Consider the following 230,686-nt stretch of genomic DNA (forward strand, 5'->3'; position numbering starts at 1 on the left):
AATTGTAAATCAATATTTTTCTGCGGCTGGTTCAGCTTGACACAAATTAAATCCCCCAACAAGTACTCAAGAAGCATCATAAAATCACTAAAGTTGAGCTCTTTCTGCCACTTAGCCGAATAAAATAAAGGCATGTTTTTTTGATTAACTACCTTAGTCCAGTCTTCTAAAAAGGACTGTCTTTTCGCAAACCAATCGCTAGTGGCAATTTCGACTGCTTGCAAAGGCATGTCATTAGAAAGACCTAACAATAATTCAGGTGGCACTGACGCAATTTCAGCCAAATGCTCATTTAGATAAGATGTTGCCTGCTCATATGAAATACGGTCTAAAGCAAAATGCTGTAAACGACTTCGAATGGTAGCTGGTAATTTCAAATAGTGATCAGCCAACAAAATTAAAACAACACGCTCACCAGGTTCTTCTAAAGTTTTTAACAGTGCATTTGATGATGCAAGATTTAAAGCTTCGGCTGGTTCAATAACAATAATACGCCATCCTTCACCAGTTTGCTGGACAAATGGCAATAGATCTCGAATTTTTTCTATTTTAATTTTTGCATTCTGTTTTTTATTTTCTTCATCAGTCGTGATATGAACATAGTTTGGGTGCGTATCTGACTTTAGCCATTGACAACTACTACATTCACCACAAGCACCGTGAGGTTGTTTATTTAAACAAAGTACCCACGCTAAGAAATGCTTAGCAAAAGCATGCTTGCCACAACCTTGTTTACCATAAAATAATAAGCCATGCCCAATATTGGGAAAACGTGTTGTTAACGTTTCCCACATTGTCTGTTGCCACGGATAAACCTTAGAAGTCACATTCTGATTCATTAAATTAACACTTACTCAAAAGACTCAACAGGCATATTATTTAGACGGTCAAGATCTGCTTGGGTGTCAACACCTGGCGGTAAATTCGCTTCTGCTACAGCAATAGCAATACGATGTCCGTTTTCTAAAACACGTAATTGCTCAAGACTCTCTAGCTTTTCAAGTTTACCCATGTCCCATGTAACATATTCTTGTAACAAGTTCACACGATAAGCGTATAAACCTAAATGACGAAATGCTTGACTATGTAAAGTTGATTCAGCTTGTTTAGCACCATCTCGATCATAAGGAATAGTTGCACGACTAAAGTACAAAGCTTCATTTTGATTAGACATGACCACTTTCACAATGCTGTCACGCTGAAACTCATCTAAAGCATGAATAGGCTCACATAATGTGGACATTGAGCAATTTGGTTTTTCAACTAGAAGCTTAGCAACCTGCTGAACAAGTTGAGCTGGTAGTAAAGGCTCATCACCTTGTACATTTACAATAATGTCATCCGCATCCCAACCTTTAATACGAGCAACTTCGCTTAAACGGTCTGTTCCCGATGGATGGTCAGCACTTGTTAAAACAACATCGACACCCTCTGCACTGCATATTTCAGCAATACGCTCATCATCGGTTGCTACACACAGATCATCGAAACCTTCAACTTTCTTTGCCTGATCTACTACGCGTAAAATCATAGGACGATCATGAATAAGTAACAATGGCTTACCTGGCAAACGCGAGCTTGAGAAACGTGCTGGAATAACGATGTGTTTCATTTTTTCTTCCTAAGATATTTGAATATCAAGCTTTTGCAATTGTTGATTTAAAACCTGATAGCATTCTTCAGACAAAACAGCTTTAACAGGTACGACCCAAATAGGCCGTTTAAATTCTGGATGCTTTTCGAGTAACGGTAACAACTTAACCGCATCTTTTTCAGTCGTAATGATAGGTTGGTCATCATTAAATACAAGATCATCAATAACGTAATCATGATGATCACGAAAAGCATGCTCTTGAAATTGGTTTATACCTAAACCTTTAAGTGTTTGGTAAAAGCGCTGAGGAAAACCAATACCAACTACTGCATGGTAATTATTTTGAGTATTGAATGATAATTCAGTTGATGAAGAAGGATTCAACAAGTAAGGTTGGCCTGCATCCAAATGCATATGCATTGCTGTTGAAGGAGCAAATGCATGTTCGATTACTGTACCAGTTTTTAAACGTTCAGCAGGTTCACGTAAATAGCCTTCTGGTAATAACTTTCTATTTCCAAGGCCACGATTTTGATCAAGCACAATCCATTCTATTTGACGACCTAATGCCCAGTGTTGCAAACCATCATCACTAATAATTAAATCTAGTTTTGCTGATGCTAATAATAACTCGATTGCTGCTTGTCTATTGGGCCCTACAGCCATAGGAACGCCTGTTGACTGTACAATTAAAGCAGGTTCATCTCCTGCTTCAGCTGCCTGACTGGCTGATGTCACCAACATAGGAAAAGGACCAGCTCCACCATAACCCCGACTAATTACCCCTACTCTTACGTTATGTTGTTTCAGGTAGTTAACCAGTTCTATTAATAATGGCGTTTTGCCACTACCGCCCACTGTAATATTTCCAATCACCATGACCGGTACAGGCGCGTCATAGATTTTTTTTAAACCTGAATTATAAAAATGACGATTCAATAAAAACCCAACACGATACAAACATGATAATGGACGCAAAACAACCAACCAATTTGATTGTTTATTCCATGCATTTTGTATCAGCTGGGCTAAAGACATACTTAGTTGTCCTCAAAATTACGCTGATGTAATTGATGATAAGCACCCTGTTTAGCAAGTAATTCTTGATGAGTACCTTGTTCAACAATTTGTCCACGATCTAACACAACAATACGGTCTGCATTTTCAATTGTTGATAAACGATGCGCAATCACAATCGTTGTACGATCTTGCATCGCTTCATCAAATGCTTGTTGAATAAAATGCTCAGATTCATTATCAAGCGCACTTGTCGCTTCATCTAAAATAAGAATTGGCGCATTTTTCAAAATTGCACGAGCAATTGCTATACGTTGACGTTGACCACCAGACAAGTTTAAGCCTTGAGCACCTAAGACAGTATCGTAACCATTTGGTAAGTTCATAATAAAATCATGGGCGTAAGCAGCTTTCGCTGCGGCTATCACTTGTTCATCACTTGCATCATGCAACTGACCATAAGCGATATTTTCACGTACTGTTCGGTTAAACAAAACAACTTGCTGATTTACCATTGCAATTTGCGTGCGCAAACTTGAAAGTTCAATATCACGTATTGGTAAATCATCTAAATAAATTTGACCACTTGAGACTTCTTGAAAACGCACCAGCATGTTCACTAAAGAGGTTTTACCAGCACCAGAACGCCCTACCAATGCAACAGTTTCGCCTGGGCGGATATCTAAAGAAAAGTCTTTAATCGCCTGAGTGCCATCAGCATAGTTAAGTACAACATGATCAAAACGAATTGCACCTTGCAACTTAGGTTGAAGATGACCGCTGTTTTCTTCTTCAGGTAAATCTAATAATTCAAAAACTGAATGTGCTGCCGCCAAACCACGCTGCAACTTCTCATTAACATCAGTTAAGTTTTTGACAGGTTTAGAGAGTAAACCAGCCGCTGTAATATACGCGACAAACTCACCAGCACTTGTATTACCTAAAATTTGTGGTCTTAAAGCCAACCATACAATAAGAGCCATTGCGCAAGCCATAACCACTTGAACAACAGGGCTATTCAGGTTTTGTACAATCACCATTTTTAAACCGCGTTTTAAATTCTCTTCAGATGACTTATAAAAACGCTCTTGTTCTGACTCTTCACCTGCGAAACTTTTAACAACTGCACTACCACTAATACTTTCTTGCACTACATGGTTGACATCACCCATAGTGTCTTGCACTTGCAGTGAAAGTTTGCGCATTCTTTTTGATGCTCTACGTACCAAAACACCAATAATCGGTAAAAAAACCATGATACAAATAGTCAAACGCCAATTTGTATAAAACAAATAACCTAACAATCCCAAAGTAATCATGCCATCTCGAACGATGGTTTTTAAGGATTCAGATGAAGCAGCCGTCAGCTGTTCAACGTTATACATAATTTTGGCTGTAATGTGTCCCGAAGAGTTATCGAGATAATACTGGGCTGGCAATCTTAAAAGTTTTGCATAAACCTCTTGTCGAATGCTAAAAACCAAACTACGTGAGATAACAGCAGTATAGTAGCCACCCATAAATAGGCCAAGGCCACGGAAAAATACTAATAAAATAATTAGTAAAGGGAACCAATCCAGATCCGCTCTACTCGAATTTTGAATTGCATCAATAATGAATTTAATGAGCTTAGCAACTGAAACTTCTGTTGCTGAGTTCATACCGAATCCGATAAGAACTAATAAGGCCACGCCCCAATAAGGTTTTAAATAAGATATGAGACGCAAATAAACCTTAAAATCTTGATTCACTCAGAAAAACCTCTAGAAGGAACTTTGGTACTAATATTGATGTTAACAAAACCGAGTTGTCCTGCTACATCCATAACACGAATAACATCCTGATGAGACGCTTTTGCATCAGCAGCAATGATAAACATAAAATCACGGCGCTCTTGAGCAATTTGCTTAATTGCACTACTCAAATCTGCTATATCTTTGGTAGACAATGCCTGACCGTTGACAGCGTAATGACCGCTAGAGTCTACCACGACTTCAATTTTATGATCGTACTGTTTTGGTGGGACACCTTGCGCATCTGGTAATGTTAAATTGAGACGACTTGGCTGATTAAAAGTAGTAGATAACAATAGAAACACTAAAATAAACAACAAACAGTCAATCATCGGTGTCAGATTGATATGAATATCTTCAACTTGAGAACGTTTAAACTTCATATTGTTCCCTATCCCTCAACCAACACGACGGTGTTCTTGAGCAACAGAAGAGCGTTTGTAAAACAGTGATGCGTGAAAGAGCGTAGACTGCTGCTCTAATTCCGCAATGTAGTTTTGCACTACTCTTTGAAAATAGCGATATGAAATAAGAGCAGGAATTGCAATGAGCATACCAACGGCGGTCGTAATTAGGGCTTTTGAAATACCCGGAATCATTAGACTTGGACTACCTGCCGAACCAAAATCAATCACTAGAAAAGACTCAATAATCCCTACAACTGTCCCAAGCAACCCAAGTAATGGTGCAATCGCACTTAAAGTTCCCAAGAAATTAATATTTTTTTCTAAATAAGAAATTTCTTGAGAAGCCATTGCTTCCATTTGTGCTCGAGCAAACTGCTCACCATGCTCCTGATGCTCAAAACCAGCTTTTAGAATATTTCCTAATGCTGTGTTTTGGGCAGCAGTATCCTGCTCCAAATTTGTGATGATATGAGAAACATCTGCACTACCATCACTCATCAGTAATTTGGGCAAAACTTGTGAACGTCTTAAACGTATAAAACGCTCAATACTAATAGCGACCGTTAAAATTGAACACAAAATTAAAGGCAGCATTAACCAGCCGCCCGCTTTCACAAGTTCCCACATATTTTCTTCCCCAAGAATATAAATTAGAAATATATGACCTAACTTAGAATTACTCTGGCAAACAAATATTCAAAATACCATCTAACTCATCGAGTGAATGATAATGAATAACAAGCTTACCTTTACCTTTCTGGTTATGATCAATTTTAACATTGGCACCAAATCGCTCAGATAATTTTTGCGTTAATTGCTCAATGTCTGGTGCAACAGGAGTTTTTTCTTTTTCCTGTTTAGGCTCATTCCAATCGCGCACTAACTGTTCGGTCTGACGAACAGATAATCCTTTTTCGATAACAATTTTGGCAACTTCAAGCTGCTCTTTGCCTTTTAAAGTCAAAATGGCACGAGCATGCCCCATATCAAGCTGGCCCTGTTGCATAAACTCTTTAATATCATCAGCCAAGCTTAATAAACGCAGTAAATTACTCACCGTTGTTCTTGCTTTACCGACAGTATCAGCGATTTCCTGATGACTTAAACCAAACTCATCATGAAAACGTTGCAATGCTAAGGCTTGATCAATAGGGTTTAAATCTTGACGCTGAATGTTTTCAATCAGCGCTAATGCAATGGCAACTTGGTCATTTAAATCACGAACAATTGCAGGAATTTCAGTTAAACCGGCAATTTGTGCAGCACGCCAACGACGCTCACCAGCAATGATTTCGTAAGGATGAGCTTCATCATCTACAGGGCGGATAACGATTGGCTGCATTACCCCATGCTTTTCAATAGATGATGCTAACTCTTGCAAATCATGTTCATGAATAAAACGACGTGGCTGATATTCACCACGTTTCAACAAATTCACATCAATTTGCTTTAATTGACCATGATCAAGCGCTTGGGCTTCGAGTTGTAATTTTTCTTTTTGAATTGAACCAAGTAATGCATCTAAACCACGTCCTTTCGCCAATCCGCGTTTTTTGATGCTCATACTTTACTTCCTTTCTTCACTTTACTTTTCTTTAACATCTCAGCTGCAAGATTTAAGTATGCAACTGCACCTTTAGAACTTTTCTCAAAATAGATAACTGGTAAACCATGTGCAGGCGCTTCCGCCAATCGAACGTTACGTGGAATCACGGTATCGTAGAGTTTTTTACCAAAAAACTGTTCCAATTCAGCTGACACATCACGTGTCAAAGCATTACGTGCATCATACATAGTACGTAACACACCAATGATTTCTAAATCAGGATTTAAAGCTTTTTGAATACGATCGATAGTTTGAGTTAAATCTGCCAAACCTTCTAATGCGTAGTACTCACATTGCATAGGAATGATTACACTATCTACCGCCGCCAAGGCATTCACTGTAATTAAACTTAAGCTAGGTGCACAGTCAACAATAATGTAATCAAATGAATTTCTGATTTCATTTAGTGCATTCTTTAAAATGAATTCACGTCCTTCTTGTTCCGCAATTGCCAGCTCAACGCCTGAAAGCTCACGGTTCGCGCCTAAAACCTTATATCCAACCTCTGCTTTTTGAATTGCTGTTTCGATTGGAACTTCACCCAATAAAACATCAGTAATTGAATAAAGCAGATCATTCTTTTGAATCCCAGACCCCATCGTTGCATTACCTTGCGAATCTATATCGACAAGTAACACACGTTTCTTCAATACAGCTAGTGACGCTGCAAGATTTACTGCAGTCGTTGTTTTACCAACACCACCTTTTTGGTTTGCAATCGCAATAATTTGAGCCATGGTAACCCTAATACTTTTTATTTAAATTCGTTGAAGTAAAAGTAAATGACGTTGTTCATCAAGTCTTGGTACATGCAGTTCAATCACTTTACATGAAAACTCCTGCTTAAGCTCTTCCATTTCTTCAAATGGAATGAGTCCTTTCATTGCAGCAATTATACTCTGCTCATGTAAATATGGACGTGCAGCATCAACAAAATCAGTTAGTGATGCAAATGCACGACTTGTAATCACATCGAACTGACCAAGCTCATCAATTGTTTCTTGATTTTCAACACGTGTTTGCACAGCTACTACGTTTTTAAGCTTAAGGTCAGCAATAAACTGTTTCAAAAAGCGAATTTTCTTACCATTTGAATCAAGCAATACACAAGAACGTTCCGGCTGACATAAAGCAATGATCATGCCTGGCATGCCACCACCTGTACCTACATCTAGCAAGCGCCCTGCTGGTAAGTCTTTCAAAATACTTAGGCTATCCAACAAATGCTTCACTAACATTTCTTTCGGATCACGAATCGCTGTTAGATTATAAGCTTTGTTCCAAAGTACCAAAGCATCTTGATACTTTAACAATAACGCCAAAGCTTCATCGCTAAGCGATAAACCTAATTTTTGACTACCCTGTTGTAACTCTTGAAAAAACGGATGCATAAACAGATAACATCTAAGTAAAATTTAAAACAAAGTATACCCATTTATGCATCGTGGAACACTATTTAACGATTAGGGATTACGCAGTTAATCGTAGAAGCCTTCACGAATTTGCAAATCTAGCTCCATTAAGCGCTCTGGCGTCCCTACATCTACCCATGCACCTTTAAGCTTTTCAGCGGATACCTTTTGATTTTGCATTGATTGCTTCAATAGTGGAGCTAAAGGACGTTTACCAGGTTCCAATCCATCAAAAAGCTTAGGATGGATAACAGACACACCACTAAAAGTTAGATTCTCACCCTTCACATCTTGATCAAATGCAAAAGCGCGCCCATCCAATAATGTAAAGTCGCCTTCAGGATGTTGTTTAGGATTATCAACCAATACAAGGTGTGCTAAATCATCATTTAGCTTAATATCGCGCAGAGCTTCAAAATCCATCGTGGTCCAAACATCACCATTCACTAGAATAAAAGGATCCGTTCCAAGCAGTGGCAAAGCATTAATAATGCCGCCAGCTGTTTCAAGTCCTTCTTCTTCTCGTGTCCAACGGATGTCCACACCAAATTGAGAACCATCACCTAAACTACTAATCAGCTTATCAGCCAACCACGCCGAATTGATGACTATTTCAGTCACACCAGTTTTTTTGAGTTTCTCAATATGCCATACAATAAGCGGCTTTCCACCTACCTCAAGCAGAGGCTTTGGCGTATATAGCGTGAGTGGACGCATACGATTACCCAAACCTGCAGCAAGAATCATTGCTTTCATTATGCTGCTACCTCATAGCTACCATATTTCTCGATAAACTTAGGCATCACCATCTTATTTACAAATGACATGAATTCTTCAAGCTCAGCGTAACCACGACTTTCCTCAAGTAAATACCACATCACTCGCGGTAAATCTTTTAAGTATCCAGACTTACCATCTCGCTCGAATAAGCGGACAAAAATACCCAAAATTTTGATATGGCGTTGAATTGCCATTAAATCAGCATCACGTTTAAATTGCTCAAAACTTCGGTTTTGTTTAGCAGAGGCTGGTAAAAGCTCATAGAAAACTTTAAACCATTGATAAACATGCTCAGCATTCCACTGCACATATGCATCGCGCGTAATGGAGATTAAATCATATGTATCAGCTCCAATAACCGCATCTTGGAAATCGATTACACCCAATTCTTCTTCGCTTGCAATCTTCATCAAATTACGGCTATGAAAATCGCGATGTACAATAACCTGAGGTTGAGCTAGTGCTGATTGAGCCAAAAAATCAAAAGCATTATCAATAATTTTCTTTTGCTCAGCCGTTGGATGAATCCCAAGTGATGGCAACATCCACTCTGTTAACAAGTGCATTTCTGACATTAACTTTTCATAAGAATAAGCTGGAAAATTGTCAGTGCCATTAATCGATTGCAAATGAACGAGCTGCTTAAAGCTTTGTTCATAATATTGACCTACTGTTTCATCATTTAATAATGTAGATAACAGCACATCCCCAAAGTCTTCTAACAAAAGAAAACCTTGAGTAAGATCCTTTGCAATAATTTGGGGTACTCGAACTCCATTACCCGCAAAAAATTCGTCAATCGTCACAAACGGAACACAGTCTTCTTTTTCAGGAGGCGCATCCATAAGCATATATGTTTTATTTTGTAACTGAATGCGAGCATAACGACGGAAGCTCGCATCACCTGCTAAAAAAGCGATCTGAAATTGATCATTTTCAAGAACAGATGTAAGCCATGTATGTATCAATTGTTCACGTTGTGTATTCATTTGCAATAAAATCTAAAACAAGCTGAGATTTTTGAAGGGTTAAGTGTAGCCACTTATAAACTTTTTCTCTATGATGCGACAATAATTAATTGTGAATTAGCATACTTGGTTAATGAGACAATGAAGCATCAGTTTAAATTTAATCCTTTAGCGACCGCTATTTTTACGCTCTTATGTAGTGGCTCCATACAATCAAGTTATGCTGAGTCAGCTGATGTTGTCTCCAACATAGACAATAATCAACTTAAGGCGAGTATTAAGGAAGCCTATCCAGGACAGGAATTCTTTCAACAATATTATGTTGATAAATCTGCACCTGAGGCGCAGTTGCGCAATAATAAATATTTGAGTTCGGCATTTTGTCAAGGAACTTGGATTACCCCTATTAATCCTGAAACCAAAGCGTTAGATGCAGATAAAACCACTTCGGTCGTTACGGCTGATTATGGTCATTACAACCCTGCTGGCGACTCGGTGTTAGAAGGAAATGTGGTAATTGATCAAGAAGGTCGCACGGTTCGTGCCGACAAAGTGACCATTGATAAAACTCAAACATTTGCACATGCAAAAGGCCGAGTACAGTTAGCTCAAGGTGGCTTACTCTCTCAAAGTGACGAAATTGATTACAATCTAAAGACTCAGACTGGTAATTTAGACAATAGTTTTTATATTGCTGAACAACAACATGCCCATGGTCATGCTGGAAAAATCGAAAAAACCTCTCCAAATGTGATGGTTCTTAACGATGCAACATATACCACTTGCCCTCCAGGTCAAAAACCTGCATGGAAGATCCAAGCCAATAAAATTGAGCTCAATCAGGAAACTGGTCGCGGTGTTACGCGTGGAACAAAAATCTATGTTAAAGATGTTCCAGTTATTGCCGTTCCATATTTCAACTTTCCAATCGATGACCGCCGAACCACGGGTATCCTCAACCCTCAGTTTGGGTTCTCAAACGATGGTGGCGTTGAACTTTCAGTACCTGTTTATTTAAACCTTGCACCTAATTATGATGCAACCGTGACTCCACGTTATTTAGCAGACCGTGGTGCAATGCTGCAAGGTTCGTTTAGATATTTAACTGATGGCTTCGGTTCTGGTCAAATATGGGGCGGTATACTTCCATCTGATAAAAAATACGATGATCAAGATCGTAAAAACTTTAACTTCCTTCATAACTGGGATATTAACGATCAGTGGTCAACCAATCTTGAATATCGTTATGCATCGGATAAAGATTATTTTGCTGATTTAGATAACAGCCCAAACTCTAAAACTGATGTAAATTTACGTAGAGCTTGGGAACTTAACTATCAGCACGGTATTCCTGGCTTAAAAGCGCAGCTTAAAGTTGAAGACTTCCAAACACTAGATCCAACAATCTTGGATGCAAATAAACCTTATGCACGTTTACCACAATTCTTATTAAATTATGTCACTGGTAACCCACAGGGATTACAATACGAATTTAATAACGATACGGCATACTTTAAAAAATCAATTAATGACGGTTCTGCTCAGGAAAGTAGTGGTACGCGTATTTATAACCAGTTCGCAACACGTTATAACTATCGAACACCATCAGCCTTTGTTATTCCTGAAGTTTCTGTACGGTCCATCCAGACATTCTATGATAAGGACAGTATTGCCTCACAGGGTCTAGACGCAAGCTCGGAATCTAAATCAGTTGTTGTACCTCAGTTTACTTTGGACAGTGGTTTAACTTTTGAACGCGAAGGTAAATACCTACAAACGATCACCCCTCGTGCATTTTATGCGTATGCGCCTTACAAGAACCAAGACAGTTATCCAAACTTCGACTCAACTTCAGCATCGGTTAATTACGATCAACTCTTTAACCCATACCGCTTCTATGGTCATGACCGCCTTGAAGACAACAACTTCTTATCACTAGGTGTAAGTTATAGTCTTTTTGACACGGTAGGTTTAGAACGTTTGCGTGCAAGTGTAGGACAAAGTTATTACTTTGAAGATCGCCGTGTTACTTTAAACGAACAAGATGATATTGATACCGAACGTAATACTGGTCCTGTTGTAAGTTTAACGAGCCAACTCAACCAAAACTTTACAATTGCTGCCAATTCTGCATGGATGTCAAATGGTGATAATGCCCAGAGAGACTTCCAAGTTTACTATACAGGCGACAAAGGTAACCTTTACAACCTAGGTTACTTCTATCGCAGAGACATAGCTGGTCGTCAAGAGACTTATGATCAAGTTGTTGCATCGTTTATACAACCAATTAAAGACAATTGGCGTATTATGGGTCACGTACAATATGACATCGATAATGATGTTGCCCGTGAAATTTTACTCGGTGTTAACTACGAATCATGCTGTTGGGGTATCTCAGTCTATGGTCGCTCTTACTATAACGACCTAGATGATCCGAAAGCTTCGAATGTTAGTGAAAAACGTGCGATCATGGCTGAAATTACCCTCAAAGGTTTAGGCGGTTTAAACAATAAACTTGCATCTTTACTCGAAAATCGCGTGTTAGGTTTTAACAAAATTAATCAATCTTGGACACAACGTTAATGAAGACAAAGCATCTTAAACAGTTTTTTAAAGCAACAACCCTTGCTGTATTAATATCTTCATCAATGCATAGTTTTGCCCAACCCGCTGATGAAGTTGTGGCAATTGTGGACAATAGCGTAATTTTAAAAAGTGACCTTGAACAAGGAATGGCTGAAGCCACCCACGAATTGCAAGCACAAAAAAAAGAAGTACCACCTCAACAATACCTACAGTTTCAGGTTTTAGATCAACTTATCTTACGTCAAGCTCAACTTGAACAAGTAAAACGTTATGGCATTAAGCCTGATGAGAAAAGTCTAAATGAAGCTGTACTTAAAGTAGCAAATCAATCTGGTAGCAAAAGCTTAGAAGCCTTTCAACAAAAGTTAGATGCTATTGCACCAGGTACTTATGAAAATTTACGTAGCCGTATTGGTGAAGATTTAGCAATCAATCGCTTACGTCAACAACAAGTAATGTCTCGCATTAAAATTAGCGATCAAGATGTAGACAATTTCTTAAAGTCACCTCAGGGACAAGCAGCTCTTGGCAATCAAGTACATGTAATTCACATGCGAATTTCTGGGGACAACCCTCAAGAAGTCCAGAGTGTAGCCAAAGAAGTTCGTTCGAAGCTTGCTCAAAGTAATGACTTAAATGCACTCAAAAAGCTTTCAACTACAAGTGCGAAAGTTGAAGGTGCAGATATGGGGTTCCGCCCTCTTTCTGACATTCCAGCTGAACTTGCTGCGCGCATTACTCCGCTACAAGAAGGTCAAACAACTGATCTAATCTCTGTACGTGATGGCGTACATGTTCTAAAACTTTTAGAACGTAAGCAAAATGAACAAAAAGCTTTAGTAACACAGTATCAAACTCGCCATATTCTTATTCAACCGTCTGAAGTCGTTAGTCCTGAAAATGCGAAACAAATTATTGATAGCATTTACAAGCGATTAAAAGCAGGACAAGATTTTGCTACACTTGCAGCAACCTATTCAAACGATACAGGTTCAGCACGTGATGGCGGTAGTTTAGGCTGGGTTACACCAGGTATGATGGTTCCTGAGTTTGATAAAAAAATGCAGGAAATTCCTGTAGGTCAAATTAGTGAACCTTTCCAAACTCAATTTGGTTGGCATATCCTACAAGTGACAGACAAACGCGAAAAAGATATGACTCATGAATATCAAGAGCGTATGGCACGTCAAATTCTAGGTGAGCGTCAATTCAATACCGAAGTTGATAGTTGGTTACGTGAAGTACGTGCTAATGCCTATGTAGAAATTAAAGATCCTAGTCTCGACAAGAAAAACTTACCAAAGTAAGTTCTTTTCGCCGCTATTAAAACCTGTGTTTATCACAGGTTTTTTTATGAATAAAAATCCAGCTAATAAAAAAACCGGTTATTTACATAACCGGTTTCTACAAATCAAACCCTAACGGGAATTATTTATAACGATCAACCATTTTCTCTAAAGAAATTGGGCGGATCTTATCAGCATTACCAGCTGTACCAAACGCTTCATAACGATCAATACAAATTTGCTTCATTGAATCTACAGTTTTAGCAAAGTATTTACGTGGATCAAATTCAGCTGGGTTTTCAGCCATAAACTGACGAATTGCACCAGTAGATGCTAAACGTAAGTCTGTATCAATATTGATCTTACGCACACCATGTTTAATTGCTTCTACAAGCTGTTCAACAGGCACACCATAAGTCTCTTTAATATCACCACCGAATTCATTGATTACTTTCAACCATTCTTGTGGTACAGAGCTTGAACCGTGCATAACAAGGTGAGTATTTGGTAATGCCGCATGAATTTCTTTAATACGGTCAATTGCCAATATATCGCCTGTAGGTGGACGAGTAAACTTATAAGCGCCATGTGAAGTACCTACAGCAATCGCTAATGCATCTACATTGGTATCAGCAACAAACTGAGTCGCTTCCTCAACAGAAGTAAGAAGTTGTGAGTGATCGAGTACGCCTTCAGCACCAACACCGTCTTCTTCGCCAGCCATACCAGTTTCAAGGCTACCTAAACAGCCAATCTCACCTTCAACAGAAACACCACATGCATGTGCTAAAGCAACAACATTACGAGTTACATCAACGTTGTATTCGTAAGATGTAGGTGTTTTACCATCTGTACCTAATGAACCGTCCATCATCACAGAGCTAAAGCCAAGCTGAATTGAACGTTGACAGATCTCAGGACTTGTACCATGGTCTTGGTGCATTACCACTGGAATGTGCGGCCATTCTTCAATTGCAGCCAAAATAAGATGGCGCAAGAATGGAGCGCCTGCATATTTGCGAGCTCCAGCTGATGCCTGAACAATCACAGGTGAATTGGTTGCATCCGCGGCAAGCATAATTGCACGCATTTGTTCTAAGTTATTTACGTTAAATGCTGGTACGCCGTAGTTATGTTCTGCAGCGTGATCCAAGAGCTGGCGCATTGAAATGAGTGCCATAATATCCTCCCAGGTAGTGCGGCTTATTCTACCTTGTCATTTATTTCAATTCAGCAACAAATCACAGTATTTCAAAAAAAATCCCTGCATTTGCAGGGACTTTTTAACAAAACACAACAAATTAATGAGTTTCTGAAGCAGCCGGCTCGCTAGATGCGCCACCTTCAACCACATCGGTATTCTTTTCATCTAAAACTGGCTTATCAAGCGAATCAATTGTAGCTTGCTGTTCAGGAGTTACTTTATCAGCAACTGCTGTAGAAGCAGCATCTTGTCCTGCTTTAGAAGACTCTTCTTTTTTGCCACAAGCAGTCAACATCACTGGAACAATTAACAAAGCAGCTAAGGTAAGTTTTAAATTCATCACTATTTTCCACAATTGGTGATTTAGTGCTCATTATTTTATTTCAGAAATATGACAATTTAATGACTTATCCATGAAAAAAGGGGTTGAACCCAACCCCTTCTTATTTTTACATATATCTATTATGCACGTTCTAATAAAACTGCAACTGCTGGCAAAGTTTTACCTTCAACGAACTCAAGGAATGCGCCACCACCAGTTGAAATATAGCCAATTTGGTCAGCAACATTATATTTATCGATCGCAGCAAGTGTATCACCACCGCCAGCAATCGAGAATGCATCAGATTCAGCAACAGCAAGAGAAAGTGCTTTAGTACCTTCGCCGAATTGATCAACTTCAAACACACCAACTGGGCCATTCCAAAGAATCGTTTTAGAAGTAGTCAAAATTTCTGCAAAAGCTTTAGCTGTTTCAGGACCAACATCTAAAATCATATCGTTTGATGTTACATCTTCAACTTTCTTAACAACAGCTTCCGCTGCCGCTAAAGAACCCAAGAAATCTTCAAAATTAATTTGAGATACATCAGCAACAACAACATCTGTAGGAAGCGGAACACTTACTTTAGCAGCAATTTGTTTTGCAGTTTCAACCAAATCAGCTTCGTATAAAGATTTACCAACGTTGTAACCAGCTGCCGCTAAGAAGGTGTTTGCGATACCCCCACCAACAATAAGTTGATCACAAATAGTAGACAATGAGTTTAAAACATCAAGTTTTGTTGAAACTTTAGAACCCGCAACAATAGCAACCATTGGTTTTTCAGGTGTTTGCATTGCACGACCAAGTGCATCTAATTCAGCAGCTAGTAATGGGCCAGCAGCTGCAACAGGAGCAAAACGAGCAACACCTTCTGTAGAAGCTTCCGCACGGTGAGCAGTACCAAATGCATCCATAACAAATACATCACATAGAGCAGCATACTTTTGTGCAAGCTCAGGATTGTTCTTCTTTTCACCCACATTAAAACGAACATTTTCGAGCAAAACCACTTGCCCAGCCTGAACCTCTACACCATCAAGATAGTCAGTAAATAATTTAACTTCTTGACCTAATGCTTCAGTTAAATATGCTGCAACTGGTGCAAGTGATTGTTCTGGCTTTGGCTCACCTTCAACAGGACGACCTAAATGCGAAAATACCATTACAGCAGCGCCTTTTTCTAAAGCAGCTTTTATTGTTGGAAGTGCTGCACGTAAACGAGCATCGCTGGTAATCACGCCATTTTTAACAGGAACGTTTAAATCTTCACGAATAAGTACACGTTTACCTGCTAAGTTAAGGTCAGTCATACGCTGAAAATTCATGTAAAGCTCTCTTTATGATTTTAAAAACGCGCCAATTTTAAATGATTACATCAAAAAAGGTTAGTTTTTTTGCATAAAAGCTGTAGAAAGCCAAAGTTTTGATTATGATAGAGGTAGTAATCTAATATTTCATCCATTATGTCTATTCATCCAGATCCACAAATCAATCGTTTAAATGTTTTAGGTGAACCTTTAGCGAGCTGTTGTTTTGACCCTATTACTGGTTATTTTCGAAATGGTTTTTGCCATACAGCGGTAACAGATCTTGGGCAACACACTGTATGTGCCCAAATGACTTCAGAGTTTTTAAATTTTTCACAAAAAATTGGAAATGATCTTATCACACCTCTACCTGAGGCAGGCTTCCCGGGTTTACAGCCTGGCGACTTCTGGTGCATCTGTGTAACTCGCTGGGTTGAAGCTTATCAAGCTGGGCAAGCACCTCCCATCAAACTCCACGCTTGTCATCAAGCAGTATTAAGCTATGTTCCTTTAGATGTGTTAATGGAATTTGCAGTTTGATGAAGCAACCCAAAATTATCTTGGCATCGAGTAGTCAAACGCGTAAGGATTTGATGAATCGTTTAAGACTCGAATATACCTGTATTAGCCCAGATATTGATGAAAGCCCTTGTGGTGAGACTCATGCCGACGATTTAGCAAAAAGATTAGCATTTGCTAAAGCACAGCTTATAGCTCAAAAGAATCCTCAAGCAATTGTAATTGGATCAGATCAGGTTGCATGGCGAGAACATGCACCTCATGATTTTATTGGTAAGCCATTAAACTTTGAAAATGCCAAAGCTCAATTAACGGCCAACTCTGGTAAAACAGTCTTTTTTAGTACAGCTTTAAGTGTCCAGTGCCTTGAAAAAGGTTTTGAACACACTCTTATTGATCACTATCAAGTTAAATTCCGCAATCTAACCCAGTTAGAAATCGAAAGATATATCGAGTTAGACAAACCCTTCCATTGTGCGGGAAGTTTTAAGTGTGAAAGTCTAGGTATTAGTCTATTTGAAAAAATGATAGGCCAAGATCAAACCACTTTAATGGGTTTACCCATGATTCAGCTTTGTCAGATTTTAAGACAGCTTGAACTTCAAATTCCTTAATATTTATTAGCTTATTTATAGGTTATCTCCATGACACAACCTTTAACCGTTTTAGGCGGCATTACTGCTGAACAATTCCTAACAGAATATTGGCAGAAAAAACCATTACTTGTGCGCAATGCCATGCCTGAAATTATTGGCATGTTAGAGCCAAATGATGTAAAAGAACTTGCTGTAGAAGATCATGTCAGTGCTCGTCTTATTCGTCAAAAAGATAAGAACCCAAATGAATGGCATTTAAAATCATCACCACTAACCAAAGGTGACTTTCAAAAACTACCAAAACTATGGACGCTTTTAGTACAAGCTGTTGATCATTACTCATTTGATTTAGCCGAGTTATGGAAGAAGTTTCCTTTCATTCCACAATGGCGTCGTGATGATATTATGGTTTCTTATGCCCCTAAAGGTGGTTCAGTCGGAAAACATTTTGACTTTTATGACGTGTTCTTAGTTCAAGGCCACGGTCACCGTCGTTGGCAACTCGGACAAATGTGTGATGAAACTACTCAATTTATACCTAATCAACCTTTAAAGCTTTTATCTGAAATCGATGTTCATTTTGATGAAGTTTTGGCTCCTGGAGACCTTTTATATGTTCCACCTGGATTATCTCACTATGGTGTTGCAGAAGATGAGTGTTTAACCTACTCATTTGGTTTTCGCATGCCTAATATTTCAGGCATGATCGATAGAATTAGCGATCAATTTGCTACCGATGAATTACTACAAAACCCAGTTGTAGATATTGCTCGGAAGAATATTTCTCAAGTTGGTGAAATCAATCCAGAAGAATTAGCTTATTTAAGAAATTTGGTTTTAGCTCAGTTGCAAAACTCATCAGTACTTGATGCTGCTATTATGGCCTACATGACTGAGCCTAAATATCCAGACAATATTCCAGAACCTGATGAAATTGAAATTGAAGATTTAAATGCTATTTTGTCAGAAGGCTATGAACTATTGCTAGAACCTGCTTCTCGCCTGCTTTATAAAGAACAAAATGGTGTTTTAAAGTTTTGGGGTAATGGAGAAGATTTACCAATTGTGGAATCTTTTGCCACTCAACTTAAAGCTATAGCTGACGGAAAAAGCATTCCTTTCAATAGCGAACTAAGCAATTTAGATATTTTAGAGAATATTGTTCAATTATTAAATGATTCAATTATCATGCTTCTACCTCCTGCGGAATAATATTAGCTAATCATCACGAAAGGAGAAATTTATAAATTTCTCCTTTTTTCTTTTATAAATACATGTTTAAATATACCATTCTTTAAACCCATGTTTATGGTTATTCGTTTATGGTATAAATCAATCTTGCTAAGTGAAAAAATGATCTATTACAGACTTTGTAAAATATAGAAATTTTTTTTAATAAATATAAAATTTATATTTAGAGCATTTGGCTTTATATCTTTTATTGTTTTCAAAAAACGTATTTTTTTCTATCAATAACAATCAATACAATGTAAAATTGCGCGTTCGTGCTTTTTATTTATGCATTCCACCATTTAGGCTAAGAGCAAAATATTTGTGTGAGGCTATCAAAACATGTCAAAAAAAGATGACATCATTACCACTGCTTTAAGACTTTTTAACTCATATAGTTATAATTCTATAGGAGTAGATCGTATCATCAGTGAGTCTGGTGTAGCAAAAATGACATTTTATAAATACTTTCCTTCAAAAGAGAAACTTATTGAAGAGTGTTTATTGTTGAGAAACTCACTTTTGCAAAATTCTCTTACTGCTGCTATTTCCCAAGAAGATGAAAACAATCCATTAGCTCGTATTAAAGCAATATTTTTATGGTATTCAAATTGGTTTAATAGTGATGATTTTAATGGCTGTATGTTTCAAAAAGCCCTAGAAGAAGTATTAAAACAGTACCCTTCTACCCACCAGCCTGCAACCTTATATAAAATATGGTTGACCCAGCTAATGCAAGACCTTCTTATTGAACTTAAAATTGAAGAGTCCCGCCCTTTAGCTTTACTTCTAGTCAATATTTTAGAAGGTATGACCATTCAAGCTCAAGTTGAACATGGTTCAGTAAAAATTTATGACTACTGGAAACGTGTGGAGAGATTAATTGAGTTTGAAAAAACTGCACATTAAAAAATAAAGCGTGATATTATTCTTCTTATGTTGTTGAATCTTCTTCTTATTCATCACGCTGCGTCTGAAAGTCATTCTAGTTTAGAGTTAGACTTCTTTTTGGAATAAGATTCCAAACCAGAATATACAGACCTGTCTGTACACGATCCATTATATCTTTAAAAAGTAAAAACTCAATCTTTTTTTATCGACTTTTTTGACATAAATCAGAATTAACTATTGATCAGAGTTAAAACAAGGATTGTTTACTTCAACTTTGTTTCATTTATACTTAACAATTACGCTTCTCACACAACGCAACACTTTTGACACAAAACAACTACAAATTCTTGTTTTACCTTAATAATGCTATATATTTATCAATTACACTTATAAACCTTTTCAACAAAAACAATTGGATTGATTAGTTTTGCTACATTCATTTCTGCAAGATCAATCTATACTATGCCGGCCATATTGATATAGGTATAAAGTATGAAAGATGGACTCCAAATTGAAGAAATGAAAAATGCGGCTGATTCTGTCGTAGGAACATTAAAGTCTTTAGCTAACACTGACCGTTTATTAATTTTATGTCACTTAGCTCATGAGGAGTTGAATGTCTCTCAGATCGAAGACAAAACACAAATTACCCAGCCCACCCTTTCACAACAATTGATGATGTTACGTAAAAGTGATGTTGTTTCAACCCGTCGTGATGGCAAACAAATTTTCTACTCTATAAAGGATGATAAGATGCATTCAATTTTAAATATGCTTTATCAGTTATATTGCATAAAGTAACTGATCTGCACTTATAAAATTATAATAATATTAATGTATTTCCTGAAATATGCGATTTTTCAACTTGGTAGCGGGTGTAGTTGTTCCAGCAAAGAGGATTGAAAATTCGCGTAGTTTTTCTAGTATTCAAATCTATTGAAAACAAAAATAATCTCTTCTATTTCTTTTTACATCTTTTATCTTCAACCATTCATTTAATAAACAGCCAAGTCTACATAATTGGTTTATTGATTGTAATGTAAGCAAAACATCTTTCTTGGCACTTTAATAATATTATTTTAATATTTTAAAAACATATACTTAATATTACCACAGCTTATAAACCCGATTAGTTGCTATAAAAAAGCTTAAGATTCCGATCACTTAAGTATAAAATACTCCGCTTGTTCAACCTTTAGCCACGAATAGGTTAATAAGGCCTTTATATGCTTGAATTCTTTTCTCGATTAAGCTTAGTCACCAAAATTATTATTGCGATTGTTTTAGGGATAGGCGTTGCACTATTATTTCCAAACGTTACACCCTATCTAAGCTTGTTTGGTGAACTGTTCATTAAAGCATTGAAATCAGTTGCTCCTATTTTAGTTTTTGTATTGGTTCTTTCTTCTATTGCCAACTTCCAAGTAGGTCATAGTGCAAATTTACGTCCAGTCTTATTACTTTATGTTGTGGGCATGCTATTAGCTGCTTTTAGTGCGGTAATTGCTAGCTTGTCTTTTCCAAGTACCTTATTTCTCAACACTGTTTCACATAACAACCTACAAGCGCCAGGTAGCCTCGCTGATATATTAAAAAACTTGCTTTTAAGTTTTATTGCAAACCCAGTACAAGCGATTAGCGAAGCAAACTTTATTGGTATTCTTGCATGGGCAATTGGTCTCGGTTTGGCAATGCGCCACAGCTCAGATACCACTAAGCAAGTGATGCATGATGTTTCACATGCAGTGAGTGCGATTATCCATAAAGTGATTGCATTTGCTCCGGTGGGTATTTTTGGTTTAGTGGCAGTAACTTTTGCTGATGCTGGTTTAGCAACGCTTGAGAGCTATGCACAATTATTAGCTGTTCTACTGGGAACAATGCTTTTTGTTGCTCTTGTAGTTAATCCAATTTTAGTAGGTTTAACAATTCGTGGTAACCCATACCCACTCGTTTTTAAATGCTTAAAAGAAAGTGGTATTACGGCATTCTTTACACGTAGTTCAGCAGCTAACATTCCGGTTAACCTCGATTTAGCTGAGCGTTTAGGCGTTAACCCATCTACCGCAAGCGTTTCTATTCCTTTAGGTGCAACTGTTAACATGGCTGGTGCAGCTGTGACCATCACGGTACTCACGTTAGCAACTGTACATACATTAGGAATTCATGTTGATTTAGCAACCATGATTATTTTATCAGTAGTCGCTACAGTTTCAGCATGTGGAGCATCTGGTGTTGCAGGCGGTTCACTACTTTTAATTCCTGTAGCTTGTAGTTTATTTGGTATTTCATCAGAAATTGCAATGCAAGTTGTTGCGGTAGGTATGATTATTAGTGTATTACAAGATTCAACGGAAACGGCTCTTAACTCATCTACTGATGTTTTATTTACAGCCGCAGTTGATATTCGCTCCAAACAAAACTCTTAGAGAACATGCCATTTCAACGTTTACCAAACTGGTTCCAAATTGGTGCCTTCTTACTGGCAATAAATGCCGGAATGATTAATGTATTAGGGCTAATCACCCTTTTACATCAGTCAGTTTCGCATATGACAGGTAATGTCAGTATGCTAGCGATGAGTTTGGTAAACTGGCAATTTGAACACATCATATATTTAGTACTTGTTATACTGTGTTATGTATGTGGATCATTTTATAGTGGCTTTATTTTAGGTAACAGTCATTTTAAATTAGGCCGTCGATATGGCCTTCCTTTAAGCTTAGTTGCTCTCTTTATTTTTCTCTGTTGGCTATTACTCCCTTATTTTCCCAAATATGGATTATTATGGGCTTGTGTCGCCATGGGATTACAAAATGCCATGGTCAGCCATTATAAAGGGACCATTATCAGAACCACTCATTTATCAGGTGTTTTGACAGACCTTGGTCTTGCTCTTGGTTACATGGCACGTGGTTTAAAAGTTGAGAACCGTCGTATAATTTTGCATCTACTTATTTTTTCAGGTTTTCTGTTTGGTGGTATAATTGCTGCTTTAGTTCACCCCTACTTGAAATTGCAAGCATTTTTGCTTCCAGCAATTTTGAGTTTAACTCTCAGTATCTCGTATTGGGTTGTTTATTTTCACAGTTCTTCTTCAAATTCGGATTAAGTCATGGTTAAAAATGCCTTACAAGCTCAGTTACTCAAAGCTGGTTTAGTTGATAATAAAAAAGCGAAAAAGCTAACCAAACAAGCTCAACACGAGCAACGTACAGGCCAAAGTAATGAGGCAGAAATTAAGGCAAATATTGAAAAAGCTCAAAAAGAGAAACTAGCAAAAGATCAAGCTCTAAATTTAGAAAAACAGCAACAACTTGAAGAAAAAGCATTGAAAGCTTCAATCATTCAAATGATTAAGCAACACAAAATTACTGATTTTGCTGGCGATGTCGCTTATCAATTTATTGATGAAAATAAAGTTAAAAAAGTCTACCTATCTCAGCAAGTCTATAATGCCCTTGTAACAGGAAGCTTAGTGATTGCTAAAGATCAAGATCAGTATGCTTACCTTCCAAAGGCTTTAGCTGAAAAGATTGATCAAAAGATGCAAGGCTTTATTTTGATTAACAATGCAGAGAAAAACGAACAAACTACCGATGAAGAAGATCCATACGCAGCGTATGTTATTCCAGATGACTTAATGTGGTAATTTTCTCAAGCCTTTATCAATTATGCGATAAAGGCTTATACTTTTTAAATTAATTATTAATATTTTATCAATTATTAAAAAAAACTATAAAAATTACATTCAGGTCAAATTCATTCACCACTTCATCTATTATTATCGATATAATGAATAAAACATTTTGTCTTTACCATGCCTTTTAGGCTTTTCCCGATTCCAACTTTATGTCTTGTCTAAATCATGTCAGTTTTAGCCAAAGATATAAAACATAAACTTTGATGTGTTGTCACACATATCCGAAAGATCAACATCTTTGTCGAGCTTGATCTAACTGACTTTATTGCAAAATTAAATTGCGGAATTTTAATAAACTAGCTGATGTATAAAGGTAGTCATTCATGCTGAAGTGGTTTGAAAAACTTGTCGATCCTTATCCAACCAAAGGTCTGGATGAGCCCTTACCAACACGCTTTTTCCCATTTGTTTGGCAAGCTACTGAAGGCGTACGTCCATACTTACTGCTTCTTGTTATCTGTACAGCGGGTGCAGCTACATTTGAAGCATTACTCTTTTCAAAAATTGGACAACTTGTAGATTGGTTAAGTAAAAGTCAACCTGAAAGTTTTTTAAGCCAACATGCTTCAAATATCCTTATTTTAATAAGTGTCTTATTTGCTAATATTTTATTTGTTAATATTCAATCCATTATAAAACATCAGATTTTATATAGCACTTTTCCAATGCGCTTACGTTGGCGCTTTCACAATCTTTTATTAAAACAAAGCCTAGATTTTTTCCATAATGATTTTGCAGGTCGCCTTTCAGCAAAGGTTATGCAAACAGCTTTAGCCATTCGCGAATTCTGGATTATTCTGGGCGATATGTTGGCTTACGTCAGCATTTACTTTATTACTGTTAGTATTGTTCTTGGTGCAATTTCACCGACTTTACTTATTCCACTTATGGTTTGGTTAGGCTTATTTTTATTAAGTGCTTGGTTCTTTATTCCGCGTTTAAGCAAAGTGTCACAACAACAAGCCGATGCACGTGCCGTAATGACTGGCCGCGTAACTGATGCCTATACAAATATTCAAACAGTTAAACTATTTGCCCATGCAGGCCGTGAAAGCCAATACGCAAAAGCCTCAATGAAAGAGTTTATGACAACAGTCTATGCGCAAATGCGTTTAGGTACTCTTTTTGAAGTTAGTATTAATATGCTTTCTGCTGTTTTATTTGTAGGCGTGATTGGTACCGCAGTTTGGTTATGGACTCAAGGCTTAGCAGCTTTAGGTGTCATTGCTGCAACCACAGCCATGATTTTAAAACTTAATAGTATGGCTGAGTTTATGATGTGGCATATGTCAGCATTATTTGAAAATGTTGGAACCATTCAAGATGGTATGCAAACACTCGGCAAAAAAATCAATATTCAAGACAAACCAGAAGCAAAACCACTTGCAGTAAAACAAGGTGAAATCGTATTTAAAGATGTCACTTTTGCCTACAACAATAAAAATGTTATCGATCACTTTAATCTACATATTAAAGCAGGTGAAAAGATCGGTATTGTTGGGCGCTCAGGTGCAGGTAAGTCTACTCTCATCCAATTACTTTTACACTTCTATCATCTTAAAGAAGGTGCAATTTTAATTGATGGACAAAATATTGAAGATGTTACACAAGATAGTTTGAGAGCGAATATTGCTTTAGTTACTCAAGACACATCCCTATTACATCGCTCAGTTGCCGAGAACATTAAATATGGTCGTCCAGATGCAACTGATCACGATATGCAAAGTGCGGTTCATAAAGCTAAAGCAGCCGAGTTTATTCCCCAGCTTGTAGACCTAAAAGGTCGTTCTGGTTATGAAGCGCAAGTTGGTGAACGTGGTGTCAAACTCTCAGGCGGTCAAAGACAACGTATCGCTATTGCACGTGTTTTCCTAAAAGATGCACCAATTTTAATATTAGATGAAGCAACAAGTGCACTAGATTCTGAAGTTGAAGCAGCCATTCAGTCTAGTTTAAATGACCTTATGGTTGATAAAACGGTTATTGCAATTGCTCACCGTTTGTCTACCATTGCTCAAATGGACCGTTTAATTGTTCTTGATGAAGGTAAAATTGCAGAACAAGGTACGCATGAAGAATTAATTGCCAAAAATGGTATATACGCACAATTATGGAAACGTCAAACTGGTGGCTTTCTTATTGAGCAAAAAGTAGTACAGGGTCAAGATTAATGCTTTATTTAGAAGATTTAAAAGTTGGTGATCGTTTTATTAGTCGTGAATATGAAATTACACTAGATGAAATTAAACAGTTTGCAAGCCAGTATGACCCCCAACCTTTTCATACAAATGAAGAGCTAGCTAAAGAAGACCCTATCTTTAAAGGTATTGCCGCTAGTGGGTGGCATACTTCTGCAATTACGATGCGTTTATGGACAGAGTGTATGCCAATTCATGGCGGACTGGTGGGTTCAGAGTCTAGTCTGCGGTGGCCACGTCCAACACGACCAGGTGATCGTATTCATGTTGAAGCTGAAATTTCCGCCATTACACCATCCAAAACAAAATTGGATCGTGGTATTGTAAGTTACGTTACACAAGCCTTAAATCAACATGGGGATGTTTTACTTATTTCGACGACAAAAATCGTTGTCTTTAAAAAGAATGTTTAATGAATCGTTGATATGATTGTCTAACAGTTTTTATAAACTCAAATTATATTTCATGACAAGATGTGTAAGAAATGCACGTAGAGAATTGATGAGAGCAACGGAACGCATATGAAAATTACCTCAGCTCGTCAAGATCAAGGTATTCCAGGAGTCTATGGCTTATTGCTTTTAGATGTTGTTTCACGTTGGGGATACAACGATGAGACTTTATTTGCTCCTTTTCATCTTACTAGTGAGCAATTGGCCGACCCTGAGTATCGTATTTCAACACCTGTAGCAAATGAACTGGTTAAACACGCCTTAAATCTCACTGGTGAAAGTACATTGAGTTATCATATTGGCACCCAAATGCGCATTTCGATTCATGGATTTATTGGTTACGCAATAATGACAGCAAAGGATATTACAGAAGCGATTGCTCTTGCTGCTCGTTTTATCCAGTTACGCTTACCCTTTCTACAACTCTATTTTTCTACATTCGGCCCCAAAGCCACATTACAATTACAGTGTGATATTGAGTTAGAACCACTTCGTACCGAAATTGTTTTAGGCTTAACTATTGGCATCATGACAATGGCAAAAGCAATGACAGGTATCGAAGATTTAGCAGGTGATGTTGATTTAGACTTTCCTGAGCCAGCAGGCTTTGATAAATATAAAAATAAATTAAGCAGCACTATTCGCTTTAATCAACCTCATTTAATTTCTAGTTTTGATAAAAAATATTTAGGTCTTAAATTAATTAATTCAGACCCAATCGCCAGTCAAATCGCCATTAATCAATGTGAAGCGGAACTATCAGCTTTAGGCGAACGTCGCCGTTTGGCAATGCGTGTCCGTGATATTCTAAGTAATTCTGAACAACATTACTTAAGCATAGAAAATGTAGCAGAATACTTACACATGTCAGATCGTACTTTAAAACGACAGTTGGCTGCTGAAGGAACATCATTTTCAACATTAGTAGATGAAGTCAGATATCGTCATGCGACTTCACTACTTTCACGTACAGATTATAGTCTTGAACAAATTGCGGATGAACTTGGTTACTCCGATGTCGCAAATTTCAGCCGTGCTTTTAAACGCTGGAGTGGCCGTAGTCCAAGCAACTGGCGCAAAGACCCCTATTTATAATGTTATTAAAATATTGGACACAAGCTTAAGGAGTTGTCATGAACCACCCTTCAGAATTGAAGTATGCACGTACACATGAGTGGGTAAAAATTGAAGGTGATCTTGTTATTACAGGGATTACTGACCATGCACAAGATGAACTTGGAGACTTGGTCTATGTTGAGACTCCTGAAATTGGCAGCAAAGTAACAGCTGGAGAACAAGCTGGAGTAGTTGAATCAGTTAAGACTGCTTCTGATATCCACGCTCCTGTTTCTGGTACTGTAGTGGAAGTAAATACAGACCTTGAAGATGATCCAGATTTTGTAAATGAAGATCCATACGGGAAAGGCTGGATTTATAAAATCAAGCCAGACAACATGGCAGATGTTGAAAAACTTTTAACAAATGCTGAATATGAAGCAGGCTTATAAAAGATAGTCTCGCTTTCACTATTTAATAAAAACCAGTTTACTTTTAAACTGGTTTTTTTATATATGTATAAATCAGCTCTAAAAACTGGATGAATAGGATCACTGACATGACAAGACTTGTTGTATTTTCTGGTGCAGGCATGAGTGCAGAAAGTGGAATTAGTACTTTTCGTGACAGTAATGGCCTATGGGAAAATTATGATATACAACAAGTTGCCACTCCAGAAGCTTGGAATAAAGACGCTGCCTTAGTCCAGCGGTTTTATAACGAACGCCGTAAAAATATTTTAGAAGCTCAGCCAAATGAAGCTCATCAGTACATTGCCAAACTACAAGATCATTTCGATGTACAAGTTATTACTCAAAATATTGATGATTTACATGAGCGCGCTGGTAGCCACAATGTCTTGCATCTACATGGCAATATTCGACTAGCAAAAAGCTCGGGACCAGATGCACAATATACAACTGAATTTTATGAAATTAATGGTTGGAAGTTAGACTTAGAACATGACTTTTGCCCCAATGGCTATCCACTTCGTCCTCATGTAGTTTGGTTTGGTGAAGCAGTTCCCGCATTTGAAGAAGCCATAAAGCAAGTACAGAAAGCAGATATTTTCATTGTTATTGGTTCAACCTTAAGTGTTTATCCTGTTGCTGCTTTAGTTCATGAAATTCCAAATTACACTGAAGCCTACTATATAGATCCCCAAGCAGATCATTCTCGTGTTCCATCTAAATATAAACTATTAAATATGACAGCCACAGAAGGTATGAAAGAGCTATTTCATCAGTTGACGAGCTAATATTTCTTTCATTTTTATTGCAGATTTCACCTCTAAAATTGTCTTTTCACATGAAATTGATGCAAAAACACTCAACTCATGTCAATTTTTTTCTTGAGTCATATATTGTCATTGCTAATTTTGTAACCAAACATGCTGATCTATTTTCTAAATTTACTATTTTTATAATTTTCTAAAGAATAAATGAATTATTTAACTCATATAAACCATTGATTAAAATAAATTTAATTTAAAGTGTAACCACTTTTACATTGCTTTACATAAAAATACACAAAATACATCACAAAGATAACAGAGCAAAAAAATTCTTTTGTGGTTGAATCTCAACCTCTTGAAATGCCGTACAAGAAAACAGCGACCTGGATTAGGTTACAATCACGGATTATGGATATAAGGACACACATCCATTATGAGTTATTTTGATCCCACCCTCATCATGTTTATGGTGTACATCGTAGCAATGGTACTTATTGGCTTATTCGCCTACCGTGCTACAAGCGACTTCTCTGATTATATTCTTGGTGGTCGTAGTTTAGGCAGTTTTGTTACTGCATTATCCGCAGGCGCATCAGACATGAGTGGTTGGTTACTCATGGGCTTACCAGGAGCAATTTATCTTTCTGGTTTATCTGAAGCGTGGATTGCAATTGGTCTAATTATCGGTGCTTGGCTTAACTGGTTACTGGTTGCTGGTCGATTACGCGTTCATACTGAAATCCAAAATAATGCACTCACTCTGCCCGACTATTTTACAAGTCGATTTGATGACAAGAAAAAGATTCTTCGTATTTTCTCTGCCGTTATTATCTTGGTTTTCTTCGCAATTTACTGTGCCTCAGGTATGGTAGCTGGCGCTCGTTTATTTGAAAATTTATTTGGTATGTCATATACGACCGCAATCTGGTTAAGTGCTATTGCAACAATCAGTTATGTTTGTATTGGTGGATTCTTAGCAATTAGCTGGACTGATACTTTCCAAGCTGGCTTAATGATTTTTGCCCTTTTGCTCACCCCAATCGTAACTTACCTTGCAATTGGCGACACAACTCAGTTTGTAACGCTTATTGAAACTGCTCGCCCACATGCATTTAACATCGTTTCAGATTTAAGTGTGGTAGCCGTTTTATCTTCAATGGCATGGGGTTTAGGCTATTTTGGCCAACCGCACATTCTTGTACGTTTCATGGCTGCTGACTCTGTAAAATCAATTCCTGCTGCTCGCCGTATTGGTATGACTTGGATGATTTTATGTTTAGTTGGTGCTGTTGGTGCTGGTTTCTTCGGTATTGCATATTTCCAGCAACACCCTGAACTTGCAGCAGTTGTAAGCAAAAACCCTGAAACTGTATTTATGGAATTGACTAAAATTTTATTCAATCCATGGATTGTGGGTATCATTCTAGCTGCTATCTTGGCTGCTGTTATGAGTACATTAAGCTGTCAGCTTTTAGTATGTTCAAGTGCGCTAACTGAAGATTTATACAAAGGTTTCATCCGTAAAAACGCATCTCAAAAAGAACTTGTATGGGTTGGCCGTATCATGGTTCTTGCAATTGCAGTTCTTGCAATTGTGCTTGCAGGTAATCCTGACAGTAAAGTTCTTGGTCTTGTTGCTTACGCATGGGCTGGCTTTGGCGCTGCATTTGGTCCACTCATCATCTTGTCATTGTTCTGGAAACGTATGACTTTAGAAGGTGCTTTAGCGGGCATGATCGTAGGTGCTGTTGTTGTGATTGGTTGGAAAAATCTTTTCGCAGGCACTGGGGTTTACGAGATTATTCCTGGCTTTATCTGTGCGTTTATCAGCATCATTGTAGTGAGCTTAATTTCAAAAGCGCCAAACTCTGATGTGACTGATCGTTTTGAACAAGGCGACAAACTCTACAAAGAAAGTGTATAAAAATGAATAAAATAAAAAGGGGCTTCGGCCCCTTTTTATTTATTTTTCGTTTTGATTTTAATTTTTGAAGTATCTTTTACAACTTGCATCACAGGGTAGCTACGGGTTTCTTTCACACCAGGTAATTGCCATAGTACCTGCCCAGCAATACGTCTAAACTCCTCCATACTGCCACTTCGTAATTTAATTAAAAAATCAAATCCGCCACTGACCATATGACATTCAACGATTTCTGGATAATGCACAACTGCATCAATAAACTCGTCTAAAACGTTAGGTGTTGTTTTATCAAGTAAGACCTCTACAAACACCAAAAAATTTGCATTCAGTTTGATTGGATTCAATTTGGCTTCATACCCTAAGATGAATTCATCTTTTGTTAACTTCTGCACTCGAGCCATAACAGCGGTTGGAGATAAATTTACCATTTCGGCCAATTTGCTATTAGAAATTCGCCCATCTGTTTGAAGAATATCCAAAATTTTTAAATCAGTGCGATCAAGGCTTAATATTGGGCCATTCATCTGAATTTTCCTCTAAAAAATAGGCTAAATATAGTGAGTTATTCGGTGTTTCTTCTGTAATCATAAATTATCTAAACCTCTCTACTCAAGATGAGTTTATGAGAGTTGGTTGTCGGAAATAGATATGAACACAATGGATACTTTTCATCAAATGGATAAATCTCACCAAGGCTATATCACCGAATTCAACGATAAAAGTGAGTTTGAACAGCGCATTAATACAGCTTGGCGACGTGCCGAACCTGAAGCTGTAGAAGAGTTATTACAAGCTGCTGCGGTATCTGATGATTTAGATCATAAAATTTATGACCTTGCATTTAACCTTGCCCATAATTTACGTGAACGTAAAACCTCTTCTGGAAAAGCAGGTATTGTTCAAGGGTTATTACAAGAGTTCTCTCTGTCTTCTCAAGAAGGCGTGGCTTTAATGTGCCTTGCCGAAGCTTTGCTTCGTATTCCAGACTCTGCAACACGTGATTTACTGATTCGAGATAAAATCAATCAAGGTAACTGGAAAGAACATGTTGGCCAAAGCAGCTTAATGTTTGTAAATGCTGCTGCATGGGGTCTCATGCTAACCGGTAAGCTTATGGAAACACCAAAGCAAACCAGTCTTTCCAGCGTACTTACTGGCCTTTTAGCACGCAGTGGACGCGGCATTATTCGTAAAGCTGTTGACGTTGCGATGCGTATGATGGGTGAACAGTTTGTAACTGGGGAAACCATTGAAGAAGCTGTAGACCATGCAAAAGTACTTGAAGATAAAGGCTTCCGCTATTCTTATGACATGTTAGGCGAAGCTGCCTTAACCGAACATGATGCTGAACGCTACTTCAACGATTATACGCAAGCTATCCATGCAATTGGTAAAGCGTCGAATGGTAAAGGTGTTTATGATGGCCCGGGTATTTCAATTAAGCTTTCTGCCTTACACCCTCGTTATCAACGTGCGCAAATTGAACGTGTTCATCACGAACTTTATGGCAAAGTATTTGAACTCGCTCGTTTAGCCAAACACTACAACATTGGTTTAAATATCGATGCTGAAGAATCAGAGCGTTTAGAAATTTCGCTTGAGTTACTCGAACGTCTTTGTTTCGAGCCAGAACTAGCGAACTGGAAAGGCATTGGATTCGTTATTCAAGCTTACCAAAAGCGCTGTTTCTTTGTAGTTGATTATATTATTGACCTTGCTAAACGCAGCCAAAAACGCCTCATGATTCGTCTTGTAAAAGGTGCATATTGGGATAGCGAAATCAAGAAAGCACAAATCGAAGGTATGGATGACTACCCTGTCTTCACACGTAAAGTACATACAGATTTATCTTACATTGCTTGTGCTAAAAAATTACTTGCAGCGCCAGAATATATCTATCCGCAATTTGCGACTCACAATGCTCAAACGCTAGCAACAATTTATCATTTGGCTGACCCAAGCAAATATTATGCTGGTCAATATGAGTTCCAATGCTTACATGGCATGGGTGAACCACTTTATGAACAAGTTGTTGGTCCACGCGAGCGAAATAAATTAGGCGTGCCATGCCGTATTTATGCTCCAGTTGGTAACCATGAAACTTTGTTAGCTTATCTGGTTCGTCGTTTACTTGAAAATGGTGCAAATACTTCATTTGTTAACCGTATTGCCGATAAAACACTTAAAGTTGAAGACCTCATTCAGTCTCCAATTTACGATATACGCAATACTGCTAAACTTGAGGGTTCAATTGGTTTAAAACACCCATCAATTCCTCTTCCTTTAGATATGTACGGCACACTCCGTAAAAACTCTAAAGGATATGACTTGGCAAACGACACGCCGCTTGAAGCTTTAGATAGCACAGCTCGACAACTTCGTAACCGTGTTTGGCAAAGCCATCCATTACTAGGAAATAACGCTTCATCAGAACAAGGCCATTCCGTTGCAATTACAAACCCAGCACAAAATGATGAAATTGTTGGATATGTACAAGAAGCTGATCTGAATGATGTAGAAATTGCATTGAATGCAGCTGAACAAATACAAATTGAATGGGCAAATACACCCAAAGATCAACGCGCACAATATTTAAAACGTGCAGCTGACCTTATGGAAAGCCGTATTCAAGAGTTAATGGTATTACTTTGCCGTGAAAGTGGTAAAACTTATGCCAATGCAATTGCAGAAGTTCGTGAAGCTGTAGATTTTTTACGTTACTACGCAACTCAAGTTGAGAATCTTCCTTCAAATACAACGATTCAGCCGCTTGGTACAGTACTTTGCATTAGTCCATGGAACTTCCCTCTTGCAATTTTCTCTGGTCAAATTGCTGCAGCATTAGTCAGTGGTAACTGTGTTATTGCAAAACCTGCTGAACAAACACCATTAATCGCGGCTCAAGCAGTACAAATTTTATGGGAAGCTGGTATTCCACATGGTGCTGTACAGTTATTACCTGGCCGTGGTGAAACAGTAGGTGCTCAGCTTAGCCAAGATCGACGCATTGATGGCATCATGTTTACTGGCTCAACTGAAGTTGCAAAAATTTTGCAGAAAACGGTTGCAAAACGTTTGGCTGCTAATGGTCAATCTATTCCTCTCATTGCAGAGACTGGTGGTCAGAATGCAATGATTGTGGACTCATCTGCTTTAACGGAACAAGTTGTACTTGATGTTGTAAGTTCTGCATTTGATAGCGCAGGTCAACGTTGCTCTGCTTTGCGTATTTTATGTGTACAAGAAGATAGTGCTGCAACCGTTATTAAAATGCTTAAAGGTGCAATGCAACAGTTAATTGTTGGTAACCCTGCTATTTTAAAAACGGATATTGGCCCTGTTATTGATGAAGAAGCAAAACAGACAATTGATCAACATATCCAAAAAATGAAGTCTAAGGGCTATCCAGTACATCAACTGATGTTTGGTGCAACTAACCAAAATGAATTGAGCAAAGGAACTTTTGTTGTCCCGACAGCAATTGAGCTACCTAACCTCGATGACTTACAACGCGAAGTTTTTGGTCCTGTTTTACATATCATTACCTATAAGTATGGTGAGCTTGAACAACTTATCTCACGTATTAATGCCAAAGGTTATGGTTTAACAATGGGTCTGCATACTCGTATTGATGAAACCATCCAAACCGTTATTCAACATGCTGAAGTTGGTAACCTTTATATCAACCGTAATATTGTTGGTGCTGTTGTTGGTGTTCAACCATTTGGTGGTGAAGGTTTATCTGGTACAGGTCCGAAAGCTGGTGGTCCGCTTTATATGTATCGCTTAATGCAAAATTGTTCAAATAAAGTATTGGCAACACCATTTGCTATGAAAAATGAACAAACTGCATATGAAGGCTTTAACCGAGAGGTTTATCAGAGCTTACAAAACTGGGCGAAACAGCATTTACCTCAAGCAAATCGTGATATTGAACCATTTGGTGTAGGCAAGTTTTATGAGTTACAAGGCCCTACTGGGGAAAGTAACCAATATATTATTTTGCCGCGTCACCGTGTGCTTTCAATTGCTGACACTGAAGAAAATCAATTACATCAATTGCTCGCAATTTTTGCAGTGGGTAGCCAAGCTGCTGTAATGCCAAATAGTCCATTGTTGGTAAAACATAAACAAACGTTGCCAAAAGATGTACTTGATGCAATTACTACAGTTAAAAACATTACGTCAGATAATTTTGATGCTGTTTTACATCATGGCAATCGTGAAGAGGTTCTTTCATTACAGCAAGAAATTGCTAGCCGCTCAGGCGCAATTGTTGGCATTACACATGTTGAATCAAATGAATCGATTCCACTTGAACGTTTAGTAATTGAACGTGCAATTAGTGTGAATACAGCCGCTGCTGGTGGTAATGCAAGCTTAATGACTATGTCTGACTAACGCCTAATTTATTTAAAAAGCCCAAATCTCAGTATTTGGGCTTTTTTATTTAATGAAGTAATCTATTTTTAAATATATAAATTTTATAGATTAGAGAGTTTCGTAGTGATCTTTTTAGAATCAGAGCAATATCAACAAAAATGTATTCAACTTTTTAATTCATATAAAAAAGATATTTCCACACTTCTCCCATTTGCCAAAGTTGAGCATATAGGTTCTTCTGCAATACCTCATGCAATTTCCAAAGGTGATCTAGATATTTATATCGAAGTTATGCCTGAGCAATTTGGATTCGCAATAAACCAGTTAAAAACACTTAATTTTATAGAGAAACAAAATACGCTTAGAACACAAGAGCTTTGCATGCTCGAATCACTGAACAACGATGATGTTGCATTTCAAGTTGTAGTAGCCAATTCAGTATTTACGTTTTTCTTAACATTTAGAAATAAGCTTATAGACTCACCAAAGCTCGTGAATGCATATAATCAACTAAAATTAGAGTGTAGTCATTTAGACCATGATCAATATAGAAAAGTAAAATCAGATTTTATTCAAAATGTCTTAAATCATCTCTAATTTAAGTACCCTATTTGTTTATGAATATCTGAGTAAAATTGGCTCCTGCAAGCGCGTTTTTTTTGGTACCATTCACTATTTGATTCTGTTTAAATTTTCTTTGTCTATGACCACTTCTTATCGTCAACAACTTCAAGCTAAAATTGATCGCATTACTACTCAATTTTCTGAATTTACACCGCCTAAATTAGAAGTGTTTGAATCACCTGAACAACATTTCCGTATGCGTGCTGAGTTTCGGATCTGGCATACAGAAAATGATATGTTTTATGCCATGTTTGAACGTAACGATGAAGACAAGCAAAAAACAGTTGTTCGCATAGACGAGTTTCCTATTGCTGATAAAAGCATTAATGATTTAATGCCGAAACTTTTGGAAGAACTTAAAGCAGAAGATAAGCTTTCTAACCGTATATTTGAAGTGGATTTCCTCGCAACACTAAGTGGGCAAATGCTAGTTACTCTAATTTATCACCGTAAATTAGATCAGGAATGGGAACAAGCAGCTAAAGCACTTGCTGAAAAACTAAATATTAAAATTATGGGCCGTAGCCGTGGCCAAAAAATTGTGATTGGCGACGACTTTGTTGTAGAAGAATTTGAACTTTTAAATCGCACATTCAAATATAAACAAATTGAAAGTAGCTTTACCCAACCTAATGCTCAAGTTTGCAAAAAAATGCTGCAATGGGCATGTGATGCAGCGGAAGGTTCGAAAAAACATTTATTAGAACTTTATTGTGGTAATGGTAACTTTACCCTTCCGTTATCACTAAAATTCGAACGCGTACTTGCTACAGAACTTGCTAAATCATCAGTCTATGCCGCTCAATGGAATATTGAACAAAACCAGATCGATAATATTCAGGTAGCTCGTCTATCGGCTGAAGAGTTTACTCAAGCATATCAAGGTGAGCGTGAGTTCCGCCGTCTACAAGAAGCAAATATTGATATTCAGAGCTATGACTTTGACACGGTATTCGTAGACCCTCCGCGTGCCGGAATTGATGATGAAACTTTAAAACTTTTACAAGGTTTTGAGCGTATCATCTACATTTCATGTAATCCTGACACTTTATATGAAAACTTAAAAACACTTACAAAAACTCATCAAGTGACTAAGTTTGCTTTGTTCGATCAGTTTCCTTATACACATCATGTCGAGTCAGGTGTATTACTTGAGAAGATTTAAACAAAATCTTTCAATGTAACCAAATTTTATAAGGAGATTAAATATCTCCTTATTTTTCAATGCATTTCATATAAACACTTAAATTTTTAAAAAATATCAAGTCATCTATTCGTCATAATTTCGTTTAACTCAACCATTACTATCGAAAATTCTTGAGTTCAACTGGTGGATTTATCACATATAGAGTCTTGTATTTTAATTTAAATTGGCTATATTTCGAGCTATGTTAGGTTGTATATGAAGGCTCTATGAGTTTTTGGCAAAAGCTGTTCTTAGCAGATCAACAGCATAACGAGCATAAGAATCAAACTGCTTGTGTTGAAAATGACTGCTCATGTAAAACTAATGAACAACTTCTAAGTGCGCTTGCACAAGCAACAGATGAAGATGTCATTATGGGAATAAAAAAAGTTCTTATTTCCCGTGGGTATAGCCGAAAAGAGTTAAATGAACTCATTCAAAAACCATCTATTCATTAATAATAAAGCCAGTCTTGTACTGGCTTTTTTGCATTTCATTTGACTGTACAATTTTTGCGACTAACCACACCAATAATTGGCCCCATATAAAATTTTCTATCATTACGATTATTTTTTTTCAAATAAAGACTAGATATAGAACCATCAAGATAAAGAGCTTGTTCTACTTTTAAATTCTTTTGGAAAAATTCAGCGAAATTATAAAAATTCACTCTATTTTTAGAAATTACAAAATAAAGCTTATTATTTTTTATACCCACCCCATTTCGTATTTTCTTTGAATCGCTATTTGCTAGAAACAAGGGATTTAGTTTTCCATTAATCACCAACATTGGACCAGATTGTGTCGCATAATCCGGTTGAAAAGCCTTTGCTTCATATTGTTCAGTTGTCCATATAACAGCTTGTCTTTTATTCCATGCAAAAACTCCGTTAGGCTGTAAGAAGAAGTTCCCCCACCCTTTATCCTGATTTAAAGGTTGGATCTCTTGCCCTTCTTCGATATATAGGCCTACAGGTGAAAAGCCTGAATGAAACATCCCTCCGTTCATTGCAAAAGTAAGTTGTTCACATGACTTGAGCTGGTACTGAATATTATCGAAACTTTTATAATATTCATTCGTTTGTGGCTTCTTCAGAAATAGACGTAATTGATTTAAATTAGAAATTTCAATAACTTCAAATTGATCATCCGTATCATTTTCAATTTGTCGATGCTCTAATGCTAAAGCAGACTGCACAAAGACAAAAAAGTTCATAATACACAGTATTACTATTTTCATTAACGATGAATCTCACAAGTCATTTTATGTTTATAAAATACACTTTATTAAATTAAAAAAGGTTTCATAAGATGTATATCCGAAAGTCGCTTATTCCACCTAATCAATACACTAGGACACAATCATATTCGCTATAATGCTCAAAGCTTTTAATAAAAGTGATTAAAACTTTATCGGATCAGCGTGAATATGCAACAAACAAATAAACGCTACCCTTTAGGGGCCCATCTTATTGTAAAACATCTCGGCTATAGCCATCATGGTATTTACGCTGGGAGAGGTCGAGTTATTCATTATTCAGGCCTAGCACATTTTATAAAAAAGCGTCCTATTGAAATCACTTCAATAGATGCCTTTTCTCACGGCAAAAAAATTCATGTACGTTCTTATGATGCTCCACGCTACAAAGGTAAAGTTGTTGTGCGACGTATGCGCTCACGCATGCACGAAAATCATTATCATTTGATTATTAATAATTGCGAACATTTATGTAGCTGGGCAATTACAGGTATAGAAAGTAGTACTCAAGTTGAACGCATGATGCATCGCCTAACCACTATCGGTTATGTAAGTTCGATCATGAGTTATATGAATGGCATGATGCTGACGGTAGCAACGACCTGCTTTGCTCTTGTTCTCTATATTAAAAAGAAATTACGTGATCAGGCAAAAATGAAAGTCCCGACATATCAATTTTTAAGAGAAAAAGCAGAGAAAAGAAAAATTGATCCTGCTCAACCTTTAGTTTTTATAGAATCAGATAAAAAAGAACCCATCTAATTAAAAAAAAAGTCCTCACAATTGAGGACTTTTTAGAAAACTCACAACTTATTTTTTAGCTGCAGTTGCTTCAGTCGTAATGTTTACAGTGATCTTATCACCTACGTTTGGCACATAGCTACCTAGACCAAATTCAGAACGATTGAATGAAGTTGTCGCGTTGAAACCGATCGCTGGAACTTTTGCCATTGGATGTTCGCCCTGTTTATTTAAAACAGCATCAAGCACAACTGGCTTAGTTACGCCTTTAACAGTTAAGTCACCAGTAATTTTGAAATGCTTTTTGTCTTTAGTTTCTACTTTCGTACTTTTGAAAGTAATGTTTGGATATTTAGCTGCGTTAAACCAAGCTTCTTGTTGGAATTCTTTATCTAAAGCAGGTACGTTTGTATTTACGCTGCTTAAAGGGATTGTAACATCTACAGAAGAATTTGCTGGTTTAGCATTATCAACTTTGATTACACCTTGGATGTCTGAGAAGTTAGCGCTTGGTGTTGAAAAACCAAAGTGATTCCATGAAAAAACAGTAGCTGTGTGCGTTGGATCAATTTTATAGTCCACTGGAGCAGCCAAAGTAACTGTACTTGCCAATGCTACTGCTAAACCGAAGCTTAATGTTTTAAGATGCATTTTCGTATCCTTTATTGATATAGTCGTTAGTGTATACATCAAGTAATTTAATTCACTATTCTTTATAAAACGATATGTTTCATCCATGCAACAATAAAAGCGTTACAGTTGTTATTCAAAACCCATATTATAAAGTATAGATATTTTTCTATCCGAAACCTTCAGATTTATTGGTTTTTACTTCGATTTTATTGATAAATAACAAGGTAAAACATGGTTAACACTGTTCAAGCACAAAGCACTTCTACTCCTTACCGAGTAACACTTACCGATCCGTCTGGTCATCAATGGTTTGGAGATGAACCAACTGATAAAGGTGGACAAGACACAGCTCCAAATCCAGTTCAGCTTTTACTATCGGCTTTAGGTGCTTGTACCACCATTACTTTAGAAATGTATGCAAGTCACAAAGGGATTAAGCTTGAGCATGTGCAAGTCGATTTAGCCTTAAATCCAAATGGTGATCCAGAAGCAGGCACAAATAACATTGAGCGTAAAATCACACTTAAGGGTGATTTCACCGAAGACCAACATAAACGACTACTAAAAGTTGCTGAAAGCTGCCCCATTCATAAGTTATTGACTTCGAATATTTCGATTCAAACCGAGCTTAATATTTAAAATTTATAAAAAAAGCGCCCTAATCAGAGCGCTTTTTTATACTATTTAATAGATTAAGCAGTCAATTCTTTAACCGCAGCTACTACAGCTTCAGTTGTAATACCAAAGAATTGGAACAAGTCTTTTGCTGGTGCTGACTCACCATAAGTTGACATACCAATTACTTTGCCATCAAGACCAACAAATTTCCACCAGTAGTCAACATGAGCTGCTTCAACTGCAACACGTGCACGGATATGAGCTGGTAATACAGCTTCACGATATGCAGCGTCTTGTTTCATAAACTCTTCTGCACATGGCATAGAAACTACACGCACACCGTCAAGTTGAGCATAAGCTTCCATTGCTAAAGAAATTTCAGAACCAGTCGCAATAATAATTGCTTTCAGCTCACCTTTTTCTTGAGCAAGAACATAACCACCTTTTGCTGCATTCTGAATTTGCTCTTCATTACGCGTTTGGAATGGCAAGTTTTGACGAGAGAAAATAAGTGCTGTAGGGCCATCTTTACGCTCTAAAGCAGATTTCCATGCAATTGCTGTTTCAACAGTATCGGCAGGACGCCAAGTATTTAGGTTTGGTGTACCACGTAAAGAAGCAATTTGTTCAATTGGTTGGTGTGTAGGACCATCTTCACCTAAACCAATTGAGTCATGTGTATAAACATGAATTACACGTTGTTTCATCAATGCAGACATACGCACTGCGTTACGTGCATATTCCATAAACATTAAGAATGTTGCCACGTAAGGAATGAAACCGCCATGTAATGCAACACCATTTGCAATTGCAGTCATACCGAACTCACGTACACCATAGTACACGTAGTTACCCGCTGGGTTTTCTTGAATACCTTGGCAACCTTTCCAAAGTGTTAAGTTAGAACCAGCCAAGTCCGCTGAACCACCTAACAATTCAGGTAATAAAGGACCAAATGCTTGTAATGTATTTTGGCTTGCTTTACGAGTTGCTACAGTCTCAGCTTTAGCATTTGTTTCACGAATAAAGGCATCTGCTTGAGCTGAAAACTCTGCTGGTAAATCACCGCTAATACGACGAAGTAACTCAGCTGCTTCTGTTGGATATTTTGCTTGGTATTGAGCAAATACTTCATTCCAAGCTGCTTCAACTTCATTACCTTTTGCTTTAGCATCCCATGCAGCATATACATCAGCAGGAATAACAAATGCTTCTTCTGTCCAGCCTAAAGCTTCACGGGTTAAGGTAATTTCATCTTTACCTAATGGTGCACCGTGACAATCTTCTTTACCTTGCTTGTTTGGAGAACCTAAACCAATAATTGTTTTACAAATAATGATCGTTGGTTTTTGAGTTTCTGCTTTAGCTTGAACTGTTGCTTGACGAATAGCATCAGCATCATGGCCATCTACACGAAGAACTTGCCAGCCGTACGCTTTGAAACGTTCTTCAGTGTCATCACTGAACCAACCTTCTACTTCACCATCAATCGAAATGCCATTGTCATCATAATAAGCAATCAACTTACCAAGCTGTAAAGTACCTGCCAATGAACATACTTCGTGAGAAATACCTTCCATTAAACAGCCGTCACCCAAGAAACAATAAGTGAAGTGATCAACTACTTTTAAATCATCTTTATTGAACTGAGCAGCTAAAGTTTTCTCAGCTAATGCAAAACCAACAGCGTTTGCAATACCTTGACCTAAAGGACCAGTAGTTGTTTCGATACCTGGCGCATAACCATATTCAGGGTGACCAGGAGTTTTTGAGTGTAATTGACGGAATTGTTTTAAATCTTCAATTGAAAGATCATAACCTGTTAAATGAAGCAAAGCATATTGCAACATTGAACCATGGCCATTTGACAAAACAAAACGGTCACGGTTTGCCCATTGTGGATTAGTTGGGTTGTGATTTAAAAACTCGCGCCAGACGACATCAGCAATATCTGCCATCCCCATTGGAGCACCTGGATGCCCTGAGTTTGCCTGTTGCACAGCATCCATTGCCAATACACGAATTGCGTTTGCAATACGACGTTCGTTTAAAGGGGTCGTCATAGATCAGAATCCAATTTTAATAGATTGATGAAAAGAAGAAGATGAATAACCATTCAGTGCCGCTATATTGTCTTAAAAAAACGCCTATGGGTAAACCCCAACACTGTATATTTCTTTATTTTTAACCGTTTCTTGGTTACTCAAAAAACATTTAGATTCTTAAGTTGCATAAAACAATGCATTTTATAGTTCCCCTTTAATCAACAATTGTAGACGTTTGATGACTATAAAGAGCATATAAAGATGAATTTGCGTATGCTATTTATACTTTTCCACTTCACAGTGCAAATTTTATTGATTAATATTTCGCAAAATCAAATGTTTAAAATTTAAACGACTATAAGCAACTCGTGTTTAAAAACAATTAATTTTCAACCTACTATATCAATTTTGCTGATACACTTATCAATTAAAACATAGTAGAAATGAAATAAATTCATGCTTTTTAGTCAGTATGAACTAGTCCTCAAGCTCAAGTCGATGTAACATATTATGTCTTTTTGAAATAACCAAGATAGGACTTTCATGCGCGAGTACGCTGTTTTTACCTCGGAATCTGTAAGCGAAGGTCATCCCGATAAAATGGCCGACCAAATTAGCGACGCTATTTTGGATGCAATCTTAAAAGAAGACCCATACGCACGTGTTGCTTGTGAAACACTGGTAAAAACAGGCGCTGTTGTACTTGCAGGTGAAATCACAACTACTGCGAATATTGATGTAGAAGCTGTTGTTCGCCAAACTGTTAACGGTATCGGCTATCACCACTCAGATTTAGGCTTTGATGGTTCAACTTGTGCAGTGATCAATATGATTGGTAAACAATCACCAGAGATTGCTCAAGGTGTAGACCGTCAAAAACCTGAAGATCAAGGTGCCGGTGACCAAGGTTTAATGTTTGGTTACGCAAGTCGTGAAACTGACGTGCTTATGCCAGCTCCTATTTCTTATGCACATCGCTTAATGGAACGCCAAGCTGAACTTCGTCGTTCAGGCGCACTACCATGGTTACGTCCAGATGCAAAAAGTCAGGTTACTTTCGCATATGAAAATGGCAAACCTGTACGTTTAGATGCAGTAGTACTTTCTACTCAACATGACCCTGAAATTACTCAAGCTCAGCTTAAAGAAGCTGTAATTGAAGAAATTATCAAGCCAATTATTCCTGCTGAAATGTTCCATGCAGCCACTAAATTCCACATTAACCCGACTGGTATGTTCGTTATTGGTGGTCCTGTAGGTGACTGTGGTTTAACAGGTCGTAAAATCATCGTTGATACTTACGGTGGTATGGCTCGTCACGGCGGTGGTGCCTTCTCTGGTAAAGATCCATCTAAAGTAGACCGTTCAGCTGCATATGCTGGCCGTTATGTAGCTAAAAATATTGTTGCTGCTGGTCTTGCTGACAAATGTGAAATTCAGGTGAGTTATGCAATTGGTGTTGCAGAACCAACTTCTATTTCAATCAACACTTTTGGGACTGCAAAAGTTTCTGATGAGTTAATTATCCAATTAGTACGTGAACATTTTGATTTACGTCCGTTTGGTATTACTCGTATGCTTAACTTGATTCAGCCAATGTATAAACAAACAGCTGCTTATGGCCATTTTGGTCGTGAAGGTTCAGATTCTGCATTTACATGGGAAAAAACTGACAAAGTTGAAGTACTTAAAGATGCTGCGGGCCTATAAGCCTCATATGTTAAAAGCCCGCTTAATGCGGGCTTTTTTATTATTTTTATATGCTGTTAAAATTAAACAATAAGCTTTTCGATACACTTTGTTTAAAGGTATTTAGCAACAACTTAAGTCATACTACTGTTTAGTGGTCTTATCACCTTCATTTAGCACGTCCAACAAAGTCGACTGCGTAGGTGTATCTTGATGATTTTGAATATAAATATGAACAACTTTAAATACAACAACCACAGCCAGACATGCCATCACACAGAACATCCATAACCCATAAGGGCTTCGAATATGGTGTGAACCACAATATGGACATGATTTGTCAGTTGATGCCACGACTTTGTCACAACATGCACAATGATATTGATATAGCATAGGTAACCCTCCTTCCCTCACTTCAACCGTTGTTGTTTTAATAGGTTTGCTACAATTTTTACTTTATACATCCTTTATATTTATCCTATGTGAAATGAAAAGAGAATTCAATCTGAATGAACAATGCGTTCATTTTAAAAATATTTAATTTATACAATGAGATAAATTAAATATTATTTTTTATGTACTATTTTTCTTATTTTGATATTTTGCTGAATTTGCTAAAATGCATAAATAATTTATTTTCTAGGCCAGTCTATGTCACACACACAGCTCATTAATAAAGGTGGCTTTCGTGAAAGAGCCAATAGAAGCCGAAAATATCAACAATCTGAAAACAAGCAGACAGCCCTACTTTCAAACAAATATCAACCGCAGACGAAGTTGGAAGAAAATCCAACTGCAATAGCTCAAGCTGGAACAGATAATATTGATTCTTCAAATTCATAGTCGATAGAATATAAAAAAGGCCTAATCGGTTAAGATTTAGGCCTTTTATCTTTTATATAAGGAATTAATTAATCCTTATTTTTATGTTCAATTTTCTTATGGTCTGGAGTAACTTCTCGTGCTTCACCATCAATAATGCTTGAATCTCCACGGTATGGGCTACCACCTTGTGGGTTCTGCATATCCTGCATTTGACGCATTAAATCAGCAAATGGATTTTGACCACCACCTGCACCGCCCATGCCACCCATCATTTTTTCCATCATGGCTTGCTGACGCTTCGCAAGTGTTCTCATTGCGATATTACGGAACGCAGTTTGCACGCCCGGAATTAGAATTAGAAGCGCTAAAACATCTGATACCAAGCCAGGCACCATCAATAAAAAACCTGCAAAAGCATATGCTAGTTTTTTAGTCACGGTCGGATCGCTACCTAATTGTCCAGTCATCTGCATTTGTTGTAATTGCGGCATAATACCAGCCGTACTCTTACGAATAAGCGTTAGACCAATAAAGAAGGCAATGATGAACCAGAAAAACACATACCATCCACTTATGAAATGTGCTACGCCAATCCATACGGCAATTTCAAGAATCGCGCCAAGAACCACAATAAGAAGTAAATTCATGTAAAACTTTATCTATCTCAAAAAGAAAATTCATTGCAGATTTCACCATCTAACCTATGAACCCTTTTCAATTGAAAAAAGTTGAATAGGTAGTAAAGCTTAGACAATATTTTCTTGTAACTTAACTAAAATCGTCGCTAAGCCCAAACTCTGCAATACTATCAATAAGACTGATTTCAAATTAATAAAATAGCCATACTTCATTATTAATGAGTGCTATAAAAACTTTATCAAGTGTTTTTTCTACAAGATTGCAATTTTTTCTTAAATTAACCCCTTTTGTCAGGTTAAATGCTTAGTTTTATACGAAAAGAGATTACTTTATAAAAGTTTAGAAAAATTAAGTATTCTATATATCTACCATATGACTCATATCAATTATCTAAAAATTGATATGAGTCATTTTGTACCCAAGACTTTTATAATTTAGCCATCAATAGGTTCAAATGGGGTATTTAAAATTAACTGATAAAAAGCAGCGTCTAACCATTGTCCAAATTTAAAACCTACCTGTTTAAAAGTACCAGCATGTGTGAAGCCAAGTTTTTCATGGAGGCCTATACTCGCTTGATTTGTCGCATCAATACACCCAATCAGTACATGAAGCTGAGCTTCTTGAGCTCGCTGAATTAACACTTGCATTAATACTTTACTCAAACCAGCACCACGATGTTCATGATGTATATAGATACTATGTTCAACTGTATATTTATAAGCTGGAAAAGCTCTGAAAGTTCCCCAACTAGCAAATCCTAATAATTTACCTGATTCATCTACCACACCAATAATAGGAAAACCATTTTCTCTTTTTACAGAAAACCATGTTTTCATTGAATCAAGCGAACGCGGCACATAGTCATATAGTGCTGTTGAGTTAATAATTGCATCATTCAAAATCTCTAAAATAGCCACAGCATGTTCTGCTTCATTACAGTCAATTAAACGAAAACTAGAATCGAGGGAATAGTTCATAAAGATTCCTTAGGAGCAGACACGAGTTGATTAGAGACAACTAAAATATAACGTGCGACTTGTGATGAATTGTTGCTGTATATGACAGGTTGATCTAGTTGCATAGCCAAGCAATCGCCTTGGCCTAATGCATAAGAATTTTTTTCTAATTGAATATCAATTTGCCCTTCAACTACCCAAAGTTGCTGTTGTACCACTTTAGAGCTTTCACTAATTTCATAAGTGACTCGAGAATGAGGCGGGAACTCAATTTCAACAATCTGAAATGGTAGCTTCAAATTGGGGGGCGAAACGGTACGGCGAATATAGCCAGTTTCTGGATCTCGCCATTCAGCTTGTTCATTTCTGTGAATAACCGGTTGAGGAGATGGACTAGTTGTTTCATTGATAAAAATTTGGGTTAAAGGTACTTCAAGTCCATTTGCTAATTTTTCAAGCACAACTGCTGTAGGACTTGTTTCAGCTCTTTCAATTAAAGAAATAGCTGAACGACTGACTTGGCATCGAGTGGCAAGCATCTCTAATGTATATCCACGCGCTAAACGTAACTCTCGTATTCGATGTGCAATCCTGATATTGATATCATCCATCGAGTAAACTCAATTCCATATTTATAGATAAGTATTCCATTAAAATAGAATTACATCAAATCATTTCACATTATGGTTTATAAGTATTTATAGACTTTTAAACAATTATAAATTAGACCAGTTAAACCCGAAAAATAACCATTTACAGCAGCATTCTTTAAATTACGCATGCAGAACCGTTTTGGCTATGTAACAATACTCTCTAAACTAATTATATAAGTCTTCACATGGCATTGATTATTGGAATTGACCCAGGTTCACGCTTAACAGGTTATGGAATCATTGAAAAAGATGGTAGTAAACTGCGTTTTGTCGATGCTGGTACAATCCGAACTGAAACTCAAGAAATGCCAGAGCGCTTAAAGCGTATTTTCGCTGGCGTTGAGCGAATTGTGAAATTTCACGGCCCTACTGAAGCTGCGGTTGAACAAGTTTTTATGGCTCAAAACCCAGACTCTGCCTTAAAACTAGGACAAGCCCGTGGTGCTGCCATAGCTGCTTTGGTTAATTTAGATTTACAAGTTGCAGAATATACTGCCCGTCAAATCAAACAATCTGTAGTCGGTTATGGCGCTGCCGATAAAGAACAAGTACAAATGATGGTTATGCGTTTACTCAATCTAACCATTAAACCGCAATCCGATGCAGCCGATGCCCTTGCAGCAGCGATTTGCCATGCTCATGCATCGGGAAGTATGAGTAAACTTTCGGTCTTAAATGCTTTAGGTGGTATGGCACGTGGACGAAGTCGCTCGAGTAGCCGTAGACGTTAAAGCTTTATTGATTCACGACTTGAGTAATTGCCTGATTCATTTCATAAGCCTGTAAACCACGCATGCCCTGTTTTGCAAGTTCATCACCTGCCTGAGCATGCAAAGTCACTATCTCATGTAATGCAATATCTTTGTGGAACTGAGCTTTTAAACTCGCGATCATACCTGCCAATATATCTCCCATACCACCAGTACCCATACCTGCATTACCTTGCGTACAAATGTACAAGTTATTCTCTAAAATTAAGCTACCAGCACCTTTAAGCACCCATTGCCCACTATATTTTTGCTGCAACGTATAAATTGCATCAATTCGGTCATTTTCAATTTCCGCTGTAGAAGAACCCAGTAAGGTAGCAGCTTCTCCCGGATGAGGCGTCGCATAAACATGCAGACCCAATTTCTCAGGCTGCTTGGCAAGGAACCATAAAGCATCTGCATCTAATACAACTTCCAAGTGTGAAGCCTGATTTAAGAAATTAAACCATTGTTGATAAATTTGCTGTGACCAGTCATCACGGCCTAATCCCATCCCAAAACATACTGCATCAACTTGAGATAAAATATCTTTGATGCCATTTTCATCAAGTCCATTAATATCACGAAGCATAATATTAGGTGCTCGTGACAAAATAGCCTGATGATGGTTGCGATGACAAATCACTGTCACTTTACCTGCACCTGCATGAAACGCAGCTTCCGCAGCCATAATGACAGCTCCACCCATTTGCTCATGCCCACCAATCACCAAAACATGCCCGTAACTTCCTTTATGCCCAAAAGCCAAACGTTTAGGAAGTCTGATATGTGTTGGTGTCAAATAAGCTAAAGGTTTCAGCTCTTGGTCTATTGGAATTAAATTAACTAAATGAATTTGTCCCGTGTACTCTTTACCTTGACCAGTAAACAGTCCTGCCTTAAGACCTAAAACAGTAAATGTATGATCTGCCTTTACAGCTGAAGGTAAAATACACCCTGTATTTGCTTGCAAACCACTTGGTATATCAATCGAGATTTTTAAGCCAGCCTGCTCATTAAATTGTTGAATAGCATGTTGCCAATAATCATTTAACTCTCGGTTTAAACCAATCCCAAATAGTGCATCAATATGGCAATCAAAGGTTTTACTCACCTCAAAATCTTGGTGAACCTGAACATTATTTTCTTTCGCAAAATCGACAGCATATTGTAAATCAGTTGAGTCGCCCAACTCAGCCGCAAATATCTCTACATGAAATCCAGTTTGTTTTAAATAACTTGCTATAAAATAGCCATCACCTGCGTTATTACCCTGTCCGCACCAGACCGCAATATTCTTAGTAGCATGATTTTCAAAAAGCACGATGAGCTGTTGACTGATTGACCAAGCTGCCTGCTGCATTAAGCCTAATGATGAGTTTTGCGCAGCAAACCAGCGCTGCTCCCATGCTCGAATATCATCGCTATGGTAAACTACGGCCTGCATATTATTATCCTCTTGCATTTTGGTTTATGACATCTTCCGACACATCACGCATTGCAGTGCAACAAATTGATCCTTATGAACTAAAAGCATGGATCAAAGCTCAAGCATTAGACTTGGGTTTTGCTGATTGTGTCATTGCAAAACCAGATGCTCAAGAGCAAATGCCACGTTTTTTAGAGTATCTTGAACGTGGTTATCATGCAGATATGACTTATTTAGAAGAAAATCTAGAAAAGCGAGCTGATCCGACCTTATTAGTTCCGGGTACAAAAAGTATTATTTGCGTACGTATGAATTATCTTGTGGAATCGCCAAAGCCACGATATGTACCGTTTGAACCGAACTCAGCCATTATCGCCCGATATGCACGTGGCCGTGATTACCATAAGGTGATGCGTGGTAGATTGAAAACTTTAGCAACACGAATTCGTGAAAAAGTAGGAGATTTTGAGTCACGCCCTTTTGCTGACTCGGCACCTATATTTGAAAAATCACTGGCTGAAAGTGCTGGAATGGGCTGGACAGGTAAACATACTTTGCTCATTCATAAAAAGTCGGGTTCATTTTTCGTTCTAGGAGAGCTATTTACATCACTCGACCTACCTTTTGATGAACCAGCAACAGCACATTGTGGTTCTTGTAGCGCGTGTATCGACATTTGCCCAACGCAAGCGATTGTCGAACCTTATATGCTAGATGCTAGACGCTGTATTGCATACCTAACTATCGAATATAAAGGAATTATTGCTGAAGAGCTGCGTGCAGGTATTGGTAACCGAATTTTTGGTTGTGATGACTGTCAGTTAATCTGCCCTTGGAATAGCTTTGCAAAAAAAGCTTCAATTACCGATTTCAACCCTAGACATGGTTTAGATAATATTAGTCTGCTCGATATTTGGCAGTGGGATGAAGCTACTTTTTTAGCCAATACCGAAGGTAGTCCAATACGCCGGACAGGTTATCAATCATTCAAACGCAATATCGCTATTGGAATGGGTAATGCGCCATATTCAAAAGAAATTGTAGATCAGCTACACAAAGGCAAAAATCTACATGACGAAATCGTTAATGTGCATATTGATTGGGCAATTGAGCAGCAACTTAATCAACTTCAGCGATCAAATTAAAAAAATGATGTTTTTTGCCCTATAGCTTTAATACGAATTCTGTATGATTATGTACAGTGAATTAATGCCATCATCATGGATATGACAATGACTCTACGTAATGATTGGAATCGTGAAGAAATCCAAGCTTTATATGAACAACCTTTTTTGGATTTAGTTTTCAAGGCTCAACAAGTACACCGCGAGCACTTCACTGCCAATACAATTCAGGTCAGTACCCTGTTATCTATTAAAACGGGTAAATGTCCTGAAGATTGCAAATACTGCTCACAATCGGCACATTACGAATCAAAACTAGAAGCAGAAAAGCGTATTGCTGTAGAAAAAGTAATTAGTGAAGCGAAAGCTGCAAAAGATTCAGGTTCTTCACGTTTTTGTATGGGTGCTGCTTGGCGTAACCCACATGAACGCGATATGCCTTATGTTTTAGAAATGGTACGCGAAGTTAAAGCATTGGGTATGGAAACCTGTATGACTTTAGGTATGCTTAATCAATCTCAAGCTGAGCGCCTAAAAGTTGCTGGTTTAGATTATTACAACCATAACTTAGATACCTCTCGTGAATACTATTCTCACATTATCAGTACTCGTACTTTTGATGATCGTTTGAATACACTTGATTATGTTCGTCAAGCTGGTATGAAAGTTTGTAGTGGCGGTATTGTGGGTTTAGGTGAAAGTCGTGAAGATCGTATTGGTCTATTGCATGAACTAGCTACTCTACCGATTCATCCTGAATCTGTGCCAATTAACATGCTTGTTCCAATCGAAGGAACACCTTTAGCTGATGTTGAAAAGCTTGATGTAATTGAATGGATCCGTACTATTGCGGTTGCACGTATCATTATGCCACATAGTTATATCCGTCTCTCTGCAGGCCGTGAATCTTTAAGTGATTCAGATCAAGCTTTAGCATTTATGGCAGGTGCGAACTCTCTGTTCTCGGGTGATAAATTGCTTACCACTCCAAATGCTGGTGAAGGTAAAGACCAAGCATTATTTAACAAACTTGGTTTAACTGCTGAAAAGCCAAAACCAACTGTTGCTGATCTATCAGTAGATGCGATGAGTGCTTAATAGCATCAAGAATTTAAAAGCCCTGATCATTCAGGGCTTTTTTTATATAGATGTTACTAGTATTCCATAAGTCGCATTCAGAAAAGTTCCAACTCGAATAATATCCCTACCTGCTGCATGTGTAACCGATAACTCTTGGCTCAGCACATCAAAGTGGAAAGTTTCAAAAACATCTTGGTGATGCATGAGCCAAGTCACTGTATCTGCTACGTTCTCATCCGCAATATAAGTTAAGGCTTTAAAGTCTTTACTCATAAATCACTCTTAAAAATAAATATTTATGAATTCTATATGAGTTAACTCCACCTTAAAAGAGAGTCTAAGCAGCTTTAGGATTCACAAGCGAATGTCCCGATAACAAACTTGCTAAAGCCTGAGGAGAAAACTCCAAAGATAGCACATGATTCTTAAGATTGATTGAATGCTTACTAATCAATGGAAGTAAGCCTTCTTCAGTTTCAAACACGTATTCATCCGCAATATTTAGAATACCCTCAAGATTCGTTGTACTAGATGCTAAATCATGACTAAAGATGTCATAAATTGTTTGTAAATTAAACGTCGTATTCTGTTCTGTGGGATGTTTAAGTAAATAGTCCTTTAAAAATAAGACTAATTTATGGGCAAAGAAAAAATAATTTGGTTTATAACTGTATTTCATGCTGTTCATGGAAATAAACTCCAGACGACCTTTTATTGAATCACAACTAAAACACTAGGAATTAAACCTTAAAAAATTCTTAAAAAAACAAATATCTTCATACAACACAAACAAATTATTTTTATTAATAAAAAACAAGCACTTAACAAAATATTTTATATTATTTTCTAAAGAAAAACTTAAATATCTTAAATTCAACAACTTAAATGAAAATTATTATCAATTTTATTTTAACAAAATAAAATTTAATTATTTTACCATCTGGTATAAATTAAATTTTAAAACTAAATTTCACATAAAAAACAACCAATCAAAATACATAAAAATATAATGTAATTCTTGTTTTTTACTTGAAAGGTGCTATATTTCCACGGCGTTACTTGATCAGAATAAAAGCACTGAAGAGTAATAAATCTACTTTATAAAATATTCTGGGGAATTTATGAAAAAGCTTATTTTTATAGCAGCAACTTCTATTTTTAATATTGCCACTGCACAGGCTGCTGATGGCACAATTACTATTAATGGTTTAGTAACCGATAATACTTGTACAATCGATACAGGTGATAAAAATCTAACCGTAAATTTACCTACAGTATCATCTCAATCTTTAAAAAATGTTGGTGATATTGCTGGACGTACTCCCTTCCAAATCAATTTAACGAATTGCGCTTCAGCTGGTAAAGTTGCAACTTATTTTGAACCTGGTGCAACAGTCGATTTTAATAGTGGACGCTTATTAAACCAAGCAACAACTGGTGCGGCTACTAATGTCAATATTCAGTTATTAGGAAGTAATAATGCAGTAATTCCTGTACTTGCTAAAGGTGCTTCAGGTGCACAAGATAACTCACAGTGGGTAGATGTTTCAGCTGGTGGTAACGCTGACCTTAATTACTATGCTGAATATTATGCGACAGGTGTATCGACTGCTGGTACCGTAACTTCACAAGTTAAATACACCATTATTTATCAATAAACTAAAAATCAGCTTCTATTATCAAATAGAAGCTATATCTCATCTATTGTTTATTATATTGAGAATATGACTCATGCTTTTTAGTGGTCGTAAATTTTTGTGGGGAATGATTTGTCTTCAAGCCGCTATTGCTATTACAGCACATGCTGAAGTAGTACTACATGGCACGCGTGTAGTATATCCATCGGATGCTCGAGAAGTTAGCTTACAGCTAAGCAATAACGGAACAACACCTTCACTGATTCAAGCTTGGATTGATGATGGAAATCCAAAATCCACGCCAGATGAGTCAAATGTACCTTTCATTATTACGCCTCCTATTTCAAGAGTCGAACCGTCTAAAGGGCAAACTTTAAGAATTACGGCATTACCTAATGCATCTCAATTAAATCAAAATAAGGAAAGTATATTTTGGCTTAATGTATTAGATATTCCCCCAAGACCAGAAGGGAAAAAACAAGAAAATAGTGAAATATTAACTAATAATTTCCTTCAATTGGCCATACGCTCTCGAATTAAATTCTTTTATCGACCTGTAAATTTAAAAGACAGTATTGATACAGTGGGTGAAAAAATTCAATGGATAAAAAATGAAGATAATTTGCTTATTAAAAACCCAACACCTTTTCACGTTACATTAAGTTCCATTTTTCAAGAAGTAAATCATCAAAAAATAGATTTGTTAAAGCAAGGTTTAATGCTTTCCCCTTTTTCAGAAGATCACATAAAACTTAAAAATAGCAATATAACAAATATGCGTTTTGTTTACATAAATGATTACGGTGGTCGAGTTGAACAAGTAATCAAGTTCTAATTTTATTTACCATTTTTAAATTTAAACACCTATCCATGAATAGGCATAAAGATGATGTCAGAGTGGTTCATACCCCATATTTGCTTTAAAAAGCGAAGTACATATTATTTAGTGTTAAGCATCGCGATTAATATGCCTTTAGCTGTATATGCTTCTGATAATATGAATAGCGAAAATGTGTTAAAAGCTGACTTTGATACTAATTTTTTAGTAGGAAATGCGCAAAAAATTGATATTGGTCGATTTAAATACGGTAACCCTATTTTACCTGGCGAATATAGTCTTGATGTATATATTAATGGACAATGGTTCGGTAAACGAAAGTTTCTCTTTAAGACCATAAATTCCAATGAAAATGCAAAAACCTGTTTTACGGCAGATATGCTTTTAGAATATGGGGTTAAATCAGAAATTCTTGATAGAGAAGCAAATAATTTACCTATTTGTAATGATTTAGAAAAATGGATTAAAGATGCCTTTTATCAATTTGATACGGCTCGTCTTAGGCTTGATATTTCAATCCCACAGGTCGCTTTGCAGAAAAATGCTCAAGGATATGTCGATCCACGCTTATGGGATCGTGGCATAAACGCCGCTTTTTTTTCATACAACGCCTCTGCTTATCGCATTGTAAATAATGATCATGAAACAAATCATGCTTTTATGAGTACAAATGTTGGGATAAATTTGTACGACTGGCAATTACGCCACACTGGACAATGGAAATGGCAAGACCATAATGAAATACAAAATAAGAATTCTTCTTATACATCAAATAATACCTACGCCCAAAAAGCCTTTCCTCAATTAAATAGCGTCGTAACTGTAGGAGATTATTTTACAAATAGTAATTTTCTTGAGGCTCTTCCTTATCGGGGTATTAACCTATCAAGTGATGACCGCATGCTTCCGAACGGTATGCTTGGATATGCTCCTCAAATTCGAGGTTATGCAAAAACCAATGCAAAAGTAGAGGTACGCCAACAGGGAAATTTAATTTATCAAACTACCGTTACTCCGGGAAGTTTTGAAATCAACGATCTTTATCCCACAGGTTTTGGTGGTGAACTCCAAGTTTCTGTACACGAAACAAATGGAGAGATTCAAAAGTTCTCCATTCCCTATGCATCTGTAGTAGAAATGCTTCGTCCTAAAATGAGTCGATATTCTTTTACCTTAGGGCAGTTTAGGGATGCGAATATCGATTTAAAACCGTGGTTGATACAAGGTAAATACCAAAGAGGTATAAACAACTATTTAACAAGCTATGCAGGTTTTCAATCTGCTGAACATTATCAGTCATTTTTAATAGGTAGCGCTTTTGCGACACCAATTGGTGCAATTGCATTTGATGTAACTCAATCAAAAGCTGATTTTGACCAAAGTCCTACCCTCAAAGGGCAAAGTTACCGTCTAAGTTACAATCGATTATTTACCCCAACTCGCACTAACCTAACTGTAGCAACATACAGATATTCAACAGAAAATTATTTAAAGTTAAGAGATTCAATATTAATCCAAGATTTACAACAACGAAATATAGATAGTTTTTCAGTAGGGAAACAAAAAAGTGAATTTCAGATCACATTAAACCAAGGTCTTCCGAACCAATGGGGTAATTTTTACTTAGTGGGTTCTTGGATTAATTACTGGAATCAACCTAATCGTAATCAACAATTTCAATTTGGATACAGTAATCAGTTTAAAGATTTAACTTACAGTATTTCTGCAGTTAGGCATGAACTTGACTTAGAAAAACAAGATTCAGGACATGAGACACAATATTTATTGTCATTATCCTTTCCGCTCAAATTTAAGAAGAATACGGTTAATTTTAATAGCTCTATTTCAGAAGATAGTAAAACTTTAGGAATGAGTGGTTATATCGGCAACCGCTTCGACTATGGTTCATCAGTTACCTATCAAGATCAAGCTCAGACAAGCATAAATATTAATGGCAACTATCGTACTAACTACACCACCGTAGGGGCTTCTTATAGTCAATCCGATACATATCAACAAGAAATGATCAATTTAAATGGAAACATTGTTGCCCACTCTCAAGGTATTTTATTTGGACCTGATCAGGCCCAAACGATGGTATTGGTCTATGCTCCTGAGGCTACTGGTGCACGAGTAGGTAATACAACAGGTTTAAGTATTAATAAGCAAGGATATGCTGTTATTCCCTATGTTACGCCTTATCGCTTAAATGATATTAGTTTAGATCCTCAAGGTATGCCTTCAAATGTGGAGCTTTCAGAAACAAGTCATCGTATAGCCCCTTATGCTGGGTCCATCACTAAGGTAAATTTCTCGACAAAAACTGGATATGCACTTTTCATTAATACCCAAACTTCAACGGGTACTCATCTTCCTTTTGCAGCACAAGTTTTTAACCAAAACAAAGAATTAGTTGGGATGGTCGCCCAAGGTAGTCGAATTTATTTACGTACACCTCTAACCCACGATCATTTGTATGTGAGGTGGGGTGAAAGGAATAATGAGGAATGTCAACTTGAATATGACATTCAATCAAAAATCTCTCAGGAAAAACAATCAATTATTATGACAGAGGCAATCTGTAAATGAAAAAAGTACTAATGAAAAGTGGCTTATTAGTAACTAGTCTATTTATTTATAACCAAGCTTATGCAAACTGCACTTTAAGCAAAGGTTTTACTACAGTAGATATTCCAATAACAATTGGTACGATTATCGTTCGTCCGACTGATCCAATAGGCACAGTTCTACAAAAAAATACTTTTACGATTTCGCCAAATAATTCTACGGCAACATGTAACCGTCCAGATGACCAAATTACAGCAGCATTACCCCTAAATTATCCAATTAGCTCAATAGGCAATAATGTATATGCTACAAACATTCCGGGTATAGGCATTCGAATTTATCGTGAAGTAACAGACTCTTCAAACGCTTCCGGCTATTACCCTTATAAACTTACATTGACGCCTCACACAACATACACGCTTTCACCAGGCTACATTGTTCTGGAAGTTATTAAAACTGCTGCCACTACAGGTTCCGGTGCATTGGTGACAGGTCGATATAGTACCTACTATGTGGCAGGACAACAAAACCGTCCGTTCTTAACAACCACAGTACTAGGTAGCTCCCCTATTCTAATTGCATCATCATCTTGTGAAATTCAAAATGGTCCAGATACTATTGTGCAACTTCCCACAGTAACAAAATCAGGTTTTAGAGCTATTGGTTCAACGCAAGGTGAAAAAAACTTTAACCTATCTATTCTTTGTAATGGAGGCGAGAATAACTCAGGAGTACCTACCAGCAATTCATTGAGCTTAAGCTTTGACTATAATTCGGATAGCTCAAATAATCAGGTTATTAATAATAGTGCTGCTGATTCAACAAAAGCGAACGGCGTTGGTGTAGAGCTTTTATGGAATATGAATGGTGCGAACAGCCCTATTCAAAAAGGGAATCCGCTAGATATTGGTACTGTAAGTTCTAATCAAACTGTAGAATATGATGTGCCTTTAACAGCACGTTACTATCAAACAGCAACTACTGTTACAGCGGGTGAAGTCAAAGCTAATGCCACTGTAACCATTCAATATGATTAGCAGTAAACTTATACAAAACTGAGTTTTATTACGTCTCTATTTGTAGTGTGAATAAAGCTATATAAACTATTATTTTTAATTAACACTAAATAAAAAGGATTTTAAATAATGACGATTTTTAAATTTTACTAACTAATAAATTAAAAAAATGCTCACAAGCGAATAAAGCCAATGAGCATTAGTGATAACCACTTAACCTGAAATACAAATTATGGGAAATAGATCACAATTTGCATCACTATAATTCCAAAATTTAACTTAAATATCAAGTCTTTTTTTTAACAAAGGTTTGATAAACACACCTAACTAGTTAATTTCAAATACAATTAAATTAAAAATAAAATTCAATATCACTATTCTACAGACTTTCTAAAGAATTACCATTCTATTAATTAAGAAAATTTGAAATTTACAAAGATTAATGTTCAATATAGCTAAAAAATCTATTACATCGTCTTTTTTAATGTTGAATGTCATTTCACTGTATTTAAAGTATAAAAATTATAAAGTTTTACACAACCTATAAGAAAAAAAACATAAAAAAATCTTTAAATATTCTTCAATTACAGTCTAACTTCAAGTGTTTACAACAAAACAGCATGCTCATTTTTTGGAAAATATTTTGTATTTTATTATTAAGCTTAGGGGCTTCGGCAATTTGTTTTGGTATTAGCAATCTAGATTTTTTCTTGTTTTTTATTGGTTTACTTTTTCTACTATGTTTTTTTCTAGCTTTAAAACAAGGGCGAGAAGATGCAGGTCACTTCCCTGAATAGTTTAAGTAACGTGGCAACCAGAAGCGCTAAAACATTAATTTTAACTCTGATCGGGACCAATCTAATTTACGTAGAGGAATAAAAGTGAGCTTTGGAAGATCTGTCAAATTGAAGGAGCTGCTGAACTACAGCAGCTTTTAAATTGATTAATATAAACTCATTTTTAATTAACGAAATCTAGACTTTAAAAGACTCAAAACAACTCACAAGAAAATCAATTGCTACTCGCACAGCTGGGCTGTGCCTTAAATCCTCATGAGTCACCAACCAGATTTCTGCACTCATCGGCTGGTCATCTGAAAGTTTCTCTAAGTTACCAAGACCACCTAAAAAATCAGGCAAAACAGCTAAACCCACTTCCCCACATGCGGCTCTCCATTGCAACTCAGGATGATTAGTAATCATAATCGGCTCTTTATTATTTAATCTTTCTTTTAATTTTTGTTGTTTTTGTCCATGTACACCACCGACCTCCACGCTAATCCATTCATAATTTTCTTCACTCGTAACAGCTAAGTAATTTGGAGCAGCATATATTCCAAAAGGGATTTCTCCAACTTTACGAGCAACTAAATAATCATCTTTAGGTCGTCCAAATCGCACAGCTATATCCGCTTCGCTATGCAGCAAAGATACATAGTGAACATCACCAAGTACACGTAATTTTAACTGCGGATAATGGCGATAAAACTTTCCAAGCTGAGGCATGATGAGGTGAGCAGCAGTTAACGGAGGCATACTAATAGAAACAGTACCTGTAACTTCCTGCTGTCCAGCCTGAGCAAGTCTCTCAATAGAAAAAGTTTCTTCCATCATACGAGCTACAACTTTAGCAAGCCGCTCTCCATCTGAAGTAAGTACGTATGTACGTGGCCTACGATCAACTAGCTTTAATTTTAAGTTCTGCTCTAACTGTGCGATTCTTCTTGCAACAGTAGCATGGTCGACTCCCAACTTTCTTGCGGCAGCTGAAAGTGATTTCTCTTCTGAAAAAACTGAAAAGTAATGTAAATTTTCCCAATCAATCATTGTGCAAATTTTCACATCAAAGATGAATTAATATGGAATTGTACACCTTTAAGTGATTACTCAGAATAGAGACATTCTTTTTCGGAGTCCCATCATGAATAAAACAATGGTTTATGCCTATACAGGCGTTGTAATCACAATGCTGTTTTGGGGCTCAGCATTTAATGCAATGTCTTATATCATCCAACATATGCCTCCACTTTCAGCAGCAGCTGAGCGCTTTACACTTGCAAGCCTTGGGCTATTTATTATTTTTTCGGCTACGGGTAAATTGCGTTGGGATGCTTTGCGGCAGAATTTACTTATCTATCTGCTTATTGGAATTATAGGTATTGCTGGTTTTAATATAGGCTGTTTCTACGGTTTACAAACAACATCGGCAGTCAATGGTGCTTTAATCATGGCAACTACTCCACTGATTACTCTATTGTTAGCAATTTTGCTTGATGGAGAAAAATTAACACTTGCTAAATCTATTGGTGTTGTATTTGGTTTAAGTGGAGTGCTTTTTGTTATTAGTCATGGTCATCTATCAACGCTACTTCATTTAAAAATAGCAATCGGTGACTTATTTATCTTACTCGGTGGTATCAGTTTTTGTTTAGCCAATGTGTTATCACGTCGCTATGTAAAAAATGCTACACCTCTAGAAACTACAACTTTTTCTATGTTGTTCGGTGCTTTGACTTTAATCACATTAAGCCTAATTTTCGAACATCCAATCAAAGCAGTAGTTATGGCACCTATTACTGCACACTTGGCAATGGGTTACGTCATTATTTGCTCTACCATGATTGCTTATTTATTTTGGTTTAATGGCATTCAAAAACTAGGCGCAGGCCGAGCATCAATCTTTTTTAACTTTGTTCCAGTTTTTAGTATGTTGGTGGCACTATTGGCTGATCAGGCACTTAACATCTGGCAGCTTATAGGGACTGCTTTAGTCATGCTCGGTGTGCTAAGCAGTGGTGGGTTTATTCAAATTAAACGTCCGACACTTATGGCTAAACCTTGTACGAAATAGTAGTCACACAAATTCATCTTAATTATTGCGTTGTAACAAAGATTGTATGTTTCTTTAAAACTTAACAAATGGCTGCCATATATAGTTTTAAAAATACAACAAGGAGAAATTAAGATGAATTTGGATTTTACAACAATCGAAAAACAGGCCAAATTACTAAAAGAAGAGCAAGAGAAACTAGAACAGCAAGATCATGATTTTCAATTAGCCTTAGACAAGCACAGAGAATCGTTAAAAGATTTATTTAAAGAACTGTTTCACGATCGTGAAATTAAAACAGAAAAAGGAGGCCAATTTTGTGCTGTATTTGGTGACTTTAAAATCTCTTTACTCATTGAGACTGCCAAGTTTGAAAATGGTGTACCCGTTAAATTAAACTCTGTAAATCCTATCATTGTTAAATTTAAAAAAGACAAACCTGTTGCGAAAGCCCAATTTTCCGATGCAACTCAATATCTCGATAGTGCTTTTGAAACACCGCATTATCAATACTATTATAAGCATGATGATAAAACTCAATTAGTTCAATTTTCAGAACTACCTGAATTTTTTCAGACCATTCTTGATGCTGAAGTCTGACTATCTGCCCTCATTGGAGGGCTTTTTTTATGAAATTAACTTTTTGATTAAACATTTTCATACTTATAAAAATGATTATAGCCCCGTTGAATTTTCCATCGTATTTAAACTTATAGACTTAAAAATTTTATAAGAGTGATTTCACTGACCCATTGCTTCTTTTTAGAATTACTTGTATATACATGTTTGTATTTGTTTGTACAAAATAGACTCAAATAAAAGAAAAGCTCTTAAAGGATAAGGAGAGTGTTATATGGATTCAGCAACAGGAACATCTAAAAATGGGTTTGTTGAAAACCGCAGTATTGACTTTATTCCTGAAAATGAAAGACACGGCAGTATATTCGCCCAATTTACCCTTTGGTTTGGTGCTAATTTACAGATTACAGCGATTGTCACGGGTGCTTTAGCCATCGTATTAGGCGGTGATGTGTTTTGGTCAATCATTGGATTATTTATTGGACAATGCTTTGGTGCAGCTGTTATGGCTTTGCATGCAGCTCAGGGACCAAAACTTGGCCTTCCCCAAATGATTTCGAGTCGGGTGCAATTTGGAGTCTATGGCGCATGTATTCCTATTATTCTGGTTTGCCTGATGTATATTGGCTTTACCGCAACTGGTGAAGTACTCGCAGGCAAAGCACTTGCACACCTTACACAAGTCAGTAATACAACAGGTATTTTAATTTATGCTTGTTTCATTATTGTATTTGCAACGATTGGCTATCGGTTGATTCATTGGGTAGGAAAAGTAGCAAGCATTATCGGTTTAATTGCTTTTGTTATTATTCTTACTCAAATTTTGGCCCTCTCGAATTTTTCAGAATTGCTTGCTGTACGCCACTTTAGCTGGTCATCATTTCTATTAGCAGTTTCTCTTTCGGCTTCTTGGCAAATTTCATTCGGGCCTTATGTTGCCGACTACTCGCGTTATTTACCTACAAAAACATCTTCAACTCGGGTATTTTGGGCAGTTGGTCTTGGCTCTTTGATCGGCTCACAAATTTCCATGACACTTGGTGTATTAATTGCTCAAGTCTCAAATGGTGGTTTTGTTGGTAATGAAGTTCAGTATGTTGTAGGTATGAATCCCATCGCTCTCATCATTACTTTCTTATATTTTAGTATTGCTTTTGGAAAGGTCACTTTATCGACACTCAATGCTTATGGCAGTTTTATGTGTATAGCGACCATTTGGAATAGCTTTAAACCAACTGGACAAATTTCAAAACTAACCCGACTTATCATTGTTCTTGCAATGGTTTTAATCTCGACGTTCATTGCAGTTGTAGGTGAACATACCTTCTTAAGTGCATTCAAAGCTTTTATTTTATTTCTTCTGACATTCTTCATTCCTTGGAGTGCAATTAATTTAGTTGATTATTATTTTATTTCTAAAGAAGAATGTGATGTAGACGCACTATATGACCCGAATGGAAAATATGGCCGCTGGAACACCATTGGCATTAGTTGCTATTTTCTTGGAATATTACTTCAGCTTCCCTTTATTGACAGTAAATTCTACAAAGGACAAATTGCTGAGATGTTAGGTGGTATTGATTTATCATGGTTAGTTGGATTGTTATCGACTGCAATTTTATATTATGTGCTAGCAAAAAGAGCTCAAATAAAAGTTTCAAAAAATCTTGAGCTCGAACAAATCAAATAATTTCAGATGAGATATCAAAGTTAATAGATCAATACTTTGATATCTCTTTGAAATTTTGTCTATTCTTGAATAGGCTTAGTCTGTGCAGAAGCAGGTAATCCGAATAATTTATCGAACGTCCAGTTAAATATAAATGTATAAATTGGAATGATGATAATAAAGGCAACATCTAGCCAGAATGCTGCAACGAGAGAAATATCCATCCACCATGCAATAAGCGGAATTAAGAATATCACTAAAGTAATTTGAAATCCGATCGCGTGTACGATTCTACGTTTAACAGTACGTGACTTACTGTCTTGCCGAGCTTCCCACTTTTCGTAAAGAATGTTGTAAATAAAGTTCCATGTTACCGCGATGGTCGTAATCATCACTGAAAGTGGGCCAGTATGCTCTACACTGTCTCCAGCCAAAAGTGCTAAACCTACCGATGAAATTACCATTCCAATAACTTCATATGAAGAAACATAAACAATACGACGCTTTAAACCTTGCATAACCAATCAACTTTTCTAACTTCCTTTTATTTTAGTTTCAGTTAAAATCACAATTAAAGTTAACAGCTTTCAGTTGTACTGATATCAAAATGAATTTTAATAGCGAAAATATCGAGCTTTTCTTAACTGTGTTAGATACCGGATCTTTTTCTGCTGCGGCCCGTAAATTAAGTCGAGTACCGTCAGCAGTGAGTATGGCTATTGCCAATATCGAAGCGGAGCTTGGTTATCATCTATTTGAACGTACTCACCGTAAAGTGATTCCTACTTCTGCGGCTTTAGCATTAGAACCTCAAGCACGAATTATTGCTGAACAACTTAGATTATTAGGTACTCATGCGTATGAGCTCTCTCTAGGACTAGAAAGTAAACTGAAAATTGGTGTTATTTCAGATGCCAACACCGATTTACTTCTTAAAGCGATAAAACAATTGGCTGATAAATTTCCGTTACTCAATATAGAAATTATTACAGCTCCACAAGACGATATACTCAATTTGCTCTATACAGAAAATATTAGTCTTTGCCTTGCAGGCTCAGATCTCAATATAAAAATGCGTGAAAGCTTACAATTAGTTATGAATGAAACTTTAGTCGCCACAATTTCTGTTGATCATCCATTTTTAAAACAAAAGAACAAGCTCATTTCTATTGAAGAATTAATTAATGTCCGACAAATTGTGGTCGCAAGTACTGAATTAAATATGCAGGACTCACGTTCAATCGTTGGAGCAATGTATTGGAAAACCAATAATTTACAAACCGCTATTAATATGGTTGAGGCAGGTTTAGGCTGGGGAAATTTTCCTTTATCTTTAGTAAAAGAAAAAATTGAACAGGAGCATTTAGTTCAATTAGATTTTAAAAATACAAAAAATCATTTGCCGCTCTCTATTTATCTCATTTGGCTCCAAGATAAACCCTTATCAAAAGCTGCAAGAGAACTGGTTCAAACTATTCAATCAAGCCTATCTAAGCTTACCCATTAAAAAAAGCAAAAAGCCTATTCATAGTGAATAGGCTTCTTACTGTATTTCAGGACTAAGCAATATTAATAATTATGAGAAAATACTCTGGTACTGTATAAATTCCAAGTGATTTAGTCAAGTATAAAATTCATCAATTACAAATAGTTGTGAAAAATGTGAAGAAATATTCATTCTGCGTTTTACAGACAAAACTTAGACTTATTTGATAAGGGGTGTCGGTTCTGTTTTTTTATTTTTAAGAATAAAAGTTCTTAGGAATTGATGTTCATTAATGCAATAAGTTCATCTCTATATGAACTTAAAACGATTTGTTCAATTTTATTCATTTTATGACGCATATCTTGATCATGAACAACATGGTCAGATTCTAATATTATTTTCTTTTTATTTGTGTTTTTTATAAATATAGGTTCATTAATTAAATTACTTGCAATAAAATTAAATGTTCTACGTAAATCTTGGAAAGTAAAAGAAATATTACTTTGTTCATTTATCTTTTTTCGGAATTTAGAAATATTAACAATATGACCAGTTTTAGATTTAGCAGATGGGAAAACCCACTCTCCCTCCATTTGAATTTTACGTTTTTTCATTAAAAGCCATAGAAAATCACCCATATAAAGTTTATAACTCTCATTATTATAAGTATTTATAAAAGAAAGTGTTCCTTGGTGTAAATCTAGATCTTCCCAACGCAAACACTCACACTCATTTCTAAGAAGTCCAGTTAGGACAAGCGTGAATAAAAAATCTTTATTTGTTTCATTCTCCTTCTCCCTATTTTTATATTCAACTATTGTATGAACCCATTTTTTTAAATTATCTATATCAATATAATCATTTCGAGCTGGAATTTCTCGCCATACTTCTCTTGAATTCAGCAAAGCAATCGGGTTCATGATTGGGATTGTTATTTGCGCATTTTTATAATATTTTACTGAAAAATGATAAATAGCTCGCAGAACACGCATAGACAAATTGGCTTTTGCATAACTATTTTTAGATAGCTGAGTATACTTATCTATAACCATTTGCTCATTAATATAAATTAATTTAAGTTCCTTCCAGTCTATTAAGTATTTTTCTATAACTTCTTTATAATCAGCAAGTGTTCTTTCTTTCAATTTATGATGATCGATATAGGCTTGGAAAGACTCTGCTAGAGTGGGCTGATAATATTCCTTATTTAAATTATTTTTTAATATTTCATCATTTTTAATACAAGCAAGATTGGTATCAGATAAATCTTTTAACTTTTGCCGTGCAAGTATACGCGCCTCTTCAAGAGTAATTTTTTCATAGTCAGCTATTTTGCAACGTATAGATTTACCCTTTATTTTCTTCTCAATAATATATGTTTTATAAGAATTATTCACACGAATAGCAAAGCCGATAATCTCACTGTCGCGATAAATTGCTGGAATGAGTTTAAGTTGATCAATAAATGACTTAGTTAGCTTTACTCGTGAAGTGCTCATAAGCTAAAATCCGTATCGCTTGTGATAATTAACAATATATCAAAATATTTTTCGGGTCTACTGCATATCTAGTTTTGAAAAATACTTGTGTTTAATCAAAAAATTGATTAGTATTGCAGGCACTGAAAAGCCTTGAGAATAAAAGCTTTTCTTTTTTATAGGGCCTATAGCTCAGTTGGTTAGAGCAGCGGACTCATAATCCGTTGGTCCCGTGTTCAAGTCACGGTGGGCCCACCAAATTCGAACCTCATAATCTTTTAGGTTATGAGGTTTTTTAACGTCTTCTCTTTTCAGAACATCTGATCTTTATATCTTTTCAGTGGTTCATAATTTTAATAATCCGTTGGTTTATAGGTCAAACTTCAAACTATTTAATTTTTTAAATATCTTGTCTTTCTTATCAGTATTAAATATCTGTCCTATCATTCAATACCTCATAACTAAAAAAGAAAGTAAAACGATCTATCTTCGGAAAATTTAAAATTTCAGCTACTTCCCCCTTTTCCTATTAGTACAAGCGGTTTCATAATGTTTTCTTGAACTGTGCATGATAGACAATAAAAGTATTTATATTCATCTCCCTATGAATGTTCTCAACTTCCTACTAATAACACGTCAGACTGTAGTTAAAAATTTTCACTTATGACAATTACCCATCATGAGTACGCTAGTCTATTTCATTATTTAATAAAGCCATACTTTGTAGCTTAAAACAAAAAATATTTGTTTTTAAAGAATTTTTCTTAGTTCCGAATATAAATGATTGTGAAAAAACAACAGTGAAAATTAAATAATTAAATCATTACACCTTCTTATCATCGTTAAAAAGTTCAACTGATTGAACTTGCCCCTTTCAAAACTCAAAAACATCATTTTTTGCTTAAAAACCGTAAAAAATTACAGTTATTTCCTTTCAAAAAAACCATTAAATTTTGATCAAAGAATAAGCAGATGTATTGATATCACGGAATCTTATAAATGCATCTACCTACAAGAAATCATTCCATGCCGGAGTGACTGTGGATTCCAGAAACCATAAAAAATAAATGGGGCGAATTTCGGAAAAGCCAGATGAGTACGAAGATTTAAAAGGAAGTATTAAAATGAGCAAATGTCAATGTGAAAAAGACGTGATCCCTGACTACACAAAAGTCGGATTTGAAAATCAACCTGCAAACGCTAATTTAGCAAGTGACAATAATAACTTAACAGCTGAAAATAATATAACTGTAGAAGGCCTCAAAAGCCAATTAGATTCAGCTGGAGTTCAAGCATTAAACCTTCAAGCTTGTGTTTCAGCTTCTTATGATCCAAAAACAAACAAAATATGCTTCAACTTTCCAATCATTGGGCAAATTTGCTTCCCATCTCCTATTAGTATTCCAATTGGCGCCACACTAAAAGTCTGTGGTGATGTTTGTACAACATGGGGTATCCCTAAAGGTTTAAAAATTACACTCTATCTTAACAACAATCCTGTTTGGTCTGGTGTTGTTTGGGGTTCTTGTTAAATCTAACCAATCACATCAATCTGCTGCACTATAATTTTATAGTGCAGCAGATTCATACTTTTTGTCATCTACACGAATTTTCATATTTAAGGGCAATCAAAATAAATGCATCATTTATAATTAAAAGACAGGAGCTTTTACTTCTTATTCATGATTAGCTTTTGTTCGTAGGTAAAAACTTAGCTTTAATTAAAGATTAAATATAATGTATAATTAATATACAATTTAAAACCTATTATATTATTAATGGTGAATTGGTTAGACCGAAGTCAAAGCAGCAAGGACCACTCATGCAGTTTATTTATCAACCAATTAATACCAATAATTTGCAGTTATAAAAATCCTATCAAGGGACTTGACCATAAAAATCAAATACTTTTAATAAAATTTTATGCATTAAGGACAAGGGGAAAACATGGAAAATTGGCAAGAAGATCTGCTTTCTGCATCTTTAAATGCAAAAGATACGGATCAGCTGTTTGATACAGCCAAGTCCATTAGCTTGCAACTGGGATATAACTATTGTGCTTATGGCATGCATATCCCACTCTCTATTACTCAACCTAAGTTAATCTTATTAAATAACTATCCCGAAGAATGGCAGCAACGTTATGCTCAGCATCGGTATATTGTTATTGATCCAACAGTGCGCCATTGTCTAAGCTCATTAAAACCACTTATTTGGTCTAGCCAAAAAGCAAATAAACAATCACTAAAAGATTTTTGGGAAGAAGCACAATCATTTGGCTTGAGCGTTGGTTGGTCACAATCATGTCGAGATTTAATTGGTACGCAAGGGATGCTCACACTTGCCAGATCAGCCGATCCAATTTCTGAACAAGAACAAAAATCGCAATCCTCAAAAATGTTTTGGCTTGCTCAAATGCTGCATAGTAGTCTTGCCAAAATTGTGAATGACAAAGAGTTCCGTGATTTAAATCTTAAGTTATCTAACCGAGAAAAAGAGGTATTGCGTTGGAGTGCAGAAGGAAAAACCGCTTCAGAAATTGCGCTAATTCTATCTATTAGTGAGAGAACAGTAACTTTTCATGTGGTGAATGCAATGCAAAAACTCAATGTAAACAATAAAATTTCAGCAGTCATTCGAGCAATAATGCTAGGATTGCTATAAATTTGCATCGAAATCAATTTAGCAAGCTAATATAAATCAACATTTAAAAAATAATGTCGATCCACTGCCAATCGTAAACTCTTATAAATTATTAATATATTAGGGATAAACTCATATTTATTGATTGAATTGACCAACAATATTATGCAAATACAATCTCATTGTGAGGATATTCCGATTTTACAATGACCAGAATACATCTGCCCCTAAATAGCACTAAACCAAACTACAAATTCCATAGAAAAACATCATAAGCAACTGATTAATCTAAGTTTAAATAAAAACATTTAAGTTCTCTAATTCATTGGGTAGCCAAATTTAACCCCCTAAAAATTTAATTTTGGGGGTTTTATAATTCTGAATATCTTAAAATACAAATGAATAGCACACACGATTCAAAGATTGCTCACTTAAAGACTAAAGGAGTTTTGCTATTTCCATATTTTCAATATTCCTTTTAGTATTTATGTTTATTATAAATTATGAGTTCAATATTTGAGATATTCTTAAGCCAAATTTTGTTTAGGCATTGATTTTGATATCTCCATTTGAACATCCCAAAATTTTTCCCACAAATTACAATATTCAAGGCATAGATTTTCTAAATAAATATAGTCTTCTTCAGTACAAGCCTGCATCAAAATGAACCATAAATCTTCTTCATGATCATCATCTGCTGCCTCGGCAGTTTCATCTTCAGAAATGCCATGAACATGGTAATAACCACCACCCTCGACATCTATACCGACAGCACTGGTTGCTTTACGCAAAGGTGGACTATACAAAATCACCTCTTCTTCAGCCACAGCTAATAAAGCAGAAACAGCTTTATAGTCATTATAAGAATTCTCTAAAAAATCTCTCACCTGATGCGCGATTTCTGTTGGCTTATAGTTGCGACGCTCCTCTTCAGTTACTCCAAAATCATTCAAAACATCTTCAAATAATGGATAATGAGCATATTCAGGGTTTCCTTGATAATAACCATCTCGGTCAGCACCAGGCCTGAATCCAAACTCATCAAATATATTCAGACTTAAAAGAAAACGCGGGAACATTTTGGCTCCAGCATGCAATTTAGGTTCTAATTGCTTTGCCTGATATTGAGCCATTAATAAAGCATCTGTAAAAGTTTGTACAATTGCATGGCGATACTCTAAATGAATACGCTTTAAATTTTGTTTACTGATTTCTCCATTGTTTAAAATTTCTATTGCGGGATGATGAGAAACAGGATGTTTTGAAATCTTAACTCTTAATTGGTTTAAAAAGTTTAGATTTTTATCCCAAAGCTCAGCTGAAATGCTTTGTTTCATCCCTGCGAGTGCCTTTTTCCTAGGATTATTAAAGTTCTCAAATTTTTTTGGCATAATTCACTCTCGTTAAACTTATTAAAGTTATCTGATTTCCATATTTTATTTTAAAAACAAAGAATTACGCTAAAACCCAAACTCCTTTTGTTAAAAATCCATCTTAGAATTAAAATTATATTAAATCAAATAGAATATTTAAAAAAATTTAAAAATAATAAAGATTATTTTTATAATATTAACTTGAATCAAATTATGTTTTTGATTATGATCAAATTGATTAAAAAATCAAAAGCTATACCAACTCATAATTAGTTCTAACTATATGGAAGAATAATGTCAAAAAAAGAAGATATTATAAATACTGCTTTAAACCTTTTTAATAAAATAGGTTATAACGCTACGGGTGTAGATAGAATTATTGCTGAATCAAATGTCGCCAAGATGACTTTTTATAAATACTTTCCCTCTAAAGAAAGTTTAATCATGGAATGCCTAGAGCATAGAAACATTAATATACAAAATTCTATTTATGAAAGATTGAATGCACATCCAGATGCAGAGCCACTTGAAAAAATACATCTGATTTTTAATTGGTATATCGACTGGATTAACAGTGAAAACTTTAACGGCTGCCTATTTAAGAAGGCATTTATTGAAGTATCTAAACAATACACTTCAATTCGAGAACCATTTCAAGAATATACAAATTGGTTAATCAATTTATTAAATAGTTTATTAGTAGAGCTTGGTATTGAAAATCCTACTCCGCTTACCCATATGCTTATCTCAGTTATTGATGGGATTATCATTGATGGAACGATTGATAAAGATTTGATTGATCCTAACAAAAAATGGCAATATATCGAGTATTTAATTAAAACTGAAAATCTTAGTTGAACTGATAAAAGTTAATCTCAAACCAATATATTATATATTTTTATATTGACTAGTTAAAATATAGCACTAATAAATATAAAGTTTATTGAGTATTAATATTAAAATAAATGAAATTTACTGCAGTGATAATTTTCTACCTTTTTGGACAAACTCATATTAGAATTCCGCATCCTTATTGTCTCCCATATCTCTATGAAAAAGTTTTTAGGCAATTCTATCTTTAAAGCAGTTGGTTGGACCTATGATGTAGATCCTACAATTCTTGAGAAAAAACAAGTTATTATTGGTTTTGAGCATACTTCCAATTTGGATGCAATCTTATCTATTGCTCTGTTTCAAGTGTTAGACCTAAAAATTCATACTTTAATAAAAAAGGAACTTTTCAAAGGTCCAATGAAGCCTATTCTTGAGAAACTAGGTGGAATACCTGTAGATCGAAAAGCGAGTAAAGATATTGTCTCCCAAATGGTCGAAAAATTTCAAAGTCACGATACATTTAATCTAGTCATTGCACCTGAAGCAACACGTGCAAAAGATGGATCTGAACGCAGACCTATCCGTACTGGATTCTGGCATATTGCTAAAGCTGCTAATGTGCCAATCGTACTGATGTACGCAAATGCAAGAACAAAAAAAGGCGGTATTTTAGGCAAAATTTACCCTTCAGATTTGCAAAAGGATCTTGAAACAATTAAAGAACTCTATGCGCAATATGATATTGATGTAAAGATTAGCTAACCAATTTAGTCACAAACTTCGAGTCTATTTTTTTAGCTAAATTTAGACTCTCAAAGCGTGCTTAATTGGTTAACAAAACATAGGACAACAGTTTTCAAGAAAACCATGCCTATGATAATATTCTGGCACTTTTGCATTTTTTAATTTTTGGAGTTCACTTCCATGGCGGGTCATTCTAAATGGGCCAATATTAAGCATCGTAAAGCTAAACAAGATGCAAGTCGCGGTAAAGTTTTTACTAAATATATTCGTGAAATTGTGACTGCTGCCAGACTTGGTGGTGGAGATGCTGCTAGTAACCCTCGCCTTCGTGCTGTTGTCGAAAAAGCACTTTCTGTCAATATGACACGTGACACCATTAACCGTGCAATTCAACGCGGTGTGGGTGGTGAAGATAATGATGATTTAAAAGAAGTAACTTACGAAGGTTATGGCGTTGGTGGTGTTGCTGTTCTTATTGAAACAATGACAGATAACCTAAACCGTACAGTACCAGATGTACGTCACTGTTTTAGTAAAACAAATGGTAATTTAGGAACTGCGGGTTCTGTATCTTATCTATTTACTAAGCGTGGTGAAATTACTTTTGAAGATGTCTCTTTAGAAGATAAAATCATGGAAGTTGCTCTAGAAGCTGGTGCAGAAGATATTGAAGTTTCAGAAGATGAAATTTTAGTCATTACTTCACCAGAAACTTTTGGTGATGTTCAAGATGCTCTCGCTGCTGCTGGCTTAAAATCTGATAACGCTGAAGTTGTAATGAGCCCTTCAACCAAAGCTGAAATTACAGATGTTGACCAAGCAAAACAAATTCTCAAAATGATCGATATGTTTGAAGATCTTGATGATGTACAAAACGTTTATACAAATGTTGAATTCTCAGATGAAGTTTTAGCTCAATTAGATGCTTAAACCAAACATTGAAATTAAAAAACGCACCGATTGGTGCGTTTTTTTACAGTTTATTTAATAAGTTATAACAGTTAAACACATTGTACTCTTTAATCACAAAGCTCGAATGTAGAGCGACGACATTGTCAATTTTACCAATCCGTCTTAATAAAATTTCGCTGTAGTCATCCATATTACGTGCGACCAATTCAAGAATAAAATCGGCACTTTGACCAGTGACTAAAAATGCATTTGTAACTTCAGGAATAGCTTCAATTTCAGAAAGGAATTTATCGAAGGTCTCGCTATCATGTTTACTTAAAGAGACTTGTAGCAAAATATGCAAGGTAAAACCCAATTTGCTAAAGTTAATTTCTCTTTTAAGCTGTCCCATGATATTAGCTTCAATTAAGTGCTTAATGCGGCGATGAACAGAGCTAACTGAAAGATTAATCCGTTCTGAGAGCTCATTCAAATTCAGGTCTTCATGAGACAAAATTTCCAGAATTTGTTTATCAAAACGGTCTAACTCCATTCTTTTCTCCAATCAGTACTCTTTATAAGTGAACAGTATATCCTAAAGCCAAGTCTACGTTAAAAATCAAACACGATTAAAAAAAGAATTAAGCTTTACTTCAATATGTTGACTCAAATCTGTGCCTGTTAACTGTGCAGTAGTATGACGTTTATAGCGCATTTGCAATGGTTTATAGCCTTATATCCTTTCAGTTTTTCATTTAACACATTAGTAAAACAATAAGTTATTTAAGAATAATGAGTATTTTCTAAATAAAATCAGTTACTTTTCAGAATTTCAAAAAGTTGGCACTGTTTTTGATATGCAGATATTGGAAAAATTTTATATCCGATGTGGGGAATACCTGTGAAAAAAATCAAAACTTTAGTTCTTGCCATGAGTGCTGTTAGCCTAACAGGTATAATGGTGCCAGCCCATGCTGCTACTGATGCAGAAGTAGATGCTTTACGCAAAGAGGTCGGTGAATTAAAACAACTGGTTCAGCAATTATCAAGTCAGCAAAAAACAGCACTTGCAGCTAATACTCCAGCAGCTCCACAAACTGCAACTGTGGCAAATCCACCTGCTCCACAAGGCAAACCTGGATGGATGCAAATGCCTGATGGACAAACTCAAGTTAAGCTCTATGGAAACGTACGAGTAGATGCAACTTATGACTTTAAAGGTTCAAATGGAAGCATTTCAAATGCAGCCAATTACCCATTAAATAAAGATGATCCAAGACAAGATTCTTTAAATGTATCTGCTGCAACTACACGTATTGGTCTAGATATTCTTCGACCTACCCAATATGGTGATTTAACCGGAAAAATTGAAGCCGACTTTATGGGGGGTAATGGCGACAATGGCAGTGGAACTTTCCGTGTACGCCATGCTTATATGTCTTTAGGTAAATGGTTAGCAGGTCAAACGACTTCACCTTTCGTAAATACCGATACATCTCCAGAAACATTAGACTTTACAGGTGCAGTGGGCACAGGAACAACCCGTACCGTACAAGTCCGCTATACCCAGCCGATTGATGCGCAACAAAAAATCTTATTTGCTTTAGAAGGTGGCGATGTTGAAAAAGTAGGAAATGTTGCGGGTGGAAGCCGTTTCCCTGCTCTAACAACGCGTTATGATTTTAAAACTGCCGATAATAAAGGCTTATTACAACTTCATGGGCTTGCTCACGAAAACCGTGTCGCACCTAAAGATAGTTCATCTGAAGAAAAATTTGGTTGGGGTGTCGGCATAGGCGGAAAGTATGATATTACCCCTCAAGATAGTGTTATGGCGAATTACTATCATGTTAAAGGCGATGGTCGATATTTATCTTATAGCAACTCTGCTTATGCATATGACACAGTTAGTCAAGATATCAACTTAGGAGAATTTGATAGCGCTGTTATTGGCTATCAACGCAAATGGAATCCAATATTACGTTCTACTTTCGCAATTGGCGGAGTTCAGTATAAAGATGACAGCACATATGCCAATACTAATTTAAATAACACCAGCTATAACAAAGAAATTTATAATGCGCTGGTTAATTTAATCTGGAATCCAGTTAAGAACATTGACTTAGGTGCAGAATACACTTACGGTCAGCGTGAAACATTTGCAGGTGATAAAGGCGATTACTCACGTATAAATTTACTTGCTAAATATAATTTCTAATAGCTAGATATAAAAAAAGAGCCTTTAAAGGCTCTTTTTTTATTGTCACAATTAATGCATTGCCTGAATTTTCTCTAAGAAAAGTTTAGCGCGCTCGTGACGAGCCTCTAAATTATCAAAAAATTCATTGGTTGGACAATCTTCAAGAATTTTGCCTTCATCCATGAAAATTAAACGGTTCGATACTCGTTTAGCAAAACCCATTTCATGAGTAACACACATCATGGTCATACCTTCATTTGCAAGTTGTACCATCACTTCGAGCACTTCTCCTACCATTTCAGGGTCGAGTGCCGAAGTAGGTTCATCAAACAACATACAGACTGGGTCCATAGATAACCCGCGAGCAATTGCAACACGTTGTTGTTGTCCACCAGAAAGTTGTCCTGGAAATTTATCTTTATGCGCAAGTAACCCAACTCGTTCCAGATACTTAAGTCCCTTTTCCCGAGCTTCAGCAACTGAGCGTTTTAATACCTTCACTTGAGCAATCGTTAAATTTTCCAAAACTGTCATGTGCGGAAAAAGTTCAAAGTGCTGAAACACCATTCCTACGCGAGAACGGAATTTTGCAAGATCAGTTTTTGGATCTTTTAATGAAACCCCATCAACAATAATGTCACCTTGCTGAAATGGTTCTAAAGCATTTACGGTTTTAATGAGCGTTGATTTTCCTGAACCAGATGGCCCGCAAACAACAACGACATCACCTTTTTCAATACTCGTCGTGCAATCTGTTAAAACCTGAAAATCACCATACCATTTAGAGATATGTTGGATGTCTATCATTGGCATTTAAAATCTCCAATTAGCGAATGATGGCAATTTTTTTCTGTAAGCGTTTGACTAATTGCGATAGCACAAACGAGCTACAGAAATACACCACAGCGACGATTAAGTAGAATGTTGCTTTTGTTTCAGGACCATAGGTATTCGCCAATGTATCTGCACGACCTAAGAAGTCTGGTGCACTAATCACATAGACTAATGACACATCCTGAAAGAGAATAATGGTTTGAGTAAGTAATACTGGGAGCATATTACGGAAGGCCTGCGGTAACACCACATAACGCATAGATTGACCATAGGTGAAACCTAAAGCGTAGCCTGCATTGACCTGACCTTTTGAAATAGACTGAATACCGGAACGTACAATTTCCGAGAAAAAAGCAGCTTCAAAAATCGCAAAGGTCACAACACTCGAAAATAATGGCCCCCAATAAGTATCTGATTGAAACTCAAATATTTTCGGCAACAAAAAATAGAAAATAAAGATGACCTGAATTAATGGAATACCACGAAATAGATCGACATAGAACTTTGCAAAGTTACTTGCGATTGCGCTGTTAGATAAACGCATCATTGCCAATGGAGTTCCAATCAGGATTCCTCCCATCATCGCAAGTACCGTTACCGTAAGCGTGAAGATAAAACCTTCTTTGAGTGCAGCAATAACATCAGGATTATGTAATAGAGAAAAATCCATAATTATTTTCCTCCCGAACCTAAACCTGGTACAGCCATACGTTTTTCAATCCATGCCATCACAAATTTAATGGTGTAGGTAATGATCAAATAAACCGGTGTAGACAGAATAAGAATGATAATGTCCTGAGAAGTCTCTTCTCGCATAGTTTTGGTATAAGCGAAGAAGTTCAAAACACTTAACGCATATAGAACTGCTGAGTTCTTAAAAACGTTCATTGCTTCTGAAGTAATGGTTGGCCATACAGTACGGTATGCAACTGGTAAAATCACATAACGATAACTTTGCGCCGTTGTAAAACCCATTGCAGAAGCTGCGAACTTTTGTCCGCGAGAAACTGTGTTAATCCCCGCTCTTACATGCTCAGAAACACGTGCTGCGGTATATAGACCCAAAGCAAAAACACCAATAACAGCAGGATGATGATTTAGAAGGTTTTTCCACCATCCACCTGCTACAACGTCTCCACTTCCGGCACTTAAACTATCTGGTAAGAACTCTGGGAATACAAAAGCCCAGAAGAATAACTGTACAATTAAAGGAATATTACGGAATATTTCGACATAACAGTTGCCGATAAATGCAAGCGGTTTGTTGGGTAAAGTACGAATTACCCCGAGGAGAGAACCTAATAAAAATGCGATAAGAAAGGCTACAACAGCAGTCCATACCATAGTAAAGACACCAGAACCTAACATTTGTAACCATGTGGGCGCCTCAGAATAAGCATTGTAGCTAGAGCTACCAATGACTTTACAAACTGATTCTGCCCATGCGGCTTTATCGACACCATATTCATTAGACTCCGCACAGAATATAGTCCAGTTTAGCGAGCCGACTGACATGTTTGCCCCTTAAATGAATATCTTAGAAAATAGACCACTTGTGCAAATGAGGTTTTACACTTGCACAAGTAAATTTAGGACAAAAGGAACGTGTTAGATCCCTGCATCTGTTGGGTGGGCTTTAAGCTTTTTGTAAGATGCACTTGGCTGCATATTTAAATTAGTATTTTTTGGTGGAATTGGAGATAAGAACCATTTCTTATATAAAGCGTCCATTTGACCAGTTTTCCATAAATTATTTACGGTACGGTCGGCAACTGCTTTAAATTTTGGATCATCTTTAGCAATCATGATGCCATAAGGTTCTGACGAAAGTACTGGCCCTACAATTGCGAATGCTTTTGGTGTAGATGACTTAGCAATTAGACCAGCTAAGATATTGTCATCCATTACAAATGCTGCGGCACGACCAGATGCCATCATAGCAAATGAGTCAGAATGGTCTTTACCATAAATGTTTTGTACATTAAGTGACTGACCTTTTTCATTCATTTTAATGTACTTGTCAGATGTTGTACCTTGAGTCGTAACAACTGCTTTACCATTTAAATCAGCTAGACTCTTAATACCAGAGTTTGCTTTAACAGCCATGCGCACTTCTGTTGCATAGTAGTTCGTTGAAAAACCAACTTGTTGCTGACGCTGTTTAGAGTTTGTGGTCGTACCACATTCCATATCAATATTTCCTGCTAAAAGCTCAGGAATACGTGTTGATGAAGTGACTGCCTTGTATTCAACTTTTAAACCAGGCATTTTCAATTCTTTCTTAATATCATTTGCGAACTGGTTACAAATGTCGACTGCATAACCTACTGGTTTACCTCCAACAACGTATGAAATTGGGTCGGATGATTCTCGGTGACCAATAACGATTTTTCCAGTACTTTTGATTTTTGCTAATGTGTCTGCTGCCTGTATTTGAGAAGTAGCACCAACCGTACAAAGCATAATTGTTGAAACAATGAGAGAGGTTGCAGAACGTTTCATAAGAACTCCTTGATGATCATTCCTCTATTTGTCTACAGAATCATTCTTATAGAGAAATAGAGTGATTTATTATTAAATTGCAATTATCGAGCCAACTTTTCCAAGTAGGACTTCATCCATTTGCTTCACTTATTATTTATCTGTTTCGCAGAGTTAATACCTTTAAAACTGCTCACATGTTTCTTACTTTAATCTATATTTTAATCTTCTGTCTATTATTAAGCTCATCTAATTACACTTAAATGTGGCAATTTTTGATTACATTGTAAACACATGCACAATAAAGTGGCTTAATTTTTTCTAAAAACTGTTTTTAGAAAAACTATTTTATTAATAAAAAGAAAAATTAACTTTATTAGGCATTTAGACTAAAAGTCTAAGTTTGTAATTAAAAAACAAAACAAACCTCAAAATAATAAATAAAAATGTTTTAATAAAATTCATTTATAAAATTTATAGTCATGTTTTTTACAATTAAAATATTTCTACAAATATAAAAAAAGCCCGATTTATTTCGAGCTTTTTTAGAAAACCTATAGATTAAATGCCTCGCCAATCAACACGTGCATTTCTTTCTGTTTGATATATTCTTAAAACATATTGTCCAAGGGGCAAATCAAGTAAAGCTTTCTGATAATTGCTCCACTCTGGCGACACCTCTTCATCCTCTTCGGGTTCCCATGGTGTACCTTTTATTTCAAGTAAAGGTGCAAGCATAGAACATACTGAAATATCTGCGAGACTTAAGCGGTCTCCAACCATATAACGTGCTTGGTTTTCAATGAGGTACTGATTCAACTCATTTATAAGTTCATCCATACGCTCTTTTGACTGACTTACTAGCTCCTCTTCAAGCTTATAGTTCTTCTTTACTAAAGTTTTGAGGAAAGGTTTTGATATTTTTTCAAACTGGCGCAAGTAACCTTGCTCACCCATCATAATTTCTAGAGCATGGTCTCCATGGGCTAAAGTATGAGCAAGTGCCCAACGACGTACATGTACACCAAGTTCATCTGCCAAGCTATCTATCTTGAGCGTTTGTTGTCGAAGTTGTTCATCACGGCGCAAAAGTGCATGCTCTGGATAAGTATCATCCAGATAAAGTGCAATTTTAGTTGATTCAGCAATCCAACGTTGGTCATCTTTCAAAATTGGCAATAAATTTTGCCCGGTTTTGAGTTGTGCAAATGCACGATGGAAGCCTGGAATCAAATTATGTGCAACGTAATCAAGTTCTTTATGGTCTAACAACCAGCGAGCTTTTTCACAATAATGAGACAAAGGAAACTGATACAAAACCCGCATAAAATCTCCACGTTTATTTTTATTTGACTATTCGTACAAAAATCGTCGTCGTTAAGTAGATACTTTAGAAGCTATTTTTAATGAAAACAATGGATATTGTGCTCATTTTTCACTGACAGTTAGGTCTATATTTTTTATATCTTTTTTTACCGTACTTATAGCTCTTTTTCATATTAAAACCAGTTTAGTAATTTTTCCAGCCAATAAATTTCATAATCAATTGATTTATAATAAATTTCTATATCTATATTTATCCATTAAAAATCAAAAAAAGTGCTTTGCATTTTTATTCATAAGCTGAGCATAAGTCCTCGTTTAGTGGAAAAATATTTCTTTTGTAAGGTAATGACAGCAATACAAGGTGTCATTATGTCTAATTCTCTATCTAAAACGACGGCATACGTCCAAGTCATTCAAAATGATCAACAAGCCATTAATGCTGCTTATCAAGTGGCTGATTTTGCTTTAGAGGGTCGTAATACACGTGATCAACAACGCCAACTTCCTTTTGAGCAAATCGAAAGCTTTAGTCAAAAAGGTTTAGGAGGAATTCGCATTGCAAAAAAATATGGCGGTGCTTTTGTGTCTAATAAAACTTTGGCTCAAGTCTTTCGTATTTTAAGTAAAGGCGATGCCAATGTTGGTCAAATTCCACAAAATCAAATTAGTCTGTTAAACCTCGTCGAGATCTTGGGCACAGAACAACAAAAACAATTTATTTTTTCAGAAATATTGGCAGGCAAACGTCTTGCTAATGGTGGACCAGAACGTAATACACATGACTCAAAAACGCTAAAAACCACGCTTACCATTGAAAACGGTAAATACATTTTAAACGGTGAAAAATTTTATTCGACTGGAACAAGTTTTGCGCATTGGCTCGCAATTAAAGCGGTTCATCCAGAAGGTCATGTGGTTTTAGTGATTGTGAATCGAGATGCTCAAGGTATTGAAGTCATTAATGACTGGAATGGCTTTGGTCAGCGTACGACAGCGAGTGGTACGGTTAAATTAAATCATGTTGAAGTCAATCCTGAACTTATTTTTGACGAACGCTTATTGACTCAAACTCCTACTTATCGCGGTGCCTATTCTCAGTTATTACAAGTAGCCATTGATGTTGGGATTGCGGAAGCTGCATTTGAAGATACTTTATCGACTATTCATAAAGCACGCCCAATTATTGATGCAAATGTTGAAAAAGCCAGCTTTGAACATTACACCCTGCAAGAAGTAGGTAAGTTAAATATTTTGCTCGATGCTGCAATTCTACTACTTGATGAAGCTGCTGAATATTTAGATGAACTTGACCAACTTCAAACTGTGACTGATGAACAAGTAGCAAAAGCTTCAATTTTGGTTGCTGAAGCAAAAGTCTATGCCAATGATGCAGCTCTACAAATCTCTGAAAAACTACTAGAACTAGGCGGTAGTCGTTCAAGCTTAAGCCAACACAATTTAGACCAACATTGGCGAAATGCCCGTGTACATACCTTACACGACCCTGTTCGCTGGAAAATACATGCCATTGGCAATTATTACCTTAATGGTCATTTCCCTGCCCGCCATGCCTGGATTTAAGGAGAAATTGTCATGACTTCATATCAATCGGTTCAAACAAAGCAAACATCGGCATCTGGCCAGGCACACATTATTCAAAATGATGCTGAAGCATTAGAAGTTGCCAAACAGTTTGCTGAGCAATTTAAAAAAACCGCAGTTGAGCGAGACTCTAAACGAATTTTACCGTATACCGAAATTGATGCTTTGAGCCAATCTGGTCTTTGGGCAATTACAGTGCCAAAGCAATATGGCGGTGCTGAAGTTTCAAGTCATACCGTTGCTAAAGTGATTGCTCTTTTAAGCGGTGCAGATGGTTCAATCGGACAAATTCCACAAAATCATTTTTATGCTTTAGAAGTATTGCGCAATACTGGTACAGAAGCTCAAAAACAACGTTTATACGGCGAAGTTTTAAATGGCACTCGCTTTGGTAATGCACTTGCCGAGTTTAAAACTAAAACTTCAACTCATAAACAAACCAATATCCGTCCTCACGAAAATGGATATCTGATTCAGGGTGAAAAGTTTTACTGCACAGGAAGTTTATTTGCTCACCGTATTCCAACCTTAGTTTTAGATGATGCGGGTCGAGAATACCTAGCCTTTGTAAAAAGTGGTTCACAAGGATTGAAACTAGTTGATGACTGGTCTGGTTTTGGTCAGAAAACCACAGGTAGCGGCACTGTTAAATTTGATCAGGTTTTTGTCGATGCAGATGATGTTATTCCTTTTGATACTGCATTTTTACAACCAACCTTAGTGGGTCCTTTTGCGCAAATTATGCATGCATCAATTGAGGTAGGCATTGCACGTGCAGCCTTTAAAGAAAGTTTGCAAAGAGTGCATCAAGCGCGCCCATGGATTGATTCAAATGTAGAAACTGCAAATCAAGATCCTTTGACAATTTATGAGCTAGGACGCATTGCTGTCGATGTACGAGCTAGTGAAGTGTTATTAAAACAGGCTGCTCAATCAATTGATGCCGCAAAAATTGAAACCACACCAGAAAGCATTGCTAAAGCATCCATCGATGTTGCCAAAGTACGTGCTCATAGTAGTGATATTGCACTCAAAGCATCCTCTAAGCTCATTGAACTTGCAGGAAGTCGTGGCAGTCAGTCACAGGATGGTCTAGACCGTTTCTGGCGCAATGCGCGCGTACATACCTTACATGATGCTGCACGATGGAAATATTACTTTATTGGAAACTATGTTCTTAACGGTGTTCTACCGCCTCGTCGGGGGACATTGTAATGGCAGATTTCAAAACGAAAGAAATTTTACTCAATGCATTTGATATGAACTGTGTTGGACATATTAATCATGGCTTATGGACACATCCACGTGATGAATCACATCGTTTTAATGAACTGAGCTACTGGACAGAACAAGCCAAAACCTTAGAAAGTGGTTTATTTGATGGTTTGTTTATTGCAGACATTACAGGTGTGTATGACGTCTATCAAAATGGTATAGATCTGACTTTAAAAGAGTCCATTCAGCTTCCGAGCCATGACCCATCTACACTCATTTCAGCTATGGCGGCAGTCACTCAAAACCTAAGTTTTGGAGTCACTGTGAACTTAAGCTATGAGCATCCATATCAGTTTGCCCGCCGTTTTGCGAGTCTCGACCATTTAACTCAAGGTCGTATTGGCTGGAATATCGTGACGGGTTATCTAGATAGTGCCGAACGCTTAATTGGTCAAAAAGGTTTAAAAGACCACGATGCTCGCTATGAACAAGCCGAAGAATTTTTAGAGCTTTGCTATAAATATTGGGAGGGATCTTGGGAAAACGACGCCGTTAAAAAAGATAAAGTACAGCGTGTTTTTACAGATCCATCTAAAGTTCACACTATTCACCACCACGGAAAATATTACCAAAGTGAAGGTGTATTTCAGGTGTCTCCTTCTGTGCAACGCACCCCGACACTGTTTCAAGCAGGTGCTTCACCAAAAGGTATGCAGTTTGCGACGCGTCATGCTGAGTGTGTATTTATTGGTGGCGACAAACCCGAAAAAATACGCGAACAAGTGAAAAAGATTCGTGCTCTTGCAGAACAGCAAGGCCGTTCAGCGGATGACATTAAAGTCTTCGTTGGCATCACCGTTGTTGTTGCCGAAACACATGATCTAGCTGTACAAAAACTTAATGAATATCGTCAGTATGCAAGTCCTGAAGCTGGCCTCGCGCATTATGCGAGTTCAACTGGCATCGACTTAAGTAAATTTGCCGACGATGAAGCGATTCCTTACCAAAAAAGTAACAGCATTGTTTCGATTACCGAAAAATTTAAAGAGCAACAAATCACGAAAAATGACTTAAAAGCTCAGCATGTTTTAGGTGGTCGTTATCCCCTCATCGTGGGTAGTGGCGAAGAAGTTGCTGAATACTTAATTCATCTTTTAGATGAGACAGATATTGATGGCTTTAATTTGACACGTACAGTTGCACCGGAGTCTCACCACGACTTTATTCGCTTGGTTATTCCTGAACTACAGCAACGTGGTCGCTATAAAACTGCATATAAAACGGGTTCACTACGGAACAAAATTTTTAATCGGGGTGATCAATTACCAGAACAACACCCTGTTCAAGCATTCCGATGTAGTCCCTATAACAACAGCAAAAACTTAACAAAAATTGAAGAAATAATCGCTTAAATTTGGAGATAGACATGGCTCAAACAGCCTCAAAAAAATGGCTAGGCGTAGGCTTAGTCGTTGTAGTGCTTTTTATTGCTTTATTCTTATGGAATAAACATCGTCAAAGTGGCTCAAATGAACTTGTGATTGGTATTAGTCCACCATTTGCAAAACCTTTACAAGCTGCTGCCGATGAAGCAAAGAAACAAGGTTTAAATGTAAAACTGGTTGAGTTTTCTGACTGGAACACACCAAACATTACCTTAAATCATGGGGATATTGATGCGAACTTTTTCCAGCATCAACCGTTCTTAGACAATGCAATTAAAGAAACTGGCTTTAAATTAAAAGCATTTGCAGTAGGTGCAGCATCACATGTGGGACTTTATTCAAAGAAATATAAAAGCCTTGATGAATTGCCACAAAACGCACGTGTAGTCATTCCAAATGATCCTGTGAACCAAGGCCGTGCCCTACTACTTTTACAGCAAGCTAAATTAATTACGCTTAAAGATTCAAATAACCATTTATCTGCACTTAAAGATGTTGTTTCAAACCCTAAAAACTTGCAATTTATCGAGGTTGAAGGACCGCAAACTGCTCGTGCAATTGATGATGTTGACTTGGCTTTTGGCTACCCACACTACTTGCGCTTAGCAAAAACAACTGACCCTGATAGTGCTCTTTTACTTGATGACAATACCAATAAACGTTATGCCATTTTGTTTGTAGTGCGTGATGACTATCAGGATAAAGGCGATAAGTTAAAGAAATTTGTTGAGATCTATCAAAACTCACCAAAAGTTAAAGCTGTGTTAGATGCTGAGATTGGGCCAAAACTTTGGTTCCCTGGCTGGAAGTAATAACGGAAAGATTATGGCAATTCAGTTCAAACAGCATAAGCCTTGGTTACTCGGAATTACGATTATTATCGTAGTTCTGGGTCTCGTCGGTTACCGTTATATTAAAAATAAACAAACCGATGATGTTTTAACGATTGGCATTAGTCCACCGTATGCTGAGTTATTACAAAGTATTGCCAATGAAGTAGAAAAGCAAGGCATTCATGTCAAACTCGTTGAATTTTCTGACTGGCGAGCACCAAATGTTGCCGTACAAAACGGTGATATTGATGCAAACTTTTTCCAGCAAAGCGTATTTCTACGTAATGCTGTAAAAGAAACGGGTTATGACTTACATGCATTTGCCGTGGGTTCAGGAAGTCATGTGGGTTTATATTCAAAAAAATATAAATCACTTAAAGACTTACCTTCAAATGCACGTATTGCTATTCCAAACGATCCCGTCAATTTAGCTCGCGCTTTAATTTTATTGCACCGTGCAGGTTTAATTCAGCTTAAAGACATTAATAATGAACTTTCAACCACTCAAGACATTATTGCTAATCCCAAGCAGCTGAGCTTTGTTGAGGTTGAAGGCCCGCAGACAGCACATGCATATAACGATGTCGATTTAATTTTCGGCTTCCCTCACTACTTAAAAATGGCAAAGGTAACCGACCCACATAGCGCATTATTTTTAGATCCAATCGATAAAAAATATGCAATTTTGTTTGTGACCCGTCGCGATTACCAAGATAAAAACCAAAAACTTGCAACCTTTGTTAAAGCATTCCAGAACTCAAAACAAGCACAAGATATTCTGGATAAAGACTTTGGCCAAGGTATGTGGTTTCAAGGCTGGAAATAAGGAGAATGACAATGGTGAGTTTTGGATCACAAGTTGATTTTTCCCTACCTCATATCAAAATTCGTGGTTTAAATAAGTTTTACCAATCGCAGGGTCAAAAACTGCATGCTTTAAAAGAGATTAACCTTGATATTCCTCAAGGTAAGATTTTAGGCATTATTGGTAAAAGTGGTGCCGGAAAATCATCCCTACTCCGCACGTTAAATGGCTTAGAACAAGTAAATACAGGCAGTATTCATATTCATCAACAAAACATTGCTGAATTGAGTCATTCCGAGCTTATTCAAACTCGCCAACGCATTGGAATGATTTTTCAACATTTCAATTTAATGTCTGCAAAAACAGTCTGGGAAAATGTGGCATTGCCCTTAAAAGTTTCCAACTACAACAAAGCAGATATCGATCAACGTGTAAATGAAGTTCTGGCACTCGTAGGTCTTGCAGATAAGTCTGGTCATTATCCATCACAACTTTCAGGCGGACAAAAGCAACGTGTCGGTATTGCACGTGCACTTGTTCACCACCCAGAAATTTTACTGTGTGATGAAGCCACCTCAGCACTTGACCCAGAAAGTACCGCTACTATTTTGGCTTTACTTAAAAAGATTAATCAGGAACTAGGCCTCACCATTGTATTAATTACTCACGAAATGCAGGTCATTCGAGAAATTTGTGATCAAGTTGTGGTGATTGACCAAGGTGAAATTGTAGAGGCTGGGCAAGTCTGGTCTGTATTTTCACGACCAGAGCAACAAATTACTCAAGAGTTACTGAACCTTGAGCAGATCACTCTGCCTTTTGAAATCAGTCCTCTACCCGATGAAGATTCAACTCATATTATTGTAAAACTGAAATATGAAGCTGAAGCACATCAGGTTCCAGATATTCAAGAACTACTTGCCAGATTTAAAGCACCCGTCAATTTATATCAAAGTCAGGTCGATACCATTCAAGGGCACATTATTGGTTCACTTTTAGTCGGTATTCCTAACGTAGAAATTGATCTTTCATCTATACGACAAGATGCATCAACTGCAATTGCACAATTTGAGGTACTTGGCTATGCACGACCAGCTCATTGATTTATTAATTACTGGAACTGTAGATACCTTACTCATGGTAGGTGCATCTGCGTTTATTGCTTTTTTAATTGGCTTACCGATTGCTGTTGTTTTAGTCAGCACTTCTGAGCATGGCATTCACCCATCACAAAAGATTAATCAAGCTTTGGGTTGGGTCATCAACATTACTCGCTCTGTACCTTTTCTTATATTAATGGTCGCTCTGATTCCATTAACTCGCTGGATTGTCGGGACAAGTTATGGGGTCTGGGCAGCCGTTGTTCCGCTGACTATTGCTGCAATTCCTTTCTTTGCGCGTATTGCAGAAGTCAGCTTACGTGAAGTCGATCAAGGCTTAATTGAAGCAGCACAAGCCATGGGTTGTAACCGTAAACAAATTATTTGGCATGTACTTTTACCCGAGGCTTTACCGGGTATTGTGGCAGGCTTTACCGTGACTATTGTGACTATGATTAACTCATCTGCGATTGCTGGTGCTATTGGTGCAGGTGGCTTAGGAGACATCGCATATCGTTATGGCTATCAACGTTTTGATATGCAAATTATGTTGGCTGTCATTTTAGTATTAATTATTTTAGTCATGCTGGTACAAGCGACTGGTGATGCATTAGCCCAGCAACTTGATAAACGTAAAGTTTAAAAGCAATACAAGCCCGTTCTAGCCATGACTTTGTCATGGCTTTCATGTAAAATCAGCGACAATTTTTAATTTACACATTTGTGAGTGGTTTTCATGGGTTTTAATTGCGGTATTGTTGGTCTGCCAAACGTAGGGAAATCTACCCTTTTCAATGCATTAACGAAAGCAGCGATTGCAGCGGAAAACTTCCCTTTCTGTACCATTGAACCAAACACAGGTATTGTTCCTGTACCAGATCCACGTTTAGACAAACTTGCTGCGATTGTTAAACCACAGCGTATTTTGCCAACTACAATGGAATTTGTGGACATTGCAGGTCTTGTTGCTGGTGCATCAAAAGGTGAAGGCTTGGGTAACCAGTTCCTTGCTAACATTCGTGAAACTGATGCGATTGCTCATGTTGTACGTTGTTTCGAAGATGAAAACGTAATTCACGTAAATGGTAAAATTGATCCATTAGACGACATCGCCACCATCAATACTGAACTTGCGCTTGCCGATCTTGAAACTGTTGCCAAAGCAATTTTACGTTTAACTAAAGTTGCTAAAGGCGGTGACAAAGAAGCTGTAGCAACTAAAGCAGTTTTAGAAAAAATCCAACCTTTACTTGATGAAGGTAAACCAGCTCGCGCAGCTGATTTATCTGATGACGAGCGTAAATTAGTTCGTGGTTTTGGTTTAATGACTTTAAAACCAACCATGTATATTGCAAACGTTGCAGAAGATGGTTTTGAAAACAACCCACACTTAGAAGCAGTTAAAAAACTTGCGGCTGAAGAAAACGCTATCGTTGTTCCTCTTTGCAACCAAATCGAAGCTGAAATTTCATTATTAGAAGATGAAGATCGTGCTGAATTCTTAGAAGCAATGGGCATGGAAGAACCAGGCTTAAACGTGGTTATTCGTGCCGGTTATGCGCTTTTAGGTTTACAAACTTATTTCACTGCTGGTGTACAAGAAGTACGTGCTTGGACAGTAAAAGTTGGTGCAACCGCTCCTCAAGCAGCTGGTGTGATTCATACCGACTTCGAAAAAGGCTTTATCCGTGCTGAAGTTGTTGCATACGATGACTTTGTACAATACAACGGTGAAAACGGCGCTAAAGAAGCTGGTAAATGGCGTTTAGAAGGTAAAACTTACGTTGTTCAAGACGGCGATGTAATGCACTTCCGTTTTAACGTTTAAGTTAAAGCTAAAAAAGCCCCAATATATTGGGGCTTTTTTATTGTTAATGACTTAAATCCATCGTCTCTCGTTTACTGCGTGCCTCTTGTAAAATACGCTCATGCAAAGGCTTTCTAAAACCCAGCATAAATATAAATTCTGCCAATACAAATAACGGCCCTATCGCGAGTCCAATCACATCATCAACAAAGGCAGGTTTTTTGTTTTCGAAATAATGTCCAACAAACTGAAAGACCCAACCCACTACAAAGAAACCAATACTTGCCGCTAACCATTGTCCTAAAGAAAGCTCGGCAATTTGGCTTGCCAATGGATACACAGCAACTAAAATAATCAGCATGAGTAAACCAAATACTTTATCTAAAATGAAGTAATAGATCGTACTAACTGCAATCAACACCATAGCTAAAGTCAGTTTGAAACTACTTATATCGATCCCAACTCTCGCTGTTAAACATAAAATTGAAAATACAATAAGCGGAATGCCAACAAAATGCGTCAAAATATTTTGATGGTTTAAATGATAAGCCGCATATTTGCTAAGCTGTTGCTCCAGATTTATCATGAGTGATTCCCTATTCATCTCCATATAGTCATACTGTACAAATACGGAAAATTTAAAGTTGTCAGCTATTTGACAAAGTAATGATTTTTTTCATGGATGGACTGATATTGGATCTTATTTATATTAATCGACTTAAAGAAAATACATGGTTTAGTGTGCTTCCAGAAGCATTCCAAAATTTTATTTTAGAACATGGTAAGCAAATTACTTTTGAAAAAAATAGTTATGTGTTCCGCGCTCAAGATATCTTTGATGGCATTTACACTGTGCTTGAAGGCTCAATTAGTTTGGGTTATGTCGATGTAAATGGTAATGAAGCTCTTTCTGCAATTGCTGAGCCAATTATGTGGTTTGGTGAAATATCGCTGATTGACCATGAACCGCGCTCACATGATGCCATTGCCTTGAAAAAAAGTACCGTTCTACATATTCCTGCCAAACCATTAAATCAATTACTCAAAGACAATCCGTATTATTGGTACTACTTTGCTCGTTTAACCAGCCAAAAACTCAGATATGTTTTTTTAGAACAGATTGCTATACAAACACGCAGTATTTCTCAAAGACTTGCTCAACGTCTTTTGTTTATTTTGGAAGGTTATGGTAATCACATTCTTATACAAGAAAGACAAATTCATATTTCTCAAGAACAATTAGCAAATATGCTCACTACCTCAAGACAGACTGTTAATCATGAGTTAAACTTATTAGAAAAGCAGAATATTATTAAAATTGCGTTCAGAAAGATTGAAATTTTAGACATAGAAAAGTTAAATTTAATCGCAAAATCTACTAGTTAAATAGATTAAAAAATCTATATAATAAAAACTTAAAATTAAATTAAAAAATTAGATAACACTGCAAAATAAAACATTGTTCAAACTCTATTTCACAAAATAAATATTCCAAAACAGAATTTTTCATCTTACACTCGAACTGAGCAATAATACTCAACAAGGCGCTGATTAACATGAAAAAATTATCAACAATTCTTACAGCTGGCGTATTGGCAATGTTAAGTGTTTCGGCATTTGCATGTCCAAAAGGAACTCAACTCCAAGGAGGAACTGGACCACATCATAAAGGCGGTAAATGTGTTGCTATGAGCGGCAAAACGACTGCTAAAAAAGAAGCTAAGAAAGATATGAATGAGAAGAAACATGCTGCTATGACTAGCGCGACTAACGCTAAACAAGAAGCAAATCAAGCTACTCATCAAATGAAACAAGATGCTGTAAAAACTGCAAACACTGCTAAGAAACCATAATTAATATTAATTTATGTGTTAAAAAAGCGAGATTTTAAATCTCGCTTTTTTATTACTACCATTATTTCGGAGATGTATTTCCTAAATTTGGGTTATCAATTGCTTCCTTACACTGCTGTTTATCACGTTCGTAGTCTGTTTGTTTTTGAGCAACTGTTTTTTCATTTTCCAGTGTTTCTCGTGCCCATACATCTAGACTAGTTAAGGCTTTTCGGCAAAGTGCATATTTTCCTTCAGTTACCGAATCTGTCATTTTTACGTTAATACGCCAGTCCGTACTCAGCTGACGTAGTGGTTTGCGAACCTTATCATTTATCTGATTAAGCTGTTTTCCATAAACTAAAGGGTCAACAGAGTTAATTAATGTCCATGCCTTTTTCGCATAGACCGTTGCATCATTAGTTAATTTCGGCGCTGGTTTAATTTCAACTTTTTTATCAGGGTTATGTCCATCATCACAACCCTGCAATATAAATGCGCTTGCACTCAGGATGGTGATATAAACTAAACGAGTCTTTGATTTGAACATATCAAACTGCCGAATTAAACATTTCGGCACTATGCTATTAAATTCGGCTACAATACTCAATCTTTCAAGTTTTTATAATTGTTTTACAGCCAAGGTGTATCGTGTCGAATCAACAACAGATGGCTGCTCAAAAAGCAACTTTTTGGCAAGGTGCCAAAGATAGCCAAGCCATCGTACTCACCTATTTACCTGTTTCTTTTGCCTTTGGCGTTTCTGCATCTCAATTTGGTTTCAGTCCTTGGGAAGCATTTTTTCTTTCTTGTTCAATGTATGCTGGTGCAAGCCAATTTCTTGTGGTTGCACTTTTGGCTAGTGGTTCATCTATTTGGTTAACGGCGCTAACAGTCATTGCACTAGATATTCGCCATGTACTCTATGGTCCAGCACTGTATAACTTAATTCCCAATAAATTAAATCTAAAAAAGACGGCTGTTTGGGCTTGGGGGCTTACAGATGAAGTTTTTGCCAGTGGAATGATTCAACTTTCACAACGTAAACAGCAGTGGTCTGAATCTTGGATGTTAGGCTTAAGTCTGTTCAGCTGGATGTCTTGGGCAACTGGTTCATTGTTAGGTGGCTTATTTGCAGATCAAGTCGCCCATCTTCCAAAATTTTTACAAGCAGCTTTAGACTTTTTGCTACCCGCTTTATTTTTAAGCTTTTTGCTCGCAGCCTTTGAGCGCAAACATACTTTAGTCGTTGCAGTATCTTTAGTCGTTTCAGCCTTGGCATGTTATTGGATTAACTTATCGGCAGCTATTTTTATTGGTATTTTTTCAGGCATTTTAGCTGGTTTATTTAAACACTATGTGCTGAAACAGCATGAAGAGGTTGAAGCCTAATATGAACTTAGAAATTATATTGGTCGGTATTATTGTCGGTATTGCCAATTTTGCTTCACGTTTTGGCCCGTTCTTCGTTATACAAAAACTACAAGGTACTCATCAAAAACGTGGCTCTGTCTGGATAAAAATTGCTTTAGGGAGTATTGGTATCTCTGCCATTAGCGCTATGCTTGTCGTAGCAACTCTGCCCCCTTTACTTGAAACTCCCAATAAGAGCTTCGCAATGTTTATGGGTTTTATAGTTTTAGCAGCTCTTTATTTTAAATTTAAGAAAATTGTTCCAGCGACTTTAACTGCTGCACTCGTTTATGGTTTGATCTACACTTATTTACCTTTATAAATAGATAAACTGATCAACCTTATATAATATATAAAAGCTAGAAGTGATTAAGAATAATAACTTCTAGCATGAAAAACTCATTTTTTAAAATTTATTAAAAGATAACACCATCTAGCGATTAGAGATAAAAATGTCACAAGTTAAAATTTATGCAAATGAACAAACCATCATGCAGTATCGAGAATTGCTTTCTCATGCTATTCATCAGGCTCTTATTGAAGAGTTGAAATATCCTGTCGAGAAAAGATTTCAACGCTTTATGAGTCTAAAACCGGAAAACTTTATCTATCCTTCAGATCGAAGCCAACACTACATCATTATTGAACTTTCAATGTTTGCTGGCAGAAGTACTGAAGCGAAGAAAAGACTCATTCAAACTTTATTTCGTAATATTGAACAGTATTGCAAAATTGCCCCACAAGATATTGAAATCACTATTTTTGAAACACCTAAAGAGAATTGGGGCATCCGTGGTCAAAACGCAGATGAAATGCGTCTAAACTATCAGGTTAACGTTTAAAAATTATCTGCATCATTGTCTGACAAAATTCATTTTTTTATGTGTGATAAGGCTTAACTCCACCATAAGTTCTGCTATGCTTAAAAAAATAATTTTGTCAGGATGATTCGCATGAGCGTGACACTCGGTACCCCACTTCAATCTTCTGCATTTAAAGTTTTATTGTTAGGTTCAGGAGAGCTTGGTAAAGAAGTTGTAATTTCCTTACAACGCCTTGGTGTTGAAGTACATGCAGCCGACCGTTATGATCACGCACCAGCTATGCAAGTTGCACATTTTTCTTATGTGTTAAACATGGCTGATCCAACTCAATTAAAACAACTCATTGAAAAAGTTAAACCGAATTTAATTGTTCCAGAAATTGAAGCAATTGCAACCGAGGTTTTGCTTGAAATTGAAGCAAATCAAACCGCTACTGTCATCCCTTCTGCTAAAGCAGTAAACCTGACCATGAACCGTGAAGGTATTCGCCGTCTTGCGGCTGAAGAACTGGGTTTGCCTACTTCTGCTTATCGCTTTGCTGACTCTTTAGAAAGTTTCCGCGCTGCTTGTGATGACATTGGTTATCCTAATTTTGTAAAACCAGTCATGTCTTCTTCTGGCAAAGGTCAGTCTCGTGTAAAAAGTTTCGATGAAGTCGATGCTGCTTGGGAATATGCGATGCAAGGTGGCCGTGTTAACCAAGGCACTGTCATTATTGAATCTCAAATTGATTTTGATTTTGAAATTACCTTACTTACTGTTCGTGCTAAAAATCCTGAAACTGGTGAAATTGAAACTCACTACTGTGACCCAATTGGCCACCGCCAAGATGCAGGCGATTATGTAGAAAGCTGGCAACCTCAACCCATGACTCCTGTTGCACTTGAAGAAGCAAAACGTATTGCAAATAAAGTGACAACAGCACTTGGTGGCTGTGGTATTTTTGGTGTAGAACTGTTTATTAAGGGTGATAAAGTTTGGTTCAGTGAAGTTTCACCTCGTCCACACGACACAGGACTTGTAACTTTAGCATCTCAGTATCAAAGTGAATTTGAACTGCATGCACGTGCCATTTTAGGTTTACCTGTAAACACAGCGCGTCACAGTGTTGCTGCAAGTGCCGTAATTTATGCTGGAGTAGACGCCAACAATTTAAGTTATAGCAATCTGAATGTAGCTTTAGCTCATCCAGACACAGACTTACGTTTGTTTGGTAAACCAGAAGGCTTCAAACGACGTCGTATGGGTGTTGCAACTGCTCGTGCTGAAAATACTGATCTTGCCCGTACTTTAGCGAAAGAAACTGCTGATCAAGTAATCGTTCAAACAAACTCTTAATTTTTATTTATTGGTAGACCCATTTTCATGATCAATACATCGCCACTGTTGAACTACGTCTCAAGTCATCATGATATTAAAGCCATTAATCAATGGCGAACGGATGTAGAAAAGCAGTTGCAGGATTCATATGAAAATGGGCAATCTATTCGTGAAATCATTAAAGCACGTTCAGATTTAGTTGATGAAGCGCTGATCTTTTTATGGAAACATGCTGAACTGGATCAGACAGGTCTAGGCCTTTTCGCTGTAGGTGGTTATGGACGCCGTGAAATGTTGCCCTATTCCGACGTCGATATCATGATTTTGTCAGAACATGAAATTACTGAAGAAAACGAAAAGCGAATTTCTACCTTTATTTCGTCATTATGGGATGTTGGAAACTTTAAACCTGGTATTAGTGTTCGAACTATTCAAAGCTGTGTTGAGCAGGCCGCTACTGATTTAACAGTTGCAACCACACTCATTGAAGCCCGTTTAATTACGGGTAACACTCAGCTTGCAAAATGGCCTCGTCGTATCGTCTCTCAGACTTGGACAGATAAAACCTTTTATGATGCGAAAATGGCAGAACAAGCCAAGCGCTACCATCAACATAACAACACAGAAAGTAACTTAGAGCCTGATATAAAAAATGCTCCGGGTGGTATTCGTGATATTAATCAGATCGGTTGGATTGCTAAACGTCATTTCCGCGTAAACCGTATCTATGATTTAGTACATTTAGGATTCATTTCAGAATTTGAATTAGCCGTTCTAGAAGAAGCTGAAAGTTTCCTTTGGGAAATTCGTCACCATTTGCATCGTTTAGCCAAACGTGATGAAAACCGTCTACTCTTTGACCACCAAAGGGAAATTGCCGCAAAGTTTGGATATGTGCGTCAAGAAGGCCAACCTGTCAATTATGGTGTTGAGCAGTTCATGAAGCGCTACTACCGTACTGCGCAACAGGTTTCGACACTCAATGAAATGTTACTCGCGTATTTTAGTGAGTCGGTCATCACACCTCGACTACCAAACTACGAACGCAAAATTGAAGTGATTAATGATCATTTTAAAATTGTCGATAACAAACTTGCCGTACAACATCATAAAATATTCGCAGAACATCCAAGCGCTATTTTAGAGTTGTTCTATATTTTAGCGAATCGACCAGATATCGAGGGTATTCGTGCTCGTACTTTGCGTTTACTGATTCTTGCAGCGAAAAGAATTAACCAAAGTTACCGTAATAATCCAGAAAACCAAGCGCTGTTTATGTCAATTATTCGCTCACCGTATCGCCTATACGATACATTGGTTGCGATGAAGCGTTATGGTGTTTTAGGAAACTATATTCCTGCTTTTGGGCAAATTATGGGGCTTATGCAATATGACCTGTTCCATATCTATACAGTCGATGCCCACACATTATTATTACTACGTAACTTAAACCGATTTAGAGAACCTGAATTCGCCAAAGAGTTCCCTGTGGTCAGTTCAGTTTTTCAGCGTCTTGCTCGCCAAGATATCGTCTTTATAGCGGCATTATTCCATGACATCGCCAAAGGTCGTGGTGGTGACCATAGTGAACTTGGTGCCGAAGATGCGATTGAGTTTGGCCGTGCACACGGATTTACAGAGCGTGAATGTAAATTAATCGCATGGCTTATTCAAAACCATTTACTCATGTCTTTGACAGCGCAGAAAAAAGATATTTCTGATCCTGATGTTGTGAAAGATTTTGCAGAAAAACTTGGCGATATGGAACATCTCGATTATCTGTACACTTTAACGGTGGCGGATATTAATGCGACAAATCCAAAACTTTGGAACACATGGCGCGCATCCCTCATGCGTCAACTTTATACGCATGCTCGTGACGTAATCCGTACTGGCTTAGGCCGCCCTGTTGATTACCAAATGCTGATTGAAGATACCAAATTTGCAGCAAGTGAATTACTGGTAAATAACTTCGCATTGGCAGATGTCGAAAAGGTATGGCAAGAACTTGGTGATGAATACTTCATTAAAGAATCTGCCGATGAAATCGCATGGCATACACAAGCAATTTTAAAACATGGTGATAATCCTGAACCATTAGTACTTTTACGTGCTCATCGTAAAGCTGCCCAAGATGCCGTTCAAATCTTTATTTATACACGTGATCAGCCAAACCTGTTTGCGACTACAGTTGCAGTGTTAGATCGCATGAATTTAGACGTTCAAGATGCAAAAATTATCACAGCAATTACTGCATTTAGCTTAGATACTTATGTTGTACTTGATCGTTTTGGTACATTGCTGACTGATCCTGAACGTGAAGAAACCGTTAAAACTGCATTAGTGAAGGCACTTAGCCAACCGGATCAATATCCGGGACTCATGCAACGCCGTATCCCGCGTCAATTGCGTCACTTTGATATTGAAAATACAGTCGACGTCACATTAAATGAAGCTTTACAGCAGAACATGGTCGAAATTTCAACACTTGACCATCCGGGCCTACTTGCACGTGTAGGTGGTTTATTTATGATGCAAGGTTTAGACATCCATTCAGCTCGAATCGCAACTTTAGGTGAACGTGCAGAAGATATTTTCTTTGTCACCAAAAAAGATGGAAAACCGCTAAATCATGAAGAGGTCAAACTCTTCTCGGAAAAACTGAAAGCTGCATTAGATGAAGCATCTAATCAAATTTGTCAGCACTGAAACTCAACTACTTGGTAACTGTTTAATGAACTCTAGCTTGTCGTTATTACATCCGTATCCGTTTGAAAAGTTAAACCAGCTTTTTAAGGATACTACTCCTGCTAATCTCCCATTGATTCCTCTATCAATTGGTGAACCTAAACACCCAGCACCAGAGTTTGTTAAACAGGCTATTATTGATAACTTCAACCATCTATCAACTTATCCAAACAGCAAAGGTTTACCTGAACTTCGCCAAAGCATTGCAAACTGGTTAACTCAGCGTTTTAAACTTAACAGCATTAGTGCTGAAAACCACATTTTGCCAGTGTCTGGTACGCGTGAAGGGATTTTCTCATTTGTTCAAGCTTTGATTAATCGTGAAGATGCACCATATGTGGTAATGCCTAACCCGTTTTATCAAATTTATGAAGGTGCAGCGTTACTTGCAGGTGCAAAGCCATATTTCATTAATTGCACAGAAGAAAACGGTTACTTAGGCGATTTTGATGCTGTGCCAGCCGAAGTGTGGGAAAAGACAGCCCTTCTTTTTGTATGTACTCCGGGTAATCCAACAGGTACAGTGCTTTCTAAAGAGCAATTTAAAAAGCTGATTGCTTTATCAGATCAATATAATTTTGTAATTGCTTCTGATGAATGCTATTCAGAGCTTTGGTTCGACCAAGCACCTACAGGTTTATTAGAAGTTTGTGCTGAACTTGGACGAGATGACTACAAAAACTGTATCGTATTCCACTCACTTTCAAAGCGTTCTAACTTACCGGGTCTACGCTCAGGTTTTGTAGCTGGTGATGCTGATTTATTAAAACCATATTTGCAATATCGTACCTATCACGGTGCGGCAATGCCAGTACAACACCAGCTTGCTTCAATTGCAGCATGGAATGATGAAGACCATGTTGAAGAAAACCGTAAGCAGTATCGTGCAAAATTTGACTTATTCCAATCTGAGCTAGGCCATTTACTACCATTACAAAAACCTGATGCTGGTTTTTACTACTGGTTAAAAGTAGATAATGATGAAACTTTTGCCAAAATGCTGATGGAAAAAGCACACATTAAAGTTTTACCAGGTCGCTATTTATCTCGTGATACTGAGCAAGGCAACCCAGGAGCTAACCATGTACGCATGGCTTTAGTGGCAGATTTAGCACAATGTGAAGAAGTAGTTAAACGCTTAAAAGCGATTCTTTAAGTCTCTTCTTACCAGTTGTATAGTCTTTTAACGATTAAGACTATACAACTGGGCTATACACTATTTATATGTAATTAAAAGCACAGCAAAAATAATAAAAGCAATACTAGAACAATAGTATAAACCTGTTGCAGAATGCTTGATTTTGTCTAAAACCCGCCCCTGAGCAAGTAATCCAACCAGCAAAATATTCCAAGCAAGAACAACACCAACCATCCATGTACTCATGAGCAGTTTTTGAATTAAGCTGAACTTATATTGAATAAGCAGCATCAAACTACTATAAAACATAATATTTTTTGGATTTAGAAGACTAGACTGCACACCTAACATTAAACTTTTAATTTTGTTCTGCTTAATATTGGCTTGATCAATTAAATTGTTTTTTTCAGTCGAGAATGATAAATCACTTGATCTAGCAGCGTTAAAGCAAAGAAAACTCAAATATACCAGATAAGCCGCACCAAGCCATTTAAAAAGTGTAAGGAGGCCACTGCTCAAATCTCCAAGCAACATAAAACCAAACAAACAAGCGGCTAAAATTAATGCATTCCCTAAAGTGATTCCTAAAATAACTCCATAAGTATAATGGCGTCCTTTTTGCAAAAGGCTCGTGAGAATAAGAAAGAAATCTGGTCCCGGTGATAACAGTGCTAAAAAATGAGTAAATGCAATAACTAAAAAAACGTCCATAACAGCTTCATCTATAAAACAGTATGGAAAATCTTAAAAATAGGAACTTATTATTTCTTGTAAATTATTGCGCGACTGCAAGTTGAAACTGTCGAGGAGTAACTCCTGTATGGGCTTTAAATGCTTTATGAAAATGACTTTGATCACTAAAGCCTAAATTAACAGCCAACTCTACGAGTGAAATCCCCTGTTTAAGGAGTTCCCGAGCTTGGTTAATCTTTAAATTAATTTGAAATGCATGTGGAGTTAGACCGACATTTGCTTTAAATAGCCGAATGATTGCATAACGACTCAGGCCAACCTGCTGTGCAAGTTCTTCAAGAGAAATAAAATTCTCAGAAGAAGTAACGACCTCAACTAAATCTAGAAAATCTTTATATAGGTACTGCGGTTTTTGTATTTCTTCTAAAATAAAATGCGGCAACAACAAGCCCATAAGACAATCAACAAGTGATTGTTCCTTTTCAAGAATTAGCTTTTGTTCATCAAAAAGCGCATCATTCATTTCAGTAAAAGCTTTATAGAAAGTTTCATCCCTTATGATGAGAGGCTTATGTTGAGGTAGATGCAAATCAAAGCCTTGCTGTTGAAATTCAGAATACAACTGACTTAACCACATTATATCCAGATGCAACATTTGATAACTCCAAGCCTCATTTGGCTTAGGGTTACAAGAATGTTCAATATGGGCAGGTACAATAACTAAAGTACCCGTCGAGATCTCTTGAGCAGTACCAAAAGAACTTTGAAAAATGCTATTCCCCTCGTCTACCGCACCAATTGAAAATGTTGGATGGCTATGAGACTTATAACATGTCCGGCTACGACACGACTTTCGAGTTTCAACATAGGGCATTCGCCGATCTTGCCAAAACTCGAAAGTTTGAGGAATAGCATTCATTAAATTAATTAGCCTGCTAATGCTTTTTCAATATCAGCTTCTAAAGCTTCAGGTTTAGTCGTAGGTGCATAACGATTCAAAACTGAACCATCTTTACCGACCAGAAACTTGGTAAAGTTCCATTTAATCGTACTACTGCCTAAAATCCCTTTAGCTTCACGTGTTAAATATCTAAAAATTACATGCGCTTCAGGCCCTTTTACATCGACTTTCGCAAACATAGGGAACTTAACTCCATAGTTTCGCTGGCAGAAAGCCCCAATCTCTTTATTATTTCCTGGATCTTGCCCACCAAACTGGTTGCAGGGAAAACCTAAAACTTCTAAACCTTGATCTTTATATTTTTCATAAAGTTTTTCGAGGCCAGCAAACTGTGGAGTAAAACCACATTTACTGGCGGTATTTACAATTAATAAAACTTTACCTTTGTAATCAGCAAATTGCTTAATATCACCTTCTAACAATTCAGCTTCAAACTGATAAATGTTACTCATGGATAAGTTTCCTCGTCATTTTTTTCTTGTGTTTTAAGTTGTAATGATGCCGAGTTCACACAATAGCGTAAACCTGTCGGCTGTGGTCCATCTTCAAAAACATGCCCAAGATGAGCTTCGCAATCATGACAAACAATTTCTGTTCTGACCATACCATGCGTTAAATCTTCATGTTCTTCAATTACTGTTCCATTCACTGGACGAAAGAAACTTGGCCAACCGCAACCACTATCATATTTTGCATCTGACGAGAACAATTCAGCGCCACAGCAACGACAAACATAGGTACCATGTTGCTTAGTGTTCCAGTATTGCCCCGTAAATGCTGGTTCAGTGCCCTTTTGTCGTGTTATCCGATATTCTTCTGGTGATAACTCTCTTTGCCATTCCCGGTCTGTTTTATTAACTTTTCCCATGACATGCACCTTTTATTCTGATGTAAACATAAATTGATAATCGTGTTTTATATTTACGCCATTCGTCAAAAAAACACTAGTCTCTGAACGTAAAATTTGTTGGAATTTAATCATCTAAGTAGCAGCAAGCAAAAAGTAAGCAAATTACAAAAACAAAAGTAAGCAAAATTATGTTTTATTTCCTTCCAAGGAAGCAAAGATGGTGCTATTCTTGTTTGGCACGGTTGTATAGGACAAAACATGTCTCAGAAAAAAAGTGTGCTTTTCCAGCAACTATTACCAGTTATCAAACAGTATCAGCAATCGGGTTTTACCCACGAAAGAATTGTTGAATTACTAAAAGATCAACATGATCTAAATTTGGTAACAGTTAAAACATTTAAAAGTTATTTATACCGATATGCAAAAGTGAATCCAGCTATGTCTAAAAATACTGCTACTCTCCAATCCATGCCAACTTCTCGGGAAATTAAGAAATCATCGAAGCTTGAGCATGTTTGCTATGACATTCGCGGGCCTGTATTACGAGCCGCCAATGAAATGGAAGAGCAAGGACATAAAATCATTAAGCTAAATATCGGCAACCCTGCTCCATTTGGTTTTGAAGCACCACAAGAAATTATTAATGACGTTGCTTTAAACCTACCAAATGCAATTGGCTATGTTGATTCGAAAGGCATCTTTCCAGCACGTAAAGCGATATGCCAGTACTACCAACAAAAAGGCATCCTAAATATGCACGTAAATGACGTGTATATTGGTAACGGCGTATCTGAACTCATTGTAATGGCGATGCAAGGCTTACTTGATGATGGCGATGAAATGCTCATTCCAATGCCAGATTATCCGCTTTGGACAGCAGCCGTTAATCTTTCGGGTGGTACTGCCATTCACTATAAATGTGATGAAGAAAATAGCTGGTATCCAGATATTGCTGACATTGAAAGTAAAATTACTTCAAATACACGTGGTATTGTGATTATTAACCCAAATAATCCAACTGGTTCAGTATATCCGCGCCACGTGCTTGAACAAATTGTGGCTCTTGCCAAGAAATACGATCTCATTCTATTTGCTGACGAAATTTACGACAAAATTGTTTATGACGGAATTGAGCACGTTTCAGTTGCCTCTTTAGCTGGCGATCAGCTATGTATTTCATTCAATGGTTTATCAAAAGCTTATCGTATTGCGGGTTTCCGTTCAGGATGGATGGCAATTACGGGCGATAAAAGCCGTGCGGCAGACTATATTGAAGGCTTAGATATGTTGGCGTCTATGCGTCTATGCGCAAACGTACAAGCCCAATATGCAATCCAAACGGCGCTTGGTGGTTATCAGTCTATTAATGACTTAATCCGTCCGGGTGGCCGCCTCTATGAACAGCGCAATATCGCTTGGGAAATGTTAAATGAAATCCCAGGTGTAAGCTGTGTTAAACCAGAAGGTGCAATGTATTGCTTCCCACGACTTGATCCTAATATTTACCCAATCGAAGACGATGAAAAGTTAATGTTAGATTTACTTCGTGCCGAAAAAGTACTTTTAGTGCAAGGAACAGGCTTTAACTGGCCAACTCCAGACCATTTCCGTGTTGTTTTCTTACCAGCAGAAAATGAATTACGTGAAGCAATTGGTCGTTTAGGTCGTTTCTTAGCCAATCGCCGTTAAAAAAATGCATAATCAAAAAGGCATCTTAAATTAGATGCCTTTTTCATTTTTATATGATCCATACATATATTTAAAAATACATAAGACCCAATTTAAATATCATTAAAAACCGACACAATATTTTGATTTTCATTAATTTTTAATAAATTTAATTTATATTATTTTCCAATCGAAAATAAACTTACATTTTTTACCATTCGATTAAATTATTATAATTTTCCTCATTTTCCATTTTAGCTATTATGCAAAAAATGCATGAGTTGATATTTTTTTGCATTTCACACTGTTTCAAAATAGAGCAACAATCCCTTTCCATAACAACATCATCATATTCGATTCGGTTAACACTGATGCAGATTTAGGAAGATGAAATCAGTTAAAGGATCGAACTGAACTTACAAGGAAAGCTTTTCAATCATCTCTAGCCCATCTAAAAGATGATTGAACCCAAAGGATAGAGGTTCATATGAAGCAAAAGAAATTGCTCAAGTATATTGTGGTTGCCATTTTATTCGGAGTATTGACGGGTTGGATCTGTCACCACTTCTTTAATGAAGGTGATCAACTGAAGCAAATCGCTTCTTATTTTAATATCATCACAGATATATTTTTACGTCTTATCAAAATGATTATTGCTCCATTGGTATTTGCCACAATTGTTTCTGGCATTGTTTCAATGGGTAAATCGACTTCAATTGGTAGCATTACACTCAAGTCAATGACTTGGTTCATTACTGCTTCCTTTGTCTCACTAGCCATCGGTATGGGCTTGGCCAATTTTTTCCAACCTGGCGCAGCACTAAATTTAGTATTACCGACAGCTCAAGAACTCAGTAGCGCTTCTCTCCCAGCGACTACTGGCTTTACACTACAGTCATTTATAAGCCACGTATTCCCGCGCAGTATTGCTGAGGCGATGGCTAATAATGACATTTTACAAGTACTTGTTTTTGCAATTTTCTTTGGCTCAGCTTTAGCTTTTGTTAATCAAGGCAAAGAACAAGACTCGGTTATTATTCGCTTGACCGAAGAACTTAGCAAAATCATGTTCCGCATTACTGATTACGTCATGAAATTTGCACCTGTCGCAGTGTTTGCAGCAATTGCATCTGCAATTACTGTACAAGGCTTAGGCTTAATTGTTGACTACGGTATTTTAATTGCAGAGTTCTACTTCGGCCTTTTATTACTCTGGGTTATTTTATTCTCGGTAGGTGCGATCGTACTCAAAAAGGATATCTTCCGTTTAGGCAAATTAATTCGTGAACCTGTAACCCTTGCTTTTGCTACAGCTTCGAGCGAATCAGCTTATCCAAAAGTTATGGATGCCCTAAATAAATTTGGTGTACCAAAGAAAGTGACAAGCTTCGTTTTACCTTTAGGTTATTCATTTAACCTAGATGGTTCAATGATGTACACCACCTTTGCAGTACTCTTTATTGCACAGGCCTACCATATTGACCTTAGCTTTACTCAACAAATCTTGATTTTGTTGACTCTTATGGTGACAAGTAAAGGTATTGCTGGTGTTTCAAGAGCTTCTATTGTCGTAATTTCTGCAACACTAACCATGTTCCATTTACCTGAAGCCGGCATTTTATTATTGCTCGGAATTGACCAATTCCTTGATATGGGCCGTACTGCAACAAATGTAGTCGGTAATAGCATTGCAACAGCTGTAGTGGCTAAACTTGAAGGTGAAAAAGTAGCTGATACTGAAGAATTACCAGAGACAGTATTAATTAAATCAACTCAAGAACAAACGACTGCTTAAGTCTATATTTTCTCCCACTCTCCCAATTTCAGAGCAATTTTATATGACCTTATAAAATTGCTCTTTTTTTTGCTCTAAAATTTAACAGTAGAAACTCACGGGTATTTTCATATTAAATAAAGGTAGAAAAATTAGATTCCAATCACTATTAAATTTATTAAGAGCAAACCTTAAAAACAGAATATAAACCAATCAATCAACTTTTATTTTAAAAAAAACATAGATCAAATGCTTATTTTTTAGTTCACTTTTAAATTCATTATTTTCATTAAACAACTGAATTTATTATTGAGTTTGCCTATATAACTTTCAATACTATTGAAACAATTAAAGTTATCAATAAAAAACAACAACATAAAATTATCATTTGTTAAATAAGTCTTTGAATTATTCTATTATTTTTTATTTTTATATCATCAAAAATTTCATTTGTATTCTTTATATAAAAATTAAAAAAATAGAGATAAATTAGAAAAACTTAATAGATTTTTTATTTTTTTCATGATATTTATTAGCACTGAATAAAAGCAATGACTAAATGATTGTTGTCGAAACAAAATGATATTCAGGGATGCTTTTTATTCAGACAAGTTACGAATATGTTTTACATGGTATGTATTTTGCTTAGGACAAGCAGGCGTATTCGGCAAACTTTTACTTCGTCACTTCATAAGGATATTTTCGATGTTGACTAAAACTGTTAAATCTTTCGGTTTAGCTATGGGCTTATTGGCCTGCTCTCTCCCACTTTACGCAAAAAACAATGTTGTTGTCGTTGCTACTGGCGGTACAATCGCTGGTGCTGGTGCAAGCTCAGCAAATAGTGCAACTTACACAGCAGCAAAAGTTCCAGTTGATGCTCTAATCAATGCAGTTCCACAAATCAAAGATTTGGCAAATGTAAGCGGTATTCAAGCATTACAGATCGCTTCTGAAAGTATTACTGACAAGGAATTATTACAAATTGCTCGTCAAGTAAATGAACTTGTTAAAAAGCCATCTGTGAATGGTGTCGTAATCACTCACGGTACAGATACTTTAGAAGAAACAGCATTTTTCTTAAATCTTGTTGTTCATACTGACAAACCAATCGTTGTTGTTGGTTCAATGCGTCCTTCAACTGCACTTTCAGCAGATGGACCACTTAACCTTTATAGCGCAGTTGCTTTAGCAGCTTCTGACGAAGCAAAAAACAAAGGCGTTATGGTTCTTATGAACGACTCTATTTTTGCTGCACGTGATGTAACTAAAGGTATTAACATTCATACAAATGCTTTTGTTAGCCAATGGGGCGCTTTAGGTACATTAGTTGAAGGTAAACCATACTGGTTCAGACAGTCTGTTAAACGTTTTACAAATGCTTCAGAATTTAATATTGAAAATATTAAAGGTGATGCACTTCCAATGGTACAAATCGTTTACGGTTCAGATTCTATGCTTCCTGATGCTTATGAAGCATATGCAAAAGCTGGCGCTAAAGCGATTATCCATGCGGGTACAGGTAACGGTTCTGTTGCGAACTATATCGTTCCAACTTTACAAAAACTTCATGATAAAGACGGTATTCAAATTATCCGTTCATCACGTGTACCACAAGGTTTCGTATTACGTAATGCTGAACAACCTGACGATAAATATGGTTGGGTAGCTGCTCATGACTTAAACCCACAAAAAGCACGTCTTCTTGCAGCTTTAGCTCTTACTAAGACGAATGATGCTAAAGAAATTCAACGTATGTTCTGGCAGTACTAAGTTTTTCAACCAGTCCAAATCCGTTTGGGCTGGTTCTTTTCTTCTCTTGTATTTTCACTCGATAAAATAACTAAAATCTTTGATCAATCTTTCATTTTAATATTCTAAACATTTGCTTAAATACTAAAATCCTAAACAGTTTGCCAAAATATTAAGCATTTCCTTTGAACTTTGCATGCTAAACTATGCTGCGGTCGTATTAAGGATTGGTTTATGCAGTTTGTTCATCTCGGTATTTATACAGAATTTTCGATTACAGAGTCGATTGTTCGCATACCCGACTTGGTCAAGGCTGCTGTAAAGGATGAAATGCCTGCACTGGCTCTTACAGACTTATCTAACCTTCACGCTGCCGTAAAGTTTTATAACTCTTGCCTTAAAAAAGGTATTAAACCTATTTTAGGTAGTACCATCCGTCTTAATGATGCTCAGCATCGTGTAACTTTACTTGCAATGAGTAATGTTGGCTGGAAAGGCCTGACCGAAATCGTTTCACGCGGTTTTATTGAAGGTCAACAACTTAGTATCCCTTGTGTACAAAAAGAATGGGTACTTGAACAGCATCAAGATATTATTGTTCTGCTAGGTCAACACAGTGATGTTGGTCAAATGCTTTGCTCATCTAACCCACAAAAAGCTGAACCTTTACTTGAAGAGTGGATTGAAAAGTTTGGTAATCGTGTTTATCTTGCTTTAACACGTACTGATCGTCCTGGTGAAGAAGACTTTATTCAAGAAGCAGCAAAACTTGCTGCCAAATATAATGTTGGTGTAGTGGCACACAATGATGTGCACTTTGTAGAAAAAGAAGATTTTGAGGCACATGAAGCACGTGTTTGTATTGCTGATGGTTATGTATTAGCAGATGATCGTCGTCCACGCTTATATAGTCCTGAACAGCATTTTAAAACCTCCGATGAAATGATCGAATTGTTTTCTGATATCCCAAGTGCTATCGAAAACACCTACAATATTGCAAAACGCTGTAATGTTAGCCTAAAACTTGGCACCTACTTTTTACCTGATTACCCAATTCCAGATGGATTTACCATCGACACTTACTTTGAGCATTTGTCAAAAGTAGGTTTAGAAGAACGCTTAGATTATCTGTATCCTGTTGAAAAACGTGGCGAAGACTGGCCAGAAATTCGTAAACCTTATGATGAACGAATTGATTATGAAGTTGGAATTATCCTTAAGATGGGATTCCCTGGTTACTTCTTGATCGTAATGGACTTTATCCAGTGGGCTAAAAATAATGGCGTTCCTGTTGGTCCTGGCCGTGGTTCAGGTGCAGGTTCATTAGTAGCCTATAGCTTAAAAATTACTGACCTTGACCCACTTCGTTATGACTTGCTTTTCGAACGTTTCTTAAACCCAGAACGTGTATCGATGCCCGACTTTGACGTCGATTTCTGTATCGCAGGTCGTGACCGTGTTATTGATTATGTATCACGTACCTATGGTCGTGAAGCAGTTTCGCAAATTGCAACTTTCGGTACAATGGCTGCAAAAGGTGCGATTCGTGACGTTGCACGTGTTTTGGGTAAATCTTACGGTTTAGCTGATCGTATTTCAAAAATGGTGCCGACTAAGCCACTTGGTGTAGATTTGGCAACTGCTATTGAGATGGAACCTCAGCTTAAAGATATCGTCACTAACCCATCTAACCCCGATAATGATGATGCCAGTGAAATCTGGGAAATGGCATTAAAATTAGAAGGTATCACTCGAAATACTGGTAAACATGCCGGTGGTGTTGTTATTGCACCCGGTAAGATTACCGATTTCTCGGCTGTACTTTGTGATGAAGACGGAACCAGCCGTGTTGCACAATACGATAAAGACGATGTAGAAGCTGCTGGTCTGGTAAAATTTGACTTCTTGGGTTTACGTAACTTAACCGTTATTGAAGATGCTATTCAAAATATTAATAAAAATCGCGATAGCAATGACCCTCTAAACATATCTCACGTCCCACTCGACGATGCTAAAGCATATTCTGTGTTTGCTGATGCAAATACAACAGCGGTATTCCAGTTTGAATCCGTCGGCATGAAACGGATGCTTAAAGAGGCACGTCCAAGCAAATTCGAAGAAATTATTGCGTTCGTATCTTTGTATCGTCCGGGCCCAATGGATCTGATTCCTGACTTTATTCATCGTATGCATGGTGGGGATTTTGAATATCTTCATCCTTTGCTTGAAGGCGTATTAGAGCCAACCTACGGGATTATGGTTTATCAGGAACAGGTAATGCAAACTGCACAGATTTGTGCGGGTTATACGCTCGGTGGCGCTGACTTACTTCGCCGTGCAATGGGTAAAAAGAAACCTGAAGAAATGGTGAAACAACGCCAAATCTTCCTTGAAGGTGCTGGACAAAAAGGTATTGATGAAAGCACCGCCAACCATATCTTTGACTATATGGAAAAGTTCGCGGGCTATGGTTTCAACAAATCACATGCGGCTGCTTATGCTCTTGTTGCATACCATACAGCATGGTTAAAAGCTCATTATCCTGCTGAATTTATGGCAGCGGTAATGTCATCGGAAATGCAGAACACTGACAGCGTCGTATTTTTGATTGATGACTGTCGAAATAATGGACTCGAAGTTCTACCTCCGTCAGTTAACATGTCGACTTATCATTTCCATGCCAGTGATGATAAAACCATCGTTTATGGTTTAGGTGCAATTAAAGGTGTTGGTGAACAGGCAATGCAGTCTGTTATTGACTCACGCCGTCAACAAGGGCCTTATACAGACCTATTCGACTTCTGCCACCGTATTGATTTGAAAAAAATCAATAAACGAACCTTAGAAGCGCTTATCCGTGCTGGTGCACTAGATTGCTTAGGTATTGAACGTTCTAGTTTAATGGCTCAACTGCCAGAAGCAGTACAAGCAGCCGAACAAGCACGTAGTAACCGTGAAAGCGGGATTATGGACTTATTTGGTGAAGTTGAAGAAGTTCAGCGTAAACCCGCTAAGCCAGTTAAACCATGGAGTGATGAAGTTCGTCTTAAAGGCGAAAAAGATACCCTTGGTTTGTATTTAACAGGTCACCCTATTGATGTTTACCGTCAAGAACTCAAAGCGTTTATTCCAGCAAAACTTAATGAAATTACTGCGACTCGTCGTGGGGTAACAACTGTTTATGCGGGTCTGGTTCTGGATGTAGCCAACTTCCCAAATCGCGTGGTTATTGTGCTAGACGATGGTACAGCACGTATTGAAGTCAGTTGTAATCATGAACGCTTCCAACGCTTTAAAGATATCATACAAGTTGAACATGTAGTTGTCTTTGAAGGCGAGATTTATGAGCGTGAAGGCTTTGATCGTCCAATGGGCCGTTTAAACAAAGCCTTTAACTTAAATGAAATTAGACAAAAACGAGCCAATAGCATTCAAATCAAGTTAACCAATGATTTAATGCAACCAAGTTTGGCAAAAGATCTACAAAATATCTTATTGCCTTATTGCAATGTTGATATGCATCAGCATATTGCACTAAATTTACACCTTGACCAACCATATGCTCAGGCCGAGCTTCAACTTGGCCCACAATGGAAAGTCGCTCCTTTAGATGAACTTCTAGCCAAGCTAAGAGATTACTTTGGTAAAGATAATATTCATGTTGAATATCAGGTAAAATCTAAGGCAGCTAAAGCAGCAGACCCTGTTCGTCCGCAACCTGTTGCCTCACCTCCTGTGGACATGACTATTGATGATGCATTGGATTCATACCAAAGCGAAGTTTCTCAATATTCGTAATTTCTGGAAATCTTATGAGTTTGTTTGACGACACCGCTGTGTCAAAACAATTAGCACAAGTGCGTATTGTGATGGTCAATACCACTTTACCTGCTAATATTGGCAGTGCTTTACGCGCAATGAAAACAATGGGCTTAAGTAAGTTGGTTCTTGTTTCACCAAAGACCTATCCACATCCAGATATTCTAGCGCTTGCTGCTGGTGCACAAGATTTATTAGAACAAGTCGAAATTGTTGAAACGCTCGAAGACGCGATTAAAGATTGTCATTTAGTTTTTGGAACCAGTGCTCGAAGTCGTACTATTCCATGGCCATTGCTTGATGTACGCCCTGCTTCAAAAGAAGCAATTAAGGCTGCTTCGCAAGGCCAACAAATTGCAATTGTTTTTGGACGTGAAGACCGCGGCTTAACCAATGAAGAATTAGCTTTAGCAAACTATCACCTTACTATTCCTGTAAATTCGGATTATGGTGTACTGAACGTTGCCCAAGCGATTCAAGTTGTATGTTATGAACTTCGCATGTCGGTATTAGAGCAAAAAGAATCTGTTTCTGATGATGGACAAATGCCACTTGCACAAGGTCAAAGCATGCAGTGGGATGAGCCTTTAGTCACTCAGCAGCAAATGGAAGAGTTTTATCCTCATTTGGAAAAAATGCTGACTGAAATTGAATTTTTAGATCCAGAAAATCCACGTTTATTACCTTTACGCTTGCGTCGTTTATTTGGTCGTATACAATTAGATCGTATGGAATATCATTTACTTCGCGGTATTTTTAGTCGAGTTCAAGCCCTCACAAGCGGCAAATGGAAAAAAGCATCATCGGACAAGGAGGATCAATCCAATGCTTAAACAGCTTAAAGAAGATATACAGGCTGTCTTCGCGCGAGATCCTGCTGCACGAAATACGCTCGAAGTACTTACTAATTATCCTGGTATTCATGCCCTAGTTTTGCATAGACTTGCACATGAACTTTGGAAAAAAGATTGCAAAGGAACTGCCCGCTTTGTATCAACATTTAGTCGTTTTGCAACAGGAATTGAGATTCACCCTGGTGCAAAGATCGGCAAACGTTTTTTTATCGATCATGGTATGGGTGTTGTGATTGGTGAAACTGCCGAAATTGGTGATGACGTTACGCTATATCATGGAGTTACCCTAGGCGGTACGACATGGAAAAAAGGTAAACGTCACCCAACTCTAGAAGATGGTGTAGTCGTTGGTGCTGGTGCAAAAATTTTAGGACCTTTTACAGTTGGTAAAGGCGCTAAAGTGGGTTCAAATGCTGTGGTGACAAAAGCTGTTCCAGCTGGTGTAACAGCCGTTGGTAATCCTGCGCGCTATATTTATAAAGATGCCGATAAAACCAAAGATCAAGATGAAGCACGCCGCCGTGATTATGCTCAGAGTATTGGTTTTGCTCCGTATGCGACCACTGCTGATCAATCTGATCCGATTTTAGAAGGAATGCGAGTTTTACTTGATCGTATTCAACACAACGAAACACGTATGAATAATTTGTGTCAACGCTTATCCGAACTTGACCCAACTTTCAAAAAAGAAAGCCAAGATGAACAACCTTTTAGCGATGAAGAGCTAAAAATTCTTGAAGAAGTTCGTCGTGAATGCGGTGCGCAAAACAAGACATCAAAAACGTAATATTCTTGATTCATAATGTAACACGCTTACCCTTGCATGTCGGTTTAGGTTTTCCTAGACTTAGCTGTACCAAATCTGACTTTACTAAAATGAACGGAAGATCCTATGAATTTAAAGCCATTGGCGTATTTACTCCTTGCAACTTCTAGTTTAACAGCGTGTACAATGGCGCCTGTAAAAGAACAAAAAAATGAACCTTTTGTTTTCAAGGAACCTGACCTTACTCCTCCATTTTATGCTTTAAACCCATTCAATTATGATGCTCCGCCAGCATTTGAAGTTGCTTTAAAAGATGCTGCTGCTCAGCCTGTAACAAAAATGGTGGTAACTCGTCAGGATGATCCAACTAAATCGCTTACTTTAGATACAAACAAACTGATTGTACCTACAATTAATAGTTCACAACGTTCAGTGAAGTACGCAGTTTTAGCTGGCGATAATGAAATTGATGTGACAGAAATTGACGACTTCTTACAGCTTGTAGAAGGTAAAGCTCGTCACTACCCGCCTCGCTTTACAGATCGTCAGGAACGTAAAGGTTTTGAAAGCAAACTTAAAGAAGTGACTCAGCGCTTAGATACTTTAGCTGCTAATCCAAATGCTTCATTTGATATTTTAATTCGAGCATTCAAAGCAAGCGTACTTGCACGTAATTTAGATTTAGGTACTGTTCACACAACTAAATCTTTAGAATATGCTCAAAGACTTTTAAAAATTAGCCCAGACGATCCAGAAACGAATTTCTGGTTTGGTTTTGGTTTATCTGAAGGTGGTGGTCAGCGTGAAGCCATTCCATATTTAGACAAAGCCATTAAAGGCAATGTTCAAGAAGCATATTTAGCCGCTGCAAATAACTATATTGCAATGGAACAAAAGAAAAATGCGATTCAGACTTTAAAAAATTATAAAGTTAAATACCCTGATGAAGCTGAAGTGGCTGACCGTTTAATTCAAGAAATTGAAAAACAAGGTCGTTGGAATGTATGGCAAGTTTTAACAAACCCAGCCATGGCACCAGCTACGCCTGCAAAACCTGCAAAACCTGCAAAAAAATAAGTTTAAACTTTAAAAAAGGGCTGATTTGACAGCCCTTTTTTATATTTGATCAATTGAAAAAAACTTTAAAATTTGTATGATCGGCATATTACTGATCCACATATTTGACCATAATGTTTGTTAGAAAAAGAAATTCAGCGCTCTTCACGGTCATACTCCTCGGTTCAATTCTGAGTGGATGTCAGGTGGTCAATGTTAAGCAACAAGCTCTCAACGTGACTATTGCAAATGAACGTAATAGTATTCTTACCCAAGATAAACTGAGTGAAGCAAGTCTTAACGTTTTGTCTATGTCAGGACAAGAGGCCAAAACCTGTACAGACTCCCCTGACACCTGTGTAAATCAACTCAAAAACCTTCCTCAAATTTTAGACGAACAGCTTTTATCTACTGCGAGCGAAATGTATCTCGCAAAAGCGATGGCTTTATCAGATTCTTCCGAGTGTAAAATTAGTCGATTCACTAAACACAAAGCGACTGATGAACAAAAAGCGATTCAGAATAAATATGACGATTGCTTAGACCAACAATTAACCTTTCTCGATAAGAGCATTCGTTATAGCTATGCCTATCTGTTTTCAACAAAACGTCAGCCGACCGACCGTATTTTTGATAACAGACAAGTTCAAATACGCGACTTCTATAATCAAGCAATTGCCAAAATGGTCAGTGTGTATGATTTGAGATACCCGCAAAAAAATGTGGTAGAGCCGCAAATTCATATTGGCAAGAGTGTTTATTCAATTGACTTTGAGTTTCATAGACAATTATCAGGCCAAAAATTAGAGAAATTAATTTCAAGCTATAACTTAAATTTCTCGGGTTTAAGAACAATTAACCGTCGTGATGGTTTCGGTTCTGAGTTTGTCGCCGTTTTTCCGAGCTCAGGAAAAGAAGATATTAATGAATATATTTTAGATCCACTTAATTACAGCTATAAAAATGGTGTGAATCCGAATATTCACCATGCACGTTATTTAGCTGCAACGATTGTGGCTGAGCCTAAAAATGCCAAAACTGTTCAAGACATTATAAATAACCCAGAATTTGTAATTCGAGTTTATGATCCTTATCGCACCGATAATATTAATGTCGCAGGTAAGCAATACCCTCTAGCTGCGAACTTCTCTGCACCTTATGGTTTATGGCTAGCTGAAAATAACTTAGGCGTAGCGGCTTATTTAAGCCTGATTGATCGTGATCAGCATTTAACCATGCCACATTTATATATGCTCGAACCTTATAATCCAAACAAAAAAATTATTGTGTTGGTACATGGTTTGGCAAGTAGCCCCGAGGCATGGATTGCTCTCACCAACGATGTTATGGGCGATACGGTTTTAAGAGACAATTACCAAGTTTGGCAAGTTTTCTATTCGACCAATATGCCAATTTTGGAAAGTCGCTTCCAAATTTATGCACTGCTTAAACAAGCGTTTAGTTCGCTAAACCCAAGTGACCCTGCTGCACACGATGCTGTGCTTGTAGGTCATAGTATGGGCGGTATTATTAGCCGTTTACTGGTCAGTGATGGTGATATTACTCAACCAGCCTTAAAACTGATGACTGTACGTCAACAGAACCGTTTCAAGAAACACCCTATGGTAACTGAGCGATTGCAAATGCATTCAATTGGAAACTTTGATCGCGCAATTTTCTTGGCATCACCTCACAGAGGTACAGATTACGCTGATCGATGGTTTACGTTAGCTGCTCGTAAAATTATTCGTTTGCCGGGAGCTTTTTTATCTGCTGTAGCGACATCATTAACCACAGAAAATCTAGATGTTAAAGATTTCTTAAATAACATAGATAATGGTCTGATTCAAAATGGACCAAGTGACTTAAGCCATCAATCTAAATTTATGGAACTCACGGAAAATATTAATCCACATCAAGGATTAGTCTTCCACTCAATTATGGGTAACATTACCAAGAGCGATGATCCTAATGTGATTACCGATGGTATTGTTCCTTATAAGAGCGCTCACTTAGAGGGTGCAAAGTCTGAGAAAGTACTTCCTGGTGGGCATTCAATCCAGCTCACACCACAAGCGGTATTAGAATTGCGTCGTATTTTACGAGAGCATTTAGTTGAACATGGTTTGTATAAACCATAAAAATAAAAAGAGCCAAAGGATATCCTTTGGCTCTTTTGTTTTAGACTAGATTTTACTGCCCCGAACGAATGATGTAATCAAACGCAGAGAGCGAAGCTTTAGCGCCTTCACCTGTGGCAATAATGATTTGCTTGTAAGGCACAGTGGTACAGTCACCCGCAGCAAACACACCTTGTACATTGGTTTCGTTGCGGTCATTCACAATGATCTCACCACGGTTGGTTAATTCAACTTCACTGTCTTTTAAGAAGTCAGTGTTTGGTAATAAACCAATCTGTACAAAGATCCCTGCCAGTTCCACTACATGCTCTTCATCAGTGGCACGGTCTTTATATTTAAGACCAGTCACTTGTGAGCCGTCGCCTAACACTTCTGTACTTAAGGCATTCATAATCACAGTTGTGTTTGGCAAGCTATGCAGTTTGTTTTGCAAGACTTGGTCTGCACGAAGTTTAGTATCGAACTCAACCAGAGTTACATGCTCAACAATCCCTGCAAGGTCAATTGCAGCTTCAACACCTGAGTTACCACCACCAATCACGGCAACCCGTTTGCCTTTGAACAATGGACCATCACAGTGTGGGCAGTACGCAACACCACGGGTACGGTATTCAGCTTCACCCGGTACATTCATTTCTCTCCAACGTGCTCCTGTAGAAAGGATCACGGTCTTCGATTCAAGTTTGGCACCGTTTTCAAGTTCAACTGCAACCAGACCATTTTCAGTTTGGTTGGCCCCTGTGATTTTGCTAACACGTTGCAGGTTCATGATATCCACATCATATTCACGAACGTGTGCTTCCATCTCGGCAGCAAACTTAGGACCTTGAGTCTTTTGCACAGATGTGAAGTTTTCAATGTCCATGGTATCCATCACCTGACCACCGAAGCGTTCAGCTACGATACCAGTGTTAATACCTTTACGTGCTGCATAGATTGCTGCTGTTGCACCCGCAGGCCCACCACCAATCACCAATACATCAAAAGCATCTTTGGCATTGAGTGCTGCTGCATCTTTTTCAGCTGAGTTGGTGTCAAGTTTTGCCAAAATCTCTTCAAGGGTCATGCGACCTTGACCAATGTGCTCGTTGTCTTGGAACACCATTGGTACAGCCATGATTTTGCGTTGTTCAACTTCGTCTTGGAAGAATGAACCGTCAATCATGGTTGCTGTGGTGTTCGGGTTATAAATCGCGATCAGGTTAAGCGCCTGTACCACGTCCGGACAGTTATGACAGCTTAAGGATACAAACACATCAAAGTTGGCTTTGAGGTTTAGGCCTTTAATTTGGTTGAGCACTTCATCAGAAACTTTAGGGGTATAACCAGAGACTTGTAACAGCGCCAAGATCAAAGATGTAAACTCATGGCCCATTGGTAAGCCTGCAAAGAACACTCGAGGCTGTTCACCTGCTTTAGCCACACCAAAGCTTGGACGACGTGTATTGTTGCCATCAAAACGGGCAGTCACCTTGTCAGAAAGCTCAGCGATTTCTGTCACCAGTTCTTTAATTTGAGCAGCTTTATCTGATTCATTTAAAGCAGCCACTAATTCGATTGGACTTTCTAAACGTTCTAAGTAAGCTTTTAATTGAGTTTTAATGTTTTGATCTAACATCTGTTTTTACTCCAATGCATCCAAATTCTTTCAATAGATGCATAGTACGTTAAAACACAAAATAGGTAAAACAGTATGTTTTTATATATTTAATCGGTTTTTTAGATTTTATTATTTTCATTCAAAAAAACCAACCTGAACTTATCCCAGCGCAGGTCGGCAAACTGGTTAAACTAAAGTAACACCACACCAAATACAGCCCCAGCAATTAAGACATGTAAAGGATGAACTTTTTTAATTAAAGATAATAAAGTTGCAATGACTACCATAATAATAAGTAAATTATTTATGGCAGCTGCCTCAGAAATAATCCAAGCACTGGCAAGCACCGTCCCCACTGTGACGGGTTGTAAAGCAAGCTGTAAAACACGGCGCCATTTTTTATCTTTGAACTTAGACCAGCCTCTCATTACAAATACCGTAATAAGAGATGAAGGTAGAAATTTAGCGGTAGAGGCCACAAGTAAACCTGACAACCCTGCTACATGCCATCCCACCAATGGTACAATCATCATGTTCGGACCGGGAGCTGCTTGAGCCATAGCAAACAAGGCACTAAATTCTTGTGCAGTCATCCAATGATGAATATCAACCACTTGACGCTGCATTTCGGGCAAAATCGTGTTTCCGCCACCAAAAGCTATAAGAGACAACTGAGTAAAAATGATCGCTAAAGCAAGTAGAACTGCTCCCATTACACACGTCTCCAAATAATAGATGAATAAAGTGCCAATAGAATCAACATGGTCAAAAGCAAAGAAATTTTTAGAAAAGCAATACTGATAATTGCAGCCACGACAACACATATCGCTATCGGGTTACGTAATAATGGTTTCAACATTTTTAAGCCAGTTGCTACCAGAAGCCCTGCTGCTGCTGCTGCTAACCCTTCAAAAAGATGCTTAACCATAAGGTTGTCTTGGAACTGCTCATAGACATAATGTAAAAGTACAACAATAACAGTAGGTGCAAGGATCAGACCAATGAGCGAGCTCACTGCACCACGAACACCCCGAAACTCCATGCCAATCGCAACCGAGAGATTAATAATGTTGCCCCCTGGTAAGAATTGACACAGACCAAGTAACTCAGTGAATTTTTCAGGACTTAGCCATTGTCTCTGCTCTACAATGACTTTTCTTGCTAAAGGTAAAACACCACCAAATCCAATTAAACCTAATGTTAAAAAACCTAAAAATAACTCTGTGCAGGTGGGTACACTCTCCTTTCGCACGGCAATCTCAACATGGTTCATTTTCGTTACTTTTCACTTTATCTGACCAAGATAGAATGATACTTTTGTGATATATCTACAAATGCTTTTATTTTCACTAAGCATACCCTAAAGGTATTTCTATGCTCGATTTACATAAGCTTCACGCCTTTGTAGTAGTGGTTGAAGAAAGAAATATTACGCATGCAGCAAATCGATTGTTTATACAACAGCCGCCTCTAACGCGTTTACTCAAAAAACTTGAAGAAGAACTCGGTACACAATTATTTATTCGTCAACCGCGCGGGATTGAACCAACTGAGGCAGGTCTAGCTTTATTTAAAGAAGCACAGCTGTTATTAGAGCATGCTAAACATATACCCCAACTCGTCCAAGATGTTAGCCAAGGCAAAACTGGACAACTCAATATTGGTTTTACAAGTTCCGCAGGTTTACATCCGCTTATTTCGCTGGTATTGCGCTCATATCGTGAAATGTACCCAGCTGTACAGACTAAACTTGAAGAAGCAGGCAGCCAAAAGCAATTAGATTGGTTAATTTCGGAAAAGCTTGATATTGCTTTTTTAAGAGCGCCGATTAGTCGTGATATTGGTTTGAAACATCTGCATATATTAGATGAGTCAATGGTAGTGGCATTGCCCATAGACCATCCACTTACAAAAAGAGAGAAAATTAGTTTAGTTGACTTATCTGATGAGAATTTTGTTTTATACCGTCGTTCTTCAGGACAAGGCTTATATGACAATATTTTATATAGTTGCTATCAAGCAGGTTTTAGTCCGCGCATTGTTCAGGAAGCACCTCGACCTACCGCAACATTAAATTTAGTCGCTGCTGGAATTGGTATAACGATTGTGCCAGCCTCAATGCATAACTTTTGGGAACATGGAATTGTATATCGAGAATTTGATGATTCAATAAAACTGAATGCGCCTATTTACTTGATTACACGTGAAAATGAAAACTCGGCTAAAGTTTCAAACTTTATTGAACTTATGCAAAAACTTTTGCCCACAATCACCTGAGTGTAAAAACTAAGCAATAAAAAGTGCTCCAAATGAAGCACTTTTCATGAAACTGTTTATTTTTGATTTACTCGTTTTGACAGCTCTTCTGCCGATTCTTTGCGCTCAGAATAGCGATCTGTCAAATATTCTTTTTGCCCACGCGTTAATAAAGTGAACTTATACAGTTCCTCCATTACATCAACAATTCGATCATAGTAAGAAGAGGGTTTCATACTGCCATCTTCCTCAAACTCCAAAAATGCTTTTGCGACAGATGACTGATTTGGGATGGTAATCATACGCATCCAACGACCTAAAATACGCATTTGATTGACTGCATTAAAAGATTGCGAACCACCACTGACTTGCATGACTGCTAGGGTTTTACCCTGAGTTGCACGGATTGCTCCAGCTGCTAAGGGAATCCAATCAATTTGAGCTTTTAAAATAGAACTCATCGCACCATGACGTTCAGGCGAACACCAGACCATGCCTTCTGCCCAAGCTAATAGTGTATGTAATTCTTGGACTTTAGGATGATCTGTTCCTGCATCCTCAGGCAAAGGTAAACCTTTAGGATGAAAGATTTTGACTTCAGCACCTAAATATTCAAGGATTCGGCCAGCAGTCAGCACAGCAAAACGACTATAAGAGCGTTCCCGATTAGAACCATATAGCAATAAAATCCGAGGAGGATGCTCAAGCTGCTGTGCTTGCACTTGCTCAAATGTAGGCTTATCTAGAAGATTTAATGCTACATTTGATAAATCATTATTAGGACTGTTCATGTGAGAAATACTTTTTCTTGAGCCAAAGAGAAACGGTAACGAGTGAAATTAACACGGGAACTTCAACCAACGGCCCAATCACTGTGGTAAAAGCGACAGGTGATGCTAAACCAAATGTTGCGATAGCAACCGCTAATGCCAACTCAAAATTGTTGCCAGCAGCGGTAAATGAAATAGCAGTGGTACGTGGATAGTTATTCCCCATCCGTTTACTCATAAAGAAGCTAATGAAGAACATTACGACAAAGTAAATCGTAAGTGGAATCGCAATACGTAATACATCTAAAGGCAAGCTCACTACATCACTACCTTTTAGACTAAACATCGCCACAATAGTAAAAAGTAAAGCAATTAAACTAATCGGGCTGATCTTTGGTAAAAATTTAGTGTGATACCACTCCAACCCTTTCGACTTGACTAAAATCAAACGCGTCAGGAATCCCATTAAAAATGGAATACCTAAGTACACCAAAACCGCGTGTGTAATCGTCCAGAAATTCACATCAATGACTTGCCCTGCCGCACCAAAATACGGCGGCAAAAAGGTCAAAAATAGCCAAGCATACGTACTGAAAAATAAGATTTGGAAAATACTATTAAAAGCAACCAACGCTGCAACGTATTGGTTATCGCCACAAGCCAAGCCATTCCAGACCAACACCATGGCAATACAACGTGCCAAGCCAATTAAAATAAGGCCAGTCATATACTCTGGATAGCTATGCAGAAAAACAATCGCAAGGATGAACATTAAAACTGGAGCAATAATCCAATTCTGTACCAACGATAAAGTTAAGGTTTTCTTATCTTTAAATACCTCTGGTAACGCAGCATAATCAACCTTAGCTAAAGGTGGATACATCATCAAAATTAAGCCGATTGCGATCGGGATATTAACGTTATCTACAATTAATTCATTCAAAGACATAGATGCCTGAGGAAAGAAAACTCCAATGGCTAAACCTAAAGCCATTGCAATGAAAATCCATAGCGTCAGGTTTCGATCTAAAAATGAAAGCCCTTGTCTGGTCATGTTCTACTCGAAGAAATAATTGATTAATTTTGTTCAATACACAAATGATTGATACACCTATGCTAGAAATCCGAATTTTTAAGATAGAAATCTAGGAAGATTAATCGCAGCACGTTGTAGTGATGAAAGGCTGATATTGTTGTTTTACTCTTGTCTCACTCTCATCATTTTCTATCACCTTTAAAATATCTAAAGCCCATACAGGTAAATCTGGATTTAAGCTGTAATAGACCCACTGACCTTTTCTTTCATCAAGTAATACGCCATGAGTTCTTAATAAGGCCAAGTGACGAGAAATTTTCGGTTGGCTCAATTCAAGCTGCTCTGTTAGCTCACAAACACAAATATTTTGTTTATTTAGAACTAATTTAAGAATATTTAACCGAGTTTGGTCAGATAGACATTTAAAGAAATCGACTTGGTTGATCATATCTTCAACAGAATATATTCGTTATTGCAAATATACGGATATCCATATATAAATGCAATATCTTAATTTGACAATAAATTTACCATGACTGAGCTAGTGAAGATTTACCATAACCCTGCTTGCGGAACCTCACGCAATACATTGGCGCTTATTCGTCATGCAGGACTTAAGCCTATTGTTATTGAATATTTGCAAACACCACCAAGTAAAGATGAATTGATTCAACTCATTAAGGATTCAGGCTTAACTGTACGTGAATCAATTCGTAAAAATGTTGATCCCTACAAAGATTTAGAGTTAGAACAAAACCATTGGACAGACGAGCAATTAATTGATTTTATGGTGGAGTATCCAATTTTAATTAATCGCCCATTTGTGGTTACACCAAAAGGCACGCGACTTTGCCGCCCTTCTGAAGTGGTGCTCGACATTTTAGATTCAAAAAACTTAGGCTATTTTGCAAAAGAAGATGGCGAAGTGATTATTGACGAACAAGGCCGTCGTATAAAGTAATTGAAAATACTTATTAATATAAAAAGCTAAATGGCATAGCACCATTTAGCTTTTTGAATGAAACAGGTTAAAAATAGGACTTAATAAAAGGAAGCAGTTGCTCTCCTATTACCATGCCTAATAATCCGACTAACGCAACAAGAGGTGGAGCTGGTGACTTAACATTTAAAACGTAATATAAGACACCAACAAGCAACCCTACAGCCAAAGATAACAAGTACATTTTCATCGTACATACCTTAGGGAAACAAGCCATTTAATCAGCAGGTTCCCATACTGTTTTATTTAAAATGCAAAACACGAGCACCCTAGTGCGCCCCAGAAAGATTTTTTGTCCTTATCGTTTACAGGAACATCAAGCATCCAAGCGTGGCTGTGTCCATGCATGCCACAGCTGCTAGTACATGCACACAATGCACTTTGTGACTGTAATGATTGATTCGATGGTGCATTACGATTTTCAGATAAACGCCACTGACCACCAAAGCGTTTTACTGGCGACCATGTTGGAGATGCTGGCGGCAACGGCGGATCGTCTTGCTTAAACTCAGCCCCTGCATATACCACTTTTCCACCTAAAACAGTGAGTACAGACTCAATCCACTGGATATCTTCTGCTTCAACTTTGAAGTAGTCATCAGACAACACGACCAAGTCAGCAAGTTCCCCGGTTGTGAGTGAACCTTTGACATCTTTTTCACCTGAGAACCAAGCCGAACCTTTAGTCCAGAGTTTGAGTGCAGTCTGACGGTCTAATAGATTTTTTTCATCATAGAGTGGCAAACCACCCACTGTTTTACCTGTAGTCAGCCAATACAAACACACCCAAGGATTATAAGAGGCAACACGAGTCGCATCTGTCCCCGCACCCACAGGAACACCAAGCTCTAACATTTTCTTAACTGGTGGCGTTGCCTGAGCAGCCTCAGCACCATAGCGTTTTACGAAAATCTCACCTTGATATGCCATACGGTGTTGAATGGCAATACCACCGCCCAACGCACCAATACGTTCAATATTACGCTCAGATACGGTTTCGGCGTGGTCAATAATAAATCGAGTTGCGAATGGCTGTTTTGAATTGACGCGCTCAAATACATTGAGCAAACGATTAATGCTTTCATCGTAAGTTGCATGAATACGGAATGGCCATTTCTTTTCAGCCAAGTGTTCTACGATGGCTTCGAGTTCACCTTCCATTTTTTCTGGTAAATCTGGACGTGGTTCATAGAAATCTTCGAAGTCACCCGCTGACCAAGTCAGGTTCTCACCTGCTCCATTCATTCTAAATAACTCATCACCATCACCCGGAAATGTCATTTCTGTCCAACGGCGATAGTCATCAAGCTCTTGGCCTGCCTTCTGAGCAAATAGATTATAAGCAATTCGCACTGTCATTTGATTTTGATCGTGTAATTGCTTAATCACATCATAATCTTCAGGGTAATTTTGACCACCACCACCTGCATCAATTGCCGAAGTAATGCCTAATCGATTTAGTTCGCGCATGAAATGACGAGTTGAATTGACTTGATCTTCAACTGGCAATTTTGGTGCTTTCCCTAAGGTTGAATACAAAATCATAGCGGATGGAGTTGCGAGCAACAGACCTGTTGGTTCACCCTTTGCATCTCGTACAATTTTGCCTCCGGGTGGATCTGGAGTGTCTTTATTAAAGCCTAATACATCAAGCGCTGCCCGGTTCAACAAAGCACTGGCATATAAATGTAAAACAAAGACAGGAGTATCTGGCGCAGCTTTATTAATTTCTTCTAAAGTTGGTAACCGCTTTTCAGCAAACTGGAACTCAGTCCAACCACCAACCACACGTACCCATTGTGGAGCTGGCGTATTATCTGCTTGTTCTTTAAGTAATCGTAGAGCATCAGCAACGGATGGCACACCTTCCCAGCGCAATTCCATATTGTAATTTAGGCCACCACGAATAATATGCAGATGACTGTCATTTAGACCCGGTATAACGCGACGACCATTTAAGTCTACGACTTTGCTTGTAGGGGTTGCGAGCTTCATAACCTCATCATTTGTACCCGTAAGTACGACTTTACCATCTGCAATCGCAATTGCTTGTACTTCTGGATTGTGAGGATCTAGTGTTGTGATTTTACCGTTTATGAGTATGAGGTTTATTTCGGTCATTCTGAACTCCATTCTTGTGAATTATCGTTCTAAAAAATAAAGGCATGTCTGTATTAATATCACTTAAATATTGAATACTAGACATACCTTTACCTAAATCAGTACTGTTTTATTTTGCAGGAACTGGTGCAAGTACTTCGTGTTTTGAAGTTGTACGTTCAGGTGCCTTATGTACCATCGTATAGGCATAATCAACGCCCATACCATAAGCACCAGAATGCTCGCGTACAATTGCCATAACTGCATCATACGTATCACGGTGTGCCCAATCACGTTGCCATTCAAGTAAGACTTGCTGCCAAGTTACCGGAACAACACCTGCTTGAATCATGCGTTGCATAGAATAATCGTGTGCTTCTTTCGATGTGCCACCCGAAGCATCCGCGACCATATAAATTTCATAATCGCCTTCAAGCATGGCACCAAAAGCAAAAGTGTTATTGCACACTTCAGTCCATAAGCCTGAAACAATCACTTTTTTACGATTATTTTTTGCAAGAGAATCACGTACTTTTTGATCATCCCATGAGTTCATAGAAGTACGTTCTAGTAATGGAGCATCTGGAAATACATCTAAAAGTTCTGGATAGGTATGACCAGAGAAGCTTTCAGTTTCAACTGTGGTAATGGTGACAGGAATATTGAATGTTTTAGCTGCTTTTGCTAATCCTACAGTATTATTCTTTAATACTTGGCGATCTATTGACTGTACCCCAAAAGCCATTTGTGGCTGATGATCAATAAAAATAACCTGACAATTCGTTGGTGATAATTGTTCTAAAAGTGATTTATTCATGAATAACTCCGTTATTACTGATAAGTTTTGTGTTTAAGTAAATAATCTAATGTTTATTATCAAAACAGATAAAAATGTAAAAAAATAGACAGTAAATCAGCTCGAATCTGTATGCTGTACGAATACAATAAAATCAATGATTGCTTTTTAATTTTTATAGTTTAATCATTGATATATATTTTTTTAACTTTTGCTTATCCATGGATCGATTAGACTGTATTTCCACTTTTGTAAGTGTCGTAGAACATGGGAATTTTAGTAGCGCAGCCAGAGCACTCGACATCTCTCGTGACTTAGTGGCCAAACGTGTTTGCTACCTCGAAAATGACCTGAAAACCACACTGTTAACCAGAACAACAAGACAGATGAATCTCACCTCTTGTGGGGAAAAATTTTATCAACATAGTAAAGTCATTTTAAGTGAATTTGAATGGGCTGCTTATGAAATTAGCTACAATCAGCAGTACCCTGAAGGCGAACTTAAGCTCAATACCCCCATGTCTTTTAGCAATATTTTTCTTCAACATATCATTTCAGACTTTATAGAGAAATATCCCAGTATCAAAATTGATTTATTCATGACTGATCAGCTATTAGATACGAATAATAATAAATTTGATTTAACCATTCGTGTAGATGGTTCACCTCCAAATTTGGCAAATAGTAAAATATTAAATACCTATCAACGATATTTATATGCAACACCAGAGTATTTTAATCAGCATGGCCTTCCAACCTCTTTAGAAGAACTTAAAGAACATAAATTTCTGATTTACTATCAAGATAGTCGACATAAAAAATTGATTTTCCAAAAAGATCAAAAAGAAGTGTCCTTTAATTGCTTCCCTGTGATGACCTGTAATAATGGGGAATTATTATTAGATATGTGCTTGAAAGATCACGGTATCGTTTTTCTTCCAGAGTTTATTGCAGAGCCTTATTACAAAGAAGGCAAATTACAGAAATGTTTGGAGGACTATACCAGTCAGCCGCTTCACTTATATGTCACATGGCCAAACCGTAAGATTTTATCGAAGAAGGTCAAACTATTTATTGATTTTCTAACGCGTCAAATCGTTCCTATAAAATAATCAATCTGGGCCTTTTCCATAGGAATTGGCCCGTTATTTTTTAGTTATTTTAAATAGTTTCAATTTTTTTATTTTTAAATAAATTTAATAAATTTTGATCTGCTGTTGCTGTGCGGTCTTCTTCAATAAATGTCGTCGCGTAGTGTTCTAAATGCTCTTCCATCAATTGAGTGGCTCGCTTTTCATCGCCTTGCTCAATGGCATTTAAAATTGCACGATGTTCATCTGCCGAACAATTATTATGTTTTGGAATTTCATATAACCCAATTAATAACGAAGTCCTTGCAATAAGCGTCTGCAAATAACTGGTTATAATCGTATTTTGATTTGCTTCAATCAGCTTTAAATGAAATTGTCCTGATAGCTTAATCCACTCAGCCCAATTGCCAGCTAAACGCTCATGAGACTCTTGATCGACTAAACCTCGAAGCTCACTAAAATCTAGGCTATGTGACTTTTGAGCTAGCTTTTTTACAGTAGCGATTTCAAGCATGCTGCGTGCTTCAAAGACCTCTTTTGTTTCATAAGCACTATGTTTTGCGATGAGTGCTCCACGATTGGGCTGAATTTCGATGACCTTATCATGGGCAAGTTTGACAAAAACACGTCTTAACACTCCTCGCGTTACACCAAATGCTTCACACAAAGGTGCTTCAACTAAACGTGCGCCAGGGGCAAGTTGTCGATTTAAAATAGCATCTACAATAGCGTTATATATATGGTCATCAATTTCATCATTGCTCATTTCTACGGCTTTTTTTGGTGCATTTGATGGCATTGATTTCTCCATTTTTATTAACGCCTCCTCTTTTTAAAACTTTATCTAATAACTGTAGTGTAAGTTTAACTTAAGCGTTTTGGAATATTGCTCTCATTTCCAAAACACTAATGTTGAGCTAAACAATTCAATATTAGACTTCTAAATATCCACTTATACACCTAACTTTACTTACTTTTTATAAAAAATTAAGTACTTCTCATTTTATAAATTTGTCTCTTCATATCCAAAATTCATACCAGTTTAAATAACTCATGAGCGCTACTTCTTAAATTTGGCATAACTTTTGCTCAATTAAAATTGTGCACAATGTAAATATCAAATTGTGCACAATTTTAATTTCATTCTTTTAGCCAGAATTTCAAGCTGCTGAAGAACGTGCCAGCCCAACATAAGGGAAGTGAGTGTTCAAGATGAATAATACCGAAGCAATAATTAAACCTTCTTATGATGCAAAACTGACAAATCAAGATTTAGCTCCTTTAAAAAAGCAAACATGGGGCGCTTATAATATTTTTGCTTTCTGGATGTCTGATGTTCATAGTGTCGGCGGTTATGTCATGGCTGGGAGCCTTTTTGCACTCGGGCTCAATAGCTGGCAGGTACTTTTATCTTTACTCATCGGCATTGCCATAGTTCAGTTTTTTACAAACCTCATTGCCAAGTCTAGCCAACAAACTGGCACGCCCTATCCTGTTATTTGCCGCGCAACCTTCGGTGTACTTGGTGCAAATATTCCTGCTGTTATTCGTGGTCTTATTGCTGTCGCATGGTATGGCATTCAAACCTATTTGGCCTCAAGTGCTTTCTTATTGGTCATTTTAAAGTTCTTTCCAGAATGGTCGCTCTATGCCGATGTTACAAATTACGGCTTTCTTGGACTTTCCTATTTAGGATGGGTTGGCTTTATGCTGCTTTGGTTACTGCAAGCGATTGTTTTTTGGTCTGGCATGGACAGTATTCGTAAATTCATTGACTGGGCAGGTCCGGCTGTCTACGTAGTGATGTTTGCGATGGCAGTATGGCTCATCTGGAAAGCTGGCTGGCAAAATATTGATTTAAACTTGAGCGGTGTTCAATACGACGGTTTTGCGGTTGTACCTGTCATGATTGGTGCTATTGCGCTTGTTGTTTCATATTTTTCAGGACCGATGCTGAACTTTGGTGACTTCTCTCGTTATGGCAAAAGTTTTAATGCCATTAAAATGGGAAACTTTCTTGGACTACCGATTAATTTCTTAGGCTTTTCTTTACTTACTGTAGTGTGTATTGCAGCAACGCTTCCAGTCTACGGCAAGCTCATTACAGACCCTGTCGAGATGGTTGGAAAACTTGATAATACCTTTGTGGTGATTTTAGGCAGCTTGACCTTAATGATTGCCACGATTGGGATTAATATTGTCGCTAACTTTGTTTCACCTGCCTTTGATTTTTCCAACGTTTCACCGAGCAAAATTAGCTGGCGCATGGGTGGAATGATTGCAGCAGTTGGTTCGATTTTCATTACCCCATGGAATTTATTTAATAATCCTCAAGTGATCCATTACACCATTGATATTTTGGGTGCATTTATTGGTCCACTTTTTGGCGTATTGATAGCCGATTTTTACCTCGTTAAAAAACAAAAAATCGAAGTAGATGATTTATATACCTTAGATACCAAAGGTTTGTATTGGTACAAAAATGGTTATAACCACTCTGCCTTTTATGCCTTAATTCCAGCTTCATTAATTCCTATTCTCTGCGTACTTTTACCACAACTATCAGGGCTAGCTAATTTCACATGGTTTATTGGGATGGGATTCGGTTTTGTCATTTATCGATTTCTTAACCAACCGCTTGCCCATGCTAAATCGGCAATGACGAAGGTAAAAGTACAATGAAAATTAAAATTATTAACCCTAATACAACCCAAAGCATGACAGACAAAATTGCTGCATCAGCAAAGATAGTCGCAGGTTCTGGTACTCAAATTATTGCAGTGAGTCCTCAAATGGGCCCTGCTACGATTGAAAGTTATTATGATGAGGCTCTAAGTGCAGTAGGTGTGCTAGAGGAAATTCGCCAAGGTGAACTTCTAGGTGTAGATGCTTATGTTATTGCCTGTTTTGGTGACCCTGCACTTTATGCTGCCCGTGAAATGACTTCAGCACCTGTGATTGGGATTGCCGAAGCAGCTATGAGAACTGCAAGTTATGTTAGTACTGGTTTTAGTGTGGTCACAACCTTACAACGCACAGTGAATATGAGCTGGCATCTGGTTCATCGCTATGGGGCTACACCATTTTGCAAAAATGTTCGGGCTTGTGACATTGCAGTTGAAGAGTTGGAGCTTCCTGACTCAGATGCTTATCGAACCATACGAGATGAGTGCAAAAAAGCACTAGTAGAAGATAAAAGCGATGCGATTGTTTTGGGCTGTGCAGGTATGAGTGATTTATGCCTAAAACTACAAAACGAGTTGGGAGTAATTGTTATTGACGGCGTTGCAGCAGCCGTTAAACAAGCTGAAATGTTAGTCCAGTTAAATTTAAAAACCAGCAAAGTTGGTGATTGGGCCTCACCTCCTGTAAAGAGTTACACAGGCATATTGTCAGGATTTGGAGCACATTAGAAATAAATTACTGTTTCAATTCCAACTCAAAACGCTGCGTTGGAATTGAAACAAAGAATAATTAAAAGAATTAAGCCTCTGCTAACTCTGGCTGTTGTTCATTTTTATAAAATGGCACATCACCGTTAATAGTTGCACGGTGCATGATGCGATGAGCATCACCATAATCAAATAATGCTTTATGTTGCGTACAACGGTTATCCCAAATCGCGATATCACCATCTTGCCACTTCCAACGCAAATGAAACTGCTCTAGGGTCGCATGTCCAAATAGGAAATTAAGCAACTGCTCACTTTCTTGTTCGGGTAACTCATTAATGTGTGTGGTAAAGCCTTCACTTACGAACAACAGAGGCTCACCTGTAACAGGATGGGTACGCACCACTGGGTGAACCACTGGTGGGTTACGCTTAAAGGTTTGCAACAGCTTTTCACGCTCTTCTTCGTTATGGGCAAAACGTTCAAGTGGAAAAGACTTCCGAATATCGTGTGTTGCAGTTAAGCCACGTAATTTTTGCTGTAACTCAAGCGGAAGCCCTTTAAAAGCTGCGGTATTGCTCGACCACAACGTATCACCGCCCACAGGTGGAATTTTAATAGCTTGCAACACACAACCTAAAGGTGGATTTTTACTAAAAGTCACATCTGTGTGCCAAAGTTCATTATCACGCAAGTCTTGTTTCCAGCTATCGAGCACCATCACTTCAGGTACATCTTCAATTGAAGGATAAATCGGGTGCACGTGTAAGGTGCCAAAACTGCGTGCCAAGTCTACTTGTGCTTGCGGTGCTAATTGTTGCTTTCGAAAAAAAATAACCTGATGATCAAGCAAAGCCTGCTGGATTTGTTGCGTTGTCTGTTCATTTAACGCATTCAAATCAATATCGTGAATAATTGCGCCAATGGTAGGCTTGATCACTTCAATATTTAAGTTTGCTACTACTGTATTCATCTTCTTTACTACAACTGCTGACCATACCAAGGAGAAAACTGTTTTTGTAACCAACGTAAAAACAGCTCAAAACTAACTGCGACAATCGCAATCACAATAATGCCCAGAATCACCGTATCGGTAATTAAGAACTGTGCTGCCGATTGCACCATAAAACCAATACCGCGGTCCGCTGCAACCAACTCTGCTGCAACTAATGTTGACCAACCCACCCCAAGACCAATACGAATACCGGTAATAATATGAGGCAAAGCCGTTGGTAAAATGACATGCCAAAAGACTTGTGACTGACTCGCACCCAACGACAATGCCGCACGTTCACGATTAAGCTGATGACTTAATACACCGTGTGCACTACTAATAATGACAGGCGCCAATATCGAGAAGAAAATCAAAAGTACTTTTGTGGTTTCACCAATACCGAACCAAATAACAAGTAACGGCAAATAAGCTAACGGTGGAATTGGACGTAATAATTCAACTAAAGGATCTAGAACAGCGCGAACCCATTTGTTCAGCCCCATCCATAAGCCTAGCGGAACTCCAATCACTACGGCAGCAATCAAAGCTAAAAACACACGAGAGATACTGGCTGCCAAGTGTTGCCACAAATTTGCTTTCATAAAGCCTTCTTGGCTAACCGATATAAATTTTTGCCAGACTGCCTGTGGGCTTGGTAAAAACAGTTCAGGCACAACATGCAAAGCAGTAATGAGGAACCAGAGTGCAACCACACTTCCCACACTAATTATGCTGACTGCCAAAGTGCGATGCTTCTCAAAAAATGACGATAGAAATGAAGCATTTTCTGCTTGCACATCTGGCTTAAGTTTTAGCTCTGCTTTGTCATACTCATAGACGTTATCTTTAGTGTTCATGTAGGTAACGCCTCCTTACCGCTTTGTTTTTGTGCCCTTAAACTTTCAAATAGCTGCTCTCTGAGCTGAATAAATTGAGGGTCCGATTTAATTGAGCGAATAGACTCGCCCTGACGATATCGTTGAGCAAAATCCAGATGTAGAGTTTCTACAATTTTACCCGGATGTGCTGTCATTAATACCAGCTGATTGCTGAGTAATAATGCTTCTTCAATATCATGAGTAATCAAAAAGAAGCTTTTATTTTGTTGAATCCATAAATCGAGCACTAACTGCTGCATGTTTTCACGCGTAAAAGCATCTAATGCGGCAAAAGGTTCATCTAATAAAATAAACGGCGCGTGACTAATCAAAGCTCTGGCAATACCAACACGTTGTTTCATACCACCGGAAAGTTCCCAGATATTGGCTTTTTCAACGTGACTTAAACCTACAATTTTTAAAATTGCATTCACTTGTTTCTCAATCTCTGCACGTTTTAAACCTTTTAACTGCAAAGCGAAGCCAACATTATCTGCAACATTCAACCAAGGAAGTAAGGCGTGATCCTGAAATACAACAGCGCGAGTTACATCTGGTCCAGTTACCACTTCATGATTTACAAGTACATCACCAGAGCTTGGCTTTTGAAACCCTGCCAAGATATTAAGCAAAGTTGTTTTGCCACAACCCGACTCGCCCAAAATCACGGTTAAAGAACCTTCTTCAATGGTTAGGTTAATGTCTTGTAAAACTGGCTTTTGCTGTTTAGGAAAAGTCAGATGAATATGTTTGGCTTCTAATACACTCATGACAACTCCTTAAGGCTGCAAAAATGAAGAATTCACGTTGCCTTTATAATCGGCTTTCAGTTGATCAACTTTGCCCTGACCTTTTAAGAACTTCGCTGTATCAAAAATATTTTGTGCGAATTCACCATCTAACGTTTGTTTTTGCTGTGCACGGTCAAGGTAAATATTTCCACTTAATAAAAGCGGGATATCTTTTGCATCAGAACCTGTGAGCTGCGCAATTTTTTGCACGTTATCGGCATCTTTAACGTAAGCGGCTGGATCTTGATTATATTTCTCAAGCTGCTCAAGCGTAGTTTTAACAAACGCTTTTAAGAAGTCAGGATTTTTCTCTGCAAAATCTTTACGCACAACCCATAAGTCATAAGTTGGAGCGCCCCATTCACCCACTTGTTTTGAGTCGGTTAAAACCGTACCAGATGCTTTAGCTTTACTTAAAGCAGGTTCCCACACATAGGCAGCATCAATATCACCACGTTCCCAAGCAGCTGAAATTTCAGGTGGACGCAAGTTAATAATTTTTACTTTGTCTTCTGGAATGTTCCAATGTTTAAGTGCCGACAAAAGGCTGTAATGCGTAGTTGAAACAAACGGTACAGCAATGGTTTTGCCAATTAAATCTTGAGGAGTTTTAATGCCTGATTTATTACTTACCACGAGTGCTTCAGACGCACCAAGTTTTGATGTAATTAAGAATACTTCAATTGGTAAATCACGGCTTGCCGCAGCAGCAAGTGGACTTGAGCCAATATTGCCAAGTACGACATCGCCTGAAGCAAGTGCATTGACAACGTCTGAGCCTGCATCAAATTTTTTCCATTGAATGTTACGTTGACTTTGTTTTTCGTAGTCACCATTCGCCTGTGCAACTTTACTTGGGTCCACTCCAGTTTGATAGGCAATCACGACAGGTTTGTTATCACGAACTGAAGCACTTGTATTATTGTCTTTCTTATTTTGCCATACGATAAATGCAACAATTGCGACGATCACAATTGCCGTGACAATCAGCGGTTTGGTCTTCGTGCTCATAATTTCATGATCTTTCAATAATATAAGCCTATGGTATGCAGCCGGCTTTATAATGAAAAATAAAAAAATATGAGTTGCTTATCTAGTTTTTATAAATAACTTTTCTTCATAAGTTTTTATCTTTTGGTAAAAAGCAAATTTTAAGTAATCTTATAGAATAGATACAAAATTAAAATACTTATATATCAATAATTAAAAATGTTATTCCCAAATCATATGATTGGAAAAGCCTGACATAAGCTCTCTAGTATTTTATCCTACTCACCTTTAATCATTTTTTCTTTTGGTCTATCACATTAGATGTTTTACGTCTAATCAATTTTCACCATTTTTTATAAAGATCAGATTTTATTATCTTTTTATCTTAAAACCTCTGCAAATATTGAGATTTAGACAAATCTTTTTCTGGTTTATACATGACGCAAGTTTAATTTTTTATTTTTAAGAGGAGAAAATATATTTTGTTTAAACATTCCCAAAATTTAAAAAAAATATTCATCGCTACGACTTTGACTACCTTTAGTCTTTCAAGCCATGCAGCGCTTACCTTTGGTAATGCTGAAGAAGGTGAACTTAAAGTAAGTGGTACTGTTCGGGCTAAATATGTTTATGATTTTGACTCTGAACCCTCTACCAGTAAATTTTCTTTTAATGACGCCGTATTATGGCTAGATTACAACTCCCCGAAATGGATTGGCCGCTTAGATTATCGGGTTTATGAATATTACGGGCGTTTAGGTGATGCAAATTGGCTCACCGATGCATGGTTGGGTTATAAAATTGATGACAATAGTAAAATTATTGCTGGCTTAAACCCCGTTCCTTTTGGCTTGGGTCGCTTTTGGGGAAATACTTATTATTTAGGCATTGCCAATAGTGCGGGTTGGGAAGATGTACACAACCTTGGCGTGAAATATGATTTCAATGATGGAATCAATGAGGCACAATTTGCCTTTTATCCTACCGATGGTGGCACCTATAGAGGTAAAAGCAAAGACTCGAGTCGATTTAGTATCAACCCTGTCAATGCAGATGACTCTGTACCAGAAGGCACCAATACCAAAGAAAAGAACTCCATTGTTGTTCGTGGTGCTCATACCTTTAAAAATGTCTTAGGCCAAGAAAATTTCTCTACCCAACTGGGTGCTTCTGCATGGTATTCCACCATTGAAAACAAACGTTCAGGGCAAGATGGGAATCGCCAAGTCTATTCGGTTTTTAGCAACACCAATTATAACCAATGGAATTTACAGCTTTTGGCTGGTTATCAAGACATTGATAATGCCGACAATCAATATAAAGACCACCTGACTTTAGGTGGTTTCGATTATTCATTTAACTCGGCAACCAAAGGTCAGATTTATTCAGCCGAACTCAGCTATTTGTTCCCTCAGCAATTTGGCCCAATTACCTCTGTTCGGCCGTATTTAAACTACAGCTCTTATCGAAAAGAGCAAGATGGTTTTAAAGACTCCACCCGTTTTATTCCCGGCATTGCCTTTAACTATCAAAAATTGACAGTACAAGCCGAGTTGCTGATGGGTAAACATGATCCATATCTAGGAGATAGTGAGGGTCTTGCAGCTGGTGGAAGCAATGATAAATGGAATAAAAAAGCATTTGTAATTTTTGCTTATTACTTCTAACTCCAAGAACAAAGGCCAACAATTGTTGGCCTTTGTTTTCATTTAGATATTTATTTTTACTCTAGTCGATTACAGGTGAATTATTGAGAGGAAGTTCTGTTTTATCTTCATCTATAACATCGACATCTTGGGCAGTAGGCTCAAACTTAATCAGTAGTCCAATCACAATTAAAGGAATAAAAGCAAAGATAGAAATAATCAGGTAAACATCGGTTTTATATCCCGCCATCCAGATCGGTAAAACAAACAAAGCAATTGCTTGAGCAACACCTGTTACTGCACGGTTAAAGCCGACACCAACGCCACGAATCGAAGCTGGATAAGCCATGGTTGGATAAACCATCATTTGTGCCCCTGGCCCAAAGCCTTCGGCAAAAAGCCATAAACCGAGCATGCCAATTGCTGTATAGAGTAAAAAGCTATTACCGGGTTCACCAATGAATGCCAAGGCAATAAGGGCTATAAATTGGAGTAAAAAGCCTGTAAGCAACACATGACGAGATTTAAATCTGCTAGCAACAAATACGCCTAACAGTCCACCCGTAAATGCAAACAGTAAATTAAGTCCAAGTGTGGTGGTAATGGTCGTCAAGACATCGGTATGAAAGAAACGCGTTAAAATAGAAGGTAAAAAGAAGGCAATGGTCGTGTACTGAAATGCAACCGAAATGTGAATCACAATTGCCACAATCGTTCTTGGTAAATAGATTTTATTAAATAAAACTGCAAAACCCTCGCGCTTTTTCTTTTCAGCAGTTCTTTCTACTTTTTCAACTGTAGCGACTGCATGAATTGCATAGGATTCTTGTAGAACTTTAGCTGCTCCCTTTAAATCGCCTTGGTTTGCAAGCCAGATTGGTGATTCAGTTAAATATTTACCGCGAATAAAAATAATGAGTAACGCTGGCACTGCTCCAAAAATTAAAGATGCTCGCCATAACCAGTTGCTATGCTCAGGGGGTAAAAGAAAATAAAGCGCCAGAACTAGACCAAAACAGACCGAAGAAGCGGCATACCACATTGGGCACCATGCAGCTAAACGCGCTGACTTGTTGCTACTACCGTTAAACTTGGAAAACTCAGATAGGTATGACATTGCCACAGGCAGATCAATACCCACACTAATTCCCATAATGAATCTGGCTACAATCAGAACCCATACATTCGGTGCAAAACCAGCAACAATTGCCGCAATAACAAAGAGCACCATGTCCGCCATAAAGACCCGATAACGGCCAATTTTATCTGTCAGCCAACCACCAATCAGGTTACCCACAATGGTTCCGCAGACAATTGCTGAAGCTACGACCCCAGTCATGACTGGGCTTAAGGAAAATTCTGAGATGACTTGCTCAATACCAAAGGACAGGGTTGTTAAATCATAGGCATCAATAAACACACCTATCAGTGCCAACCAAATAACTTTATTCGACTTACCCTTCCCTGCAAATTTTGAAATTAATTGTGAAACATCATCGGGAGATTTAATTTCATAACGGTGGTTATGATCGAGTTCTTGTGTGCTCACTTAATAATTCCTGTATTTTAATCACAGAAACAAAATAATGATTATTCGCACCATACAAAAACAAATTAATCTGATGTTTTAATCTAAATTATAGAATTATCTTTTCATTATTAACTCAGCAGTAAATCCGATATAAAAATACAAAATAAAAGCCGGTATTTAACCAGCTATTTATCTAAAGGCTTTTCAAAATATTAACTCGCCTCAGCAAGTTTTAACTCTTTTAGATTACGATATTTTGCACCGCGGTGATTTTCAGGCAAATATGGCCCAGCACCAAATAATTTTTCTCTTAATGTTCCTTGTGTATACGAAGTTTGATATACACCTCGTTTTTGCAACTCCGGAACAACAAACTCAACCACATCGGCAAAGGTTTGATGAGCCAAAATATAGGCAAGGTTAAAGCCATCAATATCGGTATCTTCAACCCATTGTTGTAGAGCATCCGAAACGGTTTCTGCCGAACCCACCAATACTGGCCCATTACCGCCTAAGCTGTTCCAGTTTGCAATTTCTTCAATAGTCCAAACACGTTCTGGGTCCGCATTCACATAAGAATCCAATAAAGATTGAATGGCATTGGTTTGAATATATTCAACTTTGTCCGTTGGCTGGTATTGTGAAAAATCCACACCAGACCAGCCAGACAGCAATGTTAAAGCGCCATCGTAACTTCCATAGCTTTGATATTCTTTAAACTTAGCCTGTGCTTTTGCATCTGTTTCATCAGTGACAATCGACAAAAGTGCATAAATTTTAACTGAGTACGGGTCGCGGCCTTCTTGAGCCAATTTTTGGCGAATACCCTGCACCACTTTTTTAGTAGCAATTTTAGACGGCGCTGCAATAAATACACACTCTGCATTTTGACTAGCAAACTTCTGCCCGCGTGAAGATGCCCCCGCTTGATAAAGTACTGGTGTTCGCTGCGGTGATGGCTCACAAATATGGATACCCGGTACAGTAAAGTATTTACCTTCGTGCCGAATTGGATGCACTTTTTTATGGTCAGCAAAAATACCGCTTTCACGGTCACGAAGTACCGAACCTTCTTCCCAAGACCCTTCCCAAAGTTTGTAAAGGACTTCTAAATATTCATCAGCAATATCATAACGATTGTCATGATTAACCTGAGTTTTTAGGCCCAAGTTTTTCGAACCACTTTCTAAATAAGACGTCACGATATTCCATCCAACTCGTCCTTTGGTTAAATGGTCTAGCGTGCTAATACGTCTAGCAAAAGGATAAGGATGCTCAAAGGAAATAGAGGTCGTGACACCAAAGCCCAAGTGCTTTGTAACTGCCGCCATCGCTGGCACAATCTGTAGCGGATCATTGACTGGAACTTGTACTGCACCTGTTAAGGCATGTTCAGCACTTTGATGATAAACGTCATAAATACCAAGCACATCTGCAATAAAAATACCGTCAAAAAAACCACGTTCAAGAATTTGTGCTAAATCTGTCCAATATTCTAAATCTTTATATTCAACAGATCGATCTTGAGGATGTCGCCATAATCCAGGAGATTGGTGGGCAATACAATTCATTTCAAAAGCATTAAAACTAATTTTCTTAGTCATCAAATATCAACCAGCATTTTATTTAATTTTTATACTAAAGCAATTTTTAGGTTTTCTTTATAATATAAACCCCAAACAAAATATGATTTTATTCTAATAGATTTTTATAATTTAATTTAAACAACCAAAATAATATTAAGCCGCTTAAAATCTAAAACTAAAATTTATTATTTAGCAACATTCCCTATTCGCCATTGATACGGTGGTAATGTGCCGTTTACACTAAAATCACCGATAATTCGATTTTTAAATACTCTCGGGTTATGTGAAGATAAAGTTCGTACATTACGCCAGTATCGATCTAGACCTAAATCTTTGTCTGTTGCAGAAGCACCTAAAGCGTCAAATAAAATTGTAGAAGCATTTAAAATCAAATCGGTAATAACCGTTTGAGATTGTGCACTTTCAAGCTCAGCAAGTGCATTTTGCTCTTCTTCAAGCTGCTCATTATTTTGAAATGCAGCTAAGTAAGCACGTTGTAAGCTTTGTGCGACTTTTTCAACAATCGCCCCTGCACTGTAAGCCGCGCCACGGATTTGGCCTACTACTTGTAAAATTTGCGGATCCTGTTTTACAAATTGAGCATTTGCATGCGTATAGTTTCGGGTACGTTTAGCAACAGCTTGAGAAACATCATAGGTTGCAGCACGTCCTAGACCTGTAATGATTGCCAGTTGGACCAGTTGATAGTAAGCCGCTGAATATTTAAAACGGTCATCATCAGGTAAAATTTCAGTTTCGTCGACCAACACATCATGGAAATATGCTGTACCGCTTGCGGTGAGTTGCTGACCAAAGCCATTCCAGTCATCAACAATTTCAACACCTTCATCTTCACGGCGCACAACCACTGAGCCAGATTCACCCTTTAAATCTGTTACACCAACATCCACCCAATCGGCATATAGACTCCCTGTGGTGTAATATTTTTTACCTTTAACACGAATTTTTCCTTCACTGTCTCGATACAAATGTGTTTCGAACTGATCAATTGACTCTTTCCCTCCTTCAGACCATGCACTACCGACTGTTTCCCCATTTGCAATTCGGCTAAGCCAACGCTGTTGAAACGTTTTGTCTTTACTTACCAACACATCTTCAGTGAAACCAAAATGCACACGCAAAGCTTGCGGTAAGTTTGAGTCCGCTTCTGCAAGTTCAATGAGCAATGCAAATAATTCAGGAATAGTGGCATCAAAGCCACCACGATCTTTTGGAAGTCTTAAACGTGTAAAACCAACATCTTTGAGCCACTGAAGTTGTTCATAAGGCAAAATATGCTGTTGCTCACGGATTAAAGCCCCTTCTTTAATACGGGCAAAAGTTGGTCTGAAATTTTTTGCCAATTCATCATAACGCTCAGTTGGCCCTTCACCCCACACGCGAGAAATGATTGAAGCCTGACTAAGTGCTGCATGCGTTAGTGAACCGAGATGATGCTCAAAATTTAAATTTGTCATGTAAGTAAAACCAATATTGCTTTGCTTTTACCATAAAATATTTATTTCACATGAAAACGATTATTTTTTTATAACAGTATTCAATCTTGATATAACACCAATCAAAAGCCTGACCGCTCTAAGCGATCTCTTTCTTGGTAAGACTATGCTGACTTTGCAATAAGGTTTGCATATATTCTGAATAAACAGATAACTTTTCAAAAATATGTTCTGAATAAAACATATCATCAATTAAGTGAGTCATTTGACTGGCAGTAAAGGTATCGCATAACCCGACCAGTGCTGCATTCATTTGCGCAAAATGAGCACATAACTGTACATATGCTTCATCTTTATTTTTAAATAATAATTTACGCATATCTAGCTGATCTAAGCCTTTTAGACTTTCATCTTTTACGACTTTGACCCAATGAATTTTTATTTTTAAGAACTGTTTAAGTTGCTTTAAAGCCTCTAAATCAAGCTCTAAATGTGTTATTAAAAAAACTGTGGAGATATCGCTTCGACATAATGCTTTGATTAATTTTAAATAAATAAAGTCAGCTTCTCCCATCTCTATTAATTCTAAATCTAGATATATTTTTAGGCTTTCTAAAACTTCATCTATCTTAAATACGACCTTCTTGTCAGCTTGATAGTATTTATTAAGAATAGTAAGCACAGGTGGTGTTGCAGGTGTTGTATAAATAGCAGCTTTGTTTAGGTTCGCAAAAATAAATGGTGAGAATAGATAAGCCAAACTGCTTTGCTGTGGCTCAATATGCGACTGAATTAAATAAACCGTTTGAGTTTTAGAAAAGTCTCTGAGTACTTTCGCTCTAAGTAAAGTTGCTTCAAGGTTCACATAAGTCTGTTCTAACTGATCTATTACCAAGGTAGAAATAGACTGATTTTTAATAATTTTATGTAGAACATTGAGTTGAGAAGTAATAAACATTTTTTAACATCCAAGCTATTTTAGAAGCGCTACACTTACACTCAGGTCTTTAAGAAACACGCAGCAACCGGACCCTACACAAAACAACAATGGAAATAGAAAAGAAGAACATAATCATGTGCTTAAAAAAATCTAAAGCAGCGTTCACATTGAGTATTGAAGGTTGGTTTAGGTCGACGGTAAATCCTGTTCATTTTTATTGTGAACTTTAGAGGACTGAATATATAGCTACAGATGAGCGAAAAAAAACTATAGCACCCCCTCGAAACAGCACTGAACTGTTATAGTTTTATAAAAAATTTCTGTATCTATATATACAAATAGAGCGAGTGCATGATTAAGAAAACTTCTTAAGGTAGGTAGTTTTCATGAGACGATCTATTGCATATCGACAGATATTTCATCAATGTTTCAATGCAACATGCATTTTTACAAATGCAACATCAAGCATAAACTTTGCTAACAGATTGAAAACAATCAATCGCCCTATTCTATTGAAATATCAAGCAATTATATTGCTTTACCCTGTTGGCATTTTACTTGCTAAGAACATTTATCACAGAAGTAAGTTTAATCGCCAGAGTACTTTTTTGCCTGAAAATAAGTATTTAACTCATTCAATCATCATCAGCTAGTTCACAGGGGGAAAGTTTATGAGCCTCGGTCTAACCGCTCTAGAATTAGCGCGAATACAATTTGCTTTCACAGTATCCTTCCATATTATTTTTCCAGCCACATCCATCGGACTTGCCTGCTTTTTGGCAGTTTTAGAATGGAAATGGTTAAGAACGCAAAACCCAATTTATAAAGATCTATTTAAATACTGGATTAAGATCTTTGCCGTTGCGTTTGGTATGGGAGTTGTTTCCGGTGTCGTAATGAGCTACCAGTTTGGTACCAACTGGAGTGAATTTTCACGAGTCGCCGGAAGTATTACGGGTCCTTTACTTACCTATGAAGTGTTAAGTGCCTTCTTCTTAGAAGCAGGTTTCTTAGGCATTATGTTGTTTGGCTGGGGACGTGTTGGTCCTAAAGCCCATTTCTTTGCCACACTTATGGTTGCTATCGGAACATGTATTTCCATGTTCTGGATTTTATCTTCCAATAGTTGGATGCAAACCCCGCAAGGTTTTGCGATCGAAAATGGCATTATTGTGCCTAAAGACTGGCTAGCTATCGTTTTTAACCCATCGTTCCCTTACCGCTTTGCCCATATGGGTGCTGCTGCCTTCTTGGTTTCATCTTTATTGGTCGTAGGAACATCTGCATGGCATTTAGTAAAAGGCCGTCGTGATGAACTGGTGAAAAAATCATTCTCGATGGGTCTTTGGATGGTACTTGTGACTTCATGTTTACAAGTGGTGATTGGTGATAACCATGGTTTAAACACTCGTGAACATCAACCTGCCAAACTTGCCGCAATGGAAGGTCACTGGGAAACCAATCATAACGAACCAATGCCATTACTGTTATTTGCTATTCCAGATATGAAAGAAGAACGTAACCACTTTGAAGTGGGGGTTCCATATTTGGGTAGCTTAATTTTGACTCACAGTTTAGATGGTCAAGTCACTGGTTTAAAAGATTTCGCACCTGAAGATCGTCCAAACTCGACCATTATTTTCTGGAGCTTCCGTGTGATGGTTGGCCTTGGTGTCCTTATGGTTACCTTATCACTGATTGCCCTTTGGCTGCGTAAAAGCGGAAAACTTTATGAAACATCATGGTTCCACAAATTTGCTTTACTAATGGGCCCAGCAGGTTATGTTGCATTACTTGCAGGCTGGGTAACCACTGAAGTAGGCCGTCAACCTTGGGTCGTATATGGCATTATGCGAACCAAAGATGGCTTATCTCATACGGTGTCGGCAGATCAAGTCGGCCTCAGTCTCTTTATTTTTGTAGTGGTGTATACCATCGTTTTTGGTAGCGGTATTTACTACACCTTAAAACTCATTAATAAAGGCCCATCATTTATCGATACACCAAATATAGAATCTGGTGGTGTTGGACACTTTAAAACACCAATGCGCCCACTCAGTGCAGTTGATGAAAATATTGACAGCAACCAAAAATCTGGGGAGAACCGTCATGATTGATCTTTCTTTAATATGGGTCGGTATTATCGGTTTAGGTGTCATGATTTATGTGGTCATGGATGGTTTTGACTTAGGAATCGGGATCATGTTCCCATTCATTAAGAACAGCCAAGAACGTGATGTGATGATGAATACCGTCGCCCCTGTCTGGGATGGTAACGAAACGTGGATGGTACTCGGAGGTGCTGGTCTATATGCAGCATTTCCACTGGTCTATTCAACAGTTTTATCAGCACTCTATCTACCTATTATTTTCATGGTGATTGCCCTGATTTTCCGTGGCGTTGCTTTTGAATTCCGTTTTAAAGCTCATCGCACCAAACATCTGTGGGACTTGGCTTTTATTTGGGGTTCGGTTTTAACGAGCTTCCTTCAAGGGATTATTTTGGGTGCTTATATTCAAGGGATTAAAACCGAAAATGGTATTTATGCTGGTGGGTCTCTTGATTGGTTATCACCATTTACGATCTTTACAGGTATTGGTGTAGTTGCTATGTATGCAACTTTGGGTTGTGGCTGGCTCATTTTAAAAACTGAAAAAGGCTTACAGCAACGTATGTATGAGCTTATGCCTAAGCTAATTATTGCACTACTCATTATTTTTGGTGCTGTAAGTTTATATACGCCTTTGACTCATCCTGAAATTGCAGATCGCTGGTTCTCTTTACCAAATCTTTTCTATTTTAGTCCCGTACCTATTTTGGTCTTATTGTTTGTTGGCCTAATTTTATCGGCATGTAAAAAGCAGAATCACGACCTCAAACCATTTGCATATACATTGGCTCTCGTTTTCCTTGCATTTACTGGTTTTGTGATTAGTTTATGGCCTTATATTATTCCACCATCAGTCACCATCTGGCAGGCCGCAGCACCTCATTCTAGCCAAATGTTTGCTTTGGTTGGTGCACTTATTTTGATTCCAATCATTATTGCTTACACCATTGTGTCTTATTGGGTATTTAGAGACAAAGTCCGTGTAGGTGATGAAGGCTATCATTAAGTATGGAGGGTTTTATGAAAAAGTCATCCGTTAAACTCAACCAAACCCAATGGTTTATTCTGTTATGGCTTGGTGGTTTCTTAGCCTTAGCTGTAATTGCGGGATTGTTTAAAGTGATATTGATTTATGCAGCCCCTTACTTAAAGTAATTCCATCCTTATAGACAAATGCCGTTTGTAGATTCTGCAAACGGCATTTATTATTGATTCAGTGCATCTTTTTTTATTTCGTGCAGCTCATACATGTATAAATCAGAACAACTCGCCCATAGCATTCGCCAACTCATTGAGAGCGGCACTTTAAATGCACATGAAAAATTACCTTCGTTGAGAGATCAGGTACAACGCTCTGGCTTTAGTCTAATGACCGTAATGAATGCTTATCAGGAGCTTGAATCCCAAGGTCTGATCTATTCAAAAGAAAAATCGGGATATTTTGTTGCCGAGCAAATTGCGCTAAAGTCACTCGAGCAATATTCAGTTGTTTCGCTCAATTCTAAAATTGAAATTAATTCTTTAGTTTTTAAATATCTTAAGTCAATTCAACATGAGTCTGTCGTACCTTTTGGGTCAGCTTTTCCGGACAGTCAGCTTTTAGCTGCTCCCAAACTTATTCAAATTATGGGGCAACTTGCACGGCAAAGACAAAGCTACGACCAGACAGCAAGCCTACCTCCCGGTAATTTAGCCTTAAGAAAACTGATTGCTCAGCGCTACTGTATGCAAGGCATACAAACCGACCCAGATGACATTGTCATTACATCAGGAGGTTTAGATGCACTGAACCTTTCCCTACAAGCTGTTGCTCAACCTGGCGACTATATTCTATTGCAACAAACCGTATTTTACGGCGCTTGGCAAGCTGCCGAGCGTTTAGGGCTTAAAGTGATTACCATTCCTGAACACCCTCAGCATGGTTTTGACTTAGAAGCTTTTGAACAAGTTATTCAAACATATCCTATCAAGGTATGTTGGCTCATGCTGAATGCCCAGAACCCGATTGGTTTTACTGTTAGTGATGACATTAAATATAAAATTGCCAAACTACTTCATGAGCATCAAATTTATTTGATTGAAGATGATGTGTATGAAGAGCTTTTTTATGGCGGTCAAAAACCACTTTCGATGAAGTACTTTGACCAACAAAATCTGGTACTGCACTGCTCTTCATTTTCTAAAACTTTAGGGGCAGGTTTTCGGGTTGGTTGGGTCTATGCGGGTAAGTTTTCAGACCATATTCAACACTTACAGCTTATGAGTACTATTTCAGTAAATGCACTCATTCAAAATGCTTTAGTTGAATTTTTATCTCACCATCATTATGAAAAACACTTGCGTACACTTAGACTTTCCCTTGAGCGTTATAAAAAGCAGTTTTATCATTATTTGAAGCAACATTTACCTAACTCTTGTGAAGTGTATTACTACCCAAGTGGCTATTTTTTATGGGTCAAACTTCCTAGTACGCTAGACAGTATGCAAGTTTATGAAGAGTTGATTCAGCAAGATATTGGCGTTGCGCCAAGTCCTCTGTTTAGTGTTTTACCTGCACAGCAGCATTATTTGAGAATTAACTGTTCTTTTGAATGGAACACTAAAATTCAAAGCGCATTAGATCAGGTGATTAAAACTATTCAACAAAGAGTTGAAGCAGGTTTATAAGAAGGTCCAGCCTCTTAGAATCAAGGCCCAAGCCATTAACGACATGACTGTTTTTGTTGTCGGCTTAATTTTTTCTTTTAGCGAAGATGCTTTACTCGATTTATTTGGCTGGAAAGCAATGAATATGACTTTAATCCCGTGGTTATTAATTGCCATATGTTCATCATGATTAAGCAAAAAATAAGCTTTCGCTTTATGCAGAGTTTATCTTTCTATTTCTAATAAATGATCTTTACTAAAATTTGGCGCACTTTGATTAAACATTGTCGCCATTCGATTTGGATAAATATCGTTCAAATTCCTATGATGTCTCTATCGAAAAGCAAGTTCCTTAAAACTTTAGTTGAGAGACAGAATATGAACACAGTTAAAGAAAAAATCGTTCTCATCACAGGCGCATCATCTGGTATGGGAAAAGCATTTACCAAAGCATTACTCAAAGAAGGCGCAACTGTTTATGCCGTTGCCCGTCGCGTTGATGCTATGCAAGAACTAAAAACACTCGGTGCTCATACATTAAAAATGGATATTACCAATCAGGATGATATCGACCAAGTTGTGAAAACTATTGAAAAAGAAACCCATGGTGTTGATATTTTAGTTAACTGTGCAGGCTTCGGCATGTATGGTGCTATGGAAGATACTACCCTTGCCGATGCACGCTATCAATTTGAAGTGAATCTGTTTGGTATGGCCTATTTAACCCAAAAGGTTCTGCCTAGTATGCGTAAAAAAATGCAGGGTCGAATTATCAATATTTCATCAATGGGTGGAAAAATTTATACACCACTTGGTAGTTGGTATCATGCGAGTAAACATGCTGTTGAAGGTTGGTCTGACTGTCTACGTTTAGAGTTAAAATCATTTAATATTGATGTTGTTGTCATTGAACCCGGTGCTATCGCAACTGAATTTGCAGATGTAATGATCCAACCTATGCTGGAACGTTCAGGACAAAGTGCGTATAGCCATATGGCAGCCGCGGTTGCTAACTCAACAAAAACTACAGTAGAAAAAGGTGAACTTTCAGATGTGCAAGTTGTCGTTGATATGTTGATGAAAGCTGTTCATGCATCGTCACCTAAAACACGCTATGTGGGTGGCAAATATGCCAAACTGATGATATTTGTACGTAAATGGTTTGGTGACCGTGTATTTGATCGTATGGTGATGTCAGTTATTAAATAAATGAAGTGACCCGTATAAGTTTAATGTTGAGATGCTCAAATGAAATATGCTTCAAATTTTGCCCTAAATACCAACTGGAAGTTATTACTGAATGACCTAGGCATAAATCTTGAAGATGCATTACGTTTGGCATCTCTACCGCTTGATTTGTTCAACCGTAAAGATGCAAGCCTTACGCCCGTTCAATATTTCAATTTTTGGCACGCAATTGAACAACTTGCTGGAATAAATGACTTACCTTTAAAAATCGGTCAGATGATTACAGTTGAGCTTTTTGATCCAGCGATTTTTGCCTGTATTTGTAGTCCCAACTTTAATATTGCGATACAGCGTCTATCTGAATTTAAAAGACTCGTTGGGCCCATGCAGTTACAAGTAGCAATTGATAACGACACAACAACGCTAGAACTCAAATTTTATAATGTATCTACGCCAACACCGCAAAGCCTTGCTATGTCAGAACTGGTCTTTTTTGCTCAATTAGCAAGAATATGTACAAGGCATCAGGTTATACCTTTGAAAGTTACACTGCCGGATTTACCTAATAATCTGGCAGAGTACAAAACATTTTTTGGCGTACTTCCACAAAAAAGTGAACACATTTCGATTGTCTTTTCACGCCAAGATGCTGAACGTCCTTTTTTAACAGCCAACCCGACCATGTGGTCTTTTTTCGAGCCAAACTTGCAACGTAGTCTTATACAGCTTGATGAAGATGCAACGGTTAGCGAAAAAGTTAAAGCAATACTTTTAGAAAACCTACCTGCTGGACTGTGTACGATAGAAGATGTTGCTCAAAGACTCGCGATGAGCAAACGTACGCTACAACGGCTACTTTTAGAAGAACAAACTAATTTTAAAACGCTTTTGGATGCGACACGTCAATCTCTTGCCCAACATTATTTAGAAAAATCATCAATGAGTACAGGTGAAATTTCATTTCTATTGGGCTTTCAAGAGCACAATTCTTTTAGCAGAGCATTTAAAAACTGGACGGGTAATACTCCGCAAGAATATAGACTTATGCATTAATTCCTAACGCGGTTTATTCAACATCCATTCCAGATTTTGGCGAACCGCAGGCCACTCATGTTTTAAAATGCTATAAACATGGGTATCCCTCAAAATATCGTCTTTCACAATTTGATGGCTTCTCAGCACGCCATCGAGCTTTGCACCCAAACGTACGATCGCGGCTTGACTTTGAACATTTAAAGAAGATGTGCGTAACTCGACTGCAATGCAATTTAAAGTCTCAAATGCATGAGTCAACAATAGCTTTTTACATTCAGTATTTACAGGCGTACGCTGTGCAGATTTGCGGTACCACGTCGAACCAATTTCTACACGGTGATGGGCTTCTTCAATATGCATTAAGGTTGTCATGCCCAACGCCCGCCCCGTTTTTCGGTCTTCAATATAAAATGGCAGCATAGAACCAGATTTTTGCAAACCAAGACGTCTTTCAATTTCCGCAGTCATCTGTTCAGGTCTTGGCACACGGGTATACCAAAGATTATAAAGTTCCCCATCGCAAACGGCCTCTTTGAGCGCTTCAGCTTGAGTTACATCTAACGGCTTTAAAATAACGTGCTCACCCAATAACTCAACAGGTGTAGTCAAAGACATCTTTGTCTCCTCAATTGATATTAAAGTTTTATATTTTCAAAATTATTTATTTAACTCAGCGACACTATACATAGCGTCCGCTATAGTTTGATGACCAGATTTCGATAGACCATCTGCCGCGCCTAAAATGTCACGACGTTCTTTATTTTGCCCAAGTTTTGATTTTCCTTGCAGCTTGGTAATTTCAATTTCTATTCCCACAATCGCCTTTAACATTGGTTCAAGATAGTCCTTTGGTGCATCTGACATTTTCCATGGTTCAGGTTGAGATGCTTCGTGGGTACGGGTTAAACGAGCCACTACACCACGAACATAACGCTCATCATCTCGGATTGTCACTTTGCCATAAGCATGCATAACCCTATAGTTCCACGTTGGTACTTGTCTGTGCTGTTCATGTTTGGATGGGTACCAGTTTGGTGAAATATAAGCATCGCCTGCTTGGAACACGACCAACACCTCATCTCCATTTTTAATGTCCTGCCAGACAGGATTAACTCTAGACACATGCGCATGTAGCACACCCAAGTTCTCTTCATTTACCAGCAATTCAAATGGAAGATGATTTGCATCTAAGCCATTACTTCCATGAGTAAAAAGCACACCAAATGGATATTCGGTAATAAGAGAATGTAATACATCCAAACGGTTTTCTGCATAATCATCGGGGATATACATGGCTCAAAACCTCACTGTAAATATCAGGGTTATTTATATTTTGTGTTGTAAATTTTCTGGTTTCTGTGGTTTATTAAAAAGAACCACTTTATATTTTTTTAAGTAGACCAGAATTATGGCCAGAATGGCAAAAGTTGTTGAACTTCCGTCTATTGCAAAGATTGATAAAAGCCAAGGAAAAATAAGTGCCCAACTGACTCAAGCTTTACGCGAAGCTGTACAAAGTGGTGATTTACAGCCCGGCGATCCATTGCCTTCTTCACGCGAGCTGGCTCAAACACTTGGAGTCGCTCGCGGAACGATTATCGAAGCTTACGATCAACTTTTAGCTGAAGGTGTTTTTGACTCTCAAGCACGAACGGGCACCTATGTGTCTCATGCTTTAACTAAAAAAACTACGCCGCAACATTCTCAAAAAGAAACCACACCTAGCGCAATCTCTTTGACGAAGTCGGCACTCTCCTATGCCCAAGTGCTTAAAGAGTTTAAACCTCTTCCTCATGCCCCTTTTGCAGTGTCTGTTCCCATTGCCCGAACCCAACCGAGTGATATTTGGCGTAAATTTGGTAATAAATTTAGATCTCGAGGTGCAGGTGCTCCTTCGGGTTATGGTGAACCTCAAGGCGTACTATCACTAAGAATTGCTATAGCAGACTATGTACGCCGATCCCGCTCTGTCCACTGCGAACCTGAACAAATCGTGATTACACCCGGTATTCAGCAATCACTTTATATTTGCAGTCAGATTTTATTTGAAGCAAAAGATGAAGTCTGGATTGAGGATCCGGCTTATCGGGGTACAACGGCTATTTTTGAACATGCTGTACAAAACATTCGGATGGTACGTGTTCCTGTTGATGAAGAAGGCATTCAGGTTGAAACTGGAATTAAGCTTTCTAAACATGCACGTGCTGCTTTCGTGACACCCTCTCACCAATATCCACTTGGCATGCCGATGAGTCTAGCAAGACGTACGGCCTTATTAGAGTGGGCAAAACAGCAAAATGCATGGATCATTGAAGATGACTATGACAGTGAACTCCGTTATAACGGTCAACCCTTCCCATCTTTACAAGGTATGGCACCCGACCAAGTGATTTATCTTGGGACTTTCAGCAAAGTTCTATTTCCATCACTTAGACTTGGTTATGCAGTATTGCCTAAAGAGTTGGTAGCATCTTTTTGTGGACTCAGAGTATTAATTGATCGACACCCACCTGCTGCCGACCAGCACGTTTTGGCAGCTTTTATTCAAGAGGGTTATTTGGAACGACATATTCGACGCACTCGAAATGTCTATGCAGAAGTCCGAGAATACATTATTGGCTTGATTGAAAAATACATACCTCAAGAACTGGCTTGGTTACAGCCGGGCGATCAAGGCATGCATATGGTGTTATGGCTTGCTCAGCATATTAATGATATTGACGTTGCAAGCTCGGCAGTCGATGCAGGCATTGCCATTAAAGCAATTTCACCGACATTTTCACAAGAACAACAACGTCCGGGTTTAATTGTTGGCTTAGGTGATTTTGAACCGGAGCTGATGAGACAAGCCATCAAAAAACTATCAAGAATTATTCAACAACATGACAAATCAAGTTAGATAAAATCTACAACAGCAACCATAGATGAATCGCAAATGGCCCAATCAGTACCATTAAAATACCTGCAATGACCATGGTTAAACTGGCAATCACACCTTCTTCACTATTGCGCTGCTGTGCTCTAACTGTACCAAAACCATGCGCTGCATTTCCGAAAGCTGCACCATTTGCCACGTTAGAACGGATTTTAGTAATCGCTAAAATTGCATCGCCGCAAATCATACCGACCAAACCAGTAATGACCGTAAATAGTGAAACCAATGCTGCCGAACCGTGAATATCTTCCGCTAAAATCATGGCAAATGGTGTTGAAATAGAACGGGCCATCAAACTATTGGTGACTTCAGGGCTAAAGTGGAACCACTGTGCCATTTCATAGGCAGACATCACACCTACACTCATCCCCACAATAATCGCAATCGAAAGGACTCCAAGGTTTTTACGAATCGTTTCGCGATAACGATAAATCGGTACAGCGAAAGCAACCGTTGCTGGTCCTAATAAATTAACAATCCACTGCGTATCTTCAGCATATGTTTGATATGAAATTCCAAAAATCGTCATCAAAATGATGGTGAGTACAGGTACACTAATCGCGGGTGATAACCAAAGTTTTGGATTTTTCTGATAGATCCGCTTTGCCACAACATAGGCTGCCAAAGTCCAGATCAGACAAAGAATTGACCAAATATTCATGTCGTTTGCTCTTTAGATATGCTTATGTTGAAGACGTTTTCGGGCCTGTAAATAAGCTTTCAAACGATTGTAATAGTGAATCGTCAGACATGTACTGAGCATGACCGAAATGGTCCCAACCGCAATGCTCAAAACAATTTGCCAGCCTTCGGTCATAAACAAAGTTTTATACTGAACTACGGCAACTACAACAGGTACGAAAAACAGCAACAGTTCACCTAAAACAACGGTTGCTCCCATTGCCACCTGATCCATTTTGATAATTTTAAAGAACAGGCATAAAAGCAATAAAAACATACCTAAAATGCCTGCTGAGACAGGTACGCCAAGCTTTTGATGTAAGAGATATCCGACCCACCAAAATCCAGCCAAAATCAAAATTTGTTTAACTAAAACTAAAAGTGAAGGTTGTGTGGGTGTGCCAGAAGCAGATTCAGTACTCATTTTGCGAAATTAAATGGTTAACTACACCATTATGCTATCTTGGTTAAAGCTGCTAAATATGAATTATTCATGTTATTATCATTCCAAAATGGAATAATATATTCTTTATTATGCTTTCACTAAAATCATTACAGTGCTTCGTTACGCTGGTCAAAACAAAAAGCTTTACACGTACTGCTGAAGAGTTATATCTGACTCAACCGACTATTAGTAAAATATTACAGCAGCTTGAAGAGCAGCTTCAGGTACAGCTTTTGGTTAAACCTGATCATGGACGAAAAAGACAAATTGAACTAACTGAAATTGGAGAACGCATTTATCAACATGCGATCGAGCTTCTTCAGGCAGAACAGAACATCTTTCTTGAAATTGAAAACTACCAACAACTAAAAACAGGAACTTTAAAACTTGGCGTTCCGCCTTTAGGTTCGCAGCTTCTAACAACTGCCCTATTTGATTATCATCAGCAATTACCAGATATTGAATTGGCTTTTATGGAAGTGGGTTCACGTGGTATTGAACAAGCTTTGCTTAACAATGAACTAGACGTTGGCGTTTTATTGCAGCCTTTTGATGAGCAAATTTTCAATAGCATTGAGCTATGTAACTACCCTTTAATGGTACTTTTACGTCGGGATGCCACTTGGGCAACCCGCAAAAAAATAAATTTAGAAGAGCTACAACACCAATCATTTTTAATGTTTCCTGAAAATTTCTCTTTAAACAGTATTATTCTCGATGCCTGTAAGCAGCATGGTTTTTACCCAACCATTGCTTGCCGCACCAGCCAATGGCACCTCTTGGCAGATATGGTGCTACAACGTATGGGGATTGCGCTTCTCCCACAGTATTATACCGACATGCTTGACCCTAGTTTATTTGCAGCAGTGCCACTCGAAAAACCAAATATTCAGTGGCACTTAGTGATGGCTTGGAAAAAGAATCTTCCTGTCTCACCAGCGGTACAGGCGTGGCTTAGTATTGTTCGTGAGCATTTCCAGCACATTAAGCCCTAACGTTGAACACTGAAATAGCTTAATTCAAAAACCGATAAAGCTTTTCCACAAAAAAGCTACCCAATCTTGGATCAGCTCACTTAGACTAGATTCGATTGTTTTATGACATGGACAATAACAATGAATAACGAGCATTTTAAGCTGTACACAGATTCACAATTTCTAAGCCCCTACGCGTTTACAGTTTTTGTAGGGCTACATGAAAAACAAATTCCATTTGAAATAGCGACCATCAACTTAGGCCAGCAAGGCCAGTTTGAAAAATCTTATGTAGCAAAGTCATTAACTGCCAAAGTGCCTGTACTTGAGCATAACGATTTTGCCTTATCAGAATCATCTGCCATTTTGGAATATCTTGAAGAGCTTTATCCAAACACATCTATTTATCCAAAAGATATTCAAGCACGCGCAAGAGCAAGACAAATTCAGGCATGGCTCCGATCAGACTTAGTTGCACTAAGAACTGAACGACCAACCGATGTTATTTTTATTCAGCCCACCTCCACTCCACTTTCAGAAGAAGGCAAAAAAGCTGCGGAAAAACTTTTCTTTGTTGCAGAAAAACTTCTTGCGTCTGATGCCGAATTTCTTTTTGGTTCATGGAGCATTGTGGATGCTGAACTTGCCCTAATGTTGCAACGCCTTATTCAAAATGGTGATGCTGTACCAGAACGTATAAAAAACTATGCATTACAGCAATGGCAACGCCCGAGCGTTCAAAAATGGCTTGCCTTGCGACATAACTAAAACCTTATATTTACACCAAACACGAGATAAAAAATGAGTGATTCAAACTATATTCCTCCACAAGTTTGGCAATGGACTGGAGAAAAAACCGATTTAAACCAACCTACCTCAGGTGCGCGTTACGAGCATACACTTCCGGTAGGGAAACATCCGCTCCAGCTCTATTCTTTAGCAACGCCTAATGGGCAAAAAGTCACTATTTTGCTAGAAGAACTTTTAGCATTAGGTCATCAAGATGCTGAATATGATGCATGGCTGATTAAAATTGGTGAAGGACAGCAATTTGGCAGTGGCTTTGTAGAAATTAATCCCAACTCTAAAATTCCAGCATTGGTTGACCATAGCCAAAACCCGCCATTAAGAGTGTTTGAGTCTGGTTCAATTTTGCTTTACTTGGCTGAAAAGTTTAAAGCATTCATTCCAACTGATATTGCTGCACGTACTGAATGCCTTAATTGGTTATTCTGGCAAATGGGCAGCGCACCTTACCTAGGTGGCGGTTTCGGGCATTTTTATGCTTATGCACCCATTAAAATTGAATATGCAGTTAACCGCTTTGCCTTGGAAACAAAACGATTGCTTGATGTGTTAGATAAGCATCTAGCAAAGCATGAATATTTAGCAGGCTCTGAATATAGCATCGCTGATATTGCAGCATTCCCTTGGTATGGCGGTCTTGTTAAAAACTGGGTGTATAACGGCGCGGAGTTTTTAGGTGTCGATCAATATAAAAATGTTCAACGCTGGGCAGATGCGATTTTAGCGCGCCCTGCGGTACAACGTGGTCGTATGGTCAACCGCACTTTTGGTGATTTAGCTACACAGTTGCATGAACGCCATGATGCAAGTGATTTTGAGACCAAGACTCAAGATAAATTGCAGAATCAGTCTTAAAATATCATTCAGTTTTTGACTTACCCGCAAGATATTTCATTTTTGCGGGTATTCAAAGTTGGCAAAATACCCCGTATATAACTCACTCAGCCAAGCGACAAAAACTCGTACGCGTGGCGAGAGCTGCCTGTGCTGAGGATATAAAGCAGAAACTGACATCTTCGGGATTTGCCATTCAGATAAAACCTCAACCAGTTGTCCGTCTTTTAACTCATTCGCTACATGATAGCGCGGAACCTGAATTAAACCTGCCCCACGTAAAGCAGATAATACATAGTTTTCAGCATCATTTACCACGATCCAGCTTTTCAAAAAATAATCTTGTTTCTTGCCATTCACCATTAATTCAAATGGATAATTTCGCCCGCCTGATGTAGAAAAGAAATTAACGCAATAATGTGATAACAAATCTTCTGGTTGCTGTGGTGTTCCATGTTTATTTAGATAGTCAGGACTTGCACAAATGACTTGTGGCATATCGACTAAATGTCTAGCAATTAAAGTGGAATCATCCAAACGTCCTGCTCTCACCACACAGTCTATCCCTTCCCGAATCAGATCAACCAAACGATCACCCGTACTAATTACAAGTTCAATGTCGGGATACAACTCGTGAAATTGGTCGATATTGGGTAAAACAATTTTAGTTGCATGTGCGCCTGATAAATCGACACGTAATAAACCGCGGGGCTGAGCAATTACATTGCGTAAAGACGATTCGGCATCATCGAGTTCCGATAATATTTGTGTACAACGCTCATAAAATGCCTGCCCATCTAGTGATGGTCTTACATGCCGAGTCGTCCGCTCTAGCAAACGACACTGCAAATTATTCTCTAACTCTTTAATGGCATTACTTGCTGTAGCGCGTGGGATATTTAGCTGATCGGCTGCCTGACTAAAACTACCCAGCTCTACGATGCGGGTAAAAAGTTGCAAGGTATCAAATTTATCCATGGTGCTCGCTTTTAACCTTGTCTATTATTAATAAATATGGAATTATCTTATCCAGTTATCAAGATTTATCCCATATTTCTATATTATTAAAATAAGCCATACCTACTCAAACAGGCAATCTAAAAATGAATATTTCAAAAAAGACAGCTCTGGTTACTGGCGCATCACGTGGTATTGGTCGTGCTATTGCTGAACGCTTAGCTCAAGATGGTTTTTATGTGATTGTTAACTATTCGGGCAATAAGGTTCATGCCCAAGCCACTGTAGATCATATTATTGAGCAAGGTGGTCAAGCCTCAGCTATTCAAGCGGACGTTGCAAATGAACATGAGGTGATTCGTTTATTTCAAGAAGCTAAAGCCATTAACGGTCAATTAGATGTGGTAGTTCATAGTGCCGGCATTATGCCTATGGCAAAAATTACACCTGAAGGTCTGCCAGATTTCGATAAAGTAATTCATACCAATTTACGTGGCGCTTTTTTAATTTTGGCGCATGCAGCCGAAACGGTGCCAGATGGTGGTCGGATTGTTACGCTTTCAACCAGTGTAATTGCCAAATCTTTTCCGGCCTATGGTCCTTATATTGCTTCAAAAGCAGGTGTAGAAGGTTTGGTCCATGTGTTAGCAAATGAGTTACGCGGCCGAAATATTACTGTAAACGCAGTTGCGCCCGGCCCGACAGGAACTGACCTTTTTTATAATGGAAAAACTGATGAGCAAGTGGCAGCAATTGCAAAACTCGCTCCCTTGGAAAGAATCGGAACACCTGAAGAAATTGCCAGTGTAGTTGCCATGCTAGCTGGCCCAGATGGACGTTGGATAAATTCACAAGTCGTTCGAGTAAATGGTGGATTTGCTTAATTTTTAAAACCGTGTGGATTATTTTTAATTCACACGGTTTTCTTAACTATTAAAATGATTATTCCATGCATTTCAATTAAAAAACTATATAAGCTTAATTAATACTTTTTTATAAAAATATCCCCCATTCTTATTTATCAAAATAATATATATAAATAGATATTCCTTATTTTTGCTTATATTTAAAAACGCGTAAATTGAACAATAACAATCTGAATCGAAGATAAGGATATATTCAATGAATGCTAAATTAAATACAGAATCCCCTCAAAGCTTTATCTCAAATGGTTCAAATACATCTTTTTCAGCCCAAGAAATTCTTTCTAAAGCACAGCAATATGCACAAGACCATGAACTAAATTTTAGTGGCAGTTTATCTCCTGTTGACGCATGGCAGCTCGTACAACAAGGAGAAGCTGTTTTAGTTGATGTGCGTACCAATGAAGAACGTAAATTTGTGGGTTATGTCCCTGAAAGTGTTCATGTCGCTTGGGCAACTGGCACATCGTTTAACCGTAATCCACGCTTTTTAAAAGAACTCGAATCAAAAGTTGGTAAAGACAAAACCATTCTTTTGTTATGTCGTAGTGGCAACCGCTCAGCACAAGCTGCCGAGGCCGCATTTAATGCTGGTTTTGAGCACATTTATAACGTTCTTGAAGGCTTCGAAGGCGATCTAAATGATCAGCAACAGCGTAATCAGAAAAATGGCTGGCGCATCCATCAACTTCCTTGGCAACAAGACTAATACTTTAATCAATTTTCAGTGAATCAAGGAAAGCTTGTGACTCAATGGAACATTAATGCGGTTGTACAAGGTTTACAACAAGCAAGGCATGACTGGCGTCAGCAACAGCACAGAACAAAAGAATTTGGGGGCCGCGAACTTCCATCTAAAGAAGCTTTAAAGGCCATTTTAGATGACCTATGTGGGATTTTATTTCCAATGCGTTTAGGCCCTGCCGACTTACGTCAAGAAACTGAAGACTCCTATATTGCCTATACTTTAAATCGGGTACTCACAGCCTTACATGCTCAAGTACAACTGGCTTTAAATTATGAAGCAAAACGTCATTTGAGTCATTCGAACACAGTCCAACAGCCAGACGAACTTGCTCAAAATATTGTGCAGGATTTTGCCAACACCTTGCCCTCGATACGACGTCTTTTAGACGGCGATGTGCGTGCGGCCTATGAAGGCGATCCGGCAGCGCATAGTGTGGATGAAGTATTACTTTGCTATCCGGGCATATTTGCGATTATTCATCATCGAATAGCACATCAACTCTATGCCCAAGTGCCTTTATTGTCTCGCATTATTTCCGAGTTAGCGCATTCTGCGACGGGTATTGATATTCATCCGGGTGCAAAAATCGGTAAAGGATTCTTCATCGATCATGGTACAGGTGTGGTGATTGGTGAAACTTGTGTGATTGGAGAGCGTGTCCGTATTTATCAGGCGGTAACTCTTGGAGCAAAACGCTTTGAAACCAATGATGATGGTGCTTTGAAAAAAGATTATACACGCCATCCAATTGTTGAAGATGACGTTGTGGTCTATGCAGGCGCGACTATTTTAGGCCGTATTACGATTGGCCGAGGGTCCATTATTGGGGGAAATGTCTGGCTTACGCATAGTGTTGCAGCAGGTAGTCAGATTTTACAGTCTCCTAATGAGTCTTATCAAAAAAATCATATTGCCGGTTAAACAATATAGATGTGAAATAAATAGATAAGGAGATAAATAAACAAATAACATGCAGATTAATAAAATGCTTATTTCTAGTTTAAATATATTTTTATTTAGAAAATAGATAACTCATTAATAAGCTCATTATTTAAATTACAACGCTATTTTAATTTTAAACCAGAACTAATTCTAGTTTATATGCACCCTAGAATTTTTATTTTCAAAAAGCCAATGTAATAAGGAAAAATGATTCATGGCGAAAAATACAGACAAAGCCCAACTTGCACTTGGGGATCACGCAGCGCGTCAACTAGCCAATGCGACCAAGACAGCTCCCCAACTTTCTACGATCACTCCTCGATGGCTGACTCACTTACTTCAATGGCTTCCTGTTGAAGCAGGTATTTATCGCTTAAACCGTGTAAATAATACCGATGATATTCAAGTAGCTTGCACCCAACGTGATGAAGCCACTTTACCTCAAACTTTTGTTGATTATGACCCAGAGCCACGCGAATACTTTTTAAATGGTGTATCTACTGTTTTAGATGTACATACACGTGTTGCTGACCTTTACAGCAGCCCACACGACCAAATTAAAGAACAGCTCCGTTTAACGATTGAAACCATTAAAGAACGTCAAGAAAGTGAGCTTATCAATAACCCCGAATACGGTTTACTGGCAAGTGTGACAGATGACCAACGTATCTCGACTTTAAATGGCCCACCTACTCCAGATGATCTTGATGATTTGTTACGTAAAGTCTGGAAAGAACCAGGATTTTTCCTAGCGCATCCTGATGCAATTGCAGCATTTGGACGTGAATGTACACGGCGTGGTGTACCGCCTCCAACAGTTAGTCTGTTTGGTTCGCAGTTTATTACATGGCGCGGTATTCCACTCATTCCATCAAATAAAATTCCTGTAGAAGATGGCAAAACTAAAATCTTGCTGCTTCGTGTTGGTGAAAAGCGTCAAGGGATTGTTGGTTTGTTCCAGCCCGGTCTTGCAGGTGAACAGTCACCGGGGCTTTCAGTACGTTTTATGGGAATCAACCGTAACGCAATTGCGTCGTATCTAATCTCATTATATTGCTCACTTGCAGTACTCACTGATGATGCGTTGGCAGTATTAGATGATGTGGAGGTGGACAAATATCATGACTACCCAGTTAACTACAAGTAATCTGCAAGGTAGTCCAACAGGGCCTGATGTGACTGGTGTTAACCCACCAGCCAACTTCCCTGATGAGTCCACCATTGCTCGACTTGCTAATGATTTTTTTTCAGCATTGCCAAGCTCAAGCAGTTCAGCTTCTCCATCGGGCCTTAACTTGGACTTACCTGTCGGAGCGCCACCGCACCCTCCACAACCAGGTGAACCATTCTCTGCTCTCAGTGGTCGTGCGCCCAATATCGCCTTTCAGAAAAGTCTTAATCCGGAATATCCTGAGCATATTCCAAATTTGCCAGACTACCCTGAACGTCGAATTGTAGCGTCTGCGCCTGTGGTTGGTGGAGCTAATTTGCCGCGCCCACCATTTGAGCCACATTTGCCACAAGCTGCTCATAGTGAACCTAATGTGCCACGCATTGAACCAAACTTACCCACTGGTGCAGGTGAATCACCTTATTATTTTTTAAATGATTTTTCTGCTCCCAATACACCAGAACCGTCTGTTAAAGGTGTTGAAGATAATTATTCGGTTGCACAGTCTTTTCAATTGCCACATGGTGACCAGCTGAAATCATTGCTGACGGAAGATCGTTTTGCAACAAACACGCCTCCCCAAAGTTCGGCAAGCTCTGCATTTTATTTTTTAGACTTGCCTCAAAGTGGACAAAGTTATAGTCACTATCAACCATCGCAACCCACTTTTGTAGCAAGTAGTGCTCAACCACTCGATGTACATGCTATACGTCGCGACTTCCCAATTTTACAGGAACGCGTCAATGGCCGACCTCTGGTCTGGTTGGATAATGCTGCGACCACACAAAAACCGCAGCGCGTGATTGACCGGATTGCTTATTTTTATCAGCATGAAAACTCAAATATTCACCGTGCTGCACATGAGTTAGCGGCTCGTGCAACCGACGCCTATGAGCATGCAAGAAATGTAGTTGCCCGATTTATTGGTGCGCCCTCTTCTAAAGAAATTATCTTTGTTCGAGGAACAACCGAAGGCATTAACCTGATTGCAAAAACATGGGGTGAGCAAAATATTGGTGAAGGTGATGAAATTATCGTTTCTCACTTAGAACACCATGCCAATATTGTGCCGTGGTATCAACTCACTAAAAAAACTGGAGCAAAATTAAGAGTCATTCCTGTGGATGACACAGGCCAGATTATTTTAGAAGAGTTGCCAAGACTGATTAATGAACGCACTAAACTGCTGTCGATTACTCAAGTTTCGAATGCTTTGGGAACAGTCACACCTGTTGCTGAAGTCATTAAAATTGCGCATGCCAAAGGTGTACGTGTTTTAGTTGACGGTGCTCAATCTGTTTCGCACATCCCTACCGATGTACAAGCCCTTGATGCAGACTTTTTTGTGTTTTCTGGACATAAAGTGTTTGGGCCGACGGGTATTGGTGCGGTATATGCAAAACCAGAGCTGCTAGAAAGCATGCCTGTTTGGGAAGGCGGCGGTAACATGATTCAAGATGTGACCTTCGAACAAGTAGTTTACCAACCTGCACCAAACAAGTTTGAAGCTGGAACAGGAAACATTGCCGATGCTGTTGGTTTAGGTGCTGCACTTGAATATGTCGAAAGTCTAGGTATTCATAACATTGCTCGCTATGAACATGATCTACTCGAATATGGTCAAAATGCGCTGAGTAGTGTGTCAGGTTTACGTTTGATCGGAACGGCACATCACAAAGCCAGTGTTATGTCCTTTACCTTACAAGGCTATTCAACTGAACAAGTCGGTAAAGCTTTAAATCAACATGGTATTGCCGTACGTTCAGGTCACCACTGTGCACAGCCAATTTTACGTCGTTTTGGTGTAGAACAGACCGTGCGTCCGTCTTTAGCTTTTTATAATACGACTGAAGAAATTGATTTATTGGTGTCGGTGTTACATCAACTGACGCGTAATAGACGTAACAATTAAATCTATTTCTAGACTAGAAAAGACTGCTTTTGAGCGGTCTTTTTTTATGGATTCTTTATTGAAGCTACTTTATCTCTAAAGTCATATATATATGTAATAAGTCAAAGTAGTTATCACAGCGGAGTCTTGTTATTTTAATTTCGATTTCTAGGTTAACCTTCGGCTCGAGCTAAGAGTCATTAATACTCTAGACAATTTAAAGTAATTATCACGGCGGAGTCTTACCGTTTTGCCTCCAAAGAAAGTAGCTAATTCTGTTACTTTTTTTTAAAAGTAACCAAAAACTTTCTCATCCACAGAACCTGTTCTCTGTTTTCATTTTTCAAAAAATATTGCAAATACATTATCTTTATAAATTATGGGCAGCTGTGGATGAAATTTAGCACGAGCAAATACTGGTATGAACGCCGTAAAAACTATATACAATCTAAAATCGTACTTCTGCACCCCCATTAAATACTCACGGCAATTAAACAAACAATCCCCAAATCAATCTCAATGCAATTCCAATTAATAAAACTCCCATCACCCTCTCAAAATAAACCCCAAACTCCAAAAACCGTTTACGTACAATAGGCTGAGCAAACAGCACACTCACCACCATAAACCAGATGGCATTAACCATACACATCCATACTCCATAAAAAACCTGAACTTTCATTGGTGTGGTGGTACTCACAATCGTCGTAAAAATTGCCAGAAAAAAGATAGTGGCTTTCGGGTTCAATGCATTAGTGAGAAAACCCATTGTAAACGCTTTAAATAAACTCGGCGTATCACCGTCTGCTTGGCCATTTATCTCAATATTAGTATTCGGCTGGCTACGTAAACACTGCCATCCTAAATACACTAAGTAAGCTGCCCCTGCTGTTCTGATCAGTGACATGAGCCATTCGCTTTGTTGAATCAAAAAGCCAATACCAACAAGTGTATAAAACACATGTACTGAAATCCCGACACCAATACCAATTGCAGTTAGACATCCAATCAAATAGCCATAACGTACACTTTGCCTTACCGTAATCACAAAATCTGGTCCCGGTAAAATCACCGCCATAAAGTGAATAAGAGCTAGCGTTAAAAACTCATGTCCATACAACTGCCACATAACAATTTAGTTTCCTGAAAATCACAGAAAAGATTGTATTGCGATTTTTTAGACGCGATAATCCAATCAAAATCCAAATAACTTTTGCCTCATGAGCACAAATCAAAGTCTGGTTCTGTTAAATGAAATGGCGACTTTCGTTAAGGTTGTCGAATCGGAAAGTTTTTCTGAAACTGCCCGCCAGCTTGGTACAACACCTTCTGCTGTTAGTCGTGCGATTGCTCGTTTAGAGCGTGCTTTAGGCACCCGCTTACTCTATCGGACTACACGGAAACTTCGTTTAAGTGAAAGTGGACAACAGGTCTATCAACGCTGTTTAGATATGGTGAATGCGGCACAAGCAGTCATGGAAAGTTCCGGCCAATTCCATGTCGAGCCAGAAGGTATTATTCGTATGAGTGTTCCGAAAGCTGTGGGACATTTTATGATTCATCCGCATTTACCTGAATTTTTAGAACGCTACCCTAAAATTGATATACAAATGCTTTTAGAAGATCGTTATGTAGACCTGATTGATGATGGAGTCGATTTAGCACTTCGGATTACAGAACAACCACCGGGTGGACTTATGGGTCGAAAGCTGATTGATATTGATCACTTGGTTTGTGCCACACCTGAGTATTTGGCCAAGCATGGCACACCGAACCACCCTCATGATTTAAAGCAGCATGAATGTATTTACTTGGGCGAACAAGCCAGTGACTCAAAATGGAAATTTCAACAAGGAAATAAATCGATAAGTGTGGCTGTGCGTGGGCGTTATGCAGCAAACCATACGGGTGTGCGTTTAAGTGCCGCATTACAGCATTTAGGTATTGCGAGCTTGCCGTACTTCGTTGCACGCTATGCGCTACAACAAGGTATCTTAGTTCAGGTTTTACCAGATTGGTATTTTAAGACCTATTATAGTGGTGGGCTGTGGTTACTTTACCCACCGACACGGCATGTCCCACCTAAATTGAGTGTGTTGATTCAATATTTGGCAGATAAACTAGCAGCAGAACCGACTTTAAAAATTTAGACGGCTCTTAGCTCAAGCAAATACTATCTAGAGTCCCTTTTATTAGAATTATTCAACCAATAGATCTTTTGGATTAATGGTATCGCCATAGACTGGTTTTAACGTTTTTTCATAAGCCTGATGAATCACGCCGTCTTTAGCCAGTTTCTCTAAATCTTGGTTCAACCAGTCCAGCAACTCTTTATCGCCTTTTTTCACTGCTGGTGCAATTAAGTCCTGCTCACCTAAATTGGTAATGCCAACAGTGTAATTTGGATTTTCTTTAGCCCAAGCTAAAACCAGCAAGTTATCATGTGCAAGCGCAGCACCACGACCATCTTTTAAAGCATCAAAAGTTTCAGTGTTTTGTTCATACTTTTGTAGTTTAATTTCAGGATGAGTCTTGGTGAAGAATGAATCAGCCGTTGTACCTTTGTTTACCAATAAAGTTTTATCTTTAAGTTGAGCCACATCAGTAATCGGATGACTTTTTGGAGAAACCACACCTAGTGCCACTTTTAAATAAGGCTTAGCAAAATCGACCACTTCTTTACGTTCTGGTGTAACAGTAAAGTTGGCAAAAATAATATCTACTTTATTGGCTTTTAAATATTCGACACGGTTAGCCGCTTCAGTTAAAACAAACTCAACTTTGTTTTCATCGCCCAGCAAATCTTTCGCAACATGCTTGGCAATTTCTACATCAAAACCCTGATTTTTACCTTGAGCATCTAAATATCCAAACGGCGGTTTATCACTAAATACACCAATTCGTACCACGCCATTCTTTTTGATCTGTTCAATACTCGACACAGTTTGTGTGGTATCGGCCGTTTTTTCAGTAGACTGAGTTCCTTTGTCACATGCAACTAAACCCAAACTCAGTAAAGACGCAGCTAAAATATGCTTCACGTTTTGAAATGTTAATGTTGTCATTATTTCACCCTATCGTTCTTGTAAAAGTCTTATTTAAAATCGCAGCGCCTACTTTCAGACACTGCTCTAGTGATATCGAAAATTATTGGCCTACATCTAAAAACACATTCGGATTGACCGAGTCACCGTAAATTGGTTTCAAGGTTTCATCATAAATTTTATTAATTTCACCACTTGTTCTTAGCTGCTTAATTTCAGTATTAAGCCAATTCAATAATTGGGTATTGCCCTTTTTAACTGCTGGTGCAATAAACTCTTGATCACCAATAGACTGAATACCTGCCACATAACTTGGGTTCTTCGCGGCCCACGCTAATGCATAAGTACTATCTTGTGAAATTGCGTCACCACGACCATCAGTTAAGGCTTTAAAGGCATCCGAGTTTCTTTCAAACTTGAGTAAATTCACTTTTGGATAATGCTTGGTAAAGTAGGTATCTGAACTTGTGCCTTTATTTACAATTAAGGTCTTACCTTCTAATTGGGCAATGTCAGTAATCGGCTTGGCTTTAGGCGAGACAATGCCAAAAGCACCTTTTAAATAAGGCTCGGCAAAATCGACAACCTCTTTGCGTTCAGGAGTTACCGTAAATGTCGCGAATACAACATCAGCTCGATTTGATTTTAAAAACTCCACCCGATTTGAAGCTTCAGTCACAATAAACTCAACTTTCTTTTCATCACCGAGCAAATCTTTAGTCACTCGTTTTGCTAAAGCCACATCAAAGCCCTGATTATTACCTGCACTATCTACATAACCAAACGGCGGATCATCAGCAAAAACAGCAACGCGTAGAACTCCATTTTTTTTGACTTGCTCTAAAGAATGGTCTGCTTGAGCATTACCTGCCTGTTCAGTTGATGGCGTTTTACTACATGCAGTTAACAACACCCCAGCAACGGCAATACTGCTTAATATTTTTATTGAACTACGTTTAAACATTCACTTCCTCATGATTCATATAATAAAAATTTAGTACGACAAAATATTTAGAAAGGCTTTCGCTCGTTCTGTTTTCGGCTGTTCAAAAAATTCTTCTGGGGAAGCCTGTTCAATAATCTTGCCCTTATCCATAAAAATAATGCGGTCGGCAACCTTGCGTGCAAAGGACATCTCATGTGTCACAATCAGCATGGTCATTCCTTCATTCGCCAATTTAAGGACTACATCAAGCACTTCTCTGACCATTTCCGGATCAAGCGCAGCGGTAATTTCATCAAGTAAAATGACTTTAGGTTGCATAACTAGCGAACGCACAATAGCGATACGCTGCTTTTGTCCACCTGAAAGCTGTCGTGGATAATCAAGTTTTCGCTCAAACAGTCCCACTCGCTTTAACAACTCATCTGCGACTTGTTCAGCTTCATCACGGTGACGTTTTTGTACTTTAAGTGGTCCAAGCAAAATGTTGTCAATGACGTTCATATGCCCAAATAACTCATAGTTCTGAAAAACCATGCCAATTTTTTGACGAGCATTAGTCCAGTCCACATCTTTACCGAGTACACCTGAGCCAGTTAAACGAATTTCGCCACCCTGAATCGGTTCTAAGCCGTTAATACAGCGCAATAAGGTACTTTTACCGCAGCCCGATGGGCCTAAAATAACAACCACCTCTCCTTGTTCTACATCCAGATCAATGCCCTGTAAAATATGACTTTGTGCAAATGATTTCTGTAATTGTTGTATCGATAACAAAGGCATAATTACTCCCAGACCTTTTCTAAATGTGCCGCCAAACGCGATAAGGGATAGCAAATCAGAAAATACAAAATAAAAATAAAGCTATAAATCCAGAGAGAAGCACTCGGCACGGTCAATAGCGAATTTTCAATAATTTGCTGGCCAACTTTAATGACCTCAACCACACCAATCAGCACTGCCAAAGAGCTGGTTTTCACCATTCGGGTAAATAAGTTAATCGCGCCTGGTGTTACTCGTTTTAGACTTTGCGGAAAAATGACATAGATCAAAGCTTGAACATGAGTTAGTCCGAGCGCACAGGCCGAATCTCGTTGATGTTGATCAATCGAAGTAATAGCTGCACGGACCAAATCGCCCATTTCAGCGGTTCCCCATAAAACAAACACAACAACGCAGACCCACATTGCAGAAAACTGCCAGTTAAACCATGTCGCAAAGCCGAAATAAAACACAAACAGCAAAACTAAAATTGGAATGATTCGAATGGCTTCTAAATACAGGCGGCACAATGCCTTAACGACTATGTTTTTAGAAGTCATAATGACGCCGAAAACTGTGCCGAAAATTGCAGAGAAAAACACTGAAATAAATGCAATTTTTGCAGTTGCCCAAAGTCCCCACATTAAACGTTCGAGGTGACTCGCTTGAAATACATAATCAAGTTCCATGGCTCACCTTCCGACTTCTGTGCTCCAGATAACTGGTTAAAATAGACACGGGCAATAAAATAATCAGATAAGCCATGATGAGTAAGAACAAAGCTTCGGTGGTTTTATAGTCCATGCCAATTAAGTCTTTGGTGACAAAAAGCAGTTCAACGACAGCAATGGCACTAACCACAGAACTTTCTTTAATTAGAAATAGACAATTTGCCCCTATTGCTGGAATTGAAATAGCCAGTGCTTGAGGAAAAATGACATATCTAAAAATTTGAGTCGGTTGCAGACCAATACTTTTTGCAGAGTCAATCTGCCCTTTTGCAACAGACTGCAAACCTGCTCGGAAAGCTTCAGCCATATAGCTTCCGCCTAAAAAGGTCAGTCCGATCACACCACAAGCAAAACCATCAATTTTGATACCGAGCTTTGGCAAACCGTAATACAAAAAGAACAGTTGAATTAATAAAGGGGTATTTCGAGATAACTCAATATAGAACTGGGCAATTCTATTTAGCACCCGCACGCGATATGTGATTAAAATGCTGCAAATTAGCCCCACAATAATTGCCAAAATAATGCTGATAATTGAAATTTTCAGCGTGGTCAAAGTTGCAGAGAAAAATTGCGGCAACACACTATGGATATACTGCCAGTTCAAGGAAAATTCCAAAAAATAATATTAAAACGTTATAAATATTTAGCTTTCGTCAGCCATTAAATATTTGTGCAACGAGTTTATTTTTTTCCCAATTGGTCTAAAACTATTTTTATTAGATAAGCTTTTCTATAAGTTTGATAAATTCGATCTGGCAATCGAAAACCTTCAAATCAGTTGAATACAACTGCTTAAAACATATTCACTAAAACAAAGATGAATAATAAAGCCAATAAAAAATCGGACACCAAGGCCCGATTTTTATTAAATGATTTTCAATCTATTTCTTACTTTCTAAGTACATCGCGAATGCTTGGATCTTTATCAAAAACCGATTTAGCATATGGGCAAAGCGGAATTACTTTTACGTCTTTTTCACGAACAAAAGCCACCAAAGCGTCAAGTAATTGGCGACCTACACCTTGTCCACGATAATTTTCATTTACATCTGTAGCATCAATAATTAGCATGCTCTCGCCTGCCCATGTATAAGTCATTTCACCTGCAACGGTTTCACCATCAAGTAAGCTAAAGCTGCCGTGTTTTGTATCATCTTTTTGTTGAATATTCACAATGAATTCCTCGTATTACAACTCATATTTATTTAGAAATGACTTTATATATCTTTATCTATAAGAACAAATTTAACTGTAAAAAAATAGCCTATTTTTAGCAGTGAGTCTGTATGCTTTTTAAATACAATTCATGCATAAAATTCATAATTCTATTCGTAATTCAGCGTCTAATCCTCTCAAATCATTGTTGTTAAGCTCTGCGACCAAATTTTATTCATTTCATTTATGAAAATTCAATGGTTTTGAGATTGGAACTTTTATGTCTTCTTTTCATCAAATTGAGCAAAGCACATATGAACATTCAACACCTGCCTGGGGTGCCGTCTTTGTAATGTCGCTCTGCTGTGCAGTATTAATTGCATCTGAGTTCATGCCTGTAAGTTTACTTACCCCCATCTCTTTAGATTTAAATATCAGTGAAGGCCAATTGGGTCAAGCAATCGCAATTTCTGGTATTTTTGCTGTTATTACTAGCCTGTCTATTAGTCGTGTATTTAAGGCATGGGACCGACGTCATATCATTTTATTACTCACCCTACTGATGATTGTCTCTGGCATAGTCATTACATTTGCCCATTCTGCGGCTTTGTTTATGTTGGGTCGTGCAATCTTAGGTGTAGTTATTGGTGGTTTTTGGGCAATCTCGACATCAATTGTCATGCGACTCGTTCCTCCGCTTTCAGTACCTAAAGCACTCGGTTTATTAAATGGCGGAAATGCTCTAGCCACCACCATTGCAGCACCATTAGGAAGTTTTTTGGGTTCAATTATTGGCTGGCGTGGTGCTTTTTTCTGTATTGTCCCCATCGCGATTGTTGCACTTATTTGGCAATTTAAAAGTATGCCCTCTCTTCCAGCAATCGTGTCGGCCGAGAAATCGAAAAATCCATTTGGTTTACTAAAACGCCCAATTGTACTTTATGGGATGACAGGTATTTTATTGCTGTTTATGGGCCAATTTGTACTATTTACCTATTTACGCCCATTTCTAGAAACCGTTACTCATGTCGATGCGACAATGCTATCCATTTTATTATTAATCTTAGGTTTAGCAGGCTTAATGGGTACATTTGTAATTAGTTTAATCCTCCACCAACATGTTTATCGTTATCTGATTCTTATTCCATTCATCATGGCATTGATTGCTGGAGCTTTTGTGCTAGGTGGTGAGCATTTATGGTTTGTTGCCATATTGATGGGTTTATGGGGCTTTTTTGGAACGTCGGCACCTGTTGCATGGAATACATGGCTTGCCCAAACACTACATCAAGATGCCGAAATTGGTGGTGGTTTGATGGTTGCGATTATTCAATTTGCAATTACTCTAGGTGCAACTATAGGCGGATTATTATATGACTCATATGGCTATAGTGCCACGTTCTATATGAGCGCAACTATTTTGCTATTAGGCGCGCTGACTGCCTATATTACATGGCGGAATGCTACTCACGTAACACATCAATAACCAACCGTAATGCAGGTGAAAGTTGTCTGCGATGTGGATAGTACAAATGGTATCCGGGAAACTGGATACTGTACTCTTCCAAAACTTGAATCAGCTTCCCTTCTTTTAGATCTTCTCGAATCAAATCTTCTGGAATATAAGCCAGTCCAAATCCAGCTCTAACCGCCTCGACGATATCGTAGCTTTCATTAAATATCCATTGCCCCTGAATTTTAACTTTTGTTTCTTGACCATCTTTCACAAATTCCCACGCATACACGCTGCCTTGGGTCGTTAAACGATAGCCAATACATTGATGATTGATTAAATTTTTAGGGGTATTAGGAATTCCATATTGTTCAAAATATGCTGGTGTTGCTATTACCGCCATTTTGACATCTGGACTAATACGTACTGCAATCATGCCATCAGCTACGCGGCTTCCAAAACGAACGCCAGCATCAAAGCGCTCTGCCACAATATCGACCATCCCACTATTGGCAGTTAGTTCAACTTGTACATCTGGGTAATCACCCGCAATCTTTTTAAGTTTTGGAATCAGCACTTCCCGTATCGCATGGCTGCTAGCATTAATCCGAACTGTACCAGCGGGTTGGTCTCGAAATGAAGTTAAAAGGGATAATTCATTATCAATCTGATCGAAGCTAGCACTAATTGTTTGTTTCAACCTTTCGCCTGCTGCGGTAGGTGAAACGCTACGTGTGGTTCTGGTCAGGAGCAACATTCCCAAACGTTCTTCTAACCCCCGAATGGTATGGCTCAGCGCAGATTGTGAAATTCCCATTTTCCCAGCAGCCTTAGTAAAACTACCCTCTCTTGCCACCATTAAAAAAGCATAAAGATCATTATAGTTTTCTTTATTTATCATCTGCTTTATCTCTTATTGGGGAGTCAACCTCATTATAAAGGATAAAACTATTCATGAATATTATTCATAAGTCCATGTTTGTTTTTTAGACTAATTATTAAAAAGAAGATTCGTTAAAATCCATATGAAGCAGTAAATATGAAGATTTAAATAAACTGAGGCGATTATTATGAGTCATTTTATTATTGTAAAAAATTAATAAATTCCACTCATATCTTTACGTTAAAGAATAAATAGCTTCATTGCATTTATATGCTTTTTCTTAAAGAAGCGAGGTGAGTTGATATGGCTAGTTATAAGTTTTTTAAAGGCTTAGTCAGCCTATGTGTTTTGTTCTCAGTGACTTCCGCTTCTTATGCAATAAAGCCTCAAGGTAAAAATCAACAAAGGGGATCGATGATGAAAATCCGTATTGATATTGATGGAACACAGCAGCCGCTATTTGCCACATTAGCCATGTCACTTACTGTTGAAGATTTTGCCAAGCAGCTTCCACTGACATTAATACTTAAAGATTATGACTCCACTGAAAAAATAGCTGATCTACCCACCAAGCTAACTACAAAAAACGCGCCTCATGGATATGCCGGAAAAGCGGGTGATCTTACCTATTATGCTCCTTGGGGTAATCTGGCTTTTTTCTATAAAGATTCTCATGTTGGTTATGCCAATGGCCTCATTTTTCTCGGAAAACTAGATGCTATTCCCCAAGCATTCAAGCAAAAACAACACATCAAAATTTCAATTTCACAAATCAAATAAGCATGCACCTACTCACCCATTCACATTGTTTAAATTGAGGTATTTATGAGTACATCTCCCTTATTTAAAAAGCTTAAAACCCATACGGCGGCTGCAATTTGTGCAGCAACTATTGGTCTATTTTCTTCAACTTCAGCTATGGCGGCCGATATGTCTAATGGTGCAAATAACTTTTATCAAAGTCAGCAAGTGACTATTCAAAAAGTGACTTTTAAAAATCAATACAATATGGATATTGTTGGCAATCTAGTTATTCCCAAAAATTTGAATAAAAAGACCAAAGCCTCTGCAATTATAATTGGCCACCCTATGGGGGCTGTAAAAGAACAAAGCTCTATGCTTTATGCACAAAAACTGGCTGAACAAGGTTTTGTGACCTTAGCAATTGATCAATCATTTTGGGGTGAAAGCGCGGGCCAACCAAGAAATGTGGTGGCACCAGACATTTATGCAGAAGCGTTTAGTGCCGCTGTAGATTATTTGGGAACACAATCTTTCATTGATCCTAATAATATTGGTGTATTAGGTATTTGTGGAAGTGGGAGTTTTGTCATTAGTGCAGCAAAAATTGATCCGCGTATGAAAGCGATAGCAACTGTCAGCATGTATGATATGGGCGCAGCAAACCGCAATGGCTTACGTCACTCACAAACCCTAGAGCAGAGAAAGCAAATTATTGCAGAAGCCGCTGCACAGCGTTATGTTGAGTTTAAAGGTGGTGAAACCGAATATACCAGCGGAACTACGCATGAGCTAACAGCAGATACACACCCTATTCAACGTGAATTTTACGACTTTTATCGTACTCCACGCGGAGAATATACGCCTAAAGGCTCATCGAGAGAGCTTACAACCCACCCAACTCTCACCAGTAATGTCAAATTTTTAAACTTCTACCCATTTAACGACATTGAAACGATTTCACCACGTCCGATGCTATTTATTACAGGTGATCAGGCCCATTCAAAAGAGTTTAGTGAGGAAGCTTATAAATTCGCAGGCCAACCTAAAGAGCTTTACTACATTAAAGGCGCTGGACATGTTGATTTATATGATCGGGTCGATCTCATTCCATTTAATAAATTAACCAGTTTCTTTAAACAAAACTTGAAGTAATACAGATGATAGAGGCTCAATACGGGCCTCTAACTTTTTAATTAACTTTAATGAAACTCTTGTACCAGACTATTAATGTGAGCCACAGCAGCAGTTCGGTTTTCAACGCAAAGTTTTTCAAAAACATGCTCTAAATGCTTGTTCACCGTCCGTGGGCTCAGCTCCAAAATTTCTGCAATATCTTTATTGGTTTTCCCTAACAATAACCAGTGCATGACTTCTGCCTCACGTTGAGTCAACTGTGGGCAATATTTCAAAATATCAGCCATTTCCAAAGCCGGCGTAGAAGTCTTAATCTGTATCAGATAATTTTTTGCCACACTTGGTTCAGTTTCCCACGGCGTAAGCAATAAAAGCTGTAATTGCTGGGATGGCGTTGAATAAGAACAGCTGGTTAATTTTTTAGGGTCTTTTTCATTTTCTAAGTCTGAAAACCAAGCTTTTAAGCCTGCTTCAAAGCCCTCTAATTCAGGTAAATATTGATTCAGTAAATCACTGGCTTTTTGGGTTTTCCAAACAATTTTACCTTGAACATCTAGCGCAAGAATGGCTGTTTCCGTCGCATCAATCACCTGTTTCTGTTGCTGCAATAGTTTGGCATGTGCCAAATGTGTTTTTACCCTTGCTAGTACTTCTTCAATATTCAAAGGCTTGGTTACATAGTCCACCCCTCCGACCTGAAAACCACGCACAATATGCTCTGTCTCAGACAAACCTGTCATAAAAATGACGGGAATAAACTGCGTAATTGGACTTGCTTTAAGCTGTATGCAACTTTCAAAACCGTCCATATGGGGCATATTGCCATCGAGCAAAATCATATCTGGTAAGCATCGATGAGCTATTTCAATTGCACTTAACCCATCAGTTGTGACAAGCACGCGATAACCTGCCTGATCCAGACTTTCATGTAGCAAGCCCAGATTTTCCGGCACATCATCCACAATCAGAATAACAGACTGCTCATTTGGCGAAGCCTGCTGAAAAGAAACATGTTGCGTACTCATTGCTTATCCTGAATTAATCGTTGCGCGTGTTTTAAATCAAACTTTTGAATAGCCTGTTCAAGCTGTTCCCATAACTCGTTATGCTCCGGAAAATTTTGACGACATTGCGTTAAAGTCTGTTGAATTCCTCGAATGTAACCCTGCCCAATCAAATCATTTAATTGTTGCAAGCTTTGCGGCAAATCGAGCAGATCATTATTTTCAAGTTGTGTAATTGATGTATGAACAGTGGTTTGCTCCTGCTTAAACACCTTTACATCAAGTGCTTGAACCTCATTATTTTCAAGATGGGCATCTGATTTGGAATCAATCCATACCAAGCCTAACTTGTCTCCAATTTTACTCAGCAACAAATTGAGGTCGATTGGTTTTAGCATAAAGTCTTCACTTAAGACCGCATCTTGTGGATTGACTTCGCGCTCGCCTGCATTCGCTGAAATAATTAAGATCGGCACATTGGTAATATTATTCTGACGTAATAATCGCGCTGTTTCCCAGCCGCCCATCAAAGGCATATTTAAATCCATCAAAATCAGGTTAGGCTGAAAAATAGGTACACGTCTTAAACAGTCAATGCCCGACTCGGCTTCTTCAATCATAAATCCTAAAGGTTTTAGAAAATTAGCGACTAAACCTCGATCCACCGCTTCATTATCGACAACCAAAATTCGTTTTCGCTCGCCTTGATAGCCTGTAATTTGGTTGGAGTAAACATTAGAAATCGGATGAACCACTTCTTTTGAAGGTAAGTAAAACTTAATCTTAAATTGTGAACCCTGATTGAGCTGGCTACTCACAGATAGTTGGCCACCAAGTAAATCGACCAATAATTTTACAATTGGAAGCCCAAGCCCTGTTCCAGTAAATCCGCCTTGAACCACATTACTGCCCCGTTCAAACGGGTTAAAGATTCGCTCTAAATCGGCCTCGGCAATACCACAGCCCGTATCTCTAATTTCAAAGTAAGCCGTTTGAAAACGGTACTCAACCTTCAAAGTAATTGTGCCGCTTGTCGTAAACTTTAAAGCATTGCCCAATAAATTGATGAGCACTTGCTCTAAGCGTTTTTTGTCCGTACGCACATAGTGCGGTAGGTTCTCTCCAATTTCATACACAAACTGTAAATTCTTCTGTTCAAACTGTGGCTGAAACATTTGAATAATTTGTTCTATAAAATTGGGGAAATGAACATCCACTACATTTAAAGAAATCTTGCCTGTTTCAATGCGTGCTAAATCTAGTAAACCGTCAATCAGTGAAGTCAAATGCTGCCCACTACGGCTAATCACCCCGAGCGCCATTTTGCCTTGTTCTGAAAGCTGCTCTTGTTTTTGAAGTAATTGGCTATAGCCCAAAATACTATTTAGAGGTGTTCTTAGTTCGTGGCTAATGCCAATGACATAACGGCTTTTTGCATCATTTGCTCGCTCTGCTGAAATTCTGGCATCTTGCAGGTCTTTTGAAGTGACTTCATGGGCAGCAATTTCATCAAACAATAATGCTGTTTGCTGATGCGTTTCGATTTCGGCATTACGACGGCTTTCATCGTTTAGCACTAACCACCATGCAGCAACACTCATCAATAGAAATAAAATGGTGTAGATTTTTACAAACAGCGTAAATAACTGAGGAACGGCTGCGGCATTAATCGTTTCTAAATAGGTTTTTTCTTGGATATAAACCAGACTTAAACTCACCGCCAAAACAATAGACAGCCCCAGAGTCAGCAATAGATACAAACTGACCCTGCTATTTAAACGACTCGCCCAGCGTTCTGGTAAATAGTGCCAGATAGCTTTTTTGAGTTGTACTGACCAGCGTGCATCAGGTTTACATAAATCGTGGCAGCGTGCTTCAAGTGAACAGCATAGAGAGCAAATCGTACCGTTATAGGCTGGACAACCCGCCATATCGGCAAGTTCATAGTCCCTTTCACATACCACACAGTTAGCAACCGAAGTCGCCTGAATTTTTTCAGGCTGGCGTGCAATGTAATATTTGCCTTTGGTTAAGTAAGCAATAACAGGCACACATAACACCGCACTCCCCAAAGCAATGAAACTTGCTAAACCTTTCGCCATCAATCCGAAAAAGCCCAAATAACTGAGCATTGATAACACTGAAGCAATCAGTAAGGCGCCCACACCTACGGGGTTAATGTCGTATAAATAAGCACGGCGGAACTCAATTCCCTTTGGGCTTAAACCCAAAGGTTTACAGATAATTAAATCGGCAACAACCGCGCCAATCCATGCCAAAGCGATATTGCTATATAGACCTAAAATGCGCTCAACTGCATGGCTAATGCCCATTTCCATCAAAACAATAGCAATAAAAACATTAAAAAGAAGCCAGACAATTCGCCCCGGATGGCTATGAGTTAAACGGGCAAAAAAATTGGACCATGCCAATGAGCCAGCATAGGCATTGGTCATATTAATTTTAATTTGCGCCAAGCAAACCAGTGCTAATGTGAGAATTAAAGCAAGTTGAGGATTTGGAATAAATTGTTGATAGGCAACCCAATACAGATAAGTCGGATTGTCCAGTTCAGAGACAGGAATAAACAGCTGAAAAGCCAAAACCATCAGCAACATGCCCATCAATACTTTTAGAAATCCAAAAATAATCCAAGATGGACCACCTAAAAAAACGGCAAACCGCCATGCAGTTCTGTTCTTTTCTTGTTGCGGTAAAAAACGTAAATAGTCTGCTTGCTCACCAATTTGGATCACAAATGAAAAAATAAGAGTGCACGCCGCACCAAAGTAATACAGATTGAAATCGGTCGAGTTTGAAACCGCACCAACAAAATGCAGGCTACTACTTAAAATTTGTGGCTGTTTCCAAAGTACAAAAAACCACGGCAATAAAAGCAACAAGAGCCAGATTGGCTGAGTGATTGCCTGAACTTTATTAATAAAACCAATGCCTTTGACCACTAAAGGCAAAATCACTAAGGCAGAAATTAAATAACCAATAACTTGCGGAATGCCTAAAGCCAGCTCAAGTGCCATCGCCATAATTGCGGCTTCAAACGCAAGCAAAATAAAGGTAAAGCTGGCATAAATTAGAGATGTAATGGTCGAACCAATGTAGCCAAAACCTGCACCACGAGTAAGCAAATCGACGTCTACATTATATTTTGCGGCGTAGTAACTAATGGGCCAACTGGTTAAGAATATGATGGTACATACGACAATTGCTGCCCAGACTGCATTGCTAAAGCCATACTGCCAAAGCATGGTCGCCCCAATGGCTTCCATAGCCAAAAAGCTAACGGTCGAAATTGCGGTGTTGGTCACAGTCCAAGGTGACCATTTTCTTACCGAGGTAGGTGCATAGCGGAGCGCATAATCTTCGATACTTTCATCGGCCACCCAAATATTATATTCACGGCGTGTTTTGATCACACGTTGTGGCGCTTGTTGGGGGCGTGAAGAATCTGGCATAACACTCATGTTTTGGATAGGGCTGCATTAAACCCAGCAATCCTTATGCCAAAAGTCATTTATCATGGCGATTTTCTCGAATACGCACATATACGCAAAATAACGTATTTTCAATTTTTCCCAAAAATCACACACTCAAAACCATCAAAAAACAATGATCAATATTTGTGTTGATTGACCGAAAATAATTGGGAGATTGATGTTATGAGTGTATCTGAACATCCAAATCTGGACACTGTGCAAGGTACAGATTCACAAAAAGCAGTGAATGAAACCTTAGAAGATTATACTTTACGTTATGCTCCACACAGCTTTCGGCGCTGGAGTCCCAAAGTTGTCGCTATTACTGCACTTGGTGGTATTGCCTATCTTGCTGACTTTTCTATTGGCGCCAGTATTGGTATGTCTTACGGAACAACCAATGCTGTTTTCTCCATTTTATTTGCAGCGATTATTATCTTCTTAACCGGGATTCCTTTAGCCTACTACGCAGCGCGCTATAACATCGACCTTGACTTGATTACCCGCGGTGCAGGTTTCGGTTACATCGGATCAGTTCTTACTAGTATCATTTTCGCCAGTTTCACATTTATTTTCTTTGCCCTTGAAGGTTCAATCATGGCGCAAGGGTTATTGCTTGGTTTAGGCATTCCGCTTTGGGCTGGCTATCTCATCTCAACCATTATGGTGATTCCATTGGTGATTTACGGTATGAAAGCCTTGAGTAAATTACAAGTTTGGACTACCCCACTTTGGCTTATTCTGATGATTGGTCCTGTGGCCTACCTGATTTATCAAGAACCAACTTTAGTCAGCCAATTTGCTACTTTTACAGGTAAAGAAGGTTTTGCAACTGTAGACATGGCAGCAATCATGTTAGGTGCGGGCATTTGTTTATCCCTCATCATGCAAATTGGTGAACAAATTGATTACTTACGTTTCATGCCTGCGAAAACAAAAGAAAATAGCAAAGCATGGTGGGCAGCCGTTATTTCAGCGGGTCCGGGTTGGGTAATTTTAGGGGCAATCAAACAAATTATTGGGGCATTTTTAGGTTTCTATTTACTTACTAAAATACCGGGCGTAAACAGCACTGAACCTGTTCAACAGTTTAATGCAGCTTTTCATGACATGCTTCCGGGTTGGGCTGCTTTAACACTCGCAGTGATTTTGGTGGTCATTTCTCAAATTAAAATTAATGTGACCAATGCTTACTCTGGTTCCCTTGCATGGACAAGTGCCTACACTCGTATTAGCAAACATTATCCGGGACGTATTGTCTTTGTGATGGTGAACTTGGCAATTGCGCTTGCTTTGATGGAAGGCAATATGTTTGCGGTATTGGGTAAAATCTTAGGGTTCTATTCAAACTTTGCAATTGCTTGGGTTGTAGTTGTTGCAACAGACATTTCAATCAACAAATATGTTTTAAAACTTTCACCGAAAGAACCTGAATATCGCCGTGACATGCTCTACAACGTAAACCCTGTCGGTATGGTTGCATTCCTTGTATCAGCAGGACTATCGATTGCAGCATTCTTCGGCTTACTTGGTAGCTTCTTGGCGCCTTACTCACCGCTTATCGCGCTTGTACTTGCTTTTGTCTTAACTCCAATCATGGGCTTATTAACCAAAGGAAAATACTACATCAAGTCACACGATGACGGCATTAAAGAACCACGTTACGATGCTGAAGGTACACCAGTTGCAACGGTTTATCACTGCCGCGTATGTGAGCAAGGTTATGAGCGTCCAGATATTATGTTCTCTCACAAACATAACGGCACGATCTGTTCTTTATGTAAAACACTCGACGCTTAAATACTCTCGAAACTAAAAAAGAAGCTTTAAAGCTTCTTTTTTTAGGCCTGATGTTTTTAGCCAATCGGAAATAAACGTTCAGGCACTACATCTTTCATCACAATGGTTGAAATGAGTCGTTGCACACTTGGAATAGCAGATAATTTTTCATCATACAACCGCTGAAAAGCCGGTAAATCTTTAGCGACCACATGTAGTAAATAATCTGGCTCACCAAACAAGCGCTGGGCCTGAATAATTTGTGGGATATCAATTACGGCATTTTCAAACTTCTCGACTGCCTGTTTATCACCTTCTTTAAGCGTAATAAAAACAATCGCTGAAAATTCAAATCCCACTAAGTTTGGGTCGAGTTCTGCCCGATAGCCTTTAATGGCGCCCGACTCTTCTAAAGCCTTCACTCGTCTGTGACAAGGTGAAATGCTCAAGCCTACTTTTTCTGCCAATTCAGTAATAGATAATCGGCCATTTAATTGCAATTCAGCAAGAATCTTTTTATCTGTGCGATCCATTTAGAAAAATTTACCCCAAATGAGTGTGATATGAGCAAACATTTAAAAGCACATTCTAAATACATGAGCATATTATTTTCAACAAGCTCGAATAAATAGGGATTTTTTCTAAACCACGAGCGAAACCTTTGGAAAATAGTTTGCCGAGATAAGCATATGGCTTTTAACATTTTTATTGCATTTTGGAGTGTCTCCATTCTTTTTATTATTACGCCAGGGGCAGACTGGGCCTATGCCATTTCGGCAGGAATTAAGGGCAAAGTCGTCGTACCCGCTGTTGCAGGTATGCTATTTGGGCACTTTATTACGATTTTATTGGTAGCAGCTGGTGTTGGTCTACTTGTAGCAAATAATCCAACTGCACTCATGATCCTAACAATTGCAGGTTCTGCTTATTTGTTATGGATGGGAATAAACTTATTACTTACCCCTCCTACTCCGAATCAGTCTGGTTCTGAAAAAGCTCAGTCATGGTTGAGCTGGGCAACCAAAGGCATTTATGTGAGTGGATTAAACCCGAAAGTTTTTTTACTTTTTTTAGCGCTGCTTCCTCAATTTATTGACACTACTGCTTCATGGTCAGTGACAACACAAATTCTTGCCTTTGGTGTTGTTCACATGATTAGCTGCGCGATTATTTACTTAATGGTGGGTTATGGTTCAGAGGCTATTTTAAAAACCAGACCACAAGCAGCTCAATTAGTCGGTCGTTTTTCAGGTGGTTTGATGGTTGTTATCGCAACATGTTTATTGATTGGGCAAATTTAAAAAGTCATTCAGCAAAAAGTTACTGGCCATCATTTCGGGTCAGTAACTTGAATAGTAAAATATAAGAAAAATTTATCTCATTCGTTTGAGGTTATAAGTCACCACTCCCCAAATAACCAGTTCTTGCCCCTCTTCAATATAAATATTTTGATAATCAGGGTTTTCTGCTTTTAGCCAAACTTTAGGCGGCTTAAATTGACTATCAATCATTAAGCGCTTAACGGTGAAATCATTGTCGATGAGTGCAATCACAATATCACCCGATTTAGCAGGAATACTACGGTCCACAATAAGCGGATCATTAATATCAATTCCAGCATCTAACATAGACAACGAATTGGCCTTAACAATAAAGGTGGCATTTTCATTTCTAATTAAATATTCATTTAAATCGAGCGCTTGCTCAATATCATCTTGCGCAGGCGAAGGAAAACCCGCAGCAACACGCTCTGTTGCCAAAGGAATCTGATAAATTTTATCGTTGTTTGGATGAACCTGTTGTATTTTTAGTTTTGAACTAAAATCTGTCTGGTTATCGGTTTTGACATTATTCAGTAACCAATTTTTGATAAAGTTGACTTGAGATTCAGGAACACGAATCACTTTGGTGGGTTCATTAAACTGTGCTTTACGACCAGCATTTTCCCGTGCACCGCCATGCTCGAATTCTTTTTTCTTTGGCATACCGCCTCCATCTCACCGTTCAAATCCTACACGAACAATGTAACTTGAAAAAGTTACACTTTCAAGTTGACGAAATATTTTTTTTGCATAACAATAAATCTCATGATCAGATTTTAATCCATTTTGCTTTTAACAGGGATGCTAAAACGAAAATGGCAATTTGAAGAAAATCAAAACCTATTGTGAAATAGTCCTTGTTACTGACTGTTTTGATTTTTATCAAATGAAATTCTGGACACTTAAATATGAGTTAGATTCAGTTTTTGGTATGGAGACATGCGAAATGAAAAATCAACGTGATGCAGTTTTAGGTTATGCAAATGAGCAACATGCTTACTTTATCCGTCTTATTGAAAATGATGCGGTATTAGGTGAAAGCTACGGAATTTTCTGTGAAAATCCGGAAAGTGAAGCAGCCGAAAGTATTATGACGACACTATTTTTAAAGAAATCTTTTTGGTTAAATGGCTCAGAATTTACAGATATTGTAAAAGGCCTACACCCTCTTACTCATTCATAAGTTTATAAAAATTATAAAATAAAGGAGGCATTATGCCTCCTTTATTCTCAAAAACTGTCTGCTTAAGACGTAAAACGTCCAGAGGCATCGCGTTTTTGATTACCACATTATTGTCATAGTTAAGGCCGCAATTTCATTTAGTTAAAAAATTAACTTTCAGGGCTTCTTTATTTAAGCCGGTACGTGTGCGGCTATTTGTTCTCGTGACCAAACACGATGAGTTTTTATCAGATTTTTAAATTTTTCCGCAATATGCTGGAACTCATCTTCTATTAAAGTTCCTTCATCTGCAACTAAACCAAGTGGCTCAAGCAAATCAGATTTATTACCTAAAAATGCAATTGGTTTTAAATGCTTATAAGCTTCGAGTACATAATGACGTGCTACACCATCTTGCATCACTGCATTTAAATTATCGCCATCTGGAACAATTACAGCATCATAAGCAATTGAAGGTTCAGCCATTTGCATACCATCAGCTACAATAATATTGTCTTTATGGTCTTTTACTGGAGCCAAGCTCGGCGCTAGTAAATGAACAACCACACCTTCTTTAATCGCCCAATTTTTAATAGCTTCAAGTGTATCTGACTTCACAAGATTATGAATAAGTACAGCAATTTTTCTACCTTGAATATCCTCAGGTGGGAAAGCTAAAAGAGATAACTTGGCGGATTTTTCAATTGCTATTTTCTTATAATCTAAGGTTAAGTCAGGCACTTCAATACCTAGGTTCGCACCGACTTGACGTGCCAAATCGAGATCGATATTTGCCAAAATTTGTTGAACTTGGCGCTCACGAATATGTTTTCTTTGAACTTTACTTAACTCAAAAGTATAGGCATCGACCACATGTTTTTGCTCATGTGGCGCAAGGCTTTTGTAATAAAGTCGAGGCTGTGAGAAATAATCAGAAAATGTCTCACTTCTTTGACGAAGTTTATGTCCGCTGATTTTTTCAGGATAACTTTCAAAACCACCATTTGATGCTGCTGGCGGTGTCTCAACTGGCCAATTTCCATCAATTGAGTTTGGTTGATATGAAGCTTGGCCCTTATGAATAGTATGTTGATGAATACCATCACGTTGATTGTTATGGAATGGACACACTGGTTTATTAATCGGAATTTGGTGGAAGTTTGGTCCACCTAAACGGCTTAATTGGGTATCTGTATATGAAAATAGACGTGCTTGTAAAAGTGGGTCATTTGTAAAATCAATACCAGGTACTACATGGCCCGGACAGAAAGCCACCTGCTCTGTTTCAGCAAAGAAATTATCAACATTTCTATTTAAAACAAATCGGCCAATGGGCGTAACAGGAACTAATTCTTCAGGAATAATTTTGGTTGGGTCCAATAAATCGAAGTCAAAGTTCATTTCATCTTCTTCTTCAACAATCTGCACGCCGAGTTCCCATTCTGGATAAAAACCTTGCTCAATTGCTTCATAAAGATCACGACGATGGAAATCGGGGTCTTTACCTGCAAGTTTCTGAGCTTCATCCCATACCAGCGCACTTAAACCTTGTTTTGGTGTCCAGTGAAATTTCACAAAGTGTGATTTACCTTCGGCATTAATTAGACGGAAGGTATGCACACCAAACCCTTGGATTGAACGTAAGTTACGTGGAATTGCACGGTCTGACATTGCCCAAATTACTGCATGTGCAGACTCAGGAACTAAAGACACAAAATCCCAGAAAGTATCATGTGCAGTTGCACCCGTCGGGATTTCTGTATCGGGTTCAGGTTTTACTGCATGCACAAAGTCTGGAAACTTAATCCCGTCTTGCACAAAAAAAACAGGTGCGTTATTTCCCACTAAGTCAAAATTACCTTCTTGGGTATAAAACTTAATGGCAAAACCACGAATATCACGGACTGTGTCGGCTGAACCACGTGGTCCTTGTACTGTTGAAAAACGTACAAAAATTGGCGTCTGAATAGTTGGGTCTGTTAAAAACCCAGCTTTGGTTAAACGTTCATTTCCTTCATATGCCTGAAAATAACCATGTGCCCCTACACCACGCGCATGCACAATACGCTCAGGTATACGCTCATGGTCAAAGTGGGTGATTTTTTCCCTTAAAATGAAATCTTCCAATAAAGTTGAGCCACGAATACCCGCTCTTAAGCTATTTTGGTTATCCGCTATTTTAACCCCCTGATTGGTGGTTAATGCCTCATTGGTTGCATCATCTCTTACTTTGTCTAACTGTTCAGTTTTCTGGGTAGTATTGGCTTTATTTGCTGCATCGGCGCCAGCCATTTCACTTGTTTTATTAGTTAATTTAGTTTTGTCGTTCATATCCATTACCTATGTTTTGAAAGTTAAACTTGGGGTTGAGGTTAAAAACGTTTATCAAACTAGTTTTTAAACGTACCTAAATAAGGAAAAAGAAGTTCTACGTATTTACGAGTACTCCAAAGACCAATACTTTTATGATGAGAATCAGGGGCTAGAAATGGGGTAAGTTTGCATATTTTTATTGCAAGATCGCTTGATTGCAGCACGCGCTGTTGCAGTGCATCAAGTTCGCCATCAGAGATATAGCTAAATAAATAGTCCTGAATACGCTGGCTATTCTTAAGTTCTCGGCTGTATGCCAAGAAGTTAGAAGAATGATCACTACCAGCAATCCAGTCATGAATAATTTGGCGCTCTACAGGGTTAAATACCCCAAACATTTTTCCATTTTCTTCATTAATCATCCGCCAGAACACGCTCTGTTCAGGGTCGGTATTAAACTTAATCCATTTCTGTTCAGTTAAATGAGTGATCAAACCTGCAATATCATCAGGGTTTGATAACCATTGATTAATGGTTTTGCAGCCAAACTGTCTGGTTTCGTTATGAATGAGCTGCCCGACAAGTGCCTTTCTTTTCAAAATTTTATGAACAAAGTCTTCAAGACTTAAATTCTTGATAATATTTGAGGAAGATTCACCACGGTTATTCAAGGCAAAACCTTGTTTTAACTTGGTAAAGAAAAGCTCTTTATCTCTGTATTTGTTGTAAATATCTTCAATAACTTTAATGGCTTTATGGGCATGGCCATTGTCAATGTTATCAATGGTGATATGTAGATTAAAATATTTAGAATCAATGCCTAATTCGGCAAGCTCATAATTTGAAATTAAAAGATGCAGTGGAAGCTGTTCATATCCTAAATTAAAACCGACCATCTCAGGAATAAACTCAGGTGGTGCATACCCTAGTGCTAGCTGAACGACTGCTTGATGATAGTATTCGTCGTCTAAAAGTAAATCGAAACTGTCGAGTCCGAGACTACGTAAAAGGTCATCATAAATACAAACATGGTTCGCTTTCGGTTCTCCTAAACCAAGTTCTTCCAAATAAGTAATAATGAGTTCATGAAAGACCGGATCATTCCAATAATGCACTGAGCTATATAACCATGCACCATCGACCTTTTTAGTCGGCGATATTTTTATGAGAAATTCAAATGCCTGAGCAACATTCTGAAAATACTCTCTATCTTGACCAGCTTGTCTACGGTTTAAATATGCCTGAAATCCCTGACAATTTTTTTTATTATCGTTCTCACACCATGTTTTAATCGAATTGATATCTGAAGGAAAATCTATTTCCTCTATCTCTAATTTTTCAATCTCTTTAATCAGAAAATCTCTTGCCTTTTTCTCTTTCTCAAAACTTGAAACATCAGGATCAAGAAAAAAAACAAACAATTCATAATAATTTTTTTGATTATCTTGTAATAAGTCTAATAATCTTTCTTTCACTACAACAGGCATTTTTTATTCTCCGTTTGTGAGATATCAATTACCATACGTGACCTGAATTATAATCAAGTTTTAAGTTTGTTATTTTGCGTTATTAAAAATTAAGATAAACCGTATAAATCAAAAAAATTCAAAGATATACAAATTAACGCAAAATTACATTTAAACTTTTAGAATTACTTAAGCTGCTGTTTTTATATAAAATTTGCAAAAATTAATCTAAATTTACATTAATTTAACCATCAAAAGTAAAATGTTAAAAAATAACTAATCAAAATTTCAAATAGTTCTATAACATTTAAAAAATAATTAAAGGGAGAATTAGAATGTTTAATTCATGTTGTAAATTATTAGCAGATACGAAAATCAAAATTGCTTTTTTTGAAAGCGCTTCTGCTGGCTATCTTGCTTATCGTTTTTCTTTGAGTCCTTATTCAGGAGATATCCTTATAGGTAGTCTTGTAAGTTATGATCTTCTAGTAAAGGAAAACACCCTGCATATTTCAGAGCAACTTATTGAAAAATATACTGCCGAATCAATGCAAGTGACTGTTGAAATGATTAATAAAGGAAAGGAACTTTTGCATGCTGACCTGTATGTTGCCTGCACAGGCCTCTTAAAAAAAAGGGGTTCTGAAACAGAGGAAAAACCTGTAGGAACGTTCTTTTATTCAATATATTATAAAAATAATTTTTATAATTTTAGACGTGTTTTAAAAGGACCAGCCTTTTTAAAACTTAGAAATTTGACGCACTATATTACTCAAGATATAAAACTTATTATATTAGATGAAAAAGCCTCTTAAATTATATAAAAAGTTAACAAATATACATTTGGAAATATTTATTATCTTTCTTAAATATTATGTGCTGAAATGTAATTTTTTAAACATTCATATTAATAATGTTTATGACTAAAAATCACATTAACTAAAAATCAGCAAGTTATTTAAAATTGATAACTTTTAAATTTACATTTAAATATGGGGTAACACCCCCACCCTACACATTTAAAAGCTACATGTTTTAATAACCCTATCTGAAGCTCTCAGATAAAACACATCGTCATAATTGATATGAGGTATTAAAAAATGAGCACTACTAATAATCAAGCAAATCAACGCAATAATCAGCAACAGCAACAGCAACAGCAACAACAGCAAAATGACAGCCGTAATCAACAACAACACGGTAACCAACAGCAAAACGATCAACAACGCAATAATCAGCAGCAACAGCAAAATGATAACCGCGGCCAACAACAAGGATCTAACCAAAAAGATTCTGGCCAACAAAATTCAAATAACAACCAACAACGTTAATCGTTTGTAATTGTTCTTTGATGCGGTCGATCATTTAGGAAGGTGAACTCACCTTCCTAAATCTAATATAAGCATAAAATTTAATAAAATATGAGGGAATTCTAATGACAGATCAAAATACAGATCATGCTCAACTAGTAGCTGGCGATCATAACTATTCTGACTCGCGCTGGCGTGAAAGCTATCTTACCCGACCTTATTACCAAGAAGCGCAATTAACAACACCAGATCTAGATTATGATCGTGACTTTTCTACAGCTTATGAACTTGGTCATCGGGCTCGTTCTGAATCTAAGGAAGGAACTCAGTTTGAAGACATGGAAAGTAGTTTGCAGCAAAAATGGGAAGAACTCAAAGCTGAGTCTCGCTTAAAATGGGAACATGCGAAACAAGCCATTAAAGATGCATGGGATGATATTTAACATCCTCAAACGGTCCAAAGCTATAAGCTTATTTCCTATTGGCCCTGGGAAATAGGCTTTTTTATTGTTTTGTTTTGCTCACTTTTTGCTTTACACCATAAATTTCCGAATCGCTAATGCAAGTTCCTTCTGTAAAATGTACAAACATACATCTCATCTTAAATATCTATAATTACTAGCTTATCAAAATAAAAACCTGACTTAGATAATCAAGTCAGGTTTTCGCTAAAAATCAATTTTGATTTTTCTTAAAATATTCAATTATTTCTTCGCCATTATTTACCGGCTTTTTCTGTGAAGGATAAGTTTCCTCATATGCATAAGCTGATAATGTAATTTTGGCCCGAATTGGAGGTAATTTCTCTTGTCCACCCGTAGTAATCCGCTCAATAAAACCAGCAAGCCAGAGTACAAACTCCTGTGTATTTTTACTTTTAGGAATAAGACTTAAATCCAATTTAATTTTTGACTCTTACAAAGGCTTAATTAGCAGCTCAGCGAAATCAATATAATTATATAAAAGCTTTAGCTGTGTCCCTTTTATTTCATGTCTGAGTTCGATCATCAAGTTGTTAAGATCTTCCATCGGCTCATCCGTAAACCCTTTTTTTTCTTTGACATTTTGATATATTTTCTCAGCTATTTTTAAATATTGGGGCATATCCTTACCTTTATAGTTCATTATTACTAAAATGAATTTTGGATGAATATAAGTAAGCTATTGTGTTTGTTTTATTAACTTTTTGAAAAGATATATTCATTTTACAACAATTCAGTAACACTTAGATCCCCAAGCAGAAAATAGATAATAAATAATTGATAAATATTATATTTTCATATATTTAATTTTTATTATGCTATATTTTTTAGATAAAATAACAATAAAAAAAGCCCACTTAATAAGTAGGCTTTGTTAAGGAAAACTAATTATTGTGACTTTCTATTCATATCATGAGGTGCTGCTGGATCACTTGCTCCATGCATTCCATCATTTCTTGAATGCGGTCTTGGCATGCGCTCACGCCCATAGCTATTACAAGTACCATACTCACTGCACAAAAGATTCTAACCATTTAAATTACCTTTATAAATATTAAAATGTAGGTTTATGAATAGCATTATCTTATGTTGGCCTACTGCTGTGGTTCTCTTAACTTTTGTAGATTATGCAAGCTTATGTAAAAACCTAAAATATGATGAGTAAAATTATATTTATTGCAATTGAAATTCTGGTTATTTTTTGGCATGCAGTGTATGCACTCCATAGTCCAACTTATAAAAATAGAATTATTAAATAGTTTAGCAAAACGATACATCCAATTAATGACACTCATATACTATATAAATAAACAATTAATAAATAATTGATATATATGATTAAAAAACAACACCTCACGTAAAATAAAAATGAGTTATATTAATGTTATGCGTTTTAGTTTTTCTATTTTCTAAATAAAAACAGGCAAATATTTATATCAAATTATATAAATCAATCTTTTATTTTTGCAATTGACCCACTCTAATGCTCAGCTTATGATGCTCGCGCTGACCAATTTTGTCAGTCGGTTTTAGCAGACCGTCTACCTAAGTGCACTAAAAACACGTTTTTTGGTGTGAAGCCCCTCGTGCCTTTGATGGAGGAACGAGAGTGGGACACCTTCGGGTGTGCTGGTTTCTTAGGTATCAGTCTGCTAACCCTCTTTCGTTTCACCACCATAATGATTAGCAATGAATGGGCGTAACTTCTTTAATTAAGGAGTCACTCATGACTATTATTTTATATTTTTTAAATTCTTTTATTAATCATATTTATATTCGACATCTTTTACTTATTCAGGCATTTTTTAGAGATCACCCCTCACATCTCTCTAAAATAAAAACCTTATATAGAGTTCAAAAATTGTTTATTTAATCCTTTTACCTACCCATCTATATAAGTTTAGGTAAGAGTTTTATGTATTCAAAAAAACCGCATAAAGATAAGAACTTCTATCAACATCACTTAGCGATAACAACAACCTATGCAGAGTAACAATAATGTTTTTTCTACGTCGTTTTGTTCTGGTGAGCCTGCTTGCGATAAGTGTTTTAAATTTAATAGGATGCAGACCATTGAGCAAAAAAGAATTTAATGCACATTGTGTTTGGGCAGGACATGACCTTTCACAGTGTAATTGTATTTATAACTCTTTGGAACAACACTATTCACCACAATTTGTTGAAAACTTACCAAAAGTGAGTTTGCAGAATATTGATGCCAAAATGAACTTTGTAGACACCATGAATACAACAATGCGACAGTGCCAATTTAGTGCTAGAAAATAGCTATCTAACTTATAAGGGCATGTTCTACCAGAAAATCTAAAAATACACGTACACGTTTAGGGACATATTTATCATGACCAATCCAAACAGCATGAAATTCTTCAAAAGCTTTGATATTCCAGTCTTCAAGAATTTTAACGAGTTGTTTTTGCTGTAATGCGTTTTGAATTTGAAATTCATTAAGCTGAGCAATACCTACATCTGCAAGGGCCAATTGTAAAATAGCTTCACCGTTATTTACTTTTAACATCTTTGATGGGTGCTAGGTTAATTTCCTGATCTGCTTTTTTAAATAGCCAAGTTTTGTTCTGGCGCTGGTAGCTTACATCTAAAAGCTGATGTTCATGCAGTTCATCTGGATGTTCGGGACAACCATACTGTTCAATATATGCGGGTGAACATACATAAACTTTATGAGTACTCCCGAGTGAGCGAGCCACCAAATTTGAACTTTTTAATGGCCCTGTCCGAATTGCAACATCAATTCTTTGCTCAACTAAATTAATCACTTCGTCACTCAAATGAGCCTCTAACTCAATTTGTGGATAACGCTGATTAAATAAGGAAATACACGGTAATAAAAAATGCGTCCAATATGAAAGACTGGTATGAATTCTGATTCCCCCTTGTGGTATATGATTTGCAGTAACGGATTGTTCAAGTTCATCTAAATTATTGAGTATTTGAAGCCCTTGCTCATAAAACTGGCATCCTTCACTCGTCAGCTGAAACTGGCGTGTCGAACGGTTCAGCAGTCTGACACCAAGTCTTTTTTCCAACCGAGAAATTAACTTACTGACCGCAGATGGCGTCATATCACATGCTCGTGCAACGGCAGAGAAACTTCCAAGCTCGACCACCCGTATAAAAATTGCCAACTCACCAGATCGATTAATATCAAAATAAGACATAACAAAATTTATTTATGAATTGTATTCACAAATCTTATTCCGCTTAGCCCGCTATAACAAGGCATCAATTTATTTCAAGATAACTTTAATTCGTTTTAAAGAGTTCACGAAATGAAACTTCATCAAGCTACCCTATTTTCTTTGACTTTATTTATGAGCGTTGCACAAGCTGAAGTACCACAGCACCAGTGGATTACCACTTGGTCTGCGAGTCCTCAAAAAGTCTGGAATAAAGACTTCGTTTTTCCCACCCTTATTCCAGAGCAAATATCCAACCAAACAATTAGGCAGCTAAGCCAAATTAGTTTAGGTGGTGAAGCTGTTCGGCTTGTTTTTACCAATCAATATGGCGAGCAACCACTTTATATTGATCAAACAACAATTGGTTTAGCGAGCGCAGCAAGCCTGAAATCTAAGAGCACCTATCCTGTTTATTTTTCTGGTCAACTTAAAGCAAAAATTTTACCGGGCAAACAACTGGTAAGTGATCCAATCGAGTTAGCTGTTCCTGACCATACTCAATTGGTGGTGAATAGCTTTATCCAAAAACCAACAACGTTTAAAACTTTCCATTGGGATGCGAAACAAACCAGTTGGCTCATTAAGGGAAATCAGACAACAAATTTAACTACGCCAACTGATGCCAAAACAGCAACGGCGCGATTATTACTATCAGCAATCGAGGTAAAACCCAAACAGAAAGCTCAGGTGGTTGCTGTTATTGGAGACTCAATTACCGACGGTGCAACTGCAACCTTAGATGCAAATACGAGATGGACCGATTTTTTAGCGAAACGTTTATCAGCACACCAAGTAGCAGTTATTAATAGTGGAATTTCAGGAAATCGATTACTTACCGATGGTATGGGTGATAGTGTTTTAAACCGTTTAAACAGTGAAGTATTTCAATATACTGGAGTTAGAACTTTAATTGTTTTGATTGGTATTAATGACATTTCATGGCCCGGTACAGTCTTTGCTTCTAAGCAGCAAATACCTTCTTTTGAAGCATTAACCGAAGGTTATAAACGTGTTGTGAGAGAAGCTCACAAACAAGGCATGCAGGTGATTGGTGCTACTTTACTTCCGTTTTCAGGCGCTTTACCTAACCCCCCTTTAGATAATTACTATCAACCCAACAAAGATCAATTACGTCAGCGCATTAACCAATGGATAAGAACCAGTCATACGTTTGATGGTGTACTTGATCTCGATAACGGCTTAAAAGATCCAAAACATCCTGATCGGTTAAATCCAATTTATGATTCAGGAGATCATTTACATCCGAATGACCGTGGTAATCAACACATGGCGGAATTGGTAGATTTAGATCAAATTACTAAAAATTAATAATTGCCCCATCAGGTGAACCTATTCACCTGATGGGAATAACTATTTAGAAATCGTAACTCGCTATCATGTTGAAGCGGTTATCAATCCCGTTACGACCATCGAAAGTTTCTCGTTCGCCATATACATACTCAACACCTAAGGTAATTGGTTTGTATGGGTTATACATCGTATTTACCCAGCCTTGCCAAAGCTCTTTGTTTTGAGTCGTGCTATTGTGCTGTAATTCGGCAAAACGGTTATTATCTTTGGCCTTCATATAACCATAAGCTAAAGTCGAGCGAATTTTCGGTGTAAATTGATGAGTTACCCCCAAAGACACCGTATCAAATTCATTGCTATGCATGTTGTTCTGGTCATCTATTGCATAGCCACTATTGCTCCACAATAAGAAGCGTCCATCGCCTTTGACATGGTAATAATCGGCTTTAAGTAAAGTATCGGATGTCATTTGGTATTTACCGCCGAAACCTACGCCCCAAGCCCATTCACTGTCATTATTGGTTCTTTTTTCTGCAATAAAACTACGGCCTGAAAGCATCGAACCATTGGCAAATTTATGATTTAAGCGCCCCACTAAAGCAGGTAAACGCATTTTGTTATCTGGGTCTGTTGCCGCAGTATATTTCGGGTCTTCAACTGATACTGCAAAACTTGTATTTGCCGTTAAATTATCGCTATAGCGAACCATTGGCGATCTAAGCAAGGCACTACCTACAAATGTACCTGCATCAATCGTTTCTGGGTAATATTCAGGTGCAATAAATGTCGACCATGTTTGACCAATCAACCATTTATCAAAAGTTAAATAAGCATGACGTATACGGAACTGATCACGAGTAGCAGCCCCAAAGAAGTCCATTTCCAGTTTTCCACCCACATCGCCAGCAGTTGTCGGTGTTTTAAAATTCAATCCGAAACGGGTCACATAAACCGTACTGTGCAATTGGTCCTTCTGGGCAGATTCTTCTGGCGTATGTTCAAGTGGAACCCCACTAATATTGTTATACATCGTAGATGCACCCTTGATTTGGTAAGAAGCATCTGCTCGCATATAACCATATAAGTTAAATTCTGTACCAGATTTAGTTAGTACTTGTTGTATAGATTGCGAAACTGGGGTAACGACAGGTGTGACTTGTTCTACTTTTTCTTGGGTTAAAGATTTCTGAGTTTGTATATCGGCCTGTAGCATTGCCCGTAATTCGTTTACTTCTTGGCGAAGTTGCTCTATTTCAGGGTTTACTTGCCCCGCAAAAGCAGAAGACATAAGTAAAGACACAGAAACCGCCAATAGGCTTTTTTGAACCATTGTATTTAAAACTTTCATCATGAAATTTTCCTTTAGACCTTTAAACAGACTTAAAGATCTCGACATCCTTTTTGTTATGTAACTATCTAAAATAGATCCTTGAAAATTTGCCTTTCTTTCACAAGAAAGACCTTCCCTCATATTTTTAGTCCTATCCTCCCTAAAGCAGTAAAAGCGACTGTTTAATTTTTCATTTTTATATTCTCATCCACATTGAGAATATTCGGTTTTAAGACCTTATTTATATTCCCCAATAGTATTATTTTTTTGCAATAAACCCCTGATAAGTCAAAATTTGCGTATAAGGCTGTACGCTTTCAAAGCCAGTTTTTTCCAAAAGTTTTATATACCCCTCAGTGGTTAGGCTAAAAAAGTCTTGTGCCATACGCTCTAGCATTTTTTGACACTGCTCTTCTGTTAGACCTTGTGCCAAGCACAAATAACGCAATGCTTGAAGTTGCATTGGGTTTATACAGGTCATGAGGTCATAGGTAAGCAAAACTGCTTTTTCTTTTAAACGATCATAAATATCTTTAAAGAAAGTAGGCTTTATATCATCGGCAACGAAATGCGCCACAAGAATAGACAATGCAGCATCGAAACATGCTTCCAAAGGCAGTGCTGAAGTATCACCATGAATAAAAGTCACTTGTGAAGATTTATCTAAAAGTTCAACCTGTTCCTGTGCCTTTTGCAGCATGGTTAAAGATGGGTCAACTGCTGTAAATTTCCAGTCAGGATGTCTTTTAAGTAAATATTCGAGTTCATAACCCGTACCACAACCTACAATTAAGATATGAACATTAGGTTTCAACATAGATTGCAAAATGGCATCCACCTGTAGATGGATGACTTCATAACCCGGAATTAATTTACGAATATGTTCGTCATATCCTTCGACTACCTTTGGGCTATTAAAGTCTTTTGCCATTTTTCTTATCCTCTATTTAAACTGCCTTTTAATTTATAGTTTGCTGCATGTTGACCCGACTTTAGTCTTCTTTAATCAAAGACATTTCCCGTTAAATTAAGTTCCGCTCGCATAATTTCCTGCAATTTAAACTTTTGCGCTTTGCCTGAAGCTGTCATTGGAAACTCATTAAAGAATCGGACATAGCGCGGCACTTTATTATGAGAAATATGCTCTTTGCAGAATTGGCGAATACTGTTTTCATCAATTTGGTGATGCTCATGCAAAATAATACAAGCACAGAGTTCTTCGCCATATCTGGCATCTGGTAAGCCGATCACTTGAACATCACTTACATCTGGATGGGTATATAAAAAGTCTTCAATCTCTTTTGGAAACAGATTTTCCCCACCACGAATCACCACATCTTTAATACGACCTTTAATTTTAATAAAACCGTCTTGGTCCATTTCGGCAATATCACCCGTATGCATCCAGCCAGCTGTATCAATCACTTCACGGGTCTTTTCTTCTTCACCCCAATAACCCGCCATCACGGAATAACCACGAACACATAGCTCACCTAAAGTGCCTTGCGGAACAATCTGCCCTTCTAAATCGACAATTTTAATTTCAACATGCGGATGAACATGCCCAACGGTACTCACTCGTTTATCAATCGAATCATTTACCGAACTTTGTACACTCACTGGCGAGGTTTCAGTCATGCCATAACAAATGGTAATTTCCGACATATGCATTCGATCTATGACACGCTGCATAATTTCACGTGGGCAAGGACTACCTGCCATAATGCCCGTTCTTAAACTCGACAGATCAAACTCATTAAACTGTTCATGTTCTAAGGTGGCAATAAACATGGTTGGCACGCCATAAGCTGCCGTACAACGTTCTTGATGAATCGCTTTTAAAGTTTCTAAAGGATTAAATACCGCCGATGGATAGACCATGGTTGCGCCATGCGTAACACAGGCTAAATTCCCCATGACCATACCAAAACAATGAAACAAAGGCACAGAAATACAGACTTTATCTTGAGGTGTAAGGCGAATGCCTTCACCAACAAAATAACCATTATTTAAAATATTATGGTGGGTCAACATGGTCCCTTTAGGGTTACCTGTTGTACCTGAGGTAAATTGAATATTAATGGTTTCATCAAACTGGAGCTGCTTGGTTAATAGTTTTAATTGTTCAAGCTGCTCAGAAGTTGGTGTGGTGACTAAATCACTAAAACGATAAATACCCGTATGCTGTTGGTCATCAATTTTAATGACAAATTTTAAATGTGGCAGCCGCGCTGAACTGAGCACTTTATCTGGACTGTTGGTTAACTCAGGGGCAATTTTTGTGAGTAATTCTTGGTAATCAGTGGTTTTGAATTGAGAAGCTATAATCAATCCTTTGCATGAGACTTTATTCAACACATATTCAAGTTCATGGCTCTTATAAGCTGTATTCAGGTTAACTAAAATAATTCCTGCTTTAAAAGCTGCAAATTGGGTAACTGTCCATTCCACACAGTTAGGCGACCAGATGGCTAGCCGATCTCCTTTTTTTAATCCCAATTTTAAAAGGCTACAAGCAAAAGCATTTACTTCATCCTGTAAAGCTTTATAGGTTAATCGTCTGTTTTGATGAAAACTAACGATTGCTTCCTTTTCAGCATATTGCCAACAGGCCTGATCAAATTGTTCACCAATGGTCATACCCAGTAAGGGCTGTGTACTTGGTCCCGAGGCGTAGCTTAACCGTTCTTGTTGCATTGAATCATTCTCCTTGATTCTTCTAATTCTCTTCTTACCTGATCTAATTGTTGTTACTGCAACTACTTTTCCAAACTACTTATTTTGTGTTGTTTTATCCTTTATATGCCCTATTTTTTCTGCACAGCATCCACACAAAAGTCAGCAATCTGTTTTGAAAAATAGTCTTTGTGTGCATGATCAAACTTTGTATTTTGAGCTGGGTCTAGAGGTTCAACCACCACATAGGTCATGGCACCGACTACACAAAGTGCTGCTGTGTTTAAATCATCCAAGACAAACTCACCACTTGCATTTCCATCCGCAAGTATTTTTTTAATACTTTGTTTAATCAATTGCTTCACACGAAAACGCTCATGTTCAACCGTTGAATCGACGGGTTCAAACATAAGTGAATATGCAAGCTGAGGACTATTCAGTGCCCGTTTTACAAAGGTTGCCACCGCCTTATGTAATTTCTGCTTTGCCGATAAATCACTTTCGGTAATCGAATCGATGACCAATAGCTCTGTATTAATTGCATCAGACAAAACTTCAATGAGCACTTGGCTTTTATTATCGAAGTAGCGATAAACCAGTCCACTAGATACACCCGCTTGCTCTGCAATTGTTTGTATTTGCGCGTCTTTAAATCCTCCCTCTGAAATTATTTTTCTGGCTGAATTCAAAATCGACTTTCGATTTTGCTCCATCCGCTCCTGCATTAAAGATGATCGTTTATAGCTCATAATTTATTCTCTAACAAATAAAATGAATTGTAAATCATTTTATGAATCTGTATTCACTTTTTTAAAAAAACATTGTATGGTAATTATCAAATACCCACAAAATATTTTATGGACAACAAATATAACCAATAGGATGAAAATATCATGAACCTACGCAGCTTGAATTTCGGTCTAGATGAAACTTTAATTGCGCTTCAAGATTCGGTAGCCGCTTTTTGTGCAAAGGAAATTGCACCAATTGCTCAACAAGTTGATCAAGACAACAAATTCCCTGCACATCTCTGGAAAAAATTCGGAGATATGGGCCTTTTAGGCATGACGGTTTCTGAAGAATATGGCGGTGCCAATATGGGTTATTTAGCTCATATTATTGCCATGCAAGAAATTTCTCGTGCTTCGGCAGCCATTGGTTTGTCTTACGGTGCTCATTCTAATTTATGTGTAAACCAAATTAACCGTAACGGTAACGAGCAGCAAAAACAGAAATATTTACCAAAATTGATTTCCGGTGAATATGTTGGTGCCCTTGCGATGTCTGAACCCAATGCGGGTTCTGATGTCGTTAGCATGAAATTACGTGCAGAGCAAAAAGGTGATCACTTCGTTTTAAATGGTTCAAAAATGTGGATCACCAACGGCGGTGATGCAGATGTACTCGTGGTTTACGCTAAAACTGATCCGCAAGCTGGCGCGAAAGGCATGACCGCATTCTTGATTGAAAAAAGCATGAAAGGCTTTAGTCACGGTAACCATTTAGACAAACTCGGTATGCGTGGCTCTAACACTTACCCTCTGTTCTTTGACAATGTAGAAGTACCTGCTGAAAACGTACTCGGCGGCGTGGGTAACGGTACAAAAGTACTGATGAGTGGTTTGGACTATGAACGTGCAGTTTTAAGTGCTGGCCCTTTAGGCATTATGGATGCCTGTCTGGATGTAGTAATTCCATACTTGCATCAACGCGAACAGTTTGGCCAAGCTTTAGGTGAATTCCAACTTATGCAAGGCAAACTTGCCGATATGTATTCAGCTTGGTTGGCATGTAAAGCACTCGTTTATGCTGTTGGTGCTGCATGTGATAAAGCTGATCATGACCGTAGTCTACGTAAAGATGCGGCAAGTGCCATTTTATATGCTGCCGAAAAAGCAACATGGATGGCTGGTGAAGCAATCCAAACTTTAGGCGGTAATGGTTATATCAATGAATTCCCTGCTGGCCGTTTATGGCGCGATGCAAAACTTTATGAAATTGGTGCAGGAACTTCTGAAATTCGCCGCATGCTGATTGGCCGCGAACTTTTTAATGAAACCAAATAATAATTATAAATAAGGACGCATCTTATGAACCAATTACAAAGCAAGATTAATGTTCGAAGCGAAGACTTCAAAACAAACCAGCAAGCCATGCAAACATTGGTCACAGATCTCAAACAAGTTGCCCAGCGTATTGCTTTAGGTGGTGGTGAAAATGCCCGTCAAAAACATTTGGCTCGAGGCAAACTTTTACCCCGTGAACGTATTGATCAACTGATTGATGTCGGCACGGCATTTTTAGAAATTGGTCAATTGGCAGCGTACAACGTTTATGAAGATGATGTTCCTGCTGCGGGTGTGATTGCGGGTATTGGTCAGGTCAACGGCATCACTTGCATGATCGTTGCCAACGATGCAACGGTTAAGGGTGGAACGTATTATCCCCTTACGGTTAAAAAGCATTTACGCGCACAAGAAATTGCCGAACAAAATCACTTGCCTTGTATTTATTTGGTGGACTCAGGCGGTGCCTATTTGCCAATGCAAGATGAGGTTTTCCCAGACCGCGATCACTTCGGGCGTATTTTCTATAATCAGGCACGCATGTCGAGCCTAGGTATTGCCCAAATAGCTGTGGTAATGGGAAGCTGTACCGCAGGTGGTGCATATGTACCTGCCATGTCTGATGAAACCATTATTGTCCGTAATCAAGGTACGATTTTCTTAGGTGGACCTCCTCTTGTAAAAGCTGCGACTGGTGAAGTGGTAAGCAGTGAAGATTTAGGCGGTGGTGATGTACACACACGGCTTTCGGGTGTAGCTGACCATTTAGCTGAAAATGATGAACATGCGATTGCGATTGCACGAAACATTGTCGCTAACCTTAATAAAAAGCCAAACGACCTAAATAAACAAGTCGATGAACCATTGTTTGATGCATCGGAACTCTATGGTGTGGTTCCAAGTGATGCACGTAAACCTTTTGATGTTCGTGAAGTGATTGCCCGTATTGTAGACGGCTCGCGTTTTGATGAGTTTAAAGCACGCTTTGGTTCAACACTCATTACCGGTTTCTCTTCACTCTATGGTATGCCAGTCGGCATTATTGCCAATAACGGAATTTTATTTTCCGAGTCCGCACAAAAAGGCGCGCATTTTATTGAGCTATGCACACAGCGCAATATTCCATTGTTATTCCTACAAAACATTACGGGTTTTATGGTTGGCCGCCAGTATGAAAATGAAGGAATTGCTAAAAACGGCGCCAAATTGGTTATGGCAGTTGCCACCGCAAATGTACCTAAACTTACCTTGATTATTGGTGGTTCGTTTGGTGCAGGTAACTATGGTATGTGTGGCCGCGCTTATTCACCACGCTTTTTATGGACTTGGCCAAACTCTCGTATTTCAGTCATGGGCGGTGAACAAGCTGCAAGCGTACTTTCGACTTTAAAACGTGATCAGATTGAGCAAAAAGGTGCAGAGTGGTCAGCGCAACAAGAAGACGAATTCAAACAACCAATTCGTGAACAATACGAGCGCCAAGGCCATCCGTACTATGCTTCTGCCCGCCTTTGGGATGACGGTGTAATCGATCCAGCGCAAACTCGCCAAGTACTTGGTTTAAGTTTGGCTGCGGCCATGAATGCCCCAATCCAGCCGACCAAATTTGGCGTGTTCCGCATGTAAGAGGTGTATATGAGCTATCAATTTTTACAACTCGAACAACAAGGCCAAGTTGCCTATGTTTGGCTGAACCGCCCTGAATTACATAATGCTTTTAATACGACAGTCATTGACGAACTACATGCATGCTTTAAACAAATCCATACACGTGATGACATTCGTGTTGTGGTTTTAGCTGGTCGCGGCAAAAGCTTTTCGGCAGGTGCCGACCTCAATTGGATGAAACAGGCAGGTCAGGCATCTTCAGCAGAAAATGAAGCAGATGCATTAAAACTTGCACAAATGCTTGATGCACTTGCAACGCTAAAACAACCGACTATTGCCCGCGTGCATGGGATTGCCTTTGGTGGCGGTATGGGTTTAGCGTCAGCATGTGATATTTGCATTGCCAGCACGGATGCCAAGTTTGCAACTTCTGAGGTTCGTTTAGGGCTTGCTCCATCTACCATTAGCCCATATGTGATTCGTGCAATTGGCGCAAGACAAGCCTCTCGTTACTTCTTAACTGCCGAGCGAATTTCTGCACGTGATGCCAAACAGATTGGCTTGGCCCACGAAGTGGCAGATGCCGAAGACTTAGATAAAAAAGTTCAAGAAATTATTGATGCTCTATTACTCGGTGGCCCGCATGCTCAAGCGGCCTCAAAACAACTCATTCAAATGGTGAGCAACCAGACCATGAGCAATGACTTGCTGCAACAGACAGCACATCATATTGCTCAAGTTCGTCAAGGTAGCGAGGCAAAAGAAGGTCTGAGTGCTTTTTTAAATAAGCAGCAGCCTGCTTGGGTTTCTAACTCGAATAACAACAATTAAGGACGATCATCATGTTTGAAAAGATTTTAATTGCGAACCGTGGCGAAATTGCCTGCCGTGTAATTCGTACAGCTAAAAAATTAGGTATTGCAACGGTTGCCGTTTACTCAGATGCAGACGCAAATGCACAGCATGTCAAACTTGCAGATGAAGCGGTTTATATTGGTCAGTCCCCTGCAACGCAAAGTTATTTACAGGTTGATCGTATTATTCAAGCAGCGATTGATACAGGTAGCCAAGCGGTTCACCCAGGCTACGGATTCCTTTCTGAAAATGACCAGTTTGCACTCGCTTGCCAACAACACAACATTTGCTTTATTGGCCCACCAGTCGATGCCATTTTAGCGATGGGCTTAAAAGCGACCTCGAAAGCTTTAATGGAAAAAGCTGGTGTCCCTTTAACACCGGGTTATCACGGAACCAACCAAGATGCCGACTTTTTAAAACAACAGGCAGACCGAATTGGCTATCCTGTTTTAATTAAAGCAAGTGCGGGCGGCGGTGGTAAAGGCATGAGTCTGGTTGAACGCAGTGAAGACTTTTTGCATGCCTTAGCCTCTTGTAAACGTGAAGCTAAATCGAGCTTTGGTAATGATGATGTGTTGATTGAGCGTTATGTGATTCAACCGCGCCATATTGAAGTTCAAGTGTTTGGCGATACACATGGCAACTATGTGCATTTGTTTGAACGCGACTGTTCTGTACAACGCCGTCACCAAAAAGTGCTAGAAGAAGCCCCTGCACCACAAATGCCAAGCGAGAAGCTTGATGCAATGCGCCAAGCTGCAATTGATGCTGCACGTGCAGTACACTATGTCGGTGCCGGTACGGTCGAGTTTATTGTGGAACAAGATGGTACGGCGTATTTCATGGAAATGAATACCCGCCTACAAGTCGAACACCCTGTCACTGAAATGATTACAGGTGAAGACTTGGTTGAATGGCAACTTCGTGTGGCTTATGGTGAACCTTTACCTAAACTACAAAACGAATTGCAAATTCACGGCCATGCGCTCGAAGCACGGATCTACGCCGAAGAACCAGAAAAAGGCTTTTTACCTGCAATCGGTAAAATTGACTATCTACACTACCCAACCCAAAACCAATATGTACGTGTAGACAGCGGTATTGTTGAAGGCGATGAAATCACGACCTATTACGATCCAATGATTGCCAAACTCATCGTATGGGGTAAAAACCGTGAAGCTGCACTCATTCAAATGCAGCATGCTTTGAGCCAATTCCATGTGGATGGCTTAGGCAATAACATTGCTTTTCTTGAAAAAATTGTACGCAGTGAGTCTTTTAAACAAGCTAAGCTTGATACCAATTTGATTCAGCGTGAACAAAACTTCTTGTTTAGCCCTGAAGAAATCAAACCAGAACTTGTGGTAGCAGCGGCATTTATTGAGTTTCTAAGCAAACTTAATAACAACAGTTCAAGCCAAAAACAGCTTTGGCAGGCTCAACCACTTTGGCGTTTAAATATTGCTTATCAGCACAGTATTAAACTGAACTATTTAAACCAAAACATCCAAATCAAATTTGCCTCAAATGAAGATGGTTTCACCGCAGAATATAACGGTCAAAGCTACCCGATTTCTGGACAATTGATTGATGCGCATACGGCCTCTGTTCAAATTGCAGGGACTAAGCAAAAACTGTCTTTTAACCAAAGTCAGCAAGGCATTACCTTATTCCAAAATGGACAAAGCTATAAGTTTGCTTATATTCGCCAAGACTTTAATCAAGCAGATAGCCAAGCCGATGAAGGCCACCTAAAAGCACCAATGCCAGGTGTGGTCACACAAGTACTGGTGAGCGCAAATCATAGCGTGAAGAAAGACGATATTTTAATGACACTTGAAGCCATGAAAATGGAATATACCATTCGTGCCCCTAAAGACGGCTTGATTGTAGACTCCTATTTCCAAGTCGGTGATCAAGTCAAAGCTGGCGACGAGCTTGTGGAATTTCAGCCTGCGCAGGAGGAAGTTGCATGAGTGAGTTTGTCAAAATCGTGGAGGTCGGTCCCAGAGACGGCCTCCAAAATGAAAAGCAGGCTTTGACTGTCGAACAACGCTTAAACTTTATTAATGACCTGATTAATGCAGGTCTGAAATCGATTGAAGTCGGTTCATGCGTTTCGGCAAAATGGGTGCCGCAAATGGCTCAAAGTGACGAGCTATTTAAGCTGTTACCCCAAACAACCGATGTGCAATTTAGCCTACTCACTCCCAATATCAAAGGTTTTGAAACTGCTCAAGCGGTAGGATGCAAAGAGGTTGCGGTGTTTACCGCAGCTTCTGAAAGCTTTACCCGTAAAAATATTAACTGCTCAATCGATGAGAGCTTTGAAAAATTTAGCGATGTCATGAGTGCAGCAAAAGCACATAACATCCGTGTGCGTGGTTATGTCTCCTGTATTGTCGATTGTCCATATGAAGGCGCAATTGCCCCTGAGCAAGTGGTAAAAGTTGTTAAACGACTCTATGACATGGGCTGCTATGAAGTGTCTTTAGGTGAAACCATTGGTACGGCTACACCAGATCGCGTTCAAAAGGTTTGGCAAGCATGCCTCGCTGAACTCGACAGCAAGGTTTTGGCTGGGCATTTCCACAATACCTATGGCATGGCGATTGCCAATATTTATCAGTCTTTACAGCAAGGCATTCGTGTTTTTGACTCGTCTCTTGCAGGACTCGGTGGTTGCCCTTATGCCAAAGGTGCTTCGGGTAATGTATCGACCGAAGATCTGTTTTATTTGCTGTCGCACATGGGGTTTGAAACTGGTATTGACTTAGAAAAACTGATGCAAGCCAGCCAAAATATTAGCAATGTATTAAACCGAAAAAGTTTGTCGAATTATGCAAATGCTTATTGGCAAACCATGTACGCATAGTAATAAATAAAATAGCTCAGCATCTGGTATAAAGCTTAATATTAGGCCGATTACCAGATTATCGCGTCTAATTTTTTATCTCATTTCGTTCAGGAATTGGGACTAAATCCCTCATGCAATTTTTTTAAAATTTATCATTTATCTCTGTATTAAATGCCTCTCTGAACAGAAGCATTCTCTACCCTATTTTTGTTCTAAATCCGTATTATCCTTTTTCAATTGTAGTCCTTAAAAATTTATCTGATTATTTATAAAAATAAGAAGCATCCATTTCAATTCTTGGAGAAATATGTTCTTCCACCCAATCTAACCATGCACGTGTTTTAGCATCAATAAAATGACGTGAAGGCAATAAGGTATAAACTCCTATATCGGGCGAACGCCACTCTGGCAAGATATGACATAATCTTCCATTCTGAACTGCATCTAAAGCCGAAAACATCGGCAATAATGCCACGCCCATATCTTGTTGCACCACATCTAATAATAACTCAGGGTTATCTGCAATGAGTTGCCCGCCAGTATCAATTTGGTAAGACTCACCCTTTGCATTTAACAAGTGCCAATCTGGTGTAATCGATGGGTTTACCAAGCGTAAACAGGCATGGTTTTTTAAGTCTTCTGGGGACTTAGGCACACCATGTTTTTCGAGGTAAGCAGGTGATGCACATAAAACAGAAAAAATAGTGCCAATTCTGCGTGCAACAAACCGAGAGTCTGTTAAGGATTCGGTCAGATACAGGCTGACATCGACCCCTTTTGCCAACAAGTCTGGAACGTATTGTGAGGTCGTATATTCCACGGTTAGTTCAGGATAATGCTTACAAAATTCGGCCATCACTGGAAAAACATAATGATGCCCAAAGCTTCCCATGCTTAATACACGTAAACGGCCTTTGGGTTTAGATGCCGTTCCTGTGACTTCTGATTCTGCTTCATCTACCATTGAAATGACTTGGCGACAGCGCTCTGCATAAGTCGCACCAATATCGGTCAGTGCCTGCTGGCGCGTGGAGCGTTGTATTAATTTTGTACCTAAGCGTGTTTCTAGCTCGCTGATAAGACGTGAAACCTGTGCTGTGGTCAGATCCATCTGCTCAGCTGCTGCTGTGAAACTCCCGCTATCAATCACTTTCAGGAATGCATGCATTGCATGCAATAGTCCACCATCGAGATTTTTGCGCATAACGTAAATATGTTTTCCTAAATTACGGATTGTTGCACCAGTTTAGTTCAACCACAATGACTAAATGTACATACATTGGCACTAATTCTTTTTAAGAAGCGGAACCGATCTTTTTTTATTTCGTATGTCACTTGCTCCAAATATTCAACTGGATGTTGAAAAAAGAAAGTAGTCCGAGCTACTAAAAATTCTAAGGAGATATAAATGAATATAGCTACAAAAGTCACTCCAAATATTATTGCAACAAAGGATGTGTCACTTGAAGATAAATATGTAAGTGATAACGGTACAGCATATATGACTGGCATTCAGGCACTTGTTCGGTTGCCTCTTGCCCAAACTCGCCGTGACGCGATTAATGGTTATCATACTGCTGGTTTTATTTCTGGTTATCGCGGTTCTCCTGTTGGTAACTATGATAGTTTCCTTTGGCAAGTTCAAGGATTACTTAAATCCCATAATGTTGTATTTCAACCTGGTGTAAACGAAGACTTGGCTGCTACCGCAATTTGGGGTACGCAACAAGTTAACCTTTCAGGCCAAGGCAAATATGATGGAGTGTCTTCATGGTGGTATGGTAAAGGCCCGGGCGTTGACCGTTCAGGCGACGTACTCCGCCATGCGAACTTAGCTGGTACCTCTGAACGTGGTGGTGTCGTTGCTTTATTTGGTGATGACCACTCATGTAAATCTTCTACAATCCCTCACCAGTCTGAACATGTCATGATTGGTTGCGGTATTCCAATTTTCTACCCAACATCCGTTCAACAAATTTTAGACTTTGGTGTTCACGCCATTGCAGTTTCACGTTTTTCTGGCCTTTGGTCTTCAATGAAGCTGGTGAGTGAAATTGTAGAAACTTCTGCTTCAGTTCATGTTGACCTAGACCGTGTCACTCCAGTTATACCGGAAGATGTCAATTTCCCAGAGGGCGGCGTCAATATTCGTTGGCCAGATCACGGCATTCAGCAAGAAGAACGTCTTTATAAATATCGCTTACCTGCTGTTTTGGCCTATGCCCGCGCGAACAAAATCAATACCGTTACATGGCCTTGTGAAAATGCCCGTATTGGTATTGCCGCAAGTGGTAAAGGTTATTTAGATACCATTGAAGCCTTACGCATTTTAGGCATTGAAGATGAAACTGCTCAGCAGCTTGGGCTACGTGTTTATCAAGTTGGTCTGATTTGGCCGTTAGAACCTCAAGGCGTTCGTGAGTTTGCCGAAGGTTTGCAAGAACTGATCGTTATTGAAGAAAAACGTCCAATTATTGAAACACAAATTAAAGATGAGCTGTACTCACTGCCTGATGGCAAACGCCCACATGTGATTGGTAAAGCAACTGATGGCAAAGGCGAATGGAGTACTTCTATTGAAGAAGCACCGCTCATTGGTCACTATGAGTATCAGCCTGAACCGATTGCAAAAATGCTGGCTGCTCGCTTCTTAAAACTCGATATTCCAGAAAGCTTAAAAACACAAATCCAAAGCAGAATCGACTTACTGCTAAAAGCAGAGCAAGAATCGAAACGTGTTATTGATCTTGCTGAGCGTAAACCGTATTTCTGTAGTGGTTGCCCACATAACTCTTCAACAGTCGTTCCTGAAGGTAGCCGTGCACTAGGCGGTATTGGTTGTCACTATATTGCCGTTTCACTTGACCGTGGTACTGAAACGTTCTCTCAAATGGGCGGTGAAGGTGTAAGTTGGGTGGGTGCATCACCATTTACCAATGAAAAACATATTTTTGCGAACCTTGGTGACGGAACTTACTTCCACTCAGGTTACTTAGCAATCCGTCAGTCTATCGCTGCAAAAACCAATATTACCTACAAAATCCTCTACAACGATGCGGTCGCTATGACAGGTGGTCAGCATGTAGACGGTCATTTGAGCGTTGCACAGTTAACTCGCCAGCTCGCTGCGGAAGGTATTAAAAAACAAGTTATTGTCACTGATGAAGTTAAACTATTAAACGAAGAAGATGGCATTGCACCGGGTGTCGAAATTCGCCACCGTAATGAGCTCGATGCAGTTCAACGCGAGCTTCGTGAAGTTTCAGGTGTAACCGCTTTAATTTATGTACAAACCTGTGCCAGTGAAAAACGCCGTCGCCGTAAACGTAATGCCTACCCTGACCCTGCTGAGCGTTTATACATTAACAGTGATATCTGTGAAGGCTGTGGCGACTGTTCGAAAAAATCAAACTGTTTATCTATTGAACCTGTAGAAACAGCTTTAGGTACTAAACGTCAAATTAACCAAAGTAGCTGTAACAAAGACTTCACTTGTGCTGAAGGGTTCTGCCCTAGTTTCGTGACCGTTCATACACGTGACATGAAACGACCTGCTAAATTTGAAGGTATTGGTGCAGGCTGGCCTACTTCACCTGTCATCCCTCAATTATATGACGTTCCAAGTCGTATTATGGTTGGCGGTATTGGTGGTACAGGTGTTGTGACTATTGGTGCACTCCTTGGTATGGCAGCTCACCTAGAAGGTAAAGCTACACGTGTTATGGACATGGCTGGACTTGCCCAAAAAGGTGGTACGGTTTATTCATACGTTCAACTTGCAGCAAGTGATGAGCAAATTTCTTCTACCAAAATTCCGGCAGGCCAATGTGAATTATTGATTGGTGCAGATGCGGTAGTGGCTGGTGGTAGCGCTGCTCTATCTCGCTTAAAAGATGATGCCTTAGTTATTGTGAATGAAGACAGCACCCCTACTTCTGAGTTTATTAAATCTCGTGACTGGTATGCACCTATTAGTGATTTAATTGATCGTCTTCGTGGTCGTGTTCGTCAAGGTCAACTGGTTTCTCTGCCAGCAGCTCGAATTGCAACTCAGCTCTTAGGTGATTCAATCTATACCAACCAGTTATTACTCGGTATGGCATGGCAATCTGGTCGTATTCCGTTATTACGTGAAAGCATTGAAAAAGCAATTCGTTTAAATGGTACTGCTGTTGAAAAGAACCTCGAAGCTTTCCGTGTGGGTTGTCATCTTGCAAGTGACCCAACTTTAGCTGCACGCTTAGTTGCGGCAATGCCAAAAACCAAAACTCCGCAAACTTTGGCTGAACTTGTTGAAGATCGTTCTGCTCGTTTAACAGACTACTGGAATGAAGCTTATGCAGCTAAATACCGCACACTTGTAGAATTGGCAGCTAAAAAGTTACCAGAAGAATTAACGGGTACCATTGCAACTCAGCTTTATAGAGTCATGGCTTATAAAGATGAATATGAAGTTGCTCGTCTACTAACAGGTAAAAGCTTCAAAGAATCGATTGAAACCCAATTCGGTAAAGGCTTACGTTTAACTTATCATCTTGCTCCACCAGCGTTACTTGGTGGTCTGAAAAATGTTCGTAAACGTGCGTTTGGTTACTGGATGCGCTTCCCAATGATGATGCTTGCGCGCTTACAATGGCTTCGTGAAACTTTCCTTGACCCATTTGCGCGTCAAGAAGAACGTCAACACGAACAAGCTTGGCGTGACCGTTACATCGCATTTGTTGAAGCACTTGTTGAGGCACCAGACAATCATAACTTGGCAGTTGCTGAACAAATTGCAAAATTACCAGCAGAAGTTCGTGGTTATGGGTACATCAAAATGAAAGCAATGGATGCTGCAAAACAACGTTGGGATGAACTTACACCAACACTGATTAAAGTTCGTAGCTAAGAAATTGCTTGAAAATTAAATCTCAAAATAAAAAAGTCATCCTTAGGGATGACTTTTTTATTGGCTCAAAAATTTATTTAGTCATTTTACGTAACGTCAAAATCTGCTCACTTCGTCCAAATGGACCATACGCGTCATGTAAAACCGCACTGGTTAAACCAATACCATCTGAGCCATATTGCTGAACGGTTTCCAGACCTAACCATTTACCTTGCGGATAACGGTGCATGTGAACTTGCAAATCAAGATTTGGGAAGCCCCACGTAAATTCGCCTTCTTGTCTTGGCACAATCCCGTTTGCTGTATCTATCATGCCAATCAAATGGGCAAAATCTGTCGTCGGCTGCCCTTCAACCATTTCGTTATCGTTATTGAGCCAAACAATGCCTTTACCTGCGCGATGCTGATCATCAGTTTTAGTGACGAGTGTCTGGATAAAACCACCCGGCCATCTTTTCATGCCCGTCCATTCGGTAAAGGTATCGGGATGATGAATTGGTTGATCTTCAAGCCCAGCAATATCGGAACTGTCTTGAGTGCACATGCGCCATGCTCTAGCCACTATACAAGTTTTACCTTGTGCTTGTAGTTCTGCTTCAATCAATTCAATCGTTTTACCGGCACGAATCACATGTGTTTTAATCGTAAATTCACCAAATGCAATCAATCCAAAAATATCAAAACTAATTCGACCAATTCGCATATCTTGTCGTGGTGAAAACTGTTCTAACTCTACTGCGATCACGCCACTTGCAGGCGCCATATGCTGTTCATGAGGGTTCCATGCCCCTTGTGCATGAACAGTTGAGCAATAATGAGCAATAACTTCACCTTGAGGACCAATTGTTCTATTCAGTAATTGATAATAAGCATTCATGATTTTCTTTCCTTAGTCCTTGTCCAACATCAATATTTGATGAAAATTCACGTTTTAATGCTTATGTTAACTCTCTATTTCTTTGGCTCAACTGGTTTTTCCTACCAAAAACTCATGAGTCTAAAATTACAAATTTAATCACTAGGTAAAATTTCGCATGTCAATTTCACCCATAGTTGTAGAAAATATGGCATAAATTTTTTTACTATAAATAATAATCAACAGAACTTACTGAACAAATTCAAATTTGGAATCGTTTTTCTGTTATAGCTAATTTTGAAAAATGCTAGATATTACTTATTCCACTATTTTATTATGCTCAATTTAAAATATTTAAATTTATTAATATTATTTAAAATAAAGTTTAGATAAATTTAAATTAGTATCAACAATAAAATAAAATTCTAAAACTACTCAAACTCCACACACCAATTAATCAATCAAAAATATATAGAAATAAATTATATTTTAAAGCATTATAAACTATTTCCCAATCTGCACTCTAAAAAACACCTTGATGGAAATAACAAGTAATGAATTATAGTTTTTTATCTTTTGTTCTAACGGCATTAGTGATTAATTTAGCACCCGGTCCTGCTATGTTTTATGTATTAAATCAATCATTAAAATATGGAATAAAAGCAGGATTAAAAGCAGCAGCAGGTGTTGAATTTGGTGTTTTTTTCTATGTATTGTTATCAGCATTTGGATTAATGTTTATATTTCAACAAATTCCTCTGTTATATAAAATTCTTCAATTCACTGGCGCTTTATATTTACTATATCTAGCTTATGTAGCTTGGCCCAAACATAAATCGATTGAAAGCTCAAATGTTCCTTCACAAAATTCTATAGAATCAGCTTATTATTCATTTAGCAAAGGTATGTTAATTAACTTGTCTAATCCAAAGATTGGTCTCTTCTTTGTTAGCTTGTTACCACAATTTATATCTTCGGATTCTCATCCAGCTTGGCTACATTTCCTGTTATATGGCTTAATATTTAACTTTGGTGGGATCTGTGTAAATATGACTGTAGGTGTAATGGCTCGCAAATTAAAATCTATTATACAAAAAGCATCATGGTTTGATTATGTTCCACCTCTTCTATTCTTAACGATTGCAATTTTAACTATAGGACGAGATGCCCTGTCTAGCTAAACTATTAAAATCAACATATTAAATAGTGAGTCCTAAAATTAATTCCTAAGATTTTATTAGATACTCCAGAAGATTAATTAATACCTAAAAATAAATTATGAAGTTCATAAATTAATTATAAAAGACTTTATAATACACATATTCTTATTTAAAAATTACCAATAAGGCATTTCCAGCTTTCAAAAGAACCTGCTTTATAGCAGGTTCTTTTTACAAAAGCATTTGTTTAAGGTCGTTCACCCTGCCCCAAACGGCGTTCAATATCATCGAGCACATTTGGTAAGTCAGCGACACTATCAATCACATAGTGAGCACCCGATGCATTCATTTTTTGGTACGCCTTATCTTTTAGCACAATTTGTTCATCAGCCGATAATGCGCTCCACTCCTCATAGCTTAAACCGACTTCATTGCCACTAATCGCAAGTCCTACTGTCCAGCATCCGGCATTTAAACCTTCATCAATGCCCACCACGGTATCATCCACTTTTACAACAGTTTTGATGTCAGACACATCGAGTTGAATTAAGTTCTTCCATAACATTTCAGGATATGGACGGCCAAATTTCACATCACTTACCGTAACGATACAGTCCGGTCGATAGCCCTGATCGGCAGCATCTTTAACCAAACGACCAATCATCATGGATGCATAACCTGTGTTACTGCCAATTTTTGCACCACGCTTTTTAATATTTTCAAACGTTTCCAATGCACCCGGAATTAAAGCAGAACATGTTGGAATTGATTTCAATTGATAAGGAATAAAGTCTTTATATAAACGGTCAATATCTGCTTCTGTTGCCGCTTGACCATAAACTTCCTGCCATGCAGCTGCTACGCGTGGCATTTTTAAAACAGCAGCAATATGATCACGTTTTTCTAAACCCATTGGCGCGCGCGCTTCTTCAACCGTAATTTCAACTTTATTGTCTTTGAATAACGCCATAAAAGCCAAAATTGGTGCGCGTGAGCCAAAATCTACAGTTGTCCCTGCCCAGTCAAAAACAACAGCCTGAATTTGTGTATTGTTGGTCGTCATGGTGTATTTCCTTTAATTCAAATATTTTAATAAAAGTTATGCTGTTACCGCTTGATTTAGATGGCTTTTGTAGTAACTCTCAATCGCAGCAAGAAGCCCTTCAATATCATGTATATAAACTTCGCCAATATTGCCAATACGGAAGCAGTTAAGATCTGTGACTTTGCCCGGATAAATTACGTAGCCTGATTTTTTCAGGGTTTCATAAAATGACTGGAAGCTAAATGTTTCGGCTGTCGGGTACAGAAAAGTGGTAATGATGGGTGATTGTGGGCACTCTTCACCGAGTACCAACTCAAAGCCCAGTTGTTGCATACCTTTAGATAAAGTTTGCTGGTTTTGTAAATAACGTTGATAACGTGCAGCTACTCCGCCCTCTGTCTCAAGCTCAAGCAATGCTTGATAAAATGCACGTACCACATGGGTTGGCGAGGTAAAACGCCATTTACCGTTATGCTGCTCCATCGTGTTCCACTGGTCATACAAGTTGAGACTAACCGAACGTGCCAAACCTTTACACGCTTCTAAGCAATCACGTTTCGCCAAAATAAAGCCAAAGCCCGGAACACCTTGAATGCATTTATTTGCACTTGAAATCAGGAAATCAATTTCAAGCTTTGCCATATCCATGGGCACACCGCCAAATGAACTCATGGCATCCACAATCCAGATTTTTCCTGCTGCTTTAACTAAACGGCCTATCTCTTGGATCGGATTTAAAATACCTGTGGTGGTTTCACAGTGTACACAAGCAACATGGCTAATAGTTTTGTCTTTTAAAACACGTTCAATTTCTTGTAAATCTGGTGTTTGGGTTTCTAAATAGTTCAGCTCGATCACTTCAATATTTAAGCAATGCGCCATTTGCACCATACGTGCACCGTATGCGCCGTTATTAATGATCAAGATTTTGCCATCACGCGGAATAGCTGAACCAAGTACAGACTCTACGGCAAAACTTCCACTGCCTTGCATTAACACAGCTGTATATTTTCCAGATTCGCTGGTTGCCAACTTTACCAGTCGATTACGAATATCTTGTACCAGCGAGTTGTATTCTTGGTCCCAAGTACACCAGTCTTTTTGCATGGCACGGCGTACCGTTGCCGAAGTTGTTAATGGGCCTGGTGTGAGAAGCAAATACTTGTTCTCTAAATCCATATCGAGTTGGGGTTGCATTTTCATAATGTTACTCATTTCTTTCGCGTTCATTTCAATATACATCAATCTGGTTTAAACCAGATTACAAGTTAATAAATATTTTGTGTTAAAACTTCTTTCATAAATCCGGCTCCTGTGGTCATGCCTTTACCAGCAATTGCACTCACCAGAAAAATGTTTTTTTCAGCTTCAGTAACACAGGCCAACTCATGTTCATGGGTCAGGTAATAACCATTCCAACGTTTTTGAATTGGAGGTAAAGTCAGGCCTAATTTTTCGTGGCAGTAAGCTTGAATAAACTCATTAATCTCTTCGCGTTGCTCAAACTGAGGTGCTTCATTAATCGAATGATATTCGTGGCTATCGCCTACAATCAGTTCGCCAAATTCGTTTTGTTTAATCAGAATATGAATGCCGAATTCTTTGATCAGCCCTTGCTGTGATGCTCTAACCAGCTCAGCATGACTCGGGCAAATTTCAAAAGCTGGATAACGAGAGATAGATAAGCCTGAATAAAGAGAAGCATTTAATTTTTGTTGAAATGGTTGAGTCAGCGCCATTTGTAAGCCACAACGTTTCAGATTCAAGCTTTGTAATAGATGTGGATATAAAACATCGATGATTTCACCGTGACAGATCAAAACTTTATTTGCCTGATGTACCTCGCCATTTGCTAAACGAATGTGACAGCTTCTATGTTGATATTGAGTTTGAACAACACAAGCATTGGTATAAATCTTTACACCTTTACTTTCGGCATATGCCAACAGTCGCTGCCCAATCACATGTGGTTCGACCGAATAATCTTCTTCAAAAACCAAGCCGCCTTGAAACTGCTGTTCGGGATTTAAATAAGAAAATTGGGTGACCAGTTCATCATGCTTTAGCAAATGAACTGGAATTTGGTAATGATTTGCACGCTCGGCAAACTCTTTTAAAACCTGCCATTCAAGTGCAGTGTTTGCGAGATAAATACCTTGGCGTTGAGCAAAGGAAATATCGGTTTCAGCCTGAATACGCTGATAAAAAGAACGCGTTTCAAGAGCGTATTTTCGCCACTGCTGTTCAGGATGGGTTAAGGTTGATGTTCCAACCATGCCGAAATTACGACGAGTTGCCCCCACTGGTTGAGTATTTTTCTCGAAGATACAAACTTTTAAGCCTTGTTCTTGCGCGTGTATGGCAGCGGACAAACCTAAAATACCGGCTCCTACAACAATTAAATCAAACTGTGCGTTATTCATAAGACTTCCAATTTTCGAAATTTAGGATGAATAAACCCTTGCTTTGTTGAACAAAGCATTTTCATTTCAGTCGGTTAAATAAAAATTGTGTTTAGCTAAACTTATTGAGCACTTTCACGCCATTGCTGACTTCTTGCCATAATTTTTCTGGTAAATAACCAATGAATAAGTTTTACAACACATGAGGTGGTTAAAATGAGAATGCTCATGGCAACAGCAGCAACCGTATCGCCTGCATCATCCATATTTAAAACTGCCACCGCAGCTAAATTGGTGTCTGGTGAATAGAGGAAAATCGCAGCCGACACAGTGGTCATGGCATTCACAAAAATATAGACCGATACATCGCACAGCGCTGGAAAACACATGGGCAAATACACTTTCCAAAAGGTTTTCCATTTTGATGTTCCTAGAGTTTGTGCTGCCTGATCGAGTTGTAGCGGAATCTGTTTAATGGCGTTGGTTAAAGTAAGATGTGGCACGGTGTAATAATGCACAATGGTTGAAATCACCAAAATGGTCATGGTTCCATACAGCACATTTAACGGGTTGTTTTGCTGGTTAAAAAACAAAATGTAGGCAATACCTAGAACTAGCCCCGGCACAGCGAGTGGCAATAAAACCAAAGCTTGTACATAATTTTTAATCAGTGGATGTACTTTAAAACGTTCGGTTAACAGTGCCACCATAAAAATAAGTGCCGTGCCCACAACCGTACTAAAAAAGGCCATGCGAACCGAGTTGAAGTATGCAGTCCAACCACCACCATCGACATATTCAAAACTGTAATGTGCTAAAGTTAAAGACAAATCATAAGGCCAAGTCTGAATGAATGACGCCAGCACAGCCGTAAAGATAATCAGTAAAATTGCACCTGAAACCAAACCACAAAATAGGCTCAGAATGACTTCAAGTTTTTTATTCGGGGCTGAAACATAAGGTTTAGCCTGAAAGGCTTGAAACCGTGCATGGCGTTTGCTTTGTATTCGATCAAAAATGAATACAAACACTGCTGGTAGCAATAACAAGATGGAAATTACTGCACCCATACTCATGTTTTGCTGACCAATAATCTGTTTATAGACATCAAGCGCCATCATGTTAAATGAACCGCCAATGACTTTCGGAATTCCGAAATCGGTCAAAACATAAATAAAGGCCACCAGACTTGCGCTGATGAGTCCATAACGAATTGCAGGTAGCGTGACATGGTAATGGGTCTTCCAGATATTTTTGCCGAGCGACAAAGATGCCTCAATTAAACGTTGATCAACACTGCGAAAAGACACCATCATCAACATTAAAATTGCTGGAAATAGCCAAAAGCAATAACTGATTAAAATACCGATTGGGCCATAAATTTGTATATCGCCCAGTAAAGGTTTTAATACACCTTGCTTACCAAACAAGTAAACCAATGCCAAAGAGGGCAAAAGTGACGGCGCTAAAATGGGTAAAAAAGCGACCACTTTAAAGAAGCCTTTGCCTTTCATATTGACATTGGTAAGTGCAAAAGCATAAATGCTGGCAAGAAACACTGTAATGACAGTGGCAGCACAAGCAACCCACACCGAGTTAAATACAGAGCTGAGTAAAGCTGGACTTGCAAAATAATTATAGAAGTTTTCAAGACCAACAAGCTTCTGATTTTCATCAAAAAATGCAGTTTCAAACAGCATCATTAAAGGAGCAATAATCGCTAAAGTCAAAGCAATTGCAACGCTAGCCAAAGCAATATTTGATCTTAATGAATATTCAGTTTTTCGACGCGGCTGTGTTTTTAAAACCGCTGAAGCAGTCTCATTTAACATAGTGCATACCCTTGTTCATCAAAAACATGAATGAGCTGATTAGGCACTTTTATAAACATGAGTTCTTGCAAAGATTTGAACTTGGTATTTTCAATTTGTAAAAGATGTTTTGCTTGCTCAATTCCATCGATATGAATAGTACAAAACAAACGACGTTTCGCACCTAAAAATTCAGTGCTTAATACTTTAACGGGCAAATACAAAGACTCTTTATCACTACCGAAATCATCAACCAACTCGACAGCTTCGGGTCTAAAACCAATGATGTAGCTTTGCCCAGCTTTAAGTTTTTGCTGCTCCAAATTTAGGGGAATAAAACCCAAAACCTCGAGCTGACTGACTACTGAACAAGTGGCTGTCAAAAAGTTCATCGTACCAATAAACTTAGCAACGAATTGGGTTTGAGGCTTGTAGTAAATATTGTGCGGCGTATCAATCTGCTCAATGACGCCATGATTCATGACAACCACACGGTCAGAAATGCTTAATGCTTCTTCTTGATCGTGTGTGACCATAATGGTTGGCAAATTAAGCTGAGATTGAATTGAACGGATCTTTTGTCTTAGGTTTAGGCGTACCTGAGCATCGAGTGCAGACAAGGGTTCGTCCAATAGTAAAATATCTGGATTTGGCGCAATTGCTCGAGCAAGCGCAACACGTTGCTGCTGCCCGCCCGACAATTGATTTGGATATTTTTTAGCAATATCGGGTAATTCAATCAGTTCTAATAACTGCTGAACTCGCTGACTACGCTGTGCCTTATCCCATTTCTTTTTGTCTAAGCCAAACGCAATATTTTCTTCAACGCTTAAGTTTGGAAATAACGCATAGTTCTGAAACACAATACCACAGTGACGCTTTTCAGCACTGAGCAACGTAATGTCTGCGCCTTTTTTTATAACCTTTCCATAATCAGGTTTTTCTAGACCCGCAATGATGCGTAGTAAAGTGGTTTTACCGCATCCAGAAGGCCCCAAAAAGCTCACGAACTCGCCAGCTTTCAGGTCTAAATTAATATGCGTTAGGGCATGAAAGTGTTGGAACTTTTTTTGTATATTCACCACTTCTAAAACCGACGGACCATGTTCAGGATATTTATAGGTCGTTAATGACGACAGTAAATGCCCTGCTAACTCACCCTTTTGGTTTTGACCTAGCAGCGATGACTGCAATAACGAAGGTATTTGCATAATGAGGCCCTTATCCCAAAGATCACTTTTCAAAACGCTTTGACCATTCAGCCAAAATATGTTCGCGCTGCTCGGCCGCCCAATAAAAATCATTTTTTACGAGTATTTGAGGAAGATTTTTCGGGAAGTCCATAGTGGTATTTTCAATGTCTTTATAAGCTACCATTGAAAAGTTATGGGCATAGGCTTCATTTGCCGCTTTGCTTACCGACCAGTTTATAAATTTCTGTGCGCTACTTAGCTTCTTCGTTCCTTTCACAATCGCTGAGGCTTCCATTTCCCAGCCTAAACCTTCAGTTGGATAAACCACTTCTAAAGGCGCACCCTCTGCTTTTAATTTAAATGCCGGATAGCCGAAAGAAACACCAATTGGGATTTCGCCTTGTGCCGCCATCTTGCAAGGTTTTGAACCAGAGTGAGGATATTGCGAAATGTTTTTATTTAAAGCCTGCATATAGTCCCAAGCCTGCTTTTCACCCCAAATTTGCATCCAAGCCGTGACATCTAAATAGCCTGTGCCACTTGAAGCTGGATTTGGCATCACAATCAGGTTTTTATAAATCGGGTTGGTTAAATCTTTCCAAGTTTTTGGAATCGGTAGCTTACGTTTTTCTAATTCGACTTTATTGACACAAATTGCAGATTCCCATGCATCCATACCCGTCCAAGTCGGTACAGATTTTTGACTTACAAATTCTGGTTTTAAATTTTGGATGCCTTCTGGTTTGAAAGGCTCAAGCATGTCCTTCTTTTCCATGACCAGTAAGCTGGTTAAAGCCACACCAAAAACCACATCCGCTTGAGGATTTTTCTGCTCTGCCAAAAGTTTAGCGGTGATCACCCCTGTTGAATCACGTACCCATTTTACTTTGAGTTCAGGATAGGCTTTGTGTAATTCTTCTTGGTATTGCTTAAGCTGATCGGCTTCCACTGCCGTATAGATTGTAATTTCTTCTGATTGTTTTGATGTTGCTGATGAACATCCCATTTGAATAGCGACCACTACACCTAAAACTGATGCAGTACCGAGTTTAATTGTCTGTTGAACATACTGTTTCATCTGCAAACCATCGAATGCAATTATTTGATGATGGTATTTCAACAGCTTTATATGACAGTTTAATTAATCTGGTTTAAACCAGATTTCATTTTTATGCTCGCGCTTCGAAGTGCAAATCTAAAACATCATGTAGCCAATATTCTTGGTCAACATCGGTAATTACGCCTTCTTCATTTCTGTTGCTACGGCAAATATATAAACCCAGTGCGCCAACATTCACATGCAGTGCTTTAGCCTGTTGTTCCGATAAAGCGGTTGGATAGAGGTTAATGTCAGCTCTGGTGATATGGCAGTTATATTGATTTGCCATGAGTAAAGTAATGGATTGCTTGAGATCATGAGTTAAAAACTCAGGGAAAAGTTCGGCATTCACCCGTAAATGCTCAACCAAAACAGGTCGTCCATTAATACAACGACGTCGCCAAACTGAATAAATCGGATGCCCTTTTTCAACTTTTAAATGCTTGGCATCCCAAGAAGTAGCTTGCGTAAGTTCACTCGAAATTACTTCTGTAGAAGGTTCATAGCCTTGTTCAATCACAAACTGGTTAAAGTTTTTTGTCGATTGCGGGTGATAAATAATGCGAGGAGAACGAACATACCAACCACGGCGGTCTAAACGATAAATCAAGCCATCAGTTTCCAAAGCCAGTAAAGCTTCACGTGCAGCCACACGAGTGGTTTGGAACTGTTCAGACAGCACTCTTTCTGATGGGAGTTTTGCGTGGGCTTCTAATACACCCGATTCAATATCATGGGCAATCGCATCGCGAATAGGAATATATTTAGGTATGCGAGCTTGGTCCTGTTCCATACAAACTTAGAATTTATAAATAAAGAAATTAATAGCAATATACTGAAAAAATGTGACAAAAGCTTTTATTAATGCTGATCTTTTAAGCAAAACGCGTCCTATTCCCCGCTTTTTTCAATTCAACTTTTCCATAAAAAATCGTGCGTGCACGCATACTCTGGCTTCGGAAAACTTTTCTTGACTCATCTGTTTATCAAGGAAAACGGCATAGCTTAATCATTACATCATATTTATTGAGACACTTATTTAAGATAAAAATTCATATTTTGTACTGACTCTTACACAGGAATTGAGGATTTGCCCTAACACTAAATATCCGCCCTCCTATATTACTGCCTTGTAGAATTAGAATAGTATGATCAATAAAAACCCAAATCTTCTTGAGTAATTTAAAAAATAAACACACCATCTTATATTTAAAAACTCTCAATATAAAATCACCCATTTAATAAAAACTAAAATATTAAGAAAATTTACTGATTTAAAAATAAACATAAAATTTTAATTTAATCATAATTTCAAACAACAAATTTAATTAAAAAAACAAGATAAGGTCAATTCGTCGATTTATTAAACAAAACCATAACTACACCTCCAAGGTTAAATACCACCCAACCATTTATTCAATCTAATTAATACTTCATTTATAAAATTTAAATTAATTAATTAAAAACTATTAAATATGATATTAGATGCTTAAAAATTTGTCATGTTATAACCAAAAATTTCTAAATAATTTCAATAAATAAATATAAGCATATGATAAGTATAATAATTTTAATACTTCACATGCCATATAACAAAGTTTCGGATGTTTACCTCCATATATTTTTTATATTTTACCGAATGATAAAAGAATCATAATCAATAAATAATAAAAATAAAAAATCCGTTGTAACAATAAAGTTAATTGTTTACCAAATGTTATATTTTAAAAATTGTTATTAAAAATATCACCAATAATTAGATTAAAAAAATAACATTCAAAAAAATATAATGATTTTTCTTCTTGTTTTTTTCACAAATGTATATTTAGATTTAATTAAGATTATTTAAAATCACATTTGTATTTTATGAATACAGTTTAAGCAAAATTAAATTTTACTTAACACTGACTATAATATTTTAAGGAGAAAGTATTATTACGACCAAATCGTGTGACATTTTAAATTAATTATATCTCTGTACTTAACCATAAAAATCCACCCAGCGTTAAATCATATTCAGCCAGGAAAGATTAAAAAACTCATGAAACTTAAAACAAATTTTTCGCATCTCGCTTATAGCTGTGCATTGGTAGTATTCGGTTCCATACAATTTGCCCATGCTGCACCTTTACTCACGTCTCATATCACAAATGAAGTCAGCCCTGCACCTACAGCAAATGCATGGGTTGAAATTGACACTCAAGCTTTTGAAGATAATATTAAAAGGACAAATCAATTACTTAATGGCAAAACACAACTTTGTGTAGTCATGAAAGCAAATGCATATGGGCATAGTATTGACCTACTTATGCCGAGTGTTATGAAATTAAATGTGTCTTGTATTGGCATCACCAGTAATGCAGAAGCGGCGATGGTGCGTAAGCATGGCTATAAAGGCAAAATTACACGTTTACGTACAGCAACTGATAGTGAAATCATCAATGCACATGCGTTAAATATCGAAGAGCTTTTGGGTAATTATGATCAGGCTGCCCGTATCTCTAAATGGGCAGAAGCGAACAATACAACTGTTCATTATAGCTTGGCTTTAAATTCGGGTGGTATGGATCGTAATGGTCTTGAAATGTCTACAGCTCAAGGTAAAGAACAAGCTGTTGCAATCACTAAGCTTCCAAATCTTAAAATTGACGGCATTATGACCCATTATGCTGTAGAAGATGAAAAATATGTTCGTGAGCGCCTAGCTCAATTTAATGAACAAACAGCATGGTTAATTAAAAAAGCCAAACTGAATCGTAAAGAATTAACATTACATACAGCAAATTCATTTGCTACTGTAAATGTTCCTGAATCACATTTAGATATGGTCCGTGCAGGCGCAATTATTTATGGAGATTTTCCTAATCACCCTGAATTTAAACGCATGATGGCATTTAAAACACAAATTGCTGCAGTTAATAATTACCTTAAAGGTTCAACTGTAGGTTATGACCAAACTTATACGTTGACACGTGACTCCAAACTTGCAAACTTGCCTGTAGGTTATTCGGATGGCTACCGTCGTAGTTTTAGTAATAAAGCTTTTGTTTTAGTAAATGGACAAAAAGCGCCAGTGGTTGGTCGAGTATCAATGAATACTGTTATGGTTGATGTAACAGATATTCCAGAAGCCAAAGCGGGTGATGAAGTTGTATTATATGGTCGTCAAGGCAATGCTGAGGTTCAATCTAGTGATTTAACGAGTCTTACAGGCCATATTTTGACAGAGGCCTACATCCCGTGGAGTAACTCTAACCCACAAGTGATTAAACCTATTCAATCTCAGCAACAAGCAATGATAAGCAATAGTAAAGTTACCGCAACCGCTGAGTAAACGTTAAGTTAATTGATAAGTAGCCCTATATTTAAAAAATATTAGGGCTACTTTTTGTATGACGACATTTCTTAAACTATTTGTTCCCATCTAATTTTTATATAAAAAAAAGAGCATTTTCATGCCCTTTTTACTTTTTATTTAGCCTTTAGCTTGCGTGCTTAAAACTATCAATTTGCTTGATCTCATAAGGCAAACCAACATAGTTTTCGGCTAATGTGGTTTTACCTGCAATTGAGCCAAGTACATAACTTAACTCGGCCTGTTTAATCTTATGATCAAACTCACTTTCAGTTTCAAAACGATGCAATAAGTGAGTCATCCACCAAGAAAAACGCTCCGCTTTCCATACACGTTGTAGACATTTTTCAGAGTATTCATTTATACCTTGTTCGGAACCTTCGGCATAATATTCAATAAGTGCGCTTGATAAATAAGCAATATCAGAAGCCGCGAGATTTAAGCCTTTTGCTCCTGTCGGTGGAACAATATGCGCAGCATCGCCAGCTAAAAATAGTTTTCCGAAACGCATTGGTTCAGTCACAAAGCTACGTAACGGAGCGATACTTTTTTCAATAGAAGGTCCTGTCACTAAATTTTCACGGCTTTCAGGGTCTAGGCGGTTTTTTAACTCGTCCCAGAACTTTTCATCCGACCAGTCTTCGACGTGATCTGTTAAAGGGACTTGTAAATAATAGCGGCTACGCGTTTCTGAACGCATACTACATAAAGCAAATCCACGTTCAGACTGTACATAAATGAGTTCATCGGCTACAGGTGGGACATCTGCCAACACCCCTAACCAGCCAAACGGATAAACTTTTTCAAAGGTTTTAATTTTGTCTTCTGGTACGCTGGCACGGCAGACTCCGTGGTAGCCATCACAACCAGCAATAAAGTCACACTGAATTTGAAAAGCTTTACCTTGGTGCTCAAACTCAACTTTTGGTGCAGTGTAGAAATCTTTTACTTGTACATTTTGAGCTTCATAAAATGAAGTGAGCTGCTCTGCTTCACGCGCAGTCATTAAATCTTTGGTGACTTCGGTCTGACCATATACGGTCACTTGTTTACCACCTGTTAGTGCGGCCAGATCAACCCGATGTAACTCACCATTGGTTAAGATTTCGATGCCCGAATGTGGTAATCCTTTTTCTTTTAAGTTTTGGTCAACGCCTGCTTGTTTCAGTAAGTCGACCGACACTTGCTCTAAAATTCCTGCACGAATCCGTGAAGCCACATATTCAGCACTACGTTGCTCAACAATAATATGATCGATGCCAGCTTTATATAGAAGCTGCCCAAGCAATAACCCTGCTGGTCCAGAACCAATAATTGCAACCTGTGTCTTTAAAATATCCATAACTTCATCCTTGTTTCATCCTGACTTTTAAATTACTGGCTTTAAGTTTTGTTCACTATGTATGCAAGACGGAAATAACCGTTTATCATTTAGTTTGTCCGAATAGCGGACAGAAACAATCAAAATAACAGGAATGAATGGATGCCTTCTCTCGATGCTTTTCTAGAGCACCCGAACTCGCATGAGAAAATTCGTCAAGATGACTACATTGCAGGGTTAGCAAAAGGCTTAGCTTTACTCGAAGCTTTTGGAACAGACCGACAACGGCTCAATGTTACTCAAGTGGCTGAGCGAACCGGTATTAGTCGTACAGCGGCAAGGCGTTACCTAAAAACTTTAAAATACTTAGGCTATTTAGAAACCGATGAACATTACTTTTGGCTCACTCATCGCGTGCTGCGCTTTTCGAGTTCTTATTTAAGCTCTGCCCACCTGCCTAAAGTTGCTCAATCCTTTTTAAATCTTTTGTGCGCGCAGACATCCCTGACTTTTTCAATTGTGGTGTTAGACGATAACGAAGTGGTGCCGATTGCCCGCAGCTATTTACCGCAGCAAGATAATTTACGCGTAAGTCCTTATGGCATGCACTTAGGAAACCGTCTCCCTGCCCATGCCACGTCCACAGGTAAAGTATTGTTAGCAGCACTGTCTGAAGAAGCTCAGCACGCATGGGTCAAAACTTATGGTTTAAAACGCTTAACTCCTTTTACCATTGTAGATGAGTCAAAGTTTTTTGAAGTGCTTAAGGGCATTACGTTATCGGATTATTGTCTTTCTAAAGAAGAACATGAGCTTGGCGTAATTGCGATTGCTGTGCCCGTTTTTAATGCACAAGGTCAAGCCATAGCAGCGCTTAACTGCATGTCTCAAACTAACCGTATACAAGAAGATTATTTGGTTCAGCAAATTTTGCCATTGCTACGCAACACGGCAAATGAACTTAGAAATGTGATTTAAATAAACTTAGAAACTCTTGTGATCAATTAGAGGTACAAGAGTTTCAGGTTATGATTTTAAATGGCGAATTCTTTAACTTGCTGGCTTGCCAGATTTAATGCATTGCTGCGATAGGCCTGCATGTCTAAGCCTTCTGCATAGATAAAATCAACCTCATGAATGCCCATTAGCCCTAACACAGCTTTGAGATAAGGCGTGACTGCCTCAGTTTCTTGGCCAACATGAATACCACCCCGACTACTTACCACTACCGCTTTTACTCCTTCAACCAAACCTTGAGGGTAAGTTTCGGTATAGCGGAATGTTTGTCTTGCGCGTGCCACTAAATCAAACCAGTTTTTGAGTTGAGTCGGTACATTTAAATTGTACATGGGTGCGCCAATCACGAGTAAATCAGCACTTTTTAATTCAGCAATTAATTCATCAGATAAAGCAACGATTCGTTGAATGTCTTGATTTATATTTTCAGCCCCACGAAGCGCCTGAAAAATTTCCAGATCTAATACAGGCAGGTTCATTTCAGCTAAATTGCGTATGGTAATGTCATCTTGCAAACCTTGGTCTTTACGGTGTTCAAGCATTACATCAATTAAGCGATTGGTTTGTGAACCCTCACCCATAATGCTGGATTTTAATACCAATATTTTAGCCATGACCATCTCCACGTTTTTGATGAAGCCATATTAACTCCACAATAAATTCAACAGTGATGATATTATTTCTTATCATTGGTTCCTTTTAGGCAACAATCATGCAACATGAGTTAAGTGCAATTTCTATATTTGTGACTGTGGTTGAAGCTGGAAGTTTTGTAAAGGCTGCCGAACAATTGCATTTAACTCGCTCAGCCATTAGTAAAAATATTGCTCGGCTTGAAGAACAGCTTGGCGTCGTTCTATTTAAAAGAACAACACGTTCACTCAGCATGACTGATGAAGGCGCTTTGTTTTATGAGCATAGCTGCCGAGCATTGAATGAAATACAAAATGCAGCAGCACTGTTAGACCAAGGGAAAATTAACGCAACAGGCCGATTAAGAATGTCTGTGCCAGTGCTATTCGGACAAGTCTTTGCTGCCCCGCTTATGGTTAAATTTGCTCAACAACATTCGGACTTACAGCTAGAAATTTCATTTAATGATCGAACTGTAGACTTGGTCGAAGAAGGTTTTGATTTATGCATCCGAATCGGAGCGTTACCTGACACCACTCAGCTCGTTGCCAAACTGATTGGTCAGCATCGAATGCTACTTTGTGCTTCACCTGACTATTTAAATAAAGTAGGTCCCATAGAACATATTGAGGACTTAGACCACCACGCCACGATTGCCGATCCGCATTTTGGTCAAATAAAAAAGTGGCGACTTCAAAAGGAAAATAGCGAGCCTTTATTTTTTAAACCCAAAGCAAAACTTCTTTTAAATGACTTACAAGCCCTTAAAAATGCAGCGCTTGCTGGAGCAGGTATCGCTTGGTTACCCGATTGGCTCATTCAAAATGAATTACAGGACGGTAAACTCGTACAAGTATTAGAAACCATGTCGAGCATTGCTTTTCCGATTCATTTGGTATGGCCTACACTGCCCTTTATGCCGCTGAAAACCCGGCTAGCAATTGATTATTTGGCGCAGCATTTACCATCTGAACTGAACAAATAAGCTTAAAATAAAATAGGCCTCGTTCACTTGAACAAGGCCTTTTGCAGCCATGCTTGCTTTGAGAATTTCATAATTTATCTAGATCAAACTCAATATTTAAAAAAGCCACATGCAAAGATGTGGCTCAATAGAGTTTAGTCATCGTTCAATCAAAAACTTTCAAGCGAACTAGTCAGCGTCCTCTTTTTTAGAAGAAGGCCCCAAAGCCATACTCGAAAATACACCATCGCGATAAATCCATGCATGTAATAACGCAGCAGATAGATGACCAATAACGACAGCAAATAATAGCCAAGCCAAAATTCCATGTAATGTACGGAACCAAGCATAAAGTGTAGAGTTAGTGGGTGCTATAGGCGGAAGATCCCAACCCGGAAATAAAGTGACAGGCCAATTACCTGCCGATAGCGTTGCCCATCCGAGCAATGGCAAACTAAACATCAAAATATAAAGTAGCCAATGTGATGCATGAGCAAGAAACGCCTGCCAGCGCGGTACAGTCGGCGGCAAAGGTGGAATTGGGTAATAAAGTCGATTTATTAATCTGATGATCACCAATAGTAAGATTGCGATTCCTAAAGGACGGTGAATATCGATTAACCACGGACGCCATGTAATTGAGGTGGTCATTCCTACCCCAATAAATAGCATGGCCAAAATTGCTGCCGCCATAAGCCAATGCAGTATTCGAGCAGTCAAATTAAAATGACGTGGAGCATTATCGCTAGATTTATTTTGCATTGTTCAGCTCTCCTATTTGCCCACGGCATCGGTTGCTTTGCCAAGTCCAATTTCACGTAATCGAGCATTGTAAGACTGTGAATAGATCGCCGCTCGTGCTGCGAGTACGGGATCATCTGATAACTCAATTCCGGGTGGCACCAAAGTTGGGTCAAAGTTAATATCACGACATGCGCCATTTACCTGATCAGTCACATTTTTGACTTCTAATGTTCCGGCTATAACTTCTTTACGGTCTTTTGGCCAAGGCTGAGATGGGTCATTCACTGGGTCTCCTGGCTCGGCAAGTTGCAAAACTAAGTCCCAATAGAGCGGTCCTTCAGCCAAACGTTTTTTGATGTCTTTAAATAAGAAATCATGGTCAGCTTGATCACGTTGTTCTTTGGTCTGACTAATAAATTTTGAATGAGGACGCATAGACCAACGGACTGGCTGTTCTTGTCCATTGGCGGCCCGCAATATAAAGGCATTTACGACATAAAATTCTGCACCGCTAAAACTACCGGTTAATGGCATCTTGGCCTTTTGCTCAATAGACTTACGCGCTTCGGGATATTCTTTTAAAAACGCCTCAACAAGGGCTGGATCAGGCTTACCAGTAGATGGAACCGGTTTAAATGCTTTTTGCTGCGCCAAAAAACCTTCAGCATTTCGAGTCGGGAAATAGGGAAAGTTGTTTAATTTCATGCGCCACTGCGAATGATCGGCTGCGGAAAGTAATAAAGCCATACTCACTGTTGCGGTAGAATTATCTGCCGCATGCGGGTTACCGCTTCCAATAGAAAATCGGCCAATTGCCGGTATATCAGACTTGGCAAATACAGTGGCTTTCGAGAGTGCTGCTGCTGCACCATTACTGTGGTAAGTGCCATCAAAGCAAATCCCTTTACCGTGTGCACGTCGGTATCCGGGATCAAAGTTTTTTAATGTGTCACCCAAAAAAGTTTTGGATGTTGTTCGGTGTCCAAATAGACCAGCGGTCCAAGCAAATGCCAATACTAAAGCGCCTGCGATTACAGCAATACCCACGAATCGCAGCCAGTACTTCTTTAGAGTTTTAAAATTCAAATTATTCATTCTTTATCCTGTGTAAATTATATAGCTGCATTTATAAAGAAAAGTTTGATCCTATAAAAAGAGTATTACTTAATTTGATGAAATTATGTTCAAGATTAGCTAAGTAAATAAAATCCCGAAATTTCTGAAACTAATAGTGATAAGCCTTAATATAATATTTATTTCTGGCCATATAAGTTACGTACCGTGAGGTTAGTATTAAGTTTATTAACATTTGAATAGAGATAAATAAAGCATGGCAACAAAAAATGTAAAAGCCTCCACATTGACAGAGAGAGTCCGAAGATGTGATCTTTTTACTGGTGAAAATAATTGATTCCATGAACCAGATATAACTTATAAAAACTTAAAAGAGGCCGAAGCCTCTTTATTTGTATTGCACTCAAAATCAGTCATCAATCATGGCGAACTCTTGCTCAGGCGTACCTTTCACTAAATGGTGACGGCTATATAACAAGTAATAGAGTATAAATCCGACATAAATCAGCGCGGCCAATAACCAAACTTTTGGATTTACCATTAACCCTGCCACAACAGCAACAGCAGCAAGAATCAAGGCAATGCAAGACGTCCATATTCCACCAGGGGTTTTATAAGGGCGTGGTAATTCGGGGCGAGACAAGCGCAATTTGATATGTGAGAGCATCATCAACACATAAGAAATGGTTGCGCCAAATACTGCCATTAAAATGAGTAAGTCGCCCTCACCTGTTAAAGAAAGTAAGAAACCAATAATGCCCGGAATGATAATGGCCCAATATGGCGCTTTATTTTCATTGGTAAGCGATAAGTTTTTTGGTAAATATCCCGCACGTGACAATGCAAAAATCTGACGCGAATATGCATAAATAATTGAGAAGAAACTTGCGACAAGTCCAGCAAGACCCACAAAGTTAACAAAGCTTGCCAACCATGTGTGCTGACCATATACCGCAATAAGTGCATCAACTAAAGGTGCCCCTGAATTTTTTAAAGCATTTGAACCCGCAGCGCCTGCTCCCAAAAATAAGATTAAAAGTGCAAACGATGCCAATATCAACATCGAACCAATCAAGCCGCGTGGTAATGAACGTACTGGATCTTTTGCTTCTTCGGCAGCCAATGGTACCCCTTCAACGGCAAGAAAAAACCAGATGGCATAAGGTACTGCGGCCCATATTCCCATATAGCCAAATGGTAAAAATTGACTTGCACCTGCATGAGAACTGACTGGAATATCAAATAACCGTGCGCTGTCAAAATGTGGAAGCATCGCGACAATAAATACGACCAGTGCAATACAAGCAACGGCGGTAATTCCAAACATGATTTTCAGCGCTTCACCTGCACCTTTGAGATGAATGCCCATAAAAACTAAATAGCAAATTAAATAAACAGCCCAGCCGCCAATGCCAAAGAGTGATTGGCAATATGACCCAATAAATACGGCAATGGCAGCAGGTGCAATTGCATATTCAATTAAAATCGCAGTCCCTGTGAGGTATCCACCAAAAGGACCAAATGCAACGCGGGCAAAACTATAGCCACCGCCAGCAGTGGGCAACATTGTTGACATCTCAGACATCACAAAGCTCATGCAGAGATACATAAACGCGACGATGACTGTTGCAATAAAGAGTCCTCCCCAGCCGCCTTGTGCCAGCCCAAAATTCCAACCTGCAAAGTCACCCGAAATGACGTAAGAGACACCTAGCCCCACTAATAGTAACCAACCTACTGCCCCCTTTTTTAACTGACGTTTTGCAAAATACTCTGCGTCCTGTTGTAAAGCACCAACCTCTACGCTTAATTCAGATTCTTTCATTGTCGTATGCCTTATCGACTAAATTTACACCACCAATAGTTGCGCAAAAGATATTCATAAAACTTGACAGCAAAACATCTCCCCGACCACTTGAAGTCAAGTTGATTCATTTTTTCTTTTATAAGATCGACGGCATCTCAACACAAAACGTGTTTAAAAATTAAATTGAGGAGATGGGTTATGTCTGTAGAACAAAATGAATTTTTAAGCCAAGTTCAATTACAAATACTGGCAGAACAAGCAATTAAACAGTATCCATCAGACTATCAAGGACAGGTCAAACTACTGTGTCAGTCTGAAAATGCAACCTATCAAGTTTCGACTGGGTCTGCCCGATATGCGCTTCGAATTCACCGTCCGAACTATCACAGCAAACTCGATATACAAAGTGAGCTTGTATGGTTAGATGCTTTAAATGCGAGTGGAATCCAAGTTCCTGTTGCGATTGCAGATCAATCGGGTGAACGCGTAATTACCTTGAAACTATCGAATGATATTTATCGTTATGCAGTTCTTTTCAACTGGGTTGAGGGCGATATGCCGACGGTTGAAGTTGACCCCACTGCATTTGAACAATTAGGACAAATTACCGCAAAGTTGCACGTACATAGTAAGACATGGCAAGCGCCTGAAAGCTTTCAGCGTATTGTGTGGAATCATGAAACTATGGTCGGTGCAGATGGACACTGGGGAAACTGGAAAAATGCACCTCATCTAAGACCACAAGATCACGGCGTAATTGAAGAAGCCATTGCACAAATTTCGAAAGATTTAAATTTCTTTGGTAAAACCCAAGAACGTTATGGCTTGATTCATGCCGATTTGCGTTTAACTAATCTCTTACTACAACAAGAGCGTATCGGCGTGATCGATTTTGATGACTGCGGCATGAGCTGGTTTATGCATGACCTTGCTGCTGCGATTAGCTTCAATGAACATTATGCAAATGCGCCTCATTGGGTTGATTACTGGTTAAAAGGCTACGAGCGCGTAGGTCATATTCAGTCTGAAGAATATGAAATGATCCCGACTTTTATCATGCAACGCCGCATTCAAATGATGGCTTGGAATGGTTCTCACGCACAAACAGAAATGGCTCAAAGTCTTGGCGATCAATGGTCCAATGAAACTGTGCGTCTCTGTAAAAAATATCTAAACGGACAAATGCCTGTCGGAATTTGAAAAGTGATTTAGATCGCTTTTCTTCATTTTTTCAATTTTTAAATTTTTAAATTTTATAGAATTTAAAGGAAGGGTTTATGCAAGCTACCCATCAACTGAGCAAAGTTGCCAAAGCACTATTACTCACCAGTAGTCTGGCAAGTATGATTGCTTTAAGCGCATGTAACTATAACCCTCTACAAAGCACATCTTCCGCAGTCGCTATTCCCAAAAAGGAATATATCCAAAAAGGTCAATGGGACGCTTTTAACTTTGACCAACTTAATCAATTAATTGCTAGCTATGGAAAAGATAGCCCCAACTATAACCCTGAAAAGCGCCCGTATATTGTCACTGACTTTGACAATACCTCGGTATTTTTAGACATCGAAGAAGCAACGTTAATTTATCAACTTGAACACTTAGCGTTTAATGTCACGCCAGAACAACTTAATCAGATTATTCGTAAAGGAATTAGCTCGCAAAACTTTGAAGCGGCCTACAATAACCAGCAAGGCCAAGCCGTCAATATTGATAAAATTGCCCCAGATATTATTGCCAGCTACACATGGCTTTATCACCACTATAGCGGTCTAAAAGGTAAACAGAGTCTGGATCAAATTAAACAAGATCCACATTATCTCGATTTCATTACTAAAATGAGATATCTATATGCGGCGATTGGAGACACCTTTGATCATGAAGTTGCATATCCGTGGGTCACTTATTTATTTACTGGGCTTACCGAACAACAAGTCCGTAATTTGGTAAAAGCAACGGTAGCTTGGCAAATGCAACAACCGATTGGACCTGTAACATGGACCTCTCCCGCAGCACTTTCGGGCCAAGCAGGCGTTGTGAAAACCACTTGGGAAAATGGTTTAAGGCCATACCGTGAAATGCAAAATCTATTTAAGGCCTTTCAGGACAATGGCATTGATGTCTATGTATGCTCGGCATCTTTTATTGATGTGATTAAGGAAATTATTTCTAATCCAGAGATCGGCTATAACATTAATGAAAAAAATGCCTACGCCATGGAGCTAGAACGAGATGCACAAAATCGAATTTTACCCGAGTTTCGTCATGGCTATGCGCAAACACAAGGTAAAGGCAAAACCGCAACCATCCAGCGTTTTTTAGTCTCTAAATATGGTTATGGGCCAATTTTTATCGCGGGTGACAGTGAGGGCGATCAAAATATGATGCAAGATTTTACGGCGACTCAGAAGGTTCTGATTATCAACCGATTGCGCAGCCCAAGCTCTGATATTGGAAAGTTTTCTCAGCAGGCTGTGCAGAGCTATGGTCAAGCCAATACTAAATTTTTACTACAGGGCCGCGATGCCAATACAGGTCAATTTAGACCCTCAATGGCTAGTTTAAGTTATGGTGCGCAAACGGCAAAAACTACAAAAAATTAATATTTCACTTATTTTCTCATGCCTACAATACATGTTGTATGCATGAGAAGCCGCTTAATTTCTTGTTTGAGTTCTGCCCTGTTTGCCTATCTCTAATGCATTTTCTGCCTTCTTTTAGTTCGCTAACCAACCTTAAATACAACTATTGATCTCTTCTTAAAGAATCAAACCTGAAACTTAAAACAGCAACACATAAGTCATTATTTTATAAATACTTTTAACAAAACAAAATCATGGACGCAAGCAAAAACTGGTATGGCTTTTGCTTAATATAAGAATAGTAGGAATAAATATCATGAGACTTGACATGTTACATCTCAACCCAGCTCATCACGTCGATTCAAATATGTGTAATCAAGGTGTATTGTCTGCGGCTGCATCTGGATTAAGCGAGTTTATTCGTCAAAAAGGTGCCGATGTTGATCGCGTTTTAGGAATTAGTGGTATTAATCCTGAACTTTTAATCAGCCCAACTTTAAGCTTACAACTCCCCAATTATTGCAAGGTGCTTGAACAGGCAGCACTGGTTTCTGGTTGTGATAATTTTGGTCTGCATTATGGTCAACAGTTTCAACCGAAATCATTAGGGCTTATTGGGTACATTGGTCTTTGCTCAAATACATTAGAGTCTGCACTCATGAACATGACCAATAATTTTTATTTGCATCAGAAAGATACCCTCAATCGAATGGTCGATTTGGGAGATAGCTGGCGTATAGATTATCAAGTTCAACACGGTGCGATTTTAACACGCCGCCAAGATGCAGAACTGACCATGGGCATGTTTATGAATGTGATTCGTGAAGTGATGGGCCCTCATTATTCACCACGTGCGATTCACTTTGAGCATACTCGCCCTGAATTTTGGCAAGAACACAGCAAATTATTTAACGCGCCTGTTTATTTTGATCAGCCTTTTAACTCCATCATCATTTCAAAAAAAGATGTTCAGCATACTATGCCGGGGCGTGATTCTATTTTATTAACAGTAATTTTAGATACGCTGCTGTTACTCAATCGTTCTTCACCCAGTCAAAGTCTTGCAGATCAGGTACGCTCTCACATCCAACTTGAACTGAGTGAAGGTGAACCAAACCTTGAAAAAATCGCTCACGATATTGGTTTAACCAGTTGCACCCTTACCCGCCGTTTAAAAAATGAAGGACTCACCTTTACCCATTTAGTCGATCAGGTCCGTTGTGAGTTGGCCGAGCATTATATTAAACAGAAAAATATTCCAATTTCAGAAATGGCATTCCTGCTAGGTTACTCAGAAGTAAGTGCTTTATCTCGTGCATTTAAACGCTGGTTTGGTGTTACACCCCGTCAATTAAGACACTAAAATATTGCAAATACAGGCCTTGAATAAAGGCCTTTTTATTATTTAAGCAATTCGAAATAACTTTTACAGCCACAAAATAATTGAACAATAAAATACCCTTCAAATTAGATTTAACATCCAACTTGAAGGGTATGTTTTATATTTAAGCGACTTACTTTAATTTTGTTAAGGCTTGATCCAAAGCGCCAACTAACCAATCGATATCTTTTATTTGGAAAGCCAAAGGTGGGCGCAGTTTTAATACGTTGCCATAAGGACCTGCAACTGAGGTTAAAACTCGATGAGTATTTCTGAGCTCTTCAATAAGGTTCAAAGCCAATGCTTTATTTGGTTCTTTTGTGGCTCTATCTTTAACCAGTTCAAATCCTATAAATAAACCAGCGCCACGTACATCGCCCACCATCTCATGTTTGTCCATAAGTTTAGTGAGTTCTTTGAGAAGTAGCCCTCCCACATATTTGCTATGGGTTTGTAATTCTTCTTCCTGAATGACTTTAAGTACAGCCTGTGCCGCTGCCATAGAAACAGGATTACCGCCAAAGGTATTAAAATATGGAATTTTATCGCTAAAAGCAGCAAGGACTTCACTCTTGGCTAAAAGCCCTGATACTGGAACGCCGTTACCCATTGGCTTACCTGTGGTAATGATATCAGGCACAACATTGTGGCGACCAAAGCCCCAGAAAGAATCGCCAGTGCGCGCGAAACCCGGTTGTACTTCATCAGCAATAAAAATACCGCCATTGGCATGCACAACATCAACCGCTTTTTGTAAAAACCCAACAGGATTAGGCATCACACCGTCAGAAGAAAATATTGAGTCCGCCAAAAAACCTGCAAACTTAATGCCTTTTGCGTTCATATCGTCAATTTGTTGTTGGATCTGCTGTGCGAACCAAGTACCTAAATCATCAGTTTGAATTCGATAATAATCAGGTGCCGGAACTAGACGAGTTGTCGCATCTAAAGGTTGCTCAGTTCCAAGCGCTGGAGAGCATCCTGAGGTTAAACTACTGGTTCCATGATACGATTCTTGAGACACAATGATTCCTGTGCCGCCGCTATATTCACGGGCAATACGAATCGCTAAATCATTCGCTTCCGAACCCGTACACATATACATGGCACGGTCAATTTCATCAGGAGTGGTTTGTAAAAGTTCTTCGGTATAATCCAAAATATTTTCATGTAAATAACGGGTATGGGTATTAAGCATTTTCATTTGCTCATTTACGGCTTCAATCACCGCAGGATGACAATGACCAATGCTGGCAACATTGTTGTAAACATCTAGATATTGATGACCTGCTGCATCCCATAAATATTGCCCCTGTCCTTTCACCAGATGCACGGGATTACGATAAAACAAGCGATAGGATTCACCTAAAATTTTATTTCTTTTATCGGTCAGTTTGCGGGTAGCATGGTCCAGCTCAGCAGCATGTTCTGGACGAAAGCTATTGGTATCCATAATGGTTGAACGCGTACCCATGAATGACTCCTCTATTTATATTCAGCATATTTTTGCGCGAGACGATGACTGACGTAGGCAACTCATACGCTGATTCGAAATATTTCAGTATTTGATTGAAGTTACGCAAACCATATTGCTTAAGTATCTTTAAAAAAACTTGACCTCAGACCACTTAAGCCACGATTTGAAGTCAACTTATTGCTCTGTTATTGCAACGCTCAAAGCTCATCTAATCGCTATTTATCATTAGGGCTTATGCTTCCCGTAATCGTGCGCTAAAGTTTCTAACAAAAGAATTTAAAAAATAATCCAACACTACATCTCTTTCCTCCAAACCTTGCGAGCCTAAAACCTGTAGCAGTAAACCATCTATCAGGTTTACCACCATGTTGGCATCGAATTGTGGCTCCCGGATTTCTCCGCTAAAAATCAGATCAAAAATTTCATGGCGCAGCCACTTTCGGTACTCAACCGCCATACGGTAAGCCTGCGGATGAAGTAGTTTTATTTCAAAAATGGCTTTAAGTAAAAGGTTATAGAGGCTGTTTAAATTGGTATGTAAAATAATAATTTCTTTGAGTTTATCTTTTGACGCGTAATAACAGCTTGAGTAAATAATAGCGAGCACTTTCTCTCTGAGCAGGCTTTTTTGAAAGGCGATGCACATTTCAACTAAGCGTTCTTTTGAGCCAAAATATTTATAAAACGTAGATTTGGTGATTTGGGATTGTTTAGCAATCAGGTCTACACCTACGGTGTGAAAGCCACGAGTGGTAAAGAGTTGAATTGCGGTTTGAATAACCTGTAGTTTTTTGGATGAGATTTCTAAATTTCGCATAATTTTTCCGTTATAAATTCTTGTTGTGTCTAAATGAGATAAAAAGCCTGTGCCCATTTTGGGAGAAAAAAAGGCACAGCAAAGCCGTAAAGACTGTGCTTGGCACATCTCAAGTTTGTTGTTGCTAAGTTTTAAGTAAAAATGACTTTAAGCCTGAAAACCCTAAAGGCAATCAAGCTGCTTTAATTTTTAAGCTGTGTCGTTATAGCTTTTGGCAAAGGCTGCCAAGAAATAATGGATGT

Annotated in this window: 211 protein-coding genes, 1 tRNA gene and 5 pseudogenes (1 of these 217 only partly in view); 116 read left to right on the plus strand and 101 right to left on the minus strand. The window is 38.2% G+C overall.

Annotation, left to right across the window (positions count from 1 at the left end; genetic code table 11):
• From ABFY81_RS02515 to ABFY81_RS02565, 11 genes are all read right to left on the minus strand, one after another.
• Nucleotides 1-839, minus strand: the 5' portion of a protein-coding gene (locus ABFY81_RS02515) for a DNA polymerase III subunit delta' (RefSeq protein ID WP_347912961.1). Its footprint begins 142 nt before the window's first position; the window shows 839 of its 981 coding nt (coding positions 1-839); the start codon lies at nt 837-839; its stop codon lies beyond the left edge, outside the window.
• A gap of 11 nt (nt 840-850) precedes the next feature.
• The gene (gene kdsB, locus ABFY81_RS02520; protein ID WP_347912962.1) at nt 851-1,612 is read right to left on the minus strand and encodes a 3-deoxy-manno-octulosonate cytidylyltransferase; all 762 of its coding nucleotides are present in this window, start codon (nt 1,610-1,612) and stop codon (nt 851-853) included.
• 9 nt (nt 1,613-1,621) lie between these two features.
• The gene (gene lpxK / locus ABFY81_RS02525) at nt 1,622-2,632 is read right to left on the minus strand and encodes a tetraacyldisaccharide 4'-kinase (RefSeq protein WP_068934622.1); all 1,011 of its coding nucleotides are present in this window, start codon (nt 2,630-2,632) and stop codon (nt 1,622-1,624) included.
• A gap of 2 nt (nt 2,633-2,634) precedes the next feature.
• Nucleotides 2,635-4,362 carry a lipid A export permease/ATP-binding protein MsbA gene (msbA, locus tag ABFY81_RS02530; protein ID WP_019458988.1) on the minus strand — a complete coding sequence of 576 codons (1,728 nt, stop codon included), beginning with the start codon at nt 4,360-4,362 and terminating at the stop codon, nt 2,635-2,637.
• Entirely contained in the window at nt 4,359-4,787 is a 429-nt protein-coding gene (locus ABFY81_RS02535) for a biopolymer transporter ExbD (RefSeq protein WP_347912963.1), read from the minus strand. The genes msbA and ABFY81_RS02535 overlap by 4 nt, the downstream gene beginning before the upstream one ends.
• Nucleotides 4,788-4,802: 15 nt before the next feature.
• Nucleotides 4,803-5,438, minus strand: coding sequence for a MotA/TolQ/ExbB proton channel family protein (locus ABFY81_RS02540; protein WP_004701997.1), 636 nt, complete (start codon nt 5,436-5,438; stop codon nt 4,803-4,805).
• A gap of 49 nt (nt 5,439-5,487) precedes the next feature.
• Complete coding sequence (locus ABFY81_RS02545) at nt 5,488-6,375, minus strand: ParB/RepB/Spo0J family partition protein (protein ID WP_049063485.1); 888 nt, start codon at nt 6,373-6,375, stop codon at nt 5,488-5,490.
• Entirely contained in the window at nt 6,372-7,154 is a 783-nt protein-coding gene (locus ABFY81_RS02550; RefSeq protein WP_004702001.1) for an AAA family ATPase, read from the minus strand. The genes ABFY81_RS02545 and ABFY81_RS02550 overlap by 4 nt, the downstream gene beginning before the upstream one ends.
• Nucleotides 7,155-7,175: 21 nt before the next feature.
• A complete protein-coding gene (rsmG, locus tag ABFY81_RS02555; protein WP_019458985.1) occupies nt 7,176-7,808 on the minus strand; it encodes a 16S rRNA (guanine(527)-N(7))-methyltransferase RsmG in 633 nt (210 codons plus the stop codon).
• Between the two features lie 87 nt (nt 7,809-7,895).
• A complete protein-coding gene (gene murU / locus ABFY81_RS02560; RefSeq protein ID WP_308964557.1) occupies nt 7,896-8,585 on the minus strand; it encodes an N-acetylmuramate alpha-1-phosphate uridylyltransferase MurU in 690 nt (229 codons plus the stop codon).
• Entirely contained in the window at nt 8,585-9,598 is a 1,014-nt protein-coding gene (locus ABFY81_RS02565) for a phosphotransferase (RefSeq protein WP_347912964.1), read from the minus strand. Before ABFY81_RS02565 ends, murU begins: the two co-directional genes overlap by 1 nt.
• 120 nt (nt 9,599-9,718) lie before the next feature.
• On the opposite strand from ABFY81_RS02565, the gene ABFY81_RS02570 reads away from it, so the two are divergent.
• Both ABFY81_RS02570 and ABFY81_RS02575 read left to right on the plus strand, forming a co-directional pair.
• On the plus strand, nt 9,719-12,160 hold the full coding sequence (locus ABFY81_RS02570; RefSeq protein WP_347912965.1) for an LPS-assembly protein LptD: 2,442 nt from the start codon (nt 9,719-9,721) through the stop codon (nt 12,158-12,160).
• A complete protein-coding gene (locus ABFY81_RS02575; RefSeq protein ID WP_019458981.1) occupies nt 12,160-13,470 on the plus strand; it encodes a peptidylprolyl isomerase in 1,311 nt (436 codons plus the stop codon). The genes ABFY81_RS02570 and ABFY81_RS02575 overlap by 1 nt, the downstream gene beginning before the upstream one ends.
• Before the next feature lie 121 nt (nt 13,471-13,591).
• Here the strand turns inward: ABFY81_RS02575 and fba are convergent, their stop codons facing one another.
• The 3 genes from fba to ABFY81_RS02590 all read right to left on the minus strand — a co-directional run bounded on the left by fba (nt 13,592) and on the right by ABFY81_RS02590 (nt 16,303).
• The gene (gene fba / locus ABFY81_RS02580) at nt 13,592-14,629 is read right to left on the minus strand and encodes a class II fructose-bisphosphate aldolase (RefSeq protein WP_004702014.1); all 1,038 of its coding nucleotides are present in this window, start codon (nt 14,627-14,629) and stop codon (nt 13,592-13,594) included.
• Between the two features lie 121 nt (nt 14,630-14,750).
• Entirely contained in the window at nt 14,751-14,993 is a 243-nt protein-coding gene (locus tag ABFY81_RS02585; protein ID WP_019458980.1) for a hypothetical protein, read from the minus strand.
• A 122-nt stretch (nt 14,994-15,115) separates the two neighbouring features.
• On the minus strand, nt 15,116-16,303 hold the full coding sequence (locus ABFY81_RS02590) for a phosphoglycerate kinase (protein WP_288420977.1): 1,188 nt from the start codon (nt 16,301-16,303) through the stop codon (nt 15,116-15,118).
• Nucleotides 16,304-16,441: 138 nt separating this feature from the next.
• Here ABFY81_RS02590 and ABFY81_RS02595 point away from each other — a divergent pair, with 138 nt between their 5' ends.
• The 14 genes from ABFY81_RS02595 (at nt 16,442) to putP (ending at nt 30,088) form a co-directional block, all read left to right on the plus strand.
• Complete coding sequence (locus ABFY81_RS02595) at nt 16,442-16,825, plus strand: DUF2237 domain-containing protein (RefSeq protein ID WP_004702019.1); 384 nt, start codon at nt 16,442-16,444, stop codon at nt 16,823-16,825.
• Complete coding sequence (locus ABFY81_RS02600) at nt 16,825-17,418, plus strand: Maf family protein (RefSeq protein ID WP_288420976.1); 594 nt, start codon at nt 16,825-16,827, stop codon at nt 17,416-17,418. The genes ABFY81_RS02595 and ABFY81_RS02600 overlap by 1 nt, the downstream gene beginning before the upstream one ends.
• Nucleotides 17,419-17,448: 30 nt before the next feature.
• The gene (locus ABFY81_RS02605) at nt 17,449-18,612 is read left to right on the plus strand and encodes a cupin domain-containing protein (RefSeq protein ID WP_288420975.1); all 1,164 of its coding nucleotides are present in this window, start codon (nt 17,449-17,451) and stop codon (nt 18,610-18,612) included.
• Between the two features lie 360 nt (nt 18,613-18,972).
• On the plus strand, nt 18,973-19,539 hold the full coding sequence (locus tag ABFY81_RS02610; protein ID WP_019458976.1) for a TetR/AcrR family transcriptional regulator: 567 nt from the start codon (nt 18,973-18,975) through the stop codon (nt 19,537-19,539).
• 474 nt (nt 19,540-20,013) lie between these two features.
• A complete protein-coding gene (locus tag ABFY81_RS02615; protein ID WP_004702027.1) occupies nt 20,014-20,322 on the plus strand; it encodes a metalloregulator ArsR/SmtB family transcription factor in 309 nt (102 codons plus the stop codon).
• Between the two features lie 425 nt (nt 20,323-20,747).
• Entirely contained in the window at nt 20,748-21,950 is a 1,203-nt protein-coding gene (gene sstT / locus ABFY81_RS02620; RefSeq protein ID WP_019458975.1) for a serine/threonine transporter SstT, read from the plus strand.
• Nucleotides 21,951-21,955: 5 nt separating this feature from the next.
• A complete protein-coding gene (locus ABFY81_RS02625) occupies nt 21,956-22,633 on the plus strand; it encodes a YoaK family protein (RefSeq protein ID WP_077164029.1) in 678 nt (225 codons plus the stop codon).
• 3 nt (nt 22,634-22,636) lie between these two features.
• Complete coding sequence (locus tag ABFY81_RS02630; protein ID WP_004702033.1) at nt 22,637-23,173, plus strand: DUF2058 domain-containing protein; 537 nt, start codon at nt 22,637-22,639, stop codon at nt 23,171-23,173.
• Nucleotides 23,174-23,547: 374 nt separating this feature from the next.
• Entirely contained in the window at nt 23,548-25,395 is a 1,848-nt protein-coding gene (locus ABFY81_RS02635; protein WP_039255223.1) for an ABC transporter ATP-binding protein, read from the plus strand.
• A complete protein-coding gene (locus ABFY81_RS02640; RefSeq protein WP_019458972.1) occupies nt 25,395-25,835 on the plus strand; it encodes a MaoC family dehydratase in 441 nt (146 codons plus the stop codon). The genes ABFY81_RS02635 and ABFY81_RS02640 overlap by 1 nt, the downstream gene beginning before the upstream one ends.
• A 108-nt stretch (nt 25,836-25,943) precedes the next feature.
• Complete coding sequence (locus tag ABFY81_RS02645; protein ID WP_347912966.1) at nt 25,944-26,969, plus strand: helix-turn-helix domain-containing protein; 1,026 nt, start codon at nt 25,944-25,946, stop codon at nt 26,967-26,969.
• Nucleotides 26,970-27,007: 38 nt separating this feature from the next.
• Complete coding sequence (gene gcvH / locus ABFY81_RS02650) at nt 27,008-27,382, plus strand: glycine cleavage system protein GcvH (protein WP_019458970.1); 375 nt, start codon at nt 27,008-27,010, stop codon at nt 27,380-27,382.
• A 98-nt stretch (nt 27,383-27,480) separates the two neighbouring features.
• Nucleotides 27,481-28,188, plus strand: coding sequence for an NAD-dependent deacylase (locus tag ABFY81_RS02655; RefSeq protein ID WP_081400449.1), 708 nt, complete (start codon nt 27,481-27,483; stop codon nt 28,186-28,188).
• 409 nt (nt 28,189-28,597) lie between these two features.
• Entirely contained in the window at nt 28,598-30,088 is a 1,491-nt protein-coding gene (putP, locus tag ABFY81_RS02660) for a sodium/proline symporter PutP (protein ID WP_019458968.1), read from the plus strand.
• Between the two features lie 35 nt (nt 30,089-30,123).
• Here the strand turns inward: putP and ABFY81_RS02665 are convergent, their stop codons facing one another.
• Nucleotides 30,124-30,612: an Lrp/AsnC ligand binding domain-containing protein gene (locus ABFY81_RS02665; protein ID WP_347912967.1), complete on the minus strand. Its 489-nt coding sequence runs from the start codon at nt 30,610-30,612 to the stop codon at nt 30,124-30,126.
• Between the two features lie 124 nt (nt 30,613-30,736).
• On the opposite strand from ABFY81_RS02665, the gene putA reads away from it, so the two are divergent.
• The 4 genes from putA to ABFY81_RS02685 all read left to right on the plus strand — a co-directional run bounded on the left by putA (nt 30,737) and on the right by ABFY81_RS02685 (nt 36,739).
• Nucleotides 30,737-34,489 carry a trifunctional transcriptional regulator/proline dehydrogenase/L-glutamate gamma-semialdehyde dehydrogenase gene (putA, locus tag ABFY81_RS02670; protein ID WP_347912968.1) on the plus strand — a complete coding sequence of 1,251 codons (3,753 nt, stop codon included), beginning with the start codon at nt 30,737-30,739 and terminating at the stop codon, nt 34,487-34,489.
• Between the two features lie 105 nt (nt 34,490-34,594).
• Nucleotides 34,595-35,068: a GrpB family protein gene (locus ABFY81_RS02675; protein ID WP_347912969.1), complete on the plus strand. Its 474-nt coding sequence runs from the start codon at nt 34,595-34,597 to the stop codon at nt 35,066-35,068.
• A gap of 106 nt (nt 35,069-35,174) precedes the next feature.
• Nucleotides 35,175-36,260: a tRNA (uridine(54)-C5)-methyltransferase TrmA gene (trmA, locus tag ABFY81_RS02680; protein WP_212511488.1), complete on the plus strand. Its 1,086-nt coding sequence runs from the start codon at nt 35,175-35,177 to the stop codon at nt 36,258-36,260.
• A 248-nt stretch (nt 36,261-36,508) separates the two neighbouring features.
• On the plus strand, nt 36,509-36,739 hold the full coding sequence (locus ABFY81_RS02685; RefSeq protein ID WP_002050077.1) for a hypothetical protein: 231 nt from the start codon (nt 36,509-36,511) through the stop codon (nt 36,737-36,739).
• Nucleotides 36,740-36,774: 35 nt separating this feature from the next.
• Here the strand turns inward: ABFY81_RS02685 and ABFY81_RS02690 are convergent, their stop codons facing one another.
• On the minus strand, nt 36,775-37,521 hold the full coding sequence (locus ABFY81_RS02690) for a phosphodiester glycosidase family protein (protein WP_100192690.1): 747 nt from the start codon (nt 37,519-37,521) through the stop codon (nt 36,775-36,777).
• A 189-nt stretch (nt 37,522-37,710) separates the two neighbouring features.
• On the opposite strand from ABFY81_RS02690, the gene ABFY81_RS02695 reads away from it, so the two are divergent.
• Complete coding sequence (locus ABFY81_RS02695) at nt 37,711-38,301, plus strand: lecithin retinol acyltransferase family protein (protein ID WP_039255209.1); 591 nt, start codon at nt 37,711-37,713, stop codon at nt 38,299-38,301.
• A 48-nt stretch (nt 38,302-38,349) separates the two neighbouring features.
• Here ABFY81_RS02695 and ABFY81_RS02700 read toward each other — a convergent pair whose 3' ends face one another.
• On the minus strand, nt 38,350-38,931 hold the full coding sequence (locus ABFY81_RS02700; protein WP_019458961.1) for a YceI family protein: 582 nt from the start codon (nt 38,929-38,931) through the stop codon (nt 38,350-38,352).
• Between the two features lie 213 nt (nt 38,932-39,144).
• Here ABFY81_RS02700 and ABFY81_RS02705 point away from each other — a divergent pair, with 213 nt between their 5' ends.
• Nucleotides 39,145-39,552: an OsmC family protein gene (locus ABFY81_RS02705; RefSeq protein ID WP_019458960.1), complete on the plus strand. Its 408-nt coding sequence runs from the start codon at nt 39,145-39,147 to the stop codon at nt 39,550-39,552.
• Between the two features lie 53 nt (nt 39,553-39,605).
• Here ABFY81_RS02705 and tkt read toward each other — a convergent pair whose 3' ends face one another.
• Nucleotides 39,606-41,594 (minus strand): transketolase, encoded by a 1,989-nt coding sequence (tkt, locus tag ABFY81_RS02710; RefSeq protein WP_049064786.1) that lies wholly within the window; start codon nt 41,592-41,594, stop codon nt 39,606-39,608.
• A gap of 525 nt (nt 41,595-42,119) precedes the next feature.
• Between tkt and metK the strand changes: the two genes are divergently transcribed.
• A complete protein-coding gene (gene metK, locus ABFY81_RS02715; RefSeq protein ID WP_004702069.1) occupies nt 42,120-43,286 on the plus strand; it encodes a methionine adenosyltransferase in 1,167 nt (388 codons plus the stop codon).
• A gap of 123 nt (nt 43,287-43,409) precedes the next feature.
• Here metK and ABFY81_RS02720 read toward each other — a convergent pair whose 3' ends face one another.
• Nucleotides 43,410-43,658, minus strand: a complete 249-nt coding sequence (locus tag ABFY81_RS02720) for a hypothetical protein (RefSeq protein WP_004702072.1) — start codon at nt 43,656-43,658, stop codon at nt 43,410-43,412.
• A 258-nt stretch (nt 43,659-43,916) separates the two neighbouring features.
• On the opposite strand from ABFY81_RS02720, the gene ABFY81_RS02725 reads away from it, so the two are divergent.
• Nucleotides 43,917-44,108 (plus strand): hypothetical protein, encoded by a 192-nt coding sequence (locus ABFY81_RS02725; RefSeq protein ID WP_198071166.1) that lies wholly within the window; start codon nt 43,917-43,919, stop codon nt 44,106-44,108.
• Between the two features lie 68 nt (nt 44,109-44,176).
• Here the strand turns inward: ABFY81_RS02725 and ABFY81_RS02730 are convergent, their stop codons facing one another.
• From ABFY81_RS02730 to ABFY81_RS02740, 3 genes are all read right to left on the minus strand, one after another.
• Nucleotides 44,177-44,737, minus strand: a complete 561-nt coding sequence (locus ABFY81_RS02730; RefSeq protein ID WP_019458956.1) for an FxsA family protein — start codon at nt 44,735-44,737, stop codon at nt 44,177-44,179.
• A gap of 426 nt (nt 44,738-45,163) precedes the next feature.
• Nucleotides 45,164-45,709, minus strand: coding sequence for a GNAT family N-acetyltransferase (locus tag ABFY81_RS02735; protein ID WP_049064789.1), 546 nt, complete (start codon nt 45,707-45,709; stop codon nt 45,164-45,166).
• On the minus strand, nt 45,706-46,299 hold the full coding sequence (locus ABFY81_RS02740; RefSeq protein ID WP_347912970.1) for an XRE family transcriptional regulator: 594 nt from the start codon (nt 46,297-46,299) through the stop codon (nt 45,706-45,708). Before ABFY81_RS02740 ends, ABFY81_RS02735 begins: the two co-directional genes overlap by 4 nt.
• A gap of 227 nt (nt 46,300-46,526) precedes the next feature.
• Here ABFY81_RS02740 and ruvC point away from each other — a divergent pair, with 227 nt between their 5' ends.
• Entirely contained in the window at nt 46,527-47,072 is a 546-nt protein-coding gene (gene ruvC, locus ABFY81_RS02745; protein WP_002121356.1) for a crossover junction endodeoxyribonuclease RuvC, read from the plus strand.
• 4 nt (nt 47,073-47,076) lie between these two features.
• On the opposite strand, the gene ABFY81_RS02750 is transcribed toward ruvC, so the two are convergent.
• On the minus strand, nt 47,077-48,537 hold the full coding sequence (locus ABFY81_RS02750) for an NAD(P)H-hydrate dehydratase (RefSeq protein ID WP_347912971.1): 1,461 nt from the start codon (nt 48,535-48,537) through the stop codon (nt 47,077-47,079).
• A 26-nt stretch (nt 48,538-48,563) separates the two neighbouring features.
• On the opposite strand from ABFY81_RS02750, the gene queG reads away from it, so the two are divergent.
• Together queG and bioB are read left to right on the plus strand one after the other, a co-directional pair.
• Entirely contained in the window at nt 48,564-49,664 is a 1,101-nt protein-coding gene (gene queG / locus ABFY81_RS02755) for a tRNA epoxyqueuosine(34) reductase QueG (RefSeq protein WP_198071170.1), read from the plus strand.
• Nucleotides 49,665-49,751: 87 nt separating this feature from the next.
• Nucleotides 49,752-50,741, plus strand: a complete 990-nt coding sequence (gene bioB, locus ABFY81_RS02760) for a biotin synthase BioB (protein ID WP_004702085.1) — start codon at nt 49,752-49,754, stop codon at nt 50,739-50,741.
• A gap of 42 nt (nt 50,742-50,783) precedes the next feature.
• Here bioB and ABFY81_RS02765 read toward each other — a convergent pair whose 3' ends face one another.
• Both ABFY81_RS02765 and ABFY81_RS02770 read right to left on the minus strand, forming a co-directional pair.
• Complete coding sequence (locus ABFY81_RS02765; RefSeq protein ID WP_004702086.1) at nt 50,784-50,996, minus strand: hypothetical protein; 213 nt, start codon at nt 50,994-50,996, stop codon at nt 50,784-50,786.
• Between the two features lie 64 nt (nt 50,997-51,060).
• Nucleotides 51,061-51,411 carry a hypothetical protein gene (locus ABFY81_RS02770; RefSeq protein WP_004702088.1) on the minus strand — a complete coding sequence of 117 codons (351 nt, stop codon included), beginning with the start codon at nt 51,409-51,411 and terminating at the stop codon, nt 51,061-51,063.
• Nucleotides 51,412-51,844: 433 nt separating this feature from the next.
• Here ABFY81_RS02770 and ABFY81_RS02775 point away from each other — a divergent pair, with 433 nt between their 5' ends.
• The 4 genes from ABFY81_RS02775 (at nt 51,845) to ABFY81_RS02790 (ending at nt 56,803) form a co-directional block, all read left to right on the plus strand.
• A complete protein-coding gene (locus ABFY81_RS02775; RefSeq protein ID WP_004702089.1) occupies nt 51,845-52,381 on the plus strand; it encodes a fimbrial protein in 537 nt (178 codons plus the stop codon).
• Between the two features lie 73 nt (nt 52,382-52,454).
• Nucleotides 52,455-53,195 carry a fimbria/pilus periplasmic chaperone gene (locus ABFY81_RS02780; RefSeq protein ID WP_347912972.1) on the plus strand — a complete coding sequence of 247 codons (741 nt, stop codon included), beginning with the start codon at nt 52,455-52,457 and terminating at the stop codon, nt 53,193-53,195.
• A 54-nt stretch (nt 53,196-53,249) separates the two neighbouring features.
• Nucleotides 53,250-55,787 carry a fimbria/pilus outer membrane usher protein gene (locus ABFY81_RS02785; protein ID WP_347913412.1) on the plus strand — a complete coding sequence of 846 codons (2,538 nt, stop codon included), beginning with the start codon at nt 53,250-53,252 and terminating at the stop codon, nt 55,785-55,787.
• Nucleotides 55,784-56,803 carry a fimbrial protein gene (locus ABFY81_RS02790; protein ID WP_347912973.1) on the plus strand — a complete coding sequence of 340 codons (1,020 nt, stop codon included), beginning with the start codon at nt 55,784-55,786 and terminating at the stop codon, nt 56,801-56,803. Before ABFY81_RS02785 ends, ABFY81_RS02790 begins: the two co-directional genes overlap by 4 nt.
• Nucleotides 56,804-57,756: 953 nt before the next feature.
• On the opposite strand, the gene ABFY81_RS02795 is transcribed toward ABFY81_RS02790, so the two are convergent.
• The gene (locus ABFY81_RS02795) at nt 57,757-58,608 is read right to left on the minus strand and encodes a LysR family transcriptional regulator (RefSeq protein ID WP_068934200.1); all 852 of its coding nucleotides are present in this window, start codon (nt 58,606-58,608) and stop codon (nt 57,757-57,759) included.
• A gap of 94 nt (nt 58,609-58,702) precedes the next feature.
• Between ABFY81_RS02795 and ABFY81_RS02800 the strand changes: the two genes are divergently transcribed.
• From ABFY81_RS02800 to ABFY81_RS02810, 3 genes are all read left to right on the plus strand, one after another.
• Nucleotides 58,703-59,632 carry a DMT family transporter gene (locus ABFY81_RS02800; RefSeq protein WP_347912974.1) on the plus strand — a complete coding sequence of 310 codons (930 nt, stop codon included), beginning with the start codon at nt 58,703-58,705 and terminating at the stop codon, nt 59,630-59,632.
• Between the two features lie 114 nt (nt 59,633-59,746).
• Nucleotides 59,747-60,211: a hypothetical protein gene (locus tag ABFY81_RS02805; RefSeq protein WP_004702108.1), complete on the plus strand. Its 465-nt coding sequence runs from the start codon at nt 59,747-59,749 to the stop codon at nt 60,209-60,211.
• Nucleotides 60,212-60,464: 253 nt separating this feature from the next.
• Entirely contained in the window at nt 60,465-61,880 is a 1,416-nt protein-coding gene (locus tag ABFY81_RS02810; RefSeq protein ID WP_347912975.1) for a cytosine permease, read from the plus strand.
• A gap of 59 nt (nt 61,881-61,939) precedes the next feature.
• On the opposite strand, the gene ABFY81_RS02815 is transcribed toward ABFY81_RS02810, so the two are convergent.
• Nucleotides 61,940-62,377, minus strand: coding sequence for a PACE efflux transporter (locus ABFY81_RS02815; protein WP_288420955.1), 438 nt, complete (start codon nt 62,375-62,377; stop codon nt 61,940-61,942).
• Nucleotides 62,378-62,466: 89 nt separating this feature from the next.
• Between ABFY81_RS02815 and ABFY81_RS02820 the strand changes: the two genes are divergently transcribed.
• The gene (locus tag ABFY81_RS02820; protein WP_347912976.1) at nt 62,467-63,366 is read left to right on the plus strand and encodes a LysR family transcriptional regulator; all 900 of its coding nucleotides are present in this window, start codon (nt 62,467-62,469) and stop codon (nt 63,364-63,366) included.
• A gap of 251 nt (nt 63,367-63,617) precedes the next feature.
• Here ABFY81_RS02820 and ABFY81_RS02825 read toward each other — a convergent pair whose 3' ends face one another.
• The gene (locus ABFY81_RS02825) at nt 63,618-64,844 is read right to left on the minus strand and encodes an integrase family protein (protein WP_347912977.1); all 1,227 of its coding nucleotides are present in this window, start codon (nt 64,842-64,844) and stop codon (nt 63,618-63,620) included.
• 160 nt (nt 64,845-65,004) lie between these two features.
• Between ABFY81_RS02825 and ABFY81_RS02830 the strand changes: the two genes are divergently transcribed.
• From ABFY81_RS02830 to ABFY81_RS02840, 3 genes are all read left to right on the plus strand, one after another.
• Nucleotides 65,005-65,081, plus strand: a tRNA-Ile gene (locus ABFY81_RS02830).
• Between the two features lie 866 nt (nt 65,082-65,947).
• On the plus strand, nt 65,948-66,355 hold the full coding sequence (locus ABFY81_RS02835) for a hypothetical protein (RefSeq protein ID WP_031944963.1): 408 nt from the start codon (nt 65,948-65,950) through the stop codon (nt 66,353-66,355).
• 415 nt (nt 66,356-66,770) lie between these two features.
• The gene (locus ABFY81_RS02840; protein ID WP_100192675.1) at nt 66,771-67,487 is read left to right on the plus strand and encodes a LuxR family transcriptional regulator; all 717 of its coding nucleotides are present in this window, start codon (nt 66,771-66,773) and stop codon (nt 67,485-67,487) included.
• A 506-nt stretch (nt 67,488-67,993) separates the two neighbouring features.
• Here the strand turns inward: ABFY81_RS02840 and ABFY81_RS02845 are convergent.
• Nucleotides 67,994-68,857, minus strand: coding sequence for an iron-containing redox enzyme family protein (locus tag ABFY81_RS02845; protein ID WP_068934324.1), 864 nt, complete (start codon nt 68,855-68,857; stop codon nt 67,994-67,996).
• 276 nt (nt 68,858-69,133) lie between these two features.
• On the opposite strand from ABFY81_RS02845, the gene ABFY81_RS02850 reads away from it, so the two are divergent.
• The 3 genes from ABFY81_RS02850 to ABFY81_RS02860 all read left to right on the plus strand — a co-directional run bounded on the left by ABFY81_RS02850 (nt 69,134) and on the right by ABFY81_RS02860 (nt 71,347).
• A complete protein-coding gene (locus ABFY81_RS02850) occupies nt 69,134-69,697 on the plus strand; it encodes a TetR/AcrR family transcriptional regulator (protein ID WP_019458940.1) in 564 nt (187 codons plus the stop codon).
• Between the two features lie 192 nt (nt 69,698-69,889).
• A complete protein-coding gene (locus ABFY81_RS02855; RefSeq protein ID WP_086497613.1) occupies nt 69,890-70,435 on the plus strand; it encodes a 1-acyl-sn-glycerol-3-phosphate acyltransferase in 546 nt (181 codons plus the stop codon).
• A gap of 162 nt (nt 70,436-70,597) precedes the next feature.
• Nucleotides 70,598-71,347, plus strand: coding sequence for a YebC/PmpR family DNA-binding transcriptional regulator (locus ABFY81_RS02860; protein ID WP_004702129.1), 750 nt, complete (start codon nt 70,598-70,600; stop codon nt 71,345-71,347).
• 43 nt (nt 71,348-71,390) lie between these two features.
• Here the strand turns inward: ABFY81_RS02860 and ABFY81_RS02865 are convergent, their stop codons facing one another.
• On the minus strand, nt 71,391-71,861 hold the full coding sequence (locus ABFY81_RS02865; protein WP_002050132.1) for an Lrp/AsnC family transcriptional regulator: 471 nt from the start codon (nt 71,859-71,861) through the stop codon (nt 71,391-71,393).
• Nucleotides 71,862-72,209: 348 nt separating this feature from the next.
• On the opposite strand from ABFY81_RS02865, the gene ABFY81_RS02870 reads away from it, so the two are divergent.
• Nucleotides 72,210-73,526, plus strand: coding sequence for a DcaP family trimeric outer membrane transporter (locus ABFY81_RS02870; protein WP_191105350.1), 1,317 nt, complete (start codon nt 72,210-72,212; stop codon nt 73,524-73,526).
• A 51-nt stretch (nt 73,527-73,577) separates the two neighbouring features.
• Here the strand turns inward: ABFY81_RS02870 and ABFY81_RS02875 are convergent, their stop codons facing one another.
• From ABFY81_RS02875 to ABFY81_RS02895, 5 genes are all read right to left on the minus strand, one after another.
• A complete protein-coding gene (locus ABFY81_RS02875) occupies nt 73,578-74,321 on the minus strand; it encodes an amino acid ABC transporter ATP-binding protein (protein WP_019458936.1) in 744 nt (247 codons plus the stop codon).
• Nucleotides 74,322-74,334: 13 nt separating this feature from the next.
• A complete protein-coding gene (locus tag ABFY81_RS02880) occupies nt 74,335-75,012 on the minus strand; it encodes an amino acid ABC transporter permease (RefSeq protein WP_004702135.1) in 678 nt (225 codons plus the stop codon).
• A gap of 2 nt (nt 75,013-75,014) precedes the next feature.
• Nucleotides 75,015-75,857 carry an amino acid ABC transporter permease gene (locus tag ABFY81_RS02885; RefSeq protein ID WP_004702137.1) on the minus strand — a complete coding sequence of 281 codons (843 nt, stop codon included), beginning with the start codon at nt 75,855-75,857 and terminating at the stop codon, nt 75,015-75,017.
• 93 nt (nt 75,858-75,950) lie between these two features.
• Complete coding sequence (locus tag ABFY81_RS02890; protein ID WP_004702139.1) at nt 75,951-76,844, minus strand: amino acid ABC transporter substrate-binding protein; 894 nt, start codon at nt 76,842-76,844, stop codon at nt 75,951-75,953.
• A 540-nt stretch (nt 76,845-77,384) separates the two neighbouring features.
• Nucleotides 77,385-78,149 carry a glutathione S-transferase family protein gene (locus ABFY81_RS02895; RefSeq protein ID WP_134261594.1) on the minus strand — a complete coding sequence of 255 codons (765 nt, stop codon included), beginning with the start codon at nt 78,147-78,149 and terminating at the stop codon, nt 77,385-77,387.
• 345 nt (nt 78,150-78,494) lie between these two features.
• Between ABFY81_RS02895 and ABFY81_RS02900 the strand changes: the two genes are divergently transcribed.
• The 8 genes from ABFY81_RS02900 (at nt 78,495) to ychF (ending at nt 86,977) form a co-directional block, all read left to right on the plus strand.
• The gene (locus ABFY81_RS02900) at nt 78,495-79,730 is read left to right on the plus strand and encodes an SfnB family sulfur acquisition oxidoreductase (protein ID WP_347912978.1); all 1,236 of its coding nucleotides are present in this window, start codon (nt 78,495-78,497) and stop codon (nt 79,728-79,730) included.
• A gap of 12 nt (nt 79,731-79,742) precedes the next feature.
• Nucleotides 79,743-80,966 carry an SfnB family sulfur acquisition oxidoreductase gene (locus ABFY81_RS02905; protein ID WP_347912979.1) on the plus strand — a complete coding sequence of 408 codons (1,224 nt, stop codon included), beginning with the start codon at nt 79,743-79,745 and terminating at the stop codon, nt 80,964-80,966.
• Complete coding sequence (locus tag ABFY81_RS02910) at nt 80,966-82,378, plus strand: LLM class flavin-dependent oxidoreductase (RefSeq protein WP_191011318.1); 1,413 nt, start codon at nt 80,966-80,968, stop codon at nt 82,376-82,378. Before ABFY81_RS02905 ends, ABFY81_RS02910 begins: the two co-directional genes overlap by 1 nt.
• Nucleotides 82,379-82,392: 14 nt before the next feature.
• Nucleotides 82,393-83,223, plus strand: a complete 831-nt coding sequence (locus tag ABFY81_RS02915) for a MetQ/NlpA family ABC transporter substrate-binding protein (RefSeq protein WP_347912980.1) — start codon at nt 82,393-82,395, stop codon at nt 83,221-83,223.
• A 13-nt stretch (nt 83,224-83,236) separates the two neighbouring features.
• A complete protein-coding gene (locus tag ABFY81_RS02920; protein ID WP_198071183.1) occupies nt 83,237-84,070 on the plus strand; it encodes a MetQ/NlpA family ABC transporter substrate-binding protein in 834 nt (277 codons plus the stop codon).
• A gap of 5 nt (nt 84,071-84,075) precedes the next feature.
• Nucleotides 84,076-85,152: an ATP-binding cassette domain-containing protein gene (locus ABFY81_RS02925; protein ID WP_347912981.1), complete on the plus strand. Its 1,077-nt coding sequence runs from the start codon at nt 84,076-84,078 to the stop codon at nt 85,150-85,152.
• The gene (locus tag ABFY81_RS02930) at nt 85,133-85,792 is read left to right on the plus strand and encodes a methionine ABC transporter permease (protein ID WP_100291418.1); all 660 of its coding nucleotides are present in this window, start codon (nt 85,133-85,135) and stop codon (nt 85,790-85,792) included. The genes ABFY81_RS02925 and ABFY81_RS02930 overlap by 20 nt, the downstream gene beginning before the upstream one ends.
• A 93-nt stretch (nt 85,793-85,885) precedes the next feature.
• Entirely contained in the window at nt 85,886-86,977 is a 1,092-nt protein-coding gene (gene ychF, locus ABFY81_RS02935) for a redox-regulated ATPase YchF (protein WP_002050104.1), read from the plus strand.
• Nucleotides 86,978-87,020: 43 nt separating this feature from the next.
• On the opposite strand, the gene ABFY81_RS02940 is transcribed toward ychF, so the two are convergent.
• Nucleotides 87,021-87,542, minus strand: a complete 522-nt coding sequence (locus ABFY81_RS02940) for an Mpo1-like protein (protein ID WP_347912982.1) — start codon at nt 87,540-87,542, stop codon at nt 87,021-87,023.
• Between the two features lie 92 nt (nt 87,543-87,634).
• Here ABFY81_RS02940 and ABFY81_RS02945 point away from each other — a divergent pair, with 92 nt between their 5' ends.
• Together ABFY81_RS02945 and ABFY81_RS02950 are read left to right on the plus strand one after the other, a co-directional pair.
• Nucleotides 87,635-88,342, plus strand: a complete 708-nt coding sequence (locus tag ABFY81_RS02945; protein WP_019458926.1) for a Crp/Fnr family transcriptional regulator — start codon at nt 87,635-87,637, stop codon at nt 88,340-88,342.
• A 170-nt stretch (nt 88,343-88,512) separates the two neighbouring features.
• On the plus strand, nt 88,513-88,809 hold the full coding sequence (locus tag ABFY81_RS02950) for a hypothetical protein (protein WP_004702158.1): 297 nt from the start codon (nt 88,513-88,515) through the stop codon (nt 88,807-88,809).
• 61 nt (nt 88,810-88,870) lie between these two features.
• Here the strand turns inward: ABFY81_RS02950 and ABFY81_RS02955 are convergent, their stop codons facing one another.
• A complete protein-coding gene (locus ABFY81_RS02955) occupies nt 88,871-89,338 on the minus strand; it encodes a hypothetical protein (protein ID WP_347912983.1) in 468 nt (155 codons plus the stop codon).
• Nucleotides 89,339-89,457: 119 nt separating this feature from the next.
• Between ABFY81_RS02955 and ABFY81_RS02960 the strand changes: the two genes are divergently transcribed.
• From ABFY81_RS02960 to dapC, 6 genes are all read left to right on the plus strand, one after another.
• Nucleotides 89,458-90,180 (plus strand): AzlC family ABC transporter permease, encoded by a 723-nt coding sequence (locus tag ABFY81_RS02960; RefSeq protein WP_019458924.1) that lies wholly within the window; start codon nt 89,458-89,460, stop codon nt 90,178-90,180.
• Between the two features lies 1 nt (nt 90,181).
• On the plus strand, nt 90,182-90,523 hold the full coding sequence (ygaH, locus tag ABFY81_RS02965) for an L-valine transporter subunit YgaH (protein WP_004702171.1): 342 nt from the start codon (nt 90,182-90,184) through the stop codon (nt 90,521-90,523).
• 130 nt (nt 90,524-90,653) lie between these two features.
• Nucleotides 90,654-91,043, plus strand: a complete 390-nt coding sequence (locus tag ABFY81_RS02970; protein WP_077168467.1) for a tautomerase family protein — start codon at nt 90,654-90,656, stop codon at nt 91,041-91,043.
• 102 nt (nt 91,044-91,145) lie between these two features.
• Complete coding sequence (gene purT, locus ABFY81_RS02975) at nt 91,146-92,363, plus strand: formate-dependent phosphoribosylglycinamide formyltransferase (RefSeq protein ID WP_347912984.1); 1,218 nt, start codon at nt 91,146-91,148, stop codon at nt 92,361-92,363.
• 27 nt (nt 92,364-92,390) lie between these two features.
• The gene (gene glnD, locus ABFY81_RS02980; RefSeq protein WP_191011312.1) at nt 92,391-95,054 is read left to right on the plus strand and encodes a [protein-PII] uridylyltransferase; all 2,664 of its coding nucleotides are present in this window, start codon (nt 92,391-92,393) and stop codon (nt 95,052-95,054) included.
• Between the two features lie 25 nt (nt 95,055-95,079).
• Complete coding sequence (gene dapC / locus ABFY81_RS02985) at nt 95,080-96,249, plus strand: succinyldiaminopimelate transaminase (RefSeq protein ID WP_049065929.1); 1,170 nt, start codon at nt 95,080-95,082, stop codon at nt 96,247-96,249.
• Nucleotides 96,250-96,309: 60 nt separating this feature from the next.
• Here dapC and ABFY81_RS02990 read toward each other — a convergent pair whose 3' ends face one another.
• The 4 genes from ABFY81_RS02990 to msrB all read right to left on the minus strand — a co-directional run bounded on the left by ABFY81_RS02990 (nt 96,310) and on the right by msrB (nt 98,753).
• Nucleotides 96,310-96,942, minus strand: a complete 633-nt coding sequence (locus tag ABFY81_RS02990) for a LysE family translocator (RefSeq protein ID WP_347912985.1) — start codon at nt 96,940-96,942, stop codon at nt 96,310-96,312.
• Between the two features lie 64 nt (nt 96,943-97,006).
• Nucleotides 97,007-97,852, minus strand: a complete 846-nt coding sequence (locus ABFY81_RS02995; RefSeq protein ID WP_347913413.1) for an AraC family transcriptional regulator — start codon at nt 97,850-97,852, stop codon at nt 97,007-97,009.
• Entirely contained in the window at nt 97,852-98,337 is a 486-nt protein-coding gene (locus ABFY81_RS03000; protein WP_004702185.1) for a glutathione peroxidase, read from the minus strand. The genes ABFY81_RS02995 and ABFY81_RS03000 overlap by 1 nt, the downstream gene beginning before the upstream one ends.
• Nucleotides 98,334-98,753 (minus strand): peptide-methionine (R)-S-oxide reductase MsrB, encoded by a 420-nt coding sequence (gene msrB, locus ABFY81_RS03005; RefSeq protein WP_004702186.1) that lies wholly within the window; start codon nt 98,751-98,753, stop codon nt 98,334-98,336. Before msrB ends, ABFY81_RS03000 begins: the two co-directional genes overlap by 4 nt.
• Before the next feature lie 240 nt (nt 98,754-98,993).
• On the opposite strand from msrB, the gene ABFY81_RS03010 reads away from it, so the two are divergent.
• From ABFY81_RS03010 to ABFY81_RS03045, 8 genes are all read left to right on the plus strand, one after another.
• Nucleotides 98,994-100,424 carry a pyridoxal phosphate-dependent aminotransferase gene (locus tag ABFY81_RS03010; protein ID WP_004702188.1) on the plus strand — a complete coding sequence of 477 codons (1,431 nt, stop codon included), beginning with the start codon at nt 98,994-98,996 and terminating at the stop codon, nt 100,422-100,424.
• 466 nt (nt 100,425-100,890) lie between these two features.
• On the plus strand, nt 100,891-102,198 hold the full coding sequence (locus ABFY81_RS03015) for a dicarboxylate/amino acid:cation symporter (protein ID WP_004702190.1): 1,308 nt from the start codon (nt 100,891-100,893) through the stop codon (nt 102,196-102,198).
• A gap of 684 nt (nt 102,199-102,882) precedes the next feature.
• Complete coding sequence (locus tag ABFY81_RS03020) at nt 102,883-103,950, plus strand: type II asparaginase (RefSeq protein ID WP_049065923.1); 1,068 nt, start codon at nt 102,883-102,885, stop codon at nt 103,948-103,950.
• A 213-nt stretch (nt 103,951-104,163) separates the two neighbouring features.
• Nucleotides 104,164-107,727 (plus strand): DNA polymerase III subunit alpha, encoded by a 3,564-nt coding sequence (dnaE, locus tag ABFY81_RS03025; protein ID WP_347912986.1) that lies wholly within the window; start codon nt 104,164-104,166, stop codon nt 107,725-107,727.
• A gap of 14 nt (nt 107,728-107,741) precedes the next feature.
• Nucleotides 107,742-108,581, plus strand: coding sequence for an RNA methyltransferase (locus ABFY81_RS03030; protein ID WP_347912987.1), 840 nt, complete (start codon nt 107,742-107,744; stop codon nt 108,579-108,581).
• The gene (gene cysE / locus ABFY81_RS03035; protein WP_004702199.1) at nt 108,574-109,389 is read left to right on the plus strand and encodes a serine O-acetyltransferase; all 816 of its coding nucleotides are present in this window, start codon (nt 108,574-108,576) and stop codon (nt 109,387-109,389) included. The genes ABFY81_RS03030 and cysE overlap by 8 nt, the downstream gene beginning before the upstream one ends.
• A gap of 105 nt (nt 109,390-109,494) precedes the next feature.
• Complete coding sequence (locus ABFY81_RS03040; RefSeq protein ID WP_139344793.1) at nt 109,495-110,445, plus strand: hypothetical protein; 951 nt, start codon at nt 109,495-109,497, stop codon at nt 110,443-110,445.
• 113 nt (nt 110,446-110,558) lie between these two features.
• On the plus strand, nt 110,559-112,565 hold the full coding sequence (locus ABFY81_RS03045; protein WP_347912988.1) for an alpha/beta fold hydrolase: 2,007 nt from the start codon (nt 110,559-110,561) through the stop codon (nt 112,563-112,565).
• Nucleotides 112,566-112,617: 52 nt separating this feature from the next.
• Here ABFY81_RS03045 and ahpF read toward each other — a convergent pair whose 3' ends face one another.
• The 3 genes from ahpF to ABFY81_RS03060 all read right to left on the minus strand — a co-directional run bounded on the left by ahpF (nt 112,618) and on the right by ABFY81_RS03060 (nt 115,438).
• Nucleotides 112,618-114,183, minus strand: a complete 1,566-nt coding sequence (ahpF, locus tag ABFY81_RS03050) for an alkyl hydroperoxide reductase subunit F (RefSeq protein WP_347912989.1) — start codon at nt 114,181-114,183, stop codon at nt 112,618-112,620.
• Nucleotides 114,184-114,356: 173 nt separating this feature from the next.
• A complete protein-coding gene (locus tag ABFY81_RS03055) occupies nt 114,357-114,878 on the minus strand; it encodes a chromate transporter (RefSeq protein WP_049063585.1) in 522 nt (173 codons plus the stop codon).
• Entirely contained in the window at nt 114,878-115,438 is a 561-nt protein-coding gene (locus tag ABFY81_RS03060) for a chromate transporter (RefSeq protein WP_347912990.1), read from the minus strand. Before ABFY81_RS03060 ends, ABFY81_RS03055 begins: the two co-directional genes overlap by 1 nt.
• A gap of 101 nt (nt 115,439-115,539) precedes the next feature.
• Between ABFY81_RS03060 and ABFY81_RS03065 the strand changes: the two genes are divergently transcribed.
• Complete coding sequence (locus ABFY81_RS03065) at nt 115,540-116,442, plus strand: LysR family transcriptional regulator (protein WP_347912991.1); 903 nt, start codon at nt 115,540-115,542, stop codon at nt 116,440-116,442.
• A gap of 56 nt (nt 116,443-116,498) precedes the next feature.
• Here the strand turns inward: ABFY81_RS03065 and arsH are convergent, their stop codons facing one another.
• From arsH to ABFY81_RS03080, 3 genes are all read right to left on the minus strand, one after another.
• On the minus strand, nt 116,499-117,212 hold the full coding sequence (gene arsH / locus ABFY81_RS03070) for an arsenical resistance protein ArsH (protein ID WP_134261576.1): 714 nt from the start codon (nt 117,210-117,212) through the stop codon (nt 116,499-116,501).
• A complete protein-coding gene (gene arsB / locus ABFY81_RS03075; RefSeq protein ID WP_347912992.1) occupies nt 117,199-118,245 on the minus strand; it encodes an ACR3 family arsenite efflux transporter in 1,047 nt (348 codons plus the stop codon). Before arsB ends, arsH begins: the two co-directional genes overlap by 14 nt.
• Nucleotides 118,246-118,345: 100 nt before the next feature.
• Complete coding sequence (locus tag ABFY81_RS03080) at nt 118,346-118,675, minus strand: metalloregulator ArsR/SmtB family transcription factor (protein ID WP_019458909.1); 330 nt, start codon at nt 118,673-118,675, stop codon at nt 118,346-118,348.
• 84 nt (nt 118,676-118,759) lie between these two features.
• Here ABFY81_RS03080 and arsC point away from each other — a divergent pair, with 84 nt between their 5' ends.
• Nucleotides 118,760-119,188, plus strand: coding sequence for an arsenate reductase (glutaredoxin) (gene arsC / locus ABFY81_RS03085; protein WP_347912993.1), 429 nt, complete (start codon nt 118,760-118,762; stop codon nt 119,186-119,188).
• A gap of 67 nt (nt 119,189-119,255) precedes the next feature.
• Here the strand turns inward: arsC and ABFY81_RS03090 are convergent, their stop codons facing one another.
• The 3 genes from ABFY81_RS03090 to ABFY81_RS03100 form a co-directional block, all read right to left on the minus strand.
• Nucleotides 119,256-119,417, minus strand: a complete 162-nt coding sequence (locus ABFY81_RS03090; protein WP_000784879.1) for a DUF1427 family protein — start codon at nt 119,415-119,417, stop codon at nt 119,256-119,258.
• A 56-nt stretch (nt 119,418-119,473) separates the two neighbouring features.
• On the minus strand, nt 119,474-121,348 hold the full coding sequence (locus ABFY81_RS03095; protein WP_347912994.1) for an amidohydrolase: 1,875 nt from the start codon (nt 121,346-121,348) through the stop codon (nt 119,474-119,476).
• Nucleotides 121,349-121,457: 109 nt separating this feature from the next.
• Complete coding sequence (locus tag ABFY81_RS03100) at nt 121,458-122,144, minus strand: hydrolase (protein WP_003651277.1); 687 nt, start codon at nt 122,142-122,144, stop codon at nt 121,458-121,460.
• A 200-nt stretch (nt 122,145-122,344) separates the two neighbouring features.
• Between ABFY81_RS03100 and ABFY81_RS03105 the strand changes: the two genes are divergently transcribed.
• Nucleotides 122,345-123,235, plus strand: a complete 891-nt coding sequence (locus ABFY81_RS03105) for a LysR family transcriptional regulator (RefSeq protein ID WP_004792929.1) — start codon at nt 122,345-122,347, stop codon at nt 123,233-123,235.
• Between the two features lie 49 nt (nt 123,236-123,284).
• Here ABFY81_RS03105 and ABFY81_RS03110 read toward each other — a convergent pair whose 3' ends face one another.
• Nucleotides 123,285-124,025, minus strand: coding sequence for a GntR family transcriptional regulator (locus ABFY81_RS03110; RefSeq protein WP_347912995.1), 741 nt, complete (start codon nt 124,023-124,025; stop codon nt 123,285-123,287).
• 401 nt (nt 124,026-124,426) lie between these two features.
• Between ABFY81_RS03110 and ABFY81_RS03115 the strand changes: the two genes are divergently transcribed.
• Both ABFY81_RS03115 and ABFY81_RS03120 read left to right on the plus strand, forming a co-directional pair.
• Entirely contained in the window at nt 124,427-125,896 is a 1,470-nt protein-coding gene (locus ABFY81_RS03115; RefSeq protein WP_347912996.1) for an NCS1 family nucleobase:cation symporter-1, read from the plus strand.
• Entirely contained in the window at nt 125,893-126,627 is a 735-nt protein-coding gene (locus ABFY81_RS03120) for an aspartate/glutamate racemase family protein (RefSeq protein WP_347912997.1), read from the plus strand. Before ABFY81_RS03115 ends, ABFY81_RS03120 begins: the two co-directional genes overlap by 4 nt.
• A gap of 70 nt (nt 126,628-126,697) precedes the next feature.
• Here the strand turns inward: ABFY81_RS03120 and tauD are convergent, their stop codons facing one another.
• Genes tauD through tauA form a run of 4 tightly spaced genes read right to left on the minus strand, consistent with a single transcriptional unit; the run spans nt 126,698 to nt 130,298 of the window.
• Entirely contained in the window at nt 126,698-127,579 is an 882-nt protein-coding gene (gene tauD / locus ABFY81_RS03125) for a taurine dioxygenase (protein ID WP_347912998.1), read from the minus strand.
• 8 nt (nt 127,580-127,587) lie between these two features.
• A complete protein-coding gene (tauC, locus tag ABFY81_RS03130) occupies nt 127,588-128,457 on the minus strand; it encodes a taurine ABC transporter permease TauC (protein WP_347912999.1) in 870 nt (289 codons plus the stop codon).
• Nucleotides 128,454-129,248: an ATP-binding cassette domain-containing protein gene (locus ABFY81_RS03135; protein WP_151762162.1), complete on the minus strand. Its 795-nt coding sequence runs from the start codon at nt 129,246-129,248 to the stop codon at nt 128,454-128,456. The genes tauC and ABFY81_RS03135 overlap by 4 nt, the downstream gene beginning before the upstream one ends.
• Before the next feature lie 9 nt (nt 129,249-129,257).
• The gene (gene tauA, locus ABFY81_RS03140) at nt 129,258-130,298 is read right to left on the minus strand and encodes a taurine ABC transporter substrate-binding protein (RefSeq protein ID WP_077168445.1); all 1,041 of its coding nucleotides are present in this window, start codon (nt 130,296-130,298) and stop codon (nt 129,258-129,260) included.
• A gap of 443 nt (nt 130,299-130,741) precedes the next feature.
• Between tauA and ABFY81_RS03145 the strand changes: the two genes are divergently transcribed.
• On the plus strand, nt 130,742-131,926 hold the full coding sequence (locus ABFY81_RS03145; RefSeq protein ID WP_347913000.1) for a hypothetical protein: 1,185 nt from the start codon (nt 130,742-130,744) through the stop codon (nt 131,924-131,926).
• A gap of 61 nt (nt 131,927-131,987) precedes the next feature.
• Here the strand turns inward: ABFY81_RS03145 and ABFY81_RS03150 are convergent, their stop codons facing one another.
• The 4 genes from ABFY81_RS03150 to ABFY81_RS03165 all read right to left on the minus strand — a co-directional run bounded on the left by ABFY81_RS03150 (nt 131,988) and on the right by ABFY81_RS03165 (nt 137,437).
• Entirely contained in the window at nt 131,988-133,454 is a 1,467-nt protein-coding gene (locus ABFY81_RS03150; protein WP_347913001.1) for an MFS transporter, read from the minus strand.
• Nucleotides 133,455-133,648: 194 nt separating this feature from the next.
• Entirely contained in the window at nt 133,649-135,040 is a 1,392-nt protein-coding gene (locus tag ABFY81_RS03155) for an LLM class flavin-dependent oxidoreductase (protein WP_347913002.1), read from the minus strand.
• Nucleotides 135,041-135,207: 167 nt separating this feature from the next.
• Nucleotides 135,208-136,500, minus strand: coding sequence for an acyl-CoA dehydrogenase family protein (locus ABFY81_RS03160; protein WP_347913003.1), 1,293 nt, complete (start codon nt 136,498-136,500; stop codon nt 135,208-135,210).
• Between the two features lie 118 nt (nt 136,501-136,618).
• On the minus strand, nt 136,619-137,437 hold the full coding sequence (locus tag ABFY81_RS03165; protein WP_347913004.1) for a hypothetical protein: 819 nt from the start codon (nt 137,435-137,437) through the stop codon (nt 136,619-136,621).
• A gap of 653 nt (nt 137,438-138,090) precedes the next feature.
• On the opposite strand from ABFY81_RS03165, the gene ABFY81_RS03170 reads away from it, so the two are divergent.
• From ABFY81_RS03170 to ABFY81_RS03200, 7 genes and pseudogenes are all read left to right on the plus strand, one after another.
• Complete coding sequence (locus ABFY81_RS03170; RefSeq protein WP_151761741.1) at nt 138,091-139,536, plus strand: cytochrome ubiquinol oxidase subunit I; 1,446 nt, start codon at nt 138,091-138,093, stop codon at nt 139,534-139,536.
• Nucleotides 139,529-140,536: a cytochrome d ubiquinol oxidase subunit II gene (cydB, locus tag ABFY81_RS03175; RefSeq protein ID WP_019458891.1), complete on the plus strand. Its 1,008-nt coding sequence runs from the start codon at nt 139,529-139,531 to the stop codon at nt 140,534-140,536. The genes ABFY81_RS03170 and cydB overlap by 8 nt, the downstream gene beginning before the upstream one ends.
• Nucleotides 140,537-140,550: 14 nt before the next feature.
• Nucleotides 140,551-140,685, plus strand: coding sequence for a hypothetical protein (locus ABFY81_RS03180; protein WP_000749813.1), 135 nt, complete (start codon nt 140,551-140,553; stop codon nt 140,683-140,685).
• Nucleotides 140,686-140,778: 93 nt separating this feature from the next.
• Nucleotides 140,779-142,197, plus strand: a complete 1,419-nt coding sequence (locus tag ABFY81_RS03185) for a PLP-dependent aminotransferase family protein (RefSeq protein ID WP_347913005.1) — start codon at nt 140,779-140,781, stop codon at nt 142,195-142,197.
• 16 nt (nt 142,198-142,213) lie between these two features.
• Nucleotides 142,214-142,366: pseudogene (locus ABFY81_RS03190) on the plus strand (MFS transporter); the annotation flags it as partial.
• Nucleotides 142,367-142,554: 188 nt separating this feature from the next.
• Nucleotides 142,555-143,385 (plus strand): oxidoreductase, encoded by an 831-nt coding sequence (locus ABFY81_RS03195; protein WP_001098856.1) that lies wholly within the window; start codon nt 142,555-142,557, stop codon nt 143,383-143,385.
• Between the two features lie 39 nt (nt 143,386-143,424).
• Nucleotides 143,425-144,417 (plus strand): AraC family transcriptional regulator, encoded by a 993-nt coding sequence (locus ABFY81_RS03200; protein WP_111853692.1) that lies wholly within the window; start codon nt 143,425-143,427, stop codon nt 144,415-144,417.
• Nucleotides 144,418-144,420: 3 nt separating this feature from the next.
• Here ABFY81_RS03200 and ABFY81_RS03205 read toward each other — a convergent pair whose 3' ends face one another.
• Nucleotides 144,421-145,014, minus strand: coding sequence for a GNAT family protein (locus ABFY81_RS03205; RefSeq protein ID WP_347913006.1), 594 nt, complete (start codon nt 145,012-145,014; stop codon nt 144,421-144,423).
• A gap of 42 nt (nt 145,015-145,056) precedes the next feature.
• On the minus strand, nt 145,057-145,692 hold the full coding sequence (locus tag ABFY81_RS03210) for an FMN-binding negative transcriptional regulator (protein ID WP_347913007.1): 636 nt from the start codon (nt 145,690-145,692) through the stop codon (nt 145,057-145,059).
• Nucleotides 145,693-145,807: 115 nt separating this feature from the next.
• Here ABFY81_RS03210 and ABFY81_RS03215 point away from each other — a divergent pair, with 115 nt between their 5' ends.
• Nucleotides 145,808-147,298 (plus strand): PLP-dependent aminotransferase family protein, encoded by a 1,491-nt coding sequence (locus ABFY81_RS03215; protein ID WP_347913008.1) that lies wholly within the window; start codon nt 145,808-145,810, stop codon nt 147,296-147,298.
• Nucleotides 147,299-147,305: 7 nt separating this feature from the next.
• On the opposite strand, the gene ABFY81_RS03220 is transcribed toward ABFY81_RS03215, so the two are convergent.
• Together ABFY81_RS03220 and ABFY81_RS03225 are read right to left on the minus strand one after the other, a co-directional pair.
• Complete coding sequence (locus ABFY81_RS03220; protein WP_002157453.1) at nt 147,306-147,995, minus strand: LrgB family protein; 690 nt, start codon at nt 147,993-147,995, stop codon at nt 147,306-147,308.
• 12 nt (nt 147,996-148,007) lie between these two features.
• On the minus strand, nt 148,008-148,439 hold the full coding sequence (locus ABFY81_RS03225) for a CidA/LrgA family protein (protein ID WP_005069824.1): 432 nt from the start codon (nt 148,437-148,439) through the stop codon (nt 148,008-148,010).
• Nucleotides 148,440-148,549: 110 nt separating this feature from the next.
• Here ABFY81_RS03225 and ABFY81_RS03230 point away from each other — a divergent pair, with 110 nt between their 5' ends.
• From ABFY81_RS03230 to yghU, 3 genes are all read left to right on the plus strand, one after another.
• A complete protein-coding gene (locus ABFY81_RS03230) occupies nt 148,550-149,455 on the plus strand; it encodes a LysR substrate-binding domain-containing protein (protein WP_347913009.1) in 906 nt (301 codons plus the stop codon).
• A 120-nt stretch (nt 149,456-149,575) separates the two neighbouring features.
• Complete coding sequence (gene yfcF / locus ABFY81_RS03235) at nt 149,576-150,202, plus strand: glutathione transferase (protein ID WP_347913010.1); 627 nt, start codon at nt 149,576-149,578, stop codon at nt 150,200-150,202.
• A gap of 33 nt (nt 150,203-150,235) precedes the next feature.
• Nucleotides 150,236-151,096, plus strand: coding sequence for a glutathione-dependent disulfide-bond oxidoreductase (gene yghU / locus ABFY81_RS03240; protein WP_347913011.1), 861 nt, complete (start codon nt 150,236-150,238; stop codon nt 151,094-151,096).
• Nucleotides 151,097-151,132: 36 nt separating this feature from the next.
• On the opposite strand, the gene ABFY81_RS03245 is transcribed toward yghU, so the two are convergent.
• Nucleotides 151,133-152,053, minus strand: a complete 921-nt coding sequence (locus ABFY81_RS03245) for a LysR family transcriptional regulator (protein WP_347913012.1) — start codon at nt 152,051-152,053, stop codon at nt 151,133-151,135.
• A 125-nt stretch (nt 152,054-152,178) separates the two neighbouring features.
• On the opposite strand from ABFY81_RS03245, the gene ABFY81_RS03250 reads away from it, so the two are divergent.
• From ABFY81_RS03250 to ABFY81_RS03275, 6 genes and pseudogenes are all read left to right on the plus strand, one after another.
• Nucleotides 152,179-152,916: an SDR family oxidoreductase gene (locus tag ABFY81_RS03250; protein ID WP_347913013.1), complete on the plus strand. Its 738-nt coding sequence runs from the start codon at nt 152,179-152,181 to the stop codon at nt 152,914-152,916.
• A 238-nt stretch (nt 152,917-153,154) separates the two neighbouring features.
• Entirely contained in the window at nt 153,155-153,664 is a 510-nt protein-coding gene (locus tag ABFY81_RS03255) for a rhodanese-like domain-containing protein (protein WP_347913014.1), read from the plus strand.
• A gap of 18 nt (nt 153,665-153,682) precedes the next feature.
• Entirely contained in the window at nt 153,683-154,624 is a 942-nt protein-coding gene (gene epsC / locus ABFY81_RS03260; protein ID WP_289738587.1) for a serine O-acetyltransferase EpsC, read from the plus strand.
• Between the two features lie 235 nt (nt 154,625-154,859).
• Entirely contained in the window at nt 154,860-155,792 is a 933-nt protein-coding gene (locus tag ABFY81_RS03265; RefSeq protein ID WP_001107602.1) for a family 2A encapsulin nanocompartment shell protein, read from the plus strand.
• On the plus strand, nt 155,767-157,728 hold the full coding sequence (locus tag ABFY81_RS03270) for a family 2A encapsulin nanocompartment cargo protein cysteine desulfurase (RefSeq protein ID WP_347913015.1): 1,962 nt from the start codon (nt 155,767-155,769) through the stop codon (nt 157,726-157,728). The genes ABFY81_RS03265 and ABFY81_RS03270 overlap by 26 nt, the downstream gene beginning before the upstream one ends.
• 254 nt (nt 157,729-157,982) lie before the next feature.
• A pseudogene (locus ABFY81_RS03275) lies at nt 157,983-158,094 on the plus strand (hypothetical protein); the annotation flags it as partial.
• A gap of 103 nt (nt 158,095-158,197) precedes the next feature.
• Here ABFY81_RS03275 and ABFY81_RS03280 read toward each other — a convergent pair.
• Nucleotides 158,198-158,836, minus strand: a complete 639-nt coding sequence (locus ABFY81_RS03280) for a LysE family translocator (RefSeq protein WP_191000267.1) — start codon at nt 158,834-158,836, stop codon at nt 158,198-158,200.
• A 91-nt stretch (nt 158,837-158,927) separates the two neighbouring features.
• On the opposite strand from ABFY81_RS03280, the gene ABFY81_RS03285 reads away from it, so the two are divergent.
• Nucleotides 158,928-159,857, plus strand: a complete 930-nt coding sequence (locus ABFY81_RS03285) for a LysR family transcriptional regulator (RefSeq protein WP_347913016.1) — start codon at nt 158,928-158,930, stop codon at nt 159,855-159,857.
• A 48-nt stretch (nt 159,858-159,905) separates the two neighbouring features.
• On the opposite strand, the gene ABFY81_RS03290 is transcribed toward ABFY81_RS03285, so the two are convergent.
• From ABFY81_RS03290 to ABFY81_RS03310, 5 genes are all read right to left on the minus strand, one after another.
• The gene (locus ABFY81_RS03290) at nt 159,906-160,772 is read right to left on the minus strand and encodes a cysteine ABC transporter substrate-binding protein (protein WP_000209984.1); all 867 of its coding nucleotides are present in this window, start codon (nt 160,770-160,772) and stop codon (nt 159,906-159,908) included.
• Between the two features lie 82 nt (nt 160,773-160,854).
• Entirely contained in the window at nt 160,855-161,715 is an 861-nt protein-coding gene (locus tag ABFY81_RS03295) for a transporter substrate-binding domain-containing protein (protein ID WP_174744529.1), read from the minus strand.
• Nucleotides 161,716-161,745: 30 nt separating this feature from the next.
• The gene (locus tag ABFY81_RS03300; RefSeq protein WP_001130360.1) at nt 161,746-162,477 is read right to left on the minus strand and encodes an amino acid ABC transporter ATP-binding protein; all 732 of its coding nucleotides are present in this window, start codon (nt 162,475-162,477) and stop codon (nt 161,746-161,748) included.
• 2 nt (nt 162,478-162,479) lie between these two features.
• Nucleotides 162,480-163,145 (minus strand): amino acid ABC transporter permease, encoded by a 666-nt coding sequence (locus ABFY81_RS03305; protein ID WP_347913017.1) that lies wholly within the window; start codon nt 163,143-163,145, stop codon nt 162,480-162,482.
• Entirely contained in the window at nt 163,135-163,794 is a 660-nt protein-coding gene (locus ABFY81_RS03310; protein WP_001104465.1) for an ABC transporter permease subunit, read from the minus strand. The genes ABFY81_RS03305 and ABFY81_RS03310 overlap by 11 nt, the downstream gene beginning before the upstream one ends.
• A gap of 64 nt (nt 163,795-163,858) precedes the next feature.
• On the opposite strand from ABFY81_RS03310, the gene ABFY81_RS03315 reads away from it, so the two are divergent.
• The gene (locus ABFY81_RS03315) at nt 163,859-163,972 is read left to right on the plus strand and encodes a hypothetical protein (RefSeq protein ID WP_014206469.1); all 114 of its coding nucleotides are present in this window, start codon (nt 163,859-163,861) and stop codon (nt 163,970-163,972) included.
• A gap of 106 nt (nt 163,973-164,078) precedes the next feature.
• On the opposite strand, the gene ABFY81_RS03320 is transcribed toward ABFY81_RS03315, so the two are convergent.
• Complete coding sequence (locus tag ABFY81_RS03320; RefSeq protein ID WP_191028405.1) at nt 164,079-164,363, minus strand: GNAT family N-acetyltransferase; 285 nt, start codon at nt 164,361-164,363, stop codon at nt 164,079-164,081.
• 262 nt (nt 164,364-164,625) lie between these two features.
• Between ABFY81_RS03320 and ABFY81_RS03325 the strand changes: the two genes are divergently transcribed.
• Complete coding sequence (locus ABFY81_RS03325; protein WP_347913018.1) at nt 164,626-165,831, plus strand: MFS transporter; 1,206 nt, start codon at nt 164,626-164,628, stop codon at nt 165,829-165,831.
• On the opposite strand, the gene ABFY81_RS03330 is transcribed toward ABFY81_RS03325, so the two are convergent.
• Nucleotides 165,809-166,699 carry a LysR family transcriptional regulator gene (locus ABFY81_RS03330; RefSeq protein WP_347913019.1) on the minus strand — a complete coding sequence of 297 codons (891 nt, stop codon included), beginning with the start codon at nt 166,697-166,699 and terminating at the stop codon, nt 165,809-165,811. The genes ABFY81_RS03325 and ABFY81_RS03330 overlap by 23 nt on opposite strands.
• A gap of 285 nt (nt 166,700-166,984) precedes the next feature.
• Here ABFY81_RS03330 and ABFY81_RS03335 point away from each other — a divergent pair, with 285 nt between their 5' ends.
• Nucleotides 166,985-167,461 carry a cyclophilin-like fold protein gene (locus ABFY81_RS03335; protein WP_347913020.1) on the plus strand — a complete coding sequence of 159 codons (477 nt, stop codon included), beginning with the start codon at nt 166,985-166,987 and terminating at the stop codon, nt 167,459-167,461.
• Between the two features lie 45 nt (nt 167,462-167,506).
• Complete coding sequence (locus tag ABFY81_RS03340) at nt 167,507-168,577, plus strand: alpha/beta hydrolase (RefSeq protein ID WP_347913021.1); 1,071 nt, start codon at nt 167,507-167,509, stop codon at nt 168,575-168,577.
• A 47-nt stretch (nt 168,578-168,624) separates the two neighbouring features.
• On the opposite strand, the gene ABFY81_RS03345 is transcribed toward ABFY81_RS03340, so the two are convergent.
• Both ABFY81_RS03345 and ABFY81_RS03350 read right to left on the minus strand, forming a co-directional pair.
• Complete coding sequence (locus ABFY81_RS03345; RefSeq protein WP_347913022.1) at nt 168,625-169,584, minus strand: response regulator transcription factor; 960 nt, start codon at nt 169,582-169,584, stop codon at nt 168,625-168,627.
• Complete coding sequence (locus tag ABFY81_RS03350; RefSeq protein WP_347913023.1) at nt 169,581-173,045, minus strand: ATP-binding protein; 3,465 nt, start codon at nt 173,043-173,045, stop codon at nt 169,581-169,583. The genes ABFY81_RS03345 and ABFY81_RS03350 overlap by 4 nt, the downstream gene beginning before the upstream one ends.
• Before the next feature lie 195 nt (nt 173,046-173,240).
• Here ABFY81_RS03350 and ABFY81_RS03355 point away from each other — a divergent pair, with 195 nt between their 5' ends.
• Complete coding sequence (locus ABFY81_RS03355) at nt 173,241-174,857, plus strand: hypothetical protein (RefSeq protein ID WP_004702319.1); 1,617 nt, start codon at nt 173,241-173,243, stop codon at nt 174,855-174,857.
• 56 nt (nt 174,858-174,913) lie between these two features.
• Here the strand turns inward: ABFY81_RS03355 and ABFY81_RS03360 are convergent, their stop codons facing one another.
• Entirely contained in the window at nt 174,914-175,369 is a 456-nt protein-coding gene (locus ABFY81_RS03360; RefSeq protein ID WP_000376211.1) for an Lrp/AsnC family transcriptional regulator, read from the minus strand.
• A 156-nt stretch (nt 175,370-175,525) separates the two neighbouring features.
• Between ABFY81_RS03360 and ABFY81_RS03365 the strand changes: the two genes are divergently transcribed.
• On the plus strand, nt 175,526-176,137 hold the full coding sequence (locus ABFY81_RS03365) for a LysE family translocator (RefSeq protein ID WP_174765591.1): 612 nt from the start codon (nt 175,526-175,528) through the stop codon (nt 176,135-176,137).
• Nucleotides 176,138-176,209: 72 nt separating this feature from the next.
• Here ABFY81_RS03365 and umuD read toward each other — a convergent pair whose 3' ends face one another.
• Entirely contained in the window at nt 176,210-176,821 is a 612-nt protein-coding gene (gene umuD / locus ABFY81_RS03370; protein WP_019458855.1) for a translesion error-prone DNA polymerase V autoproteolytic subunit, read from the minus strand.
• A 283-nt stretch (nt 176,822-177,104) separates the two neighbouring features.
• On the opposite strand from umuD, the gene ABFY81_RS03375 reads away from it, so the two are divergent.
• Nucleotides 177,105-177,341, plus strand: a complete 237-nt coding sequence (locus ABFY81_RS03375; protein ID WP_004702323.1) for a hypothetical protein — start codon at nt 177,105-177,107, stop codon at nt 177,339-177,341.
• A gap of 171 nt (nt 177,342-177,512) precedes the next feature.
• On the opposite strand, the gene katE is transcribed toward ABFY81_RS03375, so the two are convergent.
• Together katE and ABFY81_RS03385 are read right to left on the minus strand one after the other, a co-directional pair.
• The gene (gene katE, locus ABFY81_RS03380; RefSeq protein WP_347913024.1) at nt 177,513-179,657 is read right to left on the minus strand and encodes a catalase HPII; all 2,145 of its coding nucleotides are present in this window, start codon (nt 179,655-179,657) and stop codon (nt 177,513-177,515) included.
• Nucleotides 179,658-179,710: 53 nt separating this feature from the next.
• Nucleotides 179,711-181,120, minus strand: coding sequence for an iron-containing redox enzyme family protein (locus ABFY81_RS03385; protein WP_347913025.1), 1,410 nt, complete (start codon nt 181,118-181,120; stop codon nt 179,711-179,713).
• A 314-nt stretch (nt 181,121-181,434) separates the two neighbouring features.
• Here ABFY81_RS03385 and ABFY81_RS03390 point away from each other — a divergent pair, with 314 nt between their 5' ends.
• The 3 genes from ABFY81_RS03390 to surA1 all read left to right on the plus strand — a co-directional run bounded on the left by ABFY81_RS03390 (nt 181,435) and on the right by surA1 (nt 182,852).
• Nucleotides 181,435-181,914: a CinA family protein gene (locus ABFY81_RS03390; RefSeq protein WP_347913026.1), complete on the plus strand. Its 480-nt coding sequence runs from the start codon at nt 181,435-181,437 to the stop codon at nt 181,912-181,914.
• Nucleotides 181,915-182,199: 285 nt separating this feature from the next.
• Nucleotides 182,200-182,430, plus strand: a complete 231-nt coding sequence (locus ABFY81_RS03395) for a hypothetical protein (RefSeq protein ID WP_347913027.1) — start codon at nt 182,200-182,202, stop codon at nt 182,428-182,430.
• A gap of 104 nt (nt 182,431-182,534) precedes the next feature.
• Complete coding sequence (surA1, locus tag ABFY81_RS03400) at nt 182,535-182,852, plus strand: surface antigen protein 1 (protein WP_086497038.1); 318 nt, start codon at nt 182,535-182,537, stop codon at nt 182,850-182,852.
• 232 nt (nt 182,853-183,084) lie between these two features.
• Here the strand turns inward: surA1 and ABFY81_RS03405 are convergent.
• Together ABFY81_RS03405 and ABFY81_RS03410 are read right to left on the minus strand one after the other, a co-directional pair.
• Nucleotides 183,085-183,513, minus strand: a pseudogene (locus tag ABFY81_RS03405) (hypothetical protein).
• A gap of 283 nt (nt 183,514-183,796) precedes the next feature.
• Nucleotides 183,797-183,925, minus strand: coding sequence for a hypothetical protein (locus ABFY81_RS03410; protein WP_347913423.1), 129 nt, complete (start codon nt 183,923-183,925; stop codon nt 183,797-183,799).
• A gap of 964 nt (nt 183,926-184,889) precedes the next feature.
• On the opposite strand from ABFY81_RS03410, the gene ABFY81_RS03415 reads away from it, so the two are divergent.
• Entirely contained in the window at nt 184,890-185,177 is a 288-nt protein-coding gene (locus ABFY81_RS03415; RefSeq protein ID WP_019457659.1) for a hypothetical protein, read from the plus strand.
• Between the two features lie 4 nt (nt 185,178-185,181).
• On the opposite strand, the pseudogene ABFY81_RS03420 reads toward ABFY81_RS03415, so the two are convergent.
• Nucleotides 185,182-186,088, minus strand: a pseudogene (locus ABFY81_RS03420) (LysR family transcriptional regulator).
• A gap of 111 nt (nt 186,089-186,199) precedes the next feature.
• Between ABFY81_RS03420 and ABFY81_RS03425 the strand changes: the two are divergent.
• Nucleotides 186,200-187,438 carry an SGNH/GDSL hydrolase family protein gene (locus tag ABFY81_RS03425; RefSeq protein WP_347913028.1) on the plus strand — a complete coding sequence of 413 codons (1,239 nt, stop codon included), beginning with the start codon at nt 186,200-186,202 and terminating at the stop codon, nt 187,436-187,438.
• A 46-nt stretch (nt 187,439-187,484) separates the two neighbouring features.
• Here the strand turns inward: ABFY81_RS03425 and ABFY81_RS03430 are convergent, their stop codons facing one another.
• From ABFY81_RS03430 to ABFY81_RS03445, 4 genes are all read right to left on the minus strand, one after another.
• Nucleotides 187,485-188,768 (minus strand): DcaP family trimeric outer membrane transporter, encoded by a 1,284-nt coding sequence (locus tag ABFY81_RS03430; protein WP_347913414.1) that lies wholly within the window; start codon nt 188,766-188,768, stop codon nt 187,485-187,487.
• A 241-nt stretch (nt 188,769-189,009) separates the two neighbouring features.
• Nucleotides 189,010-189,681: a class I SAM-dependent methyltransferase gene (locus ABFY81_RS03435; protein ID WP_347913029.1), complete on the minus strand. Its 672-nt coding sequence runs from the start codon at nt 189,679-189,681 to the stop codon at nt 189,010-189,012.
• Between the two features lie 71 nt (nt 189,682-189,752).
• Nucleotides 189,753-191,447, minus strand: a complete 1,695-nt coding sequence (locus tag ABFY81_RS03440) for an AMP-binding protein (RefSeq protein WP_347913030.1) — start codon at nt 191,445-191,447, stop codon at nt 189,753-189,755.
• A 110-nt stretch (nt 191,448-191,557) separates the two neighbouring features.
• On the minus strand, nt 191,558-192,175 hold the full coding sequence (locus ABFY81_RS03445) for a TetR/AcrR family transcriptional regulator (protein WP_000120687.1): 618 nt from the start codon (nt 192,173-192,175) through the stop codon (nt 191,558-191,560).
• Between the two features lie 144 nt (nt 192,176-192,319).
• On the opposite strand from ABFY81_RS03445, the gene ABFY81_RS03450 reads away from it, so the two are divergent.
• The 5 genes from ABFY81_RS03450 to ABFY81_RS03470 are packed head-to-tail and all read left to right on the plus strand — an operon-like array spanning nt 192,320 to nt 198,833.
• Nucleotides 192,320-193,492 carry an isovaleryl-CoA dehydrogenase gene (locus tag ABFY81_RS03450; protein ID WP_347913031.1) on the plus strand — a complete coding sequence of 391 codons (1,173 nt, stop codon included), beginning with the start codon at nt 192,320-192,322 and terminating at the stop codon, nt 193,490-193,492.
• Between the two features lie 24 nt (nt 193,493-193,516).
• Nucleotides 193,517-195,118 (plus strand): carboxyl transferase domain-containing protein, encoded by a 1,602-nt coding sequence (locus ABFY81_RS03455; protein WP_347913032.1) that lies wholly within the window; start codon nt 193,517-193,519, stop codon nt 195,116-195,118.
• A gap of 9 nt (nt 195,119-195,127) precedes the next feature.
• Nucleotides 195,128-195,931, plus strand: coding sequence for an enoyl-CoA hydratase/isomerase family protein (locus tag ABFY81_RS03460; RefSeq protein ID WP_347913033.1), 804 nt, complete (start codon nt 195,128-195,130; stop codon nt 195,929-195,931).
• A gap of 11 nt (nt 195,932-195,942) precedes the next feature.
• Complete coding sequence (locus tag ABFY81_RS03465; protein WP_347913034.1) at nt 195,943-197,934, plus strand: acetyl/propionyl/methylcrotonyl-CoA carboxylase subunit alpha; 1,992 nt, start codon at nt 195,943-195,945, stop codon at nt 197,932-197,934.
• Nucleotides 197,931-198,833, plus strand: coding sequence for a hydroxymethylglutaryl-CoA lyase (locus ABFY81_RS03470; RefSeq protein ID WP_347913035.1), 903 nt, complete (start codon nt 197,931-197,933; stop codon nt 198,831-198,833). Before ABFY81_RS03465 ends, ABFY81_RS03470 begins: the two co-directional genes overlap by 4 nt.
• A 244-nt stretch (nt 198,834-199,077) precedes the next feature.
• Here the strand turns inward: ABFY81_RS03470 and ABFY81_RS03475 are convergent, their stop codons facing one another.
• A complete protein-coding gene (locus tag ABFY81_RS03475) occupies nt 199,078-200,019 on the minus strand; it encodes a LysR family transcriptional regulator (RefSeq protein ID WP_057085100.1) in 942 nt (313 codons plus the stop codon).
• A gap of 204 nt (nt 200,020-200,223) precedes the next feature.
• On the opposite strand from ABFY81_RS03475, the gene ABFY81_RS03480 reads away from it, so the two are divergent.
• Complete coding sequence (locus ABFY81_RS03480) at nt 200,224-203,706, plus strand: indolepyruvate ferredoxin oxidoreductase family protein (protein ID WP_347913036.1); 3,483 nt, start codon at nt 200,224-200,226, stop codon at nt 203,704-203,706.
• Nucleotides 203,707-203,779: 73 nt separating this feature from the next.
• On the opposite strand, the gene ABFY81_RS03485 is transcribed toward ABFY81_RS03480, so the two are convergent.
• Nucleotides 203,780-204,583, minus strand: coding sequence for a thioesterase family protein (locus tag ABFY81_RS03485; protein WP_347913037.1), 804 nt, complete (start codon nt 204,581-204,583; stop codon nt 203,780-203,782).
• Nucleotides 204,584-205,116: 533 nt separating this feature from the next.
• Between ABFY81_RS03485 and ABFY81_RS03490 the strand changes: the two genes are divergently transcribed.
• On the plus strand, nt 205,117-205,743 hold the full coding sequence (locus ABFY81_RS03490) for a LysE family translocator (RefSeq protein ID WP_347913038.1): 627 nt from the start codon (nt 205,117-205,119) through the stop codon (nt 205,741-205,743).
• 226 nt (nt 205,744-205,969) lie between these two features.
• On the opposite strand, the gene phnX is transcribed toward ABFY81_RS03490, so the two are convergent.
• The 7 genes from phnX to ABFY81_RS03525 form a co-directional block, all read right to left on the minus strand.
• Nucleotides 205,970-206,785 (minus strand): phosphonoacetaldehyde hydrolase, encoded by an 816-nt coding sequence (gene phnX, locus ABFY81_RS03495; protein WP_347913039.1) that lies wholly within the window; start codon nt 206,783-206,785, stop codon nt 205,970-205,972.
• A gap of 36 nt (nt 206,786-206,821) precedes the next feature.
• On the minus strand, nt 206,822-208,009 hold the full coding sequence (gene phnW, locus ABFY81_RS03500) for a 2-aminoethylphosphonate--pyruvate transaminase (protein ID WP_347913415.1): 1,188 nt from the start codon (nt 208,007-208,009) through the stop codon (nt 206,822-206,824).
• A gap of 26 nt (nt 208,010-208,035) precedes the next feature.
• On the minus strand, nt 208,036-209,190 hold the full coding sequence (locus ABFY81_RS03505) for a TIGR03364 family FAD-dependent oxidoreductase (protein ID WP_347913040.1): 1,155 nt from the start codon (nt 209,188-209,190) through the stop codon (nt 208,036-208,038).
• 101 nt (nt 209,191-209,291) lie between these two features.
• Entirely contained in the window at nt 209,292-211,001 is a 1,710-nt protein-coding gene (locus tag ABFY81_RS03510) for a putative 2-aminoethylphosphonate ABC transporter permease subunit (protein ID WP_347913041.1), read from the minus strand.
• Nucleotides 210,995-212,191 carry an ATP-binding cassette domain-containing protein gene (locus ABFY81_RS03515; RefSeq protein ID WP_347913042.1) on the minus strand — a complete coding sequence of 399 codons (1,197 nt, stop codon included), beginning with the start codon at nt 212,189-212,191 and terminating at the stop codon, nt 210,995-210,997. The genes ABFY81_RS03510 and ABFY81_RS03515 overlap by 7 nt, the downstream gene beginning before the upstream one ends.
• 22 nt (nt 212,192-212,213) lie before the next feature.
• A complete protein-coding gene (locus ABFY81_RS03520; protein WP_347913043.1) occupies nt 212,214-213,251 on the minus strand; it encodes a putative 2-aminoethylphosphonate ABC transporter substrate-binding protein in 1,038 nt (345 codons plus the stop codon).
• A gap of 91 nt (nt 213,252-213,342) precedes the next feature.
• Nucleotides 213,343-214,065 carry a UTRA domain-containing protein gene (locus ABFY81_RS03525; RefSeq protein WP_000434318.1) on the minus strand — a complete coding sequence of 241 codons (723 nt, stop codon included), beginning with the start codon at nt 214,063-214,065 and terminating at the stop codon, nt 213,343-213,345.
• A gap of 1,248 nt (nt 214,066-215,313) precedes the next feature.
• On the opposite strand from ABFY81_RS03525, the gene alr reads away from it, so the two are divergent.
• Entirely contained in the window at nt 215,314-216,606 is a 1,293-nt protein-coding gene (gene alr, locus ABFY81_RS03530) for an alanine racemase (protein WP_347913044.1), read from the plus strand.
• A gap of 148 nt (nt 216,607-216,754) precedes the next feature.
• On the opposite strand, the gene pobA is transcribed toward alr, so the two are convergent.
• Entirely contained in the window at nt 216,755-217,969 is a 1,215-nt protein-coding gene (gene pobA / locus ABFY81_RS03535; RefSeq protein WP_261483857.1) for a 4-hydroxybenzoate 3-monooxygenase, read from the minus strand.
• 141 nt (nt 217,970-218,110) lie between these two features.
• On the opposite strand from pobA, the gene pobR reads away from it, so the two are divergent.
• Nucleotides 218,111-218,926 (plus strand): IclR family transcriptional regulator PobR, encoded by an 816-nt coding sequence (gene pobR, locus ABFY81_RS03540; protein ID WP_134261496.1) that lies wholly within the window; start codon nt 218,111-218,113, stop codon nt 218,924-218,926.
• 56 nt (nt 218,927-218,982) lie between these two features.
• On the opposite strand, the gene ABFY81_RS03545 is transcribed toward pobR, so the two are convergent.
• On the minus strand, nt 218,983-219,579 hold the full coding sequence (locus ABFY81_RS03545) for an NAD(P)H-dependent oxidoreductase (RefSeq protein ID WP_347913045.1): 597 nt from the start codon (nt 219,577-219,579) through the stop codon (nt 218,983-218,985).
• A gap of 98 nt (nt 219,580-219,677) precedes the next feature.
• Here ABFY81_RS03545 and ABFY81_RS03550 point away from each other — a divergent pair, with 98 nt between their 5' ends.
• On the plus strand, nt 219,678-220,583 hold the full coding sequence (locus ABFY81_RS03550; protein WP_347913046.1) for a LysR family transcriptional regulator: 906 nt from the start codon (nt 219,678-219,680) through the stop codon (nt 220,581-220,583).
• 168 nt (nt 220,584-220,751) lie between these two features.
• Here ABFY81_RS03550 and ABFY81_RS03555 read toward each other — a convergent pair whose 3' ends face one another.
• Nucleotides 220,752-221,324, minus strand: coding sequence for a cytochrome b/b6 domain-containing protein (locus ABFY81_RS03555; RefSeq protein WP_347913047.1), 573 nt, complete (start codon nt 221,322-221,324; stop codon nt 220,752-220,754).
• Between the two features lie 12 nt (nt 221,325-221,336).
• A complete protein-coding gene (locus ABFY81_RS03560; protein ID WP_347913048.1) occupies nt 221,337-222,401 on the minus strand; it encodes a catalase family peroxidase in 1,065 nt (354 codons plus the stop codon).
• A gap of 235 nt (nt 222,402-222,636) precedes the next feature.
• Between ABFY81_RS03560 and ABFY81_RS03565 the strand changes: the two are divergent.
• Nucleotides 222,637-222,714: pseudogene (locus ABFY81_RS03565) on the plus strand (transcriptional regulator); the annotation flags it as partial.
• Nucleotides 222,715-222,789: 75 nt separating this feature from the next.
• Here ABFY81_RS03565 and eat read toward each other — a convergent pair.
• Nucleotides 222,790-224,205, minus strand: a complete 1,416-nt coding sequence (eat, locus tag ABFY81_RS03570; protein ID WP_347913049.1) for an ethanolamine permease — start codon at nt 224,203-224,205, stop codon at nt 222,790-222,792.
• Nucleotides 224,206-224,385: 180 nt separating this feature from the next.
• Here eat and ABFY81_RS03575 point away from each other — a divergent pair, with 180 nt between their 5' ends.
• The 3 genes from ABFY81_RS03575 to ABFY81_RS03585 all read left to right on the plus strand — a co-directional run bounded on the left by ABFY81_RS03575 (nt 224,386) and on the right by ABFY81_RS03585 (nt 228,132).
• Nucleotides 224,386-225,387 (plus strand): phosphotransferase, encoded by a 1,002-nt coding sequence (locus ABFY81_RS03575; protein ID WP_347913050.1) that lies wholly within the window; start codon nt 224,386-224,388, stop codon nt 225,385-225,387.
• A 77-nt stretch (nt 225,388-225,464) separates the two neighbouring features.
• The gene (locus ABFY81_RS03580) at nt 225,465-226,790 is read left to right on the plus strand and encodes a haloacid dehalogenase-like hydrolase (protein ID WP_347913051.1); all 1,326 of its coding nucleotides are present in this window, start codon (nt 225,465-225,467) and stop codon (nt 226,788-226,790) included.
• 307 nt (nt 226,791-227,097) lie between these two features.
• Nucleotides 227,098-228,132: an AraC family transcriptional regulator gene (locus ABFY81_RS03585; protein ID WP_347913416.1), complete on the plus strand. Its 1,035-nt coding sequence runs from the start codon at nt 227,098-227,100 to the stop codon at nt 228,130-228,132.
• A gap of 151 nt (nt 228,133-228,283) precedes the next feature.
• Here ABFY81_RS03585 and ABFY81_RS03590 read toward each other — a convergent pair whose 3' ends face one another.
• Complete coding sequence (locus tag ABFY81_RS03590) at nt 228,284-229,624, minus strand: aspartate aminotransferase family protein (RefSeq protein WP_002157177.1); 1,341 nt, start codon at nt 229,622-229,624, stop codon at nt 228,284-228,286.
• 235 nt (nt 229,625-229,859) lie between these two features.
• Entirely contained in the window at nt 229,860-230,444 is a 585-nt protein-coding gene (locus tag ABFY81_RS03595) for a TetR/AcrR family transcriptional regulator (RefSeq protein ID WP_347913052.1), read from the minus strand.
• Between the last annotated feature and the right edge of the window lie 242 nt (nt 230,445-230,686).

The organism is Acinetobacter sp. WA-87 (assembly GCF_039938935.1).
Taxonomy (GTDB): Bacteria; Pseudomonadota; Gammaproteobacteria; order Pseudomonadales; family Moraxellaceae; genus Acinetobacter; species Acinetobacter seifertii.

Coding starts and splice junctions, on each gene's coding strand:
- kdsB (WP_347912962.1), bottom strand. CDS start 1,612: ATGAAACACATCGTTATTCCAGCACGTTTCTCAAGCTCGCGTTTGCCA.
- lpxK (WP_068934622.1), bottom strand. CDS start 2,632: ATGTCTTTAGCCCAGCTGATACAAAATGCATGGAATAAACAATCAAAT.
- ABFY81_RS02535 (WP_347912963.1), bottom strand. CDS start 4,787: ATGAAGTTTAAACGTTCTCAAGTTGAAGATATTCATATCAATCTGACA.
- ABFY81_RS02540 (WP_004701997.1), bottom strand. CDS start 5,438: ATGTGGGAACTTGTGAAAGCGGGCGGCTGGTTAATGCTGCCTTTAATT.
- ABFY81_RS02545 (WP_049063485.1), bottom strand. CDS start 6,375: ATGAGCATCAAAAAACGCGGATTGGCGAAAGGACGTGGTTTAGATGCA.
- ABFY81_RS02550 (WP_004702001.1), bottom strand. CDS start 7,154: ATGGCTCAAATTATTGCGATTGCAAACCAAAAAGGTGGTGTTGGTAAA.
- rsmG (WP_019458985.1), bottom strand. CDS start 7,808: ATGCATCCGTTTTTTCAAGAGTTACAACAGGGTAGTCAAAAATTAGGT.
- murU (WP_308964557.1), bottom strand. CDS start 8,585: ATGAAAGCAATGATTCTTGCTGCAGGTTTGGGTAATCGTATGCGTCCA.
- ABFY81_RS02565 (WP_347912964.1), bottom strand. CDS start 9,598: ATGAATACACAACGTGAACAATTGATACATACATGGCTTACATCTGTT.
- ABFY81_RS02570 (WP_347912965.1), top strand. CDS start 9,719: ATGAAGCATCAGTTTAAATTTAATCCTTTAGCGACCGCTATTTTTACG.
- ABFY81_RS02575 (WP_019458981.1), top strand. CDS start 12,160: ATGAAGACAAAGCATCTTAAACAGTTTTTTAAAGCAACAACCCTTGCT.
- fba (WP_004702014.1), bottom strand. CDS start 14,629: ATGGCACTCATTTCAATGCGCCAGCTCTTGGATCACGCTGCAGAACAT.
- ABFY81_RS02585 (WP_019458980.1), bottom strand. CDS start 14,993: ATGAATTTAAAACTTACCTTAGCTGCTTTGTTAATTGTTCCAGTGATG.
- ABFY81_RS02590 (WP_288420977.1), bottom strand. CDS start 16,303: ATGAATTTTCAGCGTATGACTGACCTTAACTTAGCAGGTAAACGTGTA.
- ABFY81_RS02595 (WP_004702019.1), top strand. CDS start 16,442: ATGTCTATTCATCCAGATCCACAAATCAATCGTTTAAATGTTTTAGGT.
- ABFY81_RS02600 (WP_288420976.1), top strand. CDS start 16,825: ATGAAGCAACCCAAAATTATCTTGGCATCGAGTAGTCAAACGCGTAAG.
- ABFY81_RS02605 (WP_288420975.1), top strand. CDS start 17,449: ATGACACAACCTTTAACCGTTTTAGGCGGCATTACTGCTGAACAATTC.
- ABFY81_RS02610 (WP_019458976.1), top strand. CDS start 18,973: ATGTCAAAAAAAGATGACATCATTACCACTGCTTTAAGACTTTTTAAC.
- ABFY81_RS02615 (WP_004702027.1), top strand. CDS start 20,014: ATGAAAGATGGACTCCAAATTGAAGAAATGAAAAATGCGGCTGATTCT.
- sstT (WP_019458975.1), top strand. CDS start 20,748: ATGCTTGAATTCTTTTCTCGATTAAGCTTAGTCACCAAAATTATTATT.
- ABFY81_RS02625 (WP_077164029.1), top strand. CDS start 21,956: ATGCCATTTCAACGTTTACCAAACTGGTTCCAAATTGGTGCCTTCTTA.
- ABFY81_RS02630 (WP_004702033.1), top strand. CDS start 22,637: ATGGTTAAAAATGCCTTACAAGCTCAGTTACTCAAAGCTGGTTTAGTT.
- ABFY81_RS02635 (WP_039255223.1), top strand. CDS start 23,548: ATGCTGAAGTGGTTTGAAAAACTTGTCGATCCTTATCCAACCAAAGGT.
- ABFY81_RS02640 (WP_019458972.1), top strand. CDS start 25,395: ATGCTTTATTTAGAAGATTTAAAAGTTGGTGATCGTTTTATTAGTCGT.
- ABFY81_RS02645 (WP_347912966.1), top strand. CDS start 25,944: ATGAAAATTACCTCAGCTCGTCAAGATCAAGGTATTCCAGGAGTCTAT.
- gcvH (WP_019458970.1), top strand. CDS start 27,008: ATGAACCACCCTTCAGAATTGAAGTATGCACGTACACATGAGTGGGTA.
- putP (WP_019458968.1), top strand. CDS start 28,598: ATGAGTTATTTTGATCCCACCCTCATCATGTTTATGGTGTACATCGTA.
- ABFY81_RS02665 (WP_347912967.1), bottom strand. CDS start 30,612: ATGAATGGCCCAATATTAAGCCTTGATCGCACTGATTTAAAAATTTTG.
- putA (WP_347912968.1), top strand. CDS start 30,737: ATGAACACAATGGATACTTTTCATCAAATGGATAAATCTCACCAAGGC.
- trmA (WP_212511488.1), top strand. CDS start 35,175: ATGACCACTTCTTATCGTCAACAACTTCAAGCTAAAATTGATCGCATT.
- ABFY81_RS02685 (WP_002050077.1), top strand. CDS start 36,509: ATGAGTTTTTGGCAAAAGCTGTTCTTAGCAGATCAACAGCATAACGAG.
- ABFY81_RS02690 (WP_100192690.1), bottom strand. CDS start 37,521: ATGAAAATAGTAATACTGTGTATTATGAACTTTTTTGTCTTTGTGCAG.
- ABFY81_RS02695 (WP_039255209.1), top strand. CDS start 37,711: ATGCAACAAACAAATAAACGCTACCCTTTAGGGGCCCATCTTATTGTA.
- ABFY81_RS02700 (WP_019458961.1), bottom strand. CDS start 38,931: ATGCATCTTAAAACATTAAGCTTCGGTTTAGCAGTAGCATTGGCAAGT.
- ABFY81_RS02705 (WP_019458960.1), top strand. CDS start 39,145: ATGGTTAACACTGTTCAAGCACAAAGCACTTCTACTCCTTACCGAGTA.
- tkt (WP_049064786.1), bottom strand. CDS start 41,594: ATGACGACCCCTTTAAACGAACGTCGTATTGCAAACGCAATTCGTGTA.
- metK (WP_004702069.1), top strand. CDS start 42,120: ATGCGCGAGTACGCTGTTTTTACCTCGGAATCTGTAAGCGAAGGTCAT.
- ABFY81_RS02720 (WP_004702072.1), bottom strand. CDS start 43,658: ATGCTATATCAATATCATTGTGCATGTTGTGACAAAGTCGTGGCATCA.
- ABFY81_RS02725 (WP_198071166.1), top strand. CDS start 43,917: ATGTCACACACACAGCTCATTAATAAAGGTGGCTTTCGTGAAAGAGCC.
- ABFY81_RS02730 (WP_019458956.1), bottom strand. CDS start 44,737: ATGAATTTACTTCTTATTGTGGTTCTTGGCGCGATTCTTGAAATTGCC.
- ABFY81_RS02735 (WP_049064789.1), bottom strand. CDS start 45,709: ATGAACTATTCCCTCGATTCTAGTTTTCGTTTAATTGACTGTAATGAA.
- ABFY81_RS02740 (WP_347912970.1), bottom strand. CDS start 46,299: ATGGATGATATCAATATCAGGATTGCACATCGAATACGAGAGTTACGT.
- ruvC (WP_002121356.1), top strand. CDS start 46,527: ATGGCATTGATTATTGGAATTGACCCAGGTTCACGCTTAACAGGTTAT.
- ABFY81_RS02750 (WP_347912971.1), bottom strand. CDS start 48,537: ATGCAGGCCGTAGTTTACCATAGCGATGATATTCGAGCATGGGAGCAG.
- queG (WP_198071170.1), top strand. CDS start 48,564: ATGACATCTTCCGACACATCACGCATTGCAGTGCAACAAATTGATCCT.
- bioB (WP_004702085.1), top strand. CDS start 49,752: ATGACTCTACGTAATGATTGGAATCGTGAAGAAATCCAAGCTTTATAT.
- ABFY81_RS02765 (WP_004702086.1), bottom strand. CDS start 50,996: ATGAGTAAAGACTTTAAAGCCTTAACTTATATTGCGGATGAGAACGTA.
- ABFY81_RS02770 (WP_004702088.1), bottom strand. CDS start 51,411: ATGAACAGCATGAAATACAGTTATAAACCAAATTATTTTTTCTTTGCC.
- ABFY81_RS02775 (WP_004702089.1), top strand. CDS start 51,845: ATGAAAAAGCTTATTTTTATAGCAGCAACTTCTATTTTTAATATTGCC.
- ABFY81_RS02780 (WP_347912972.1), top strand. CDS start 52,455: ATGCTTTTTAGTGGTCGTAAATTTTTGTGGGGAATGATTTGTCTTCAA.
- ABFY81_RS02785 (WP_347913412.1), top strand. CDS start 53,250: ATGTCAGAGTGGTTCATACCCCATATTTGCTTTAAAAAGCGAAGTACA.
- ABFY81_RS02790 (WP_347912973.1), top strand. CDS start 55,784: ATGAAAAAAGTACTAATGAAAAGTGGCTTATTAGTAACTAGTCTATTT.
- ABFY81_RS02795 (WP_068934200.1), bottom strand. CDS start 58,608: ATGATTGATTGGGAAAATTTACATTACTTTTCAGTTTTTTCAGAAGAG.
- ABFY81_RS02800 (WP_347912974.1), top strand. CDS start 58,703: ATGAATAAAACAATGGTTTATGCCTATACAGGCGTTGTAATCACAATG.
- ABFY81_RS02805 (WP_004702108.1), top strand. CDS start 59,747: ATGAATTTGGATTTTACAACAATCGAAAAACAGGCCAAATTACTAAAA.
- ABFY81_RS02810 (WP_347912975.1), top strand. CDS start 60,465: ATGGATTCAGCAACAGGAACATCTAAAAATGGGTTTGTTGAAAACCGC.
- ABFY81_RS02815 (WP_288420955.1), bottom strand. CDS start 62,377: ATGCAAGGTTTAAAGCGTCGTATTGTTTATGTTTCTTCATATGAAGTT.
- ABFY81_RS02820 (WP_347912976.1), top strand. CDS start 62,467: ATGAATTTTAATAGCGAAAATATCGAGCTTTTCTTAACTGTGTTAGAT.
- ABFY81_RS02825 (WP_347912977.1), bottom strand. CDS start 64,844: ATGAGCACTTCACGAGTAAAGCTAACTAAGTCATTTATTGATCAACTT.
- ABFY81_RS02835 (WP_031944963.1), top strand. CDS start 65,948: ATGAGCAAATGTCAATGTGAAAAAGACGTGATCCCTGACTACACAAAA.
- ABFY81_RS02840 (WP_100192675.1), top strand. CDS start 66,771: ATGGAAAATTGGCAAGAAGATCTGCTTTCTGCATCTTTAAATGCAAAA.
- ABFY81_RS02845 (WP_068934324.1), bottom strand. CDS start 68,857: ATGCCAAAAAAATTTGAGAACTTTAATAATCCTAGGAAAAAGGCACTC.
- ABFY81_RS02850 (WP_019458940.1), top strand. CDS start 69,134: ATGTCAAAAAAAGAAGATATTATAAATACTGCTTTAAACCTTTTTAAT.
- ABFY81_RS02855 (WP_086497613.1), top strand. CDS start 69,890: ATGAAAAAGTTTTTAGGCAATTCTATCTTTAAAGCAGTTGGTTGGACC.
- ABFY81_RS02860 (WP_004702129.1), top strand. CDS start 70,598: ATGGCGGGTCATTCTAAATGGGCCAATATTAAGCATCGTAAAGCTAAA.
- ABFY81_RS02865 (WP_002050132.1), bottom strand. CDS start 71,861: ATGGAGTTAGACCGTTTTGATAAACAAATTCTGGAAATTTTGTCTCAT.
- ABFY81_RS02875 (WP_019458936.1), bottom strand. CDS start 74,321: ATGCCAATGATAGACATCCAACATATCTCTAAATGGTATGGTGATTTT.
- ABFY81_RS02880 (WP_004702135.1), bottom strand. CDS start 75,012: ATGGATTTTTCTCTATTACATAATCCTGATGTTATTGCTGCACTCAAA.
- ABFY81_RS02885 (WP_004702137.1), bottom strand. CDS start 75,857: ATGTCAGTCGGCTCGCTAAACTGGACTATATTCTGTGCGGAGTCTAAT.
- ABFY81_RS02890 (WP_004702139.1), bottom strand. CDS start 76,844: ATGAAACGTTCTGCAACCTCTCTCATTGTTTCAACAATTATGCTTTGT.
- ABFY81_RS02895 (WP_134261594.1), bottom strand. CDS start 78,149: ATGCGGGTTTTGTATCAGTTTCCTTTGTCTCATTATTGTGAAAAAGCT.
- ABFY81_RS02900 (WP_347912978.1), top strand. CDS start 78,495: ATGACAGCAATACAAGGTGTCATTATGTCTAATTCTCTATCTAAAACG.
- ABFY81_RS02905 (WP_347912979.1), top strand. CDS start 79,743: ATGACTTCATATCAATCGGTTCAAACAAAGCAAACATCGGCATCTGGC.
- ABFY81_RS02910 (WP_191011318.1), top strand. CDS start 80,966: ATGGCAGATTTCAAAACGAAAGAAATTTTACTCAATGCATTTGATATG.
- ABFY81_RS02915 (WP_347912980.1), top strand. CDS start 82,393: ATGGCTCAAACAGCCTCAAAAAAATGGCTAGGCGTAGGCTTAGTCGTT.
- ABFY81_RS02920 (WP_198071183.1), top strand. CDS start 83,237: ATGGCAATTCAGTTCAAACAGCATAAGCCTTGGTTACTCGGAATTACG.
- ABFY81_RS02925 (WP_347912981.1), top strand. CDS start 84,076: ATGACAATGGTGAGTTTTGGATCACAAGTTGATTTTTCCCTACCTCAT.
- ABFY81_RS02930 (WP_100291418.1), top strand. CDS start 85,133: ATGCACGACCAGCTCATTGATTTATTAATTACTGGAACTGTAGATACC.
- ychF (WP_002050104.1), top strand. CDS start 85,886: ATGGGTTTTAATTGCGGTATTGTTGGTCTGCCAAACGTAGGGAAATCT.
- ABFY81_RS02940 (WP_347912982.1), bottom strand. CDS start 87,542: ATGATAAATCTGGAGCAACAGCTTAGCAAATATGCGGCTTATCATTTA.
- ABFY81_RS02945 (WP_019458926.1), top strand. CDS start 87,635: ATGGATGGACTGATATTGGATCTTATTTATATTAATCGACTTAAAGAA.
- ABFY81_RS02950 (WP_004702158.1), top strand. CDS start 88,513: ATGAAAAAATTATCAACAATTCTTACAGCTGGCGTATTGGCAATGTTA.
- ABFY81_RS02955 (WP_347912983.1), bottom strand. CDS start 89,338: ATGTTCAAATCAAAGACTCGTTTAGTTTATATCACCATCCTGAGTGCA.
- ABFY81_RS02960 (WP_019458924.1), top strand. CDS start 89,458: ATGGCTGCTCAAAAAGCAACTTTTTGGCAAGGTGCCAAAGATAGCCAA.
- ygaH (WP_004702171.1), top strand. CDS start 90,182: ATGAACTTAGAAATTATATTGGTCGGTATTATTGTCGGTATTGCCAAT.
- ABFY81_RS02970 (WP_077168467.1), top strand. CDS start 90,654: ATGTCACAAGTTAAAATTTATGCAAATGAACAAACCATCATGCAGTAT.
- purT (WP_347912984.1), top strand. CDS start 91,146: ATGATTCGCATGAGCGTGACACTCGGTACCCCACTTCAATCTTCTGCA.
- glnD (WP_191011312.1), top strand. CDS start 92,391: ATGATCAATACATCGCCACTGTTGAACTACGTCTCAAGTCATCATGAT.
- dapC (WP_049065929.1), top strand. CDS start 95,080: ATGAACTCTAGCTTGTCGTTATTACATCCGTATCCGTTTGAAAAGTTA.
- ABFY81_RS02990 (WP_347912985.1), bottom strand. CDS start 96,942: ATGGACGTTTTTTTAGTTATTGCATTTACTCATTTTTTAGCACTGTTA.
- ABFY81_RS03000 (WP_004702185.1), bottom strand. CDS start 98,337: ATGAGTAACATTTATCAGTTTGAAGCTGAATTGTTAGAAGGTGATATT.
- msrB (WP_004702186.1), bottom strand. CDS start 98,753: ATGGGAAAAGTTAATAAAACAGACCGGGAATGGCAAAGAGAGTTATCA.
- ABFY81_RS03010 (WP_004702188.1), top strand. CDS start 98,994: ATGTCTCAGAAAAAAAGTGTGCTTTTCCAGCAACTATTACCAGTTATC.
- ABFY81_RS03015 (WP_004702190.1), top strand. CDS start 100,891: ATGAAGCAAAAGAAATTGCTCAAGTATATTGTGGTTGCCATTTTATTC.
- ABFY81_RS03020 (WP_049065923.1), top strand. CDS start 102,883: ATGTTGACTAAAACTGTTAAATCTTTCGGTTTAGCTATGGGCTTATTG.
- dnaE (WP_347912986.1), top strand. CDS start 104,164: ATGCAGTTTGTTCATCTCGGTATTTATACAGAATTTTCGATTACAGAG.
- ABFY81_RS03030 (WP_347912987.1), top strand. CDS start 107,742: ATGAGTTTGTTTGACGACACCGCTGTGTCAAAACAATTAGCACAAGTG.
- cysE (WP_004702199.1), top strand. CDS start 108,574: ATGCTTAAACAGCTTAAAGAAGATATACAGGCTGTCTTCGCGCGAGAT.
- ABFY81_RS03040 (WP_139344793.1), top strand. CDS start 109,495: ATGAATTTAAAGCCATTGGCGTATTTACTCCTTGCAACTTCTAGTTTA.
- ABFY81_RS03045 (WP_347912988.1), top strand. CDS start 110,559: ATGTTTGTTAGAAAAAGAAATTCAGCGCTCTTCACGGTCATACTCCTC.
- ahpF (WP_347912989.1), bottom strand. CDS start 114,183: ATGTTAGATCAAAACATTAAAACTCAATTAAAAGCTTACTTAGAACGT.
- ABFY81_RS03055 (WP_049063585.1), bottom strand. CDS start 114,878: ATGGGAGCAGTTCTACTTGCTTTAGCGATCATTTTTACTCAGTTGTCT.
- ABFY81_RS03060 (WP_347912990.1), bottom strand. CDS start 115,438: ATGAACCATGTTGAGATTGCCGTGCGAAAGGAGAGTGTACCCACCTGC.
- ABFY81_RS03065 (WP_347912991.1), top strand. CDS start 115,540: ATGCTCGATTTACATAAGCTTCACGCCTTTGTAGTAGTGGTTGAAGAA.
- arsH (WP_134261576.1), bottom strand. CDS start 117,212: ATGAACAGTCCTAATAATGATTTATCAAATGTAGCATTAAATCTTCTA.
- arsB (WP_347912992.1), bottom strand. CDS start 118,245: ATGACCAGACAAGGGCTTTCATTTTTAGATCGAAACCTGACGCTATGG.
- ABFY81_RS03080 (WP_019458909.1), bottom strand. CDS start 118,675: ATGATCAACCAAGTCGATTTCTTTAAATGTCTATCTGACCAAACTCGG.
- arsC (WP_347912993.1), top strand. CDS start 118,760: ATGACTGAGCTAGTGAAGATTTACCATAACCCTGCTTGCGGAACCTCA.
- ABFY81_RS03090 (WP_000784879.1), bottom strand. CDS start 119,417: ATGAAAATGTACTTGTTATCTTTGGCTGTAGGGTTGCTTGTTGGTGTC.
- ABFY81_RS03095 (WP_347912994.1), bottom strand. CDS start 121,348: ATGACCGAAATAAACCTCATACTCATAAACGGTAAAATCACAACACTA.
- ABFY81_RS03100 (WP_003651277.1), bottom strand. CDS start 122,144: ATGAATAAATCACTTTTAGAACAATTATCACCAACGAATTGTCAGGTT.
- ABFY81_RS03105 (WP_004792929.1), top strand. CDS start 122,345: ATGGATCGATTAGACTGTATTTCCACTTTTGTAAGTGTCGTAGAACAT.
- ABFY81_RS03110 (WP_347912995.1), bottom strand. CDS start 124,025: ATGGAGAAATCAATGCCATCAAATGCACCAAAAAAAGCCGTAGAAATG.
- ABFY81_RS03115 (WP_347912996.1), top strand. CDS start 124,427: ATGAATAATACCGAAGCAATAATTAAACCTTCTTATGATGCAAAACTG.
- ABFY81_RS03120 (WP_347912997.1), top strand. CDS start 125,893: ATGAAAATTAAAATTATTAACCCTAATACAACCCAAAGCATGACAGAC.
- tauD (WP_347912998.1), bottom strand. CDS start 127,579: ATGAATACAGTAGTAGCAAACTTAAATATTGAAGTGATCAAGCCTACC.
- tauC (WP_347912999.1), bottom strand. CDS start 128,457: ATGAACACTAAAGATAACGTCTATGAGTATGACAAAGCAGAGCTAAAA.
- ABFY81_RS03135 (WP_151762162.1), bottom strand. CDS start 129,248: ATGAGTGTATTAGAAGCCAAACATATTCATCTGACTTTTCCTAAACAG.
- ABFY81_RS03155 (WP_347913002.1), bottom strand. CDS start 135,040: ATGACTAAGAAAATTAGTTTTAATGCTTTTGAAATGAATTGTATTGCC.
- ABFY81_RS03160 (WP_347913003.1), bottom strand. CDS start 136,500: ATGACAAATTTAAATTTTGAGCATCATCTCGGTTCACTAACGCATGCA.
- ABFY81_RS03165 (WP_347913004.1), bottom strand. CDS start 137,437: ATGTTTATTACTTCTCAACTCAATGTTCTACATAAAATTATTAAAAAT.
- ABFY81_RS03170 (WP_151761741.1), top strand. CDS start 138,091: ATGAGCCTCGGTCTAACCGCTCTAGAATTAGCGCGAATACAATTTGCT.
- cydB (WP_019458891.1), top strand. CDS start 139,529: ATGATTGATCTTTCTTTAATATGGGTCGGTATTATCGGTTTAGGTGTC.
- ABFY81_RS03180 (WP_000749813.1), top strand. CDS start 140,551: ATGAAAAAGTCATCCGTTAAACTCAACCAAACCCAATGGTTTATTCTG.
- ABFY81_RS03185 (WP_347913005.1), top strand. CDS start 140,779: ATGTATAAATCAGAACAACTCGCCCATAGCATTCGCCAACTCATTGAG.
- ABFY81_RS03195 (WP_001098856.1), top strand. CDS start 142,555: ATGAACACAGTTAAAGAAAAAATCGTTCTCATCACAGGCGCATCATCT.
- ABFY81_RS03200 (WP_111853692.1), top strand. CDS start 143,425: ATGAAATATGCTTCAAATTTTGCCCTAAATACCAACTGGAAGTTATTA.
- ABFY81_RS03205 (WP_347913006.1), bottom strand. CDS start 145,014: ATGTCTTTGACTACACCTGTTGAGTTATTGGGTGAGCACGTTATTTTA.
- ABFY81_RS03210 (WP_347913007.1), bottom strand. CDS start 145,692: ATGTATATCCCCGATGATTATGCAGAAAACCGTTTGGATGTATTACAT.
- ABFY81_RS03215 (WP_347913008.1), top strand. CDS start 145,808: ATGGCCAGAATGGCAAAAGTTGTTGAACTTCCGTCTATTGCAAAGATT.
- ABFY81_RS03220 (WP_002157453.1), bottom strand. CDS start 147,995: ATGAATATTTGGTCAATTCTTTGTCTGATCTGGACTTTGGCAGCCTAT.
- ABFY81_RS03225 (WP_005069824.1), bottom strand. CDS start 148,439: ATGAGTACTGAATCTGCTTCTGGCACACCCACACAACCTTCACTTTTA.
- ABFY81_RS03230 (WP_347913009.1), top strand. CDS start 148,550: ATGCTTTCACTAAAATCATTACAGTGCTTCGTTACGCTGGTCAAAACA.
- yfcF (WP_347913010.1), top strand. CDS start 149,576: ATGAATAACGAGCATTTTAAGCTGTACACAGATTCACAATTTCTAAGC.
- yghU (WP_347913011.1), top strand. CDS start 150,236: ATGAGTGATTCAAACTATATTCCTCCACAAGTTTGGCAATGGACTGGA.
- ABFY81_RS03245 (WP_347913012.1), bottom strand. CDS start 152,053: ATGGATAAATTTGATACCTTGCAACTTTTTACCCGCATCGTAGAGCTG.
- ABFY81_RS03250 (WP_347913013.1), top strand. CDS start 152,179: ATGAATATTTCAAAAAAGACAGCTCTGGTTACTGGCGCATCACGTGGT.
- ABFY81_RS03255 (WP_347913014.1), top strand. CDS start 153,155: ATGAATGCTAAATTAAATACAGAATCCCCTCAAAGCTTTATCTCAAAT.
- ABFY81_RS03265 (WP_001107602.1), top strand. CDS start 154,860: ATGGCGAAAAATACAGACAAAGCCCAACTTGCACTTGGGGATCACGCA.
- ABFY81_RS03270 (WP_347913015.1), top strand. CDS start 155,767: ATGACTACCCAGTTAACTACAAGTAATCTGCAAGGTAGTCCAACAGGG.
- ABFY81_RS03280 (WP_191000267.1), bottom strand. CDS start 158,836: ATGTGGCAGTTGTATGGACATGAGTTTTTAACGCTAGCTCTTATTCAC.
- ABFY81_RS03285 (WP_347913016.1), top strand. CDS start 158,928: ATGAGCACAAATCAAAGTCTGGTTCTGTTAAATGAAATGGCGACTTTC.
- ABFY81_RS03290 (WP_000209984.1), bottom strand. CDS start 160,772: ATGACAACATTAACATTTCAAAACGTGAAGCATATTTTAGCTGCGTCT.
- ABFY81_RS03295 (WP_174744529.1), bottom strand. CDS start 161,715: ATGTTTAAACGTAGTTCAATAAAAATATTAAGCAGTATTGCCGTTGCT.
- ABFY81_RS03300 (WP_001130360.1), bottom strand. CDS start 162,477: ATGCCTTTGTTATCGATACAACAATTACAGAAATCATTTGCACAAAGT.
- ABFY81_RS03305 (WP_347913017.1), bottom strand. CDS start 163,145: ATGGAACTTGATTATGTATTTCAAGCGAGTCACCTCGAACGTTTAATG.
- ABFY81_RS03325 (WP_347913018.1), top strand. CDS start 164,626: ATGTCTTCTTTTCATCAAATTGAGCAAAGCACATATGAACATTCAACA.
- ABFY81_RS03330 (WP_347913019.1), bottom strand. CDS start 166,699: ATGATAAATAAAGAAAACTATAATGATCTTTATGCTTTTTTAATGGTG.
- ABFY81_RS03335 (WP_347913020.1), top strand. CDS start 166,985: ATGGCTAGTTATAAGTTTTTTAAAGGCTTAGTCAGCCTATGTGTTTTG.
- ABFY81_RS03340 (WP_347913021.1), top strand. CDS start 167,507: ATGAGTACATCTCCCTTATTTAAAAAGCTTAAAACCCATACGGCGGCT.
- ABFY81_RS03345 (WP_347913022.1), bottom strand. CDS start 169,584: ATGAGTACGCAACATGTTTCTTTTCAGCAGGCTTCGCCAAATGAGCAG.
- ABFY81_RS03350 (WP_347913023.1), bottom strand. CDS start 173,045: ATGAGTGTTATGCCAGATTCTTCACGCCCCCAACAAGCGCCACAACGT.
- ABFY81_RS03355 (WP_004702319.1), top strand. CDS start 173,241: ATGAGTGTATCTGAACATCCAAATCTGGACACTGTGCAAGGTACAGAT.
- ABFY81_RS03360 (WP_000376211.1), bottom strand. CDS start 175,369: ATGGATCGCACAGATAAAAAGATTCTTGCTGAATTGCAATTAAATGGC.
- ABFY81_RS03365 (WP_174765591.1), top strand. CDS start 175,526: ATGGCTTTTAACATTTTTATTGCATTTTGGAGTGTCTCCATTCTTTTT.
- umuD (WP_019458855.1), bottom strand. CDS start 176,821: ATGCCAAAGAAAAAAGAATTCGAGCATGGCGGTGCACGGGAAAATGCT.
- ABFY81_RS03375 (WP_004702323.1), top strand. CDS start 177,105: ATGAAAAATCAACGTGATGCAGTTTTAGGTTATGCAAATGAGCAACAT.
- katE (WP_347913024.1), bottom strand. CDS start 179,657: ATGGATATGAACGACAAAACTAAATTAACTAATAAAACAAGTGAAATG.
- ABFY81_RS03385 (WP_347913025.1), bottom strand. CDS start 181,120: ATGCCTGTTGTAGTGAAAGAAAGATTATTAGACTTATTACAAGATAAT.
- ABFY81_RS03390 (WP_347913026.1), top strand. CDS start 181,435: ATGTTTAATTCATGTTGTAAATTATTAGCAGATACGAAAATCAAAATT.
- ABFY81_RS03395 (WP_347913027.1), top strand. CDS start 182,200: ATGAGCACTACTAATAATCAAGCAAATCAACGCAATAATCAGCAACAG.
- surA1 (WP_086497038.1), top strand. CDS start 182,535: ATGACAGATCAAAATACAGATCATGCTCAACTAGTAGCTGGCGATCAT.
- ABFY81_RS03410 (WP_347913423.1), bottom strand. CDS start 183,925: ATGGTTAGAATCTTTTGTGCAGTGAGTATGGTACTTGTAATAGCTATG.
- ABFY81_RS03415 (WP_019457659.1), top strand. CDS start 184,890: ATGTTTTTTCTACGTCGTTTTGTTCTGGTGAGCCTGCTTGCGATAAGT.
- ABFY81_RS03425 (WP_347913028.1), top strand. CDS start 186,200: ATGAAACTTCATCAAGCTACCCTATTTTCTTTGACTTTATTTATGAGC.
- ABFY81_RS03430 (WP_347913414.1), bottom strand. CDS start 188,768: ATGAAAGTTTTAAATACAATGGTTCAAAAAAGCCTATTGGCGGTTTCT.
- ABFY81_RS03435 (WP_347913029.1), bottom strand. CDS start 189,681: ATGGCAAAAGACTTTAATAGCCCAAAGGTAGTCGAAGGATATGACGAA.
- ABFY81_RS03440 (WP_347913030.1), bottom strand. CDS start 191,447: ATGCAACAAGAACGGTTAAGCTACGCCTCGGGACCAAGTACACAGCCC.
- ABFY81_RS03445 (WP_000120687.1), bottom strand. CDS start 192,175: ATGAGCTATAAACGATCATCTTTAATGCAGGAGCGGATGGAGCAAAAT.
- ABFY81_RS03450 (WP_347913031.1), top strand. CDS start 192,320: ATGAACCTACGCAGCTTGAATTTCGGTCTAGATGAAACTTTAATTGCG.
- ABFY81_RS03455 (WP_347913032.1), top strand. CDS start 193,517: ATGAACCAATTACAAAGCAAGATTAATGTTCGAAGCGAAGACTTCAAA.
- ABFY81_RS03460 (WP_347913033.1), top strand. CDS start 195,128: ATGAGCTATCAATTTTTACAACTCGAACAACAAGGCCAAGTTGCCTAT.
- ABFY81_RS03465 (WP_347913034.1), top strand. CDS start 195,943: ATGTTTGAAAAGATTTTAATTGCGAACCGTGGCGAAATTGCCTGCCGT.
- ABFY81_RS03470 (WP_347913035.1), top strand. CDS start 197,931: ATGAGTGAGTTTGTCAAAATCGTGGAGGTCGGTCCCAGAGACGGCCTC.
- ABFY81_RS03475 (WP_057085100.1), bottom strand. CDS start 200,019: ATGCGCAAAAATCTCGATGGTGGACTATTGCATGCAATGCATGCATTC.
- ABFY81_RS03480 (WP_347913036.1), top strand. CDS start 200,224: ATGAATATAGCTACAAAAGTCACTCCAAATATTATTGCAACAAAGGAT.
- ABFY81_RS03485 (WP_347913037.1), bottom strand. CDS start 204,583: ATGAATGCTTATTATCAATTACTGAATAGAACAATTGGTCCTCAAGGT.
- ABFY81_RS03490 (WP_347913038.1), top strand. CDS start 205,117: ATGAATTATAGTTTTTTATCTTTTGTTCTAACGGCATTAGTGATTAAT.
- phnX (WP_347913039.1), bottom strand. CDS start 206,785: ATGACGACCAACAATACACAAATTCAGGCTGTTGTTTTTGACTGGGCA.
- phnW (WP_347913415.1), bottom strand. CDS start 208,009: ATGTATATTGAAATGAACGCGAAAGAAATGAGTAACATTATGAAAATG.
- ABFY81_RS03505 (WP_347913040.1), bottom strand. CDS start 209,190: ATGAATAACGCACAGTTTGATTTAATTGTTGTAGGAGCCGGTATTTTA.
- ABFY81_RS03510 (WP_347913041.1), bottom strand. CDS start 211,001: ATGTTAAATGAGACTGCTTCAGCGGTTTTAAAAACACAGCCGCGTCGA.
- ABFY81_RS03515 (WP_347913042.1), bottom strand. CDS start 212,191: ATGCAAATACCTTCGTTATTGCAGTCATCGCTGCTAGGTCAAAACCAA.
- ABFY81_RS03520 (WP_347913043.1), bottom strand. CDS start 213,251: ATGAAACAGTATGTTCAACAGACAATTAAACTCGGTACTGCATCAGTT.
- ABFY81_RS03525 (WP_000434318.1), bottom strand. CDS start 214,065: ATGGAACAGGACCAAGCTCGCATACCTAAATATATTCCTATTCGCGAT.
- alr (WP_347913044.1), top strand. CDS start 215,314: ATGAAACTTAAAACAAATTTTTCGCATCTCGCTTATAGCTGTGCATTG.
- pobA (WP_261483857.1), bottom strand. CDS start 217,969: ATGGATATTTTAAAGACACAGGTTGCAATTATTGGTTCTGGACCAGCA.
- pobR (WP_134261496.1), top strand. CDS start 218,111: ATGCCTTCTCTCGATGCTTTTCTAGAGCACCCGAACTCGCATGAGAAA.
- ABFY81_RS03545 (WP_347913045.1), bottom strand. CDS start 219,579: ATGGCTAAAATATTGGTATTAAAATCCAGCATTATGGGTGAGGGTTCA.
- ABFY81_RS03550 (WP_347913046.1), top strand. CDS start 219,678: ATGCAACATGAGTTAAGTGCAATTTCTATATTTGTGACTGTGGTTGAA.
- ABFY81_RS03555 (WP_347913047.1), bottom strand. CDS start 221,324: ATGCAAAATAAATCTAGCGATAATGCTCCACGTCATTTTAATTTGACT.
- ABFY81_RS03560 (WP_347913048.1), bottom strand. CDS start 222,401: ATGAATAATTTGAATTTTAAAACTCTAAAGAAGTACTGGCTGCGATTC.
- eat (WP_347913049.1), bottom strand. CDS start 224,205: ATGAAAGAATCTGAATTAAGCGTAGAGGTTGGTGCTTTACAACAGGAC.
- ABFY81_RS03575 (WP_347913050.1), top strand. CDS start 224,386: ATGTCTGTAGAACAAAATGAATTTTTAAGCCAAGTTCAATTACAAATA.
- ABFY81_RS03580 (WP_347913051.1), top strand. CDS start 225,465: ATGCAAGCTACCCATCAACTGAGCAAAGTTGCCAAAGCACTATTACTC.
- ABFY81_RS03585 (WP_347913416.1), top strand. CDS start 227,098: ATGTTACATCTCAACCCAGCTCATCACGTCGATTCAAATATGTGTAAT.
- ABFY81_RS03590 (WP_002157177.1), bottom strand. CDS start 229,624: ATGGGTACGCGTTCAACCATTATGGATACCAATAGCTTTCGTCCAGAA.
- ABFY81_RS03595 (WP_347913052.1), bottom strand. CDS start 230,444: ATGCGAAATTTAGAAATCTCATCCAAAAAACTACAGGTTATTCAAACC.